Consider the following 224970-nt stretch of genomic DNA (forward strand, 5'->3'; position numbering starts at 1 on the left):
GAAGAGCATGGCGACAAAGCGGAAGTGTATCGCTTCCCGTTCCATGAAAATGACCGCGCCATTGCTGAGGGAAAAACCACTGGCCTTATCAAGGTTATGGTTGTGAAAGGGCGCCCTGTTGGAGCGTCTATCGTTGGCGCAAGTGCAGGCGACCTGATCGGGGTCTGGGCGTTGGCGATTGCGAATAACCTGAAGATGAGCCAAGTCGCTGGTATGATTGCGCCATATCCTACACTTGGAGAGGTCAATAAACGTGCAGCGGGTGCCTATTTCTCGCCAAGATTGTTTGAAAGCGATATGGTGAAGCGCGTGGTTGGTTTCGTGCAAAAATATTTGCCGTAAGCGCACTTCTGGAGGCAGTTGATTGATAAATTCGCTCTCAGGTAGATTTCTTCTATTAACCGTCATCTTCGTGATGCTGGCAGAGGTATTGATCTTCGTGCCTTCGGTCGCCCGTTTTCGGCAGGACTATCTGCTGGCGCGTCTGGAGAAGTCTCAGATCGCCTCGCTTTCTGTGCTTGCCGCGGATGAGCAAAGGATCTCCTCGGGCCTAGCGCAGGAACTGTTGGACCTTGCTGACGTCTATAACGTGGTATTGCGCCGAGACGTGGCCAGCCAATTGGTGCTGTCTTCCCCGGTCCCCGGTCCCGTCACCACGATGGTCGACCTCAGAGATCCATCCGCGTGGTACTTGATCATGGGGGCCATGAAGCAAATTTTCGACGAACCTGAAGGGGTCATTCGTGTATTGGGTGAGCCATCCGAGGCCACAGGCACGTTAATTGAAGTCGCGATGCCGCAAGCCCCCCTCAGGGCCGCGATGATCGACTATGGGCTTCGGATTTTGGCGTTGTCGGCCATTATTTCCGTGGTCTCAGCTGCTTTGCTTTTCTTCGCGGTTGGTCGCTTCATGGTGCGCCCGATCAAGGGGGTTGTGAGTACGATGGAGGCGTATGCGCTGACCCCAGAGGACGCGCGGTTGGTGATAAAACCGACCTCATCGATTACGGAACTGCGTGCGGCGGAAGAGACATTGGCGGAATTGCAAACCCGTTTGACTGGGTCGTTGAAGCAAAAGGAACGGTTGGCCCAATTGGGCGGCGCGGTCGCCAAAATCAGTCACGATCTTCGAAACATATTGACGACGGCCACCTTGCTGGCTGACCGAATGGAGCGGTCCGACGACCCAGCGGTGCAACGTTCTGCACCAAAATTGGTGAACTCGCTGAGCCGCGCCGTGAACCTATGTGAAGGAACTTTGGCCTTTGGTCGTGTCGACGAAGCCCCGCCGCAACTTGCGATGACGCAAATCCATGACATCGTTGATGACGTGTTGAAAAGCGAGCAGCTGTCCACGAAGACTGAGATTAGTTTTAAGGGGGACGTTTCACCTCAAATGATCGTACGGTGTGATGGTGAGCAGTTGTATCGCATCTTGGGCAATTTGGTGCGCAATGCTCGTCAGGCGCTTGATGCGAAGGGGCTGGGCGGAGAGATAACAATTTCCGGAAGTGAGGCGCTGGATGGGTGGCGTTTGACAGTGTCGGATAACGGCCCTGGGCTTCCTCTGAAGGCTCGTGAGAACCTGTTCACGGCCTTTGAAGGGGGCGTTCGGGTCGGCGGTTCAGGTTTGGGGCTCGCAATTGCTTCGGAGTTGAGCCGTGGGCATGGGGGGGAACTGACCCTGCTGAACTCTGATGAGGATGGGACCGAATTTCAACTGTTCCTTCCCAAGGACAGTGCGATCTTCGAAGAAGCTGCCGAGTAGAAGCAGCCAAGACCTGCTAGCATAATGCTGAGGGTTCTCTCGATTAAGACCTTGTTTATGAAAATCAATCTCAGTTGACCCATTCGCATGGTAAGTACTTTCCAGACCGTCATTCTTGGCGGGCCTGCTGACATTAATCATGATCATCATGGCCGAGTTCCGGTCAAAATAATGATGCTCACTTTGGGTTATGCTCCATGACGTAGCTGCTGAGTGGTGAGGTGCAAGGTAACGGATTTTCGCAGAGCGAGTAGGTGAATCCCAAAACCAGCTTGAAAAGCTTCATGATTGTCCAAGAGGTGAGAGGCTGAGTGCGTTGCAACTAATCTGTTAAACACAATGTGATCTGAACTGCAGGGCATCGCTGTTTAAGGAAAAATAATAGCTTCGATACTCTTCTTCAGGTTCGTTAAAAGACGTTTTCCGCAAATCGTGCGATGTTCTTTTCAGAACTGACTTAATTGGGGTTGCATTGCCGTTTGGGCGGGGGTACATCGCCCCCAGTGGACCGATAGCTCAGCTGGATAGAGTACCTGACTACGAATCAGGGGGTCGGGGGTTCGAATCCTCCTCGGTCCGCCACTACCCCTTGTTGAACGTCACACGAACTTGACCCAACCGTCACAGTTGGACCAATATCGAAATGTTCAAAATGAAATGTATGAATACCGAGTAGATCCGACGCTGTCGGTTCCAGTGATTTGATGCGATGTAGCTTTCGGCCCTTTCCGGGCTTTGACCGACCGTCGCATGCCACGCTGCAGCTTCCCGGAAGCAGACATTAACCGGTCTTCTATTTTTCCATCCACAAGCGGCTCTCTATGCGCAGTTGCACGACCCGCACACTGCATGTTAGCCGGGCCATAGTCATTCCTGGGTATGCTGCCCAGGTGTCGGTTCGGGTTGGCTCGGTGATTGCACACCTTGCCAGCCTGAACCGGAACGGCCCAATGCTGCCGTTCGAAAGGGTCAGCCTTCGCTGCGCAGCAGAAAATAAAAGCAGACGTTGCTGATATGCTTGTATAGTGCGTTTGTTTAGCCTTTGGGTGGGCACTACGGGAGGAATTGGCATGATTGACACACTGTTAGCACTTATTGGCCTAGGGCAATCGCAGAGTCACAGGTCTTCAGATCGTTTTGCGATTGCATCTTCACACTTGGCAAACGTCGAACGCATTTGTTTGGAAACGGGTGTCCAACTGAACTATGAAATCCAACGCCTCTCCCAACTTGCCGAAGAGATGAGGGTGCCGCCAGACCAAGCCATCAGCCCACTTTTCAGAATGGCTGAACAAAATGAGCAGTTAGGCGAAATGGCTACGACAAACCGTGAACTACTAAGCAAAAAGGGCGCAAACGCTCAGGTCGTGGCAGAGTTGGAGCGCTGGGAAAGCACCTGCAGCGTCATGCCAAAGCAAATTGATCTTACCGTTCGCCAGATCGAAGAAGCACTACAAAAAGCATAAGCCCAGCACTCCTTTGCTTCAATTCCTAGGGTTTTCTCTGGCCGGCACTAGGAATTAACGCGGTAGGAAATAGCTGGCATTCATGGAGTGAACTGAATTTTTGCTAGTTGGAATGTTAGTAGCCTAACAAAATCGGAAAATATGCCGTCGATTGTTCAGTTCACAGTTCTTTCCCAACAAACTTCGCATTCATTACATTGTAAATGCAAAGTTGCTGAACGGTCCAAGTGCAGTTGCTGTCGTTCGGCATCGCCATGTCGCCGTCCTCAGTGTAGCGGATTATCAAAAGGTCTAGCTCGCCCTCAACAGTTTCACGCAATGTCTTCGCCTTAACCCAAACGCGTGCATCGCAGCGGGCAATAGTGGAATACTGAATTTTCCGAAACTCGAACTGCTCAAGCTCCACAAATTCGGCCATGGTACGCATTTCGCCAGCCATCTTGTTGACTGGCTTCTTGGTGAGGTTCACGGCGTACTTACCCATTTTCCCGTAGTTTTTGGATTTCCAGCCTGACAGAAATTCATTCACTGCTTTCTCAGGTGTATCCGCTCCGAATTCTTCGTCAAACGGGCCGTCCAAAGAGTGCGGTTCAAACGCTCCGATAGCCCGTTTATCGGCTTGGGTTTTCTGGAGTTGCTTCAAACTGTCTGAAAGCGAATGGTTGGCCTTGCGTTCGGCTTCTGCCTTTCGCTCATCCTCAGACGATTTATCTATGGCCCAATCCACCAGTGCTATCATGAGAAGCCAAGCTTTTGCGCAGACCGTTTTATTGGCATAGCCAAGGGCGCGACCATGAATGATCTTGTGACGTTCTGGCATCGTCACTTCGTCGTCACGCGACTTGTAGGCTCCTTTAACCAGCAAACCAATCATAGAGGGCAGCCCGGTGGCGTGGCCAGTAATTGAGTCATATACTGTCAAGTCTGCCTTTTCGGCGAATGGGCTTACTCCTGAAATGTCAGAGGCAAACCCGTCGCATGCAATCAAAATCAATGGAACGGCTGCCATGTAACGTTCTTCGAGATAGAGATTCAGCGCCTCTCTCAACTGATCGTCGCGGAGTATGGCTTGGTGAAAACGGCGCGCTCGGGTGATTGCAAAAAGTTCGATGGTCTCTTTTGTGAACCAATCCACAATCGCTTGCTCTGCCTCTTCCTCCTTGCCTGTTTCAGCGAGGGCTATTGCTTCCTGCATCAAGGTGACCGACAAAGCAGAACCTACGCAAACCCACCCCTTCGGCCCAAACAACTCGTTGAAACGGTCGGGAAGCTCAATGATCTTAGATTGTTCCGCCAAGTCTGCCGCCATTGCCCCGAGTTCTCCGAATTTCTCTTTATTGATGCCAAGGCGACCCAAAATCCCAAATGCACCGCCCGCAGCCTTAACCAGCGGCAAAACGTCTTTCATTTCCTTTGCCGTCGGGTTGTCGGAAATCTTTGCTTTTTTATTTTCACTCATTCGTCCAGGTCCTGTTGTCTGCTAAACATTCCAGCATATGCGCTACAACGTGCACACAGCGTGGATCACCAACTGTGCATGCCGTGGGCGAAGAACTGATCGTCTGACCAGTCTTGCACGCAGTCGATTCTGCCAAGCTGTACATCGTTCCATCAACAATGCCGCTAGACTATGCACTAGGTTTAGGGTGGTTGATATTTACCACACCAATATCTAGAATTCGATGATAGATTTACACTTTTGAGGAGAGAAATTTGCCGACGACAGTACATTTTATCGATGTTGGTCAGGGAAACATGGTGCTAATTGAAGCAGCCAGTGGTTCTAAGTTCGTATTTGACTGCAATATAACCGACGAGAATGAAGATCGCGTTTTGGACTATGTTGCAGACCAAATCGGTGAAGGTAAATCATTACATGCCTTCATATGCTCGCATCGGGACGCAGACCATATGCGTGGCGTGAAAAAGCTGCATGCGCGCTTTCCTATCAAAACCATTTGGGACAGCGATTACCCAGGAACAACCACGGACTCATCCGAATATCGTGCATACATGGACCTGAGACGGCAGCTGGGCAGCAAAGTCATAAAAAAGGCCACGTATCAGGACTTTGGACGTACACGGTTCCGGTATCTTAGCGCCAAGGATGATCGGTTAGCCAGCAATGCGAACGCTCAAGGCATAGTAATAAAGGTTGAGCAAAGAAATGATGCTATGGATCGGATCGAGGGTAGTGCAATGTTGCCCGCTGACAGCGATGCGGAAACTTGGCGTCAGGGCATCTTTGCTGATTACAATAAATCCGAGGTTTCTTCGAATATCATGATGGCCGCGCACCACGGGTCGATCTCATTCTTCGACGATCCAAATCTAACCTATTATTACAAAGATCATATGGCTGCGATCAAACCAGCAATGACCGTTGTTTCGGTTGGGCCAAACAGCCACGGTCACCCCAATGAGACCGCGCTTGGATACTACCGCGAGTTTTCGACGGGTTCAGACAAGGGCAACAAGGTGTTTCGAACCGACACCAAAGGAACGATGAAACTCACCCTGAAATCCGGGGGAGGCTGGAACCTCTCACCAAATTCATGATTAGTGATTGGTTCGACAAATATAGCTTACAGGCTCGGTTGGCCCCAGCCCTATTGAGCCTGTTTCCTGCCATTCTGATAATGGCATTGGCATTTCCCCAACTGTACGAGACAGCAGTCGGATTTGTTGGTTTGGCGTTGGTTTGTGGCGTACTAACAATTGCCAGTCATTTCGCCAGAACCAGAGGAAAAAAGGTTGAACAACGACTGAACGCGAAGTGGGGTGGAAAACCAACAACACGGTTTCTTTTGGACGACAACAGCGAGCTGGACGACCAGACCCGCAATCGATATCTGGCACATTTCTCGAAGAATGTGCCAGACTGGAATTTAGGTGAAGATCCAAAACAGGGAGTCGAATCTGCTGTGCGTTGGCTTCTCGAAAACACCAGAGACACTTCCGCATATGGCTTGATTTTTAAAGAAAACATTTCCTATGGATTTCGGCGTAATTGCCTTGGTATGAAACCGATAGGATCACTTATCTCTATGATCTGCGCAATATATTGGGGCACCCAGTTATATATCCAACTTCCAGCTCTATCTGAAACCCGTCCTACTGATTTGATAGGCTTAAGTGTTTCCGCAGCACTAGTACTTTGGTGGCTATTTGTGGTTGGTGAAGAATGGGTAAAAGAGGCCGGAAATTCATACGCTAAAGCCCTTCTCGGATCAATTGATACCATGGGATGAGTATCATTTTCATCGCGAGCGTAGGCACATCAAAAAACATATCTTGCAACCAGAATGCGTCAACGACCGCTTTTTCCTTCCAAAGACGAGCCTTTTGCACCTGCAACGAATGGCTGCTCTCCGCCCTAGGAGCCTAAACCAATAATTCATCGGTACTCCGTCTAGACAACACCGTATTGGTTTCAAAAAACCACCCACACTTTGTATGCGTAGCTAACGAATACCGCATGAGAAGCATACGCGCGGTTGCCCAGCGGACACCGAGGTGGTTTGCAAAGCTTCGAACCGTTTTGTTGTTCATCGCGGCCTCAGCCAACTCACGTTGTGAAAATCGCCGTCTTGGGCGACCTCGGTTGACTGGAAGGCTCTTCTCCGCAAATAACTGCCTCAATTTCTTTGAAGAAATGCCGATTTCTCGTGCCAGATCCACGCAGTTTTCTCCCCTTTGGTGCCTCTTATGAAGGGGCGTCAAGAAATCTATTTGGACCAGGTCAAGCATTTGAATAACGTAGACACTGGCTAGGCCAAGCTGTTCTCCAATCTCAAGAATTGAATTCGTGCCCACGTATTCCATTTTTACGTCTGCGGGGCTGAAAATCTTAATGTCGGCAAGGCTTTTACAGACGACAATCGTGTCGCGATTCTCATGCGAAATCATGTAAATTTTCCGCCGTAATCTCATCCATTCAGCACCTTAATGGTCGTTCTCGCGAGGCGTTTAGAAACGCTCGCGGTTCTTTCATGCCTACCCAAACCAATTTGGTCCTGATTTTAAGATTTTGAATTTGTTGTAAAATTCCGCAATGTTTGTGCGGGAATCACAAATGGAGAAATTGCAATGTCTTAAGATCGAAAAAGCCCCACGAAAGGGCCAACTTCCGAAGGGGCTTGTGCAAAAGATTGCCGCCTAATGCGCACCCTTCATGATCCAAATTTGGAGACCCGTCAAGCCTGCAGAGCTTTCTGCGGACGGGTCTTTTTTGTCTCAACGATTATGGAGAACCGGACGGCGCTAGGTGAGGCCTAGCCGCTGCGGTAAAGATTATGACAAAATACTATGATGACGATTTCTATCGCCCACCTGAATCGACGACGGCCGGGTTGATGTTTCCTGCGCGTTCAAAACTAACTGTGCGTGGATTTACGTTGGCACAGACACCCGCTGAAAAGCGATGGCGTCAAATCATCTCTGCAAGCCAGGGTGAGCGAGAGACCTGTTTGCTGGTTTTGGCGGATTCCAATCTGTGGAATTTGCATGACCAGCCGGAAACAGTTGCGTTTGTCGACGTTGATGGGTGCCAACGGACACACCGTTTTGACTACCTTGCTGAGTACCGTGACGGATTGAAGGTCGCTCTCGCTGTCAAACCGGCATCGCGGGTAGATCGGATAAATTTCCGCACAACGTTGAAGGCCATTCGTCGTGACCTGCCAATGGGGTTTGCTGACAAGGTTTGTCTTGTAACTGAAAATAACCGTCACCCGAAAGAAGTGCAGAACGCACAGATGTTGAATTTTTTCCGGCGCAGCCCTGATGAACATGCAGATGCATTGACGTTGGAGCGCATTGCCACACTCACGGAAGAGGTTTCAATCAATGACCTGATATCCCCAATGGGACTTGGCGCTCGCGGCTATCGTGCTGCGTTCCGTGCGATCTATGGGGGGCTTCTGCAAGCGAACACTCGTGAATTCATCTCAATAAATTCCATCGTAAAACCAAGAAAGAGGAACGGATGAAACATATGCCTATTCGACTAAACCTAAGCCCGTCTGATGCGGTGTTGGGGAAAGGCGACATCCATTTCGTTCAAAAAGTAACGGCTAACGTTGTAACGCTGCTTGCTAAATATGCTGGGGCAGTCCCTCAATCGTTCACCCATGATGAGCTCGCCAAATTGCTTGATGAGGGGCATTTTGCCATCGAGTACGGGTACTTTTCCGATCGGCAGGCGGCGCGGAGGGCCCGTGCCGGTCGGTCGTTGTTGTCACGGTTGTCCTTAAAAGCACAGCTTGGAGCATTCCAATGTGAAACCTGGTGTGAGGTGATGATTGAGGCTGAAACAGAAGGCGAATTCAATCGATCATCTGCGCGTTGGAACGAATTTGTGCCAAAGCTGCATGAGAAAGTAAGGTCCAGACTTGAGCATGGATTGTTGAAAACGCACGCAGACTCTCCGATAGATCCAAAACTGCTCAGCCATGTTCCAAGTAGAACCAAAGCGATGGGACAATTACGAGCTTGGGAGAAGACAAAAGACCCCATGATTTTTGTCAAGAAGTCGATTTTCAATGGTCAGAATGCAAAACGTGTTCACCCAGAAGTCGAATCCGCCATTCAAGTTGAGTTGGCGCATTTTTTGCATCCGAATGAGATCTATCCATCACAGGTGTTAGATGCGGTTAACGCGGAGGTGCGGCGGAAAAATTTAGCACGAGCAGTTTCGGGCGAAGAGCTCTTAACTGAAACCTCTTTGAGCACGGTTGAACGCCGTATCGATGAATTGGACCAATTTGAGATTCTGGCAGCGCGAAAAGGCGTTGCCTATGCGAAGAACAAGTTGGGTGCACATGGCGGCGGTCTAACACTTCAGGCTCCTTTGTTTAATATGGAGATGGATGAGTGGGAAATGGATCTGATGGCCCAGTTGAAGGCTGCTGGTGCTGATGTTTCAGATCCCAGTTTGCGCGATCTCGAGTTTGGTCGCTATTGGGTGTGCGTTGCGATGGATGCAGGGAGCCGCACCATATTAGGTTTAAAGCTCTCAGTTAAACCGAACGCGATGGATGCGAAGTCAGTTCTGTGGATGGCCATGCGTGATAAAACCGAGCTCGCAGCCAGTTTAGGGTGTGAAACGCCCTGGGCGCAACATGGGCATGTCTATCATGTCGCCGTGGATAACGGTCCAGCTTTTGTGAATGCCGACTTTAAAGCCGCGCTGTCGGACTTAGCGATCGATTACTCAGTGTTACCAGCGGGGGTTCCAAAGTTACGTGCGCGCGTTGAGCGAGTGTTTCGTTCAATCATTATGCTCCTGATTCCGTTTCTTACGGGACGAACGTTTTCTAACCCTCAAGAACGGGGGGATTACCCGTCAACACAATACGCGGTGCACACGGCCGAGAGTATCGTAGAGCTGTTGGTTCGCTTTACCGTTGATGTTTACCACAATCGTAAGCATCGGGGCCTTGAGTACGCGACGCCGAACAACATGTGGGACAAGTTGATTGCTGAGTTCGGTTGGTCACCCCCTATGAGCCAGCACAAGTTGCGACATATTCTCGGCTTAAAATTCAATAGGAAAACCGGTCCGCACGGCGTTTTGATGAACGGTATAAATTACCATTCAGATCGCCTTGCACTGCATTTTCAAAAACATGGACGGCAAAACGTCGAAGTTAGCGTTGATCCTGAAAACATTGGGCACATTTCGGTGTGGCTGGATCGAGGCGTCGATGGCGGGTGGTCCACCCTTCGCGCGTGCCAAGAAGGTCTCGAAGGTATTTCCTTCGCGTCTTGGGAGCGTTCAATTTTTGAATTGCGCCAAAATAATCGCGCTGCTGCCAGTTTAACGCAAGATGTGATGGATCGGGCCATCGAATGGATTAAGAAAATTGATGCAGAGCAATGTGCAATGCGTCAGCTAGGGCCAATCAATCTCACTGTTGAGCAGATTCAACGTGCACAGCGCGAGACCTTCTGGGGGTTGTCTTTGGGCACTGAGGCGCAGGTTTCTCTAAAAGGGCGTTCAGCATCAGAAAACCAAGATGTGGGTTTGCTTTCTGATGAAATCGAAGTCGAACCAAGTATTTTGCCTGAGGAACTTTCTGTCCTGTCACCGCGTTCGGAGGAAATCGTCGAGGAGTGGCTCTTCAGTGATGAACTCGGAGCCGAAGGCGATGGTCGTGCGATGAGTGACGCGACAGGGGAGGAGAACAGCAATGAATAAGCTAAGTAAAGATTTGCGGGCGGATGGCGAAATTCGCAAGCGGGTACAAGCACTGCGTAAACTTTACATCCCGCGGCCTGAATTCAATAAGCTGGATGTTTGTTTTCAAAAACACATTGAGCAACGACGTGCAGATGAGGCTGACGGAGAGGCATTTAGGGCACGGGGACTTATGCTAGTTGGCCAATCAGGCAGCGGAAAAACGACAGCGATACGCGAGCTTATCAGAAAACATAGCACTTTGATTACGACAGATTCATCTTTGGAGTTTTGTGAATATATTGGTCTTCAGGTTCCAAGCCCTGCCACCATGAAGTTTGTGGGTGCAGCAACGCTGCGGGCACTTGGATACCCTTATTCTGGCAACAAGCAGGGACCAGCAATTTGGGATCAGGTCAAAGTGCAATTGAAGCTGCGAGGCACCAAGTTTTTGGGTTTCGATGAAGCCCAAGATCTGGCGCGCTATCAAACAGACAAGGAACGGCAATCTGTCGTTAATACTTTAAAGTCGCTTATGGAGAACTCAGTTTGGCCTGTTGGGTTGGTGTTGTCCGGAATGCCTGATCTCAAGCATATTGTGAATCAAGATGCCCAATTGGCAAGGCGGCTTGATCCTGTCGAAATTGGCCGACTGCACAGTATCAGAGACGTCGGGCCGGTGATCAAAATTGTTAAGAAATATGCTGCACGGGGACGGATGGATACTGACGAATCCGTTCAAAGTGAAGCCTTCGCCATGCGGCTTATGCATGCGGCTGATTATCAGTTTGGATTGCTTGCAGAGATCATAGTACTGGCTGTTTCACATGCCCTATTTTCAGAGGGTGGCGATGCGACACTTGAGATGAGCCATTTTTCTGACGTCTACGCTGAGCGTAACGGGGCAGATGACTGGATGAACATCTTCATTGCTGATGACTATGGCCGCATCGACCCGAAAAGGCTTTTAGATAACGATTCTGATGATGGAGTGAACGAATGAGAGGGCCGTTGATCTCCAGTCTTCCCTTGAATGAGGGGGAAGCTCTCTCGGGGTACATAAGTCGTCTCGCATATATCCATGAGACGACACCACGCGATTTTTGCTCCGATCTCGGTATGAGTTGGCCATTTCTATGTAGTGGCCGAAGAGATCAAATTGAACGTTTGGCTTGGCTGATCGGGGGGCGTACGAATGAGTTAATGTTAAACAGCCCACGAAAGATTGGTGCTGGGATCTATCAGTTGGGTAAAACAACTGCACGAAAAGGTGTGCTCAGTCGAACCTCAGTCAGGCTTTGCCCAAAGTGTATTGCGCCTACGTTCTCTTCGACTGGTGGGGCAGGTCTTTGTCAAAAGTTAGAATGGTCAGTCGACTGTCTCTTTTCATGTGGCATTCATAAGTGCCCTTTGATCACAGTACCTTCTGCAAAAAATACACACTCAACCTACGATTTCGTATCGCGCGTCTTAGAACATCAAGAATTCATATGTGCGCAAGCCCTTAAGCCCGCAATATTGCCTCGAACGGATTTTGAGGATTATGTTCGCCAGCGGATTAAGGACGGACCGCAAGATGATTGGCTAAAAACACTCGATCTGTTTCATCTTTATAGAGCAAGTTCTACTTTAGGCGCCGTTATTGAAAAGGTCGAAACCCTAGCGCTGGAAAGTTTACCGCCAGAGAAGTTACAGGGTCTTTGCCAAACTGGGTTATCCTGTTTGCTAGAGGGCCCAATTGCATACAAAGAAGCGTTGTCGGCGGTTTATCGGAAGAATGCAGGTGAGCGGCCGTACTACAGTGTCGATTTGGCTCAGCTTTATAAATGGTTAAGAGCTTCGCACGATGAGCCAGGATTAGAAACTTTCTCCAAAACCACCCGGGAGCATGTGTTCAGAACTTATCCCATCCCATTGCGTAAAGAGGTGTTTGGCCAAAAACCATCTCGGCAAGAGTGGTTTTCTCTTTATGAAGCGAGAAAAAAGTCTGGGTTTGGCAGAGTGTTTCTCAAGAAATTATTGGGACATATGACTGGCGAAAATGAAGTTGAGGCCCTTTCCCGTACAGACGTACACATCGATGAATTGGCTGCGGTCCAAGCATTCTGGGAAAGCCTAATGAGCTTAATGAATGCGGCATCTCGGCTTGGAGTGAACCCAACGCAAATTAAAGCCCTTCAAAGCAAAGGCGTCTTAAAAATGATCAAGATCAATTCTTCTCTCAGATACTTTGAGAAGGATGAGATCGCCCGGCTTCTAGAGAAGCTTGAGGAGTTGCCCAGCGAACTCCCCGACAAAAATCTAATTCCTATCAACGAGTATTGCCGCTCAAAGAGTGTACCCTTGGCACACGTAATCGATCTTTGGGTTAAGGGGCTGTTAGATGGAGGGTTAAGCCGGGGAACAGGCAATAGCCTTCAATCCATTGAGGTGGATTGTAACCTTTGTTGTCACAAGGCTGGGCAGGTGCTGGCGTGTGACTTAGAACTAATTGAAGCTGCAAAATATTTGAAAATAAACATCGCGGCTATCCGGAAACTTCGCAATGGAGGCCAGCTAATCCAAATATTCCGGCGAAACCCAGATACCAACCACCTAAAAAATTACATCACTAGAGAGAGTATTCAGGAATTTGAAAAATTATATATCACACTCGGCCAAATGGCGTCTCTACAGAAGGTTGAGCCGATCCACCTAGCGCGTCGCTTAGATAGGGATGAGATTTGGCCCATCACATGCGCGGGCGCGTTCGTGCGCGTATATGATCGGCACGTAATCAACTAACACTTGGCAGATGTGCGCCTTTCAGTTTCGGTATGGGATCGGAACGAAGGTAATTGCAGTTAGAAAGCAAATGATCATGAAGTATAGCGGTAATAAGACACACCCTGATCAGCATAAAATCGATGATTGGTTTCTATATGGCCCGAAGAACCAAGAGATTGAAATCCTAGTCAGGGAGTTAACGATTGGCCATGGGCTACGGCTTGCTGAGGTGGAAAATCTGATCGTTGAAGCGCTTAGGCAAAGTTTGCCAGGGCATTGAATTTTGTGATCGGTGGGCCATCGGGTAGTCGAACTCGGACGTGCCTGAAGTCAGGAGTTGTTTTTAATGGCCTTCCGGTGCGTATATTATGGTTTGTGCTCCATGCTGCTGCAGCCCGCTATTTCAACGTGTTGTACTGGTGCATAAATCAGGTGCAGAAAGGGGATCATTCCTTAAGGGTATCTGTCGCAAAGTAATCGTTTTGAACAGCCAAAGCTGGTCATTCACATACGTTATCCCGATTAGTTGGTTTCTAAGGTTTGGGTTGCTGTTGCCTGCACATTATCAGCGACATCCGACATCAAGACGTATACCAAAGAAGCGAAAATCAAAACGGCAAACGTGCTAAATGCAATGCCTATTGGGTCTTTGAAGCCCTGACGTCCGTTAAACCGCCGATCGCCCACCCACCCAGCTGCTGCGAATATGAAGAGCGGAACTGTGAGAACAGACATTCCTAGTCCGGCGACTAGCAAAAGTATCCAGATCAGAACTCCGATCCAGTGGCCAGTTTCCAGCCCCCTGAAGGCCAACTCACCGAGTTTTCCTGCTACACCTAAACCAGTCACTCCAAGTAGTAACCTAGTCATCAGATTCGTGTAGCCCGCCGCACCTTTCTCGACAGAAGGTCTTAAATCATAGCGGCTAGGCGGCGTATCATCATCTACATCGGATTGTGGGGAACTAGTCATGGGTATCTCTTCGTTAGGGGCCTAATAGAAGTCTCAAGGCTTTTAGGGCCTGGAATGGGTCATTCTTTGACAACGCGGCCAATCGTCGATCGATGGACGCCAAACAAGCGTGCCACGTCCGCTTCACTATGCTTTCCAGATCGAACTATGTCTTGGATTTCCTTGCGCTGATCGTCCGTCAGCTTTGGCTTGCGCCCTGGGTGGCGGCCTTTTTTTCGTGCGCGTTCTAAACCCGCACGCGTGCGCTCCCTAATCATCTCACGCTCGAACTCGGCAAAGACGCCCACTATCTGCATCATCATGCGTCCCGCTGGCGTCGTGGTGTCGATTGCCTCGGTCAGAGACCGGAAGCCAGCTCCAGCCGCGTCGATCTTCTCCATGATGGACAAAAGGTCTTTCAGCGACCGGGACAGCCGGTCGAGTTTCCAGACGATCACAACGTCGTCGTCACGGAGCTGGTCGAGCATTCGGTGCAGCTCAGGCCGATCCCATCGACCGCCAGAAGCGCGTTCCTCGAACACGCGACCACAATCAGCCGCGCGTAATGCTTCAAGCTGGACAGCGGTTGCTTGGTCGTCAGTGGATACACGGGCATAGCCTAAGTTCATAGAAGTATCGTTGCGCTTTCATGTCGCTCAATCAAGTTAATTCGCAACATATTTCTGCAACAACTTTTGGCAGTTATGAGGTGTGTTGCGCAAAGGACCGTTTGTGGCAGGAAGGTTCGGTCATGGGTTTTTTGTCCGCAAGCAGTCGTTCGGACAATGTGTATGCCCCGCTTACGTCGCAGTGTAGCAGCTGTTGCAAATGTAGATACATGCCGCAAGAGCAAACATTGAAAATTCAAGGTCGCTTCTGTTCACGGCTTGTCTGTCTGAAAGCGTGCCGCGAAAACTCAGTCTCCCCTCCCGCCAAAACAACGACTGTGAGTTACCGGATTGGCGACACACGCTGCTCTGCGGCAACAAGTGTGCCTCGACCGCAAGCAAATGCTGCGTCAGCGAAGTGAGCAAAACAAATGGCGGCAAAGTCCGCATTACCGCCGTCCACGACCACAGCCACGAAGGTCTGCAATCGGGCAAAACGGACGTTGCCGGGTGACGTGCTAGATGTCCGCTGCGCGGACGAAGCGGCCGTTCGCTTGGAATTTGCCAATGTCTGCCGCTAGCCAAATCGGACATCGAACAAGCACTTAAACCATGACATCCCAAGTGCTCTTGCGCCTCGCCCTGAAACACATTCTTTCAAGTGGTTTTGAAAACTTGTTGAGGTAGGTATGCTTCGAATAGAGAAGGACGGCTTTGCACAAAGACTTCGCAAAGCTTAGTTACGCGATACACCATGTTACACTGCAAATTTGTCAGAAGAGGTGGGCCCACTTTGGTTGAGCCGGCCCACCCTAAGACGCTACCTCAAAACGGGAGCAAGAACGTGCGGGCATAGCGCATGATACCAAACTGCGCAGAACCATTTTTGTTGGGCATCGAGTCGATCAAAACAGTGTCGCCCGCCGATTTGGCCACCAAGTAGTTACCGCGCATCACTTCGCCTAGATCAGAATGAACCGTAAACCCTGCTCGCACGTCGCGGGCAACAAAGCACCCCGGCCCATAGGACCGCGCGGCCCTGGTCGAGGTGTTGCCCCCTGTTCCGCGTGGCAGAATAGCCGACGCGTTGGTTTTTAGAATCAGCACACCTGGACCCTGAGCGAAATGCAGCATGGCACGCCCGAAAATCAGGCTGGCTAAGTTGAAACTCAGCAACCTTTTAATCTGCACCGTGCTGCTCATGCCGACGAAATGCGACCACTCAAACACCACCTGCTCGTCAGACCGCAGCGTCCATTCTACCAGACTGGCAGGCGGCGGCATGGTCAGACCTGTGACTGCCGAACGCTGAGACAGGTCGACCTTTTGCATACGCCACGCGCGGTGCGCGATGCGCGAAAGAACGGCCTTGAACGGCATTGGCAGACGACCGCTTGTGGGCGCGTTGGTTACTGCGATGTCACGTTTGAGATACAGCACCTCACGACGCGCCTTGCTAAAGGGCAGCGACCCGCGTTCGGACGCGCGCGTCATCCCGTGGCTGCGTGGCACCCGGCCAGTCACAAGTGACGCCACAATGCCTTCGTCAGGATGCAGGATCACGCGGCCCAGCACGATCAGATACGTCTTGAACAGTACCATCAGCGAATACAAAAACAGCACCGCGCTCACCGCATTTACCATAGTAAAGCTATGCCCAATCGACGCGGTGGTGGTGTCGCGGTAGATCACTAATGCAGCGTCAACCTCGGCCACCGCGCGCTTGCGAAAGGCTTCCGTGCCGCGACCAGCCTCAGCTTCGGCGCGATCCAGCCGCGCTTTCAGTCCATCGAGGATCCCTTGGCGAACACCCTGATAGATCGAGTTGGCGATGGACTTCACAAGGTTCATGAAGTGGCACTTGAGGTTCCAGCCGCAACTTTGGGTATGGGTGCCTGGTGCGCGCACCGGCAGCTTGGATTTCACAAAGTCATGCGTGTCCTGTGCGTTGCTGCGCACCAGCCCGTTGACCTGTTCCTGAGTGGCCAGCGACTGCGCGTTCAACTCGGCTTGCCACTGGCGGGTTTGCTCTTTCTGGATGTGGACCAGTGTGGCCTCAAGTCCGATCGGCTCTGCTGGCAGAGGCACGCCCGCATGTTCCAGTATCGTATCAGCGGCGACCTGGTCTAAGCTACGCCACATTGCCGAATACCCGACACCAAGGACCGCAAAAATTGCCAGTATCGGCAGCCACAGACGCAGCGCACGGACCAAGGACACGCCAAGACGGCCATCCATGCGCAGGTGCAGCAGGATTTCGGCGTTGTCCTGCATCGCCTTGAAGAACAGCCGCAGCGCCGCAAAGGTGAACAGCAGCACGATCAGAACTGCAGGTTTCGGTGCAAAGCCGGTGAAGAGGCGGCCCAACAGCGCGGGGGCCTGCCAGGCTCCTTCGGTCGACGCGGTCGCAGAGGCTAATGCACCGATTATCACGCATTCGTAAATCAGTAAGCCGAGAAACCCAAGAAAAGCAGGGCTAAGTATCCGAGCATAGATCGCTGTTAGCGTCACGGACAGGGCGAAAGCTAGACCGACACCAGCCGCTGTGGCCCAATAGCGCAAAGTATCGGCAGACCCAACTGGCAGGGTTTGGCCAGACAGGGCCGGCACCCATTCGACGGACAAGCCAAGGCACAGTGCATAGGCCAGCGCCCGTTGACCCAGAAGCCAGCCCACCACTGCGGAGCCGATAAGGAGCGCGGACAGCGGGTTTAGCCACTGAAAAACGTCGCCAAGACCCGCGAACAGGTCGGCATTTGGGACAGGCATAAGCAACACCGCCGTTCCATCGGTCACGGCCAGCGGATTAAGCTGTGGGGCCCCAATGACGGGCAACCACGACAGCATGACCAGAAACCACAACGTTTGAATGACGGTGGCGCGAATGGGTGCTGCGGCTGCAACGGCGGGAGCGGTTTGAACAAGAGACTGTGCCATTGATTTATCCTCCAGGACTATCAGTTGTGGGTGGTATGCCGCCCTTTCTCGCGGGCGGCATTTAGGTATCGTGCTTAGCTTGCGACGCGCAGGAACCGCCCTGCGGGCGGCAGAAGCCCTTCGGTACGCACGGCGTCGACCACGTCACGGAATGTGGATTCGTGCTTTTCCTTTGTCTTGCGGGCCAGACGTTTGGTGCGCGGGTCCGAGCGGAAGGCATCCACGATGCGCTCGATGCGGGCGGGGACCAGCTCGTTTAGTGATGCTTCCATCGCGCTGCTGAAATAGGTGTCCAGCGTCTTGAGCTTTGTCGCGGTGTATACACGCGGCTTGGAGCGGCGCTGTTTGCGTACGAACTCGGCCAGGGTGCCTTTGTCTTCAGGTAGTGGCATCAAGTCCTCGACTTGTTTGTAGGTGTTGATTAGACGCCATTGTGCGGGCGGCACCAAGATGGTCACCGGGCGACGAGTGCGGCCGTTATTCGGCGTGTGGCCTGCGGTGTTGCCCCAGGCGGCCAGCGAACCGATGCTGGCGGCAATCCCGCTGACATCCACCGCCATGCCGCTGCTTTTCAAGAACGCTGTGGTTTTCGCCAGTTGCGACTTGCTTGCGCTATCAGGCATTTGAACCACCAGACCGAACAGGCGGTCAAAACCCATCAATCCTTTGCCATGCGCATGCAGCGTTTCTGCCAGCTCCGACACACCGCAGTTAAAGTCGTTGCGCTTTAGGCGCGCATTCAACGCCTGCACGCTTGGGGTAAAGTGATGGACAAACTCCGCAACATCATCGCGGCGGCGTCGCTCGGCGCGAAGCATGATCAGGATCGCAAAGATCAGATCGGTTATTACGGCCAGCCCCACGGCAATCGCTTCCTGAGCGCTGATCGGCTGACCGGTGACGAGCTTCTTTACCAGCATCAGGGCATAGTGTTTGTCGCCGTGGGTGACGACGAATGCACTGTCCTGCAGTGTCGGCATCGCGACGGGGGCAAAGGCGTCCATCTCGGCATTCAAATCCGCCAGTTGCGGGGCGAACTGGCCCCAACGCTGCTGGTGGTCGCTCCCTAACAGCGACGCTGCAAACGAGGCTTCGCGCCCAAGGGCATTGCGCAGGGTGGTCAGCGCGGTGGTTGAACGGGTCTGACGCAACGGGCTTTCCAGTGCCGCGCGCACATCGTCGAGCGTTGTTGCGGCGCGTGCCGCTGTGATCCCCGCTGACAGCGTCTGCTCGATGCGGCTTAGTTCGGTCATCGCAAAATCAGTGTCGCGGGCAATGCGCTCCCAAACGTCGTGGCGATCACCCTCGCCTGAGCGTGCCTCGATCTGCTGGTTCTTGCGGGCCGCTTCGACCAGCGTGGCCAAACGGGTGTGATAGCGTGCAAGTTCAGCAAAGTTGGTCTGCCCAGCAGACACCGCGACCTCGCGCTGCGTGGCAAAGACATCGCGCACCTCAGCGTCGCGCAAACCCATCACGTTGACCCAGAATGCGACCGCCAGCACGATGCTAAGCGTGGCCATGATACTGTAGCCCAAGAAATATAGGGCACGGGTGCGCATATGGTCGACAAAGGCGCCAATCAAGACAGTGAGAAAAACCGCCATCAGGGCCTGAATGACGACCGAGCCGGTTGCGGCAATCGTTAAGGCAAGGATTGAGCCCCCATCGTCTTGACCGTCTTCAACGAATTGAGTGATACCTGTGGCCGACCCGTACCAAGACAATAGGAAAGCGGCGAAAACCAGTACCGACAGTGTTCGTGGATTGATGTTTAGCATTGTATAACTCCCCAGGGTTGTATTTTTAACTGCCGCAAGGAGCTGTCTACGTCTGATCCTTGGGCTCTGAGGGTAAGTCGCCGCCACTAGTTTTTATCTGCAAGCACTTTGTTTTCGTAAAATTTGCATTGTATTGAACGTATCTCTAGAATTTAGAAATAAATTTGCGTGGGGCGGAAAGTGAGTGTCGATCTACTAGATATTGTTGGGGGAATGAGAGCAAAGCGACGTGCCTTCCTGCAAGCCATAGTGCCCAACCCTGAGGATCAACAAACCCTCGGTCGGAATGAACTGTCGAGCGACGACATCAAGAAACTGCGCTCTGCCGCGGTGTTTTTCATCGCCGAGTTCCTTTTCGTAATTCAAAAGCTAGATTTGACCAAAGATTCCGAAGGGCTAGAAGCCTATTTGAAGGATCACAACGAAAGCGTTGGCCGGAAAATCGCCGCTCTGCGAGAGGGAAAACGCAGCGCGACTCACAGTGGCTTAACAAAATCCCGCCTTCAGGAAAGCCTAATTGACGACTGGAAGATCGAAGAAATGGTCGCCGCCGCCAAGGATGGCTTTTTTCGCTTTGATCAATCGACTATTGGGGCGCTTCTGAATGAGATAATGGTCAAACAATCTACTAATTCGCATCTTGATGTGCTGGGCAAGGCTGGTCTCCTAAAGATCAGTGGAAGACGACCTAAATATATAATATCAAACGGAATTATCGAGCAGTACTACGAAGATTTTTTGAAAGGTCTTAAGGATGTATTTACTTAAAGGAGTGCTGCCATGGTCCAACTAAGAGGCGCCCTATGCGCGGTTTCGATTTGCTTTGCAGTGCCTGTAAAAGCAGCGCCTGCTGATGAGCATATTCAAAGAATTCTGTCGCTATCAGAAGCCGCCTGCCGCTCTGAGGAAATGGAATACCGCGAGCTTCACAGCGGGGAGAACAGCAATGTTCAGAAAACCTTGTCTTTCGTAGCCGAGGGCACGCGTTTGCTCTGTGAAAGCATTCGGCTCGACGCGGAAGTTGCGAGGCTGAGCGGCGAACAAGAACGTTTGCGTGCAGAGGCCGTGCGGCTTGAAGACGCGTGGCAATCAGCCCATCGGATCAATCCGACCAAATTCCCGGATTTAGAAGGCCGCGACGCAAGCCAAAGACGCTTGCTGTCAGATGCCGAACAGATTGGGCGCACCGTTTTGGTACTTTCGAATGTGCAAAACGACCTCAAAGGCGAAGCCAGCCGGATCCTCAACTTAGCCTCTGATGAATTTGATCTTTTGTCTAATCAAGATGCTGAACTTCTTCTTGCAAGCCTTGATGATGAAGATAGCCATGATGTTATCATTCGACTCTTAAAGAGGCGCATCGCACGGGTGTAGTGACTTAGTTGTCAATTGCTGAGTTGCCGCTTTCGACTACTTGAGCACTTGGATAAATACTATTCTTAATAGTATTTAGGATTGCTTTGCAGGCGCCTCCTAGGTTCGACAGGCTAGACGTTATCGGACGCAGGTTCGCTCAAAACTTCCTATAAGCTTTGTTCAGCTTTAATGTGTTGTCGGTCGTGAGTTATCGTTTGCAGCGTCGCAAAGTCTGCTTCTGCGCTCTGATGCCATTGATCCATCTTGCAGCATTCGTCAAAGTGGGGCTCGTTCCCGACATTCGCCGCGCGATGCACCAACTTCCGCTGTGCGGACATACCACCATTTCGCTGCGGCTGCGCCAAGGTCTGCTCTCGGAGATTTCAGCAATTAAACCGCCCGTTGCAATCGATCTGCAACGGAGCGGTAGCTATCTTACGCGAAGCAGGCAATCTAAACGGCGCGTTGCAGACAATGCAAAAGTCAAATTTGAAGCAGAAAATGTGCGGCGCGCCGAGCTTGGATTGCCGCTACTCAAGGTGCCCTCAAAGCGCAAGACTGAGCGAGAGATCGCAAAACTCGATCCATATCCACGTATGCGGATCCAAATGGTGAGCCGTGCGCCACAGCAGTATTCAAGAGCCATATCAGGCATGGTGGTGGAACCCGTTCACCGGACTGGAAACTTAGTTCTGGGTGGTCTTTATCCGCGAGCCAGCTGACTTTCGGATCCATTTCAATTGTTAACGGGTCATATTCGGTCAGATAGTCCGGGTCTGAGACAACTTTCATAGGACCTTGGCCCAACGCACCAATGGCGTCTTAAGTTCTGGGTCAGAAATGCTTGACGTTTGGGTCAAAATTGAATGACGTAATATTCCTATTTCTTGAAGTTTTGGCTCCCAAAAGAGTCAAAGGTTCACGACGTTCCGCACCCCTTATATAACAGTGACTTAGGTGAAAATTTGCCACCTATGCGCCATCTTGTGTGCCAATACGAAAATGGTACTGTGAATCGCTTTAAGGGTGTTTGACGCCTCTACCTGTTCAAGCTTTTCTAGGTGTTCCAATGCTTCGGAGGCTAGGCGGTGGATGACTTCGTGTAGCGTGTCGTGCGCTTTATCCAAGTGGGGAATTTTCAAGTCACTCTCCATCGCAGCGGCTCCAACTTTATTTAGGTTGCTGATTTGGTGAAGGAGGCTTTCCACCTTTTGAAAGCGCGTAAGCGGCTTGCCATCCGTCCGGTAGTACATGTCGTGCCGATCCATTTGGCGCTCCCCCCTGCGTTGACGACGTCTAGGCGTGCTGTACGAGCGGAGAGATGCTCGGCTTAAGGCTTGCGGACGTTCGTGCGGATCGCAGCGAAAGAGGAAAAAAAGTCGAACTTGGCCGATGCTGCAAGATGCATGAATGTCTGCTAAATCGCCTTGATGCCCATGATCAGCCCATTTCTGCGCGTGGCTCGTAGCACCCCCCCAGTTCTTTCGCTTTCGTCGTTAATCAGTTTGGAGAGATGGTTCCGTTGTTCGTAGGACGCAGTGTTGCCCGGTGGCATAGACAAAAGAACAGCAACTGCATCAGCTGGGTCTGTACAGGCCATAACATCGGTCAAATCATATCGTTCTGTTTGTTCAAATACGTCCCCGACCATCTTTTCCGCGTCGTCTAGCGAGAACAAAGCGGCCCCCGGGTCGACGGGAGGACCCCCGAACGCTTGTGCGCCGAGCACATGCAGTTCGTTTAAATTATCGAGAGTATTCGTGCTAACGAACAATTGCCCGCCCGGGCGCAAGACACGACTGGCCTCTTGAATGGCCGCCCGCGGATCACTGACGTGATAGAGAACGTGCAAAAGTAAGACGACGTCAAAAGTTTCAGACGCGTTAGGCAGAGCGGCAGCATCCGCAATTCCTGCCTCAATAACTTTGACCTGCTTCACTATCGCAAGGTTTGTCGTGGCCTCCTCGATCATGCCTTGAGACGTATCGACAAGTGAAACGCGCAGATCGTTTGGCAACCGATCCCTTGACGCCCGCCAAAGCCATCCGGGGCCGCACCCGACATCTAAGATACATGCGCCTTCTTTTAACTCGATCTTATCAATCAGCCAGTCAAACCAACTGACAGATGCGTACTTCGCCTGAAACGACCCGCGCGTCGCGAGGTGGCGCGGTGTAGCATATTGACTTTGGACACCGCCATGCTTTGATTCTTTGCTCATACAGCGAAGTTAGGTCACATCGTCAACTACATCCACTACCCCCTTTATACCGGTCCATTGGTCTGTCTTGCCATTAAGTTAACGGCCAGAAGCAATGATGGGACTGGCTATGCTTAGGTAGTGGGCTTCCAGCAAAGTGGACTTTGGCGCAGCTACAGAAAACGACAGCTAAGTCCCGCATTGCAGACCTTGGCGTGTAAAACTGAACCAAACAATGTTCGCAAGCGCAGCGAATGGCCAGGAAAGAGCCCATCTTGCAGGAATGCTGCGTTGCCGCCAAAGTCTCCTTTTGAAAGCTGAAAGGGCCCTGAAATGAATATCGATTGGCAAAGGGCAGCAGCTTATGTCGTTGCTGTTGATTCCCAACAGCAGATTCTATTGGCGCAATTCAGCAAGACCGGACATCCCAAGTCGGGGGCCTGGACGTTGCTGGGCGGTGGAATGGGGCGAACAGGCACACGAGACAGCACTACGCGAGCTAGGAGAAGAGACTGGTCTATCCGCAGACATCGGCCCCTTACTGGGTGCACAGTCAGAGTGGTTTGACGAAAGGACGTCAGAATGCGGGCAGCGCGGATTGGCACTTCGTTTGATATTCCAAGCACGGAACTGCGTAGGTGAACTCAAGACTGATTTTACAGACGATGATATAACCGTGGGAGCAGCGTGGCTCTCAATTGCCGCCGTTCAACAATTGAATAGGGTCGAAGTCGTAGACTTTGGCCTTTCTCTAATTTCGACCGTCCAAGTTGTCTAGCGCGGCTAGGGTACGGACGTTCAATCGGCGTCAATAAATGTTCGTAAAATCTACATTGCGAACCATGAGGGAAGAGAGCGATCTCAGAACCGTTCGCGCATGCAGTGAAGGTCTCTTTAACGTCCATTTTGCCGGGTGCTGCGCGTTGCACGAATGTCCGCTCTTCAGAAAGACGATCAAAAACGTGACAAAATCAGAGGCAGTTTTGCCAAAGATTTGTGCCGCAAGGTTGTTCAACGTTTCAGATGACCATACCGAGAGTGACAAAAACGACCGTTTGTGGCAGAGAAGTTCTGTCATGGGGCTTTTGATCAGTTCGTAAGACGAAGCCGCCGTTGCAATTCCATCAAATCTCAAACAACAGCACGGCTTCAGCTTCTTGAAATCAGCGGCTGAGCTCAGGCGCTTCGAAAAACGACATGAGCAATTGATCCGACACTCGGAACAGCCGTCATCCGCATGCAAACTTCATCATGGCTGGCGGCGCATTTGAGGCACCAGATCCAGTTCTAGAAAATGTTGATACAAAACCGCACGTGAATCCAAAAGCGGCACCAATGCATGGGTCAGAAAGCTATCCATCTCAATCAATGGTCGGACGATACCGTCAAAGCTGCAGTGTTTTACAGTAAGGGGCAGACAAGTGCCGAAGAACTTCAGCAGTCCACGGGCTTCGTTTGCCGAATCCATCGTCTTCTTGAGCAGCGGCTTGTGTGTACTCAGCAAAGCATGGACAAGACTGAAAGACTTGGTACTCCCACTGTCTGTCTCGTCCGTTTTTCGATGCCGTCAACTGTGTTTCGCACTTGGCTTAGAATTTGACTCGCCGATTTTCGAGAAGTTATCCAAAAAACACCCCGTTCGCAAACTGCAGGCGGGGTGTTTTTAGGCGACGACTATTGATGTATCAGTATCCTACTGTAAAGGCCGCACGCGGAAACTTGGCTGACTGAGCTTCATCGACGATTGCCATTGCAAAGTCTTCCATCGAGATTTCCGACTTACCATCATCATCAACAATCAGATTGTCTGTGCCAGTTCTAAAGGCGCCCTTGCGCATGCCTGGCCGCAACATCGCGGACGGGCTTGCATAGGTCCAGTTTGCCGAGGCATCCGATGCACAAAGTTCCCACTGCGCCATGGACGCACGCGCAGTTGGAACGATGCTTTCAGGCAGAAAACTAGGATCGGACAAGACTGTGTGCGGGCTACCATCGGGGAGATACAAACGTGCGGCCCCGCCGACGATAATCACCCGAAGATCGCTCTGCGATGCGGCATCAAGGATGGACTGGGTGAGAGCAACAATTTCGCCCTCTCGCCCGGCAGGTGTCCGCACCGCGCTGATGGCAAGGTCCTGTCCGGCCATGACTGCGGTCAGAGCTGCGGTGTCCGCAACATCTGCAACAACGAGTTTCACGTCTTTGGGCAGTTTATCGAGTCTTGCTTCGTTTCGGACGGCTGCAGTGACATCATGGCCACGCGAGAGCGCTTCGGTCACAACGCGAGAGCCGACGTCGCCAGTGGCACCAAATACGATGAGTTTCATAGGAATTCTCCTTTTAGGTTGGGGTATGAATGGGAAGTTTCGTAAGGATCGGAGGGTTGACGCGCCCTGCGCGCTGTCCAAGCCAGATTGCAGTGAGCACTATTCCAGCTCCTACAATTTGGATGAGCGTCAGGGCCTGACCCAGAAGGATCCAGCCGATCAGGACCGCGGAAATCGGGCTGAGAAATCCAAGGGCAGAGACTGCGCCGGGCTCGATCCGGGAGATTCCCCGAAACCACAAAATATAAGTCAGCGCTGCCCCAATGAGAGTGAGATAAACGATGCCGGTGATGTTTTGCGCATTCAAAACAGGAAAAGCTGGTTCAAAAAACAGTGCGAGCGGAACCAGCAACAGACCACCCGCCGTGAGTTGCCAGGCGGTAAAGGTCAGCAGTGGAACCGGAGCTTGCCATTTCCGGGTCAGGACCGTGCCCGTCCCCATCGAGACCGCGCCGCCAATCCCGGCGAGCAATCCGATCGGATCCAGCGAAATCCCTGAGCCAAGCACAAGAATCCCGACCCCGAAGATCCCGATCAGGGCGGCGATCACTGCTGAGGCTTTGACGGTACTATCAAGGAGCAGCGCTGCCAGAAAAACGACGATCAGAGGCTGAATCGCCCCGACTGTTGCCGCTACTCCCCCTGGCAGCCGGTACGCAGCCACAAACAAAAGCGCCCAGAAAAGGGTGAAATTGAGAGCCCCAAGAATGAAGGCCCGCAACCACCAGATACCTTGTGGCAATTGCCGCGCCAGTAGGAGTAACAGAAGGCCCGCAGGCAACGCGCGCAGCGCGGCCACGGTTATTGGGTGCCCAGCGGGAAGGAATTCTGTCGTCACGTAATACGTGCTACCCCAGACCAGCGGCGCAACGGCCGTGAGAGCGATGTCGACTTGATGTTTCATGAAGAATCTCCAATTATCTTGACGTCAAGATACATTGCCATCTCTTGACGTCAAGATAAAATTTCGCAATATGGCCCTATGGACCACGTAGATCGCATCGTTACTCAATGGAACAAGGCCCGTCCCGACCTCGATGTGGGGCCAATGGAAACGATCGGACGCCTCTCGCGGCTGGCGGCCAAACTCCGGAGCGAAATGGAAAAAACATGGAAAATCTACGGGCTGAACCCCGCCAGTTTCGACGTTCTGGCGACGCTGCGTAGATCCGGAAAGCCCGAAGGCTTGTCGCCAGGAGAAATGCTTGACCTGACGATGGTGACATCAGGGACAATGACCAATCGAATTGACCAACTCGTCAAGGCCGACCTAGTAGAGCGCGTGTCAAATCCGGAAGACAAGCGCGGCTTCCTAATTCGACTGACCCAACAGGGGTTTGCCACCATTGAGAATGCGGTCAACGACCATGTTGAGACGCAGCACCGGCTTTTGAAAGGACTATCTGCCGCACAACGCGACAGTTTGAATCAATTACTTAAGGCCTTTGGCGAAACGATTGATACAGACGCATAATAACTTCCGATAAAATGGACGCTTCAGAAGGAATCTTTCCGAAGCTTTCAGCGAGAATATTTGCCGAGCCGTGGCTTTAATCCTTAACATTCGAAACGCAAGGATTGTTGCGGCAAGCTATTAAGTTTGATGGCATCCTGTCTCTGGTGGCGATCTCTGCCGCGAGCCCAAACAGATTTTGATCGAAGGCAATCTCGCCTCATACGCCAGGTAGTCGGTTGTTGATGTGGCAGTTGTAGATTGTTCTGATCGTCTCCATACCTAGCAAAGTTGCTTTCGCAGATCGCAGAGATCGAAAGCTTTGGCTATATCCAAACAACCACTTCAGTGCAGCATGATCGCTCTCAAGAGAAACCTTCCGTAGAAAACGTGCAGACCGGTTGTCTATGCATGTGACGTTTGCAGCAATTCCCGCAGGTTTTGCGCTTGAACTGGGCGATCACGTAAATCGAGAGCCGAGTTTAGATCCACGAGATGGCTTTGCATCAATTCTTCCGCGTTTTGATCGTCCCCATCAGCAATAGCTTGCACCAGAGCGTGATGGGCGTGGCTTTCGCACAAAGCACTTTCGCGCCGCCAATAGAGCGCGATGACCAGCGAGGAGCGAGCGATCAGCGTTTCGACGAACCGCCCAATTGTGTCCTGATCCGCAATCCGCGCGATTTCGATATGGAAGCGGCCTGACAGGTTCAACGCACGACCATTATCACCAGCATCGATAGCTGCATGCTCTTGAATAATGTGATCGTTCAAAATTTCAATGTCGTTTGGCGTGGCACGGCCTGCAGCGGAACGGGCCGTGCGCGGTTCCAACAAAGCACGCGCTTCAAATACTTCGCGAGCCTCGCGTGGGGTAGGACTTGCGACGAAGGCCCCTTTATTACGCTGGATTTCCACAAGCTGAATATGCGCAAGAGATTGGAGTGCTGCGCGTACAACCGTGCGAGACACGTTGTAGATTTCACCGATTTCATCCTCGCCCAGCTTTGTTCTCGGCGCTAGACGATGTTCATGGATCGCCAAGGCCAGCGCATCAACCACTTTTTGTGTGGCGTTTTGTGGTTTGGGCGTGGAAATGTGCATTGCCGACATAGGTGTTTCCTTCAGAATCACTGATGCCAGAGACATAGTGCGTGAACAAGGCGCATCACTATTGTATACAATAATGCACAATTATTGTGTTCAATAACTGCGCATTATGGAATTGATCCGCTCATTTTTTAGCCATTTCCCAGACTTTACTTTAGAAAACGAACGCACTGTTTGAAATCACGTCACCAGGGCGTTCCGGTGATTTCAACACAGGAGTGTACATGACCGCAAAACATGATCTTGAATTGGTGGACGTTACCAAACGCTATGGACCGACGATTGCGGTAGATGGGATTCAGCATAGGTTCCAGCCGTCCTCTTACACCTGTTTGCTTGGTCCTTCAGGGTGTGGAAAATCATCGACGCTACGGATGATTGCTGGCCATGAAAGTGTGACCGCGGGGGCAATTTTACTGTCAGGCCGTGACATTTCCACCCTTCCGCCCGCGCAGCGTGGCACAGCGATGATGTTTCAGAACTACGCTTTATTTCCTCATCTCAACGTACGCGACAACATCGCTTTTAGTTTGAAAATGAAGGGGATCGATACAAAAGAACGTCACACCAAAGCAGGCGAGATGCTGGAACTGGTAGACCTGAGCGTATTGGCCGATCGTCTGCCTGACCAGTTGTCAGGAGGGCAACAACAACGTGTTGCGCTGGCCAGAGCGCTGATCACGCGCCCTGAGGTCTTGTTGCTGGATGAACCGCTGTCTGCACTTGATCCCTTTTTACGCATTCGAATGCGTGGCGAACTTAAAAAACTACAAAAGGAACTCGGGATCAGTTTTATCCATGTCACCCACGGACAAGACGAAGCTCTAGCGCTGGCAGATGAAATCGTCGTGATGAATGACGCAGTGATCGAACAGGCAGGCCCTGCGCGTGATGTGTTCAACGCGCCTAAAACCCGTTTCGTGGCGCAGTTTATGGGCGGTCACAACGTTATCGCGCTGCCCAATGGGAGCTTCGCAATTCGCACTGATGCAGTCACCGTCACTGAGCAAAGAAAGGGCACATTGAACGCACAGGTGACTGACGTTGAATACCAAGGCACCCACGTCTCTTTGAGGTCGCGTATTTCAGACGACCAAGAAGTAACGGCCATCGTGCCCGAAGCAGATTATTTTACGACCCCGCATCAGCCTGGCGACCAGATTGGTCTGCATTGGGATGCCAAAAACCTTCACCCACTGACCGCATAAACACGGCATTTCACAACCGACAAGGAGACGACGAATGACAAAGTTTACTTCCCGTACAGGCTTAAGCCGCCGCACATTGTTGAAAGGTGCCGCGTCCACAGCAATCGCTGCCGGATCAACAACATTGGGCGCACCCATGCTTTGGGCGCAAAACATCAAGGATGTCACTATTCGCCAGTTCGGCACCGGTGTGTCCAACCTCAATGATGTCGCAAATAAAGTTAAAGAAGATCTTGGTTTTACGCTTGAAATGACCGCGTTGGATACCGACAGCGTGACACAACGTGCAGCCACACAACCCAACAGCTTTGATATTGCTGACATCGAATATTTTATCTGTAAAAAGGTTTGGGCTGCCGGCAACATGCAGGCAATGGACACGTCCAAAATCGCCAATTACGACAAGATCGCCGGCACGTTCCGCAGCGGCCTTTTGACACCTGAGAGCACAATCGCTCAAGGTACTGCGCCGCATACGGTTGGCTTTACGTCAGGCCCGAACGGTACGGACTTTGTGCAAGAAGAATCCGGTTGGATGACCTTGATCCCGACGATCTATAACGCCGATACGCTGGGCATCCGCCCCGATCTGATCGGACGTCCGATCAAAAATTGGTCCGAACTTTTGAACCCTGAGTTTAAGGGGAAAGCCTCGATCCTTGATATCTCATCCATCGGGATCATGGACATGGCGATGGTCGTGGAATCCATGGGCGAATACACTTACCCCGACAAAGGCAACATGACGAAAGAAGAGATTGATCTGACACTCGGCATCTTTACTGAAGCCAAGAAAAACGGCCAGTTCCGCGCGTTCTGGAAGTCCTTTGATGAAAGCGTCAACCTGATGGCGTCCGGCGAAGTTGTGATTCAGTCCATGTGGTCCCCTGCGATTACGGCAGTGAAATCTCAAGGCATTCCCTGCGTTTACCAGCCGCTGGAAGAAGGTTATCGCTCATGGGGTGGCGGCCTTGGTATCTCGGCAGCGCTGTCCGGTATCGAACTGGATGCAGCCTATGAATACATTAACTGGTATCTGTCCGGCTGGGTTGGCGGCTATCTTATGCGTCAGGGCTATTACTCTGCCGTGCCTGAAACGTCGAAAGAGTTCATGTCCGCAGACGAATGGGGCTTCTGGTACGAAGGCAAAGCCGCCGAAGGTGATATCTTGTCCCCAACCGGCGACAAACTGGCCGGTGCGGGCGAAGTTCGCGATGGTGGGGCCTTCCTTGATCGCATGGGATCAGTTGTGTGCTGGAACTCCGTCATGGACGAAAACCAATACATGGTCCGCAAGTGGAACGAATTTATCGCCGCTTAAGAACTACCAATGGGTGCGCTATGCGGCGCACCCACTCCAACCAATACAAAGAATGTTCATGAAAAAGCTGTTAGAAAATCACAATGTAACCGGCTGGCTGATGGTGTCCCCCCTTGCGGCTGTATTGCTGATTTTTCTCGTGATGCCGATTGTTCTAATCGTAATCGTCAGCTTTTGGCGTGCGACCGAATTTTCCATCATTCCCGCCTTTGAATGGGACAATTATGCTTTCCTGTTTGGGTCACCCGTCACCTACACCGTCTTTTTCAACACGTTCAAATATGCATTCATTACATGGGCCTTTACCTTGGTCATCGGGTTCACTGTTGCGTACTATTTGGCATTCCACATTCGCAGCCTGACATGGCAAATCGCACTTTTCCTGCTGTGCACAATCCCGTTCTGGACCTCTAATATCATCCGCATGATCAGCTGGATCCCATTTCTCGGTCGCAATGGTATCGCCAATTCCACGCTGATGTCTTGGGGCGTAATAGACGAACCGGTAGAATGGCTGTTGTTCTCAGATTTCGCCGTCATCGTCGCATTTGTTCACCTCTACACTTTGTTCATGGTCGTCCCGATCTTCAACACTATGATGCGCATCGACAAATCCCTGATCGAAGCTGCGCGGGATGCAGGTGCAAACGGCGCACAAATATTGTGGAACGTCATTATCCCGTTGACCAAGCCAGGCATTATGATCGGCACCATTTTCGTGGTCACACTCGTGATGGGCGATTTCATAACAGTTCGTTTCATGTCGGGCAGCCAATCCGCGAACGTCGGTCGTTTGATTTCAAACGACATCGCTTTGCTGCAATACCCAAGCGCGTCGGCCACGGCAATTGTATTGCTGACGACAGTACTAATCACCATCGGCATCCTTCTACGCTTTGTCGACATTCGGAAGGAACTGTAATGGAGCCGCGCTCAAAATCATTTTACGTCCTCTCAGCTTTCTTCGCGCTGTTTGTGCTGTTTCTTTACGGTCCGACCCTGACGATTGGTGTGCTTTCGTTCCAAGGCGAGGGTGGTGGGCTTACATTTCCGATGCGTGGCGTGTCCATGTATTGGTTCTATGACCTGTTCGAACAACAGGCCGTCGGTGACATTTGGGGCAGCTTTCGCCGTTCAATCGTATTGGGCTTCATGGTCATGGTCACAACTGTGGTCGTCTCAGTTATTGGCGGCTTAGCCTTTCGCAAGAAATTCGCAGGCTCTCGCATTCTGTTCTACCTGATCATTACGGCGCTGGTGATTCCGTCAATCCTTGTATCGCTGGGCGTTGGGCTGCTGTTTTCGCAAAGTGGGCTCGACGTGCATTGGTCGACCTCCGGCTTTGGCGCGCAGCTGACATGGACGCTGCCCTTCGGCCTGCTGATCATGTTCGCCGTTTTTAACCGTTTCGACAAAAGCTATGAGGAAGCCGCCCGCGATCTAGGGGCATCACCTTGGCAAACAATCCGCCATGTTGTGTTGCCGATAATTGCACCCTCGTTGATTGGCGTCGCCTTGTTTGGTTTCACGCTCAGCTATGACGAATTCGCGCGTACTTTGTTAACGGCGGGTAGCTACAACACTTTGCCACTTGAGATTTACGGGATGACGACCAATGTGACCTCGCCCGTGCTGTATGCCCTTGGCACGCTGACAACGCTATTCTCGCTTTTGATCATCGGTGTGTTCCTCGCCCTCGCACTCCTCAGCAATCGCCGTAAAGCGCGCGCAGGCAGCGACGCGGGAAAGGCCGTCTGATGATTGTCCTGATCAACCCCAACCGCACAGAGGCTATGACCCAAGCGATGGTGGAAACGGCATCGAAAGCGGGGGTCGCGCTGGAAGGCTGGACCTCTCACGAGGGACCAGCCGCCATCCAAGGCCCTGAGGACGGCGCAGCCTGCATCCCGCCTTTACTGACGCTGGTGCGTCAAGCATCTGATGCAGGCGCAAAGGCCATTATTATCGGCTGCTTTGATGATACAGGGCTGGACACCGCCCGCGACATTGCATCATGTCCAGTCATTGGTATCGGCCAAGCCGCATATCACATGGCTGTACTTTCAGGGCACCGGTTTTCAGTCGTAACCACCTTGTCTGTTTCTGTGCCTATTCTGGAAAGCAACATCGATGCCTACGGCTTCACGTCACAACTGGCCCGCGTCCGCGCCTGTGGTGTACCTGTTTTAGATCTAGAGACAGACCCAACCAGAACCGCACCTGCCGTTGTGCGTGAAATCTATCGTGCTGTCTCTGAAGACAAAGTTGAGACAGTCGTTCTTGGCTGCGCCGGTATGGGCCATATCCCAGAATTTCTTAATGAACCCGAAACTGTACGGTTAATTGACGGTGTCCAATCAGCTGCGCAGCTCGCGGTACTTTTGGCCAACTAACGCCTGTTCTAGGATAGAAATGCCCTTCATAATCAAGATTGCCGGCCAACAATAAAGGAAGACACACCTGCACATGGCACAATTCACTCGTACCGGAGTATCAGGCAAAGTGGGTTCCTTGCTGACCCGAGCTGTGTTTGCATATTCAAAAGACCGGATCGTCGCTAGGAATGTCCGCTTTTTTCGTGCTGGCCAATCTGGTTTGTACCCGCAGCGAAGGTCAGGTTTCCGCCCTTTCCAACAAAAAGAACTAGGGGACGTCGTCCCCACGCGCCTGCAACACAATTAGACAGGGCCGTGTCCTCGGCTGCGCCTGTGGATTGCACCAACCCTGTCGAATTGTATTGCACTTGCTACCCCGAATCCCTGCCGGGAGCAGGTTTTAGAGGCAGGCGCGCTAAAGCACTTTGCTCAAAACCAGTTTTGAAAGGGAAAACATGTCAAAAATCATCCTAATCGATCAAAGGCAAACCTATGGTTGAAAAAGGAAAGGCTTTGTCGCTAATAGCAGAACTATGTGTTGTTTCACAAAGAACTGTGGAACGTCGAATACCTTTGACTCGATAGATTGGATTTTCTGAGTCCTACCAATGCTCCGCGTCAGGTAGTATTGACCCAATCGTCAAGCATATCTGACCCAAACCAGACCCACATCGCTGTCTAGGCGAAAGTATGGATTGTGGACCAAGCCGACATTAAGCATTTTTTTACCAATGGCTTCATCGGCGCCTCGCGACAGCCGCCGATGAAGCCGACTTAAGGTGTCCTTGTGCATACATCGCGTCCAACTATCCAGATATTCCGAGGGTTGTAGCGACGATGATTGCGAGCACGATTGCGCCCAGCCAGATCCTACGCAAACTGGCTTCCTATCTACGTCAGAATGATCTTGCTGTTGCCCTCCGTGAAGTTGCCGGGTCGAGCGAACGTTATTCATGATCGATTGGGTGCTAAATACCGACATGCAGCGCCGTGTACAAATCGAGCTCAACAAAGAGTCCAAAAGTACCGATGCTGCGCCTTGGAGGAACGGCTGCTTTCTGAAAAATGAACAGGGCTGATTTCACAATTTTGACGGTGGTACGAAAATGAATCTCTTAACACAGAGACCTTTTTCCGCTAAACGCCGCTTCCGTTGTATAATCGATCTGAACAAGGAGGGTCTGCAAATGATAGATTTGAATCTGAATTTGCGTTCTTTTTGTAAGGCCATTGCGCCTGCTGGCTGACGTTTGTGTCGAGTAGCGCCGCCTTGCCGAAACAACAACGACCTAACCAGAATAAAATCAACTCCTCCCGTCCCATGGGCGGAGAGTCTTATTATAGGTCTCTTTCATGGAATATCTCGATGACCATGTTTTTGAATTACCCAACTTTTTGGCGCACGATGTGTGCGACAAGTGGATCGCTGACATCGAGGCTGAAGAGTTTGAACCTGCCGTACCCTCAGCGTTCCCAATTGGGGCAATTTTCAAGACAACCGCTTTAGCGGTTTGCTCTGAAACCTTGCCTTCGGTCGGATATCCAACGTTCGCTAACCCTTTTAAGACGGGACGAGATGGCAGACACCGTGGAGACTTTTGCAAAGTCCTGTAGAGACGATGCGTTGTGCGCGCACAAGTACGAATGTCTGAGTGTTGAATTATAAAAACCAGCCGACACCCCAGAGCAGACTAAGGAGTTGCATGTGTTGATTGAACTCATCGAGCAAGCCTCTGGCACTGAATAAACGTAAGCGTTGCATCGCGAGTCGGAATGTGGGCTCTTCTATACAAAGAGGTAAGGACAATATTGGCCGCGTGCTAGTACCTCATGCTTGAGCCAGTTCAACATCCCTTTTGTCGCCTCCAAAGTTCCGCATAGAGTCCTCTACGGCGCAGTAGGGCATCATGCGTTCCATCTTCGGCAATCTGTCCTTGGTCGAGTAACACGATGCGGTCCATTTGCGCCAATGTGGACAGGCGGTGTGCGATAGAGATCACTGTTTTGCCTTGCATCACTGCGTAAAGGGCATTTTGAATATCCGCTTCGACATTGCTGTCTAGCGCTGACGTGGCCTCGTCCAGGATCAAGATTGGCGCGTTCTTTAAGATCACCCGTGCGATTGCGATACGTTGGCGTTGCCCGCCCGAAAGAGTCACTCCGCGCTCGCCCACGTACGCATCGTACCCTCTGCGCCCTTGGCTGTCGCAAAGCGTTTCGATGAAATCATGCGCTTTGGCCTGTTTTGCTGCGCGTATCACCGCGGCCTCATCCGCCTGACGATTTCCATATAGCAGATTGTCCCGGACCGACCGATGCAGCAGGGCGGTATTCTGGCTGACCATACCGATTTGTTGTCGCAAGCCCTTTTGGGTCAACGCGTCAATCGGCGTGCCATCGATCAATATTTGTCCAGCTTCGGCGTCATGAAACCGCATCAGCAAATTCACCAAGCTGGATTTGCCTGCACCAGACCGCCCAACCAGCCCCAGCTTCTGTCCTGCGGGGATTGTCAGGCTGATGTTATCCAGCCCATGGTCTTGCTTGCCGTAGCTATGCGTCACCTGTTTAAGCCGGATTTCAGCGGCTTGCGCAGGTAGATCGACGGCACGTGGGGCATCAATAATCTGATGCGGTGCCGCAAGGGACCGCAATCCTTCCTGAATGATCCCTATGTTTTCAAACAGTCGAATAGTGACCCACATGATCCAATTGCTCATCCCATTGAGCCGGATCGTCAAGGCGGCGGCGGCGGCAACTTCACCAACAGAAACGGCCCCCTTGGTCCACAGCCAAACGGCGGGGCTCACGACAATTGTGATCAGAATGCCGTTGATCGCGTTCATGCCGAAGGCCAGCATCGTCATCAGCCGCAGGAATCGCTGAAACCGAAGTCGCAGAAGTCGGAGTGCAGACAGAGCATAATCTTGTTCCTGCGCCTCATGCGCAAACAGTTTAACCGTTTCGATGTTACTATAGGCATCCACCACACGACCCGTGGTAAGCGACCGCGCATCCGCCCACCGTTCTGACGCGACGCCCACATTCAGGGCAATGTAGCGTACGTAGAAAGTATAGCCGATCACCCAAAGCGCCAACGGCAGGCCAAGCCGTGGATCAATCTGGCTAAGGATCAAGATCGCGCCAATGACGTAGGTCAAGCTGAACCATAAAGCCTCAAACGCCATATGCACGCTGTCTTGCACTGCTGGCCCCATCTGCATCACCCGGTTTGAAAGCCGCCCAGCAAAATCATTTTGGAAGAACCCGACCGACTGCCCCAACAGATGTTTATGAGCCTGCCAGCGCACTTGTTCTTGCAGGTTCGAGGATAACGTTTGTTCCAACAGCAGGTGGTTCAATGTCACAATCGCGGGCCGGATCAGAAGCACTGCAAACAGCACCAGTAACACTTCGGTCTCATGCTGTGCCCAAAAAATTTCTGGCCCGCTGGTAGTCATCAGATCAATTAACCGACCTGAATAGAAGATCAGCCCGCTTTCCATCAGTGCAGTCAAAAGCCCCACCAGCGCAATCCACGGTAACCAACCTCTGTAGGGTGCTAGATGGGATGTCAGATAGCTCAACACAGTTGCTGGTGGCGGCCCCTCGACGGCGCTCGAAAATGGGTCAATACGGGTTTCAAAGTAACGAAATAACATGGTGTGTCCCTTAGGATGCGTGCTGTAGTTGGGTGTTTGCACCCTGTGACACCATCTGGCGCAATGCTGCGCAGTCACGTTTGAGCGTGTTGAACACATCGCCTCCAAACCATTCCAGCGAGATTGGCGCATCAGGCGCGTCTTTCAGCTCAGACAGGAGCCCATCATAGGACATTGCCCCCTCAAACAATGGCACAATCCCTTGGCGTGACCCGGCTGCATTGTAGATATTATCTGGGCCAAAGACGGGTAGTTCTGTTCGGTGTCCGATGTTTTTGAAGTGATAGTTCCGGATCTTGGGTTGCAAAACTTTATATGCTTCAACAGGGTCATCGCCGCCTTCCCAGACATGCAGCGCATCAAAGTTAATGGAGAGTGCGGGGTGGTTGACTTCTTCGATAAGCTGAACGGTCGAGGCCAACGTGTCGGCCAGTGTAGCCGGGTGCGTTTCGATCAGTAAGTTGCATCCTTGATCTGCGATTTGCGAGCAGGCCATGCGCAGCGCGTCCGTAATTTGCGCACGATCATCTACTGAGATCACCGCACTGCTGGTTTTTCCTGCAAACGTTCGGATGTTATCGCTGCCCCATCGGCGGGCTTGATGCAAAACGGCGGTTGTCTTGGGGGATAGTGCGGCAGGATTTTCCAACGGCAAATAGTCACTAATCATCGGCACCCGCAGCCCAAAAGCCGCCAACCAACGACCGTCATGGCCAGAGGCGAAGGGGATGTTTTGGGCATGAGCCCCCCAAATCTCAATCCCTTGAAACCCATTGCGGCTGGCCCAATCGGCGATCTGTTCGAGGCTCAACAAGTGATGTCGAAAGGTGATTGTACAAAGAGAAATGTTCATCGGTCTGTCCCTGTCATCGCAAAGAAAGATTTATCGGAGGCAAAGGCCTTTGCGTGCCATTTGATGTACCAAGCCTTCAGGCCTGTCTTGATGCGGAATTCGCGACGGTCAAGCGCATCAAGATCCGCAAATATTTGTGTAGTGAGCACGGCATCCCCAGACGCTGCCAACTTGATTATCTTGTATTGCAGCGCTCGGAACCCTTGATGCAGCGCTTCGATTTCGTCACACCAATCTTCAAAATCTTGGTCTGGCAGATTCAGCGCTCGCCAGAACACCGCAAATCCATGTTCATAGGCATATTTACGGATCGCGATAACGGGTAGTTCGCGCAAGGCAAGGTCCAACGCTGCGATATCTAGCAGGGTGCCCGGGTCCACATGTGCCTGGACGATCTGGCGAGTGACATCAATCAGCGGATTGCAGGTATCATCAAAGACCGCGTTGAAGTAATTGCGTAAATCAACATCCGTAGGATCGGTCGCTTTGGCTCGGTCAAAGATGTAACCCCCTTCGACCGTGGGTTGTCCGATTGCATTCAGTATCGCCGCGCGAGGCAATGTGCCTTCCCAGCGATAGTCGGGATCATGCATGAACCAAATGTCGGGATTATCGGTCTTTTCGATCATCACATAATGCGGAAATGGATTTTGATTGAACTTATTTTCACGTTCCGGCAGGTGATAGAGGTCCAGCATCACCATCAAGTGCTCGGTCTCGCGCTTTTCATCCAATAGCCTTTCGAACCGGGCCAGATTGGCCGCTTTGTTGTCGTCTTTGTTGTACCATCCGATCACATCAACACCGTAAAGTCGCCTAAACCAGTGGCGAAAATGATCGTGTTTTATGGTGGGGCCGTGGTAGGAAAGCCGGAAGGTTTCATCGAGATGAAAACCAGTATCCCAGACCCCGAAATAGAAGGGTCTATGGTCCATACCAGGCCGGGCCTTGATCGCTGCACATAAGCAGCTGACAAAACAGTGGACTTTGATATCGATCTCGTCTTCAGGTTCAATTGCCGTTTCTTCGCCTGCGAGAAAACACGCCAGATCGCGGACGGTTCTGAAACTATCCTTAGACAGTTCGCGTTCGGGGACATCGCAACCGTGATTGGTTTCGAGATGGAGCAACAGATTCAGGATCAAAACGGAATCCAGATGCAGATCTTCGTTCAAATACGCATCTGGACCGAAATCAGCGATATGGACGTTCTTCATTGGGCCGCGCAATGTAGCTTCAATCGCACGGACGATCTGATCGGGGGTCATGCGGGCATCTCGGACTGGAAGAACTGACGGGCGACATCGCGGCGGTTGATCTTGCCATTGGCCTGCCGCGGAAGCTGCGGCACTTGGTGGATGGCCATAGGTTGTTGGTAAGGTGCAAGCCGATCTGCCAACCACGCTTGCAACGCATCTGGCGCCACGCCTACACCTTCAAAAATCAGTCCCGCCCGGTCCCCTGCCAGGTCATCCTGCATCCGGAATGCCAAGGCATCGGTGATGCCATCCATCGCCAAAGCCGCTTGCTCGATGTCATGGGGGTAGACGTTCAATCCCGCTACATCGATCACGTCATCTTGCCGGGACACGAATACAAGCATCCCATCCGGCCTAAGGAACCCAAGGTCGCCGGTTTCATTCTGCTGGCCGCCAATAGTGACGTTGATTGGGGCGGGTTGCCCTGCACTCTGACCGCCGGTCAGTTGCAGGTGCGGCAGCGGATATCCCACATCTCTTGGATCCCGCAGTTCCGGGTTGATGGCGATACACCCCACCTCGGAACAGCCGTATTGCTGGAAAAGGTGTTTTGTTTTCAAGCGTATCTGTTCGAACCAATGGCGCGATAGGATCGTGCCGGATGTCATTGCTGCATTAAGCTGCTGCTCTGCTGGCAGGAAGGACGCCAACATGTGTAACATCGCAGGCGAGGTGTATAGCAACGGGTCGCGGACCTCGCGCATTCGACGCAGGATGTATTTGGGGTTCAGCGTATCGATCACCACAGGCACATGCCCGCGTTCCATCGCAACCATCAGACCGGCGATCAGCCCATAGGAGTGGGTAATCGGGCAGGCAATCACTGGGGTCATTGGGGCCGCCTGGGTGAAGAACCGGACGTAACTGGTAACCTCGGTCTGCACATTTGCCCAAGTGCGTGTGGTGACTTTTGGCACTCCCGTTGTCCCCGAGCTCATCTGCACCAGCACACCGTCAAGATTGGCGGAGGTTTGGGCAATTTCGGTGACCCCATCTTCATCCACAAACCGGTCACACCCTGCCTGCAGAGCCATCTTGCGTGCCTTTTCGGCGGGGATGTCCGGATGAATGGGGAAGACGCCCGCATCCGCATCTCGCAGCCCGACAATATGGCGCAACACATTGTCGGTCTTTTGCAGATGCAGCCCATAGCGATGGGGCTGCGGATCGGGAAACGCCATCTCGTCCAAAGGTGTCAAATCAACAAGCTGATCATTGAGAATAAACATCCGTTATCCTTTCGTAAGGTTTAGCGGGTTGGTGACAGCGTGCCGAAACACGCCCTTCCCGCCATTCAATTTGAGGGTCATCAGGGATTCTGTAAAAATCTGCGGGGCAAAAGGATCAAACAGTGCTTGCCGAGCCTGCAGATCATGATCGGTGACATGCTGGTCCAAGAAGCAGCGTACGCGCTGCCAAAACAGGTTTTCCGGCATCGCATAATGTTTGTGCAAAAGGTGGCTGAGTTCCGCCAGATTGTAGATAAACAGCGTATCCATCACCAATTCGCGCAGCGCCTCGGCTGATTGCATCTGATGAAACTGGTCTGGGTCCGCGTCTGCATAAGCGGGGTCAATTGCCACAAAATCAGGGACAAGATCAGGTTGTGACAACAGCGCTGGCATATATTCGACGCTTTCGTGAAAATCACGCGCAATTAACCCGGTGGGCCAGCCATCATCATGCTCTAGCATTAGGTTCTGGCCGTGCGCCTCTAGTGCGATACCATGCGCCACCATCAAGTGCCAAACTGGCAGAACAACGACTTGAAGCAGCTGATCAAGCCACGCATGCAACCCGTGTTTTTGCACCCATGGGTCGATCAAGGGCAGACGGCTCGCTTCGATCAGTGACAAGGCGTTCAGTGGCATCACCTGATCCGCCGCAAAGCCGCGCATTTGCGGGCTTTCACGATACAGAACCGCCAAATGCCCCGCCAAAGGTGTATCACGCCCCACGATCGCGCCCGCATATTCATGCAAGATCGTCAGCCGACATTCGGTTGAAAATAGCGGGTCAGTGTCTAAAACAGCAGCTAGCCAATCGCTGATGGCGGAGGCGACGCAAACCGAATGTGGCTCAATCGTGCGCAAGGACGATGTATTGCGCATGGCCATCGCGGTTTTGACGTGGGCGCGGTTTGGGTTATTGGCATTGCTCAATGTGCGGACCGATTGGGTCGCCCTGTATTTGTCGCCAAAGGCGCCCAAGGGCGTGATTTTTCCGATCTCAAACCAAGTTTGATACAGCGGTTCGCCTTTCAGCTTTTCAGCCTGCCATGGGTGGATAGGGAACAGCGCGTTCAGGGACAGATCAATCCCAGCGGTGATCGCCCGATCACAAAGCTTTAACCTAGTCGGGCTACAAAGTGCAGCCTTACAAAAACTATCGGGGGCGGCCTGATCAACAAGCTGACGGTCAACTGCGTACCAATGCAATTGAAATGCTGCCGCAGCCTCTGGCCCAAAGGCGAGGTGATCCGCATCAGAAAACCCGCTGCGGGCCTTAAAGCAAGGATGGTAGGGGTGCCCTTCGTCTATTGCGGTTTCCAACGCATCATAGGTCATCGTAATACGCGGACCGCGTTGTGCGACTGTGGCGCGGGTCAAGTCTGTCAGATAGGCGGTGCGGCGCAGATCGTCATTCAGTTCGGTTTTCAACGCATCTTTGGCCTGCAAAGCATCCACCACATCGTCAAGCGTGGCCGGACGCCACGTATCCGTCGCCTTGGTCATGATGGATCCGGGATAAATCCGTGGCCGATCAAAACTGCCGATTTCCATGCGCGCACGAAATTGCGCTGCACCACAGGTCCAATTCCGGTCAGTGGTTTCGCCAATTGGGGAACCTAGCCCCTCGAACAAAATCGCTTCGCACAATTGTCGCAGCACGCGGCCTTCGTTCGTCTCCGCTGTTAACGGTTCATGCCAGGGCATATTATACCCCCTGCACAAGTGGATTGGGCAGTCGTACATACACGGCCTTTTCATCCTCGGCCTGCAACTCATCCACATCATGCACGCGTGTCAGAAGATTGGCTTTCGCAGACAGCTTTGGCGTGTTCAGCAAAAAATCGATGAACGACACGGCAGGTCCGGTCGATATGGCAGCTGCATCCTGCAAACACTGCCGCAACTGTGCGACTAAAGCACTTTCATCGGCGAACCCGTCCCGGCCCAACCGGCTGATGACAGAGAAGATTTGATTTACGATCAGATAGTAGCAGAAACGCTCGTTGATTTCGGCCTCAGGAAAGCAAAGCGCGTCGATATCTCGCAATGACGGTTCCAACGCGGCTAACGCATCCAACCGACTTTCTGCGATGTAGTACCCTTGATTGTCCCGAAAGTAATGGCAACTGGGTAGGCCTGCGCTGACATCCAAAAGGCTGTTTTGCTGGTGCGCCTCTAGCGCGATCCCGTCCCTATCATAAAGTGCTAAAGCCGGTGTGAGCGCGCAATCCAGATAGGCCGTAAACCAGTGTTTCGCGGTTTTGCTGGGCAACGCGTTCTGGCGGCGAGACAGTCCCATCACAATGCGTGCCAACATCGACTGCTGACCAGGTAGTGGGTCCGCCGTCAATGCTGCCATGTTGACGACGCCTTCTCCATCATCATCCATAAACGGGTTGTTGCGCAGGATGACTTCGAACCCGGTTTCACGCTGATCGGGCAGCGACAGGGTTACATAGGCCGGATCGTTGATGATCTGGAAGTTTGGCGGCAACGGCCCCAGCTTATCCAGCAGCCGGGCCATGACAACGCCTGCCTCAAGCTCGTGACACAAATTGACCCGATGCGAATTGGTGATTTGTACAGGCAGCGAGAATTTTAGCATCCACGGGCAGTGCCTTGCATAGACAGTGCGTACAGATGATGTGGCCGTAAACAGATCACCGGCGGTGCCAAGATCACGTAACAATCCATCTTTGATGAGCCCCTTCACCAGTGGGCGCAGCCGCAGCGCATCTGCCTGCAAAGGATGCATTGGGATCAGCGTTTCGTCTGGGTGCAACACGTCTAGGTCCAGCTCGGGTATATCTTGCAAAATTTCGTGCAGGCCACGCTCATCCGCAGAGCCGGTTTTGACGATGCTGTCGTGGGCTGCGAAATAGTGAAGTTGAAAGCGCGCCCCGAACTCAGGTCCATAGGCTTGTTGGTGCAGGTCCGTCATGCCTTCGCGGCTTTTGGGGGTGGGATGCAACCAATGCCCAAAGTGCAGACCTTGCTCTGCGGACAGGAAATTGGCCTCGGGGTTTGCCGCATCATTGCTTGTTTTGCTGATCTGGTCGTAGCTGTTCAAAACTCGGCGCAATAGTTCCAACATTTTGTCGTCGGTGGCCACGGACATGCGTGCAAAACAATCAGTCACGAGCATCGGGATCAGTTCGCCAATCGTGGCCTTCCGCCACACCTGTCCCGCCAGATCGTAAAGCTGCAAAGCACCAAAATCATGTGGTCCGGTTAGGGACCAATAAATCAACTCGACCCGCAGCCGGGTGAAACTACTGGTCAATTCAAAATCGATTTGCATTGGTGCGCCATGGTCGCAGGGGACCACAACACCCGGCGACACCTCACGCATGTAGCAATTCAACAACGCCTTGAAAGTCGCCCGCGCCGCTGGATCGCGCGCGTCGGGCAACATAGTCAAAGGTGGTTGCCAAAGTGAGGTCGGCAGGGGATGTGCCAAAGTTCGCATATGAGATAGCCTTTCGGAATGGCCAAAAGGCCAAGCGATGATTGGAAAACTCGGCCAATCTTGGGAATAACCCAGAATTGATCCGACGGAATCGGTACAAAGGATTTTGGCTGGGCTTTTGGCCTTGCTCAGTTCGCGAGGGACATCAGCGCATAGTTGATCTGCGCAGTCGTGAAGTTTGAGACGGTGCTGTTTGCGTCAGGTGCCAGTTCAACGATGTCTCAGCCAACCAGACGGCGGCCTTTAAGCGCATTGCGATTGCTTGGTAGTAGCTGAGCCTGCTTGGGACTGGTGTACCGGTGGCGGGCAGGATGGATGGATCAAGCCCGTCGACACCTAAGCTGACATAGATGTCCTGTGGAAAGTCATCAGGCAGATCGACGGTGTGAATGTCTTGCGTCATTAGGTCTTCGGCATCGCGGTAGGAAACTCCACAAGAAGCGCGTCTCACGACTTCCTGAGCACAAAATGCCCGGACACGGAATTGCGCAATGCGGATACAGTCTTCTTCGGTCAGCAATTGCATGACGGACGCGTGCGAGTGACGTTCGCCTTGATAGGCCTTGCGTAGATCCGCATGCGCGTCGATTTGCACGACGCCGGTGCGGCGATCCAACGCACGGGCCGCACCACGCACGGCCTTATAGCTAAGCGCGATTTCTCCGCCCAAGGTGGCGGGGATTGCACCCCATTTTATTGCAGCTTCGGTGAGGGCGGAGATTACCTCCGGCAATGCGCCAGTGTGGTCAACCGGCATCACCCGGAATCTGGCTGTTTGCGGATCACGCTCTGCTGCGCTTAGCTCACCCTCAAGGACATGTGTCATGACAGCCGCTCCAAAAAGTCACCATAGGTGAATTCACGGATCATTTGCAGATCGTCGGTTTCGGAGTTCCACAAGGCGATGCCGGGCAGTGGCACACCGTTGAAGGTGTTTGTTTTGACCATGGAATAATGGGCCTGATCCAGAAAGGCGATGCGTTGGCCAGGCTGTAGGGGATGGGCCGTTGTGTAATCGCCGATGACATCGCCTGCCAAACATGACGGGCCGCCGATACGTGTTGTCGTATCTCCCTCAACCTCGTCCAGAAACTCGGGCCGGTAAGGCGCTTCGATGACGTCGGGTATGTGGCATGTTGCCGAGATATTGGTAATGGCCAGTGGCATAGAGTTCTGTGCGACATCCAGCACTGCGCCCACTAGAATGCCTGCATGCAATGCGCAGGCCTCGCCGGGTTCCAGATAGACATCGATGCTATATCTTTCTCTGATGTTTTGGATCAGTTCAGTCAGCCCGTCCCGATCATAATCCGGCATGATGATGTGATGGCCGCCACCAAGATTAAGCCATTTCATACCTGGCAACCACGTAGCTGACCGATTCTCGATGGCCTCCCATGTCCGCTGAAAGGGGGCAAGCCTCTGTTCGCACAGCGTGTGCATATGCAGCCCCTCGATCCCATCCAGATCGGCGTCGGTGATCTGGATAATTGGGGTGCCAAGCCGCGAACAAGCGCTGGCGGGGTCGTATTTTTCGGTCCAACTCTCTGAATGTTCGGGGTTGATGCGCAGTCCAAAACTGGTGCTTTCGTCCCGGTTTCGGGCGGTCTTTAATTGTTCGGCAAACCGTCGGGCCTGCGTCGGCGTATTGAAAATCAGATGATCGGACAGCGCGATGATCCCGTCTAGATCATCCGCCTTGAAGCCCGCGCAATAGGTGCTGACCATGCCGGCAAATTTATTACGGCCCAACCGCGCGTTGTACAGCCCCGATGCACTGGTTCTTGACAGGTATTTATCCACCAATGGGACCACCGCGAACATGGAAAATGCCTTGAGCGCCAGCAGGATATGCGCCCCTGATTGATCCGCAACATCAGCCAGAATAGACAGGTTTCGTTCAATCGCCACCTCATCCACGACAAAGCATGGCGATGGAACCCGAGACAGGTCAAATCGCGCGAAGCCATCACGGGAAAGGGCCGCGATATCCATTCTTAGAACTCCGGATGGCCGTCAAGTTCAACGACCTGCCAGGGCAGGCCATCGCTGTTGAGCATCTCCATGAAGGGGTCCGGGTCTAACTGTTCGGTGTTCCAGACGCCGGATTCAAGCCAAGTCCCTGTCATCATCATCGCCGCACCGATCATCGCAGGCACACCGGTGGTATAGGCCACTGCTTGACTGCCCACCTCGGCGTAGCATTCCTTATGATCGCAGATGTTGTAGATGTAATAGGTTTTCTCACCGTCGCCAGCAGGACCTGTGATAATATCACCGATGCAGGTCTTGCCCTTAGTCAGCGCGCCCAGATCACTAGGATCAGGTAGCACTTCTTTGAGGAACCGCAGCGGAATAATCTCTTTGCCTTCATAGATGACCGGATCAATCCCGGTCATGCCGATGTTCTGCAATACGGTGACATGGTTGATGTAAGCATCACCAAAGGTCATCCAGAACCGGGCGCGCTCGATCTCGGGAAAGTGAGTTTTGAGGCTCTCCAGTTCCTCATGATACATCAGATACATGTTCTTTTCGCCCACAGCGGGAAAGTCGAACGCGACCTTGCGAGCCATGGCATGGGTTTCGATCCAATCGCCACTTTCCCAATGACGGGCGACGGCTGTGACTTCGCGAATGTTGATTTCAGGGTTGAAGTTAGTGGCAAATGCTTTGCCATTGTCACCACCGTTGCAATCCAAGACGTCGATCAAGCGAATACCATCCAACTTATGTTTGCGAATCCACGTCGCAAAAATGGAGGTTACGCCCGGATCAAAGCCCGAACCAAGAACGGCTGTCAGACCCGCTTGCCTGAACCGGTTCTGATAGGCCCATTGCCAATGATATTCGAATTTCGCCTCATCTTCGGGTTCGTAATTGGCGGTGTCCAGATAATGCACGCCAGCCTCAAGACAGGCATCCATCAGGACCAAATCTTGAAAGGGCAAGGCAAGGTTCACCACCAGTTCTACGCCGGTTTCGCGGATCAACGCAGCGGTAGCCGTCACATCCATTGCGTCAATCTGCGCGGTCTTGATTACAACACCGGTCCGTTTTTCGACGTTCTGCGCAATCTCATCACATTTGGACAGGGTGCGACTGGCCAGAGTAATGTCTTTGAAGATTTCAGGGTGCATCGCCATTTTGACAACAGCCACGGCGCCCACGCCGCCCGCCCCAATAACTAGAACTTTTTCCATTATTTTGATCCTTTATCTCGATCTAGTTATCCGCGCCAAAGTAAGTCGAACCAGCCAAACTATCTTTGTAGGCTGCTATCATTGTACGCCGCTCGGTGGCATTGACCCGTCCCGCCTTCACCGCCCGCTCTACCGTTTTGCGGAACGTCGTCAGGCAGTCGTTGGGGTCATACTCGACGTAGGACAACACCTGCGCGATCGTGTCGCCTTCGATTTCATTTTCGATGTCAAACCCACCTTTGCCATTAAGTGATATGGTCACAACGTTGGGGTCACCAAATAGATTGTGCAAGTCGCCCAAGGTTTCCTGATAGGCACCCACAAAGAAGACCCCGATGTAATAATCCTCCTCCTTCTTCAGCGGGTGTACCGGCAAGGCACCGACCATCCCATCAGCAAGGACAAACTGATCAATTTTCCCGTCACTGTCGCACGTGATGTCGGACAACACGGCATTGCGGTTAGGGTTTTCATCTAGTCGTTGTAGCGGTATGATTGGGTGCAGTTGATCGATGGCCCAGACATCCGGCAATGATTGGAACAGTGAGAAATTCCCGTGATAATGATCCACAAAGCCAGTCAGTTCTTCATCGACCTGGCCAGCGTGTTCGGGCTTGCGGGCTTCAATCTTGAAGCGGGACAGAAGATACAAAAATGCCTGCTCTGCCCGGGCCAGCAACGGCAATTCAATCTGACCGCGCCGGAACAGGGCGCGGATTTCATCGCGGTAATAAATCGCGTCATTGAAGGCCTCTTGCAGGCGGTGACCCACGATATAGCCTTCGACAGCTAACAGATCCGACAAGAGATGGTGATCGCCGGCTTCCACGGCAGGTTTGTCGGATTTATCGTAAAGCGTGGCGTCCAGAATATTGAACACAAAAATCGCCGATTGCGCTACGACAAACCGTCCGCTTTCGGTCACGATTGTTGGATGGCCTACCCCAGCATCGTCCATCGCATAACGCACGGTTTCAACCATATTGGCGCAATATTCATAGACTGTATAGTTGACCGAATTGTCATCAGAACGGCGTTCGCCAGTGTAATCAATGCCAAGACCGCCGCCCAGATCAAGATAGCGCAACGGCGCACCCAGCCGACTAAGTTCCGTGTAGAACCGGCTGGCTTCGGTCGTCGCACGCCGTACATCCATGATGTTGGGCACCTGCGATCCCAGGTGGGTGTGTTGCAAAACAAGACAATCCATCATCTTGGTTTCTTGCAGGCGGCTCATCAGTTGCACGACATCCAGCGGGCCCAGGCCGAACACAGAACGATCCCCTGATGAGTCCTGCCATTTGCCCGTCACGGTTTCCGTCAACTTGATCCGCACGCCCAACATCGGACGCACATCTAGTTGCTGCGAAATACGATGTACGATTTCAAACTCATGCAAGCTTTCCAACACAATGATCGTATTGAATCCCAGTTTCTGGGACAGGATTGCCAGATGAACAAAGGCCTCGTCCTTGGCACCGTTGCAAATCAACAAGGCCTCGGGTGACATGGATTGGGACAGGGCAATCAACAGTTCCGGCTTTGATCCTACCTCTAACCCAAAATGATAGGCGTGGCCTGCTTCGGTCAACCGCGCAACAACCTCAGACTGCTGGTTGACTTTGACCGGAAAGACACCCCGATAAGCGCCCTGATACTGGATATCACGAAAAGCGGTTTCAAACGCGTCATGTAATCGCGCAAGGGCACGATCCAAAAACGGCTGCACACGCAACTGGATCGGCGCAGAAATTCCGCGCTGCGCCAAAGCATCCATGATTTGTGGCATGGACACAGGCGGCGTATCACCAATTGGATTGCACAAACATAAGTCGCCATTGTCCGCCACAGACAAAAGATCATCACTCCAGTTCAGTAGGCCATAGATGTCGCTAAATCGTATATCTACCCCACCCTCAGTGGTTGCCTTAGGGGCATCAACCTTTGAGCCAGCGCCCAAATCTTTAAAGGGAATATTCATACCGCTCTCCACCATGAGTTGTGGCTGGGACGGGCGATTTGGACGTAAGATCCGCATAGCCTACCGGGCGATTGGCTCCTGGATAGGGCGCAATTTTCACCGATGCAAGGGCTGATGTGCGCTGTGTGGCATGGTGGCGATCATCCTCCTATGGGGTTAGGCTAGAAACAAACGGGTTGCGGAAAGGCATTCACTATATAATTCTGATAAAAATAATCAGAATTATATGAAAACTACACTGATCCGCACTTTCAAAACACCAAACGCATCAAAGTAATTGCAACAGCTTTGCAAACATTTCGCCCACAAGGTGGAGACCAATTGTGATGAAGTATACGGATCCGCTGCGTTGGGATTCGATCCCATTTACTTTGAGGCGAACACTACAATCCTAGGCATCAAGATAACACTCAACGACGGTTCCGACGCTCTATCAACCCAACAGATGCTCGACACGCATCTGGCACGCTTTGCCTTCTGAGAAGATTTCAAGACGATGGTGTGGTCAGAGAGCTGATCTCTGACAAAAAGAACATCAGGGCGCATTCTTATATCTGAGTGTTTCAATTGGATATGATTTGCGCCACGCTATACAGCAACCGCTCCATCGCCAAGTTTAACTCATCTGCAGTTGATCTGCAGCCTCAATGTCTTTCCCCTGCCGAAGAGCATCACACAAAGCGTCTAAAAACCTAGGGGCACCTCAGTTTGTCCGTTAGAGATGCCTTCAGGTGTAAGTTGGTATTATGAACGTCAGGGTCTTGAGGGGGGGTACGCAAGGCAGGGCTGACAATGCCTCAAGGCCGAAATTAAGATTTGAGAATAGCTGGAATGACGAAGGAAGGACAGAACGTGGATGAGGATAAAAAGAAGAATGGAGGTTATCCAGATCAAACGACAATTAATGATTGGTGCCTTTATGGTTCGCGAAATACGGAGATAGAGCACATGGCCCGTACGCTGACACTGACGTAAGGTTTGCGATTGCCGGAGGGCGCAATGTTAGAAACACTTTGGGTGATGGAACGATCTTTACGCGCAGCTGGGCATAAGAGGTAGTTGATCAACCTGAAGGCGCTTTACATCACACCCGTTAGTAGATGTTCATGGTTCGTTGTATTTGGCGTTTTCCGTCTTGAGTTGTAAAAGTTTGACGAGAGCGGCCTTTGGTTTCTTGGTGCGCCGGACTTTGTTGCCGTTCAGAATCTTGTCGCTTGCGACCGGTCGGAGGATATCAGAAACTACCATTTTAGAGGATGATTGGGTTTAAAAATGGCAGTGATAATTCGACAGGTTGCAGAACAAGATCGCGATGAATGGGATATCCTATTCGAGGCATATTGCAAATTTGGCGGAGACGAACAGACACCCGAGATGAGGGATCGCGTTTGGGGCTGGATACATGATCAGTCAGCTCAAACTCTATGCTTCGTCGTAGAGAATGACCAAGGTAAAATAGTTGGTTTCGTTCATTTTAGATCATTCGAGCGTCCGATGCCAGCTACCAAAGGTGCTTACATCGACGATATGTTTGTAGCCGCTTCTTCTCGCGGGCAAGGTGTAGTTGATAAAATGATTGAGGCAGTCGGCGCTTATGCCAAAGAACAAGGTTGGGACATCGTTCGATGGATGACCTCCGAAACCAACTACCGGGCAAGGTCAGTTTATGATCGACATGGGACAAAGAGTAATTGGGTTACCTATCAACTGAACTCCTGACTTATGTAGGTCTGGGCTCGAAGGAGCCCTTCGCGGCATTTTGCACGAACGGCGGCTTTCGTAAAAAAGGTAAATCTATGAGTCGCAAATAATAAGACTGGTGCGTAGCGCGTTTCCCCGATGTTTCAAAGTCAATGACTTAGCAATCTGAAAAAGGAAGATCTATGTGTCGCTCCACACATGTATACACGTTTTGAATGGGTCGTCTTGGGCGGCCTTTTTCTCTGTTATATGGCGATAAATCGCTTTGACGGTTCTCTTGAGTTTATTTCGATGATGTCTGTATTTGTTCCTTGAGGGGTATTGAATGTGGTGTTTTTGAAATGGCCCTATCAGTAAGAACGCGTCGTAGTCGCCCGCTCTTTGGATATGAAGCCTCGGATTATGCTGTTCGATGAGCCGCCATCTGCGCTTGATTCAGAAATGATCAAAGAGGTTTTAGACACGTTGATCGTTCTTGCCGAGGAAGGTATCACGATGCTTTGTGTTACCCATGAAATGGGATTTGCCCGTCAAGTTGCTGATCGGGTCGTTTTCATAGATCAAGGCCAACTCGTCAGAGAAATAACACCTGAGTTGTTTTTCGAGAACCCAGAAAACGAGCGCACTAAACTATTCATAAGTCAGATCTTAGGACATTAGCCCCGAACTACGTCAGGTGTAAATCGAAGCTGTCAGGTCATAATTTGACCCACGAGGGGCGAGTGCCCTTAACAGCAGAACGATTGCTTGATGTGGCAACAGTTTGAAACCGCGGGGCTTCCTCTGACGTCACTTTCATGGACCGCAGGCGTGATGAGCTTACCGTACGAATTGCCGAGTGCACGTTGACAACAAAGCGAACTTAAACCGGCCCTATATGGCTGTTGCGTGTGCGTCTTTAGTGCTCACGAATGCGTCTATTTCTTTGGCAATAATTCGCGCCAGTGGATACGTACCAGGGCTCATCTCGAGACCTCTAGGAGCCAATTGGAAGACGCTTGAGTAACGAGTCATAAGCTTTGTCGCAGTTTGGTTGATGATAACTTCTTGATCAGGGAACGCTTGCTTAAGATCTTGCACGGGAAAGTTAAACTGACACATCAACGCTTCGATCATTGCGGCAACCAAATCATCGTTTGCGGTCATTTGATACCCTTTGTGACCTGCAAATCCGGTTGCCAGAATTCTCTCAAGATATGCCGATGTCGCGACTGCGTTTTGGACGTACCCGCCTTTAAACCGTGAGATTGCAGAGGCCCCTAGGCCAATCAAGGTTTGGCTTTGATCATCTGTATAGCCCTGAAAATTGCGACGTAGGTTGCCCTGTTGATGGGCAAGGTACAGACTATCGGTTGGTTTTGCGAAGTGATCGATTCCAATTGCATTGAAGCCAACGACGCATAATGTATCTGCTGCAGAACAAGCCAGCTCAAAGCGCATTTTTGTATCTGGCAAGGTCTCTGGTTTGATCAGGATTTGGCGTTTGGACATCCACGGCACATGCGCATAACCATAAATTGCCAACCTGTCCGGATCCATACCAACAACATGATCGAGCGTTTTTCGGAAGCTGTCCGAGGTTTGATGCGGAAGCCCGTAGAGCAAATCAAGGTTGATCGCTTTAACGCCGTTTTTGCGCAAAAACGCGATAACATCATTGGTTTCGCTTAACGTCTGGAGCCGTCCAATGGCCTTTTGCACGGTTGGTTCAAAATCTTGCACGCCGATGCTCGCGCGGTTCATTCCGAATTCGATTAGAGTTTGAAGAAGGCTGGGCTTTGCTTCGGTTGGGTCGATCTCTACCGAAAACTCAAATTCCGAGGCCTTCGGGATTGTGTCGAAAACCGTTGATAAAAGATCCGCCATGGTTTCAGCCGAAAGTATCGTGGGCGTCCCTCCGCCAAGATGTAGCCGGCGCATCTTGACGTCTCCCGGTAGGGCGGTTGCGAGGGCTCGCAGCTCTTTTTTTAAAACGGCGACATAGGCATCGACTGGTCGAAGAGTCTTGGTTCCTTGGGTTCGGCATGCACAAAACCAGCATAGGCGCTTGCAGAAAGGAATATGGATATAAATTGAAACTTCTTCGCCGGGATCTAGGCTTTCGATCCAAGGTTTTTGGCATCGGTGCCCAACATCAGGTTGAAAGTGGTTGGCTGGCGGGTAGCTCGTGTACCGCGGCACTTTGACATCAAACAAGCCATGGCGCGAAAGGGTCTCGTAGTTTTCCATGACCTTCGGTACACCGTATTTTGAATGTAGAATTTGATGCAGATCAACATGTCCAAATTTAACCTATCGTCTGAGAATTGTAGTGAATGCCCTATTCGTCATCGCGCGGTTTGCTCGCGCTGCGAGGTGGACGAGTTGTCGCTACTTGAAACGATGAAGTCTTATCGCAGCTATTCTGCGGGTGAAGTTATCTTGTGGCGTGGTGAGCCGCTTGATTTCGTGGCCTCTGTCGTGTCTGGCGTCGCCAATTTATCCAAAACTTTGGAAGATGGTCGTACGCAGATGGTAGGGCTTCTGCTGCCCTCAGATTTCATCGGTAGGCCTGGTAGGGAAAATGTCGAGTTTGATGTGACCGCTACAACCGATGTGACTTTGTGCCGCTTTGAGCGTCTACCCTTTGAAAAATTGCTTGTTGAGACACCCCATGTCGCCCAACGCCTGATGGAAATGGCATTGGATGAACTGGATGCTGCGCGAGATTGGATGATCTTGTTGGGACGCAAGACCGCTCGTGAAAAAATAGCGACGTTTCTTGACCTGCTTGCTCGACGTGGCACCTTGAACAATGGCGCGGCCCAGGTGTCGTTGGATATGCCGATGACACGCGACCAAATCGCCAATTTTCTGGGTCTTACGCTTGAAACCGTCAGTCGCCAGATGAATGCGTTGAAGAAGGACGGTGTGATTTCATTCTCAGGCCGTAAGCAACTTGATGTCATCGATTTGCTCGCATTGCGCTTGGCAACAGGCGATGACGCTGATGGCGGAATGATCGTCTAGAATTCAGCGTTTCTTGACACAGATCAAAGAACCTCCAGAAAACCCATCTAAAACACCCTTGCGAACAGGAGCGTCATTTGATGCTCGGCCAATTGCGAGGGCATTTTATGGACTATCTGAAACTAACGATATTGGGGCTGATTACACTAATCGCCGCGATTGCCACCAACTGGGCACATGACCTAGCCTATCAAGTCCATGCCTTTCTCATCATGATAATTGCATTTGGCATGTTCATTTGGGTGTTGCGTCGAACAGACGAAACCAAAGTCCCGCAACAAGATGGGATATTTTTCGACGGTGTCATCCGCGCTGGCGTGATCGCAACGGCATTCTGGGGAACTGCCGGCTTTCTTGTCGGTACGTTTATCGCATTTCAGTTGGCCTTTCCCGCATTGAATTTTGATTGGGGACAACCTTTCACAAACTTCGGTCGCCTTCGTCCGCTGCACACCAGCGCGGTTATTTTTGCGTTTGGGGGCAATGCCCTGATCGCGACGTCTTTCTATGTCGTCCAACGCACCAGCGCCGTACGGTTATGGGGCGGGAACCTGTCATGGTTTGTGTTCTGGGGATATCAGCTGTTCATTGTTTTGGCCGCAACCGGATATCTTTTGGGCGCAACCCAATCCAAGGAATACGCCGAGCCGGAATGGTATATCGATATCTGGCTCACCATCGTTTGGTTATCCTATCTTGCTGTATTTTTGGGCACGATCTTCAAGCGCAAAGAGCGCCATATCTACGTCGCCAACTGGTTCTACCTTGCATTCATTATCACCGTGGCCATGCTTCACGTTGTCAACAACCTGTCCATTCCGGTGAGCATTTGGGGCAGCAAATCCGTTCAAGTCTTCTCGGGCGTACAGGATGCAATGACCCAATGGTGGTATGGCCACAACGCGGTGGGTTTCTTTCTGACGGCGGGTTTCCTTGGGATGATGTACTACTTCGTCCCGAAGCAGGCGAACCGCCCTGTTTACAGTTACAAACTGTCCATCATTCACTTTTGGGCACTGATTTTCCTATATATTTGGGCCGGGCCACACCATTTGCACTACACTGCATTGCCTGATTGGGCCTCGACCTTGGGCATGGTGTTCTCGATTGTTCTATGGATGCCCAGCTGGGGTGGCATGATCAACGGTTTGATGACCCTGCAAGGTGCTTGGGACAAACTGCGCACCGACCCAATCTTGCGGATGTTTGTCCTCTCACTTGGCTTCTACGGTATGTCCACATTTGAGGGACCGATGATGTCGATCCGCGCTGTGAATGCGCTTAGCCACTACACCGATTGGACCATCGGGCACGTTCATTCCGGCGCACTTGGTTGGAACGGCATGATCACCTTCGCTTGCCTGTATTTCCTGACGCCGCGTCTGTGGGGCCGCGAAAAGATGCATTCAATGTCTGCGATCAGTTGGCATTTTTGGTTGGCCACAATCGGTATCGTTTTATACGCGGCATCCATGTGGGTCACAGGCATTATGGAGGGCTTGATGTGGCGTGAGGTCGATGATCAGGGCTTCTTGGTCAACAGCTTCGCCGACACCGTCAGCGCAAAGTTCCCAATGTATGTGGTGCGTGGGTTGGGCGGGGTCCTGTTCTTAAGCGGAGCCCTCGTGATGGTCTGGAATATGTGGATGACCATTCGTGGCGCAAAGCCAGCCGACAAGCCGCTGCCCAATGCAATTCCTGCTGAATAAGGACCTCCAAGATGGCCTTTCTTGATAAACACGCAATCCTCGAAAAAAGCCCGACGTTGTTGTTGGTGGCCAGTCTTGGGGTGGTGACAATCGGCGGTATCGTCGAAATCGCTCCTTTGTTCTGGCTTGAGAATACGATCGAAGACGTTGAAGGAATGCGACCTTATTCCCCGTTGGAACTGGCTGGTCGCGATATCTACGTCCGCGAAGGCTGCTATGCCTGTCACAGCCAGATGATCCGGCCGATGCGGGATGAAGTAGAACGCTATGGGCACTACTCGCTGGCAGCTGAATCGCAATATGACCACCCGTTTCAATGGGGCTCAAAGCGTACAGGGCCTGACGTGGCCCGCGTGGGAGGCCGGTATTCAGATGCGTGGCACGTTGATCATTTGATGAACCCGCAATCTGTTGTTCCCGAAAGCATCATGCCCAAATATGCGTTCCTTGCAGACACTGTCATAGACGGTAAACACATCGAAGATCTGCTTGCGACGCACCAGCTGGTAGGCGTGCCATATACAGATGAGCAGATATCTTCAGCCTACGCTGATTTTCGCGTTCAAGCAGATCCTGACGAGGATTGGGATGGTTTGGTTGAGCGGTACCCAGGTGCGGTTGTATCCAACTTTGACGGTCAATCAGCGCTGACAGAAATGGATGCATTGATTGCCTATTTGCAGATGCTTGGCACGCTCGTTGATTTCTCAACCTTCACACCTGACGCAAGCCGATAGGAGGCCATGATGGATACATACTCATTACTTCGAGAAGTCGCAGACAGCTGGGTTCTGCTTGTGATGTTCTGTTTCTTTGTAGGTGCGGGCATCTGGGCGTTTTTGCCCAGCCAAGGTGATGCACGGGAAGACGCAAGGATGATCCCTCTGCGTAACGATGTCGACAAGAAGGTATGCTCGGGTGCTTGCGAAACCTGCTCGTGCGTAGGTCTTTTGGAAAAGCTGAAAGGGTTTGACGATGTCTGATCAAAAGATCGATGAAGAAACCGGCGTCGAGACTACCGGTCATTCGTGGGACGGCATTCAAGAATTGAACAACCCGTTACCGCGTTGGTGGCTTTGGACTTTGTACCTGTCGATCATCTGGGCAATTGGATACACTGTTTACTATCCCGCTTGGCCTCTGGTCACAGGGGCGACAGCTGGCATTTCGGAGTGGTCCACACGAAACCAAGTCGCCGAGGATATCGCCGCCCACCAAGAGCAAAACGCGGAACTTGTGGCCGCATTGGTGGTTGCCGACATGGAAACGATCGCCGAAGACACAAGTTTGAACCGCTATGCAATTGCGCGTGGGCGTTCAGCATTTCTCGCGCAATGTTCGCAATGCCATGGGTCGGGTGCTGCGGGTGCGGTTGGGTATCCCAATCTGCTCGACAACGATTGGCTTTGGGGCGGTAGCATGAACGAAATCATGCATACAGTCCGCCACGGTGTGCGCAACGAAACCGATCCGGACGCACATTGGTCAGAGATGCCCGCATTTGGGGAAATACTGACAAGCGAGGAAATCTCAGCTGCGGTCGAATATGTCGTGTCACTCTCTAGCACTGAGTATGATACGTCTTTGGCTGATACTGGAGCGTTGCTGTTCAGCGACAATTGCGCGGTATGTCACGGGGATAACGCGCAGGGTGACCGAGACATTGGTGCCCCCAATCTTACAGACGCAATCTGGCTTTACGGCGGCGATCGTGCATCGCTGACCGAGACGGTTGAATATGCACGCTTTGGTGTCATGCCCGCGTGGGGCCAGCGACTGTCCGAAGAAGATGTGCGTTCTTTGTCAGCTTATGTTCACGCCTTAGGCGGCGGTGAATAAACGAGATTGGCCGGTGGATTTCTCTCCAGCCGGCTGATTGCTCCGAAATGGCCCTGTTCGCAAAACGTGCTGTTTCGGAGCATTTTTGATTCAGATCAAGGCAAGACCTTCGCAGTTGTTTTATGTCGACAGTGCGAACAGGAAGCCAAATAGATGTCAGACACACCTCCAAGTTTATATGCCGCTCAAGAACCCGTCTTTCCACGCAAGGTGAAGGGTTTTTTTCGTACGTTCAAATGGTGGATCATGACTGTGACCTTGGGGATCTACTACCTAACCCCATGGATACGTTGGGACCGTGGTCCGAACCTGCCTGATCAGGCGGTGTTAATCGACATGGTCCATCATCGGTTCTATTTTTTCTGGATCGAAATTTGGTCGCATGAGTTCTACTTTGTAGCTGGCTTGCTTATTATGGCAGGGCTGGGATTGTTCCTTTTTACCTCCGCTTTGGGGCGGGTTTGGTGTGGATATGCGTGCCCACAAACGGTCTGGACGGACCTGTTTATATTGGTCGAGCGCTGGATCGAGGGTGATCGTAATGCCCGTGTCCGGCTTTGGAACGCCAAATGGAATATACACAAATGGCGGCTCAGGCTCACCAAGTGGCTGGTCTGGCTTGGCATCTCTTTGGCCACGGGGGGAGCTTGGGTTTTCTACTTTGCAGATGCGCCATCTCTTTTGTCCAATCTGGTAACATTTGAGGCCCATTTCGTGGCCTACATCACAATTGCAATTCTGACTGCGACGACATTCCTTTTTGGCGGGTTCATGCGCGAGCAAGTGTGTATCTACATGTGTCCTTGGCCGCGAATTCAGGCAGCCATGATGGACCCGGAAACAATCACGGTCGCATATCGTGACTGGCGTGGTGAAGATCGTAAGAATTCACAAGCGGCCAAAGATGGTGCGCCGCAGGGCGACTGTATTGATTGCATGGCATGCGTAAATGTCTGCCCGATGGGGATCGATATTCGCGACGGCCAACAAATGGAATGCATCACTTGCGGATTGTGCATCGACGCCTGCGACGATGTAATGACAAAGATCGGCAAGCCGCGTGGCTTGATCGATTACCTCGCTTTAGCCGACGAAAACGTCGAGCGTGCAGGCACCGAGCCAAGGCCAATTTGGAAACACATTCTTCGGCCACGGACAATTTTGTACACGGTAATGTGGTCGGCGATTGGCGTGGGTCTTGTTTATGCACTGTTCATTCGCAGCGACATCGAATTGACAGTCAGCCCGATCCGAAACCCAACCTATGTGCTGCAATCAGATGGCGCGATCCGAAACATCTATGACGTGCGTCTGCGCAACAAGCTAGGTGAAGATCGGCAGTTCCACTTGAATTTGACGAGCGCTGAAATCCTTCGGATCGAACTGGAAGGCGAAGGTCGCCTGTTGTCTATTGATGTGCCCGCGGACAGCACGGTTTTGCAACGCGTTTATGTAACAGCACGCCCGCAAGACGATGCCGCAGGACAGGCGGCGACACCGCTGCGGCTTTGGGTTGAAGATGTTGAGAGCGGCGATAGCGCCAGCCAAGCGACGGTATTTAACGGAAAGGAAAGCAAATGACCGAGATTAAAGGATGGCATGTCTTTGCAGGGTTTGCTGCGGCCTTTGGTGTGATTATCGCGGTGAACCTGACGCTGGCCTATAAATCTATCACGACTTTCCCTGGGCTTGAGGTGCGCAATTCTTACGTCGCAAGCCAATCGTTTGATGCGAACCGCGCGGCGCAGTTGGCTTTGAATTGGGATGTATCGGCCTATCTGGACGGCCATACGTTAACCCTCACCATTCTAAAGGATGGCCAACCCATTGCGCCCGCAATTGAAGAGGCCATTTTTGGCCGAGCGACAAATGTCGCCTTCGACGAAACTCCCGACTTTGTCTTTGACGGCACAGCATTACGTGCCCCTGTGGTCGCTGGGGATGGCAATTGGAATCTTAGGCTAAAAGCCCGCGCTACAGATGGCACACTCTTTCAACAACGCATTGTCGTTCGAGTGACATCATGACGGCCGCATGCCCCGCCTGTGTTGCGATCCCCGATGTGGAGGATCTGGAGATAGGCCCCGGTCTGAAGTTTTCTATACCGGCGATCCATTGCGCGGCTTGCATTGGCAAAATTGAGCGTGGTTTGCGCGACGTTGTCGGTGTGAATTCCGCGCGCGTAAATCTATCCCTAAAGCGCCTGACCGTGGTGGGGGCTGCCAATCCGGAGCATATCCAAGACGCACTTACAGATCTAGGATTTGAAGCCTACCCGCTTGATATCGAGGCTTTGAACACCGCCCGTGATACTGTCGGGCGGTCGCTTTTGACGCGTATGGCTGTGGCCGGATTTGCGATGATGAACGTCATGATGTTGTCCGTGGCAGTTTGGTCGGGAGCGGCAGACGCCACGCGTGATCTGTTTCATCTTATCTCGGCAGCAATCGCGCTGCCTGTTGTCGCGTATTCTGGGCAGCCGTTTTTTCAGAACGCATGGGCGGCTCTGCGGGTGCGGCGCTTAAATATGGATGTCCCCATTTCGCTCGCCATCCTTTTGGCGTCGGGTATGTCGTTGTTTGAAACGTTAAACGGTGGCCACCAGGCCTACTTTGATGCGGCATTGTCGTTGACCTTCTTCCTGCTGATCGGTCGCTACATGGATCACCGCACGCGTAGCGCAGCGCGATCTGCCGCTAAAGAACTGACGGCGTTGGAAGTTCAGAAAGCCCAACGCGTGGTGGGTGCAAATATCGAAACAGTTCCCGTCGTTGATTTGGCTGTCGGCGATGTCATATCGGTTCCAACCGGAGCCCGCGTACCGGTGGATGGGGTGCTCTTATCGTTGACTGGTTTGATGGATCGGTCCTTTTTAACCGGCGAGTCAGCTGCAGTTAACGCAACGCAGAATGCCCCCCTGCAAGCTGGCGAGATTAATGTTGGAGCGACCATAACCCTTCAAGCGACAGCCGTAGGCGAGGATACGTCCCTTCGCCGTATGGCTCAGATGGTTGAAACCGCCGAGAACAGCCGGAACAGCTACACTGCGCTGGCCGATAGAGCTGCACAAATTTATGCCCCCGCAGTTCATTTGTTGGCCTTGATCGCCTTTGTCGGATGGGTACTTGCGACAGGCAATGCTCGGCACGCCTTGAATGTGGCAATTGCGGTGCTGATTATCACTTGTCCCTGCGCCCTTGGGCTTGCTGTTCCAGCGGTTTCAACAGCCGCCATCAGCCGTTTGTTTGCGATGGGGTATCTGGTTAAGCATGCGACAGCGTTAGAACGGCTAGCCGAAGTTACCCGTGTGGTTTTTGACAAGACAGGCACGTTAAGCATCCCAACCATTAACCTGCCAGAAGCGATGGGACAAACCGACCGTGCAGTGGCAAAGGCCTTGGCGCAGGCATCCAATCATCCAACATCGCGCAGATTGGTGACCGCGTTGGGAGGTGTTGACGCGGCAGACGTCTCCGACATTCATGAAGCCGCAGGGCAGGGTATCAGCGGGACAAGTCTGGGAGATACTGTGCGTTTGGGTCGCGGCGCATGGATTGGTGCCGATTTTGATGGCCTCGGGTTCAGGGCAGGGAATTCGGAGCCTGTTCCGATTGATGTCGTCGAGCGTCCGCGTGCGGGTGCCGAAGATGCAGTGAGGACACTCCGCTTGCCTGCTGAAATCATAACAGGAGATGCCCAAGAGCCCGCAATGGCCTTTGGTAAGCGTCTTGAGTTACCCGTTTCATTCAATATCCGGTCCGAGGAAAAACTGCGCCTTGTTAAAGCCATGTCCGATCAGTCGGACCGTGTTCTAATGGTCGGGGACGGGTTGAATGACACGGCAGCTCTTGCTGCGGCGCATGCATCAATGGCACCCGCATCCGCCCTAGATGCATCGCGCGCCGCGTCTGATGTGGTAATATTGACCGACAGTTTTGCGGAACTACCGCTGGCCTTGAAAGTTGCGGGGCTTTCCAGAAAACTTTCCAAACAGAATTTTGCAATTGCTGCGGTATACAATTGCATCGCAATCCCGGTAGCCCTTGCTGGCCTTGCAACACCTCTTGCGGCGGCACTTGCTATGTCTGCGTCTTCCATCACCGTTTTGTTGAATTCCCAACGTGTCAGGTACACAAAATGAACGTCCTTGTTGTTCTCATACCCATTTCTTTGCTTCTGGGGTTTATCGGATTGTTGGCTTTTGTCTGGACGGTGCGTAGCGACCAATATGACGACGACAAAGGGAATGCCGCGCGAATTTTGCTAGATGACTGACCTAGTATAGCGTTTAATTCCGATCGACGATGCCGAGCATGTTGCTTCTAGCTGACGCCTGTGCCCATAAAATAGATCCAATAAATTCAGCATCTTCATCAGCTTTTCCGGATCGGGCAAAGCTGATCGCGCATTTGATCAATGGCGTGCAGGTTGAATTGCGAAGTATCGTGTCTCGTCGACAGATGCTGGGGTAGCTGTTGAGGCAATTATCATGTTGGTCGCGCAAAATTTAACAAACCTAAGAGAAGGGGTGTTTGATTTGCGCAGGGATTAATGGCATCGAGGCGGGATGGAATTTCTAGAAGTTGGTCATAACCCCTATCTGATTGCGGCGTCGATTGTGATTGCAGTCCTCGCGGGCTTCACCGGATTGACGCTGACAAAGGATATCTCCAAGCATAGCGTCGCGCGTCGTAAGGGCGCGATCGCTATGGCTTCCATCGCATTGGGTGGCGGCATTTGGTCTATGCACTTCGTAGCCATGCTTGGCATTCAAATGCCCATCCTGTTTTTCTATGACGCGGCCATCACATTGGCGTCGGCGCTTCTTGCTATCTTGATGGTAGGGGCAGCCTTGCTGATCTTGCACTTTGTGGAACGGACACCTGTCACATTAAGTGCAGCTGGGGCCTTGGTCGGTGGGGGCATTCTTGCGATGCACTACATTGGGATGGCGGGCCTGCAGTTGTGCCGAGCGGTCTATACGCCGGGCGGTATATTTCTGGCGGTGGTCTCGGCCATTGGCTTATGTATCGCCGCGTTTTGGATCGCCTACGGGCAACGCACAAACCGCAACATTCTGCTGGGGACGCTGTGCTTTGGGTTTGCGGTCTGCTCGGTGCATTTTGTGGCGATTTCGGGGACGCGTTTTGTTGCGGTGCCATCGTTCAACGAGTTCGGCCCAGCGATGAGCAACGAGGTATTGGCGCTTGGCGTGATCCTAACCAGCTTTGTTATCTTTGGTGCGTTTTTGTCGATGAGTGTGACCTTCTTCGTGCCCTCCGTGATGACGGCCACAGTGCCCGAACCTGTAGATCCGGTACCAGCACCTAGTGCAGTACCGATTGCGGTCCGTATTCCGTGTGAGAAAGATGGTGCCACGCAGTTCATTGACCCCAAACAAGTGGCCTTTGTTCGTGCCGAGGGGCACTACACACATGTGTACATGCAGGACACAAAGCACTTTTGCGCGTGGCCGATTGCCGAGGCCAGCAAACGCTTGTTGAAGGCCGGCTTCTTGAAGACGCATCGCAGCTATTTGGTGAACCCCGCGCAGGTGCTTCACTTCGAGCGAACCAAAGACAATGGGGTGTGTCGGTTTGAGGGGGGGAATTTGCCGCCTGTTCCGGTAAGTCGTTCCCACTTGAAAGCCGTTCGCGACGCTCTTGGTTTTTAAGGTTTCGCATTTCGTGCGCTCCCAGGCGCATTTCGTGAGAAAACCAGCCCTTTTCGCTACAATTTAGCAGCCACTGCATACGACTGCGTACAGTCTGGTCTCCTGACATACATTTGTGGATCGGGAGGCGAAGCAATGATTCCAGCGGCGTTTGAATACTACAGGCCAGCGGACATGAAGGGCGTAATTGCTCTATTACAAGAACATGGTGATGATGCACGCGTGATGGCGGGAGGGCACAGCCTTATCCCGATGATGAAGTTGCGGATGGCTGACATCCCTCACTTGATCGACCTTCAAGACGTGTCCGAACTAGAAGGCATCAGCGTTGATGGCGACACAGTCCGCATCGGCGCAATGGTCACGCAACACGAGCTGATTAATTCAGCTGCATTGGCAGAGGCTGCGCCGATCTTGAAGGAAGCGTCCACGCAGATTGCTGATCCGCAAGTGCGATACATGGGAACAGTTGGTGGCAATGTGGCAAACGGGGACCCAGCCAACGACATGCCTGGCCTGATGCAATGCCTAGATGCGCAGTTTACATTGCTCGGCCCTGATGGCGAACGTACGGTTGCCGCGCGTGATTTTTACGAGGCGGCCTTTATGACCGACCGCGAAGATGATGAAGTCCTGATCTCCGTGAGCTTCAAGATCCCGAAAGGCGCCCACGCTTACGAGAAGCAAAAGCGTAAAATCGGCGATTATGCAACGGCTGCTGCAGCCGTACAGATAACCGCAGAAGGCGGCAAAGTTACATCTGCGTCGATTGCGATGACGAACCTCAGCGACACGCCGATCTTGTCGGAAGCCGCAGGGGAGGCATTGGTTGGCTCCGATTGCTCGGGCGCTGCCCTGAAGGCCGCCGTCGCTGCCATGCAAGAAGACATTGACCCAACAGAAGACAACCGCGGACCGGTGGAGTTCAAACGCCACGTCGCAGGAATTGTCTTGAGCCGCGCAATCGCGCGCGCTTGGTCACGAACATAGGGAGGAATTTAACATGTCGAACAAAATGCACGTCAAATTGAACGTGAATGGCGAGGACCACGAATTCCTTGCTGAGCCACGCGATCTGCTGATCTACACACTACGAGAAAAGCTCAACATCACTGGCCCGCACGTGGGCTGCGAGACGTCTCACTGTGGGGCCTGTACGGTCACCATGAATGGCAAGTCTGTCAAATCTTGCACTGTCTTTGTTGCTCAGGCGAACGGGGCCGAAGTAACAACGATTGAGGGTCTTGGAACCCCAGATGCCCTGCACGTTCTACAAGAGAATTTCAAAGAGCATCACGGCTTGCAATGCGGTTTCTGCACACCAGGGATGATTACCCGCGCGGCGAAACTTCTTGAGGAAAACCCGAACCCAACCGAGGCGGAGGTGCGCTACGGCATGGCCGGCAATATCTGCCGCTGCACTGGTTACCAGAATATCGTGAAATCCATCCTCTCGGCTGCCGCCGAAGTGAATGCAGCTAAGGAGGCGGCGCAATGAAGGACGAAATTACTCGCGAAGAACGGGTCGCCAATCTCAAAGGTATGGGTTGCTCACGCAAGCGCGTCGAGGATGCGCGTTTCACCCAAGGTAAGGGCAACTACGTTGATGATGTAAAGCTTCCGGGCATGTTGCACGGTGATTTCGTGCGGTCCCCTTATGCGCACGCTCGGATTAAGTCTATCAACATAGATGCCGCGATGGCATTGCCCGGCGTGACAGCCGTTTTGACGGCGAAAGACCTAGAACCATTGGCGCTGCACTGGATGCCGACACTGGCTGGCGACAAGCAGATGGTATTGGCCGACGGCAAGGTTTTGTTCCAAGGCCAAGAGGTGGCATTTGTTGTAGCCTCCGATCGCTATGTAGCTGCGGATGCGGTGGAGCTAGTGGAAGTCGACTACGAAGAGCTTGAAGTGATCGTGGATCCGTTCAAGTCGTTGCAGTCTGACGTTGTGCTGCGCGAGGATCTTGTGGCCGAAGACGGTTCAGTTCCCAATGGTGCCCACGGTCCCCGCAAGCACCCCAATCACATTTTTACGTGGGAAGCAGGTGAAGAAGAAGCCACCAACCAAGTGATCGACAACGCTGAAGTCGTCGCTGAAGAAGAAATGTATTACCACCGTACGCACCCGTGCCCGCTTGAAACCTGCGGTTCGGTGGCGTCCATGGACAAGGTCAACGGCAAGCTTACCCTGTGGGGGACGTTTCAAGCGCCGCACGTGGTGCGCACGGTTGCGTCGCTTCTGTCTGGCATCGAAGAGCACAATATCCGCGTTATCGCGCCTGATATCGGCGGTGGTTTCGGTAACAAGGTTGGGGTCTACCCTGGCTACGTCTGCTCTATCGTGGCCTCCATCGTGACTGGCGTTCCAGTGAAATGGGTTGAAGACCGGATGGAAAACCTGATGTCGACGGCCTTTGCCCGCGACTATTGGATGAAGGGTAAAATCAGCGCCACCAAAGACGGCAAAATCACGGGCTTGCACTGCCATGTGACGGCTGACCATGGTGCGTTTGACGCTTGTGCCGATCCTACGAAATTCCCTGCGGGTTTCATGAACATCTGTACGGGGTCTTACGACATTCCAGTGGCCTATCTTGGGGTCGACGGGGTCTATACCAACAAAGCTCCGGGTGGTGTGTCTTACCGTTGCTCGTTCCGCGTGACCGAGGCGGTCTACTTCATTGAGCGTATGATCGAAGTCTTAGCTATTGAGTTGAACATGGACGCGGCAGAGCTGCGCCGGATCAACTTCATCAAGAAAGAACAATTCCCTTACACAGCAGCGCTGGGTTGGGAATACGACTCAGGTGATTACCACACGGCTTGGGACAAAGCGCTTAAAGCCGTCGACTACGAAGGGCTGCGCAAAGAGCAAGCAGAGCGGGTCGAGGCCTTCAAGCGAGGCGAAACGCGTAAGCTGATGGGCATTGGGCTGTCGTTCTTCACCGAAATCGTGGGCGCTGGCCCAGTTAAGAACTGCGACATCCTTGGGATGGGTATGTTCGATAGCTGCGAAATTCGTATCCACCCAACAGGGTCCGCGGTGGCGCGTCTTGGGACCATTTCACAAGGGCAGGGGCACGCGACGACGTTTGCGCAAATCCTTGCAACCGAGATTGGTCTGTCAGCAGAAAGCATCACCATTGAAGAGGGCGACACCGATACTGCGCCATATGGTTTGGGCACTTATGGGTCACGCTCCACTCCGGTCGCTGGTGCGGCAGCGGCGATGGCTGGGCGCAAAATCCGAGCTAAGGCACAGATGATTGCGGCCTATCTGCTTGAGGTCCACGACAACGACGTAGAATTTGACGTGGACCGTTTTGTGGTGAAAGGCGCGCCTGAGAAATTCAAAACGATGAAGGAAATCGCTTACGCTGCCTATAATCAGGCTATCCCAGGTGTTGAGCCGGGGCTTGAGGCGGTCAGCTACTACGATCCGCCGAACATGACCTATCCGTTTGGCGCATATGTTTGCGTTATGGATGTTGACGTGGACACCGGTGTACCAGATGTGCGTCAGTTCTATGCGCTGGACGACTGTGGTACGCGGATCAACCCAATGGTTATTGAGGGTCAAATCCACGGGGGCCTGACAGAAGCCTTCGCCGTCGCCTTGGGACAAGAGATTGCCTACGATGACTTGGGCAACGTGAAAACCGGTACGCTGATGGACTTCTTCTTGCCTACGGCATTTGAAATCCCGAACTACGATACGGATTACACGGTGACACCATCGCCGCACCACCCCATTGGTGCGAAAGGTGTAGGTGAAAGCCCTCACGTAGGTGGCGTGCCTTGCTTCTCCAACGCGGTGCAAGATGCGTTCCGCCCGTTCGGTAATCGTCACACCAACATGCCCCATGACCATTGGCGCATTTGGCAGACTGCAAACCAGCTTGGTTTGCACGACTAAAGCCTTGAAGGGACGGGCCATCTGCGGCCCGTCCCCACATGGAGATCTGATATGACGTGGACGACATTACAAACAGCCTTGGCTGATCAGGGGTATATTGCTTCGGGCGATCTGGCTATGGCGCTTCATCTGTCTTTGACGCTTGGGCGGCCATTGCTGCTTGAGGGGGCCGCGGGTGTGGGTAAAACGGAAGTCGCCCGCGTGTTGGCTGCCGTTCAAGACACCCAAGTGATCCGTCTGCAATGCTACGAGGGGCTTGATGCGTCTCAGGCGATTTATGAATGGAACTACCAACGCCAGCTACTGGCGATCCGCGCGGCGTCAGAGGATGGCGAAACCGGAAAATCGGTTGAGGCACGCATCTTTTCGGATGAATTTTTACTAGAACGTCCCTTGCTCAAAGCGATCCGCCAGCCCATCGCACCTGTTTTGCTGATCGATGAGATTGACCGCGCTGACGAAGAGTTTGAAGCCTACCTGTTAGAAGTCCTTTCGGAGTTTCAAATCACTATCCCAGAGATGGGAACTGTGTCGGCGACCACCCGACCTATCGTCATCTTGACCGCAAACGGCACTCGCGACCTCAGCGATGCTCTGCGCCGCCGCTGCCTTTATGCGCATGTTCCGTATCCGGATCACGAAACCGAACTTAGTATTCTCGTGGCTCGCCGCCCAGAGATTGAGGATCGGCTGTGTGCTCAAATCGTCGGTTTTGTCCAGGCTCTGCGTAAACAGGATCTGGAGAAGAAGCCGGGTATCGCCGAGATGCTGGATTTTGCCGCTGCGTTGATGGGGCTTGGTGTTGCTGATTTGACCACTGACCCAGCCGTGTTGCAGGCGACATTGACCACACTTCTCAAAACCCAAACCGATCGCGATGCGATCTCCACAGAAATCGCACAACGTTTGGCAGGTAAAGCGGCATGAGCAATGTGACCAAATTTGCAGCTCGCGATCCCGGGCCAGCGGCACGAATGGCTGGCTTTGTTGCGCATTTGCGTGACAATGGATTGCGTCTTGGCGTGGGAGAGACGACGGCGGCCTTGGACGCGCTTGTTCAAATAGATGCCACAAATCCGACTGACACAAGACGTGCGTTGAAATCTGTCTTTACCGGTTGCAGCGAGGAAGCCCTGCGCTTCGACGGGTTGTTCGACAGCTTTTGGATGAACGGCGGACGCGTGGCGACACGGGTGACCCCCACTATGTCATCTACCGAAAACGAGAATGTGCATTCCTCACGACATGCCGAGGAAGAGGCAAATGTCGCTGGTGGCGCGGGCGACATAAACGCGCCGGATGGCGGCGACGGGGAAGCGGAGGGCGACGGCGAAGGCAAGTTGGTCGCGACTGACGTGTCCAATCTGTTTAAGAAGGACCTACGCGATATCGTGCAACCTGAGGATATCGAGGAAGCCGAAAAAGTGGCGTTGCGTCTTGGTGCAGCACTGCGTGATCGCCGTTCGCGTCGCCGCAAAGCTGCGCGGAAAGGTGATCAAATTCACTTTCGCAAAGTCATGCGCCAAAGCTTGGCCACCGGGGGCGAGCCATTCTCTCTGCCGAAACGCCGCCGCCCTGAGCGCTCGCTTCGGATAAGTGCTATTTGCGATGTGTCGGGATCCATGACTGTGTATTCACGTGTGTTCCTAGCATTCTTGGCTGGACTTATGCGGTCCGACCCACGTGCCGACGCCTATCTGTTTCACACAAGACTGGTGCGTATCACCGAGGCACTCCGCGACAAAGACGCGTTACGGGCCTTGGCGCGGTTATCACTGCTTGCGGATGGTTTTGCTGGCGGCTCCAAGATAGGGGCGAGCCTTGATCGGTTTGCCGCAACATATGGCCGTCGTTTTGTGGATAACCGCACGGTGGTTTTGATCCTGTCTGATGGCTACGACACCGAGCCGGCAGACAAGATTTCAAGCGCTTTGGCTCGTCTGAAAAAACGCGGGTGTAAGATCATTTGGCTTAACCCGCTGAAAGGGTGGGACGGCTACGAACCCGTCGCCGAAGCAATGGCTGACGCGCTTCCACATCTAGATCTGTTCCGTGCGGCCAACACGCTGAACGATCTTGCTGCACTTGAACCGGAGCTTGCAAGGTTATGACACCACGGGAGATCACCGATCACGGCCTACAAGAAGGCGAGGATTGCTTCGCGATCGCGACGATCGTTCGCACGGCAGGCACGACATCTGCGAAACCTGGTGCGAAGGCTTTGTTGCACGACGATGGGACTATTCTGGACGGCTGGCTTGGTGGCGGATGCGTGCGGGGTGCCGTGCGTGATGCGACATTGCGGGCCTATGCGACAGGTCAGCCGCAATTGATCTCAGTCGCACCGGAAGAAGAATTGGCGGAAAAAGGGGTCGCTGCGGGCGACGATATGGATGGGATCAGGTTCGCACGCAATGGTTGCCCGTCAAAGGGATCCATCGACATTTTCATCGAGCCTTATCTTCCTGCCCCGGAATTGGTGGTGTTCGGTACATCCAATGTGGGCGTCCGCCTAGTTGAATTGGCACCGCAATTCGGTTGGGCAGTGGTCAATGCCGCGCCGGATGACGTGCTTCAGCCCAAACAAAACGGACGTGCACGTTACTTGGTGATCGCGACGCAAGGTACTGGGGACATCGCGGCGTTAACGTCGGCTTTGGGGAGCGATCCTGATTATGTCTCCTTCGTTGGAAGTAAAAAGAAGTTCGCGTCGCTGTCCACGAAACTTGTTGCTACGGGACTTGATGCAGATGCGGTTGCGTCGATCAAAGCGCCCTCCGGTTTGGACATCGGCGCGGTGACACCTGCCGAGATTGCTTTGTCGATACTTGCCGAATTGGTTGAGGCCAAACGGCGGATTTTGGCGAAAGCGGCTCAAAATGGATAGCGCTGCGATGATCAACCCACAGGTCGCTTCTGCGACATTCAAATCGACCAGAACAAAAGGAGCCATATCATGAAAACGATACGTAGCTACATTGGTTCGATCCGTAAGAAATGGACGTTAACGTCAGATCAAGCTGACGTATTGGCAACCATAAAATTCCCATGTTGTTAAGAAGGTAAGACAATGGAACTTAAAGACGAAATCACAATCAATGCCCCCAAAGAGCGCGTTTATGAAGCTCTCAATGACCCTGAAATCCTGAAACAGTGCATCCCCGGGTGTGATGAGCTTGTCCAACACTCCGACACCGAACTGGAGGCGAAAATCGTTCTCAAGGTCGGACCGGTTAAGGCCAAGTTCAGCGGCAATGTTGAACTGGATAAAACCGGTGCGCCAGATCAATTCTCATTGAGTGGCCAAGGCAACGGCGGTGCTGCCGGTAACGCCAGAGGTGGCGCGGATGTCACTTTGGTCGCCGATGGAGATCAGACCATTTTGACCTATGACGCTAAGGCTGAAATCAGCGGTAAGCTTGCACAATTGGGGAGCCGTTTGATCCAAAGCACGTCGAAGAAACTGGCCGCGAAATTCTTCAAGAGTTTTGCCGCCGTGTTGGACGAAGAAAAAGTTGGCTGATCCCATCACCTATCTCGACCACGCTGTTGACGTTCTCGCGCAGGTTGCGGCCTACGCGAGAACGGGACGTCGATTTGTGCTAGCCACGTCTGTCGACATCAAAGGCGGCAGTGCCCGCGATATTGGATCACTAGCGGTAATTTCCGAAGATGGATTTATGACGGGTTATATGTCCAACGGATGTATTGACCGCGATATTTTGCTGCAAGGTTTGAGTTGCCTTGAGCAAGGGCAACCGAAGCTTTTGCGCTACGGGGCAGGGTCCCCATTTAGTGATCTGATATTGCCATGCGGTGGCGCACTGGCGGTTTGGATTGATCCTGATCCGGATGTGCCCGCATTGCTTACGGCTTATGAGAAGTTGCGCGATCGCCGGGCGACCACGTTGACGTTTGAGCCACATGGCAAGGATTACGCCGATCCGTTGACCATATGCTACCAGCCAAAGGTGTCTTTGACGCTCGCGGGCAGGGGGGCAATCTTTCGATCTACAGTCCGGATCGCACAGGCGTCGGGATTAGAAGTCTTTGCCTATTCGCCGGATGAAGCTGACCTGAAGGCAGTCTTCCCGTTTTGCATCCAAGCCCCGACCCATATGCGTTCGCAGAATGATATTGGGGCGTTGAAACTGGATGCACACAGCGCTGTCCTGACGTTGTTTCACGACCATGATTGGGAACCTGATTTTTTGAAAGCAGCACTTGCGACACCTGCGCGATTTATCGGGGCTTTAGGCAGTAGGAAGACCCACGCAGCCCGTATTGAAACTTTGCTCGAGCTTGGAGTTTCGCCCCAAGATGCGCAAAGGGTCAGAGGGCCGATTGGCCTGATCCCATCGTTGAGGGACGCGAATTTTATTGCGGTCTCGGCCTTGGCCGAAATTGCACAATCGTTTGCGTATGAGCAGCAAAAGCAAATCCGTCCAGATGTGAAGATCGTGCGTACTGCGTAACCTTTGAGAATTCTAAAAAGCGTGCTGAACAGGGCTGCCGTTTCGGTACTCATTGCCTTACAGACAGGTCATTAATAAATGTCCCGATGATATTCTCGTCTGATTGGCAGGAGCAGCACTATGAACCCTATCTTGGTACTACACTATTGTGGTGGTCAATATGACGGCATCTGACCGCGACGCGGAGTATTGGTCCGCTTGGTTTTGGAGCGAATTTTTCCCTGACTGGTTGGGGAAAGCCCAAGATGGGGATTGGGGCGTGTTCGATGCGTTGGATGCGGATGGCAATTCTGATCCAACGGCGACGAAGTCGATATTGGCTCAAGCGCGGACTTTGTTCATGGTTTCGCATGTCGCTTTGCTGTCGCGGGACGCGCAGTTGCTCGAGGTGGCGGACAAGCTTGCGTCATTCTTGAAGTGCTTTCGTAAGGCGCCGGGTCTATACCGCTGCGCGATTGATCGTGAAGGCAACCCGACAGGTTTGCCTGCGGATGAGATGGCGCGCAGTTACGATCAGACCTTCGTTATCTTGGGGTTGGTAACGTGGAACCAGCTGTCACCATCCCCAGAAAATGAGCAGCTTATCGAGGAGTGCTGGGAGGCGTTGCAAACGCAGCTGACTGACACAAAGACTGGCCTGTTATTGAACAACGATGTGGGGAACGACCTGAACCCTGCGCAAAACCCGCATATGCATTTGTTCGAGGCATGTTTGCAGGGCTACCGCATGACAAAAGATAGCAAGTGGTTAACCCGTGCTGCCGATTTGCGGGCGATCGGGTTAAAGCACTTCTTTGACCAAGACACAGGCAGCCTTGCCGAGTTCATTCAACCCGATTTGAGCCCGCTTGTGGGCCGCGATGGTTTGCGTCGTGAGGTCGGGCATCAATGCGAATGGGCGTGGTTGTTGCTGGAGGAAGCGCAACTTGCCGACGATCCCAGCCTCGAAGTCGAGGCGCGGCGATTGTTCGAATTTGCGGATCGGTTTGGATATTCGACGACGGCTCCACTCGTTGGCGCTGCATATGATGCGATATCGGCTCAGGGCGACGTGATGGAAAGCAACTCACTTCTTTGGCCGCAAACAGAGGCGATTAAAGCTCTGGCCTTGCTCCATGTTTCTGGTGAGGCAGACGCGGGGCAGCGTGCCTGCTCGTTGATGTGTTTGATGTTTGAGGCGTGGTTCAAAGGTCGCCCGATCTATGTGAACCAATTGGACACTTCAGGGGATGCTGTTTGGTCCGAGGCGCTGACGCGTTTGATGTATCACGTTGTGTTGGCCATGACCGAAGGCGCGCGTGCCGGCCTGTGGTCGGACGTGGCCGATAACCGCGGATAACCGCGGCCACCGGCCATCGTCGTTGTTTTATAGAACTGCCTTAGGCATCAGCATTTTGGGCAACCAAAGTGCGATTTCTGGGAAGATGATCAGAAGGATCAAGATCAACAGCATCGGCACCAAGATGATCGCCACATCGCGCACAACCTGCACCACGTTGAGCCCACCAATGGACGATGAGATCAGCAAGCAGAGCCCATAGGGCGGCGTCACTAGCCCAAAGGCCAACGAGACGATCCCAATGATCGCAAAGTTTACCGCGTGAATGTCTGCGGCGGTGGCCACGGGGAACAACACGGTACCCAGAATGATGATCGTCGGGATGGCGTCGATGAACAGGCCAAACAGCAAGAATAGCGCCGCGATCACCAAGGCTGTGCCGATCTGGCCCATCTCGTAGCTGGTCAAAACGCTAACGATCAAACGTGGCACATCGAAGAAGGCCAGCATCCACCCGAAGGCCGACGCCGTCCCGATTGCAAAGAGCGAGATCGAGGCAAAGCGGCCCGTGTCGTACAGGATGCTCACCAACTCGCGCGGCGTGATCGTGCGGTACACAAACATGCCTAAAATGAACGAGTAGAACGCCGCGATGATGGCGCTTTCAGTTGGGGTCACGATGCCGCCTACGATGCCACCAATCACGAAGACCGGAGTTAGCATCGCAAGGCTGGCGCCTTTCAGGGCGGCCCAGAACTCTTTGAGGCTGGGTTTGCCTGCGACAGGGTAGTTGTAAATCTTGGCATAGGCGTACACGGTCGCCATCAACGCGCCCGCGATCATCATGCCAGGAATAGCGCCCGCTAGGAACAAAGCCCCCACAGAGATCGACATTACGCCGCCCCAGACCACCATCAGGATGCTTGGCGGAATGATGACGCCCATCACCGAAGAACAAGCCGTAATGGCCACTGCGAAGCGCGTGTCGTAGCCTTGCTTTTGCATGGCAGGGATCAAGATTTTTCCGCATCCTGCCGCATCTGCCGTCGAGGATCCCGAGATACCCGCGAACAACATGGACACTGCCACATTCACCTGTCCCAAGCCGCCTGGAAGCCAGCCGGTCAGCACGCGGGCAAGTTCGATCAAGCGGTCCGTGATCTTACCGGAATTCATCAAATTGGCGGCTAAAAGGAAGAATGGCACCGCCAGCAGGATGAACGAATTATACGATTGGAACACCCGATCCATGATCAAGAATGGGGTAAGGCGAAGGTCCATCATCGTCACAGGGATCGTGGCGATCCCTAGCGCGAAGGACACCGGCACGCGAATTGCGACAAGCACAATAAAGCACCCAATAAGGATCATGCAGGCCAAGCCAGTTGATACGATCATGTTGTGAGGCCCTTAGATGTGGTGCGGTAGGTTTGGATGGCTTCCCAAAAGCGGTAGCTGGCAAATGAAGCCCAAGCGAAACCCGCGATCGGTACGGAGATGTAGGTGACCAACAGGTTGACTTGCATCATGGTGGATTGCTGGATTGAGCCGAATTTGGCGTACCCAATTCCGAACCAGCCAAACAGAGCGGCAAAGACGGTGATCATTAGTAATACAATGCCGTTTTGGATGAGCGCACCTAACGGGGACTTTGCATCGGGGATAACGCGTACGTCAAAATGTGTACCCTCCCAAACGGCGATCATTGATCCCAGCATCACAATCCAAATGAAGATGAACGTGGCGAGCTCCTCGGTCCACAAATAGACAGGGATGATCCCCGTGTAGCGGGCGACAACCTGCATGGTGACAGGCACCAGCAACGCGGCCATTAAGGTGCCTACAAGGACCCTCAACAGTTGGCAAATGCCTTCAAGTGCGGTCTTTATCATTCTAGTTCATTCCATGGGGCCAAATAGAAAACGACCCCACGCAAATTCCAGCGCGGGGTCGTCAAAAGGCGTCGCGATTACTTCGAGCGGATCGCGGACAGCAGGTCCTCAGCACCCAACTCGGCTGCGTAGGCGTCTTGTACTGGGCCAACCAGCTCAAGCAGCTTTTCGCGGTCTGCGAATGGGTGTGCTTCGATGTTGCCAGCGTCGATCATTTGCTGAAGCTTTTCGCCATCTTCGCGGGATTCCAGCTCACGACCGTAGGCACCAGCTTCACTACCAGCTTTCATAACAGCAGCTTGCATGTCAGCGTCCAATTTGCGGAAAGATTTGCCGCTCATGATGATTGGACGCACAGTGATGGAGTGACCAGTCAGTGTTACGTGTGGTGCAACTTCATAGAACTTGAACTGCAGCAGGGACGCGGCTTCGTTCTCCAAACCGTCAACAACACCCGTTTGGATCGCGTTGTATACTTCGGAGTAAGCAATTGCGGAAGGTGCCGCAGTGATCGCTTCAAATACGCGGGCTTGGATAGGAGCACCCATAACGCGCATTTTGTGGCCACCCAGCTCGTCTAGGTTGGAGATGGCTTTGTTGGAGATTAGGTTACGTGTACCACCACCTGCGTAGCCAACAACCACAAGGTCAGCCTTGTCGAGTAGCACTTTTTCCAGTGGTGCCAGAACATCGCTGGACAGAACTGCGTTCCAGTGGTCCAGATCGCGGAATACGAATGGCATGTCCATCAATGGAACGGATGGCGCGAAGCGAGCGAGGTTGGACGGCGCGATGATCGCGTAGTCGATCGCAGTGCCTTGCGTCAGGAAGTTCACGTAGTCAGGCTCGATGCCCAGCTCGCTGTTGCCGCGCAGGTCGAACTCAACGTCTTTGCCGGAATGCTTGTTCACCAATTCGCCAAAGCGGATCAGTGTTTTGCTGTAGGCGTGGTCGTTGTCGAACAAGCTTGCGCCGCGCAGAGTTAGGTCTGCAGCTGCTGCAACGGTTGCAGAAGTGGCGAGTGCACCGGCTACGGCTACACCTTTGATGAATAGAGATAGTTTAGTCATTGGCATCCTCCCAGATACAATTTGTAACGCCATCTTGGCGAAACCATAACTTCCAATTGAGAAGTCAATATGAGGAGAAGGGAACATGTGAATTGCCAAGAGTCAATCTATTGTAGACTAGAATACCAGTTGTGGTGAATTTTCATAAATATTTCATGTCTGTATGGGAAAAAGTTTCTGAGAACGTTTTGAGGAAAGGCCTGTGATAAGGGCCGTTTTGAGCCGTATTTTCGCAAAGCGAGGATATCTTAAGATTCTGAATTAATTGAGTTGTTACTTAAAATCCGGCGAAACGGACCGTGGTAAGCGCTTGTACATAAATGGGAGGTAGTAAGGTTCTATGGGAGGGCCGCATTGAAAGAAAGAACCGCCGCGCTCTCCAGCAACACGAAACTGGCACCAAGTCGCCCGTGAACTGCCATAGTCTTGAGGGATCATACGCCAGTCCCGTCATGGGAGTGCTTAGGTCCCGTTGGGGTTCTGTTTATTAGCTTAGGGGAGTTTGATGAAAATCATTGGCGCTATATTGAACCGCATTCAACTGTTCTTATTCGCATTCACAGTAGCAGCAGCCTCATTGGTCTGTTCTGGAATGACCGCAGGTCGGATTGAGAACAGCGAGACCTATGTTGGTTTAGCTCAAATGACGTCCGAACTTTTGAAAACCCACACGACCCTGCTCGACACGGCTCCCAACGGTGAACAGGCGGCCGTGCTAGGTTCAGATCAGGGCGACGCCTTGGTAACGATTTCAACGCTGAATCGTAAATGAAGCCCAGTTTTAGCGGTTAAAAATCTACAGTAACGCCGGGGAGGCGTAGAGCTTTCATCAATTCGCGAACTTCCTGACGGGCCGCGATGTTTGAGATGTTCAGGTTCTTGATCCCGATATCCCCAAGATCCATCAGAGTCAGCCCACTTGGGAACAACTCGCGGAAAATGACCCGCTCCGAGAAGCCGGGCGCTACGCGGAAGCCGATGCGTTTGGCCAAGGCTTCGACAGCATCTGTGATCTTCTTTTTGTTGTGCATGCGTTGCGTGCCCACACGGTTGCGCACCACGATCCAGTCAATCGGGGACAGGCCTGCTTGCGCGCGCAGTTGACGTGCTTGCCAAACCATTTCGGCATAAACAGACGGCCCGATGATCTTTTGGGTCTCCGGCTCGATGCGCGCCAGAAGGTCAAAGTCGATGAAGCTGTCATTGAGCGGTGTGACCAATGTATCCGCAAGGGAATGGGCCACTTGGCTCAAACGCGTATGAGAGCCGGGACAGTCGATGACGATAAAGTCGAAGCGACCTTCCATTCCGGCCACGGCTTCAGTCAGTCGGCGGTCATATATGTTCTCACCAGCCGCGAGTTGGGACTTATCAACCTCCGGCAGCTCAACGACCTCTGCCATCGCTAGGGTCAGGTCGTTTTTCTTGGCAAACCGTTGGCGGTTTTCGCAGTAGCGTGAGAAGCTGCGTTGACGCAGATCCAAGTCCAAGGCGCCCACGGAAAACCCTGCACGCACGAGTGCGGTTACCACATGCATGCAGTTGGTGGATTTGCCCGATCCGCCCTTTTCGTTGCCAAAGACGATAATATGCGCGGCCATGTTCTGTCCCGTATTCTATTGAGTGCCCCTTGGTGGGGGTTGGAGCGGTTATAAGCGGGCTGCCGCACAAGGGGAAGCGAAACCAACAGATATGTTGCACAACGAAAAACGCCGCCCCCAAGGGAGCGGCGCTAATCTCGCGAAAGGAAATGTGCTTAGAAGCCCAGACCTTCGTATTTGTTTTTGAACTTGGAAACGCGGCCGCCGGTGTCCAGCAGACGTTGGTTGCCACCAGTCCATGCAGGGTGCACGGAAGGGTCGATGTCCAAGGCGATTTGGTCGCCTTCGGCGCCATATGTCGACTTCATTTTAAGCACTGTGCCATCTGTCAATTTGACGTCGATGGAGTGGTATTCTGGGTGTGTATCTTTTTTCATGACAGTTCCCCTTACGCCTTAGGCGCTTTGTAGTTGGAATCCTCGGCGATACGTGCGGATTTACCACGACGCGAGCGCAGGTAGTACAGCTTGGCGCGACGAACGCGACCACGACGAACTACGGTGATGCTGTCGATGTTGGTGGAGTGCAGTGGGAACACACGTTCCACGCCTTCACCGAAGGAGATTTTGCGAACGCAGAACGAACCAGCAATACCTTTGCCGTTGTTACGTGCGATGCATACGCCTTCGTAATTCTGAACACGGCTACGTGTACCCTCGGTCACTTTGTAGCCTACGCGGATGGTGTCACCCGCTTTGAAGTCGGGGATATCGTGCCCCAAAGCGGCGATTTGTTCCGCTTCTAGTTGTGCGATCAGGTTCATCTGAAACGCTCCTTATATGATCCCGGTTTACCCGGTGAATGTGTCTCGCGTCCCAAGAGCTCTTGGTCTTCTTCCGGGTCCGCCTTTGTTGCCAAAGTGCGCCCGCCAGAGAACAGGTCGACGTTGCTTGTGCGCCGTTGTTCTCGCATCTGCCGTCGGCGCCGAAGAAAGCGCATCAGATGTCCAATGAAACAAAGGCTCCGGTCAGTATTCTGATTCCAGATTGGCGGGGTATAGGAGGGATCGCGAGGCAGATCAAGCGGGCATCCTGCACATGGGCCTTTTTTCTTTGACTCAGACGCTAAATCCTTGAAGCGGACGGCGAAGCTACCCATTCTTAGTGGATTATAGATCGGAGCCTCCCAATGACGCAATCAATCACCGCCAACCGCCGTATTGTTCTGGCAGAACGCCCCACTGGTTTACCAGATGAGAACACCCTTCGCTTAGAAAACACAGACATCCCTCAAGCAGGTGCAGGCGAGATGTTGTTGCGCACGGTTTACCTGTCGCTTGATCCTTACATGCGTGGACGGATGAATGACGCCAAATCTTATGCTGAACCCGTTGCCATTGACGAAGTGATGACAGGGCAGGTGGTTGCGCAAGTGGTGACCTCTAACCTCGATGGCTTCACGGTTGGTGACTACGTTTTGGCTGGTAACGGCTGGCAGGACTACGCGGTCTCGGATGGCACACAGGTTCTCAACTTGGGCGCGGACCCTGCCAACCCGTCTTGGGCGTTGGGGATCATGGGGATGCCGGGCTACACGGCCTATGCGGGGCTGCTGAACATTGGTGAGCCAAAGGCGGGGGAGACCGTTGTTGTGGCGGCCGCGTCCGGCCCTGTTGGCGCAACTGTGGGGCAGATTGCCAAGATCAAAGGATGCCGCGTCGTTGGTATCGCGGGCGGGGCCGAAAAATGTGCCCATGTCGTCGAGAACCTCGGCTTTGACGCCTGTATTGACCACAAGGCTGATGATTTCGCAGCACAACTGGCTGCAGCGTGCTCTGACGGGATCGACGTATATTTCGAGAACGTAGGCGGCAAGGTTTTATATGCGGTGCTGCCATTGCTGAACCCATTTGCACGGGTGCCAGTGTGTGGGGTTGTGTCTTGGTACAACTTGCCAAGTCTGCCGGAAGGCCCAGACATGGGGCCCGCAATCATGGGGGCGATCTTGCGGATGAAGGTGAAGGTGCAAGGCTTTATCATCTTCGACAGCTTTGGTCCGGAAACTTACAAAGAGTTTGCAAGCGACATGACCGGTTGGCTGGCCGAGGGTAAGGTCAAGTATAAAGAGCAGGTGATCGACGGGTTGGAAAACGCCCCCGCAGCATTGAACGACCTGTTGTTGGGCCGCAGCTTCGGGAAAATGGTGGTAAAGGTTTAGCCTTCACCGCTTTCGCGTTTGGCCCATAATTCGGGGCGGCGGGCTTTGGTTAAGGCTTCCGACTGCTCGCGGCGCCATGCATCTACCTTGCCATGATCACCGGAGGTTAAGATCTCCGGCACACCCATCCCGCGCCAGTCTGCGGGGCGGGTGTATTGAGGGTGCTCCAGTGTGATGCCGTCCGAGAAGCTTTCTTCTTCAGTCGACTCTGAATTTCCCAATACATCGGGCAGTAGGCGCACAGTCGCGTCGATCATCGCTTGGGCAGCAATTTCACCGCCTGTCAGGACGAAGTCGCCTAAAGACACTTCCTCGATCTCGTAGTGGTCCAACACGCGTTGATCCACGCCCTCAAAGCGGCCGCACAGCATGGTGATGCCGTCGGCTTGCGCCCATTCAGCGGCTTTGGCTTGGTTGAACGGCTTGCCGCGGGGTGAGAGGTAAACCACCGGCCATTTGGCGCGCTCGGAGGTGCCGCGGTTGGCGAAGTCCAGCGCCTTGCCGACGATATCGGCGCGCAACACCATGCCAGCGCCGCCGCCATATGGCGTGTCATCGACGTTGCGGTGCTTGCCTTCGCCAAAAATGCGCAAATCGATCGGGTCTAGGGTCCACTTGCCTTCTTGCAGGGCCTTGCCTGTAAGCGATGCGCCTAACACGCCGGGGAATGCCTCTGGGAACAGCGTGATGATCTTTGCGGCCCATGCGCCTTTTAGGCGGGTGGGTTCCTCCATTAGATCCCTCGGAGTAAGTGAGGCGGAGATGGTTTTGCGACCGTGTGATTTGGATGGTGTGACCATGACTTAATCCAGTAACCCTTCTGGTGGATCAATGATGATACGTTTGGCCGCCAGATCGACTGTGGGCACGGCGTCCAAGGTGAACGGCAGAAGAACGGAACCTTTCAGGTTCGGTCCGCGCAATTCCAATATGTCACCCGCGCCGTGGTTTAACACCGCGGCGACCTTGCCTAGAAGTTCGCCGCCGGTGTCCAGCACGTCCAAGCCCATAAGGTCGGTGTGGTAGTATTCGTCGTCGGGCAGGGAGGGCAGCAGGTCACGGTCGGCTGACAGCTTCACGCCACGCAACGCGTCGGCTTCATCCTTGAAGCGGATACCCGACAGGCGGGCCGCGAAGCCGTTCTTGACGGAGCGCGTGATCTTCACGTTGTATTCTTCGCCATTGTCGCCGACGAGCGGGGAATAGAGGGCGATGTCCTCAGGGTTGGCGCAGAAGCTTTTCAATCGTACTTCGCCCTTAACGCCGAAGGATCCGGCAATCGCGCCTACAACAATCTTGTCTTTAGTCATTTTGGTTGTGCTCCAATGCAAACCGCGTCGATCATGGTGCCACCCGCATTTGTGCAGCGGCCCTCAGTTAACCCGCGCTCTACCTTGAGGCCGCCATAGAAGGCCAGCCCCATAAAGACCAATGTGAATAGACGTCGGATCATAGGGACGCTCCAGTTTCATAAATCATGCACGGCGGATTTCTAGTTTGGCGGCGCGGTCTTCCCAGCCCTCGCGCAGCAATTCGGGGGTGTCGTGGTCCTTCTCGGGGTGGCCGATGCAAAAATAACCGATCAAGGTCCAGTCCGTCGGGACCTCTAGGTCGCGGCTTAATTGTTTGGGGTCTAGAACTGACACCCAACCCAGGCCCAGCCCTTCAACGCGGGCGGTGAGCCATAGCAATGTAATCGCCGCCACCACCGAGTAACGGCGCATCTCGGGCATGGAGCCTGCACCCAGCCCGTGGCCTTTTGTAGTGCTTTCATCGCAGAAAATGGCAAGCTGCACAGGGGCGCGATCCATACCGGCCAGTTTCAGCTTGGCGTAATTTTCTGCCTTGTCACTGTCATAGCGGGCAAGGGCTTCGGCGTTGGCGGTCTCAAAATTCGCACGGGCTGCAGCGCGAGCGGCTTTGCTTTCGACACGTACAATGCGCCAAGGTTCCGACAGGCCCACGGAAGGGGCGTGCGAAAATGCGTCGAGGCACCGCATAAGCAGTGCCTCGTCCACGGGTGTGGTACGGAAGTGGCGCACATCGCGCCGCCACCGCATCAACTCATATAGCTCGTCCCGGAAATCCGGTTCGAAGTCACGCATTGTGCAGATTACTCTGCAGCAGCTTCTTCAGCCGGTGCTTCTTCTGCAGGAGCCTCAGCTGGGGCAGCAGCAGCTTCCGCAGCAGCGGCAACTTTAGCAGCTTTTTCTTCAGCACGGTCCTGAGCTTTCTTGCCAGGTTCGGCTTTCTTCATGTTCGCACGTTCTTTCTTCTCAAGAACGCCAGCAGCTTCCAAGAAACGGGATACGCGGTCAGAAGGCTGCGCGCCTTGGTCCAACCAGTGCTGAATGCGTTCCATGTCGAGCTTTACGCGCTCTTCGCTGTCTTTTGGCAGCAGTGGGTTGTATGTGCCCAATTTTTCTACGTAACGGCCGTCACGTGGCATGCGGCTGTCGGCAGCGACAACGCGGTAAAATGGACGCTTTTTGGACCCACCACGGGCCAGACGGATTTTCATTGCCATTGTGTAGTTCTCCTTAAGATGGCTGTACCGGACCTTGGTCCGAAATTATTGAAACGTTTTATGGTTTTGGATGACTTCCCGAATGATGAAATTCAGGAAAGATTTGGCGAATTCGGGGTCCAGATCGGCGCGTTTTGCCAAGTCTTCCAGACGGTTGATTTGTTTTGCCTCACGGTCGGGGTCCGACGGGGGCAGGTCGTGTTCGGCCTTTAACTTGCCCACGGCTTGGGTGTGCTTGAAGCGCTCGCCCAATGTGTAGACAAGGATGGCGTCCAGACGGTCGATGCTGGCGCGGTGCTCTTTCAGCACTTCGGCGGCTTTGGTCACGGCATCGGACATTTACACGGCCTCCGAGTTGAGGTGGCGATAGATGTTCACATCGCCAAAGATGTGGTGGTTGAGCTTGCTTTCCCAAGTCGCACCCATGCGTTCGGCGACCTTGGCCGAGCCTGTGTTGCCATCGGCCACGAGGCTGATGGCTGTCTTCCAACCGAGCGTCTTGTAGGCGTATTCGCGCGTGGCCAAGCCGGCCTCTGTTGCGAAGCCGCGGCCTTCAAAGCCGTTCATCAGGTCCCAACCCAATTCAGGCTCGGGCCAAGCGTCGGGGAACCATGGGCCAACCATGCCTACGAACTTCCCTGTCGAGGTTTCGTCCACGCCAAAGCGGCCATAGCCGCGCAAAGTCCAGTGACCGATTTCGCACGCCAGCGTACGCCATGCTTGGTCTGCAGCTTTGGGGCCGCCAACGTATTGCGAGCGGTCACTGGCGTAGAACTCTGCCAATGGCTCAAAGTCACTCAGCGCCAAGGGGCGCAGCGTCAGGCGCTCTGTGTGTAGGGTGGGAGCGATCATTTCTTTTTACCGAAGCCCGATAGACCGGGTGGCAATGCGCCGCCACCAAGTCCGGGCATGCCGCCCATGCCACCAGGAAGTTTGGCGCCCATCTGTTTGGCGGCCGCTTCCATTGCGGCGGGGTCGCCCATATCAGGCATGCCGCCTTTGCCGAACATGCCCTTCATGGCCTGCTTCAGCATTCCGCCCTTGCCCATCTTCTTCATCATGTCGCCCATCTGGCGCTGCATCTTCAGAAGCTTGTTCAGGTCGGACACGTCCATGCCCGCACCCTTAGCAATCCGTTTCTTGCGCGAGGCCTGCAGAAGCTGCGGGTTGGCGCGCTCGCGTTTGGTCATCGACTGGATCAAGGCGATTTGCCGCTTGAGCATCTTGTCGTCCATGCCAGCCTCTTTGGCCTGACCTGCCATTTTCTTCATGCCGGGCATCATGCCCATAAGGCCGTCCATGCCGCCCATCTTGATCATCTGCTCAAGCTGGCCCTTCAGGTCGTTCATGTTGAACTGGCCCTTTTGGAACCGCTTCATCATGCGCTCGGCTTGCTCGGCCTCGATGGTTTCTTGCGCTTTCTCGACCAAGGCGACGATGTCGCCCATGCCAAGGATGCGGCCCGCGATGCGCTCTGGCTCGAAGGTCTCAAGAGCGTCCATCTTCTCGCCGAGGCCGACGAACTTAATCGGCTTGCCGGTGACCGCACGCATGGACAATGCCGCACCACCGCGGCCGTCGCCGTCCATACGGGTCAGCACGACACCGGAGATGCCGATTTTGCCGTCGAATTCTTCCGCGACCTCAACCGCAACCTGTCCGGTTAGGCCATCAACAACCAGCAGCGTCTCGCGCGGTTTGACAATGTCGCGGACGTCTTCGACTTCCTGCATCAACACTTGGTCGATTTGAAGGCGGCCAGCGGTGTCGAGCATGTAGACGTCGTAGCCGCCCAATGTCGCCTGTTGCTTGGCGCGCTTTGCGATTTGAACGGGGGTTTCGCCTTTGACAATCGGCAGGGTGTCCACGCCGATCTGTTTGCCGAGGATCGCCAGCTGCTCCATCGCGGCGGGGCGGTTCACGTCAAGCGAAGCCATCAAGACCTTCTTGTTGTTCTTCTCGGACAGACGCTTGGCCAGCTTACCGGTGGTCGTCGTTTTACCGGAGCCCTGCAAACCAACCATCAAGATCGGGGCGGGTGGGCTGTCGATTTTCAGCTCGCCGGGGGTTTCATTGTCGCCCGCCAGAACATGCTGCAATTCGTCATGGACGATTTTGACAACTTGCTGGCCCGGGGTGACCGATTTGGTGACATTCTGGCCGGTTGCCTTGTCTGAGACGGCTTTGACGAAATCGCGGGCAACAGACAGAGAGACGTCGGCCTCCAGCAGTGCCACGCGCACTTCGCGCAGGGCGGTTTTGACGTCGTCCTCGGACAGCGCGCCTTGCTTGGTGAGCTTATCAAAGACGCCTGAAAGGCGTTCGGACAGATTCTCAAACATAAGCGCTCGGTTCCTTTGTGTCTCTTGTTGCCCCTAGTATATAGGGACGGCGAATGCGGTTTTACCCCCATGGGCGCGACGCGCTGATGGGGGGCGATCCCTGCAGTAGGCGGGGACCGGAAGTCTGGTGCTTCCGGATGTTGTGCGCGAATTACGCCTTGGGGGGCTTAGAGTCAAGCCAAGCATTCACCTTCTTGACCAGCGGCATGGTGCGGTGTTTGCGCTGAGGGGGGCCAAAGTGGATTGGGCCGGTGTCCAGTTCTATCACCAGTCTGGCCATGCGGTCGGTGCCGCGCCCTGTCCACTGGACCTTGGCCTTCGTGACGGCGCCAAGCTCCTCTACGGTTTGGCGTTTTCGATAGAAGGTTCTATTGGTGATGATCAGGCGTTGCGTCGGGCGATCGAACATCAACGTGTCCCGACTTACCAAGCTTAGGAATGCAAGCGGAGCAATCAGGCCAGCTAGGAAGATGTATCCCATGTTGTCGCCGTCCAATATGATCTGAAGCCCTATATATACCCAAACCAAAATGAACACTGCCAAGAACCAGATAACGAAGCCGGGCTTGTTATCTAGGAACAACTGATCGCGTGATGTTTTCATTGTGATCACGGCTTTCGCGCCAACCAAAGGTTGATGGTGGAGGCCGTCTGATCATGGTTGCTGAAGTTATCGTAGCTCATGGTCAGCGGGTGTGTGCCTGCGCTTTGACCTTCTGAGAAAACCAAAGCGACGCGGTGGGTTGGACCACTGTCGCCGGTTCCATGGCTAGTTTGAACGATTGCCTCGCTGATTTCATTCAATTGGTGCTCGACCTTCGTGCTGCCCAGTAGACTGCGGCGTTGAAACACCAGCTTTCCCTCTGTCCGTAAGAACAGAACTTGGACGCGGCGGGCGAAAATAAAGAGCATTCCAAAGGGGAGTAGGCTTCCGCCCATGAAGGTCAATCCTAGCAATTCTCCGTTAAGGACGATCATCAAGCCAATGCCCAAAAATACCAAACCGCCAGCGACCAGCCCTAACGACACTACCCAAGGTCGGTTTTCAATGATGAGTTGTTCAGGATTGTTGCGCGTAATTTTCATGGGCGCAATCTAGCTGCGAGGTGACGTGGAAGTCGAGGTCTTTGATTTAATTGGCTATTTGTAGCGCTTTGGGGGTGTTCATTCAAAAGTCTCTTTCAATTTTGAACGTAACGTGGATTATGGGTCAATTGCTGCGCGCTAATGCACACAGAAAAGGCTTGAGATATGGATATCGACAATTGGGATGAGTACCGCACGGCCTATCAGGTTGCGCGATTGCGCACGGTGAGTGCTGCTGCAGAAGTCTTGGGCGTCCACCACGCAACGGTGATCCGGCACATAGATAGCCTAGAGGGCAAGCTCGGAGCCAAGCTGTTTCAACGCCATGCACGGGGGTATACTCCGACCGAGGCGGGCGAGGACCTGTTAACGGTTGCAGCGGCGACCGAGGATCAGTTGACACAACTTGCAGGGCGTATTCATGGTCGTGGCGCGTCGGTTTCGGGCGAGTTAATCATTACCTGTTTGCCACAGATGTCACCATTAATGGCCCGCATCATCACCAAGTACCAAGCTGATCACCCCGAGATATGTGCCGAGTTGATCGTGGATACGCGCCCGCTGAGACTGGAATACGGCGAGGCGCATGTGGCCCTTCGTGCAGGTGCACCGGGGGGGGATCTGGACAATATCGTGCAAGAGTTGGGCAAGCTGCCAATGGGGCTATTTGCCCATAAAGACTATATCTTTCGGCACGGTCCCTTGAATGGCATCGAAGACATCCCCAATCACCGTTTCTGTAGGGTGTCGAACCTTAACCCGCGCGCGCCGTTTATGCGGTGGATCGCAGAACATGTTCCTGACGAGAACGTGGTCTACAAGTGCTCTGACACAAACACGGTTCAGGACGCTGTTATCGCAGGAGCAGGCATCGGGTTTTTGCCGGGGTACATTGGGCACGAGCATCCGGACATGAAGGAAGTGCTGCCACCGGACCCAAGTTGGTCCAACACCTTTTGGTGCGTGACCCATGTCGATTTGCATAGAACGGCGAAGGTGCATTCTTTTGTGAACTTCTTGAAAGAAGAATCTAAGACATGGTCCACTCTTTGAGAGTTGGCCAAGTTCTAGGGCAGACCGAATGACGCCTACCGCCCGTGGCCATGCCGCTATGCTTCTCTTCTCGGTGTTGGTCGCGGGGTCATTCTCGCTAGGCTCTTTGGCGGCGAATGAAATCTCTCCTGCCGCTTTGAATGCGATGCGTTTCGTCATCGCGGCGATTGTCGTCGGGGCGGTTGCGCTGTTGACGACAGGTTTGCCACGCAGCGCGATGACCGCACCTTGGCGTTATCTAGTGCTCGGGGGCTTTCTGGCCACCTATTTTGTCCTGATGTTCGAGGGGTTAAAGACAGCCCAACCCGTAAGTGCCGCAGCCGTCTTTACGCTGACACCGTTCATATCGGCTGGCGTTGGCTATTTATTGCTGCGCCAAATCCTGACGCGCCGCATGGCGATTGCGCTGACATTTGGAGCAATCGGCGCGCTGTGGGTGATCTTTAAGGCTGATTTTGGCGCGTTCATCGCGTTTGAGGTGGGGCAGGGCGAGATCATCTTCTTCATTGGTTGCGTTTCCCACGCCGTTTATACGCCCCTTATCCGCAAGCTTAACCGTGGCGAGCCGCCGGTGGTATTCACGTTTTTCACCATGTTGGGTGGCATTGGGTTGCTGGTAGTGTGGGCGTGGTCGGATCTATGGTCGACGGGTTGGACGTCGCTGCCGGCGATCGTTTGGGTCACTATATTATACGTCGCCCTAGCTGCATCCGCGGTGACATTTGTGCTGGTTCAATACGCGTCCTTGCGGCTGCCGTCGTCAAAGGTGATGGCCTATACATATCTTGTGCCCAGCTGGGTGATCTTGTGGGAGCTGGCACTGGGTGGCGAAGCCCCGCCAGCATTGGTCATCGTTGGGGTGGTCTTAACGGTGGCGGCGCTGGTCATGTTGTTGAAGGATCAATCGTCCAGTTCCTGATTTAGAAATTGCTCAAAGGCTTCGAAGTTCATCGCTTCCAGCTGTCCGAAGCTTTCAATCCACACAATCGCTTCGCGCATGGCCTCAGGCTCTAGTTTGCACCATTTCACGCGGCCGCGCTTCTCTTGGGTGATTAGACCTGCGCGGGTCAATATCACGAGATGTTTGGATATCGCCGCAAGCGACATGTCAAAAGGCTCTGCCACGTCCGTCACGGCCATGTCGTCTTCCAACAACATGGTCAGGATCGCGCGGCGGGTTCCGTCGGCGAGGGCCGCGAAGGTGGTGTCGAGGGCAGTACTCATGACAGACCTTTTAACGCTGTCGTGCCAGAGAGAACAGACGTTAGAACTTCGGTATGTCTCCTGATTGAGAGGGGAAAGTGTGGTGCAGCAGGTCCACTTCGTCCTCGGAGAGACCGATGTCGCGATAGATATGATATGACAGTCCTTTGGGAATGCCTTGATGTTTGTTATTTTTAGGTATATTAATCCATTCGCGCAGGCGCGTTACAAGTGACATGTCGTTTCCATATATTTTTGATTTATATGAGTTTATGGGAAAATTCATCGCGCATATCAATTTCAATTGCTTGACATAACCTGTGCATAAAAGTCACGTATAGGCATGTCTCGTTCCTTGCCGCCACTCAACGCATTGCGTGCTTTCGAAGCCGCTGGTCGCCATCAGAGCTTCTCTGGTGCTGCGGCGGAGTTGGGTGTGAGCCATTCTGCGATCAGCCGACATGTCCGAGGGTTGGAGCACCGTTTGGGGGCGCAATTGTTTCGCGATTTGCCTCGTGGTGTTACGTTGACACCGGGGGGTGAACGCTATCTGGCTCAGGTAACACCTGCGTTGGACGCGATCTCGGATGCCACAGAAGTATTCCATGAACAGCCCACTGGCCGACTGATAGTGAATAGCGAGCCACTCTTTGCATCGAAGTTTGTGGTGCCGCGCCTTGCAGATTTCTACGAACGTTATCCGGATATCGAACTGCAATTGGAGGCGAGTTATCAACTGGCCGATTTAAATCGATATGAGGCTGATTTGGCCATTAGGTCTTACGCCTCGGGTATCCCTGAACAGGCGAGCGACTTGATAAGTAACGCAAAGATGTTTGTTTACGGGGCGCCGTCACTGATTGGCGATGGGTTGGAGAAGGCCGCAGACGTTTTGAGATATCGACGGTTTCAAGATCGACGAGGCAATCCTTGGGCAGAATGGGCTGAGTGTGCGGGGATTGATCCGAGTGATTTTCCCACGCCAGATTGGCGATTGCGCTCTCCATTGGCATTCGAGGCCGCTTTGGCAGGGCAAGGTTTATTCTTGTGCACCGAAGACGTTATGGAGAACGTCTGTGCCAACGGCGATATGGTGAAATGTAGGCCGGATGGGTTCAGCCTTGGCAGTTATCACTTGGTGACAGGCGAGGGGATGCGCCGCAGCGCCCCAGTGCGAGCGTTTAGAAATTGGTTGCTGGATCAATCTCAACATCTACGAAATTCTACGGCGGCACAGAACCCTCAACCAAATGGTTGAATAAAGGATTTGGATGCATTGGGGCTGTGATGTGATGGTGCTCCAATCTATGAGTTTATATAAATCATTTAAAAACAATAATTTAGCTGCTTTATTTTAGATGTATCGACCAATTGACTCTAAGTCCCGGGCAACCTATTTCTCCTCCAAACCTCCCGAGGGGTAATTTTGATGACCAACGAACCGGATAAGGCCCAGCTAGATGCGCTGAGCGAGCGGATCGAAGGGCTCAAGAAAACCACTCAGGCCGAAAAGCCACGGGGGGACGAGCACTATTCGGGGGCCCAGCAGGGCTGGCGCATGGTGACAGAGCTTGTTGCCGGTCTTGGGATCGGCTTTAGCATCGGATACGGCCTCGACTGGCTGTTCGGCACATTGCCGATCTTTCTGGTGCTTTTCACATTGCTGGGCTTCGCGGCCGGAGTGAACGTTATGCTTCGCACCGCCAAAGAGGTTCAAAACGAACACGAGGCCAAAGCGGCCAACGAGAAGGACTGAAACGATGGCGACAGAAGCTCACGGCGCAGAAGAAGGCGGTCTGGTTTTTCACCCGATGGACCAATTCATCGTTAAGCCATTGTTCGGCAACGGCGATGTAGGCGCGTTCACAATCACTAACGTGACCCTGTGGATGGCACTGACCATTGTTTGCATCATCGCGCTGTTAGTTTTCGGCACATCGCGCCGCGCAATCGTGCCTTCGCGTACTCAGTCGATCGCCGAGATGATCTACGGCTTCGTTTACAAAATGGTTGAAGACGTTACCGGCAAAGACGGTGTGAAGTACTTCCCATACATCATGACGCTGTTCATGTTCATTTTGGTGTCCAACTTCCTTGGCCTGCTGCCAATGGCGTTCACCACCACATCCCACATCGCGGTAACAGGCGTTTTGGCGATGTTCGTATTCCTCGCAGTTACCATTCTGGGTTTCGTCAAAAACGGCACTGGCTTTCTGGGTCTGTTCTGGGTGTCTTCGGCACCGCTGGCTTTGCGCCCAATCTTGGCGCTGATCGAGGTTATCAGCTACTTCGTGCGCCCTGTTAGCCACTCCATTCGTTTGGCGGGCAACATGATGGCCGGTCACGCTGTTATCAAAGTGTTCGCGGGCTTTGCAGCTATCGCGGCAATTTCACCTCTTTCCATCGTGGCTATTACAGCAATGTACGGCCTCGAAATTCTCGTAAGCGGCATCCAAGCTTACGTGTTCGCAATTCTGACCTGCGTGTATCTGAAAGATGCGCTGCATCCTTCGCACTAAGCACTAGGGTCACGAAGACTAATCACCTCAATTCCATCGTAAGGAGAAAAGACATGGAAGGCGATATCGCACAAATGGGTCAATTCATCGGCGCAGGCCTGGCATCTGTTGGCATGGGCGGCGCAGCCGTCGGTGTGGGCAACGTTGCTGGTAGCTACCTGTCCGGCGCACTGCGCAACCCATCCGCAGCTGCTTCGCAGACTGCAACACTGTTCATCGGCATCGCATTCGCGGAAGCTTTGGGGATCTTCTCGTTCCTCGTAGCACTTCTGCTGATGTTCGCTGTTTAAGAACTAAGCTGTACCATCCTTACGGCCGGACGGGGCATATGATGCCTCGTCCGGTGTAAGACCTCATTATTCAGACACATCTGGGGGCCATCATGGCAACTGACACCCACGGGGCAGAGACGGAAAGCGCTGGCGGCATGCCGCAGCTGGACTTCTCGACCTTTGACAACCAGATCGTCTGGTTGCTGATCACACTAGTGGTTATCTATTTTGTGCTGTCGCGCGTTGCGCTTCCGCGCATCGGATCGGTTCTGGCTGAACGTGCCGGCACCATCACCAATGACATTGCTGCCGCCGAAGACCTGAAGCAACAGGCCATCGACGCGGAAGCTGCCTATGAGAAGGCCCTTGTTGACGCCCGTGCCGAAGCTGGCCGGATCGTTGGCGAGACCAAAGCCACCATTCAGGCGGACTTGGACAAGGCCATTGCCAAAGCGGACGCAGAGATTGCGGCACGCGCGGCTGAAGGCGAAAAAGCAATCGCAGCTATTCGTGACAGCGCTACAGAAAGCGCCGGAACAGTGGCCAAAGACATTGCTAAAGACATCGTATCCGCTGTGGCACCGGGCAAGATTGACGCCAAGTCGATCACTGCTGCTGTTACTGCAAAGATGAAGGGATAAGAGATGAAGAAACTCCTCGCTCTTACTGCTCTGCTGCCCGCTCCGGCGTTGGCTGCTGACGGCCCGTTTTTCTCGCTGCGCAACACTGACTTTGTTGTCCTGCTGGCGTTCATCTTGTTCATTGCGGTTCTGTTCTACTTCAAGGTTCCTAGCATGTTGGGCGGTTTGCTCGACAAACGTGCCGAAGGCATTCAGTCCGAACTGAATGAGGCCAAGGCCCTGCGCGAAGAAGCCCAAACTTTGCTGGCCTCCTACGAGCGCAAGCAAAAGGAAGTGGCCGAGCAAGCGGACCGCATCGTAGCGGAAGCCAAGCGTGAAGCGGAAGCAGCTGCGGCACAGGCGAAGGAAGACCTTAAGGTTTCCATCGAGCGCCGTCTGCAATCTGCTGAAGACCAGATTGCGAGTGCTGAAGCATCCGCCGTTCGTGAAGTTCGCGACCGTGCTGTTTCTGTGGCGATTGCTGCGGCCTCTGACGTGGTTGCTGCGAAGACGACTGCTGCGGATCAAAACAGCTTGATCGATGATGCGATCGCGCAAGTGAAAGACAAGCTGCACTAAGCGTCTATCAATAGAATTGAAAAAGCCCCGGCGCCGTGAATGGCGTCGGGGTTTTTTGCTTTTATAGGGTTAGTTTTGCGACAGGCTTTGCGCCAAGCGCATCAACTGCACAGCTTCCGCGCGGTGTCCGAACTCGTCGTCGCCTTTGTTGGCATTGGCCAAGGCAATCGCATCCGTGTAGCTCCATTCCCCCAAGGCCGTATTCCCGCGCAGCAATTGCCCGAAGCCCGCGATGGCGGCCCCAAACGCGGCCTCAGAGCTGGCAACGGTCTCGCCGACTGCAATCACCTCTTCCAACAGCTTGCTTTGATCCGCACCGGGTTCTTTATAACGTAAGCGCAGGAAGGCCAGATCCGATGTGTTGCCATCCTCCGCCACTACGCCAAAGCGTAGAGGATCGGTGAGTACCGCCTCAGACCCCACAGGTGTCACTTCATAGAGTGCCGTAACCGTGTGGCCAGCGCCGATCTCACCGGCATCAACTTTGTCGTTGTTGAAGTTTTCGCGTTTCAGGGCGCGGGTCTCGTACCCGATCAGGCGGTATTCCGCGACGGTGGCGGGGTTGAACTCCACCTGAATTTTGACGTCTTGGGCGATGGTGAACATCGCACCGGACAATTGGTCCACCAGCATCTTTTGGGCCTCGGCCAATGTGTCGATATAGGCGGCTTGGCCGTTGCCGTTCTGCGCAAGGGTTTGCATTAATGCGTCGTTCACGTTGCCACGCCCGAAGCCAAAGACCGACAGATAGGTGCCCGATTTGCGCTTCTCCTCGACGAAGCTTTTCAACGCATTGTCGGATTGTATGCCCACGTTGAAGTCCCCATCCGTGGCAAGCAACACCCGTGATACTTCGCCATCGCGCGACATTTGGTCCGCCAAAGCATAAGCCGCGCGTAACCCTTCACCGCCCGCGGTGGACCCACCTGCGGATAAGCGGCGCAATGCGTCCTCGATCTTGTGACGTTCCGACGCTTTGGTCGGTTCCAACACGGTACCGGCGGAGCCCGCATAGGTCACGATTGCCACCTCATCCTCTGGGCGCAGCTGGCCCAACATCAGGCGGAAGCTTTGCACCAACAATGGCAGCTTGTTGGCGTCCTGCATAGAGCCGGAGGTGTCCAGCAGAAATACAAGGTTCAAGGGCGGGCGCTCCGTTACCTGCGCGCCTTGGATGGCGATATGCATCAGTTGCGTGTCTGGGTTCCAAGGGGTCTGGCTGACGGACACGACCTGTTGGAACGGCGCGTCGCCTTCAGGGGGCGCGTAGGCATAGGGGAAGTAGTTCACCATTTCCTCGATCCGCACAGATTTTGGATCAGGCATCCGCCCGCGTGTAAGGCTGGAGCGCACCCAAGAGTAGCTGGCGGTGTCCACGTCGATGGAGAAGGTCGAGACAGGGTCTTCGGAGGTGACCTTTAATGGGTTCGGGGACGCGTCTGGGAATTTGTCGTGCGATTGCGCCACTTGAGGTTGCGGTAGCTGGTCGCGAAATTGGGAGGATGGGTGTGGTGAACCACCATGAGAAACGGCCCCATCTGTTTCGGTGGGAGCAAACAGTTGGCCAGCCTTTACAATGCGACGTTTTTTCGCCGGTCCGGAGGCGGGCCTTTGACCTTCCGTTACTGCAATAGGACGGCGTTCCGGAGCAGCATCGACTTGTTCACTAAAGCTCTGCTCAAGTTCAGCGGTCTCTTCTTGATCAAGGTTCAAGGGCATCGGTTCGGGAGATAGATCATCCACAATTCCGTTTAGCGGTTCGGGGTCAGCCGGGACTTCTGTTTTTGCCTGACTAATTGGGGATGAGGCGGGGGACGTGGTCACCGCCGACTGATCGGCGCGCATGTAAGGGACGCTCAATACTACGCCCACACCAACAACCACGATTGACGTGGTCGCCATCATCATCGGTTTCAATTTCGTTTTCAAAAACATCTGTCCAAGTCCTTTCAGAAGGCCCACTTGTTGCGGGCTAATATCTGTAGGACGCACGGCATTGACCGATCCTTGGAGGTTTGCGAAATTTTCTTCAGCCACACGCAAGGCCGCCTCTTTAGAGGCCTCATCAGGCACAGGCGCATCATGCAAGACTGCACGGAGTTTATCTAGCTCGTCATCAAATTCGGGCATCTACTTGGCCTCCTTTTCGGCCATCTCGCGCAAGTGGCGCTTCACCTCGGACATGCGCCACGCGATTGTACCTTCTGACAGCCCCATTACCTCGGCGGCTTGGGCTTGGGTCAAATCTTCGCCCAATGTCAGGGCAACGGTTTCGCGTAGCTCGGGCGCCAAAGCACGCATGGCGTTGGTTAGCCAGTCTTGTGCCTCTGCGTTCTCAGCGGCCTCCGCGGCGCGGCGGGTGTAGTCTTGCCCCCAACCTTCCCGAGCGCGTTTGCGGCGTTGGGCCTTGCGGGCGCGATCCGTCGCGGCGTTCAGCGTCACACGGTACAGCCAAGTGGTAAACGTAGCATCCGCGCGAAAGGCCCGCAGCTTGCCGGGAAGGGCGGCTAGAATGTCGTGGGTCAGGTCTTCGGCATCGGCCTTATGCCCCGTTAACCGCCACGAGAGGCGGAACAGTCGGTCATAATGACGTCGGACCAAAAGGCTGAATGCCTCACTGTCCCCGTCACTGGCGGCTTGCGCCAAGGCCTCATCGCTGGTTTTCATACGCATAGTGATGGTAGGACGTATGGGCCGCGTCAATCCTTGGAAAAAGGTCTAAGAAAATGTCAAAAACCCAACAAGAGCTTGATCTAGAATATGAAAATGGCGAATTTATTCCCGGCGCGCAAGGCTATGCAGACGCTTGGGAGGCCGCATCAGAGGCCTTTCGTCGCGAAAAAGGCGGTGAATTTGACGTCACCTATGGTGATCATCCCAGGGCCAAATATGATTTGATGGCACCGGTTGGTAAGTCTAAGGGGCTTTTCGTGTTTGTTCACGGGGGCTATTGGCAGCAACGCCACAAGGATGATTGGACCTGTTACGGGCAAGGCGCATTTGACGCAGGTTGGACCATTGCTCACGTCGGTTACCCATTGGCGCCAGACGTGCGGATCACTGAGATCACATCTCACATTGCAAAAGCGATCACTGCATTGGCCGCACGGATTGAGGGCCCAATCGTTCTGGCAGGGCATTCCGCTGGTGGGCATTTGGTTGCACGTATGGCGATGGCTGGGGTGTTGCCGGATGATGTCGTGGCGCGAGTGTCGCATGTGTTATCCGTGTCACCGGTGTCTGATTTGCGCCCGCTTCTGCCGCTGACGGTGAATGACAATCTCAAGCTAGACGCCGTCGAAGCTATGGCGGAGAGCCCAGCGTTGGGGAAGGCGCTAAATATTCCGGTAACCGTGGTCGTTGGCTCGCAAGAAAGACCTGCGTTTTTGGATCAAGCCCGTTGGCTGGCGGAGGCATGGGCTGTGCGGCATGTGATATTGCCCGGACGTCACCATTTTGACGTGATCGATGATTTGCGCGACGCCAATAGCGCAATGATGCAGGTCGCGCTAAGTTAATTCCTTCTTAACGATTTTTCTTATGGCGCGGTGTGGGTTTGGCATGGCAAACTCTTTAAAACGCCTGCGGGCATACTTATGTAAATACTAATAACATTAAAACGAGAGGGATTAACACATGGCCGATTTCGACGCGCAAGTCCGCGAAAGCCAAGCTCAAGTCGCTGAAGCACAATCCAAAATTTCCGAGATGACAAGCAAGATTGAAAGCGCTCGTGCAAAGCTGGATGCTGGCACTGAGTTGGAGTTGGATATTGAGAACGCCTCGCTTGAGGATGTGCATGCACATACTGCTGCCATGGATGCCAATATCGCTGAGCTGATTATGGGGCTTGATGATGTAACTTCGGGCTTCTCCGAAGATTTTTCTGCGATGCGCGACAAAACGGGCTGGGAAAGCTTTGTTGGTATCTTCTCAAAGGGCAAATCCGAAAGCCTGCGCCAAGAACGTATGCGCACCGCGTCGATTGACGACAAGCTGCAAGATTTGATCGGCAAGTCCGACACTATCGTGGCCTTGTTGCAGGGGCAGCTGTCCATGCTCAATGAGCAAAAGGAAAAGGTCGAAAGCAACCTGACCGTCACGTTAGACGACCGCGAATTCACCGTGGGCGAGCTGGAAACTCTACGTGCCGAGATCGTGGCGATGGACCCGAAGATGATCGAGCTGGAGAACAAAATCTCCGTCGAGCAAGACGCCGCTGCGCGTACCAAATTGGAAACCGAGCTGGCGGGCCTGAACACCGAGTACAACGAGAAGGTGCAAGCCGAGCAAGTGAAGCTTGCCAAGTCGCAAACGCTGGAGCGCTACATCGAGCAGGGTAAAACTTGGATCGACAGCTTGCAGAACCAAGCGGCGACGCAAATGGTGCTGATCAACAAGCTGGAAACCGATACCAAGCAGCGCGTGGTCCTCTACGATGCGCTGACCAAATCCTTGAAGACGGCGCAACAGCAAGACGTGGCTCACCAAATCAACGAAATCGGCGTGAAGACAGACCAAGAAGCGCAAGCCGCCATGGCCGGCATCGGTGCCGCGACCAACGCACGCATGACCGAGATGATGGAAGCCCACGAGGACCAAATGGTCTTTGCCCGCAAGGTTCTGGAGCAGAAGGCAAAAGCCGATGAACGCTTCGCACGCCGCTTCGAGAAGATCGTCGAGAAGCACGACAAGAACCTGTACGGGGCTTGATGTTACGTTGGCTCAATGGAGTGATTTTGACCATCGTGAGTTGGATCACTGTTCTCGCTATTTACGTTATTGCAATGTTCGTAGTGGCAATCCCTTGGATCCTATCCGCAGTGATTGCTTTTTCAGTCACTGAAAACACACTGATTCAGTGGCTGATTATCGCGCCTGCGTCTATTTTCTGGGGTGTGTTCTTCTTTTGGTTTGTCGCGCGTTTTGTCTATCCCTGTGTCTTTGGTGTTTGGGGAATGGCTGGTTTGGTGTTCCAGAAGGCGGCAGAAGTTAGCTTCGATCGGGTTTTCGAGTTTATCACCGGTCGGGCATTCTTGATGCGTCAGGATGTTCGTTGGTACTTTTCTAAGGTCAAGTCATGACTGAAGACCTAAACCTCACTCAAGACCACTCCGGCTTGACCGACGACCTTGCGGCGCGACGGTATTTCTCCAAGTTTGAGCGGATCACCGGTCATCTGGCCCGCGTGGCCGCCGAAATGGAGGTGGAGCGGACGTTCTCCAAAACCGATGTCGGGATCATTTCCGAGTATGTTACCCGCATTGCACGAACCTTCCGCGCGCTCAGCCATAAGTATTTGCTGACCGGGCGCGACACGGGCGTGTTCTTTGGATCGCTCTCGATTGACCGCCACGAGTCCGGCTTTCCGGTGTTCGCCGAGTTGATGAAAATGGCCAATGACGCGCAGCAATCCGACAAGCACTTGGCGGGCATGCGCTCGGTTGAGGAGCTGAAGGACGAGATGGTGCGCCAGATCGTGGGCGATTTGACCGTGCCGACCAAGCTGCAATACGCCATGACCCAGCGGCTGTATTACCAACAGTTGCAATCCAGCGAATTGTTTTGGGCGACCAATGATCCGCAGGCTTTGTGGACGGGCAACAAGGAAGACCGCCGCACCTATATGCTGCATTGGGCAGTTTATGACAGCCAGCAAAATGTGCCGACGATCTACCTAATGGATGTCGAGGACACGGGCGATGTGGCGCTGCCCAAAGACGCACGCCGCTGGCCCGAGGCACAGGCGCATCTGACCGCGCAAGGATCGGCTGGGTTGAAGCTGTTGACCATCGCCCAAGGGTTCGACCGCGACTTCGACGACCTGCACCCAAAACGGCTGCGCCGTATCCATGTGGGGCCGATGTACTCATCCGCTTTCACGCTGCAAGCGGGCCCGATCCGCGAAGTGCTGGAGGAGGCGCAAGGCGCTGTGGGTGACGATTGGACTTTGGCGTGGACTGTGGAAGACCTGCATTCCGAGCGTGTCGAGATGGAGAAAAAAGGATGGTTCGGCTCGGTAGAGCGCGAAATTTTCAAGCTCGACCCTTTCGCGGGGCGTGGCGCTGAAACCGGTACGACAAGTATTGAACGCGCGGTCATTTTACCCCAACGCCCCTATCAGGTGTTGGCGGAAAAGAACCCCGCTGGGTTCAAGGACGTGCGCAAATTTGTAGTCAGCCCCGCTGGCCGCGTGGTGAGTTACCGATAAGTACTGACGTATTTTAAGAACAAAGATGAGGGTTTGACGTGAGCCAATCAGCCGATTTTATGGAAATGACCGAAGAAGACATCCGCAAGCATTATGACGCGGCTGTTGCCATGCTGGAAGGCGTGGATCACACCCCGCGTATAGCAACCGCGAAAGAAGCTCCCAAGGCCGAGAAATCCGCAGGGCTAGGCACGCGCCGCCGGTTCCGTTCCACCACACCGGGTTTGGTGACGCGATCCACTGCGCGCCCAGAAGGGGTGCACTTGATTGAGCGGGTCGAAGGTGTGGGTGATGATGCATTGCCATCTGCCGTGCAGGCCAGCGTACTTCACGGCATTCGTCGCGCTATTGCCATCGGTTTGGCGGCAGGCGAGGCATTCTCGGAGGCCACCGGACTGGCCGAGCTGAAAAAAGATAACCTTGCAGGACGTGTGGCCGAAGCGCGCCGCGCCGAGTTTGGTGAACTGCTGGCCGCCGAAGCCTTGGCGACACTGTTCACCTTTGCCAATGCGACGTCCTACCTTTTGGCGTCCCAAGCCTCCGAGGCGACGGTTGAAATCGGCGCGGTTGAGGAAATACTGACCGACAACGCGCAATTGGCCCTACACGGTGCGTTGTGGGAGTTGGACCAAGATCTGACCCTCTTCGCAGACGACGACGCCAAGCTGGTCGCCACCGTGCTGGCCTATGCCGAACAGGTGATGGAGAAAGCCAGCCTACGCGCGCAAAACACCTCGCGTTTGGAGGCATTCAACACGACTTCCTACCGCGTGGAGGCCGACGACCTGACGATCAACGGCTTCACGCCAGCCTCCGCCGCCAAGGGCAGCAAGCTGACGATGAGCTTCAAAAAGCCCAACGAAGTTGTCGGCAACCACATCGCCAAATACCAGTCGATGAAACTGTCCAAAATGCTGATGGCCTACGACTTTGACCGGAAGCTGAATCCGTTTGCAGAACTCGGCGGCTTCATCTTCACCTTCATGGGCGACGGCGCTCCGGGGACGGGTAAAACCACCTTGATCCAGATGATGGCGGGGCTGATGTCGGGCTATTGTGAGACGGCGGGCTACCCCTTCCGTTACCAAAACCTGAGCACCGATAACATCGACAGCTATCAGGGCAAATCCGGCCAAAACGCCAAGGCGTTTATCAACAACGTGATTGATCCCAATGTTATTGGCTTTGGCACAATCGACGATATCGACCAGCTTGCCGGTAAGCGTGGCGACCGGCAATCCAGTGCGGGTCAGTTGGAAATCACTGCCGTTCTGATGGAAAGCTTCGCAGGCGCCAACACTGTGGTGCGGGGCAATTGCACCTTCGGGATGTTCTCGAACTACCCTGAGAATGTGGATGACGCTTTGCGCCAACGTGCAGGGGCGCGTTTCCTTGTGGATGGGCCGCAAACGCGGGATGACTATGTGGATATCCTCAACCTGTTGATGGGCAAAAATCATGACATCCCGCTGGGCGACTTTGAGCCTTTTGCCGCGCAAGAGATCAAGAAAGCCGTCGCCGCCTCTTTCGATGGGCACGCGAAGCCGCATGAGGAAGGCCTGCTGCGCGTCTACGAGAAAGTGTCGAAAGACATCGGCGCGCTGGATACGATTGCCAAGATGGGCACCTACCTTAAGGCAATCCAAGAGGCGGACCACCGCTTCACAGGTCGCGCGATTAAAAACATCACCGACGCCGTGAAGGTGCGCGCGATGGACTTTGAGCTGCCTGATGAGTGGATGGAAGAACCCGACCTGTTCTTATTCAAATCCTACGACGAGAAGAAAGGCATGATCGAAGAGCTGCGCCAGCCGATCACGGTCGACATGGTGATCCAAGAGATCAACCGCTACGCGGACAGCGAATTCCGCTATGCCGATAAATCCGACGAGGTCGCCATCGCCAACATGGTCCGAGATTTTGGCCTAAGCGAAGAGGCGAAGCGGCGGTATTTGGAGAGTAAGGGATAAATGCGTAGCGATCTTTCTCTCTTTGAAGATATTGTTGCTGCTGAGCTTCGGTTACTTGTGCAACGTGAATTACTCGGCTCGGAGGGCCACATAATATGATGCGCTTGATTGAGAAGGGGTTGATGTATGGCAACCTGTTTCACGTCAGTGGGCAGGCCATGGCGGACCGCTATAATCGTGCGCTGAAGCATCTGACCGGCAAAGAAACGAGCCTGACGGATTTCCATATCGACATTTCCGGCTATGCGCCTGAGGTGGGGCAGGAGCTGGGCGACGAGCTTTATCTGAACCCGCAAGGCTGCAATCGCCAGTTTATATTGTTGTCGACGGAGCAGAAAACCGCCCCGATGCTGGAGGCCAAGTTCTCGACCTCACGCGGCATTTTGCGCCAATTCATTGACGCCAACGAGGCGCAGTTGTTTTCGCTCACCGCGCGTGATGCGGTGGCGGGGGAGTTGGTGAACTCGGTCTACAGCGTCACCAAGCCTGCGCATCTGTTCGACATCCGCAAGATACGGGTGGAAGCGGACACGACCTCGGGCATGGTGTCGGACGCGGCCAAGTTGGACGCGATGATCTCGGAATTCCGCACGCGCGAAGACGGGTGGTGGGATGACGTGCTAATCGCTGACATGATCACGCTGGCCCATAAAACCGGCGACGTGACGCGCCTACCGATCAAGCTGGGGCATGCGGATTACGAGCAGAACAACTTCTGGACCTCTCATTTCGGAGGGCTATACGCATTTCGAAATGTGGAAAAGCCGGCGGTCATTTCAGTCTCTGACGATGATATTGGCAAGCTTCCAATTGGGAGCGGTCGGGCGGCGATCAAGCTGACGGACCGCACAAAGATCGCCAAATTCCTTGACGCCAATGATCTGGTCGAACCGATTGTGAAGGCGCGAGGCGTTAACGCCACCGCGATTTTACGCCAGAAGATGGATTTCATTATCATCGATGTGGCGGCCACCATGGAGGCTGATTTAAGCGACTATCGGCGCCAAGATTTACGCGGTTTGGCGCGACGGTACTCGCAACTGCTGCCGCCAGAGTTCCACACTCTTGCTAAACTGTTGCGCTGGGCCGAGGGTGGTGGTGCATGGCCGCGCATATCGTCCAACGATCCGGCTTATTTCTATACGCTTCGGGCCAAGCCCCATGCGGACCGCGACTTGGTGAACATGCTCTTGGCGGAGCTGTCGGTGTTGGACGTGCGCCAACTCTTCATCTGCCACAAGCAATTGTTCTACGCGCGCTATGCGACGTGGCCCGACCAGAAGAAGGCATTCGTGGCCGATTTCCTCGCGAGGGAGTATCAGGTCGATAAGGCCGGTGCGCGTGAGGCCTTGTTCGGCAGCGGCGACGCGCCTATGGAGGAACCGCCCCAATCCGAGAAACGCGACGAAGTCGTCAGACGGGTCGGGCCTTGGGGCGCAATGAGGAGACAACGATGATATTCGCAGTTCTACGCCTGTCGATCATTGCATTCATTGTGATGCTGATCGTTTACTTCATTCTGTCCGCTTGGTCGCGGTCTGTTCGCCGAGGGAAGTTGAGCGAGGAATGGAATGACGGGGAGCACACCGGTGACCGCGACGCCTTTATCGAGCAGGGCTTGCAGGAATACGATGGCTCTTTGCGCCGTAAACTCATACTAGGCGTCTTTGTGGTGCCCTACCTCGTGATTGGTGTTCTGGTCTACGTGGTTAATTTTCAATAAGGAGCCTTTGCCATGCTGCGTTGGGTTAAATACGCCGTTATTTTGTTGTTCTGGCTGCTGGTCGTCGCGGTGTTCCATTACACCTTGCCACAACGCGACGTTGTGCGAGTGGTGGGAACCTTTGAGCAGCGGATCGACTATGGCGAGAACGCGTGGTTCTGGGCCTCTGGCGACTCTGGGAGTGATGTCACCGGGACCAACCGCGACGTTCTATTCGTGCAAACGATCCAAAAGAACGGCAAACCCATGGTGTACCGCAACGAGGACACAAGCTGGGGTTGGCCGCCTTACTTTAAGTTCGACACCAAGAACCTGCAAACCGAGGCGACTGACCTACAGTCGAGCAAGGAAGACCCACAATGGGTGGTTTTGACCCACTATGGCTGGCGCAACGAGTTTTACAGCATCTTCCCCAATGCAGTTGGCATCCGCCCAACCGATGACCCTGATGCCACTTTGATCCCTTGGTTGAATATCATCATCTTGGTGATCTTGGCAGGTTTGGTCCTCGGGCTTTTCCGGCTGTCACAATGGTTCAAACGTTCCAAGATCGATCCAATCACAGAAAGCGTCTCGGACACATGGGATGCTGTGGACGACTACGCCGGTGAGCAACGCTCAGGGCTCCGCGCTTGGCTGGATACTTGGAAGGGTAAACCTCGAAAGTAGGTCTCAGGGCTGGCAATGAGGGGAACTCTGGCTGATTTCTCCCACTGTGGCTCCTTGCCGCACTTCTCTATCCATATGCCAAAGCGTGATACGGTTCGCGCCTGAACATGAGAGGGATTTATGAATAAGTATATTGCAGAAGCCTTCGGTACATTTGTGCTGGTCTTCTTCGGTGTCGGCTCGGCCGTATTGGCGGGTGGCGATATCGGTTTTGTTGGCATTAGTTTTGCCTTTGGTATCTCGGTGGTCGCGATGGCTTATTCCATCGGACAAGTGTCAGGGGCGCATCTTAACCCTGCGGTCTCAATGGGGGCGTTGGTCGCTGGCCGGTTGAGCATGAAAGACTTCATCGGGTATGCGGTTTCGCAAACTCTTGGCGCCATCATCGCGTCGGCAGTGATCTATGTCATCGCGACAGGTAAGACCGCTGGCTATGACGTTGCAGCAAACGGTTTGGGTCAAAACGGTTGGGGCGCTGACTACATTGGCGGCTTTGGCATCATGTCGGCGTTTGTGTTCGAGGTCGTTGCGACAGCGGTTTTCTTGGTGGTGATCCTAGGTGTGACCTCCGAGACAGGAAGCGCCACGATGGCGGGCCTCGTGATTGGTCTGACTTTGGTCATGATCCACCTCATCGGCATTCCAGTGACGGGCACATCTGTGAACCCAGCACGCTCTATCGGGCCAGCATTGTTCGCGGGGCCTGCTGCTCTGTCACAACTTTGGTTGTTCATTGTGGCCCCACTGTTGGGCGGCGCGTTGGGCGGCTTTCTTCATAAGGCACGTATTACCTCACCATAAGGTATAGCGCGCTACTAAAAATATACGCCCCGGCAAGCAATTGTCGGGGCGTTTTTTATGGGTCACTCTCCGTAGGGCACCCAGATGTTTTTCACCTCAGTTGAGGCTTCCAACATGGCTTTGGTGTCTGATGGAGCAGGGCCCGCTAAGGTGCGCTTGAGGTTGCTGGCCGATGCGTCCTCTATAACCGATGTATGGCACGGGTCCGAGAAGTTCCAAACCGCATCGATATCCATATGTGCGCCCATGTGGGACGCGACCTCGCCGTGATCTCCTGTCAGGAGATTTACCACCCCCGCCGGAATGTCTGAGGTTTCCAGCACTTGAATGAAGTCCGTTGCCGCCAGTGGAAACGGTTCGGACGCCGAGGCAATCACACGGTTACCCATAGCAATCGCGGGGGCGATGACCTCAACAAGGCCGGCCAATGGCCGTGCGTCGCAAAGGGCCGCGATGACACCGACGGGTTCTTTCATTGCCAAAGCCACCCCACGGATTGGTACGCCGTGCGCCTGCCCGTCGTATTTGTCGGCCCAAGCGGCATAAGTGAACAGGGTGTTAATTGCGCCCTCGACCTCATCCTTCCCTTGCTTGCCGGTCATGGCTTTGATGCGGTCGGCAAACTCTGCGCTGCGTGCGGACAGGTTTTCCGCGAGGTAGTACAAAATTTGCGCGCGTAGATGACCGGTGGTGGTGCCCCAACCTTTGGCCTTATGGGCGGCCTCAACCGCGTTGCGCAGGTCTTTGCGGCTGGCCAAGGACACCTCGCCCAATGCATCCCCTTTGGGGCTGTAAACCAAGCGCGAATAACCGCTGTCGGGGCGCGCTTGCTTGCCGCCGATATAGAGCTTCGCCGTGCGGTCAATCGGGTCGGACAGACTACCTTTGCCATCAAACGCGGTCACCGGTTTGGCAGGTTTCCGCGCGTCTTTGGCTTTGGTGTAGCTCGACAGGCCTTCCCAGCCGCCTTCGCGCCCATAGCCGCTTTCGCGCACGCCGCCAAAGCCTGCCGCCGCATCCATCAGGTTGGTGGAATTCACCCAAACGATGCCCGCAACCAGTTTGGGGGCAATGTCCAAGGCGAGGTTCACGTTTTCCGTCCAGAGTGTTGCCGCCAAGCCGTAACGCGTGTCATTGGCCATCGCGACGGCCTCGGCTGGGGTGCGGAAGGTGGTTGAGACCAGAACAGGCCCGAAGATTTCTTCCTGCATCAGCTTGGAGGATGTGGTCAGACCCGTGATCAGGGTCGGGGGGTAGAAGCAGCCATCGGGCGCGTCCACTTGGTAGGTCTCGCCTTCGGTGTTGGCGGATACCATATCGGCAATGGTTGCGCGTTGGATCGGGTCCACAACCGCACCTACATCGATGCATTTGTCCATCGGGTCACCGATACGCAGCCCGTCCATGCGAGACTTGAGCTTGCGGTAGAAACTGTCTGCGATCCCCTCTTGCACAAGCAGCCGTGAGCCCGCGCAGCAGACCTGACCTTGGTTGAACCAAATGGCGTCGACCAAGCCCTCTACGGCGCTATCAATGTCAGCATCATCGAACACAATGTAGGGGGATTTGCCGCCCAACTCGAGGCTAAGCGCCTTGCCCGATCCAGCCGTTGCCTTACGGATGATGCGGCCCACGTCCGTTGATCCGGTAAAGGCCAGCTTGTCCACATCTGAGGCGGTAATCATCTGGCCCACCGCACCATCGCCCGTGACGATGTTGACCACGCCTTTGGGCAGGCCCACTTGTTCGCAAATTTCCGCAAACAGCAATGCGGTAAGGGAGGTGTATTCGGCAGGTTTTAATACCACGGTGTTGCCCATCGCCAAGGCGGGCGCGATTTTCCATGCCAGCATCAGCAACGGGAAGTTCCACGGGATGATCTGCCCGCAAACGCCTAGTGCCTCGCGGTCCGGCAATTCCGCGTCCATCAGTTGGGCAAAGCCCGCGTGGTGGTAGAAGTGGCGTTGGGCCAAGGGCACGTCGATGTCGCGGCTCTCGCGGATGGGTTTGCCATTGTCGAGGGTTTCCAGCACCGCAAACAATCGCGAGTGCTTTTGCAACGCACGGGCTAAGGCATAAAGGTATTTCGCGCGGATATGGCCGGACTTGGCCCACGCCTTTTGGGCTTTATTTGCGGCTTCTACAGCAGCGTCCACATCCGCTTGGCTCGCTTGCGATAGGCCTGCCAACACCTCACCCGTTGCGGGGTTCTTTGAGGTGAAATCTTGCGTAGGCGTGGTGAATTCGCCGTTGATGTAATGCCCAAATTGGCGACCTTTCGCATCGAGCCAAGCTTGTGCGTCTTTGGCGCTTTCGGGAGCGGGGCCATAGTCCATGGTCTCGAGGATAGTTTTTACAGTCATGTTCTTAACCCATTGGATGGCGGTAGGAGGCGGAGTAGGCGCCGGTGACGTGATGCTCTAATTGGCGCTCTATGTCGTTCAGAAGCGATGACGCGCCAAAGCGGAACAGGTCGGGTTGCAGCCAGCGGTGGCCCAACTCGTCCTTCATCAAGGCCAGATAGGTGATCGCATCCTTGGCCTTGGAAATGCCGCCAGCAGGCTTGTAACCCACGTGAAAACCCGTGGCGTCATAGTAGTCGCGAATGGCGCGGATCATCACGAGGCTGACGGGCAGGGTGGCGTTGACGCTTTCTTTGCCGGTGGAGGTCTTGATGAAATCCGCCCCCGCCATCATGCAGATCAGCGAGGCGCGGGCGACATTGCGTAAGGAGCCTAGCTCGCCCGTGGCCAAAATCGCCTTCACATGGGCGTCGCCGCAAGCTGCACGAAAGGCCTTCATCTCGTCATATAGGGCTTGCCAGTTTTGCGTCAGCACATGGCGCCGCGAAATAACGATGTCGATTTCACGCGCGCCCGCTTTGACGCTTTCTTCGATCTCCGCCACGCGCAGATGGAAGGGCGAGAGCCCCGCCGGAAACCCCGTAGAGACGGCGGCGACAGGGATGCCGGAGCCGTCCAATGCGCTGACGGCGGCCTCTATCATATCGTGGTAGACGCAGATCGCGCCGGTTTGGATGTCGCTGAGCCCAAGTGCGTCTTGGATGTCGGCGCGAATAGGTTGGCGGGCCTTGGCGCAAAGACGCTGCACGCGGCCGGTGGTGTCATCTCCCGACAGGGTCGTCAGATCAATGCAGGTCACGGCCTTCACCAGCCACGCGGCTTGGTAGTCTTTCTTCACGCTGCGCCGACCGGGCAGGGTGGCGGCGCGGCGCTCGATTGCGGAGGTATTCGCCTGAACCCGTGCGACCCAATCAAGGTCCAACGCCATTCCGGGATTTCGGGGCAAATGCACTTGCGGCAATTGCGTTTTGGTTTTGGTCAGGGTGCTCACGTCGCGCGTCCTTTGGGATCGAGAAGCGAGAAACCTGACACGGGCGGGCAATGGTTGCAAGGCATGCGATACCTTCCCAAGCGGCAGTGGGCGCGTTAGGGAAGGGTTGAAAATGTATCAGGGGATTCTGCCATGACAATTGACCACTCCGTAAAAATCGCACCCTCCATTTTAGCGGCTGATTTTGCCAATTTTGGCGCAGAGATCGACGCGGTCGAGGCCCAAGGTGCGGATTGGATCCACGTGGACGTCATGGACGGGCATTTTGTGCCTAACATCAGCTTTGGGCCGACCACTTGCGCGGCCATTCGACCGCACATCAAAACGGTGATGGATGTGCACTTGATGATCGCTCCTGTTGATCCCTACATTGAAGAATTCGCGAAAGCTGGCGCTGATTTCATCACAGCACATGTCGAGGCCGGCCCACATATTCACCGCACGTTGCAAGCCATTCGCGGTGCAGGAGCAAAGGCCGGCGTGGCCCTGAACCCCGGCACGCCCGCATCGGCGGTGGAACATCTGCTGGACGTCGCCGACTTGGTGTGCGTGATGACTGTGAACCCCGGTTTCGGTGGGCAAAGCTTCATTCCGTTGGAAGGTAAAGTCGCAGAATTGCGCGCTATGATCGGTGATCGTCCAATTCACTTAGAGATCGATGGCGGCGTCACACCCGCAACGGCCCCTGGCTTGGTAAAGGCTGGTGCGGACGTGTTGGTTGCAGGTTCTGCGGTGTTTAAAGGCGGCTCGGTCAGCGATCCGGCACCTTATGGCGACAATATCCGTGCCATCCGCGCGTCCTACGCCTAAAGATCTAGAAAAAAGCGATCGTTTTCATTCCAATAGGCCGATAAATCACGCCCGGATGGCGCGAAGTTGTCGCGTTGTTGCAATGCGAATAGATCACTTGCCAGCAATGCAGCCATGCGAAAGGTTTGTTGGACTTCGGTTTTTGGGTCAGGAGAGGCTTCAAAAACTTGCTCGATTGCGTTTGCGGCGCTCACCAAAACAAACACAATTTGGGCACCGGTCACATCAGGCCACTCTTTTGTAAGGTTTCGAACAACCGCACGGTAACCTTCCGGCGAGCCAGAGATTTGAGTGATCGCAAAGTCGATCATGGTGTCGATTTGCTGAAGACTCACGTGTTACTCGTCCCAATCATTAAACTGCAGCGCTAGACAGCCTGCTGCTAGCCTACCTACCAATTATACGTTGTAAATGTGATGTTCTGGTTATGTGGAGAAGCTGAAAATACCAAAATGTTTAAATAAATCAACGTGAAGACCTTTGTGCACATCTGTTTTCACTGTGTGCACAAAACTCTGGGTTTTCGAAAGTGATTTTGCCACCTACAACCCGCCTAAGCTGAATGCGGGGATTTATGACTGCGATAGTATCTGTCGAGAACCTTACCAAGACATATGACGGCGGCTTTCAAGCGCTGAAAGATGTGTCTTTGGAAATTGAGCAGGGCGAAATTCTTGCTCTGTTAGGACCAAATGGGGCGGGCAAGACGACCCTGATTTCGGTTATTTGCGGGATGATCAATAAGACCTCAGGCTCTGTTACCGTCGGTGGGCACGATATTGTCGATGATTTTCGCGGTGCGCGTCGACTGATTGGTCTGGTGCCACAAGAGCTTTCGCTAGAGCCGTTTGAAACGGTTAACAACTCGGTTGTCTTCTCAAGGGGACTGTTCGGGAAGCCACGCAACGATGCCTATATTGAACGCATTTTGCGGCAGCTGTCGCTCTGGGACAAGAAAGACACCCGCGTCAAAGAGCTGTCGGGCGGCATGAAGCGGCGTGTGTTGATCGCCAAAGCTCTGAGCCATGAGCCACGAGTCCTTTTCCTCGATGAACCGAGTGCGGGCGTGGATGTGGAGCTGCGCAAGGACATGTGGGATGTCGTGCGTGGATTGCAGGCGGATGGGGTGACGATCATTTTAACAACCCACTACATTGAAGAAGCCGAAGCCATTGCAGACCGCGTAGGCGTGATCAATGGCGGTGAAATCCTGTTGGTGAAAGACAAGACCGAGCTGATGGATCAAATGGGCCGCAAGCAGCTGACTATTGAGTTGCAGGAGCCAATTACGCAGGTTCCCGACGCATTGGCGAAGTATGACTTGGTCATCGGCGCAGATGGGCGTTGCTTGGAATTCTCTTACGACACACGTGGCGAGCGAACTGGCATCACGACCCTGCTTGGAGATGTGGCCGCGCAAGGGTTGGTTTTGAAGGACGTCGCGACCTCGCAGTCGTCACTAGAAGATATCTTCGTGGGTTTGGTGGAGGACGCGACATGAACCTGACAGCAATCAAAGCGATCTACGTATTCGAGATGACGCGCTTCTTTCGCACATTGATGCAAAGTATCATTTCACCGGTCCTGTCGACGTCATTGTACTTTGTGGTGTTTGGCACCGCCATCGGCTCGCGTATCGACTCGGTAGAGGGGGTCAGCTATGGCGCTTTCATCGTCCCGGGTTTGATTATGTTATCGGTGATGACACAAAGCACCTCGAACGCGAGCTTTGGCATCTTTTTTCCTAAGTTTACCGGCACAATCTACGAGTTGATGTCTGCACCTGTGTCCTTCGTCGAGATACTGATCGGTTATGTCGGCGCCGCTTCAACAAAGGCATTGCTAGTTGGCGTGATCATCTTGTGCACGGCATTTCTGTTCGTAGATCTTGAAATTGCGCACCCCGTTGCGATGGTAGCTTTTCTCGTTTTGACGTGCTTCAGTTTCTCGCTGCTAGGGTTCATTATCGGAATTTGGGCCAAGAACTTCGAGCAACTTCAATTGATCCCATTGCTGGTCATTACCCCTTTGGTGTTCTTGGGGGGGACATTTTATTCCGTGTCCATGTTGCCACCGGTTTGGCAAACGATAACCCTTTTTAATCCGGTCGTTTACCTGATCTCGGGCTTCCGCTGGTCCTTCTTTGGGACGGCAGAGGTCTCAATAGGGGTTAGTCTATTGGCGACCGCACTGTTCACTGCGGCCTGCATTGCTGTGATCGGTTGGATATTTAAAACGGGTTACCGACTGAAATCCTAGGATGGCGTATCTAGCAGGTCGTCCAGCTGCCGTGCGAACCAACCTTTCGGGATGAAGTGGCCACGCGAATGGACGTCCAAGACGACGTTGCCGGTTGCACAACCTTCCCAGATCACACGCTCGAAGTGATCTTTTTCCGTGGTGGAGTAGCTCTCGGTCCCAGTTGGGACTGAGCAGCCCAAACGCTCGCGCCATAGGGACACAGGATGGTTGGTGTCACCGCCTGGGCCGAACGGGAAATCCATTACGGTGTCGCGCGTCCCATGCACGTGTCGCACTTCATTTGGGGCCGTTTCGCAGGATTCGTTTTGGTTGATTGTTCCGGACACAGCCAAAAGTGCGCGAACCCCGTCCCCGTTTTCGCAAGCATACCGCCATGCCATCGCGGACCCGTAGGAATAGCCAGATACCATAATGTTATCGCGATCAATCGGGTAGTTCTTCGCGGCGTCTTCTATCACGGCGGCCGCAAAGTCGGTGTCTGGGCTGCCCTCATTCCAAAAGTCCCAAGTGCGGCCATCCCCGTTGGGAGCAAGGAGTAAAACCCCACGCGGGCGCGTGGCCCCTGCAATGCGGGAGTGCTTTACGATCAAGGTGCCTTGGCGGCCCCAACCATGAAAGTGCAACAAAACGGGAAGCGGGGTGGTGCCGTCCCAGTTATCAGGTGGAAGAACGTGGTAGGAGCGATCCCCGATCTGGCATGGAACTTCGGCTTCACAGGGAGCAGCGCTTTGCGCCTGCGTGCTAGTTGCGAGCATTGCTAAAGCAAAGGCTGTGTAAATCGCCGTTGTCGTTTGGGTAAGCCCCATAGTGCTGATTCCGAAGTTCTGTCAAAGTTGATGCGACCCTACAAAAATGCATGTAACGTGGCTTGTCACAAAGCTGTTAACGCCAAAAAACTTCTAGAATGCCTCGCCTAGCGAGATCGTGAACTCATTCTGTGCAATCGCTGTACGAGATTATATGTAGAGATGGGCTTCAGGGGTATGTGTTAAGTGGTTGAAATAAATTTATATTTTAATGAATTTACTTGGATTGAGAGACGCCGTCGCCGGCCCAATCATTAAAGCTCCGTAAATCTTTTGTTAACGAATTGGACGCACCTTTGGAGTCTCAAAAAACCGACTTTAGCCGAATTTCTAGTGTGTATCCTGTGTGCCTTCCCGATGATTGAGGAAAACAATGTCTACGGCAAATCTCCTTGGCCCAACGCCACGAGTAAATTTTAAGATAAAACTGACCTTGGAACGCGATGGGCGATTTCTAGTCCGTCTCGTTCAAGTGGGTTTGGATGAGATAAGCCACCGTTATGAATTCGCATTGGGACGCCCCATTGAGCAAACACTGCTGCCCGAGTTTGTGAGTAGCTTCTCAGATGAATTGGGCTATTTTTTGAAAGACCGAAAAGCGGTTTGCAATCCTCTGTATTCATTCTCAATGCTTGGCGTTGGAGTGTCAGGTCTAAACATAGACTCAGCGGATGATGGCGATGATTTCGACGGTATAACCTTGAATTTTCGAAGATTTGTGGGGGATTTAACCCGTGTCTTGCTCTTTGAGCAGACGCTTGACGTATCGACGGCATCTGTTCGTGAACGGATAGCGGTAGACGTCTTGAGCGATATCATATCCCCGATATTTGACATGCTTTCTCTGTCTCGGAATGGGGGGCGCTCTTGTGTGACCACTCACAGTGCGGCAATTCAAGCGCGACTGGACCAGTTGAATACTCAGCAAGAAGAGATGGAATTTTATGTGGGATTGTTAAAACGCTACGTCGCCGGATGCCAACATGACGCAGCAGCAAGCTCGAGCGCCGCTCCGGCACCCCCTAGTGGGCTCGAACGGCGAACGGGCTAATCCCTCGCCGATTGATTTTTCGACTTTCCTTTGGGGGCCGCGACGCTCGTGAAGGGATCGTTGTCATACTCAACGCTCGCTAAATATAGACCACTCGCAGGGCATACTGGACCACAAGCTGCGCGGTCACAGGCTTCCAATGCGTGTTTCATTTGGAGCGGCTCCCAAGAGCCACAACCAACACGCTCTAATGAGCCAACAAAGCTTCGGACTTGGTTGTGCAAAAAACTGCGGGCCCGAATTGAGAACCGGTACTCGCGCCCGTAAGGCACCTCAACCTGTTGGATATCAAGCGCATCCAGCGTTTTGACCGGAGACAGGGCCTGACAGGTTGATGACCGGAAGGTTGTGAAGTCATGTTTGCCTAGCAAATGCTGCGCGGCCTCGCGCATGGGCTCGATCTCCAGTGGGTAGTTCACCTGCCACACCAACCCTTTCTCGTGGGTCGCAGGGGCGCGGCGGTACAGCAGGCGGAACCAGTAGCGGCGCTCTTTGGCGTCAAAGCGGGCGTGCCACTCGCCATGCACTTTTGCGACCTCAAGGATCGAAATCGGATGCGGCTTTAGGTGAAAATTCAGCGCCTCATTCAGCCGGAAGGGGTCCCAATCACGGATCATATCCGCGTGGGCAACCTGCGCCAACCCGTGCACGCCCGTATCCGTGCGCCCTGCGGCGGCGATTTTGTCGAAGTCGGGCTGAAGCTTTCGCAAGGCATCCTCAATGGAGCCCTGAACAGTCGGTTGACCGTCTTGGCGTTGCCAGCCGTTGTAGGGCTGGCCGTTGTATTCGATTTTTAGCGCGTAACGAGGCATGTCAGACTGCTATCCTGACTAATGCGCGGTGCCAAGACCCTACACACGCCGCCCGATGCCCCTTATGTAGGTGGGAACAACCCGAGGGGCAAATTTGATACTTTACGATATTGTCGATGGCATTGGCCGAACGGTGGAAGGGGCGACGCAATCCGTGACCGGGGCGTTTGAGCCATCGATCCGCTTGGGTGTGACGGGGTTAAGCCGCGCGGGCAAGACCGTGTTCATCACCTCCTTGATTGCGAACTTAATGGATCGTAACCGTATGGGGCAGCTGCGTGCGGTGGCGGATGGTGGGATACAAACCGCCTATCTACACCCGCAACCCGACGACACGATCCCTAGGTTTGATTTCGAGACACATCTCGCGGCCTTAACTGGCGCCGAGCCGCATTGGCCGGTCTCAACGCGTTCCATTTCCGAATTACGCCTGTCGATGCGGGTGCAGCCCACAGGGTTGAGAGGCATGGTTTCGGGGCCGCGCACGGTGCATTTGGATATCGTGGATTATCCTGGCGAATGGCTGCTTGATCTTGGCTTGATGGAAAAATCCTACGCTGAGTGGTCCGAAGAGGCGCTTCGCCGCGCGGATACACGCGATGTTGGTGCGTCGTTCATCGCTTTGGCGAAGGCGACGGACAGCGGCGAGAAGTTGGACGAGCCACGGGCAAAACGCATCGCAGAAGCCTACACCGCCTATTTGCAGGCCATCCGAGACGCAGGGTTTTCGGACTACACACCGGGCCGCTTCTTGTTGCCGGGGGAGCTTGCAGGCTCCCCCGTGTTGACATTCGCGCCGCTGCCGATGCACGAGAAGACCCGCCGCGGCTCGCTTTACCGCGAGTTTGAGCGTCGCTTCGAGGCGTATAAAACCAAGGTGGTGAAGCCGTTCTTCCGCGATCACTTCTCGCGCATTGATCGGCAAATTGTGCTGGTCGACGCGTTGGGTGCGATCCATTCCGGCCCCCAAGCGGTTGATGATCTGCGCACGGCGATGGCTGATATCTTGGGAGCATTCCGCCCAGGTGCGAACGCATGGTTGTCGCAGATGCTGTTTGGCAAGCGGGTTGAGAAAATCCTCTTTGCGGCCACCAAGGCCGACCATTTGCACCAGTCGCAACACGGGCGCTTAACCGCGATCATGGAGGCGTTGCTGCGCGACGCCCGCGACCGTGCGGATTTCGCAGGGGCTAAGACCCAAGCGATGTCGATCGCCGCATTGCGCGCAACAACCGAGGACCATTTGCAAGGCCTTGATGTGGTGCGTGGGCGTTTGGAGGACACTGGCAAACAGGCCGCATTCTACCCCGGAGATTTGCCTTCCGATCCGGCAAAGATCATCGGGGCAGCTCGCGATGGGGCTGACCGCTGGTTGGATGCGGAGTACTCGGTGATGAATTTCGCCCCCGCTAAGTTGAATTTGGCACCGGGCGAGGGGCCGCCACATATCAGGCTGGGACGCGCAGCCGAGTTCCTAATCGGAGATCGTTTGAGATGAGCAAGCGCCCTGTATTGATCGAATTGGACGAGCCCGCCGAGATAACACCAGCAACCGCACCCATAATCGCGGATGATTTGCCCGAAGGTCGCGCGATGAAAACGGTCGCGGCATTGGCTGCACGCAGGCCGTCGCGGTTGGCCAAGTTCTTCTGGTCGGCGCTGCTCGCGCTTGTGAGTTTTGTCGCTAGCGTTGCTGCTTGGGATTTTGTGAACGGTTTGATTGCGCGCAGCCCCGTGTTGGGTGCAATTGCTTTGGGGCTGACAGGTTTGTTCGTGCTGGCGTTGCTGCTGATTGCGGGCAAGGAGTGGTTGGCAATCGGGCGGTTGAAGAAAATTGACGGGCTTCGCAAGGAGGCGGACGGTGCATTGGCAACGGGGGATTTAAAGGCCTCGAAGGTGGTGTCGTCCCGCCTGATGGCGCTCTATGCCAATCGCCCAGAGTTGGAAGCCGGCCGCGCCGCCCTTCGCGCCCGCGAGGGGGATGGGTTTGATGCGGATGCGGTGTTGGGGGAGGCGGAGACGCAGCTTCTTGCCCCGCTGGACGCGCTTGCCCGCGCCGAAGTCGAGGCCGCCGCGCGGCAAGTGGCGACGGTCACCGCGCTTGTGCCATTGGCATTGGCGGATTTGGTCGCGGCTTTGACGTCGAACCTGCGTATGATCCGTCGCATCGCCGAGATCTATGGCGGCCGTTCCGGCACCTTGGGAAGCTGGCGGCTGACGAAAGCGGTACTGACCCATTTGGTGGCCACAGGCGCTGTGGCGGTTGGGGATGACCTGATCGGCTCCATTGCTGGTGGCGGAGTGTTGTCGAAGCTGTCGCGCCGGTTTGGCGAGGGGGTCATCAACGGCGCCTTAACCGCACGCGTAGGCGTGGCCGCAATGGATGTGTGCCGCCCGCTGTCTTATGCGACGCAAGATAAACCGTCGGTCACGGGGCTAATGCGCCGCGCCCTGACGGGGATGTTGCCAAGCGGCTAATCGCGCGGTGTCAGGGACGCCATCGGGGGGATCATGTCACCTCGCACGAGGCGGGTCAGCAGGCGCGGTAGTGGCTGGATTTGGCTGAACGGAAACAGGATGTGGTCGCGGAATGCGGGCAGGATCTTGCTGTCGGATTGGTACTGCGGCGTGAACGCCCAAGACATCGCCTGATAGATGCGCACATGCCACCGCCGCGCCATTGCATAGACGGGCAAGGCTTCTTGCAGCGGATATTGCGCGACGGCCTTCGCAAGGGCGGAAGCATCCAACATCGCCATATTCGCCCCTTGCCCTAACTGAGGCGAGGCTTTGTGCGCCGCATCACCGATGATCGCCAAACCGTCGGCATAGGGCGTGCGCAGGGTGCCATGCGCATAGCGGGCCATGGTCATTTGGTCGTGGTCGGTGATCTGCTCAAAGATCGGGGCGGCTTGGGGCCAAAGTTGCGTTACTTGCCTGCGCCAGTCCTCAAGCGGGGCGGCACGCCAGTCGTCGTAGCTGTCGCGGGGCATGGACCAGAAAACTGCGGCTTGCTGCGCGTCTGATCCGGGTAAAGTGCCTGATGGCATGATGCCAATCATCCGGTCCGCGCGGCGATAGACCTGCGTGAGTTGGTCCATTGGAACCCCAATGTCACGCCAAGGCACCGTGCCCCAAATCGCGCCGTATGGCAGGGGTTTGGCTTTGATCGGGGACAGGGGCGATGACACGCCGGAGCTGTCGATGACCAGATCAAACGGTCCCTGTGGTGCGTGGTCTTTGAAATGCAGATGGCGGTTTTTTAGGGACGTGACCTCATGAGCGGGGGTGATTGTGACCCCAGCGGCCGTTGCCGCTTGGAGTATAGCGTCAAATAGCGCGGCGCGATGGATAGCTAAACCTACGTTCGTCCCGTTCGGGTCATGATCATAAGTGACGTCCAAAACGCGGCGGCCATGGCTGGCATCGTGCCCAAGCATTCGGCGCACGGCATTGCCCTTGGCGCGGGCGGCATCGAGGGCGCCGATCTCACCTAGAACCTTTTGCCCCACAGGTTGTATCACAAGGCCTGACCCCACGGGGCGGGGGCGGTCAAACTGGTCAAAAACCGTGATGTGGTGGCCTTGGTTGGCGAGCAATGTCGCGGCGGTAAGCCCGCCAATACCCGCGCCTGCGATAGCAATGTTATACGTCATAGGCCGCAACCTATGCGGTTAAGCGGTTGGCGTCATGGGGTAAATGTACGCTCTACAAAGTTGGGGGTGCGCCGGCTGGTGCGCGCATGTCTTCAACGCCCATACGCAACCCACGGGCAATGCGGTGCGCGAGGGCAGAGAACGCGCGTGCGGTGTCATGGGGCAGCTCTGCCACCAAGACGGTGTCGAAAATGGACAGCCAATGCGCGAAATGCTCCCCATGGACGTTGCCTGCTGCCATGTGTTTTTGCATGGGATTGCCGTCATAGCCGCGCTCATAAAGGATAGCGTTGCGCCAAAAGCTGGCGATCTTGGCTTCATGCGCTGGCCAGCCGTCGTTCGGAACATGGCTGGCAAATATTGGACCAAGAACGAGGTCAGCGCGAACCTTGGCGTAGAACTTCGTGACCACTTGGTCGATTTGGTCAGCGGTGATGTCGAAGCGTGGCGGCAGTGTGGTCACAGAACAATCCATAAAATCGGGAGTAATACGCACAGATAAACTAACATGTTGAACATGGAGCGGATAAGGCCCGCGTCATCCGTTGGTGGTACTCCCAAGAACTGACAAATCTTGGTTCCGGGCCACAAGAGGATATCTGCGATTTTCTCGGCGGTCATGGTTTATCCCTTTAATGGGTATTTAGTATGCGGAATATCTAGTGCTTTTAATTGCGTATTGCAAATGCTAATTATATCGACATGCAATTGGACAAATTCACTGACTACGGGCTTCGTGTCCTTATATACCTGCGCGTGAGCGGCCAGCGGCGGGCGTCGGTGTCTGAAATTGCGGGCAAATTTGACCTGTCAGAACACCACCTGTCCAAGGTCGCCACGGCCCTAGCCTCGGGGGGCTTTGTAACCTCAACGCGGGGGCGGGCAGGAGGCTTGAGTTTGGCGAAACCTGCCAAGGACATCCTCATTGGTGCGGTGGTGCGAAGCTTGACGCGCAACATATCGGTGGCGGAGTGCTTCGCGGGGAACGGGGCCTGCGCGATAACGCCAGCCTGTGGATTGCGCGGCCCCTTGGTGGAGGCACAAGAAGCGTTCTTCAAGGTCTTGGATGGCTACAATCTGGAAGACGTCAGCGGGCAGGGCGCGGCCTTGGCGGCACTGCTGGATATTGAGAGCGCAAGTGCACTGGACGAACCCGTCTAGCCAAGGCTATAAGCGCTTCATGACACAAAACATCGTCATTATTCGAATTATATCCCCGGCGCTCTGATCAAGATGAGACGCCGGGCAAAGGTGTTTGAGCTGCTCGCACCGACCCCACACCCGATTTTAAATCCGACGACAAAGGACGCCTGACATGTGCGCCGACACCCCTGAGACCGTTTCCTACAAAGACACGCTGAACCTGCCCAAAACCGACTTCCCAATGCGCGCAGGCCTGCCCAAGCGCGAACCCGGCTGGCTGGAGCGTTGGGCCAAGATCGGCGTCTACGACAAGCTACGCGAGAAGGCGAAAACCGAGACGCGCCAATCGTTCACTTTGCACGATGGCCCGCCCTACGCCAACGGCCACCTGCACATCGGCCACGCGCTGAACAAGACCATCAAGGACATGATCGTGCGCTCGCACCAGATGATGGGTTTTGACGCGCGCTACATCCCAGGTTGGGATTGCCACGGCCTGCCGATCGAGTGGAAGATCGAGGAGAAATATCGCTCCAAGGGCAAAGACAAAGACGCCGTTGACGTGGTGGAGTTCCGCCAAGAATGCCGCGAGTTCGCCGCAGGTTGGGTAGACATCCAGCGCGAGGAATTCAAACGCCTTGGCATCACCGGCAATTGGGCCGATCCCTACCTGACCATGAATTTCCACGCTGAGCGCGTGATCGCGGAAGAGTTCCAGAAGTTCTTGATGACAGGCACTCTGTACCAAGGCTCCAAGCCGGTGATGTGGTCGCCTGTTGAGAAAACCGCGTTGGCCGAGGCCGAGGTCGAATACCACGACCACAAATCCGATATGATTTGGGTGAAATTTCCCATCGTTGGCGTTGCTGGGACCGAGGCCTTAGTGGATGAGATCACGGGGGGAGACGACAGTAAAACCGCCGCCGCAGCCCAAGAAATCGGCGCTGAATTTGCCAACACCAATGTGGTGATCTGGACGACCACGCCTTGGACCATCCCGCAAAACCGTGCGGTATGTTTCGGGCCGAAGATTGGCTATGGCCTCTACCGCGTCACCGAAGCGGCGGACGACAACTGGGCGAAAGTTGGCGAAAAATACCTGCTGGCCGACGCACTTGCCGAAGGCATCTTCGAGCAATCCCGCGTTGAAGGCTATGAGCGCCTGCGCGACGCATCCCCTGCCGTTTTGGAAGCCTTAACCCTGAAGCATCCGCTGCGCGGCGTGCCAGGTGGCGAAGGTGAATGGGACTACGACGTGCCAATGCTGCCCGGTGATCACGTCACCGAAGATGCCGGTACAGGCTTCGTACACACGGCCCCAAGCCACGGTGACGATGATTACCAAATCGGCGTGAAGTTTGGCCTGCCGATGACTTACAACGTGTTGGAAGATGGCTCGTACCGTGCCGATCTACCGCTGTTTGGCGGCAAGCGCATTCTCAAGCCAAATGGCAAAGAAGGCGACGCGAATAAGGCTGTGATCGAGGTTTTGGTTTCCGGTAACCTGCTGATGGCGCGTGGGCGTCTGACGCACAGCTACCCGCACTCTTGGCGCTCCAAGGCACCGGTGATCTTCCGCAACACGCCACAATGGTTTGCTGCGATTGACCGTGAAGTTGGGGATGACCAAGATCAATTCGGCAAAACCATCCGCCAGCGGGCTTTGACCGAGATCGACAACGTGAAATGGACGCCGCAATCGGGCCGCAACCGCTTGCATTCGATGATGGAGGCACGCCCTGATTGGGTGCTGTCGCGTCAACGTGCTTGGGGTGTGCCGCTGACCTGCTTTACCAAAGTGGGGGCCTTGCCTGACGCGGAAGACTTCCTTTTGCGTAACGAAGAGGTCAACGCCCGCATCCTAGAGGCCTTCGAAGTTGAAGGCGCGGATGCGTGGTACAAAGACGGCGCAAAAGAACGCTTCTTGGGCGGCATCGTGAACCCTGATGACTACGTCCAAGTGATGGATATTTTGGATGTGTGGTTCGATTCTGGCTGTACCCACGCCTTCACTTTGCGCGACCGCGAAGATGGCTCCGAAGACGGCATCGCCGATGTCTACATGGAAGGCACCGATCAGCATCGTGGCTGGTTCCACTCGTCCTTGCTGCAATCTGTCGGCACCACAGGCCGCGCGCCTTACCGTAATGTTGTGACACACGGGTTTACGCTGGATGAGAAGGGCATGAAGATGTCCAAATCCGTGGGCAACACCATCGTGCCTGAAAAGATCATTCAGCAGTACGGCGCGGATATCTTGCGCCTTTGGGTGGCGCAAACCGACTTCACGCAGGACCAACGCATTGGGGATGAAATCCTCAAAGGCGTGGCGGACAGCTACCGCCGCTTGCGCAACACCATGCGCTTTATGCTCGGCTCTTTGAATGACTTCACCGAGGCGGATCGCATGGACCCCGCGGATATGCCGGAGTTGGAGCGTTGGGTGCTGCACCGCCTGTCCGAGTTGGACGAGACCGTGCGCGATGGCTACGCCAAGTTCGATTTCCAAGGTGTGTTCCAAGCGATCTTTACCTTTGCGACGGTTGATCTGTCGGCCTTCTACTTCGACATCCGCAAGGACGCGCTGTATTGCGACGGCGACACCGAACGCCGCCGCGCGGCGCGCACCGTATTGGACATTCTGTTCCACCGTTTGACCACATGGTTGGCACCAATCTTGGTGTTCACTTGCGAGGAAATCTGGCTGGAGCGCTTCCCCGGAGAAGACTCTTCAATCCACCTGACGGATATCCCCGAGACACCATCCGATTGGCGTGACGCGGATCTTGCCGCCAAATGGGCAACCGTGCGCCAAGTGCGCCGCGTGGTGACCGGCGCGTTGGAAGTTGAGCGGACAGCCAAGGTCATCGGTTCCTCGCTAGAGGCGGCGCCGACGGTCTATGTGGGCGCAGATGTAGAAGCGGTGCTGAACACAGTGGCCTTCGACGATATGTGCATCACTTCCGGCATCAAAGTGACCACGGATGCCGCACCGGAAGGGGCCTTCACGTTGGAGGATTCTGACGGCGTTGCGGTTGTGTTCGACAAGGCAGATGGCGAGAAGTGCCAACGCTGCTGGAAGATCCTGCCAGACGTGGGCTTGCATGCAAACGTAGGTGTCTGCCTGCGTTGCGATACGGCGTTGGCATAGCATTGGGCGACGGGGGACGAGCAAGGCTTGCTAGCCCCGTCGGACCGCTCACTTTGATTGAGCGGGACAGTGCGATTGTGGAGCTAGAGTGGAACGACTCTGGCGATGTCATAACCAGTGGCATGTTGGGCGACGCAGTTGCCCAGCTTCTCGAGTACTTCGAAGGAAGGCGGCAGACGTTTGACTTGCCGCTTCAGCCACGAGGCTCTGATTTTCAACAAAAGTTCTACGCAGCCCTTTGCGCTATCCCTTTTGGCGAGACGCGTACTTACGGCGATTTGGCTGCGGATTTGGGCGTATCTGCTCAAGCCATCGGGCAGGCGTGCGGTGCCAACCCGATTGCAATCTTGATCCCCTGCCACCGAGTTCTGGGGGCTACGGGATTAGGTGGCTTTTCGGGGGCTGGCGGCGTTGAGGCCAAGGTTGAACTGCTCAAGCTTGAAGGGGCAGCTTCGCTGCTGATCTAGCCGTCTTTGCCGAACAAAACTTGCTGCGCGATACCGGCAAATAGCAGGTAAATCGAGGTCACGATCAATCCCCAATGTGCCCAGCTTTGTGGGTCGAAGTTTACCCAAGCGGCCCAACCAGCAAAGAACGTCCATGCCAGCGCCATAGGCAAGGTGACGGTGCGCCAGCGCTCCGTTCGGACGGGATGTACGAATTTGAACGGGATGAACATCGCGATTGCTAAGCCCGCCACCAAAACTAAGATCACCCAAAAATTTGGATGCAGTGCAAAGACCACAATGGCGACCATGTTCCAGCAGCCAGGAAACCCAGAGAAGGAATTATCCTTTGTTTTCATTCGAGTATCTGCAAAGTAAAGGGCCGATGCAAAGGTGATGACGATAATCACAAACCACCCCGTCCATCCCTCAAATAGTCCGGATTTGAACAATGCGAAGGCGGGTATGAAAACGTAAGTCAGGTAGTCGATAATCAGGTCAAGCAGCACGCCGTCAAACTGCGGGGCGTACTGTTTGACGCCAAATTTACGCGCCAATGGGCCGTCGATGCCATCTACTCCAAAAGCCACGACGAGCCATAAAAACATCAGTGCCCATTCTTCCTCTACGGCGGCAAGCATCGCGAGCATGGCAAAGACGGCGCCGGTGGCGGTCAATAGATGTACAGAAAGGGCTTTTAGCTGAGGTGTCATGGCCTCACATGGCCCCAAAGGGGACAACTTGTAAAGTCCAAGGGCAGTCAGGCTGATGCGAAAAAGGCGCGCCCAGTTTGGACGCGCCTGTTAGTCGTGCTGTAACGTCGGCTTAGTTGCTGACGCGGACTTCCTCAAGCGGGTAACCCAGCATGTCTTGGTCTTCGAAGCCGGAGTGGCAGCCGTGGCAGAAGCTTTGCTTCACTTTCATGACTTTTCCGTTTGGCTGCAGACCTGCGTACAGCCAGTCAGCTGTTTCAGGGATGGAGCCTTCTTCCATCTTGGTCATCAAGAACAGTGGGCCGACGCGCGCTTGCTTTTTCTTTTTCGAGATGGCGATGGATTCTTTTGCAAGAACGGAGCCAACAGGCATTTTCACGCCTTCTTCTTCGAATTTGAGGTACTGCTCGGCAGCAATGTCATTCGCGAATGTGTTCAGCAAACGGTTGCCGTGTGGACCAGCAACAGCAGGGCGCGTGGCAGTGGCTGTCCAAGAGCGGAAGCTGGACCCGATTTCGTCGCCTTCTTTGGCATAGCCTTCGACCATAGCGTCGTTGAGGCACGCATAGATTTCTTCAATCTGAGCGCCTTCAAGGTCGAATGGGTCTTCGACGTCGACGGCGCAATCTGCGGCGTGGGCTGTGGTAGCCATGAGGGCAGTCGCTGTGGCGGCTGCAGCGATAAACGTGCGGATGGTCATTAGTTTTCTCTCCCGAAGTCATAGTCAGACAGATTGTCGCAGAACCGATGGCTAGACGCCAACTCTACTTTACGCGGTATTGGACACAAAATCGTGAAAATTCCCTCTGATCACCAAGAAAAAGCAGCTTAAGCCGACGGAATACCATTCCACGCGCGTGTAAATCGCGCAATTTGGGGACGCGCAAACAATGAAATCCATGTCTGTGAAGGTTGATAATGCTAGTCGTACGTAACCTGTTTGAGCGGTTTCGACCGGCTTGTAAGGGTATGCAGCTGCTATTCGTGCACACCCCCAAATGCGGCGGTAGCTATGTGCAGGCGGCTTTGGGGCCGGGTGGTAAAAAGTGCTTCTCTGTCACAAATCCGTTGTTTGCAGGTCACCTGAGCTGGCAGAAATACCGTGATCGCCTTGCCTTGGTGGATCAATCGATTGCCGACTTCACTACGTTTTCCGTCGTGCGAAACCCATTCGATTGGCATGTCTCGTGGTTTAACTACATTCGAAATCCATTGGGAGGGCGCCGATCTGGATATCATGTGGAACACCATTTGTTCCAAACTATGGACTTCGCGGACTATGTGCATTGGTTGGGGGACCCGAAAGGGGTGCGTTCCGTGCAGTTCGATATGGGGCGTCTGCTCTGTGATTGGGTCGTTGATGAAAGCGGCAAGATTGTGGTGAACGAAATCTTGCGGCAAGAGCAACTAGAGGATGGTCTGGCTGAGATGAAGCAACGACATAATCTCCGCATCAAACTGCCGGCCAAGAAAATCAACACTTCCAACGCAAGTGATTATCGCAGTTTTTACACGGCAAAAGAGGTCGACATCATATCAGAGCGGCATGCGCGCGACTTGGATATGTTCGGCTACACTTTCGAGTAAATCTACCCGTGCTTGCGTCCCTTGGGATGTGCATTGTCATAGACTTCCATCAGTCTTGCGGTGTCCACCGCCGTGTAGGCTTGGGTGGTTGAAAGGGATGCGTGACCCAGAAGTTCTTGGATGGCTCGCAAATCGCCCCCTGCCTCTAACAAGTGTGTTGCAAAGGAGTGCCGCATAGCGTGCGGGGTTGCCGTGGCGGGCAGGCCGAGTTGCATGCGCGCAGTTTCCATGGCCTTCGCGATCAGGCGTGGGCTGAGAGCACCTCCACGTACGCCGCGAAACAAAGGGTCTTCGGGTTGCATAGGAAAGGGTTGCGCGGCCAAGTAGCGATCCACCGCAATACGAGCTGGGGCGATGACCGGCACGATGCGTTCTTTGCCGCCTTTACCAATGATGCGCATCACGTCGGGCAAAGGGGCAGCAGCAAAGGTCAGGCCAAGGGCTTCTGATATGCGCAAGCCGCAGCCGTAGAGCAACGTCAGGACAGCGGCGTCGCGGGTGGCGACCCAGTCTTTATTGGCTTGCAACTCAACCGTATCGATCATGGCGCGGGCGGCGTCTTCGGCTAATGGGCGTGGTAATTTCTTCTGGAATTTGGGGGAGCGGGTCGCAAGCACCGCGGTAGGCTCGAATTTTTCCCGCTCAGCGAGCCACCGGTAGAAGCTTTTTACCGCTGAAAGCTCGCGCGCTAGCGAGCGCGCGCCAACTCCGCGTTTGCGCTCATGTGCCATCCATGCGCGCATATCGGTGGGTTTGATATTCGAGAGCGGGCCCAAGCCGGTGCTTTCGCCGAAATGCACAGTAATGAAGCTTAAGAAACCCAGTACATCGCTGCGGTAAGCCTCAAGCGTGTTGTCAGCCACGCCATCAAGCGACTTGCGGTGGATAAGCCAGCCCTCTAACGCATCGCGGCAGGCAGGCGAGATAAGCATTACGCCAGCCAGCGTTTGATGGCTCGCTCAAATGCCGCACCGAAGAAGGTCAACAAATCAGTGCCTTGGTTCGGGCGGAACTGATGCGGGTCTTCGGACCCCATGACCAACAATCCCGGAAGGCGGCCTTCGCCCAAATCCAAACGTAGCAGGGCTTCGGATTTGATATAGGCGGCGTTATCGCCATACACATCCTCGGAGGCGGGGGAGACTTGCCGTAAGCTGACGGGGCGCACGGGCACATCACGACCTGCGGTGATGTAGTGATCAACCACGCCGGGCTCCACGATGGAGAGGACGTCTTCAAAGCCGATGGAGGGGCTGTCGTGTTCTTTGGATTCTAAGATCAGGCGTAGTCGTGACACGCGCAAAGATTCCAGTAGGTCGCCGGAAAGCGTCGTCAGGAAGGCGGGGAAATCTGTGGGCTCCAGTACCTTCAAAATCGCGTTTTGAATAAGATTGGTGCCAGCTAAGTTCTCGTAAGCCGCCGCTATGACCGACCGGTGGGTGTCTTCCAAACGGTCAAGTCTGCTCTCGAGGCGCTCCATCGCGATTCCGCGCAGGTCGACAATGTTGCCACCCAATGTGCGTTCGTTGGCGTCAATTAATGCGCGCATAAGATCTTGATCTTCCAGAATTACTTCTGGGTCAGTCAGGATTTTGTTGCGCAGCGCATCTAGCACTTCTGCCTGCTCAATCATGCTCTATGCCTTCGGTTTTGGTCTTTGTTTTGTTGCACTATAGCCTATGAGATTGAGTTTTTCCACGACCAGATTGCCCTGATTCAGGGGTGTCACAAATCTGAATCACCTAACGTATTGGGGGAGTGTCCTATTTTTAGCACAGACCCGAAATCAATCGCCGAGACGACACTGTGCGCCATGGCATTTATCTGATTCGTGTGGTTTTTAATCACCAAACGGTAAACGCTTTGTGTGCGCCCGGCGGGTGTTAAACCTTGACTCGAGCATTTTTGTGAACACCGTCACGCTCCCCTCATCTGTTCGTTTTCATAAGTGAGATGGCGTGAGTACGTCTCAATCTACTCATGCAGTTGTTCTTATGTATTTCCTGACGGAACGATTCTGGATTTCCCGTAAGGCGCGCTTCCTTCAAAATCACATTTCCATTTCCATTTTCAAAGATTCACAAGGAAAGGGGATGTGAATTGCTTTGATCGATTCATTTGAAGTAAATTTTCATCTATATCGTTACTTTTCAATGAGTTGACTTATACGATTGTGTGGTTGCCCTGGCGCTACATCCAAAGGGATCGAAGGGGCCTAGTCCTGAGTGTGTTCCAGTCACGGACACATGAAATCGAGGACAGTCATGAGATCACTACTATTAGTTACGGCCAGCGCTTTGGCCGTGAGCAGCGTACCCAGCTTCGCTCAAGACAGCAGCTCAGTTGCCAGCGCAAACACCGGTATCCGCCTAACCTTCTCTGGGCAGGTTAACCGCGGCGTTTTGTTTGCAGACGATGGCGTCAGCAACGAGACCTTCTTTGTAGACAACGACAACTCTTCCACACGTTTCCGCTTCACAGGTGAAGGTGATTTTGGCGACGGCTGGACAGCTGGTGTTAACATTGAAATTCAGGCGGAAAGTAACTCTACCGCAAGCGTTAACCAAATTACGCAGAATACAGGTGGCGGTTCGTCCTTCCTGTCCGAGCGCAAACTTGAGCTGTTCTTCGAGAACGACAAGTTTGGTCGTTTGACAGTTGGCCAAGGCGACACGGCGTCCAACTCCACATCCGAGGTCGATCTGTCGGGCACGAGCATCGTTGCTTATTCCGGTGTTGCTGACTTCGCGGGTGGTATCTTGTTCCGCGATGGCGCGGGCGCTTTGACCACAGTGAGCGTCGGCAGCGTCGTTACCAACCTCGACGGCCTAAGCCGCCAAGACCGCGTACGCTATGACACCCCATCGTTCGGTGGTGTGACGTTGTCGGGCTCCGTTGGCTCGGACGGCATTTATGACGTCGCCGCACGCTACAACGGAAACTTGGGCGCGTTCAAAGTTGGCGCGGCGTTGGCTTACTCCGTAGACACTGCGGATGATGAAACCATCAACGGCTCCGTCTCCGTGCTGCACCAAGACACGGGCCTTAGCCTGACATTGGCTGGCGGTTCTCGTGACCGCGAGTTGGCAACCGACCTACGCGACACCACATTTGGCTACGTAAAAGTTGGCTACCAAACAGATGCGATTAGCAGCCTTGGTCAAACAGCGTTCTCCATCGATTACTCCGTGAGCGATGATGTGGCCGCCGTTGGCGATGAGGGCACAAGCTACGGTATCGCAGCAGTTCAGCACATCGATGCAATCGGCACCGATCTATACCTAGGTGTTCGTAACTACGAGTTGGATCGCCCAGGGTCGCAGTTTCAGGACGTAACGGCTGTTCTTGCCGGTGCGCGTCTTAAGTTCTGATGCGGGTTGTATTTGTAATTGCGCTGTCGTTGGTCGTATCGGCCTGCGGCAGCTCTAACGGCCTTGATCGTGAGGCTTTGCGCGCAATTGACGACATCCCCGAAGGTCGGGGCCTGTTGTCCGGAGATGAGGGAGAGTTCTCCAAGAACTACTAAAGAATTGTAAAGCTAGTCCCTCGAGAGGCTTTGCAGGCCCCCGCCCAGTTTTCATCGTCTGGGAGGGGGCCATTTTTATGTCGGCTTAGACGATTTTAATGTTCGCCTTGGCCACGTCCTTCATGAAGCCGTCCAAGCCTTTGTCGGTCAGCACGTGGTCCGCCATTTTCTTGATAACAGCCGGCGGCGCGGTGGCCACATCTGCCCCGATAGCCGCGCAATCGGACATGTGGTTGGCGGACCGGATGGAGGCCGCAAGGATCTGCGTCTCGTAGCCGTAGTTGTCGTACATGTTGCGGATGTCGGCGATCAGCTCCATGCCATCGAGGTTCAGATCATCCAAGCGGCCGATGAACGGCGAGATGAACGTCGCGCCCACTTTGGCTGCCAACAGCGCTTGGTTGGCCGAGAAGCAGAGCGTCACGTTGACCATATGGCCTTCGTTGGTCAGCACGTTGCAGGCTTTCAACCCGTCCCATGTCAAGGGCACCTTCACCGCGATGTTGTCTGCGATCTTCGCCAGCTTGCGGCCTTCGGCAATCATGTCATCGGCGTTCAAGGCCACAACTTCGGCGGACACAGGGCCATCCACGATTGAGCAGATTTCCTTGGTCACTTCCAGAATGTCACGGCCCGATTTGGCGATCAGCGACGGGTTGGTGGTGACCCCATCCACGATGCCCAAGGCGTTCAGTTCTTTGATGTCGTCGATTTCAGCGGTGTCTACGAAGAATTTCATGGGCTATGCCTTTCGGTGGGCGGTTGGTCTGGTTAGATGTGGCTTACCTCAGTTTTATAGGTGAGGGCAAACGGTGAAAGGGCAGTCGTGAGCGGGTTTTTCCATGAAGGCGAATTGGTCGGTGTTGTCACCTCCCAGCCGCTGGACCGCATGTTGGACTACAAAGCCCCCGAGGGTGGCTGCCACCATGGCGCATTTGTCGAGGTGCCATTGGGGCCGCGCAAGGTGCTCGGTGTCGTTTGGGGAAAAGGCAAAGGCGACTACGATTATTCCAAAACGCGCTCCGTCATTCGCGTGTTGGATGTGCCGCCGATGCGCGAGGAGATGCAGAAATTTCTAACACGCGCAGGGGCTTATACGTTGACCCCGCTTAGCGCGATGGTGCGACTGGCGACGCGCTCCCCGGGGTTGGGTGACCCGCCCGCCATGCGAAAAATTTTCCGTATGGGCACGGGGCAGGTCGACCGGATGACGCCAGCGCGCGAAAAAGTGCTGGCCGTTTTGGAGGAATTCGGAGGCTTGGCCTTCACGCTCAAGGAACTAGCGGAACAAGCGGGTGTTGGTACGTCGGTGGTAAAAGGCTTGGCTGCACAAGGTGCCGTGCGCGAGGAAGACAGCCCCCGCGATTTGCCCTTCGCACGGCTGGACCCGTCGCGTCCCGGCAAGGAATTAACGCAAGACCAAGCCGCCGCTGTAGCGGCATTGGACCGCGACGGCTATTCGACCACCTTGCTGAAGGGGGTCACGGGATCAGGTAAAACCGAAGTTTATCTGGAAGCCGTTGCCGCCTGTTTGCGTCGGGGGCGGCAAGCCTTGGTGTTGTTGCCAGAGATCGCGTTGACCTCTGAATTCCTGACCCGCGTAGAGGAACGCTTCGGTGCACGCCCCGCTGAATGGCACTCCGGTGTGACCATGACCGAGCGCCGCCGTGTCTGGCGCATGGTGGCGGATGGCGGGGCGGAGCTGGTTGTAGGCGCTCGGTCAGCGTTGTTTCTGCCTTACCGCGATTTGGGGTTGATCGTGGTCGATGAAGAACATGACAACTCCTACAAGCAAGAAGAGGGCGTTTTGTACAACGCCCGCGACATGACAGTTTTGCGAGCCTCGCTGTGTGGCGCGCAGGTGGTTTTGGCCTCGGCGACGCCGTCGCTGGAAACTTGGGCGAATGCGGAGGCGGGGAAATATTCACGCGTGGAGCTGACGTCGCGCTTTGGCGATGCGGTCCTGCCAGAGATGCGCGCGATTGACATGCGCAGTGAAGACCTGCCCGGCTCGCGGTGGGTGTCGCCAACTCTGCAATCCGAAATCGCCAAACGCATTGAGAAGGGGGAGCAGTCGCTGGTCTTCCTTAACCGGCGTGGCTATGCGCCGATGACGCTCTGCCGCGCGTGTGGGCATCAAATCGTGTGTAGTGAGTGCGATGCGCGGATGGTGGAGCACCGATTCCTTAAGCGCCTGATGTGCCATCAATGTGGTGCGACGGAGCCGATCCCAACCGTCTGCCCGTCCTGCCAAGCCGAAGACCGTTTGGCCCCTATTGGGCCGGGCGTCGAGCGCATGGGCGAAGAGCTGGCAGAGCTGTTCCCTGACGCGCGTGTGGTTGTGTTGTCGTCAGACCTTTATGGCACCTCGCGCGAGTTGAAAGCGCATATCGAGGCCATTGCCCAAGGCGGGGCGGACATCATCATCGGCACGCAATTGGTGGCCAAAGGCCATAACTTCCCGCATCTGACGCTGGTGGGTGTGATCGATGCAGATCTGGGCTTGCAAGGCTCCGACCTGCGTGCGGCGGAAAAGACGTTCCAATTGATGCGCCAAGTGGCAGGACGGGCAGGGCGCTCGGAAAAACGCGGCACGGCCCTGTTGCAGACCTTCCAGCCGGAGCATCCAGTGATCACCGCCATCCTGAATGGCGATGAAGAAGCCTTTTGGCGGGCCGAGGCGGCGGAGCGTGAACAAGCGGGCATGCCACCTTACGGGCGCATGGCGGGTGTGATCCTGTCAGGGCCGGAGCAAGCGCCAGTGTTTGACTTGGGCAATGCATTGGCCCGCAATGACGGTGCCTTGAAACGGGTGGGCGCGCAGGTCTACGGCCCTGCTCCGGCCCCTATCGCGCGTATCCGCGGGCGGCATCGCGTGCGCCTGCTTGTGAAGGCACCGAAAGGTGCCGCGTTGCAGGCGGCGTTGACGCAATGGATCAGGCCCGTGCGTCTGAAGGGCGATCTGCGGTTGCAGATTGATATCGACCCCCAAAGCTTCTTTTAAAGCGGTCCTTTCCAACCCTGTTCGGGCTGGTTAAAACGGGCGCAACTTTTGGGGACAACCGACATGACAATGACGCCGCAACCGGGGATCATGGATATCAAGCTGTACCAGTCGGGGGCCTCAAAGATTGAGGGCGTGTCCGAGGTGACCAAGCTGTCCTCCAATGAAAACCCACATGGCCCTTCCAAACGCGCGCTGGATGCGTTCCGTCAGGCGGCGGGGGAATTGCATCTCTATCCCACAACCGACCACGCGGAGCTGCGCGAGGCGATTGGTGAAGTGCAAGGCATGGACCCCGCGCAGATCACCTGCGGTGTTGGCTCTGACGAGATCATTTCTTTCCTGTGCTACGCCTATGCGGGGCCGGGTGACGAGGTGCTTTATACCGAGCACGGCTTCTCCATGTACCGCATTTCGGCTTTGGCGGCAGGCGCTACCCCCGTCATCGCACCCGAGACGGAACGGCAGACAGACGTTGATAAGCTGCTGGCGGCGGTGACTGAGAACACAAAGCTGGTGTTCATCGCGAACCCGAACAACCCAACCGGCACGATGATCGACGAGGCCGAAGTCGCGCGTTTGGCCGACGGCTTGCCTGAGGGCTGCTTGCTGGTGCTCGACGGCGCATATGCGGAATTCGTAGATGGGTTTGACGGCGGGAAGACCGTGATTGATGCGCGTGACAATGTGTTTATGACACGGACGTTCTCGAAGATTTACGGGCTTGGCGGTTTGCGGATCGGCTATGGCTACGGCCCGCAAGAGATCGTCGATACGCTGAACCGTTTGCGCGGGCCGTTTAACCTAAGCGTGCCGGCGTTGAAGGCGGCTGAGATGGCGATGCGTGACACTGGCTACCTTGATTGGTGCCGCACCGAGAACGCACGCATGCGCGATTGGATGACGGCCCAACTCAAAGTAGTCGGTGTCGAGGTGGACCCGTCTCACGCGAACTTCATTTTGGCGCGCTTCGATGATCAGGCAAAAGCTGAAGCAGTGGACGCGCATTTGAAATCCAAAGGCTTGATCGTGCGTTTGGTTGGGGGATACGGCTTGCCGAACTGCATACGAATTACCATCGGGACCGAGGACGCCTGCAAACGGGTTGTCGCGGCCCTCAAGGAGGTGCTCTGAATGGCACAACTCTATGACCGCGTCGCTGTGATTGGGCTGGGACTGATCGCGGGTTCAATGTTCTATGCGATGAAACGCGCAGGTTTGGCGGGGGAGGTCGTGGGCTACGCGCGCTCTGCCGAGACTCGCGATACCGCACGCGAAATTGGTCTGTGTGATCGCATCGTGGACACCGCTGTTGAGGCCGTAGAAGGCGCAGACCTCGTGGTTCTTTGTGTCCCCGTGGGCGCTATGGGCGCTGTTGCCGCAGAGATTGCACCTGCGCTGAAGGACGGCGCATTGGTCTCGGACGTTGGCTCCACCAAGGCCGCAGTGATCGAGGCCGTGGCCCCACATTTGCCTGACGGCGTGCACTTCATCCCCGCGCACCCATTGGCAGGAACCGAGCAATCTGGCCCGCGTTCTGGCTTTGCGGAGCTGTTTGACAACCGCTGGTGCTTGCTGACGCCCTTGGAAGACACGGATGCGGATGTGCTGGAGCGGTACAAATCCCTGTGGCTTCAAATGGGCTCAATGGTGGATGAAATGGATGCAGCCCACCACGATTTGGTGCTGGCGGTGACATCTCATACGCCGCACCTGATCGCCTACACAATGGTCGGGGTCGCGGATGATTTGGGCCGCGTGACGGACAGTGAAGTGGTGCAATATTCGGCGGCTGGTTTTCGCGACTTTACGCGGATTGCAGCGTCCGACCCAACCATGTGGCGCGACGTGTTCTTGGCGAACAAAGACGCGACGTTGGAAATTCTGGGCCGCTTTACCGAGGAGCTGTTCGCCTTGCAACGCGCGATCCGAAAGGGTGACGGCGACCATTTGCACGACTACTTCACGCGCACCCGCGCTATTCGCCGAGGCATCCTTGAGGCGGGTCAAGATAGCGACGTGCCTAACTTTGGGCGAAACGCGAAATGAAACGGTTGTTTGTGGCGTGCGTGTTAATCGCTGGGGCGGCTGGGGCGGCTGGGGCGGCTGGGGCAAACACATCCTCGTCGCTGCGGCCCATCCCACGTGAGCCTATCGCGACAACTCCTGTTGTGGTGCCGGAAACGGCTGGGACACAGGGGGCTGTGATCGTTGAGGTCTCCGCCTCAGGTCTGGCCCCGCGACAATCTTTGCGCCCTGCGGTACGCCAAGCTGGTATCGTTTCAACCGCGCAACCTGCGGGCAGTAAGAACACCTTCGGCAAGCAGCTTCAAAATGTGTTCAAGAAAAAGCCAAAGGCTAAGGCGGGCACTGTGGCAACGCCTACGCCCGCCGTTCAAAGTTTGAAGGGATCCGTTTGTGGGGACCCTAGCATTCGCGGTCAGAATATCAGCCGTATCCCCGCTAAGATTAAGGGCTGCGGCTTGAACAACGGGGTTCAGATCACCGAAGTGTCTGGCGTGGCGTTGACGCAGCATGCCAAGATTGATTGCACCACGGCCAAGGCGCTGAAAACATGGGTCGATAACGGGGTGAAGCCCGCGGTAGGGCGGCGCGGCGGCGGGGTGAAATCCCTGCAGGTCGTGGCGCATTACAACTGTCGGACACGGAACAACCAAAAGGGTGCAAGGATATCAGAGCACGGTCGCGGCAAGGCGTTGGATATTTCTGCGATAAACCTGAACGACGGCTCGTCTATGACCGTTTTGAAGGGGTGGCGCAGCAAGCAGAACGGCCCTGCATTGAAGAAAATGCACAAAGCTGCCTGTGGTCCGTTCGGGACGGTGCTAGGACCGAATGCTAACCGCTTCCATCAGGATCACTTCCACTTTGACACCGCACGTCACGGCAACGGAAACTACTGCCGTTAACGCAGGTTAAGCGTTGGAGCATTGCCGATCGGGATTGGCCCCAAAAAGATACGACCGTTGGAAAAGCTCAGCGGGGCATCAAGCGAATTTTCGGCACCCGACAGCTTTGCCACGAACCCCAGTGCCAGTTCAGCAGCAGGGGCGGTTTCAGCGGGTACAGCGCCTGCGCTAACCGCAAGGGCCAACATCTCGCGCCAGTTGCGTGCGTTCAATGCAACCTCGCCGTTGGGGTATCCTTGGGGGTCGACAGTCAGCTCGCCCTTGGCGCGCAGTTGCAACTCGCCCCAAGTGCCGCGTGCGTCCTTAATGTTCACCGTGGTGATGTCGGGGCGCTTCTCTTCTATGACGCGAATGTCTAGGGCGCGGGCAAAGCCAACTTCGCTGTCAAAGTTAATCGCTTCAATGACGTCGGGCAGGGTGCCGCCCGCGTCCAACAGGCCTCGCAATGCGTCACCGGGGATCAGGGTGTCGGCCTGTAGCGCGATGTCGTAGGTCATGTCCTTGCCAGCAGTTTGTCGGATGGCGGCGTTCACTTTGTCCGCGCCCGCTTTCCAACCGTCGGTTGAGGTCAATGTCGCGCCCTCCACAACCACGGTTGCCGTATCTAATTCCAAGGTCGCATTTGGCAAAACCTTAAGCGATGCGGTCATCTGGCTGGTTTCAATGGTGATTTTTTGGTGCGGCGTCGCCAGCGTTTGCGTGTTTGGCCATGCGGCGATCAAATGGTTAGGCTGATAGCTAAGTGAAAATATCTGAAAGAATGGAGCTTGCCAGCTTAGACCGGTTTCGGGGTCGGTTAGCTGTATGTCTGTGAGGGTGGTGTCGAAACGGTTTGGGAAGCCGCGTACACTTAGGTCAGAGTATTCCACCTGCCAACCTTCAGCGCGGCGGGCATCCAGCCAGCTTTCGGTCGCTTTTTGCGACGCGGTTGCACCAATCACCCAATAGGCCGCCCAAGCGGTGGCGGCGACCAGAACGACGATGATCAGCTTGCGCATGTGGAATGTCCTTTTCCCGAAACCCGTGATGTTGTTTACAGGGCGCAAGATGGAAGGACCAGACAATGACTGACACGCCCCTTTGGGTCTTTGGCTACGGCTCGTTGATGTGGAACCCGGGCTTTGAGCCCGCAGAGCAGGTGCTGGCGCGCCTTGGCGGTTTTCACCGCTCCTTTTGCATGTGGTCGATCCATCACCGTGGCTCGGAAGAAGAACCGGGTTTGGTGCTGGCGTTGGACGAAGCCGACACCACCTGCGACGGGGTGGCCATGCGCGTGAAGGATGCCGAACGCGACAAGGTGTTGGCCTACCTGCGGGATCGTGAATTGGTCTCTGCGGCTTATGTTGAGCAGGTGCACGACTTGGAGTTGCGCGACGGGCGCAAGGTGCCAGCCTTGTGCTATGTGATCGAGCAAGATCACATCCAATACTGCGGCGGGATGGAGCTGGAACGCCAAGCGCAAGTTATCGCCAAAGCTGTGGGTGGGCGCGGTCCGAATACTGAATATCTGTATAACACGGCCCAGCAGCTCGACGCCTTCGGGATTGACGATGCCGACATGGAGTGGCTCGTGGCAAGGGTCCGCCAGTTGGCTGGCTAGATTGTCCTTTGAAAAAGGCTTTTGGCCCCCTATTGTGCCCTTAATAAAAAGAAGTCCGAGCATGACAGAGGCCACAATCTAATGGACACGTTAGCCGAGCGCGAGCACGCGCCGCAATTCACCCAGCCCGTACGCCAAATCATGGTCATGTTGATCATTCTAGGCCTTGTGGTGTTCGGCGGTTACCTGATTTATCCCGCTGTTTCGTCTGTCTTTTTGTCTAGTCCCTATCTGAACGGCGTCATCTTAGCCGTTTTCTTCGTGGGGGTTCTGGCCTGCTACTGGCAGGTTCTTCAGCTCATTTCCTCTGTGTCTTGGATCGAGAGCTTCGCCCAAGACCGCGCCGATCACGATGAATTCCGTGCGCCACGTCTGCTGGCGTCCTTGGCGGGCTTACTGCGTTCACGGGGCGCGCGGATGCAGATTAGTTCTGGCTCGTCGCGCACGATTTTGGACTCGGTCGCCACGCGGATGGACGAAGCACGCGATATCACGCGTTACATCGTCAACCTTTTGATATTTTTGGGACTTTTGGGAACTTTCTACGGCTTGGCAACAACCATTCCGGGTGTGGTGGACACGATCAGATCTCTCAATGTGGAAGAGGGCGAAAGCGGCGCTAAGGTCTTTGGCGAATTGATGAACGGGCTGGAAAGTCAGCTTGCGGGTATGGGCACGGCCTTCGCATCCTCCCTTTTGGGGCTGGCTGGGTCATTGGTGGTCGGGCTGTTGGAACTGTTTGCAGGGCATGGCCAGAATCGCTTTTACCGCGAGATGGAAGAGTGGCTCTCCACAATCACGCGCGTAGGGTTTTCAGCGGGCGAGGGCGAAAGCAGCGGCGGGTTTGACCAAGGGGTTGTGGCAACTGTGCTGGATCACATGGTCGAGCAAATCGACAGCCTGCAAGGCTTGTTTGTGCAAGGGGAGGCGGGCCGCGTCGCTTCTGCTGAAAAGCTGGATGGATTAACCTCCTCGCTGCAAACTCTGACGAACCGGTTGGATATGAGCATTGATCCCACCGAGGCATTGAACCGCGTGGCAGATGGTCAAGAGCGCCTGCTCGCTAAATTGTCAGAGAAGGTCGACGACGACATCGATCCGGAAAGCCGGATGCGGTTGCGCTCCATTGACGTACAACTTCTTAAAGTTTTGGAAGAAATGTCGGCAGGCCGCCAAGAAAGCATGTCACAAATGCATGGTGATCTGGCACAGGTTACACAAGCCGTCCGCCAATTGACCCGCGAACGCCGCCCGTCAAATACCCGTAGGCTGCCGGACCGCGAGCAGGGGGAATAGCCCAATGGCGCTATCCAGACGCAACGGTAAACGGTTCGAGGCCAACATATGGCCCGGATTTGTGGACGCTATGACAGCGTTGCTTCTGGTGCTGGTGTTCGTGCTGTCGATCTTCATGATCGTGCAATTCATGCTTAGCGAAAAAATTAGCTCCCAAGACAGCGAGCTTAACCAATTGACCGGCGAGGTTGCCTCCCTCGCGCAGGCATTGGGGTTGGAGCAGCAACGTAGTTTTGGCCTCGAGCAAAATATTGAAGATTTGGATGCCATTGCCGCACAACAAACGGCATTGATTGCATCCCTTTCAGCGCAAACAGAAGCTCAAAGCGGGCGCATCGCCAGTTTTGAAGAACAGGTGGCGGGCCTTCTGAGTGCTCGCGATGGGCTGCAACAGCAAGTCGCGAGCCTTACCGGTGATCTTGATGCGTCGCAAACGCAAGTCGCCGGATTGAGCGCACGCATTGAGGATATCGAAGCTGGATTGGCCCGTGAAATCAGTGAAAAGGAGGCGACACAACTCGCCTTGGCATCCGCGCGAGCCGAAATTGACGAGGGTGTGGAAGCCGCACGTTTGGCCGCCGCTCGGCGCGAAGCGTTGGAGGCATTGGTCGCTGATCTGGAGGCGCAATCGAGCAACCAAGTCGCAACTATCGAGGCTGCCGAAGCCGCAAAACTTGTTGATGCCGCGGCGGCGCAGGCCTTGCGCGACCGCTTGCAAAACGCGGATGCAGAATTGACCGCCATGACACTGGCGTTGGAGGCTCAGCGCCAAGAGGCTGAGGACACTTTAACCTTGTTGGCAGCGGCCCGCGCCGCCGAGAAAGCGTTAAACGACGAACTGGCATCCAGCCGCGCATCTGAAACTAGCCTTGATGACAAGTTGGCGGCAGCGCTTGCGGCGCAAGTGTTGGCCAGCGCCAATCTGGACGCCTCCAATGCAACGGAGAACACGCTTCGGGCCGAACTTGAAGCAGCCCTTGCGGCAGCGTCTCAGACAAACGCCGATCTTGAGAAAGCGAATGTGGCTCAAGAAGATTTGCGTCAACAATTGATCTCAGCATTAGCCGCAAAGGTTGCCGCCGAAACAAGCAAGGGTGATGCGCTAAGCGAAGCAGAGCAACGCGCGGCTTTGCTGGCGAGCGCACGTAGCGAATTGGCGAACGAGAAGGAAATCAGCCTTGAGAGCCAACGCACGGTGGAAGCCCTGAACCAACAGGTCGCCGCCCTGCGCACTCAGCTTGGATCCCTACAGTCAATCTTAGACGACGCTGACGCGCGGCGCGAAGCGTCTGACGTGCAAGTGCAGAACCTCGGCTCCGAGCTGAATTCGGCGCTGGCATTGGTCGCGTCCGAGCAGCGCGAGCGGGCCAAGCTTGAGGAAGCGGAACGTCTACGGCTGGAGGCTGAAGCGAAGGAGTTGAAAAATTACCGATCAGAGTTCTTCGGCCAGCTTCGCATATTGTTGGGCAACCAAGATGGCATCCGCATCGAGGGGGACCGCTTCGTGTTCTCCTCAGAGGTATTATTTCAACCGGGCCAAGCAGTGTTGTCGCCAGCGGGGCAGGGTGAAATCGCGAAAGTCGCGACCATCCTCGCGCGAGTGGCCGGAGACATACCTGATGGTTTGGACTGGGTCATCCGCGTCGATGGGCACACTGACAATGTGCCACTGTCTGGCTTCGGGCGGTTCGCCGACAACTGGGAGTTGAGCCAAGCTCGCGCCCTATCCGTTGTGCGCTACATGAGCCGCGAGTTGGGCATCTCACCTGGGCGTTTGGCCGCGAACGGGTTTGGGGAATTCCAACCGATAAACTTGGCAGACACGCCAGAGGCGCGCGCCCAGAACCGCCGGATCGAGTTGAAGCTTACCGAGAAATAGTCAACGTTTCGGCACTGAGAATCTGATCACCACGCATGAAGGTCACCACGCCTTCATATGTACCTCTTGGCCAGCCATCCGTGGGGCGTTTGCGTCCTGTGGCGCGAAATACTTGGGCCTGAGGCTTGGTGAATTCGACAATTTGATCATGCCGCCACCCCTGAGGCCCCGTGATGCTAAACTCCATCTGGTCGCCTGCGCGGGTGCCGAATGCATAGCCCCATAAAACCAATCCACTTGCCTCGGGGGCAAAGGATGCTGGATCTGGCAGGCCGTCTTTTATATCTGCGAATTCCGGCACCGCGTCGGAAAACCCCACATCCATCAATGCGCCCGCTTGGTAGTCGATCTTGTCTTCCCAAAGGGTAGAATTAGACGGCCCGCAGGTTCCTTTGGCATCAGGGGCGAAAGGGTCCACGACCTCGCCGTTGTGGCGTAGAGATATGTGAATATGTGGGAATACCGTTCTCCCGCTGAGACCAACCAACCCAAGTGGTGTGCCTTTGGCGACGCGCTGCCCTTTCTGGGCGCTCAGGGAGCCTTCGCGCATGTGGCAATACTGGGTCTCCCAGCCGTCGCCATGACTGATAACCAACCCGTTACCGCAATCTCTGCCGTTCAGGTCGGGTGCGTTGGGGGCATTGGAAGGGATGTCTGGCATGCCATCGCGCGTGGCGCGAACCGTGCCGGGGGCGGCAGCCAGAACGTTGATACCTGCCACCATCTCCCGCAGGGTTGCTACGCGAATGTCGGTCCCATTATGCCCGTCATAGGTAAGTGGGCCGCAGCTATGATCGCTGGCTCCCGGCCCGGGGTCACTGTCTACATAGTTTTGGATGAAGCAGTTCTTGCCCAGATCACAATCAATGGGCAGGGAGAAGAGGGGATCTTTCGCGGCCACGGGGGCCGCGAAAGCAGTTGTCAAAAGGATCGCAAGAAGGGGGCGCATTAGTCCGCCGTTAGTAACGGGGGCTTCTTCTTGGATGAAATTCGCGCGGCTTCGGGTTCAAGAATAGTGAGGTCAATCTCCCCCTTCTTGACGCCAACCTTAACCACACCACCTTTGGCCAGCTTGCCAAATAGCAGCTCCTCGGCCAGCGGCTTCTTGATGTGTTCTTGGATCACGCGACCCAATGGGCGAGCGCCCATCTTGTCGTCGTAGCCTTTGTCGCCCAGCCACTCCGCAGCAGCGGAGGTCAGCTCGAACGTTACGTTGCGGTCCATAAGTTGTGCTTCGAGTTGGAGCACGAACTTCTCGACCACGCGGGTGATGATTTTCTTGCCCAGTGGCGCAAAGCTGATCACCGCATCCAGACGGTTGCGGAACTCCGGCGTGAAGGTCCGCTCGATTGCGGCTGTGTCTTCACCTTCGCGGCGGTCGCGGCCAAAGCCGATGGCGGATTTGGACATTTCCATAGCACCCGCGTTGGATGTCATGATCAAGATCACATTGCGGAAGTCCACTGTCCGGCCGTTGTGGTCGGTCAGCTTGCCGTTATCCATCACCTGCAACAGGATGTTGTAGACGTCAGGGTGGGCTTTCTCCATCTCGTCAAGCAGAAGCACGCAGTGCGGATGTTGGTCCACTTGGTCGGTCAGCATGCCACCTTGATCAAAGCCCACATAGCCGGGAGGTGCACCAATAAGGCGTGATACCGCGTGCTTCTCCATGTATTCCGACATGTCAAAACGCAGCAGCTCTACACCCAACGTGCTGGCCAATTGCTTGGCCACCTCGGTTTTACCCACACCAGTAGGTCCGGCGAACAGGTAGTTGCCGATGGGTTTTTCTGGTTCGCGCAGGCCGGCACGCGCCAGCTTAATGGCGGATGACAGCGCCTCGATGGCATCGTCTTGACCGAAGACCACGCGTTTGAGGGCCTTCTCCAGATCTTTCAACACCTCTGCATCATCCTTAGAGACGCTCTTGGGTGGAATGCGGGCGATCTTGGCAACAACGGCTTCGATCTCTTTCGCGCCGATGGTTTTGCGGCGTTTGCTTTCCACCACCAAATGCTGTGCGGCACCCGCTTCGTCAATCACGTCGATCGCTTTGTCGGGCAGTTTGCGATCATGGATGTAGCGCGCCGCCAATTCCACCGCGGATTTAATCGCGTCGGTGGTGTATTTGATGTCGTGATGCTCCTCAAAGTAGGGCTTCAACCCTTTGAGGATTTTGATGGCGTCATCGACAGACGGCTCGTTCACGTCGATCTTTTGGAAACGGCGCACCAAGGCGCGATCTTTCTCGAAGTGCTGGCGGAACTCTTTGTATGTAGTCGAGCCCATGCAGCGCAGCTTGCCGCCCTGAAGTGCAGGCTTCAGCAGGTTAGACGCGTCCATGGCACCACCAGAGGTGGCTCCCGCGCCAATGACCGTGTGGATCTCGTCGATGAACAGCACCGCATCAGGGTGTTCTTCCATCTCAGTCATCACGGCTTTCAGGCGCTCTTCAAAGTCGCCACGGTAGCGGGTGCCAGCCAGCAGCGCGCCCATGTCGAGGGAAAAGATGGTGGCATTTGCCAAGATTTCGGGCGTCTCGCCTGCGACGATCTTATGGGCCAAGCCTTCCGCAATCGCGGTTTTACCTACACCAGGGTCGCCCACCAACAGGGGGTTGTTCTTGCGGCGGCGGCATAGCACTTGAATGCAGCGCTCTACTTCTTCGGAGCGGCCAATGAGCGGGTCGACGTCACCCTTTTGGGATTTGGCGTTCAGGTCCACGCAGTATTTCGCAAGTGCGGACTCTTTGGAGTCGCCTTCTACGTCGGATGGCTCTGGTGTGATGTCGTCGTCGAATTCAGATGATCCCGACACCGGACGCGCTTCGCCAAAGGAGGGGTCCTTGGCCACGCCATGGGCAATGAAGTTCACCGCGTCGTAGCGGGTCATATCTTGTTCTTGCAAGAAGAAGGCGGCGTTGCTTTCGCGTTCTGCAAAGATCGCGACCAATACGTTGGCGCCAGTGACTTCCGTGCGGCCCGATGACTGCACGTGAATGGCGGCGCGTTGGATGACGCGTTGGAAGGCGGCGGTTGGGACCGCTTCGGAGCCTTCGACATCTGTGACAAGCGTGGATAGCTCTTCTTCAATGAACTCCATCAACGTCTTGCGAAGGACGTCCAGATCAACACCACAGGCGTTCATAACCTTGGCGGCATCAGGCTCATCAATAAGTGCCAGTAGCAAATGCTCCAGCGTGGCAAGCTCATGGCGGTGGGTATTGGCTTGGGCCAACGCCGAATGAATGGCTTTTTCGAGAGTGTCTGAGAATGACGGCACCCTATGCTCCTTTGTTATCGAGGGCAGCTTCCGGGGCGAGGTCCCGGACGTTACCATTGCCTCTTAGACCTTACAGTTCGGTTTATATCGCCGATCTTCAAGTCTTTTCTTTTCACAATGAGCGTGAACAGCCCGAAAAGAAAGCAAGTATTTTTCCGGAATGGCTTACCGGCGTTATCATTCAGGTAAGATGTTCGCGCACCTTTGCAAGGGACGAAAAGCGATGCAAAGTGATGTTCATGCGCAAGGGGCCGATTTATGCATCTCGATGTCCAAGATTTGAAGAAATTTTACTACCGCACGGGGCTGGGCCGCGTGGCGCAACGTGCGGTGCGTGACCAAGTGCGCGCACTTTGGCCGGATGCCAAGGGGCAGACCGTTGTTGGATACGGATTTGCGGCCCCTTTGCTGCGGCCATTTATTGGCGAGGCGCGTCGCGTGATGGCACTGATGCCGGGGCCGCAAGGGGTTATGCATTGGCCTGCGGGGCAGGACAATATGTCGGTCCTGTGCGAGGAAACTCTTTGGCCGCTGGAAACGGGGCAGGCGGATAAGCTGGTGGTGATGCACGGGCTCGACACAACCGAGAACCCGACTGCCTTGTTGGATGAGTGTTTTCGGGTTCTGGGCCCCGGAGGGCGGGCGCTGTTTGTGGTGCCAAATCGTGCGGGCTTATGGGCGCGGCGTGACGGGACGCCGTTTGGTCATGGGCGGCCGTACTCGTTAACGCAGATTGAGACGCAGTTGAAACGGCACTCGTTCACGCCGGAGGGTCATCGGGCGGCATTGTTCTCTCCTCCGAGCCAGCGAAAGGTCTGGCTCAAATGGGCGAATAGTTTTGAGACCGTCGGGCGCAAGGTCTCGACCTATTTTGCGGGCGGGGTGCTGATCGTTGAGGCCAGCAAGCAGGTCTATGCCCCAAAGAAGAAAGGGCTCGCGGTCAAAGTGCGCGCGCCATTGCGCATTCTGGAGGGGGCTGCGAATCCTGTGTCGGGGCGTGAGGCTAAATAAATTGAATTAAGCAGTCGTTAAGGTGACTCGCGAAGGGATTTTGGTCGAATTCGGACAGGTCCGGAAGAAATAATGTGGCTTCATTCCGTCGCACCTATTACTGCAATCGCCTGTTCCCCAATAAAAGAAGGGGATTAGGCGGCAAATAGAGCTACTATTATATTAGCCTTCCCTGTTGCGATGTTGACCCTGCTTTGCTAGATCACCACTGATTTTGAAGGCTGCGGGTTTAGCGGCCTTTATTGCAACGGCTACGCCAGACTTCTTAGATTAAGTTTGCGGGCCTCGTTACGGAAGGGTGGACGTGTCCGAACCAGTCTCGATCTCCACAGGCATCGCCGGTCGTTATGCGACTGCCGTGTTTGAATTGGCCAAAGAGGGCAAAAAGCTGAAAGCGTTGGAAACCGACGTGGACACGCTGGACGCCGCATTGGCCGGAAGCTCTGATTTCCGCGATCTGATCGCATCGCCGCTGTACTCACGTGAGCAGCAAGCCAGCGCGATTGGGGCAATCTCCAAAAAAATGAAGCTGTCACCAACCGTGGCCAATACGTTGAACCTGATGGCCGGCAAACGCCGTCTGTTCGTTCTACCGCATTTGGTCTCCGAGTTGCGTGGGCTGATCGCCGACGAAAAAGGCGAAGTTACTGCTGACGTTATTGCCGCGAAGGCGTTGACCAAGGCGCAACAGGACAAACTTGCCAAGACGCTGAAAGCGACTGTGGGCAAAGATGTGAAAATCAATATGGCCGTCGATGAAAGTCTCATTGGCGGTCTTGTCGTAAAAGTGGGTTCCAAGATGATCGATACGTCGATCCGCTCGAAACTTGCTTCCCTCCAGAATTCCATGAAAGAGGTCGGATAAAATGGCGATCCAAGCTGCAGAAATTTCTGCGATCCTGAAAGACCAAATCAAAAACTTCGGCAAAGAAGTCGAAGTTGCTGAAGTTGGTCGCGTATTGAGCGTTGGTGATGGTATCGCCCGCGTTTACGGTCTCGACAATTGCCAGGCTGGTGAGATGGTCGAATTCCCTGGCGGCATTCAAGGCATGGCCCTGAACCTCGAGAATGACAACGTTGGTGTTGTTATCTTCGGGTCCGACAGCCAAATCAAAGAGGGCGACGTTGTAAAGCGTACGAACTCTATCGTGGACGTCCCTTCGGGTGACGAGCTGCTGGGTCGCGTTGTTGACGGTCTGGGTAACCCGCTGGACGGCAAGGGCCCGATCAAAACAAAGAACCGTGCTGTTGCTGACCAAAAGGCACCAGGCATTATTCCACGTAAGTCGGTTCACGAGCCAATGGCGACTGGTCTGAAGTCTGTGGACGCGATGATCCCAGTTGGTCGTGGCCAGCGCGAGCTGATCATTGGTGACCGTCAAATCGGTAAAACAGCGATCGCGCTTGACGCCATCCTGAACCAAAAATCCTACAACGACGCTACTGGCGACGACGAAAGCAAGAAACTCTACTGCGTCTACGTTGCGATTGGCCAAAAGCGCTCCACTGTTGCGCAGTTGGTTAAGAAACTCGAAGAGTCCGGCGCGATCGAATACTCGGTTGTTGTTGCTGCGACTGCTTCTGACCCTGCTCCGATGCAGTTCTTGGCGCCATACGCCGCGACTGCGATGGCTGAGCACTTCCGTGACAACGGTCGCCACGCTTTGATCATCTACGATGATTTGACCAAGCAAGCTGTGTCCTACCGTCAAATGTCCTTGCTTCTGCGTCGCCCACCGGGCCGTGAAGCTTACCCTGGTGACGTTTTCTACCTTCACTCCCGTCTGCTCGAGCGTTCTTGCAAATTGAACGAAGACAACGGTTCCGGTTCCTTGACGGCGCTGCCGATCATTGAAACCCAAGGTGGTGACGTGTCCGCGTTTATTCCGACCAACGTGATTTCGATCACTGACGGTCAGATCTTCCTTGAGACTGAATTGTTCTACCAAGGCATCCGCCCTGCGGTGAACACAGGTCTGTCGGTGTCTCGTGTGGGCTCTTCCGCTCAAACGAACTCGATGAAGTCTGTTGCTGGTCCGGTTAAGCTGGAGCTTGCTCAATACCGTGAGATGGCTGCGTTTGCGCAGTTCGGCTCCGACCTTGATGCCGCTACTCAGCAGTTGCTGAACCGTGGTGCGCGTTTGACTGAGCTGATGAAACAGCCACAGTACTCGCCGCTGACCAATGCTGAGATCGTTTGCGTTATCTATGCAGGCACCAAAGGCTACCTTGATAAGATCGAAGTCTCTGACGTCGGTCGTTTCGAGGCCGGCTTGCTGGCGCACCTGCGTGGCAAAGGCAAAGCTGTTCTGGACATGATCACCAAGGATGACCCAAAGATTAAGGGTGATGCCGAGGCGGCCATCAAGGCAGAGCTAGACGCGTTCGCAGCTGACTTCGCATAAGGGGGGCTTAGGCAGATGCCAAACCTCAAGGTTCTAAAAAATCGGATCGCGTCGGTCAAATCGACCCGCAAGATCACGAAAGCGATGCAAATGGTCGCCGCTGCTAAACTGCGCCGTGCGCAGGAAGCAGCGGAGGCTGGCCGTCCCTACGCCCAACGGTTTAACGCCGTTATGGCGCAGTTGGCCGGTGGCGTGTCCGCTGACAGTGGCCCAGAGCTGCTGGTCGGGAACGGCGCTAACCAGACACATCTGTTGGTCGTTATGACCGCAGAGCGTGGCCTGTGTGGTGGCTTTAACGGCAACATCGCTAAGCTGGCCCGTGCGGCCGCTCATAAACTCATGGCCGAAGGCAAAACGGTGAAAATTCTCACCGTTGGCAAGAAGGGCCGCGAAGCGCTGAAACGCGAATTCGGGGAACTTTCCATCGGCCACGTGGACCTGTCGGAAGTGAAGAAGCTTGGTTACGACAATGCCTCTGGTATTGCGCAAGACCTGCTGACACGCTTTGACGCTGGTGAATTTGACGTCGCGAAGATCTTTTACTCGACCTTCCAGTCCGTCATCAGCCAAACGCCGACAGAACAGCAAATCATCCCAGCCGACTTCAGCAATGTTGAAGCCAGCGAGGAAGCCACGCTGTACGACTACGAGCCAAGCGAAGAAGGCATCCTTGCCGACTTGCTGCCGCGCGCAGTTGCCACGCAAATCTTCTCGGCCCTGTTGGAAAACGGCGCGTCTGAGCAGGGTGCACGGATGTCCGCTATGGACAACGCGACCCGCAACGCAGGCGATATGATTGATAAACTGACTGTCGAGTACAACCGCTCGCGTCAGGCTGTCATCACCAACGAGCTTATCGAAATCATTTCGGGCGCTGAAGCGCTCTAGACCCCGGAGAACCTCAACATGGCCAATGTTAAAGGCAAAATTACACAGGTTATTGGTGCGGTCGTCGACGTCCAATTCGCCGATGACCTGCCTGAGATCCTCAACGCGCTGGAAACAGACAACAACGGCAAAAAGCTGGTGTTGGAAGTTGCTCAGCACCTTGGCGAAAACACCGTTCGTGCGATTGCGATGGACTCGACCGAAGGCTTGGTCCGCGGTCAGGAAGTGATCAACACTGAAGGTCAGATCACTGTTCCAGTGGGCACTGGCACTTTGGGCCGTATCCTGAACGTAACTGGCGATCCAGTGGACGAGCAGGGCCCAGTTAAAGCATCCGGCCGCCGCCCAATTCACGGCGAGGCTCCTGCTTTTGAAGACCAGTCCACAGCAACTGAGATCCTGGTAACAGGCATCAAAGTTATCGACTTGCTGGCTCCATACACCAAAGGCGGCAAAATTGGCCTCTTCGGTGGTGCGGGTGTTGGTAAGACAGTTTTGATCATGGAACTGATCAACAACATTGCGAAGGTGCACTCCGGTGTGTCCGTGTTCGCGGGTGTTGGTGAGCGTACGCGTGAAGGTAATGACCTTTACCACGAGATGATCGAATCCGGTGTTATCGTTCCAGACAACTTGGAAGACTCCAAAATTGCGCTGGTTTACGGCCAAATGAACGAGCCTCCCGGTGCGCGTATGCGTATCGCTTTGACTGGCCTGTCCTTGGCTGAGCAGTTCCGTGATGACACAGGCTCTGACGTTCTGTTCTTCGTGGATAACATCTTCCGCTTTACACAAGCTGGTTCCGAAGTGTCCGCGCTTCTGGGTCGTATTCCTTCCGCTGTGGGCTACCAGCCAACACTGGCAACCGACATGGGTGCGATGCAAGAGCGTATCGCTTCCACAAAAGCGGGCTCGATTACGTCTGTTCAAGCCGTATACGTTCCTGCGGATGACCTTACTGACCCGGCACCTGCGACGTCCTTTGCTCACCTTGACGCGACTACGGTTCTTGACCGTGCGATCTCGGAAAAAGGCATCTATCCTGCGGTTGACCCGCTCGACTCCACATCGCGCCTGATGGACCCTGCGGTTGTTGGCGAGGAGCACTACGGTGTTGCCCGTGACGTCCAAGGTATCCTGCAGCGCTACAAGTCGCTTCAAGACATCATCGCCATCCTTGGTATGGACGAGCTGTCTGAGGACGACAAAATGACAGTGACACGTGCTCGTAAGATCGAGCGCTTCCTGAGCCAGCCGTTTGACGTGGCGAAGGTGTTCACTGGTGCAGACGGTAAGCAGGTTGCTCTGGAAGACACGATCGCGTCGTTCAAAGCAGTTGTGGCTGGTGAGTATGATCACCTTCCAGAAGGCGCTTTCTACATGGTTGGTGGCATCGACGAAGTTGTTGCTAAAGCCGAGAAAATGGCCGCGGAAGCAGCCTAAATTCAAGGAGGCCATGATATGGCTGATATGATGCAATTCGATCTGGTCTCGCCCGAGCGGCGTTTGGCCTCAGTGCAGGCTTCCGAGGTGCAAATCCCCGGGGCCGAGGGTGACTTCACCGCTATGGCGCAACACGCGCCGGTGATCACCACCTTGCGCCCAGGCGTGCTAAAGGTTGTGACGGCGTCCGGTACCGATGAATATTTGGTAACGGGCGGTTTCGCTGAAGTTGGGGCAACTGGGACATCTGTTCTGGCTGAACGCGCCTTCGCGAAAGCGGATGTGACACCTGAGCTGTTGGAGGACCTTGTCAAAGAGGCCAACATGCAGCGTGATGCAAGCAACACAGATGTGGCGGCGAAATATGCCGATGATCTGGTTGCAGCGAGCACTCAGATCACGGGCTAAGCCGGTTGAGAGACACGTATTTGTGCAACGAAATTAAAAAGCTCCGCGTTTGCGGGGCTTTTTTTTCGATTTGCTCATGTATGAAGGTTACCTTAATGAATGCCGCCATAGTGTCGCGTAAATTTGTGAGTACCATCGCCGTATAAGGGTAAGTCATGCAACGACTGACGAACAACAACATCGGAATCTCGCAAGGCTCTCGGGTTTTGTTCTCCGATTACATCGATGATGGCCCTATGTGGACCGGTACAGGTCCGCGCGAGCATCGCTTTGATGTAAAATTTGCCGAAAACTATGCGACGGTGCCCAATGTTATGGTCTCGATCGCCATGTGGGACAGCGATACCAAAACAAATCAACGCATGGATATCGCAGCGGAGAACATTTCTGAGAGCGGGTTTGAGTTGGTCTTCCGCACGTGGGGTGACAGCCGCGTGGCGCGGGTGCGGGCCAATTGGATGGTCATCGGCCCGCTTCCAAATGAAGACGATTGGGAGCTGTATTAAACCAGCCCAAATGTGCCTGCGGCACGCGATTGTTTGATGGGGGCTAGGCCCCCAAACCCCCAAGGTATTTTTGAAGCAATGATGAAGAGGGCGGCGCGCGCCCCCAGCTTGCCTATTAGGTGTTGGGGTAGAGGCTCTCGTAGATCGGTTCCAGCGTCGCATTGTCGAACAGCGACGAGACCGACATCCCACCTGAGATATTCAAGATGGCTTGCGCAAACATTGGCGCCGTTGGCACGATGCGGATGTTGTCGCAGGCTTTGACTGCGGCTGTCGGCTCGATGCTATCGGTGATGACGAGGCTTTTCATAACCGAGTTTGTGATGCGCTCAACGGCTGGGCCGGACAACACGCCGTGGGTGATGTAGCTGTGGACCTCGGTGGCGCCTGCGTCCATCAAGACTTCGGCGGCCTTGCATAGGGTGCCAGCGGTGTCGCAGATGTCGTCCACGATGATGCAGCGTTTGCCCTCAACGTTGCCGATTACGGTCATTTCAGCCACTTCGCCTGCTTTCTCACGGCGTTTGTCCACGATGGACAGCGGGGCTTTGATACGTTGAGCCAATTCGCGGGCGCGCGCCACGCCGCCTACATCAGGCGAGACGACCATAACGTCATCCATGTCTTGGAAGTGGTGCAAGATATCCAGAGCGAAAATTGGCGAGGCGTAGAGGTTGTCCACCGGCACGTCGAAGAAGCCTTGGATTTGGGCCGCGTGCAGGTCCATGGTTAAAACCCGTTCGATGCCGGCTTTCTCGATCAGGTTGGCAACCAGCTTGGCGGAGATCGGTGTGCGGGCCTTGGTGCGGCGGTCTTGGCGAGCGTATCCGAAGTAGGGGATCACTGCGGTGATGCGGGCGGCGGAGGAGCGCTTCAGCGCATCGCTCATGATCAGCAGCTCCATCAGGTTGTCATTGGCGGGGTTGGACGTGCTTTGGATGATGAACATATCCTCGCCGCGGACGTTCTCGAACACCTCGACAAATATTTCGCCGTCGTTGAAGCGTTCGACCCGTGTGTCGATGGGTTTTACGCTTTGGCCGCGGTGCATGGACATGCGTTTCGCAATGCTTTCGGCAAGCGGAATATTCGAGTTACCGGCGATGAGTTTTGGATCGGTATTGACTGGCATGTGGTGTCCCCGTTTGGCAGCGATCACGGCCCTGTGTTCCCCAACTGGGCCGCGTTGCGCTCCCCGTAACACCCGACTAGGATTCGCGCAAAGACTTAACCCGAAAAAAGGATGCGTAAATGACGCAGATTGATGTCTATTTCTCCACTCTATCCCCGTTTACCTATTTGGCGGGCCTACGGCTTGAAGGTGTTGCGGCGAAGCACGGGGCCACGGTCAACTATAAGCCTATGGATATTATGGGGTTGTTTGGGCGTACTGGCGGCACACCTCCAGGTCAGCGCCACCCGAACCGCCAAGAGTGGCGCCTGTTAGATATGGAACGCTCTGCAAAGAAGCTCGGGATGCCGATTAACCTGAAACCGGCGCATTGGCCAACAAATCCTGCACCGTCTTGCTACGCGATTATTGCCGCACAGGCGTCCGGTGCGGACGTGGGCGAATTGATTCACGGCTTTACCACGGCCTGTTGGGCTGAAGAGCGTGACATTTCTTCTGACGAGGTTGTACGCGATGTGCTCACTGCAGCGGGTCTTGATCCTGCATTGGCTGACAAAGATATGCTTGGCAGCGCTGAGCAATACACCAAGAACACGGATGATGCGGTTGCCGCAGGCGTCTTTGGAGCGCCGACATATATCACAGACACAGGCGCGCGGTTTTGGGGGCAGGATAAGATCGAGGATCTGGATCTGCACCTGTCGGGCAAGCTGTAAGTTTGAAGCGATAAAACCCCCTGTTGCGCGTTATCCGCGCAGCAGGGTGATCAATTGGTCAATCTCGGATGTGGGCTTGGACCAATCGCATACAAAGCGCGCTCGGATCAGCTCGTCATCAGGGCCGTCTAGCGAGGCGTCTGACGGGAAGAGGTAGTATTGCGCACCAGCCCCCATTGCGCGGCGGTGTGCGGCGCGGGGCAGGTTGGCGAAGACCATATTGGCTTGCGGTGTGTCGGGAATTTCCGCTCCCGCGATGGTTTCCAATCCTTTGACCAGACGCGCGCAGTTGGCGTTGGCTTGTGCGCCCAGTTCCAACCACAGATCGCCAGACAGGTAGCCCTCCATCTGCGCCGACAAGAAGCGGTGCTTGGAGAACAGATGCGCCCCACGTTTGCGGCGCAATTCAAATTCCCACGCTTTTTCAGGATCGAAGAAGATCACGGCTTCGACGCCCGCGCAGCCGTTTTTGGTGCCGCCGAAGGACACCATGTCGATGCCTGCCTTCCAGGTCATATCCGAGGCTGAGCATCCAAGCGCTGCGCAAGCATTTGCAAAGCGGGCCCCATCTAGGTGGGTTTTCAGCCCGTGGTCCTTGGCGATGGCGGTGATCTGGGCAATCTCGCCCAAGCTGTAGAGCGTGCCGACCTCGGTGGCTTGTGTGATGGTAACAGGGCCCGGTTGGGCGCTATGCACATCCTTTTGGCCTGTGGTCGCAATGGCGCGCCTTAGGGCGTCTGGGTCCATCTTGGCCCCAATGCCGTCAACAAGGGTCAGCTTGGCTCCGTTGGAGTAGAAGTTCGGCGCGCCGCATTCGTCTTCCTCCACATGAGAGACGCGGTGGGCGAAGATCGTGTCCCAGCTGTTGGTGTATGTGGACAGGGCCAGCGCGTTGGCGGCGGTGCCGGTAGCGACGAGATAGACGGCGGCCTGAGGGGCCTCAAAGGTGGCGCGGATCATGTCGCGGACGCGGGGCATGATGGTGTCGTTGCCGTAGGGCATCTCGTAGCCGGAATTGGCTGCTATGATTGCGTCCAGCACGCGCGGGTGCATTGGGCCTGCATTGTCGGATGCAAAGTTCATGGCGTCAGTCCTCGATAATGTAGTTTTCCCATTCGTCCTCGGAGACTTCGAACTCCGGAACGGTCCATCCTTGCACGGATGCACCCGCGTCGTGAACCGTCTGTGCCGTTCCCGAAATGAGCGGGTGCCAGTCAAACAGCGGCTTACCCTCGGCCAGCAGCCGGTAGGCGCAGGTGGGGGGCATCCAATAGGCGATCTCGTCGATGTTAGAGGGGGTCAGTTGCACGCAGTCGGGGACGAATTGCTTGCGGATGTCGTATTGGGCGCAGCGGCAGGTTTCGCCGTCAAGAAGGCGGCAGGCGACGCTGGTGAAGGCGATCTCGAAGGTGTCCTCGTCTTCCAGCTTGTTCAGGCAGCACCGCCCGCAACCGTCGCATAGGGCTTCCCATTCTTTCTCCGACATGTTCTTGAGCGGGACTTTTTCCCAGAACTTATGCCGCAGCCCGTCGCGTTGGATCGGGTCGGTCATAGAGCAGTTAAGATGGTGCGGGCGCGTTCGCAATCGGCGTCCATTTGGGTGATCAAGGCCTCAAGAGTGTCGAATTTTTCCTCGCCGCGCAGATATTCCACCAAAGCGACGGATAGGGTCTCGCCATATAGGTCGCCCTTAAAGTCGAACAGGAAGCTTTCGCAGTTGGGCCAGTTCATACCGAACATTGGGCGCACCCCAATGGAGGCCGCTCCAAGGTATTTGCCCTTATGGGGGCCTGTCAGCACATCGACCAAAATGGCGTAGACGCCAAATTTCGGCGGGTGCAGACCGTCGATGGACATATTGGCCGTGGGGTAGCCCAAAACGCGGCCCCGTTGGTCGCCTTGGATCACTTCGCCGTCAATGCGGTGCCAATGGCTGAGCATTTGGGCTGCATCACGAGGGCGCCCGTCTGCCAAAGCGGCGCGAATGTTGGTGGAGGACACTTGATTGGTGCCTTGGGTCACAAGCTCGGCCACGGTGACGCCAAAGCCATATTGCGTGCCGAATGCTTTTAGCATCTCAACGTTGCCCTCACGTCCTTTGCCGAAACGGAAGTCAGCGCCAACAACGACATGGGTCAGTCCCAAACCTTGGGCAATCACGTCGCGCGCGAACTCCTCGGCAGTTAGGCCGGCCAAGCTTGGGTTGAAATTCAGTTGATACAGACGCTCCACGCCAAGCTTCTCTAGGCGGTGGGCCTTGGCTTCGGCATTCATCAAGCGAAAGGGCGGGGCGTCTTTGGCGAAAAATTCGCGCGGGTGGGGCTCAAAGGTGACGACACCCAGCGGGGCGTCAGGGGCCGCTTCGCGTGCGATCTTGATGACCGCTTGATGACCGATGTGAACGCCGTCGAAGTTGCCAATGGCCGCGGTGGCACCGCGGTCCTGTGGTCTTACAAACTGATAGTCTCGGATGATCCTCATGGCGATTGCGTAAACGCCGTGGCGCAGGGGCGCAAGTCTTAGTCGAACTTGCGCGATGGGGCCAAAACAATCGCTTCGCCTTTCAACACGTTTTTGCCGTCAACTTCGCAGCGAGTATGCATGGTGACGCGGCGCTTGGCGTGGTCGATATCTGTGACCTCTACCTCGGCTAAAACCATGTCACCGGGGCGCACTGGGGCCATGAATTTCAGGGTTTGCCCAAGGTAGACCGTGCCATGTCCGGGCAGTTGCTCGCCTATGACGGCAGAGATCAGGCCAGCGGTCAGCATCCCATGGGCAATGCGTCCCTCGAAGATGGTGTCTTCGGCATAGGCGTCGTCAAGATGCACCGGATTATGGTCCGTGGAGACCTCGGCAAACAGCTCGATGTCGCGGTCGGTCACCTGCTTGCGCAGATGCCGCTTCATGCCGATCTCAATATCCTCAATGCAAATAGTGCCACGAGGTAGGTTGTCTGTGCGATGAGCGACAAGCATGGTGAGTAACTTTCAAGCGTGAATCATTTCGTGTTTGAAATATAATTACTTTGCAGTCGCAGCAAAGTCTAGACGTTTCTAGACTAACGCAGGAAGCCAATCGTATAGGTTGGCGACACCATTTCCTTCTCTAGATATGCGCTGAGAAGGGCAGGGTCTGGTTGATGCGTGGTTTTGGTCTCTTCGGCGGCAAGCCCGCCAGAGATGAATAGGGAATCGAGATCTTCCCCCATTGCGCCGCTGACATCCGTTAAAACGCCGTCACCGATGCACAAAATGCGGTCGTCCGCGATGGTGTCGCCCAAGGCGGCCAAGCGGCGGCGGGCCAGATCGTAGATGGGTGGGTGCGGCTTGCCGAAGTACAGGCTTTCGCCGCCCATTTCGGTGTAGAGCTTGGCCAAGGCGCCCGCGCACCATTCGCGTTTCTCGCCGCGGTCCACCACGATGTCGGGGTTGGCGCACAGCAACTTCAGACCCTTTTGCTTGGCGTAAAGGAACTCTGGGCGCATGCCTTCTGGATCCGCAAACGGGTCCACTGGGCCGCAGCACACGATGCCTTCGGCCTCTTCTAGGCTGACTTTTTCAACTGCCACTGGGTTTTCGACAATTTCCAACGGGTCGAAGAACGTGTCGTCATGCGGCTGACCAATGAAATACACCTTGGACCCAACAGCCCCGTTAAACATGGCAAAGCGCGCGCTATCGCCGGATGTGGCGATGGCGTCCCAGCTGTCCTCGGCCACGCCGATTTTTCCCAGTTGCGCTTGCACGGAGGCGTGGTGGCGCGGGGCGTTGGTCACGAAGATCACCTTGCCGCCCTTGGCGCGGTAGGCTTGCATGGCGGAAACCGCATCCTCAAAGGGCACCAACCCGTTGTGAATGCAGCCCCAGAGGTCAACAAACAGCGCGTCATAGCGATCGGAAATTTCGGACAGATGGGTGACGATCTGGGACATGTGTGGACCTCAAAATTGGATGTCGGATAACCGTCGGCTTTCCGTCTGCATTTTGTCGGGCACCGTCAATTTCAAATCACGGTGCCCGATGGTGGCTTATTGGGGTGCTAACTTAGACCTTCAGGTTCGGGATGATCTGTTTTTTGCGGCTCATCACGCCAGGAAGAACAACGCTGTCCCCAGAGACCGACGCGTCGAATGATTTCTCCGCCACGCGCTTGGATAGGTCGTTCGGGATCAGCATGGTGGCTTCTTCGTTGAGGATGTCGACGACGAACAACAGAACTTCGTTCACCTTGTCTTCGCCAGCAACGGCAGGCATCGCTTCCATGATCTCGGCCTTGCGGTCTAGAACCATTTTCGGGCTGGTTGTCTCCAGCACCGAGACGCGGAACTTTACGCCTTCAACTTCGTATTCTTTGCTGTCCATGCGCAGCAGTTCAGCCGCCGAAAAGGCCGAGACATCGGATTTCGCAGCAAACATGTCAGCCGCGTAGGCTGCGATGTCGATGCCCAGATCGGCGGCCAGCTTATTCGCCAGCTCGCGGTCTGTGTCGGTGGTGGTGGGGGAGCGGAATTCAAGCGTGTCGGACAAGATGCATGACAGCATCGCACCTTTGATGTTTTCTGGCATGTGGGCTGCGTGCTCGCCCATCAGGTCGTGCATGATGGTGGCGGTGCAGGCCAATGGGCGGATGGTGATGTCAATCGGGCCGGCTGTTTCCAAGCCGCCAACCAGCTTGTGGTGGTCGATGATGGCTTGCACGTCTGCGCCGTTAATGTTGGCGGGCAGCTCGGCGGGGTTGTTGGTGTCTACGATTACGCAGGCTTGGCCGTCGGCGACATTGTCGATGATTTCCGGTTTGGCAAGGTTCCAGCGCTCCAGAACGAAGGCGGCTTCTGTGTTCGGCTCGCCCAGCAATTTGGCGGCTGCGTCGCCGCCTGTGTGGTTGATGAACCATTCCCAGATCAGTGGGGAGCCGGTGCTGTCGGTGTCAGGGGATTTGTGGCCGAATACGAAAGTGGTCATGGGTGCGTCCTCGATAAATGCATGCGTCTTTGCGGGCCTTATAGGAGTGCGCGTGCGGCTTGTCACGCGGGCTTACATGCGGCGAATTACGCAGCAGAGGACCGCGCAATCTTGAGGTCGGGCGTGAAGGGGATATCCACCAGTTCGGGGGCCAGATGGGCCAACAGCGCGTCGTTGTAGGTGTTCGCGCGGCGCTCGGCCACGGGCAGGCGCATGCAGGCGGCGATAATGGCGCGGTCATTGAACGGGTTCACAAGGAAATTGCGTGTGTAGCCGTAGAATTTAGGCTGCCATCCGGGCAACAGGCTTTCGATAAAGGCAAAGTCATAGGCCAAATGCTGCGCGCCCTCGGGGAGGCTTGATTTCCACGCGAGGTAATCCGGTTTGAAGGCTTCGATGGTCTGCGCGCCGCCGTCATTCAAGATCGCCAAGCGTTCAACGGCGTAATCTGCGTCATGCCCGTCGGGGTGGGCGGCATCTTGGGACAGGCCACGTTTCCAATGGTTGGCTTTCAGGATTTCCATGACATTGCCGCGCAGCACCACGCCTTTGGGGATCTTGCGCGCCAGCCCGTCTAGGATGTCGTTATTCGCATCGCCGACAAACCCGCCCGCCAAGCGGAAGGCCGTTTTTTGGCGTCTGCGGGCAGGGCGGCTTAGGGTGTCGCGGTTCTGCGCTGTGTCGGTGAAAGACGCATAGGTCTGGTGGTTGAGGCTCAAGGTCTGAGCCAGTTGCTCCGCCACTTCGGCGTCAATCTGGCCCTGCCAGTTCGACACGAAGGTATAGCTATGATCGATATGCGCCAGATGCGGCTTGGCGGCGGCGGCAAGGTTGCGGCTGTCACGCCCGCCGGTCAAAGGCAGCAAGGTGGTGTTGGATTTGGCGATGGCGCTGATCACGCTGCTCAGGCGTTGTCCCATGTCTGCGATAGTGCGCTCTGGCGTATCCAGCGGGAAACCGGCGTCGGCTTTCGGCCAGAAGCGAGACAAAGCGAAGCTGTTCAAGCCCAACCGGTGGTTGGGCATGACCCCACATACAAAGGCGTCGCGGGTGTGGCCAAGGGCGTAGCTGCCACGCCCCGCTTGGACGGCGTCCACATCAAAGCGTGGGTTGTCGATCAGCGGGCGGTTGATGCACATCAGCGGGGTTGAGGCGACGGTGCGGGTGTTCGCGTCATAGACGACGCCCATGGATCCGGTGGGGTCTGCATAAACTGCGCCCTGCGCGTCAAACGCCACGAAGCGGCCAGCGGCATGGGTGGCGAAGCTCTCGAAGTCGCCGCTCAATGTGTAGCCGTCGCCGACCAACGTGCCGTCACCGTCTACTGCGATCCCTAAAAGTAGCCCTGCAAAGCCGCCCGATGAGGCGTTTAGACGAGCAAAGGGGATGCTGCGGCAGTGGTGCAGGAACCAGTCGTCGCCCAACTCGCTGATGCGGTATCCGTCTATTGCCAGTTCGGTGGATTGGCTCAGTGTGAACTGGCCACGAAAGATGCGGGCGAAGTCCAGTTTGGCCGCTTCGCAGGCCGTATGGGCCGCAAGGGGGGCGCTTAACATGTGGGCGGCTCCTGTTTGGGGCTCTGATTGTTCTGCTCTTGTTACGCGGATGATACACCATGGCTTGGGTGTTTGGCAAAACCTTGTTGCCGGTTGCGCGCGCCGTGTAGCCTTGCTGCCATGACCAAAGAAACAGAGCTATATGCGCCAGTGAAATCCTTCCTTGAGGGGCAGGGCTACGAGGTGAAGGGCGAAATCGGTGCCTGCGATGTCGTGGGGATGCGTGGCGACGATGATCCGGTGATTGTGGAGCTGAAAACCGCCTTCTCGCTAAGCCTGTTTCACCAAGGGATTGCGCGGCTGTCGATGTCGGATGACGTCTATATTGCGGTGCCGCGCAAAACAGGTAAGCCGTTTCAAAAGGCACTGAAGGAAAATACCGCGATGTGCCGCAGGTTGGGGCTGGGGCTGCTGACCGTGCGTCTGTCCGACAAATTGGTGGAGGTCCACGCGGACCCGACCCCCTACGCCCCGCGCAAGTCAAAGAAACGCAAGGGGCGGCTATTGAAGGAATTCGCGCGGCGGGTGGGTGACCCTAACGATGGCGGGGCCACACGGCACGGGTTGATCACGGCGTATCGGCAGGATGCCATTCGTTGCGCGCGCTTCTTGGCGGTGCACGGGGCATCCAAAGGTGCGAAGGTGGCGGAGTGGGCTGAGGTGCCTACGGCCACGCGCCTGATGCGTGACAATCACTACGGTTGGTTCGACAAGGTGGCGAAAGGTGTCTACGACCTGAACGCCCAAGGCCATAAGGGCCTGAACGACTACGGCGATCTGTCGGTTTAAGTTTCCTTCAAGAATCTTGGGTGTGGCGGTTGACTCATGCTCAACCGCTCCTTAGCTATCCGTCGTTGGCACTCGCATAAGGTGAGTGCTAACGGCTTCGGCAAGGCCGAGGCCATGGGAGTAATATTGGAGCTAAGGAGCACCAAACGATGGCATTGAAACCGCTTCACGACCGCGTTCTTGTAGAACGTGTTGAAGGCGACGAAAAAACCGCAGGTGGTTTGATCATCCCTGAGAGCGCAAAAGAAAAACCAGCTGAAGGCATGATTGTTGCCGCTGGCGAAGGCGCACGTAAAGACTCGGGCGAACTGATCCCTATGGCAGTCAAAGAAGGCGACAAAATTCTGTTCGGCAAATGGTCCGGCACAGAAGTCACCGTTGACGGCAAAGAACTGCTGATCATGAAAGAAAGCGACGTTCTGGGCATCATTTCCTAAGGGAAGTGATCGGGCCTCGGCCCACCTCAGATCCATCTCGCAAGACTAATGCATTTCAAAGGAGCACATGAAAATGGCTGCTAAAGACGTAAATTTCGGCACAGAAGCCCGGAACAAGATGCTGAAGGGTGTCAACGTTCTGGCTGACGCTGTAAAAGTTACCCTCGGTCCTAAAGGCCGTAACGTGGTACTGGACAAATCCTTCGGCGCACCGCGCATCACCAAAGATGGTGTATCCGTGGCCAAAGAGATCGAACTGGAAGACAAGTTCGAGAACATGGGCGCGCAAATGGTTAAGGAAGTTGCTTCCCGTACCAATGACGAAGCTGGCGACGGCACAACAACAGCTACAGTTTTGGCTCAAGCCATCGTTCGCGAAGGCCTGAAGTCGGTTGCGGCTGGCATGAACCCAATGGACCTGAAGCGCGGCATCGACATGGCGACTGCTAAGGTTGTGGCTGAGATCTCCGGCGCGGCGCGTCCGGTCAACGACAGCGACGAAGTTGCGCAAGTTGGTACAATCTCCGCAAACGGCGAAGCTGAAATCGGCCAGCAAATTGCTGACGCGATGCAGAAAGTCGGCAACGAGGGTGTTATCACCGTTGAAGAAAACAAAGGTCTGGAAACAGAAACCGATGTTGTTGAAGGCATGCAGTTCGACCGCGGTTACCTGTCCCCTTACTTCGTCACTAACCCTGACAAGATGACAACAGAGCTGGAAGACTGCCTGATCCTGTTGCACGAGAAGAAATTGTCTTCCTTGCAGCCAATGGTTCCACTGTTGGAAACTGTTATCCAATCCGGCAAGCCTTTGATGATCATTGCTGAGGATGTTGAGGGCGAAGCCCTTGCAACTTTGGTTGTGAACAAACTGCGCGGCGGCCTGAAAATTGCTGCTGTTAAGGCTCCTGGCTTCGGCGATCGTCGTAAAGCCATGTTGCAAGACATCGCTATCCTGACTGGTGGCCAAGTTATTGCCGAAGATCTGGGCATGAAGCTTGAGTCCGTGACCATCGACATGCTGGGCACTGCCAAGAAGGTTCAAATCACCAAAGACGAAACAACTATCGTTGACGGTGCAGGCGAGAAAGCTGAGATCGAGGCACGCGTGTCCCAGATCCGTCAGCAGATCGAAGAAACCACATCCGACTACGACCGTGAGAAGCTGCAAGAGCGCGTTGCCAAATTGGCTGGCGGTGTTGCTGTTATCCGCGTTGGCGGCATGACCGAAGTTGAAGTTAAAGAGCGCAAAGACCGCGTTGACGATGCATTGAACGCGACACGTGCCGCTGTTCAAGAAGGTATCGTTGTTGGTGGTGGTGTTGCTCTGGTTCAAGCATCCAAGACCCTTGAGGGTCTGGAAGGCGCGAACAACGACCAAAACGTTGGTATCTCGATCGTACGCAAAGCTATCGAAGCTCCTCTGCGTCAGATCGCTGAGAACGCTGGCGTCGACGGCGCTGTTGTGGCTGGCAAAATCCGCGAGTCCGGCGACGTGACTTTCGGCTTCAACGCTCAAACCGAAGAATATGGCGACATGTTCAAATTCGGTGTGATCGACCCTGCGAAAGTTGTTCGCACAGCTCTGCAGGACGCGGCTTCTGTTGCGGCTTTGTTGATCACAACCGAAGCAATGGTTGCTGACAAACCATCCAAAGACGGCGGCGCACCTGGTGGCGGCATGCCTGACATGGGCGGCATGGGCGGCATGATGTAATACGGCTCACGCCATATTACGCCGATTTAATTGGGGCCATCCTTTCGAGGGTGGCCCTTTTTCGTTGACCGCTTTGTGAAGGGGGAAATGTATGATGGCGCGTCTTTTCAATTTTCTTCGATGGAAATTGGCTCTATGGCGGAAGTATGCGTTTATTTCTTCTCACGACCGTCACCATGATCGCCTTCGCGGCGAACTCCGTCCTCAACAAGCTTGGGGTGTCCATAGGCGAGATGGAGCCATTGAGCTTCGCAATGCTACGCCTTTGGAGTGGCGCGTTGATGCTGCTGGCGCTGATCTGGCTTAGAAAGCCCACCACTTCGGAGAGCGGGAGTGTTATCGGCACGGTGTCTTTGCTTGTTTATATGTTGGGTTTTTCGCTGGCCTATGTCTCGCTGGAGGCAGGGGTCGGGGCGCTGATCCTCTTTGGGGTCGTTCAAATCACCATGTTCGCCGCCGCCGTCATCGCGGGGGAGCGCATCCCGATGTTGCGCTATTTGGGTTGCGGCGTGGCGTTTTCCGGCCTTGCGGTGTTGCTTTGGCCTGCGGGCGGTGCGGTTCCCGATTTTTGGGGCGGGGTTCTTATGGCCGCCGCGGGCGTTGGCTGGGGCATCTATACATTGGTCGGGCGTGGGGCGGCGGCACCGCTTTTGCGCACCGAGCGGAACTTTCGTTATGCGGCATTGTTCATGGTCGCGGTTGCCGTGATTGTCGGCTTGCCTGTTGGAAATGCGACCGGATACATGGCGGCTGTGGCCTCCGGCGCGATTACCTCGGCGCTGGGCTATGCGCTTTGGTACCGCGTGTTGCCGCAACTTCCGACGACAATCGCCGCGACGGCTCAGTTAACGGTTCCGGTGATCGCGCTGGCGGGCGGAATGGCGTTTTTGGGCGAGGCGCTGACACTTCGTTTCGCGCTGGCAAGCTTGCTGGTTCTGGGCGGGGTGACGTTGGCCTTGCGCAAGTCCCGCTAATTCAACCGCGTCAGTAGCCCGCCGGGTTGGCGCTCGATCTTGCCCTCCAACTCCAGCAGCGTCAGCTGGGGCGACAGGGCGCCTGCGTCGATATTCAAATCCCGCGATAGTTGATCCTCTGCAATCGGTGTCGGGCCAAGTAGTCCCAAGATTTGCGCATGCGCGTCGCCATGGGTGTGAACAGGAGAGGTTTTTACCGGTTCTGGTTTCATGGCAAGGGCCACGGGTTGCGGCGTGCTGATGTTGGCGAGCACATCTTGCGCGGATCGAACCAATGTCGCCCCGTCGCGGATCAGCAGGTTGCACCCCGCCGCCCGTGCATCAAGGGGGTGACCTGGCACGGCCATCACCTCGCGGCCCTGATCCAAGGCGTTGCGTGCCGTGATCAAGCTGCCGGATTTCGCGGCAGCCTCCACCACAACAACCCCGCGCGACAGCCCCGAGATGATGCGGTTGCGGCGTGGGAAGTCCCGCGCTTGCGGTTGCAGGCCCAATGGGCGCTCCGATAAGATCAGGCCTTGGTCTGCGATGTCGTCATGCAGTTTGGTGTTTTCGCGCGGGTAGACCACATCCAAGCCACCGGCGACAACGGCGATGGTGCCATGGGGCAGGGCGGCGATATGGGCCGCAGTGTCCACACCCCGTGCCATGCCGGAGCTGATCACGTAGCCGGCGTTGCCCAAGTCGGTCGACAGGCCTTGTGCCATGCGGGTTCCCAGTGATGAGGCGTTGCGTGCGCCAACCATCGCGACGGTTGGTTTATTCGCGAGCGCGATATCACCTAATGCCCATAAAACCGGCGGCGCGTCGGGCAAATCCATCAATGCTTGCGGGTAGGTGGCGGAGCCATGGAGCAACAATTGCGCCCCCAATTGTGCCCCGCGCTCCATCTCTTTTTGGGCGGCGCCCACCGTGCAAGGGGTATAGCGCGCAACACCAGCGGCGGAGGCGATGTGGGGCAAAGCATCGAGGGCCGCGCTTGCTGATCCGTGTTCATGCAACAGTCGGAAAAATGTACTGGTGCCAACGCGGTAGGATCTGATCAGACGGAGCCAAGAGACACAATCGCCCTGTAGTCTTGGGGGTGCGAGGGGGGGTGGGGTAGACAGCAGGTCGCCGGCCATTCTTCGCTCCGTCTAATCAGTGACCTTACTTTCAACGGTGTGAGTTAAAGGAAGGTGAATGTAGACAATGTGAAGAGATATTTCCGCTAACTTGCTGATCAGTATTGTAAAAATATTGCAGTTAACCTGAGTACAACCCTCCCGAGCAGGTCGGGAGGTGATTCCTTTTGCCCCGAGCAATGGGTCAGGTGGCAGAGCCGCCCACCGTCAGCCCACCAATTTTTAATGTTGGCTGTCCGACGCCCACAGGAACCCATTGCCCCGCCTTGCCGCAATTGCCCATGCCGGGGTCCAGCGCCATGTCGTTGCCAATGGCTTGGATGTGCTTGAGGGCCGTGGCCCCGTCGCCAATCAAGGTCGCGCCATTCACCGGCTCGCCCACGATGCCGTTTTTGACGCGGTAGGCCTCGGTGCAGCTGAACACAAACTTGCCGTTGGTGATATCAACCTGCCCGCCGCCAAAGCCCACGGCGTAGATGCCGTCTTTTAGATCGCGAACAATCGCTTCCGGCTCCGCGTCGCCGCCCAGCATATAGGTGTTGGTCATGCGGGGCATGGGGGCATGGGCGTAGCTTTCGCGGCGGCCGTTGCCCGTAGGTTCCACCCCCATCAGGCGCGCATTTTGGCGGTCTTGCATATAGCCGACCAACACGCCGTCCTCGATCAGGGTGTTCTTGCCCGAGGGCGTGCCCTCATCATCCACAGTGATAGAGCCACGGCGGTCAGGGATCGTGCCATCATCCAGAACGGTGACCCCTTTGGCGGCAATTTGTTGCCCCATCAGGCCGGCAAAGGCGGAGGTTTTCTTGCGGTTGAAGTCGCCTTCCAAGCCGTGGCCGATGGCCTCATGCAGCAAAATGCCCGGCCAGCCCGGCCCAAGCACCACATCCATCACGCCCGCAGGGGCGGGGGTGGCGTCTAGGTTGACCAAAGCGATGCGCAGGGCCTCTCGAATTAGTCCCTGCCAATGTTCAGGTTCCAGCAAGCCGTCCAACATGCTGCGCCCGCCGCCGCCAGCGGTGCCACTTTCGCGGCGACCGTCTTTTTCGGCAATGACCGAGACGTTGATGCGGGTCATGGGGCGGTCGTCTGTGACGAGGGTGCCATCGGGGCGCAGGATTGCGACCTCTTGATGGGATGCCGCCAGCGAGGCGGAGACTTGCACCACGCGTGGGTCCAGCGCGCGGGCGAAGGCGTCGATCTCGCGCAGGGTGTCGACCTTGGCGGTGAAGGCGATGCCTGCCATCGGGTCCATGTCGGAATACAGCTTGCGGTTGGTACGCGCAGGGGCTGCGGCCAAGGTGCCGCCGCCAGAGCCTACCGCAAGGCGGGCTGTCTCACTGGCGCGGATCAGCGCGTGCTCGGATATTTCGGTGGCATGGGCGTAGCCTGCGGTCTCACCTCGTACGGCGCGCAGGCCGAATCCCTCGGAGGCGTCGTAACTGGCGGTTTTGAGGCGTCCGTCGTCAAAAGCGAACATTTCGCCGCGTTTGCGCTCTAAATACAGCTCGCCGTCGTCGGCGCCAGCAGTTGCCGCGCGGAGAATCTCTAGGGCGCGATCTTGGTCCAACATGGTCTCGAAGGGCCGAAATGGTGTGGCATTAGGGGTGGTCATTGGTGATTCCCTTGAATTAGCGGTAAATAGTGTGCGGCATGGTGGCGCTTTAGTGGTCTGGGTGCTTGCCCCTTGCAAGGTAATATGGTTTCTCCGGCACCAGACGCAAGCGGGGGACCGCGTGCCCAAAGAGCACGGCCCTGACAAAGACGGGAACACTAGATGAGAATTGCAAAACTTTTTGCTGGCTTCGCAGGCATCTTTGCCGCCACTGGCGCATATGCGCAAGCAGCACTCGATAATTTGGAGATTATCGGCAAGCCGAACGCCGAGACATCCCTGAGCTTCCAGCCTCCGGTCACCGAATTGGCGCGTGACATTCAATGGTTGGACCAATTCGTATTCGTAATCATCGCTGTGATTACCGTTTTCGTAACGGGCTTGCTGTTGTGGTGTATCTACCGCTTCAACGCCAAGCGGAACCCAACGGCCGCAACCTTCACGCATCACTCCTTGCTGGAAGTGGCTTGGACTTTGGTTCCGGTGCTTATTCTGGTCATCATCGGGTCGGTTTCAGTTCCGGTGCTGTTCAAGCAGCAACGCATCCCTGAAGGCGATATCGTGATCAAGGCAACTGGCTACCAGTGGTACTGGGGCTACGAATATGTTGACCACGGGTTTGCCTTCGACAGCATCATGATTGGCGCCGGCGAAAACCGCATGAGCCCTGAGGTCGAGGCCGAGTTGGTTGAGGCCGGTTACAGCAAGGACGAGTTCCTGCTCGCCACTGACACTGCGGTTGTTGTGCCTGTGGGCAAAACCATCGTGATGCAGGTGACAGGTGCCGACGTGATCCACTCTTGGACCATCCCCGCCTTTGGCGTGAAGCAAGACGCCGTTCCTGGTCGTTTGGCAGCACTTTGGTTCAAAGCTGAAAAAGAAGGCGTCTACTTCGGTCAATGCTCCGAGCTGTGTGGCCAAGCCCACTCCTACATGCCAATCACTGTGAAAGTCGTAAGCCAAGAGGCCTATGACGCATGGTTGGAAGGCGCGATTGAGGAATTCGCAGGGACACCACTGTCCGTGCAGGTTGCCTCGGCAGACTAAGCGACTTGACGATGCGGCGGGGGGAACCCCGCCCTTCGTGTATCTACCTTTGAGGGTGTGACGCCACATGAGCGACGCGACACAAAATATCGAAACGACCTCTGGCGAAGGCCAGTTCGGCGACTATTGGGCGCTGCTCAAGCCGCGCGTGATGTCGTTGGTGGTGTTTACCGCCGCCGTTGGCGTGTTCGTGGCTCCCGTCAGTGTGCACCCCTTCATCGCGATGGTCTCCATTTTGTTCATTGCCTTAGGTGGCGGCGCATCCGGCGCGTTGAACATGTGGTATGACCACGACATCGACACCATTATGAAACGCACGGCCAACCGCCCTGTTCCCGCAGGCAAGGTCGCACCCGGTGAGGCGCTGACGCTGGGTCTGTGGCTGTCATTCATTTCGGTCACAATGCTGGGGCTGGCGTCAAACTGGGTCGCCGCTGGCATCTTGGCCTTTACAATCTTCTTCTACGCGGTGGTCTACACCATGTGGCTCAAGCGCTGGACGCCGCAAAACATCGTTATCGGTGGCGCGGCGGGGGCCTTCCCCCCGATGATCGGCTGGGCCGTGGCCACGGGCGGTGTGTCCGTTGAAAGCGTTTTGTTGTTCTGCCTCATCTTCATGTGGACGCCACCCCACTTCTGGGCTTTGGCGCTGTTCATGAACAATGACTACACCAACGCCGGCGTGCCGATGCTGACCGTGACCCACGGCAAGCGCGAGACCCGCAAGCAAATCGTCATCTACGCCGTGCTGCTGGCACCGCTGGCCATTGGGGCGGCGTTTACCTCTATCGGGGGCTGGATTTATCTGACGGCTGCCTTGTACCTGAACGCCAAGTTCGTTTGGGGCGCTTGTAAGCTGTGGCAGCGCGAAGAAGACGCAGCCGAGGCGGATGAGTATAAGGCCGAGCGCGCTTACTTCCGCTTCTCCTTGGTTTACCTGTTCGCAAGCTTCTGCGCGCTACTGGCACAAGCGATCTGGGTCAAATCCGGCATGGGGGCTTGGTAAGATCATGGCATTGAAAGTTGAACACGAACTGCACCAACGCCGCTTTGGCCGAAACATCGGTGTGGGCTTGCTGCTTGTTGGTTTTGTCGCGATTGTCTTCGGGCTGACCGTGGTTAAGGTGAAAAACACTGGCTTCGTGGAGGGCTACGATCACGTGGCCCGCCCTGCGCTGATCGATCAAGAGGGGGGCAACTGATGCTGCGTAACCTCGATCCCAAGAAGCGTACTGTGGCAACTTTGGTCGGTGTGGTTTTGACCATGGGCGGCTTGGGCTTTGCCTCCGTGCCGCTCTATGACCTGTTCTGCCGCGTCACCGGTTATGGCGGGACCACGCAGCAAGCGAGCGTCGCTTCTGATGAAATCTTGGACCGCACGATCAATGTGCGTTTTGATGGCTCCTTGTCGTCGAAAATGGCTTGGGAATTTAAGCCTGTCGAAAGCCAGATGAAAATTCGCATCGGGGAAACTGGGTTGGCCTTCTACGAGGCTCACAACCCGACCGACCGCCCGATTGCAGGCCAAGCCAGCTACAACGTGTTCCCGTTCACCGCTGGCGGCTACTTCAACAAGATCGAGTGTTTCTGCTTCACCGAGCAGGTGTTGCAACCGGGTGAAACTGTCCAAATGCCCGTAACGTTTTTCGTCGACCCAGAAATCGTCGACGACCCCGACGGAAAGTTTGTTGAGGAGATCACCCTCAGCTATACGTTCTATGAAATCGACCTGCCGGAAGAGACCGCTCAAGTGGATCTATCGCCCGCGCAGCCCGCTACAGAAACTGAATATAACTAAGCCGACACGAGGGAGCCCCACAAAATGGCCCACGCCAAGAACCACGATTACCACATCCTGCCGCCGTCCATTAACCCGTTCTTGGGGTCGTTCGCAGCATTCATCATGCTGGTCGGAGCAGTCGCTTGGATGGCTGGCCCGATCCCAGTGCTCTTTGAGACGATTGAGCTGAGCGGCCCTTGGCTGTTCCTGATCGGCTTTGCGGCGGTTCTATATGTCATGTTCAGCTGGTGGGCTGAGATGGTTGAAGAAGGCCAGCAAGGCGACCACACCCCAGTGGTTCAAATCGGCCTGCGCTACGGCTTCATCTTCTTCATCATGTCCGAAGTTATGTTCTTCGTGGCGTGGTTCTGGTCTTTCTTTAAGCACGCTATGTACCCAATGGGCCCACTTAGCCCTGCTATCGATGGCCAATGGCCACCTGCGGGCATCGAGACATTCGACCCTTGGCACCTGCCTTTGATCAACACATTGATCTTGCTGTGTTCCGGTGCGGCGGCGACTTGGGCGCACCACGCGTTGGCCCATGAAGACAACCGCAAAGACCTGAAGCAAGGGTTGATCATCGCGATCTTGTTGGGCGCTTTGTTCACCGTGTTCCAAGTCTATGAATACAGCCACGCGGCCTTCGGCTTCTCTGGAAACATCTATGGCGCGAACTTCTTCATGGCGACTGGCTTCCACGGCTTCCACGTTTTGGTGGGGACAATCTTTCTGCTGGTCTGCTTATTGCGGGCACAACGCGGTCACTTCACCAAAGACCACCACGTGGGCTTTGAGGCGGCGGCTTGGTACTGGCACTTCGTGGACGTTGTATGGCTGTTCCTCTTCGCGGCAGTCTACATCTGGGGCGGCTGAGGCACCCCGCGATACGTTGAGAAATACTATAGGCGCGAGGGGAAACCCTCGCGCTTCTTCATTGAGGTGACATGACCAAACGAATGATCCTGCCCTTGCTGTTCGGCCTCATCGGTTGCACCATTCTGATCAGCTTGGGGACTTGGCAAGTCAAACGCCTTGCATGGAAAGAGACCATGCTGGCCGAGATCGACGCCCGTATCGCGGCGGCCCCTGTGGCTTTGCCGGAGGTGCTGGACCGTGAAGGCGACTTGTATCTGCCGGTGAAGGCCGTTGGCACATTGAGTGAGACCCGCATTCGCGTCTTGGTCAGCCAGAAAAAAGTCGGGGCGGGCTACCGGATCATCAGCCCCTTCACGACCAACGGGCGCACGATCTTGGTAGACCGGGGCATCGTCCCCATCTCGGATGAGCTGCCCCTTCCGCCGAAAGGCGAGGTCACCGTGTCTGGCAACCTCCATTGGCCAAACGAAGTCGACAGCTACACCCCAGAGCCTGACACCACCCGCGACATCTGGTTCGCCCGTGATGTTGACCGTATGGCAGCCAATCTAGGGGCAGAGCCGGTTTTGCTCATCTTGCGCCAAGCCACACCCGCCACACCCGAAATTATCCCGCTTCCCGTCAGCCGCGCTGGCATCCCAAACGATCATCTGTCTTACGCGATCACATGGTTTTCGCTCGCATGTATATGGTTTGTGATGACAGGCTTTTTGCTTTGGCGTATCAGGCAGCGGACCGTTTGAAGGAAAACCCCATGCGCTACATCTCTACCCGCGGCAAAGCCCCTGTGCTGACATTCGAGCAGGCCATGCTCACAGGCCTTGCCCGTGACGGCGGTTTGTACCTGCCAGAGAGCATTCCCGCGTTGGACCAAGACGCCATTCGCGCCATGCGCGGCATGTCTTACGAGGAGGTCGCCTTCACCGTAATGCGCCCCTTCATCGGCGACACATTCACCGATGCGGAGTTCCGCGACATCATCGCCAAAGCCTACGCTGGTTTCGGACATGACGCGCGCGCGCCGATGGTGCAGCTGGGTACGAACCATTACCTGCTAGAGCTGTTCCACGGCCCGACCTTGGCGTTCAAAGATTTCGCCATGCAGTTAATCGGGCAGTTGTTCCAAGCGGCACTCAAACGCTCCGGCGAGCGGGTCACTATCGTGGGGGCCACATCCGGCGACACAGGCTCCGCCGCGATTGAGGCGTTCCGTGGGCTGGACGCGGTTGATGTGTTCATCTTGTTCCCGCAAGGCCGCGTCTCGGACGTGCAGCGCCGTCAAATGACCACCCCGTCCGAGGGCAACGTGCATGCGCTGGCCATCGAGGGCGACTTCGACACCTGCCAAGCCGCCGTTAAAGACATGTTCAACGATTTCGACTTCCGTGACGGCGTGCGCCTTGCGGGTGTGAACTCGATCAACTGGGCGCGGGTACTGGCGCAGGTGGTGTACTACTTCACCTCTGCCGTGTCGCTTGGCGCGCCGGACCGCGAGATCAACTTCACCGTGCCAACTGGCAATTTCGGGGACATCTTCGCGGGCTACATCGCCAAACAAATGGGCCTGCCCATTGGCGAGCTGGTGATTGCCACGAACCAAAACGACATCCTGCACCGCACGCTGGAAACTGGGGCCTACACAACGGACGGCGTGAAGCCGTCGATCAGCCCGTCTATGGACATCCAAGTGTCCTCCAACTTCGAGCGGGCCTTGTTCTACGCCTACGGCCAAGACGGCGCGGCGGTGTCTGATCAGATGGATGCGTTGAAAGCATCGGGCGAGTTCAAGGTCAGCCAAGGCGCCTATGAGGCGTTGAAGGAAACCTATGCATCTGGCCGTGTCAGCGAGGAAGAGACCTCTGCCATGATCAGCCGTGCCAATACGCAAATGGGCGAGCTGCTATGCCCACACTCCGCCGTTGGGGTGAAGGTGGCGATGGACCACCAAGGGGCCACGCCGATGGTCACATTGGCCACCGCGCATCCTGCGAAATTCCCCGCTGCCGTGAAGGCCGCTTCGGGCCACCACCCAGAGCTACCTGAGCGCATGTCGGACCTGTTCGAACGGACTGAGCGCATGACCGAATTGCCAAATGACATCGACGCGATCAAAGCCCTTATCCGCGAGCGTATCGCCACATGACGCAACAATTGCACACCCTATCCAATGGGTTTCGCGTCGTAACTGAACACATGCCGGGGCTGGAAAGCGCCAGCGTGGGGATTTGGGTCAATGCCGGTGGTCGCCACGAGCGGGTTGAGCAAAACGGCATCGCGCATTTCCTAGAGCACATGGCGTTCAAGGGCACCAAGCGGCGCAGCGCGTTGCAAATTGCCGAAGCCATTGAAGACGTGGGCGGCTACATCAACGCCTATACCTCGCGCGAAGTGACCGCCTATTACGCGCGCGTTTTGAAAGACGACGTGCCATTGGCGATGGATGTGATTGGCGACATCGTGCGCCATCCGGTGTTTGATCCGCGCGAGATCGAGGTGGAGCGCGGCGTGATCTTGCAAGAGATCGGCATGTCTCTGGACACCCCCGACGACGTGATCTTCGACTGGCTGCAAGAGGCGGCCTATCCGCGGCAGCCCATCGGGCGCACCATTCTTGGGCCAACCGAGCGGGTGAAGAACTTCTCACGTGATGACCTGTCTGGCTTTGTGGCGGAACACTACGGCCCGCAAAACCTGATCTTGTCGGCGGCAGGGGCGGTGGACCACGACGCAATCGTGCGCATGGCGGAGGACATGTTTGGCGATATGCCCGCCTCCGTGTCCAATGTGCCGGATGTCGCCACCTTCGCATCGGGCGAGCGCCGCGAAGAGAAAGCGCTGGAGCAGGCGCACTTCACATTGGCGCTGGAGGCCCCGGGCTACCGCGACGACGACTTTTATACCGCGCAGGTGTTCGCCTCGACCTTTGGCGGGGGCATGTCCTCGCGTTTGTTCCAAGAGGTGCGCGAGAAGCGTGGGCTTTGCTATTCGATCTACAGCTCCATCGGCAGCTATTCGGACACGGGCATGATGACGATCTATGCGGGCACATCCGCAGATGACATCGCGGGCCTGGCGGATATCACCGTGGACGAGTTGAGACGCGCCGCGGACGACATGTCGGAGGCCGAGGTCACCCGCGCACGCACACAAATGAAGGCAGGCATCTTGATGGGGCTGGAAAGCCCGTCGTCGCGGGCCGAGCGCTTGGCGCGGGTCGTGGGCATCTGGAACCGCGTGCCGCCCTTGTCTGAAACCATTGAGAACATCGACGCCGTGGACGTGACACAAGTGCGCGGCTTTGCCGAAGGTTTGGCCAAGGCTCAGGCCGCGATGGCGCTTTATGGCCCGGTCGGGCAAGCGCATGATTTGGCCCATGTCACCCGTCGATTGAGCGCCTAATGCTGTGGCGTAAGCGCAAAATCTGCATTGAGACGGAGCGCATGACGCTGCGTCTTCCTGTGCATTCTGATTACCGCGAATGGGCGGCTTTGCGCTCCAGCTCGCTGGAATTTTTGACCCCGTGGGAGCCCGCATGGGCCACGGATCACCTGACGCGCAAAAGCTTCACCAATCGGGTCTACTGGGCACAACGCTCGGTCAACAACGGGAATGCGGTGCCGGTTTTTCTGGAACGCCGCGAAGACAAGGCGCTTCTGGGAGCGATCACGCTGGACAACATCCGCCGTGGCCCTGCGCAATCTGGCACATTGGGCTATTGGATGGGGCAAAACTACACCCGCAATGGCTACATGCGCGAGGCGATCATGGGCTTGGTGCATTTCGCGTTCCTGACGCTGGATCTGAGCCGGATAGAGGCAGCCTGTCTGCCCGAAAACACCGCGTCGCGCGGGGTGTTGGAAAAATCTGGCTTCAAATATGAGGGCGTGGCGCAAAGCTATCTGCAAATCAACGGCCGCTGGCGCAACCACGTGCTGTTCTCCAACCTACGCAGTGATCGTCGGGGCAGAACGGACGCGGGATAGGGCGCACTCCCCGACACCTTTTGGGAGGTGGTTTCGTGTGCCGCGACGGGCCGTTCGCACATCGGGAACAGATGCGTGATTTGAACATTTGGTTAAGTTCCGCTAGGTTAACCTACAAATAATAAAAAAAGTCCGAGCGGTTTCATAATGCTACGTTTCATTCAATCCCTTTGGGGGGCTGTTTTGGCCCCTATGTTTCAGCGTCCCAAGAAGCTGCAGATGGCCGCATTGTGCCATCGCGGTGTGGGCCGAGAGAAGGAATTTCTACTGATCACCAGCCGCGATACTGGTCGTTGGATCATCCCCAAGGGCTGGCCAATACGTGGATTGGATTCTAGCGGGACGGCTTTGCGCGAAGCGTGGGAAGAGGCAGGCGTGACCAATAGTGAGGTCGAAGAGGACCCTATTGGCAGCTACGATTACAACAAATCCCGTAATAGCGGCTTGGAAATACCGGTCACGACTTTGGTCTATTCGGTTGAAGTGAATGACCTTTCCGAGGATTTCCCCGAAGCGCATGAGCGGACCCGCAAGTGGGTCACTGCGGACGCGGCCGCCGAGATGGTGAATGAAGCTGAGCTGAAGTCGATTTTTCGCGCCCAATAAGCACTGTTAACAATTCTAATTGCACTGTTGATTTATGACCCATTGGAGCGCTATGGCTCTTGCGAAATGGGGAGAATGATTCAATGACGCAAGAACAAGGTGACCCGCGCCATCTGGAAACTCTAGATCGCGATTTGGCCAGATTTTCTAACCTAGAGGCAGCGACCAGCATGGTTGCGCGTCCGATGGTGGGAATTGGTGTTTCACTTATATTTGTCGTATTGGCTGGCATCGCGGCGATGCTGTTCTTTGGACAAGAAAGCAACACGCTAATCGTTGTCGTAGCGGCCTGTCTTGGGGCCTACATGGCGCTGAACATCGGCGCCAACGACGTGGCCAACAACATGGGCCCAGCGGTGGGTGCGAATGCACTGTCCATGGGCGGCGCCATCGCCATCGCCGTGATCTTCGAGAGCGCAGGGGCCTTGATTGCGGGCGGGGACGTTGTGTCGACCATCGCAAAAGGCATCATCGCGCCCGAAAGCATGGGCACGGCTTCGGTCTTTATCTGGGCCATGATGTCGGCACTGCTGTCGGCGGCGGTCTGGGTGAACCTTGCAACATGGGTTGGCGCGCCAGTGTCGACCACGCATTCCGTTGTGGGTGGCGTTATGGGCGCAGGGATTGCCGCCGCCGGATTTGCTGCGGTGAACTGGGGCACAATGGGCGGAATTGCGGCCAGCTGGGTGATCTCGCCTGTGCTGGGCGGTGTGATTGCTGCCCTGTTCTTGTGGCTGATTAAATCGCGCATCATCTACCAAGACGACAAGATCGCAGCGGCCCGCAAATGGGTGCCTATCCTTGTGGGCATCATGGGCGGGACATTTGCAGCCTACCTTGCCCTCAAAGGGTTGAAGAAGATCATCAAGATCGACATGCCAACGGCGTTGTTGATCGGGGCCGCGATTGGCGTGGTGATCTGGTTGGTGATGATCCCAATGATCAAAAAGCAGTCCCAAGGGCTGGAGAACCGCAACAAATCCTTGAAGGTTTTGTTTGGCATTCCGTTGGTCGTGTCTGCTGCAATGCTCAGCTTTGCGCATGGGGCGAATGACGTGGCGAACGCGGTTGGCCCATTGGCTGCCATCGTTCAGGCGTCGCAGTCGGGTGATTTCCTGCAAGCCGTGTCGATCCCGTTCTGGGTGATGATCATTGGTGCCTTCGGCATCTCCTTTGGTTTGTTCCTGTTTGGGCCAAAACTGATCCGCATGGTTGGTGGCCAGATCACCAAGCTGAACCCGATGCGGGCCTACTGCGTCGCACTCTCTGCCGCGATCACAGTGATTGTGGCCAGCTGGTTGGGCCTGCCGGTGAGCTCCACGCATATTGCGGTTGGGGCGGTGTTTGGCGTGGGCTTCTTCCGCGAGTGGGACGCAGAGCGCCGCATTCGCAAAGCCCGTCTGGCCATGCCGGACCGCGCAAACCACGGCACAGAAGAGCGCGCGCGCCGCAAGCTGGTGCGTCGTTCCCACTTCATGACGATCATCGCGGCTTGGCTTATCACGGTGCCTGCTGCCGCGCTGTTGTCGGCGGCGATATTCTTCGTGATCAGCCTGTCGTTTGGCTAAACAAATTCGCGGAGGGCAGGGGCTTGCGCCCTTTGCCCCCCGTTTGACGTTCCCCTTGCGCCCCTGATGCGCAATAAAGGCCACATGTTAAATTCTGTGACCGATGGCTTTAGAGCCGAGCTAGCCTCCAAACTTCCCAAAGCAGCGTTTCGCGAGCTGACCGATGCCTATCTGCAAGAGCCGCGCGGGCGCTACCGTGCGCGCGATGGCTTCCTCATCGCGCCTGATTGCGTGGAGGATGTGGCCGTGGTCGTGCGCGCCTGTGCCGAGGCCCGCGTTGGCATCGTGCCCTACGGCGGCGGCACCAGCCTTGTGGGCGGGCAGGTCTTGGAGGGCGATGTGACGCCTGTGATCCTATCACTGGAGCGCATGACCAAAATTCGTGAGATACACCCGGCCGAGAACGTCATGGTGGCAGAGGCGGGGGCCATTTTGGCCAACGTCCAAGAGGCGGCTGACGATGTGGGGCGGGTGTTCCCGCTATCGCTGGCCTCCGAGGGGTCGGCGCGCATTGGCGGCAACCTGTCGACCAATGCAGGCGGAGTGAATGTCCTGCGCTACGGCAACACGCGTGACCTGTGTTTGGGGCTGGAGGCGGTTCTGCCCGATGGCTCTATCCTGCGCGGGTTGTCGCGGTTGAAGAAGGACAACACCGGCTATGACCTGCGCCATTTGCTGATCGGGGCGGAAGGCTCGTTAGGGATCATTACCGCCGCGTCCCTGAAGTTGTTCCCCAAACCTGTTGATGAGGGCGCCGCTTTGATGGTGGTGCGCGACCCTAGGTCCGCGTTGGAGCTGCTGTCCTTGGCGGGCGAGCAGTTAGGCCATCAAGTGTCGGCCTTTGAGTTGATCAACCATATGGGGCTGGACTTCTTGGCCGAGGTCGGCCCCGAGGTGCGGGTGCCATTTGACCAGACACCTGAATGGATGGTGCTGATTGACCTGGGCTGCGTTGCGGGGGTGAATCCCGCCGGCGCATTGGAGCGGTTGTTTGAGGCGGCGGTGGAGCGCGGCTTGGTCAGCGACGGTGTGATTGCGCAATCTGGCGCGCAGCGTGCCGCGTTTTGGGCCATTCGTGAGAGCATACCGGAGGGGAATAAGCGGATCGGCTCGATCTCCTCGCATGATATATCGGTGCCTGTGGGGCGCATCCCTGAGTTCATTGAGCAAGCGGGCGTGGCGTTGGCGGGGCTGGGGGAGTTTCGGATCAACTGCTTTGGCCACCTTGGCGACGGCAACCTGCATTACAATGTCTTCCCCGTCTTTGGGCGTTCGCGCGACGACTATGAGAGCTTGCGCGGCGACGTGAAGCGGATCGTGCATGATCTTGTGGCGGAGTTCGACGGATCATTCTCGGCCGAGCACGGGGTTGGACGGATGAAGGTTGGGGATTTGCAGCGGTATGGTGATCCGACGAAACTGGCGGCGATGCGAGCGATAAAAGAGGCATTGGATCCGGTAGGGATTATGAACCCAGGTGCAGTGGTTCCGGCTCAGAAATAAGGGATTGCGACTGCCTGAAGGCAGCCGCCTGAGTGGGGCTCTGCCCCACACCCCGAGGTATTTTGAAGCAATGATGAGGGAAGGGGGCTAGTCGCCTTCGAATTCGCATAGGACGTGGACGTCTTGGCCCATGGCTTCCAGCTTTTTGCGACCACCCAGATCGGGCAGATCAATGATGAAGCTACAGCCGATGACCTCCGCGCCTAGTTTTTCAATGAGCTTGATGCCGGCCTCGGCCGTGCCACCTGTGGCCAGCAGATCGTCGATAAGCAGGACCTTGTCGCCGGGTTGCAAGCTGTCGTCATGCAGCTCCATCGTCGCCTCGCCATATTCCAAGGTGTAGCTTTGCTCGATTGTTTTGCCGGGGAGTTTGCCTTTCTTGCGGATTGGCACGAAGCCCACCGACAATTGATGCGCGATGGCGCCGCCCATGATGAAGCCGCGCGCCTCCAGGCCCGCGACCTTGTCGAAGCGCTGGCCCGCGTAGGGGTGAAGCAGCTGGTCAACTGCCATGCGAAACCCGCGCGCATCTAGGAACAACGTGGTGACATCGCGAAACATGATCCCTTCGTGGGGGAAGTTCGGGATGGTACGAATGTAGTCTGCGACCTGCTTTTGCTGTGCCATTTGGGGCTCCGAAGTTTGCGTGCGTCTTCGGATACCCTAGGGGCGTTGCGGTTAAAAGCCTTTAACCCAAGCGCGCGGCCTGAACATGCATCCAGTCAAAGTTCTTAACACGTCCCAATGACGTCCAACCTTGGCGCTCCCATATCTCCCAGAAATCGGAGCAATCCGGATGCGCGAAACTGGCGCGCCCGCGCCCCCACTTAAGACGGTTTCGCTCTGGGTCAAAATCAATTGAGATACCCCAGCTGTGGGTCGACCAACTGGTTCCCCCACGCATCTTTCGCGGATTGTAGTCCCCACCAAACAGGTCAAATCCGAGGCGTTGTATTTCTGCTAGCCCGTAATGCTGGTGCACCTCTTCGACGATCTCGCCCAAACTGTCAGCGACTTTGCGGTGCACTCGGAAGCCAGACCGGCGTTGAGACTTGTTCCACGCGATCTTCAAAGGCCATGGGCAGGGGACCGAGACAAGATCGGGCGTTTGCCCACCTTGGACGCCGTGCGGGCCATAAAAACTGGTCATCTGCGATTGCTTCGGGAATTGGTGAGGGTTGGCTGCGATGGGTTCAATGTCGCGCCACGCGTGGACGAACCCGTTTTGGAGCTTCTCCTCCAGCGCGTCGGCGGCCCAAGAGGTTTGAGGCCCCCAATATCCGTCTATATCCCCCGCGTCGATATCATTGGCGTGGCAATAGAGCTGCAGGAATATGTGCGTTTGCCGTTTGTCGCTAAGTTGGGCCCAATTGGCGGGAGGTGTGCCGCCGATGGCGGGTATTCCCTGCCTGACTGCCGCATGCGTTTTTGGGCCGCGATCCCCGTCAATTCGCCCGGTGTAGAATCCCATGTCCTTGAGCTTGGTTTGCACCAGCTTGATGGCTGCTGTGTCCATTCCTAAATCCCTTTCACAATAAATACCGTTTTGAATGGGACAAGGGTATCACCGCATAGGGCGTGTGGTTGTGAAATGCGATTCTGACTTTATGTGTCTGATTTTAAGGGCGAATATGTAGGGTTGTGATAGGGTGCCGTGGTCTTTTCACGGTCTTTTCACGGTCTTTTGCGGGATTGGATGGTGTGGGTATATCCTGAGCAATGTGCCCCAGATCAACATGGTCTCACGTATGAAACGCCCAGTGCGGACGCGGACCTTGGTGGAGAGTGAATTGGGCGCGCGAGTGGGGCTATCGGCCATCACATATTGCGGATGCAAGGCGTAGCGGCGGCAATGCAGGGCGAGGCGCGGCAGGTGAAACCGTTGGCTGATGAGGAGCACCGAGCGGCCTGCGCCGATGCCCGCCTCAAAAGAGCAGGTGTCGGGGCTGCGCACTGCCTGCGTGTCTAGCTCGATTGCTTGGGCGGGAATGCCTTGAGTGTTCAGATACTTGCGCATGGCTTCGGCTGCGGCAGGGGTGTTGGAGACCACCAAGCGTGCCACCGTGCCGGTCCGGAACAGCGCAATCCCCGCATCTAGGCGTTCTTGGTGCAAGGGGCTGATTGTCCCATTGCGCACGACGGCCCCGAAGATCAGCGCGACATTCGCGGGGCCGGCCTTGGAAGGGGGCACAATGGGGGTGCTCAGATGCAGCCAAACGCTGGGGGCGAAGAACAGGGCCGCACTGGCAAGCACGACCCCCATGGCTTTACGCAAGGACACGCCCCGCCACAGCATCAAGCTTGGAGACAAGCGCAGGGTCGCGGGCATCGGGGCTTGTGAGAATCGCATATTCCAGCGCGCGGTCGCAGCCATGGGGGCAGGCGTCGCGCTCGGCTCCCAGCAGGGCGGGCAGCTTGGCGACCATGTCGCGGGCCTTGCTGGCGTTGCCCATCAGGGTGGCGATGATCTGGGTCACATCCACCTCGCCGTGGTCGGGGTGCCAGCTGTCGTAGTCGGTGATCATGGCGACAGATGCGTAGCAAAGCTCTGCTTCGCGGGCGAGCTTGGCCTCGGGCATATTGGTCATGCCGATCACATCCGCCCCCCAGCTGTCACGGTACATTTTGCTTTCTGCAAGGGTGGAGAACTGCGGGCCTTCCATCGCCAGATAAGTGCCGCCCTTGTGGACGTTGATGCCGGTGTCTTTGGCGGCCTCCAAGCAGGCGTCACCAAGGCGCGGGCAGGTGGGGTGGGCGACTGACACATGGGCCACGCAGCCTGTACCAAAGAAGGACTTTTCGCGAGCAAAGGTGCGGTCAATGAATTGATCCACAATGACAAAATCCCCCGGTGCCATTTCTTCGCGGAAAGAGCCGCAGGCGGACACGGAGATCACATCCGTCACGCCGATGCGTTTCAACGCGTCAATGTTGGCGCGGTAAGGCACTGTGGTCGGCGAATGCACGTGGCCGCGTCCGTGGCGTGGCAGGAAGGCCATCTTCACGCCGCCCAAACTGCCCGTCAGGATTGCGTCGGAGGGCGCACCCCAAGGGGTCTGCACGGTTTGCCATGTGGGGTTTTCGAGCCCGTCGATCTCATAGAGGCCGGAGCCACCGATCACACCGATCATTGTATCTGCCATGTTGTATCCTTCGCCGTGTATTTCATCTGTTGGGGGCATATTGGCGCAAGGTTAACCGGATGGAAATGCATCGTTCCGTCTATCACGCATACATACACGCAAGTATTCCGTGCAATCCGCTCTTGTGTGCGCTAACAGGCCGCAACTCATTTACATATGTGACCTGAACAAAAGGCAGCAGCGTGACCAACAAGCTGATGGCGTCCCTCGCCAAAAACCCGATTTTGAACGAATTGAGCCTTGCGCCAACTGGCCCCATGGGGGCTGCACGCTGGCGTATCGAAATTCTGTCCGGCCTGACCGTGGCGCTGGCCTTGGTGCCGGAAGCCGTGGCGTTTGCCTTTGTGGCGGGGGTTCACCCGCTGGTGGGTCTTTACGCGGCCTTCATCGTTGGGTTGATCACCGCATGTATCGGCGGGCGTCCGGGGATGATCTCAGGTGCTACGGGGGCCTTGGCGGTTGTCATGGTGGCTTTGGTTGCGACGCACGGCGTTGAATATTTGTTTGCGACGGTGATCCTGATGGGGCTGCTGCAAATCGCGGCGGGCATATTCAAGCTGGGCAAGTTCATCCGGCTGGTGCCGCATCCGGTGATGCTGGGTTTCGTGAATGGCTTGGCGATCGTTATTTTCTTGGCACAGATGAGCCAGTTCCAAGTGCCGGGCTCGACTGAGGCCAGCGGTCACGGCATGGCGGGTGGTGAATGGATGAGCGGCACGCCACTTGCAATGATGCTGGCTCTGACAGTGCTGACGATGGGCATCATTTGGGCCACGCCCAAGGTGACATCACTGGTGCCTGCACCGCTCGCGGGCATTGGCATCGTGGCTTTGATCGTGATCGGTTTTGGCATTGAAGTGCCGCGCGTTGGCGATTTGGCTTCCATCAAAGGTGGTTTGCCTCCATTCCACGTCCCGTTCAGTTTCGGTGGCGAGGGCGTCGGGCTTTATGGCGATGTTTTGGCCCCGTTTAACATGGAAACGCTTATTATCATCGCCCCCTACGCGCTGATCCTGTCCGCCATTGGCCTAATCGAGAGCCTGCTGACATTGAACCTAGTAGGTGAGATCGTGAACAAGCGCGGTGGTGCCAGCCAAGAATGTGTGGCCCAAGGCGTGGCCAACACTGTGACAGGTTTCTTTGGCGGCATGGGCGGTTGTGCGATGATCGGGCAATCGATGATCAACGTAAAATCCGGCGGCCGTACCCGTGTGGCGGGCATCGCGGCGGCGCTGTTCTTGCTGGCGTTTATTCTGGTGGCCTCGCCCCTGATCGAACAAATTCCGCTGGCCGCATTGGTGGGCGTGATGTTCATGGTGGTGATCGGCACATTCGCGTGGAACTCGTTCAACATCATGCGCAAGGCCCCTCGGGTTGATGCCTTTGTGATCGTTTTGGTGACCATCACCACCGTCATGTATGACCTTGCAATCGCGGTTGTGGTTGGGGTGATCGTATCTGCACTGGCCTACGCTTGGCAGAACGCACGCCGCATCCACGCTGATGTCGACGTGATGGATGACGGAACCAAGGTCTATAAAGTGCAAGGGCCGCTGTTCTTCGGATCTGCTGAAGGCTTCGCGGAGCTGTTCACACCGCGCGACGACCCTGACAGCGTGATCATCGACTTCGCGGGCAGCCGCGTGGCTGACCAATCCGCGTTGCAGGCGATTGAGACTATTGCAGGCAAATACGAGGATGAGGGCAAGGCCGTGCAGCTGCGCCACCTGAGCCGCGACTGCCACGAGCTGTTGACCAACGCGGGCCAGTTGATTGTGGATAGCGACGATGACCCTGACTACGAGGTTGCCGTGAACTACTCGGTCAAAACCGGTGTTATGGCGGGCGGCCACTAAGCGGCGCACGCTGGCTTTTTCATAAGTTAACGGGGGGCGGGTAGAACCTGCCCTTCGACGTCGAAACATAGCTCGTGGAATTCAGGGCCCAGACAAAGGGCTATCTGCATGACGCATGCGTTTGAAGATACGGGGGACTGACATCCCCGTTTGGCAATTCCGCGATGTGCGGCGCCGCCACCTATGTATCTGGCCCGTGACTTCATAGGGCCTTCCTTAGAATGAGACCATCTCTCCCCCGTACGGCGCTCACAGCTGCACGGGGCATTTGGCGTGGTTTGTGGATGGTTAGCGGGCGTCCTTGATCAATTCGGGCCCGAACGGCAATCCTTTTGAGCCCAAAGCGGGCATTTATGAAGTATGTACGCAATGCCGGCTCTGGGGGAGGACGCGTCATTCCACTGCGGTTGCTCCAATGGTTGCTTTTGGTCAAAGGAATCGGCGTGTTGCCGAGGGACAACTTGCGGCGCTACCTCTTCACGAACTAGACACGTGAGAGGGGAATGCGATCTTGAGGAATCGTTGACAAAGCGTGTTCACCGTCAAATCTATGCGATACGTGGGTAATTCTTACAAACTATCTAAATCTAGGGGCAAAAATGTTAACTTCAATCATTTCATTCGGGGTCATTCTTGCATTTGTGCTCGTGATCTTCTGTGTCATCAAGTGGTGGAACCTTCCACTCACCGGCGTCACGCCTGTGCCACTGTTCACTTTCATCGCCATCTTGTTCACATCGGGTCTGGATGTCGGTCTGATCATGTTTCCGCTGGCGTTCGACTTTCCGCTCTACGCAGATACGGCGACCGAACCGGCCTATGCATTCACCAACCCGCTCGCAATTGAGTTCGGGTTCTGGGGCTTTTTGATCTGGTCATTCTATTTCCTGACGACATTCTATTTCTGCGCGATTGAACCGCGCATAGGGTTCTTCAAGATCCCGGCGGTCAAGCTTCTCAATAACATCGTGATCATCACCACATGCGCCTTCACGGGTGCGTTGTTCTTGATTTACATGCCTTATTACATCGCAGAGGTCGGCGATGGCGAAACTATTTTACCGGTGTTCTACCTAATCTGTTTCTTAGTCATCTTAATCGCGGCATTCAGCTCGACCGACCTGAAATTTGTGAAAGTTCTTTCGGTCAGCTCAACTGTCCTGTTCTTCGGATTGATCCTCTACATGTTCCTGAACGCAGGCATGGGCGTGGGAGATCTAGCCTCTACGTCCGGCAATATCGGCGGCTATTTTGCGAACATTCATAAGTTCATCATTCCATTGACGGATTACCATGAATTCTACCTCTTCTGGTGGTTCGCATGGTCAATCATGATTGGTCAGTTTGTCAGCCGTTTTGTGGGTGGCCTTAAAACATGGCAACTTCTGGGGGCCCTTCTGGTATTCCCTTCCATTCCTTTGGCGCTGTGGTTTTCGGTTCTGTACTTCTACCACCTCAACGGGATTGGCACGGAAGGCTTGCCGAACTGGGCTATGACAGTCGTTGGGATCGTGTTTGTGATCAACTCGTTTGATTCACTTATCCGGCTCTACACCGACAACATGAACCTGACCACAGAGCGCTTCGGCACTGTGTCGTACGTCCTAGCCAACGCGATTGGCCTATTCGTGCTGACGCTGCTGTTCCAAAGCCAATGGCTGCAAATCCAATGGGTGGGCACAATTGTTATCGGCATCTATCTTGCGGCGTTGGCTTACATGTTCTTTGTCAAACGGGAAAAACTGTCCAACTTGGACGGGAATCCAGTGACCGCGGCAGAGTAGCGTCGTTAAACGAAATGGACCTGCCTAGAAAGCTGGGCAGGTCCAATGAATGAGCGCGAGCTGGCGCCCCCGTACGACATGGTTTGTTTGGCGCTATTCGCCGGGGCGCGTCAGGCTGAAGACCTCATCGACATGGGTGTAATCCTTGTAACCCAAGCGGGCCAATGGCTTGAACTTGGTGACATCGAACATGCCATCGACCAGACAGTCGTCGCGCATATGCACGCCTGTGACCTCACCAAAAACCGCGAAGTTGGCCTCGCCTGGAAGTTGCACGATCTGGGTGAGTTTGCATTCCAAGTTGGCGGGGGCAGTGGCCACGCGGGAGCAGGGGACGGTGTCGCAGTCCACGCGGGGCAGGCCCGCTTTGTCGAACTCGTCCACGTCTTTGCCCCACGGCCCTGAACTGACGTTCATCGCATCGCGCATGGCGAATTCCACCACGTTCACGCAAAACACGCCGGTCTCGCGAATGTTGGCAACGGTATCCTTGGTGTCGCCGCGATCAGGCTTGGTGGCGGTCGAGGAGAACATCACCTGCGGCGGCACATAGGCCACGGCATTGAAAAACGAATAGGGTGCTAGGTTTTCGGAGCCGTCCGCGCCACGGGTCGAAATCCAGCCGATTGGGCGCGGGGTGACGATTGCGTTGAATGGATTATGGGGCAGGTTGTGGCCGTCTTCTGGGCGATAGAACATCTGTGGGAATTTCCTTCTTGGTTGCCCGCAATTTAACGCTATGTAGACTGCGGTGATAGGCAAAATCGGGCAACAGGCTTGGAACTTAGGCAAGAAAATTCGCAAGATTGGTGGGACGTGGAAGCCCTATACGACCTGTCGTTTGCGCCGGGGCGCACGGCGCTGTCGTCTTACCGCTTGCGCGACGGCATTGATCCGGTGCCCGAGTTGTCCTTGGTGGCCAGCGACGAGACGGGAATTATCGGGGGCGCGATCCGGTATTGGCCCATTTGTGTCAGCGGGCATAAGGCGCTGCTGCTTGGCCCCATCGCCGTCCACCCGACCCGTCAAGGCGAGGGCGTCGGGGGCGCATTGATGCGCGATAGTCTGGCCCGTGCCGAGGGGCTTGGCTGGGCACGTGTGCTGCTGGTTGGTGACTTGCCCTACTACGGTAAATTCGGGTTCAAGCCGCTTCAGGGGGTTATCATGCCGCCACCCACGAACCCGTCCCGCGTGTTGGGATTTGGTGACTGGGACGGGGTACGGGGCGACGTGACCTCCTTGAAAAAGACGGGTTCAGACACCATCTGATAGGGATGAGCCAATCTATTTTGCCGCCTATCGCACCCGCAAATCCTCCATTGGGGGAGCAAATCGAAGATCTTGCGATCCGTTACAGAAATGCACGCGGGGTGGGGTTAAAGGTGCTCGGGGCTTTGGGCTCACAAGCTGACGGGTTGCTGGAAAAGCTGCCGGAGGGCGCGCGTGACGGGCTTGACAGCGCGACCATGAAAGCTCTGGAATTCAGCTTTGAGGCGGCAGCGATGTCGCGTGGGAAGGTGCCCGATACGGGGCAATGGATGACGCGCGCGCTGACCATGGGAACGGGTGCGGCCGGCGGATTTGGCGGCCTGCCATCCGCGCTGGCGGAGCTGCCGGTGACCACCACTGTCATCCTACGCGCCATACAAGGGATCGCAGTAGATCACGGGTTCGACCCAAGTGACGGTGACACAAGACTGGAATGCTTGCAGGTCTTCGCGTCTGCGGGGCCTTTGGCGGAGGACGACAGTACGGACGTGAGCTTTTTAACCCTTAGGGCCAGCGTCACAGGTGTCACCGTTCACGCGTTAATCAAGAGCATATCACCAAAGCTGGCGGTGGTTTTGGGGCAGAAGCTGGCGGCACAGATGGTGCCCGTCTTGGGCGCGGTTACTGGGGCGGCGATTAACTATAGTTTCACCAGTTATTACCAAGAAATGGCGCATGTGAATTTTGGATTGCGACGTTTGGCCGAGGAGACAGGAACCGATCGCGCAGCACTTGTTGAGGCATTTCGCCGCGAGGTCTCCAGAGATATCTCCATCCGTTAACCTTTAGGTAAGGTTCTTTCGCTTACTTAGCCGAGCAGCAGAAATTCTGAGGCAAGAGTAAGTAAACAGTTATTTAGCGGGTTTTTCCCTCCCGCTTGTATGACCCGCCGCGCGGATGTCTCCGTGCGGCGGGTTTTTTTGGGGGGGATGACCGCCTTTGAGACCGCAGCTCAACACCAAATCCATGATGCGTGGCGTTCTATGAGGGGGCTTAGCTGCGCCCTGTCAGCCAATCCATAACTGCCCCGCGCACCGATTGCGCGCCAGAGGCGCTGGCCTCGTCGATCACGGCCTTGGCCTCGGAGAGATCCGTGCGCCGCAGCAAGCTTTTCACCGGCCCGATAGAGGCAGGACGCATCGATAGGCTTCGCATGCCAATAGCAGAGAAGCACATCGCCTCGATAGGGCGGCCCGCATCTTCGCCACAAAAGCTGACGGGGGTGTTGGTGTCGTTGCAGCGTGCCACGATCTGCCCAAGGAAGCTTAGGAAGCTGACGTTCAATGTGTCGTAGCGTTTGCGCACGCGCTCGTTTTCGCGGTCGGCGGCGAAGAAGAACTGCTTGAGGTCATTGCCCCCAATAGAGATGAAATCCGCCATCTCGAAGAACTGCTGTGGTGCGAAGGCCAGCGACGGGGTTTCCAGCATGGCCCCGATCTTCACGTCGGAGGGCATGACATGCCCCATCTTTTTCTCGCGCTCCAACTCATCAAGCAAATGTTGCCGCGCGTCGCGGAACTCGTCGAATTGGGCCACAAAGGGAAACATGATCGCCAAGGGGCGCCCGTTGGCGGCTCGGATGAGCGCCTGCAACTGCATGCGCATGACGCCCTTTTTGTCCAAGCCCACACGAATAGCGCGCCAGCCCATGGCCGGGTTCGGCTCCTCGGTGGGCTTCATGTAGGGCAGCACCTTGTCCGACCCGATGTCGAGGGTGCGGAACACCACCGGCTTGCCCTTGGCCGCGTCCATGACCGAGCCATAGATGCTGGCCAATTCGGAGCGCCGAGGCACCCGTGCACGGGTCAGGAATTGCAGCTCCGTGCGAAACAGCCCCACGCCCTCCGCGCCAGACCCCACCAACGACGGCAGATCCGCCATCAGGCCCGCGTTCATGTTCAGCGTAATGGTTTGCCCGTCCAGCGATGTCGCTGGCTTTTCGCGGATCGATGCGTAGCGTTCTTGCGCCTGCGTTTGCATCGCGATCTTGTCGCGGAAGGCGGCGGCAACGCTGTCTTCGGGGCGCAGGTGCACGACGCCTTGGTCGCCGTCCACAAGGATATGGTCGCCGTTTAAGGCTTCGGTCAGGATGCGTTTGGCGTTGATGACCAAGGGAATAGCCCAAGCCCGCGCAACAATTGCCGCGTGCGAGCCTACGGAGCCCTCCTCTAGCACGATGCCTTTTAGCTTCTTGCCGTAATCCAGCAATTCACCGGGACCAATGTTCTTGGCGACCAGAATGGGGTTGTCGGGCATCTCTGCGCCGGTGTCCTTGCCTTGACCGGTCAGCAGGCGCAGCAGGCGGTTGGACAGGTCATCAAGATCGTGCAAGCGTTCGCGCAAATAGGCGTCCGGCACGCTTTCCATGCGGGCGCGGGTGGCGGATTGCTCTTTCTCCACGGCGGCCTCGGCGGAGAGGCCAAGGCCAATGTTCTCTTGCATACGCCGCACCCAAGAGCGCGAGTTGGCGAACATGCGGTAGGCCTCTAGGACCTTCACTTGTTCTTTGTCGGCCTTTTTGCCCATGGCACCGAGCATCTCGTCGACGGTGCCGCGCAGGGTGGACATGGCGTCCTCTAGCCGTTTGCGTTCGACGTGCGGGTCGTCAGCAATCGGGTTGGTGACCACGACGCGGGGCTCGTGCAGGTAGACGTGACCCTCTGCGGCACCTTCTTGTGCAACGCCGCCGCGAAACAGGGCTTGTTGGGTGTGGCGCGCGCCCATGGCTGCGCCTTCGTCTTGGAATGCGCCGAGTTCGGTCATCTCGGCCAACACCATCGCCACCACTTCAAGGGCGTAGACCTCGTCATCCGTATAGAGGCGCGATTCTTTGGATTGGACGACTAAAACCCCAAGGGTTTCGCCCAATCGTTGAATTGGCAGGCCGAGGAAGGACGAGAATATTTCCTCGCCGGTTTCGGGCATGAAGCGGAAGCCGCGTGCGGATGGGGCGTCAGGGGCGTTCACCGGGTTTCGGGAGCGGGCGACACGGCCAACCAAACCTTCACCCACCCGCATACGGGTTTGGTGTACGGCCTCTTTGTTCAACCCTTCGGTCGCGCAAAGCTCTAGTGTCTCTGCGTCGCGAAACAGATAAATCGAGCACACATCGGTGCCCATAGAGTCAGCAATAATTGTTGTGATGCGATCAAGCCGTTCTTGGCCTGCGCCTTCCTCAGCAAGAGTGTCACGCAAACGGCCAAGCAGCTTGCGGCTTTCGCTTTCTGATCCTTTGGGCAATTTCTTCGCCCCCCTTGGTATTCATTAGTTTAGCTATAGGGGAGATTCTTTGCGAAGTGGAGGGCAGAGAATTCGTACTTGTGCAAAATTGCTGGCGGCAGGCGCGTTTTTACGCACATGCCCAGTTTTTCCTACCGTGTTGCTGAGCAGATTAATCTGCGTTCGGAATATTGAATGCGACTGGGTTTGGGTGAGGGTAGAAATACCCGCCACTGATTGGAGCTGCCTTTTTTGCGATCCATCCCTTTTGCCCTATATCCCCACGGGTGAGATATTTCGCGTTAATTTTAATGAAAAAGAAGCCCCCACGCTTTGCCCATTTGTCGGCGATGTCCATACTTGGCGTGAATTCGGGTAGCTTTACTTGGGCCGCACCGGGTTGTGATCCACCTACTTGGCTTATGGCCTCTTGCTCGGTCGGGCGAGGTGTGCCGAAGTTGGAGATCTCGCCGCCTGCAGACTTGCGACTAAGTGCCGCTTGGGCTGATACGGCGCTGGTCCCTCGTACTAACACGACATCGGTTAGGAAGTTTCCATCCACCGCACGCTGGATATTCGCGTCTGGTGTAAGAGAACGAAACCATTTTTGAACATCGGGTAGTAATTCTGCGTGGACGGCGTCCTGCAAGGCTTTGTGGTCAGCGAAGCGCTTGTTTTGGAAATCAAAACGCGTCAGGACTTGGCTAATTTCCTTTGCCGTGCCGCCGCTCATTTCTTGAGCAAGTTTTTGAATTTGGTCAGCGGAGAGTGTTTCACGACCGGCGGTGATTGTAATAGGCATAATAGTCCTCGAAAAAATTTGAAAAATGAAAGCACGCTAGAAATAGCATGAGATTACTTTCAAACACAGGTTTTTCGAAGTTGGATATTGAGGATTGAGGTTAACCCACCTTTTCAAGTTCAAACGCGTCATGGAGGGCTTGAACGGCCAGTTCCATGTATTTGCGGTCAATTAGCACAGAGATTTTGATCTCGGAGGTCGTGATAACTTTAATGTTTACGCCCTCGGCTTGCAGGGCTTCAAACATCTTTGCCGCAACGCCCGCGTGGGAACGCATGCCGATGCCCACAACGGACACTTTGGCGACTTCGGTATCAGCGACCAGATCATGGTAGTTGATCTCGCCGGATGTTTTGGCGTCTTCCATCGCCTTTTCGGCGCGGGAAACTTGGTCGACTGGGCACGAGAAGGTCATGTCGGTGCGACCTTCCTCGGAGATGTTTTGAACAATCATGTCGACGTTCACACCTGCCTCGGACAAAGGCCCGAAGATTGCGGCGGCGATGCCGGGGCGGTCGGCGACCGAGATGAGGGTCATTTTGGCTTCGTCTCTTACAAAAGCCACACCTGAGACTACGTTGCTTTCCACGATATCCTCCTCGGCACACACCAGCGTACCTGCGTTGTCATCCATTTCTTCAAAGCTCGACAGAACCCGCAGCTTCACGCCAAAGCGCATTGCGAGTTCAACCGAACGGGTTTGGAGCACTTTTGCGCCAAGCGACGCCAGCTCCAGCATTTCTTCAAACGCGATGCGGTCCAGCTTGCGGGCCTTGTCCGAGACGCGTGGGTCGGTGGTGTAGACGCCGTCGACATCGGTGTAGATGTCGCAACGCTCCGCATCGAATGCGGCGGCAAACGCCACGGCTGTCGTGTCAGAGCCGCCGCGGCCAAGCGTGGTGATGCGGCCGTCAGGGCTGATGCCTTGGAAGCCTGCGACCACCGCGACCTTCATGCCCTCGCCGAATTTCGCGTCCAGATTATCGGTCGGAATTTCTTCGATACGGGCTGAGCCATGCGCATCAGTGGTCTTGAGCGGCACTTGCCAGCCCTGCCAACTGCGTGCGGGGACGTCCATTTCCTGCAAAGTCAGCGCCATCAAACCAGCGGTGATGTTTTCGCCCGAGGACACGATCGCGTCGTATTCACGCGCGTCGTACATCGGCGAGGTTTCATTCACCCAGCCCACCAGCTCGTTGGTTTTGCCGGACATTGCCGACACAATCACGATGACTTCGTAGCCTTTGGCCACCTCGACGCCCACGCGTTTTGCGGCGCGGCGAATGCGGTCCAGATTGGCGACAGATGTGCCGCCGAATTTCATTACCAGTCTTGGCATTGGTTTTGCCCTTTGTCGTATCGTGCAGCGTCTTATGACGATGGGCGGAGAAGGGCAAGGGCAGGTGGCTTAGTAAGGCATGGCCTCACCGTTCCACATCTCGAAACAACCGGCGGTTTTCGCGTCGAGCGTATCGAACCGTTGGATCAAACCTGCAGCAGAATCGTGAACGGAAATCGGCGCAGCACTGCCGCCCATTTCGATTTGCACCCAGCCGGGGTGGTAGATGCCCACGGCAATTTCAGGGGCCAGCTCTATCGCCAAATTGCGCCCGAGGTTTAGCGCAGCGGCCTTGGAGGCGCGGTAGATGAAGGCGTTGCCCCCCGCACGCTCGCTTGACCCCATTTGCGAAGACACGATCGCGACCTTGCCGCCTGCGGCTTTCAGGTTTGGCAACAGGGCCTCGATGGTCAGGAACACGCCTGTGACGTTGGTGGCAAACGAGGTTGCCCAAACCTCCGCGCCATAGCCTGCGCCGATGTCATGGCCCTTGTCGAGATAGACGCCCGCGTTGCAAACCAACAGGTCTAGCGGTTGTCCGGCGAGCTGATCAGCCATCGCAGAGACAGACGCCGCGTCGCTCACATCAAGCTTCACCAAGCCATCCGAGGTATCCCCACGGGTGGTTCCTGTGACATTATCACCGCGCGCCGCGTAGCCGTCATGTAACGCGGATCCGATGCCACGGTTTGCGCCAGTGATCAGAACTCTCATCGCGGGTGTCCTCTAGTTGGTTTTGCGGTTCGGCCCAAAGGGCAGGGGAACGACAGGCACGCCGTCCTCCACAAGCGCTTTGGCGTCCTCGATTTTGGCCTGACCGTAGATGGAGCGTTCTGGCGCTGAGCCGTCATGCATGGCGCGGGCCTCGGTGACGAAATTGTCACCGACGTTCTCGGAGTTGGCCTCGACTTGCTCGCGCAGCTCTTTGACCGCCTGCTCGGCAGGCGAGGCGGGCGCGGACAATGGTTTTTCAGTGTCGGATGTGCGCACACGCGGAGCCATGATGGATTTTTGCACCTCGGTAGTGCCACAAACCGCACATGACACCATACCCGCGGCATGCAGCTTGTCGAAGGCGTCGGCGGACTGGAACCAGCTGTCGAAGCTGTGGTCTTTGACGCAAGAGAGGGCGTAGCGGATCATGTTGGGGTCCAAGGTCGAGGGCTATCGGTCGTTTAAGGGTAAGCCACCACATGGCGAAGACAAGCGTAAAGCGCTGCGGATGTGGTTCAGGACTTAAGTAAGGAGGCGTCGAAGGTCTTGATGATTTTGCGCAGCTCTGGTTCGCGCACACGGGCGGCGGCTTTCTTGAGGCTGAACCACTTGCGTTTGCGTTCTTTGCTTTCGGGCCAAACCTTTGCGGCGTTTTGTACTTTCAAAGGGAAGACGGACACGGCGCAGGTCAGGTCGTCGGTTTTGTCCATCAGCTTGAGGTAGGAATAGAGGCCAAGGCAGATGTTATAGGCTTTGCCCTCAACGCCCGCTTCCTCATAGGCCTCGATGGCGGCGGCTTGGGCGGGCGACATGTCTTCCATGGGCCAGCCCTTTGGGATGATCCAGCGGCGAGAATTGCGCGAGGTGATCAGCATCACTTGCGTCTCATCTTTGTGCGTTCTGAAGCAAAGTGCGCCGAACTGGGTGCGCACCTCCCGCTTATGGGACCCTTCCATCCGCAATGGCGGGTGCTTCAATTTGATCAACGACATAGCCTGCTCCGAATGGCGCATTTTCGCACCTTTGAGCCTAATTTAGCCTTAACAGCCCGAATTTCAAAGGCTTCTCGCTAAAGTTTTGGTGTTTCACCCGCCAAGACTTTCAAGAACCACGCGGTGTCGATGTTGCCGCCACATAGGATCACACCGCAGTTTTTGCCTGCCATGCGATCCTTTTCTTGCAACAATCCGGCCAGAGGGGCCGCGCCCGCGCCTTCGGCCACATTGTGGGTGCAGTGGTAATAGGCGCGGATGGCTTCGGCCACCTCGTCGTCGCTGACGGTGATGATCCGCTCCGCCCCTTTGGCGTAAATCTCATAGGCCTCCGCGACGGGGATGCGCACGGCCATGCCATCCGCGAATGTGTTTGGCGCGCTGGTCTCGATCATGCGCCCAGCCTCTACCGACAATTTGGCGGTCTGCGCGCCTTCCGAGACCACGCCCACCACCTTGGTCTTCAGCCCCAAGGCGTCACGGGCCAAAATGGTGCCGCAGATGCCCGAGCCACATCCGATAGGCACATAGATCGTATCCAGATCAGGCTGCGCGGTGAGCAATTCATACGCATAGGTCGCCACGCCGCGTACCAGCTCCTTGTGGAACGGGGGGACGATGAACAACCCTTGCTCAGACGCCACGCGGATGGCTTCGGCCTTGGCCTCGTCAAAGTCGGTGCCATGCTCCACTAGCTCTGCCCCGAAGGCGCGCATGGCGGCGTTTTTCTCTACCGAGTTGCCGTGGGGCACATAGACCAACGCCCGCAACCCCGCAGCGGTGGCCATTTTGGCCTGCCCTTGGCCGTGGTTGCCTTTGGTCGCGGTGCAAATGCCCGGCACATCGGGGTGCGTGCGGGTGAGCCAGTCAATGAAGGTGACCGCGCCGCGCATTTTGAACGCGCCGGTGGGGCTGTGGTTTTCGTGCTTGACCCATGTGGGCGTGCCGGTTCGGGCGTTCAGCATGGGCCAGCTATATTGGGGCGTGGCGGCCATGTGGCGGTAGACGAGGGCGCAGGCGTCCTCTAGCTCGGATTTGGTGAATGTCATCATAAGGGGCAGACTAACCGCGCCACATCGGGCCGCAAGTGGCATTTGGCCTTGCACCTGTCCGCACATTGCCCACAATCAGCTGCGATGTTCAGGCGTGTTTTCATAGCTTTGGCCTTTTGCTTGGCCCCATTGACCGCTTCGGCGGCGGACGTGGTGATCTTCGCGGCCTCTAGCCTGAAGACGGCGTTGGATGAGGTGACGCAAGGCCTGCCGGTGCGCATATCCTACGGGGGCAGCGGGTTATTGGCGCGTCAGGTGATGCAGGGCGCCCCTGCGGATATATTCTTTTCGGCCAATGAGGTGTGGATGGATGCCGCCGAGGCGGGCGGCGCTATTGAGGGCGCGAGCCGCGTTGATTTGCTGTCCAACTCCTTGGTGGTTGTGGGGCATGAGGCGGCGAGCCTGCAAGATGTGCTATCCGGCGATGGTCGCGTGGCGACGGGGCTTCTGGCCTCCGTCCCAGTGGGCATTTACGCCAAGGCCAGCTTGCAAGCGACAGGGCAGTGGGACGCCGTAGCGTCGCGCATCATCGAGACAGACAGTGCGCGCGCGGCCCTTGCTTTGACGGCACGCGGCGAGGTGCCGTTTGCCGTGGTTTATGCCAGCGACGCGGTGGCCGAGCCGTCGGTGCAGGTGATCCATGCTGTGCCTGCCGTGCCCGTTCTGCCGATCCGCTACCCGTTGGCGCTGACCACCCGCGCCTCCGAAGGGGCCGAGGCGGTGTATCAAATTTTGCTATCGGACGCCGCGCGGCAGGTTTTCACCGCGCATGGGTTTGGTGCGCCATGACGCTGGGGTTGGGAGAAGCGGAATGGGCTGCCGTGTGGCTGTCGCTGCGTGTGTCGGTTGTGGCGACGCTGGCGATCCTGCCTTTGGCCATCTGGGTGGCGCATCTTTTGGCGCGGCGCGAGTTTGTGGGCAAAGGCGTGCTGAACGCCGCGGTCCTATTGCCGCTGGTCTTGCCGCCGGTTGTCACGGGGTATTTGTTGCTGCTGACCTTCGGGACCCAAGGGGCCATTGGCGGCTTTCTGAGCAACATCGGCATCGTGCTGGCCTTCCGTTGGACTGGCGCTGCCTTGGCGGCGGCGATCATGGCGTTTCCCCTAATGGTGCGTGCGATCCGGTTGGGGTTCGAGGCGAGCGATCCGAAACTAGAGCAGGCGGCGACGACCTTGGGGGCCTCGCCTTGGCGGGTGTTCCGCACGATCACCTTGCCTGCGGCCTTGCCGTCAGTGATTGCGGGGACGGTGCTGGGCTTTGCCAAAGCGATGGGTGAATTTGGCGCGACGATCACATTCGTGGCCGCGATACCCGGGCAGACCCAGACCATCCCTTCGGCCATATACGCGTTCTTGCAGGTGCCGGGTGCCGAGACCCAAGCAGGTCGGTTGGTCGTGGTGTCCTTGATTATCGCGCTGGGGGCCGTGGCCCTGTCCGAATGGGTGGCGCGGCGCGTGGCGGGACGTGTGGGAAGGCGCAGATCATGAGCGTCTCGGTTCACATTAAACAGCAGCTTGGCGACTTCGCACTGGATGTGGCCTTTGAGAGCCAAGGCGGGGTCACCGCGTTGTTCGGGCCGTCGGGTAGCGGCAAAACCTCGGTGATTAATGCAATTGCGGGGCTGAGCACGCCGGATGCGGGGCATATCCGTGTCGCGGGGCGGACGTTGTTTGACAGTGCCACGGGGGAGGCCGTCGCGCCGCACAAGCGGCGTGTCGGGTATGTGTTCCAAGAACCGCGCCTGTTTGGGCATATGAGCGTGGCGCAGAACATCGAATACGGGCGACCCAACCTGTCCTATTCGACCAAGATGGATCCAGGCCTATCGGCGCTGGGGATTGAGCATTTGATGGACCGCTCCCCCCGCGATTTGTCGGGGGGCGAGGCGCAGCGGGTGGCCATTGCGCGGGCCCTAACGAGCCAGCCAAAAGTGCTGTTGATGGATGAGCCGCTGGCGGCCTTGGATGACGCCCGCAAGGCCGAGTTCCTGCCGTATCTGCAGGCTTTCGTGGAGCGGACCAACATACCGGTATTCTACGTCAGCCACGCGATGAGCGAGGTGGCGCAGTTGGCCGACAACTTGGTGGTGTTGCGTGGTGGGCGCGTCGCACGATCCGGCTCTTTGGGGGAAATCCTATCGGACCCCGCCGCGATATCTGACATCGGAGTGCGCGAGGCTGGAGCCATTATGGATGTCACCCTAACCACCGCAGACGGCAGCGACGGATTGAGCGAGCTGGCGACCAGCGCGGGGCGGCTGTTCTTGCCACGCGTCACCGCGCCCGACGGCAGCGCCATGCGCGTTCGCATCCGTGCCAGTGACGTGATCTTGTCGAAGGACAAACCGGACGGATTGTCGGCGCTCAATATTTTGCCCTGTACGGTGACACGCGTACATGAGGGGCAGGGGCCGGGTGTTGCGGTTGCGTTGCGCTCTGGTGACGATGTGCTGATGGCGCGGATTACCCGTCGATCTGCACGGGCGATGGGGCTACAAACGGGAATAAGCTGTTACGCGGTTATCAAGTCGGTGTCGGTTGCACCAATGGATTTGAGCGGTCGCGCAAACGTATAGCAGCGCCATATAGCAATTAAGAACAACGATTTGAGGCCCCCTATGAATGTCTTGCGTAATGTCATGGCGAGCTTGTTCCTTCTGGGGGCGACGGGTGCCGCAATGGCCGAGGGACGTCAGTCCTTGGGCTGGGGCAGCCTGTTTAACAACGACGCATTGGGCGATGATCATGACCGTTGGCGCAGCGCGTCATTGGTGGTGTCGCATGTGCGCGGCGAGGAGTGGAACGGCACGCGCCCCGATCGCTTTGGCGCGCTGATTGAGTACCGCTTTCGGGTGGAGATGATCACGCCAGAGAATGTCGCCACGCCGAATGCATCGGACCGTTTGTATGTGGGGGCGTTGTCATTCGGGGCGCATACCCATTTCCAAAAAGGTGCGGTCGAGATGAGCCTTGGGCTGGATGTGGTTGTGGTCGGGCCGCAAACCAATGTGGATCAGCTGCAAGACAGCCTGCATGGGCTGCTCAGCTCCTCTGGTGTGAATGTAGACGGGTCTCAGGTCGACAATGCGATCTACCCGACGTTGACCTTTGAAGCGGGGCGCGAGTTTAACTTTGGTGGCAACGGGAAGATACGGCCCTTTGTGGAGCTGCAAGCCGGTGCGGAGACCTTGGCGCGGGTTGGTGCAGACGTGACGTTTGGCGGCTTCGGGCGGGGGGCGCTGTTGCTGCGCGATAGCCCCACGGGGCAGCTTTATACCGGCGTGGCAGGGGAGCGTGCGCTTGGGTTGTCGATGATTTTGGGTGGCGACATCGCCTATGTGGCTGATAGCCAGTATCTAGATACGCCAGGCATCGTGCCCGAAGACATGCGTGCGCGGCTGCGGGCTGGATTGCACCAGCAATTCCGCAAGGGGTCGTTGTTCTACGGGGTGACCTACTTGAGCGAGGAATTTGAAAGCCAGCCCGAGGGACAGCTCGTCGGCTCGATTAGCGCAAGCCTGAATTTCTAATCGCTACCGGAAGGATGAGGCCAAAGGCGAACGAGTCCTCAAAGCAACAGGTTAACTGCAGCCCTTAACAATTTGTTAACACGCTCTATCCAGGTTCCGCCTTTCATGTTACCGCTTAAAAAAAAGACGACCAAAAATAAAAAAACTTGAGCAGGTAACGGACATGAAAACGGGCTTTCAAGGCACGTATGTCCTCACGTCAGACCAAATTCAGCTGGATGGTGCCGCATGTGCCCCAGACCAGTTGCCACAGGCCGGTCAGGTCTGGTCTTGGCACGGGGACGAAGTGCGTCTGGATGGGGCGCATACTCCATTAATTCTAACTGACCCTATTGGGGGCGACGATCTGCGACGGCGTGTTGCACGGGTGGTTGAGCGCAAGTTTGACCTTCCCGAAGGCGTTGATCTGGACATCGGTACCAGCAATGAAGCAGGCCCCGAGGGCTACGTGCTGACAGATGGCGCAATGCGCTTCACCTTGGTACCCATTCGGTCCTCGCGATTGCCCATCATTTTGTGGTGGTGTGCGGATGGTGTTCCATTGGCTGGGCGCGATTACCATGTGTCGTCCGTTCCGGGCGCAGACACTGTTGAGCGCCGCTCCAGCGACTTTGGCGGCGACGTTATCTGCTTCACCAAAGGCACCCGCATTCGCACACCCGAAGGCGAGACCCACGTGGAGAACCTGAACGTCGGCGACGTGGTTCAAACCAAGGATGACGGCCCGCAGGAGGTTTTGTGGATCGGCCATCGCCGCATGTCCGGCGCGCGCCTATATGCCATGCCCGAGATGCGCCCTATTCGTTTGCGCACTGGAGCGTTGGACAGCGAAATTCCTGACGAAGACCTGTTGGTCTCGCCGCACCACCGGATTTTATTCTCTGGCCCCAACGCGCAAGCGTTGTTCAATCAGTCTGAAGTGCTGGTTGCGGCATCTGACCTGATCAACGATCATTCCGTCTTTGTGGATCACGCGGTCAAAGAGGTGACCTATGTGCATCTTCTGCTATCGCGCCATCAGGTGTTATGGGCGAACGGCGTCGCAACCGAGAGCTACCACCCCGCCAACACCACCTTGAAAACGGTGGACGCGGAGCAGCGAGTGGGCTTGTTGCAATTGTTCCCCGACCTTAAGCGCGACCTTCACAGCTACGGCCCGTTTGCGCGTCGCAACTTGGACCGCTCGGAAGCGGCGATCTTGATGCATGATATGATCTAAGTTGGCGGCTTAATGCTTGGGGTGGCGCAGGAGTTGCGTGATTGCCTCGGCTGATCTTGTGAGGATATCCAACTGATCAACCGAGCGCGACATGATGCGCAACCCGACGTATTGGGTGACCAGCAGATCCGCGAGGGTCGCATGCTGCGAAGTTGGGATGTCGGAGGCGGCTAGGGCCGTTGAAAACCCGCCGTGCATTTGTTGCAGGCCAGTTTTTACGGCGGCGGCGATGTCTTCGTCATAAGAGCTTGGCCCCGCCGCAGCTGAGCAAAGCAAACAGCCCCGTTTGTCGCCCGAGACGACAGTGTCCACAATTCCCCCAAACATGGCTTCAATCCTTGCGGTGCCATCTGGGATGTCCTCTGCACTCAGAAATTCAACGGCCTGTGCGACGGCACCCTGCTCATACCGTTTTAACACACGTAGGAATAACGAGTGCTTATCCTTGAAGGCCTTGTAAAGGCTGCCACGGGTTAGACCCATGCCAGCCAGCAAGTCGGCGAGGGAGGCGCCATCGTAGCCGTGCTGCCAAAACACATTCATTGCGCGTTCTATTGCATCGTCGGGGTCAAACTCTCTGGGGCGGGCCATGCTGTTATCCTCAAGGTGTATTCATAGTATATACGGGTTTGGAACTGAATAGTACCCAATCACGAAGACGTGTTTTGTACCGAACGGTTCCTAACTGTAGGTAGTACCCATCCCCTCCGCATTGGCGGTGCTTCGGGCAACTATCTAAAGGACATAGACATGAAATCTCTCGTATCCAAAATCGCATTGGCGGCCGTAGCCGCAACCCTAATTTCTGCACCTTTGACAGCGCAGGCAGACGTGGCCGCAACTGGCACCTTTGAAGGCGCGAGCGATCACATCACAACCGGTGGCGTGTCTGTCTTCAAAACAGCTGATGGCGGTGCCTTGGTCATTCTGGACAGCGACTTCTCGCTGGACGGCGCACCTGATCCCCGCGTGGCATTTGGCAAAGACGGCAAACACGTACCGCTGACCGACCTTGGCATTCTGCAAAACCTGAACGGCACACAAGTTTACAAAGTACCTGCATCGGTGAACGTGGATGACTTTAATGAGGTCTACATCTGGTGCCTGCAATTTGCCGTGCCTTTGGGTGTCGCTCAGCTGAACTAAATCTCGCTAGCAAACCCGTTCACATGAAATAAAGGAAAACCGAATGTCGCTTAAGTTTATCACACCAAACATGCACGGCGTATTGGACTATATCGTTGGCGTAACACTGATCGCGGCCCCGTCTATTCTGGGTCTCGGAGCGTCCTCGATGATGGCCGTCTGGCTGTCCGTCCTAACCGGCGTTGCGGTGATTGTGATGAGCTTGATCACTGACTATCGGTTCTCCATCGCGAGGATCATCCCGTTTTGGTTGCATCTAAGCGTGGACGGGGTGGCGGCTGTCGTGTTCATCCTCGCTCCTTTCGTCCTAGGGTTCTCAGGCCTTGATATGGCCTATTACCTAGTCAATGGGGTGGCGGTTCTTGCAGTGGTCGGGCTGGGCCTGACAGTGCAACCCGACGCTGGTTCGCCAAGCTAGACGCGATCACTGAAAATGACGTAGGGAAGGGCGGCCGCATCGGTCGCCTTTTTCTGTTTTGGGCGGGCGGTGAGCGGTATGATATGGTATGTTAGCCGTGCCATATTGTTGGCCCCACCAATCTGAGACGGAATGATTTGTGAAAGCACTACCTACATTCATGGCGGCAGAGTTGATGCATGATGTGGTCTAACACCGTGGCCTTCTTTCGGGGGCATTGGCAGCTATTCGTGCTGATGTCGCTCATTGTCGTGTTGTGGTCGACGCCGGTTATGGTGCCCCTCAAAATCACGGTGGTCTTGCTGCATGAGTTATCCCACGGGGTGGTGGGGGTGGCGACGGGCGGATCAATTGAAAGCCTGACCATTTCCCCCCAGCAGGGCGGCCAAGTGATGTTGCGCGGTGGGTCGCGGTTTTGGACGTTGACGGCCGGCTACCTTGGCTCGTTGCTGATCGGGATGGGGGTTTTCTTCGCGGCGTTGCGCAGCACGTTGGACCGCGCGGTGGTGGCGGGCATGGGGCTGCTCTTTCTGGCGGTCGCGGCTTTGTATGTGCGCGATGCCTTTGCCTTGTTCTTTTGCGTCGGAGTGGCGGTTTTGCTTTTGGCGATGGCGCGTTGGCTGGACCACCGCATCAACGATGTTGTGCTGCGCGTGATCGGGCTGACCTCGATGATCTATGTGCCGTTTGATATCTTCTCGGACACCATCGCGCGGTCACATTTGCAGTCGGACGCATGGATGCTTGCGGATGAATTCGGGGGCACCACAATGCTGTGGGGCGGGCTGTGGTTGGTGCTTAGCCTGTTGGCGATCGGGGCAAGCCTGCGCTATGGGTTGGGGGCGTCTAGCAACATTGCTTTCAGCCCCGCTTCGAAAGCTGATTGACTCCCCCCCAAACCCGTCTATAAGCGCGGCTTCATTGGTGTTGGTGGCCCTCGCAAGAGGAACCCTGTCACTCCGGCAAAATCCGGGGGAAGGACAACGCCCTTCTAAAACATATAAGAAGGAGATCAGCGTATGACTAAACGTACCGCTGCCAAATACAAAATTGACCGCCGGATGGGCGAAAACATCTGGGGCCGCGCTAAATCCCCAGTAAACCGTCGTGAATATGGCCCCGGCCAGCACGGTCAGCGCCGCAAAGGCAAACTGTCTGACTTCGGTCTGCAGCTTCGCGCCAAGCAGAAGCTGAAAGGTTACTACGGCGACCTGACAGAGAAACAGTTCAAGCGTACATACGTTGAAGCTGCTCGTGTTAAAGGCGACACAGGCGAAAACCTGATCGGCCTGCTGGAGCGCCGCTTGGACGCAGTTGTTTACCGCGCCAAATTCGTTCCAACCGTATTCGCTGCACGCCAGTTCGTGAACCACGGCCACGTCACAGTAAACGGCAAGAAGGTAAACATCCCTTCCTACCGTGTGAAAGAAGGCGACGTGATCCAAGTGCGTGAGAAGTCCCGTCAAATGGCGCTGGTGATCGAAGCATCCCAACTGCCAGAGCGTGACGTTCCAGAGTACATGGAAGTTGACCACTCCAAAATGGCCGCGACTTTCGTTCGCACACCAGGTCTTGGCGACGTGCCATACCCTGTTGTGATGGAACCAAACCTCGTGATCGAATACTACGCGCAGAACTAAGCTTCTGCAGCGTCGAGTTTCAAAGGCCGCCCTTCGGGGCGGCCTTTTTCGTTGAGTAACACCCGCGTGAGAATCGCCGCTCGCCACGCCAACTGATTGCCCGAGCGAGCGAAGATGTCGCAGTTTGAGGATTTGGTGCATTGGACTTAATTCGGTGGGCCCAGCTTACAGTTCGATGCTAGTATCCTTGGGTGAGGGTGGCCGCAGCATCGCAGTAAGTCGATGTCGTTGCTGTTTATTTACAAGGTTTACAAAATTATTTACCCGCTGACTGCTGTTTAGACAAATAAATTTACAAAATTTTCAATCAATCCCCGCTACTTGACGGCAATCGTGAACCTTGCGTGTTATAAGCGCAGACAAGGGAGTGGGTTCTATTCAGTTAGAACATGAGGCTTGAGGGGCCTTATGGGCTCGCTCCGTGCACAGAATTTGCGGAGGACACTATGACGACCCCATCCAATCCAGACACGACCTATGCGCCAGATCCGGCGTTCGCCAAAGCTGCCCATGTCGATGCGGCTGGCTATGAGAAGATGTACGCGGCTTCTATGGCCGATCCTGATGCCTTTTGGGCCGAGCAGGGAAAGCGCTTGGATTGGATCAAGCCGTTCACTCAGGTGTCGGACGTGGATTTCACCTTGGGCAACGTCAGTATTAACTGGTACGCGGATGGCACGTTGAATGTGGCCTCCAACTGCATTGACCGCCATTTGGTGACCCGCGGCGACCAAACCGCGATCATTTGGGAACCCGATGACCCAAGCAAGGATGACGCCAAACACATCACCTATAAGGAGCTTCACAGCTCGGTCTGCAAAATGGCCAATGTGTTGGAAAGTCTGGGTGTGCGCAAAGGCGACCGCGTGGTGATCTACCTGCCGATGATCCCTGAGGCGGCCTATGCGATGCTCGCCTGCGCAAGGATTGGGGCGATCCATTCGATCGTATTCGCCGGCTTCTCGCCAGATGCTTTGGGTGCGCGGATCAACGGGTGTGACGCCAAAGTAGTGATCACGGCTGATCATGCGCCACGCGGCGGGCGCTCTACGCCATTGAAATCCAACGCGGACAAGGCCTTGCTGCACTGCAAGGACAGCGTTCATTGCTTGGTGGTCAAGCGCACCGGTGAGCAAACCACATGGACCGACCGGGATCATGATTACAACGAATTGGCGATGGAGGCGTCTGACGTCTGTCATGCGGCGGAAATGAGCGCCGAAGACCCGCTGTTTATTCTATACACCTCCGGCTCGACTGGGCAGCCCAAAGGGGTTGTGCATTCAACCGGCGGTTATCTGGCCTATGCGGCGATGACGCATCAGTACACATTCGACTACCATGATGGCGACATCTTCTGGTGCACGGCGGATGTGGGCTGGGTCACGGGGCATAGCTATATTGTATACGGTCCACTGGCCAATGGCGCGACGACCATCATGTTTGAGGGCGTGCCAACCTACCCAGACGCGGGGCGCTTCTGGGACGTGTGCCAAAAGCACAAGGTCAACCAATTCTACACCGCGCCAACCGCTTTGCGCGCGTTGATGGGGCAGGGCGACAGCTATGTTGAAAAATACGATCTGAGCGACCTGAAGGTTTTGGGCACCGTGGGTGAGCCCATCAACCCAGAGGCGTGGACGTGGTATTACAACATTGTCGGCAAGGGCAAAGTTCCCATCGTGGATACGTGGTGGCAGACTGAAACCGGTGGCCACCTGATGACGCCGCTGCCGGGGGCAACCAACTTGAAGCCCGGCTCGGCGCAGCAGCCGTTCTTTGGCATCAAACCGCTGGTTCTGGACCCGCAATCTGCAGAAATCATCGAGGGTGACAACGTTGAAGGCGTGCTGGTTATCGCCAATTCTTGGCCGGGTCAGATGCGTACTGTTTGGGGGGACCACGAGCGGTTCGAGAAGACCTACTTTAGCGACTACCCCGGTTACTACTTCACCGGTGACGGCTGTAAGCGCGATGCGGATGGCGACTACTGGATCACGGGGCGTGTTGACGATGTGATCAACGTATCTGGCCACCGCATGGGCACGGCCGAAGTTGAAAGCGCCCTTGTGGCACATGGCAAAGTCGCCGAAGCCGCCGTTGTGGGTTACCCGCATGACATCAAAGGGCAGGGCATCTACGCCTATGTCACCTTGATGAACGGCGAAGAGCCGACAGAAGAGCTGCGTAAGGAGCTGGAGGTTTGGGTGCGCTCCGAGATTGGGCCGATTGCCAAGCCGGACCTGATCCAATGGGCGCCAGGCCTGCCGAAAACACGCTCGGGAAAAATCATGCGCCGCATTTTGCGCAAGATCGCCGAGAATGATTTCGGCGCGTTGGGCGATACCTCGACCTTGGCGGAACCTGCGGTTGTGGATGATCTGATTGCCAACCGCATGAACCGGAAAGACGCGTAATGGCGGGAGCTGAGGATCGTGCGCCCGTTTTGATCTTGCTGGGGCCTCCGGGTGCTGGCAAGGGCACTCAAGCGCGCAAGCTGGAAGAAGGCTTTGGCCTTGTGCAGCTGTCCACGGGTGATTTGCTGCGTGCGGCGGTTGCTGCGGGCACGGATGCGGGCAAAGAGGCAAAGGCGGTGATGGAATCCGGCGCGCTGGTCAGCGACGAGATCGTTTTGGCGATCCTCAAAGATCGGTTGGCTGAGGAGGATTGCGCCAAGGGCGTGATCCTTGACGGCTTCCCGCGCACCACGGTTCAGGCCGAGGCGCTGGACGGCTTGCTAGAGTCCTCTGGCCAACGCATCAACGCGGCCATCTCTCTGGATGTGGATGATGCGCGCATGGTGGACCGCATAGCTGGCCGCTATACCTGCAAGGGCTGCGGGGAGGGGTATCATGATACGTTCAAAACCCCCGAGGTAGCCGGTGTCTGCGACAATTGCGGAAGCACGGATATGGTGCGCCGTGCTGATGATAACGCGGAAACCGTGGCCTCGCGCCTTGAGGCGTATCACGCGCAAACCGCGCCGCTGATCGACTACTACGGCGGCAAGGATGCATTGGTGCGTGTTGACGCAATGGGCGAGATCGGCGCGATTGCCAGCAAACTGGGCGCGATTGTGGATCAGGTGTCCGCTTAGGGTTGGTTGCCGGATAGTGACGTATTGAAAGGGCGCATCTAGGTGTGTCCTTTCTTCGTTTATGGCGTTGCGTCACCGCTTAAGCACTTATCCAGCAGTGCATTCAGCTGATCTTGTTCCGCGTGGCTCAATGCGCTGGTCAATTGCTCTTGTGTGGCGACATGGGCGGTCACCACCTCGTCGATAATAGCATGACCGCTTGCGGTTAGCCGCAAGTGGAGGCCGCCTGTCTCAACTCTAACTTTCACGGCTTGGCATATCTGGGCTTCATAGGGGCCGCGTTGACCTATGTCATATGGCTGAACGGCATCGCGAAAATTCAACCAACTTCGATATCGCTTTTGGGGTTATTGAGCCCATTGTCGGTCACGTTCTTGGGGTGGGTTTTCCTGACAGAGCGTTTGAGTGTTATCCAAGCCTTTGGCGCGGTTTTGGTGCTGTCGAGCGTATTCTTCGGGCAATATGTCTCGCAATTGAGGAGATCATGAAGAGTGCGCGAAAGCACAAGGTCTGTTCAACGGGTCTTTCCACTCGCCAAGCCGGACACGGAGGCGTAAGGCTGATTTATGCTCGGTGATAACCTCAAACGTATGGACCTTGATCAGGCCAAGGCGCTGCCCTTCTTGCGCCAGCCTGTGTTTTTGCTGTTCCTCATGGCCATCGCCATGCCATTGGCCTTTTCGACGTGGTTGGCGCTGCTCAATAACTTTGTAATTGAGGTGGCGGGATTTACCGGTGTGGAAATTGGATGGCTGCATTCCGTTCGCGAAATTCCAGGGTTCTTTGCCATTGGGGTGATCTTCTTGATTATCTATGTGCGCGAGCAATTGCTCGGCTTGATCTCGCTGGTCTTGCTGGGTGTGGCCACTGCGCTGACGGCCTATTTTCCACAATTTAGCGGCATCTTGATGCTGACCTTGCTGTCGTCGATCGGGTTTCACTACTACGAGACGGTCAATCAGTCGCTGCAACTGCAATGGATCGACAAGGACAAAGCCCCGCAGATGTTGGGTTGGCTCACGGCGGCGGGGAGTATGGCCTCACTGGTGGCCTACGGATTGCTGGTGCTGACGTGGAAGGCGTTTAACTTAAGTTACGAGGTCGTCTACCTCGCAGCTGGCGGCATCACCGTTTTGATTGCGGTTTTCTGCCATTATTACTTCCCGCAGTTTGAGGCCCCGCATCCGCAGAACAAATCTATGGTGCTGCGTAAGCGTTACTGGCTCTATTACGCGCTGCAGTTCGTGTCGGGCGCGCGCCGCCAAATTTTCGTCGTCTTCGCGGCCTTCATGATGGTGGAGCGGTTCGGCTTCGAGGTTCATGAGATCACGGGGCTTTTCTTGATTAACTACGTGGCGAACATGATTTTCGCCCCAATGATCGGGCGCGCCATTGGTCTTTACGGCGAACGCAAGCTGCTGATCTTTGAGTATGTCGGCCTGACGTTGGTATTCTTGGCCTATGGCGGCATTTACTACTTCGGCTGGGGCGTGGTGTTGGCGGCGGGGCTGTATGTGGTAAACCACCTGTTCTTTTCCATGGCGTTTGCGTTGAAGACCTACTTCCAGAAAATCGCCGACCCTGCGGACATTGCGCCCACGGCAGCAGTGGCCTTCACCATCAACCATATTGCAGCCGTCTTCTTGCCTTTCGTGTTGGGATATATGTGGGTGAACTCGCCGGCATCGGTCTTTGTGGCGGCGGCGGGCATGGCGGTGACCTCGCTTGTCTTGTCGATGTTGATCCCGCGCCATCCGGAGCCTGGGCATGAAACCATCCTCAATCGCTTCAACGGCACGCCGGCGGAGTAACCCGCAGGGGTTGCGCTATTGCGGGGAGGGGCCTAAGCGATTGGCAACCTCAAGGAGCCTTGCCCAATGCCGATCACATACACCGCCCTGACGACCCTTATGGGGGAACCTGCTGCCCAAGCTTTGGGCGAGGCTTTGGAGGCGTTGGAGCCTGCGCCAACCGGCGTTGGCGTGTTCGAGGTCGAGGATGGATCTGGCCTGTGGGAAGTGGGCGGCTACTTCCTTGATCAGCCCAATGACGTGGAGTTGGCATTGCTGACCGCTGCGCATGGGGCGAAGACTTTCGTGGTGTCGGAAATCCCCGAGACCGATTGGGTGGCCCATGTGCGCCGCGAGTTGGCACCGGTTGAGGCAGGGCGCTTCTTTGTGTATGGCAGCCATGACGCGGATCAGGTGCCGTCGGATAAAGTGTCGCTGTTGATCGAGGCGGCGATGGCGTTTGGGACAGGGCACCACGGCACCACGCAGGGCTGCTTGTTGTCGCTGGAGGATTACGTCGCTGAAGGTGGCCACGCGAAGAACGTCATCGACGTGGGCTGTGGCACGGCCGTTTTGGCAATGGCGGCGGCAGCCGTTTGGGGCGACGTGGTGATTGCCTCCGATATCGACCCCGTAGCTGTTGAGGTCGCAGAGGTGAACGCCACCGCGAATGGTATGGCGGATAAGGTGAACTGCCTAGAGGCCATCGGATTTGGCCATGCGGACATCACAAAAACCGCGCCGTTTGACCTGATCTTTGCAAACATCCTCAAAGGTCCGTTGATCGATTTGGCCCCTGATATGGCGCAGAATTGCGCGGCCAAGGGCACGATCATTTTGTCTGGTTTGTTGATTGAGCAAGCTGAAGACGTGCAATCGGTTTACGAGGCGGCGGGCTTCGAACTGTCGCAAAGACGCGACATAGGCGAATGGACTGCGCTGAGAATGTGTAAAAAATAGGTTTTTTGTAGGAGTTCTTGGGCTTTCCTGCTAGCCAATGTTGTAAATGTGCAATTCATAAGCACTGGAAGCAGTTTTGGCAGATATAAATAAGGACCGTTTTTCAGAGCGGTTGAATGCGATTCAGAAAAAGAACGACCCCAAAAAAAAGGTCGTGCGCAAGGTCAATAGTGATGGCCTTGTGGTCGAAGTTACGAAAACTCGACGCAAAAACCTGATCCCGTTTAAGAGCCTCATCACCATCATATTGATTTTGGTGCTTCTCAAGGGGTTTGTGTATACGCAGCTAGGCGGTGAAGAATACAACCGCCGCATCGAAACCTTGAAGCAAGGGCAGAGCATTGAGGTGGTCGCCGCATTTCTTTTGAGGGCGGATGCCTCGACAGAGACCGTCGCGCGTGGATTGAGCGTCGTTCTTCCCCTAAATTAACCACTCATTGAAATGAAAAAGGCCACTCCCAAGGAGCGGCCTTTCGAATTGCTAGATAAGAATTCGACTTATTTGATGTTGAACAGATCGCCACGGTTCAGACCGATGTCGTCCAATTCACGTGTGGACAGTGAGGACAGCGCGTTGCGTGTGATGCGACGGTCATTCCATGCGGCAACTGCTCCTGTGATTGTGGAGAAGAAGCCCTGTGCATCGGCGCGGACGCCTTCGTTCAGCGAGCGGGTGGTTTCAATTACAGCCATGCGAGTCGTCCTTTTATGAGAGTGCCCAAATCTTGGGCGGTTTGTGTTTCTAAGCCGCATTTAGGCTTCGAATATGGGTCTCACAAGACTGATTATTGCATGCCTCCTATGCATTTTCTGCATATGTCGAGTTTGGCGTTAACTCCCTTTAAAATATGGCTAAAACTGGATCGAGATGGTGTCGTGAATAGCGCTTTTTGTGACGATTTTGACCCTCGAGACGTGGCCGTGATTTGATCGCGACATTGCGCTGTCGTTTTCGATCCAAACCTGCGGTATTGGCAAGTGTTCTCGTTTCGTGCTACTTGTGGCGCAAGAACAACAAAAAAGAGCAGGCCATGCGCGTCATAGGGATTGATCCGGGGTTAAGGAACCTTGGGTGGGGAGTGATCGACACAGACGGATCACGTATTTCGCATGTCGCGAACGGAGTTTGTAACTCCTCCACGGGGACACCATTGGGGGAACGCCTGATGAGCCTGCACGAGCAACTGACCGATGTATTCAACACCTATGCACCCGAGACTGCTGGCGTTGAGCAAACCTTCGTCAACAAAGATGGCGCGGGCACCCTGAAGCTGGGCCAAGCACGCGGGATTGCGATGCTAGTGCCAGCACAAGCGGGGATCAGCATTGGCGAATATGCCCCCAACAAGATTAAGAAAACGGTGGTCGGCGTCGGCCACGCGGACAAGACCCAAGTGGCGCATATGGTTAAGATGCAATTACCGGGCGTGGTCCTAACAGGGCCAGACGCCACCGACGCCTTGGCCATCGCCTTGTGCCACGCGTTTTATTCGCGCACTGGGAACACATTATCCGCAGCATTGGCGAGGGCAGGGGCATGATTGGCAAACTCACAGGACGGCTAGACTACCGCGCGGCGGATCATGTTTTGATAGACGTGGGCGGTGTGGGCTACATGGTCTACTGCTCGGAGCGCACAATGGCGGTGCTGCCAAACGCAGGCGAGGCGGTGTCGCTATTCACCGAGTTATTGGTGCGCGAAGACCTGTTGCAGCTCTTTGGCTTCACCACTTTGATTGAGAAAGAATGGCACCGCTTGCTGATGACTGTGCAAGGCGTCGGCGCCAAGGCCTCCATGGCGATTTTGTCGACGCTTGGGCCTGACGGCGTGTCACGTGCGGTAACTTTGGGCGACTGGAATGCGATCAAAGCAGCCAAGGGCGTTGGCCCCAAGACGGCGCAAAAAGTGGTGTTGGAGCTGAAAGACAAGGCCCCGAAAGTTATGGCGATGGGCGGCAGCTTGGCGGCGGCACAAGGCGAGGTTGTAGCCGCTCCACAAGGTAAGGACGCGGACGACGACGTGATCGAGGCGATAGCACCCTCCAATGCCTCCACGCAGGCCGAAGCCCTGTCGGCGCTGACCAACCTTGGCTACGCCCACGGCGACGCGGCAAGTGCGGTGGCGCAAGCGGCGGGCGATGGTGCGGATGACACCGCAACCTTGATCCGTACAGCGTTGAAGCTGTTGGCCCCGAAAGACTAACGTGTGAAGCTTCCTCTGGAAGAACGCCCGCCCCTGCGGCATAGAGATAGACATGAACGAGCCTGACCCAACATTGCGCCCCGAGGAACGCCCGGGGGATGCCGACCGCGCGCTGCGCCCTCAGGGGCTTGATGAATTCATCGGGCAGGCGGAGGCGCGGGCGAACCTTAAGGTGTTCATCGAGAGCGCCAAAACCCGTGGCGAGGCGATGGACCACACGCTGTTTCATGGTCCCCCTGGTTTGGGCAAGACCACGTTGGCGCAGATCATGGCCCGCGAATTGGGCGTAAACTTCCGCATGACCTCGGGGCCGGTTTTGGCGAAAGCGGGCGATTTGGCGGCGATCCTGACCAATTTGGAAGCCCGCGACGTCTTGTTTATCGACGAGATCCACCGCCTCAATCCGGTGGTCGAAGAAATCTTATATCCCGCGCTTGAAGACTTTGAACTGGATTTGGTGATTGGCGAAGGGCCGGCGGCGCGCACGGTGCGCATTGAGCTGCAACCCTTCACGCTTGTGGGCGCGACCACGCGGCTTGGGCTTTTGACCACGCCTTTGCGCGACCGCTTTGGCATCCCGACGCGGCTACAATTCTACACCGAGGCCGAATTGCACGAGATCGTGCGCCGTGGCGCGCGCCTGCTGGGCGTGCCTTGCGAGGACGACGGGGCGCTGGAGATTGCACGCCGCGCCCGTGGCACACCGCGTATTGCGGGGCGCTTGCTGCGCCGCGTGGTGGATTTTGCGATTGTTGAGGGCGGCGGCAAGATTACCCGCGCCTTGGCGGATGGTGCGTTGACGCGGTTGGGTGTGGATCATCTGGGGCTAGATGGTGCTGACCGCCGGTACCTGCGCTTAGTTGCCGAGAATTACGGCGGTGGCCCTGTGGGGATCGAGACCATGTCAGCGGCCCTATCTGAAAGCCGCGACGCGCTTGAGGAGGTGATCGAGCCTTACCTGCTGCAACAAGGTCTGATACAGCGCACCCCGCGTGGGCGTATGCTGACGCAAAAGGCGTGGACCCATTTGGGGCTGGACGCGCCTAAGATACGAAACGACTTGTTTGAAGGATAAGCTGCCCGTGGTTTTTGAAGTAACAGCGCAAAGCGTGGAAAAGATGTTCACCCGCGCGGATGGGGCTTATCAGTTTGCCCGCTGGGGCCGCCCGATTGCCCCTGTGGCCTTCGGGGTAGAGGACAGCACCATGTCGTTGTTGAAGGACGCCATTGATGCGGTGTGCCGTTTGGCCAAGCACGAGATGGCGGAGACGGATCCTGAGTTGGGGTCCAACTTTATGGTGTTCTTCATGCGCGACTGGCAAGAACTGGTCGACACGCCGAACCTCGACAAAATGATCCCCGAGCTAGGCCCGCTGGTGGAGCGCCTGCAAAAAGCGGATGCGAACCAATACCGATTGTTCCGCTTTGACGAGGACGGGGCGATCAAGGCCTGCTTCGTGTTCCTGCGCATGGATGATGCGATGGCCGAAGTGGCGGCGGATACCTTGTTATTGGGGCAGGTGGTGCAATCCATGCTGCTGTGGTCGGAGGACGCGTTCGCGCAGACCTCCCCGCTGGCGCTGACGGGGGACAATGTGGCGATCTTGAAGCCCGACGTCGCGAATGTGATCCGTGCAGCCTATGATCCGGTGATGCCGGTGGTGGCAAGTGATGCGTCGCATGCCTTGCGGATGGCGGCACGGGTTGGGGCCTTGGTCTCTTGAGGGAGGCGCTACGCCGCAAGGCCATAGCCGTTTGTGACGATAAAATTGCCAAGAAGGGTGACGGCGTGGGGCTGTCATTCTACGCGTTCTTTCACAACAAGAACGACACGCCTGATGCGTTGATGGAGGCGGCACGCTGGTGGATCGAGACGCATAAGCTTGACCACTTCGAGAAGGCCGTGAAAATCCGCGCTATGATTGAAGCGGGGGAATAAGATGCCACACAGCTTTTCATTGCGGGTCTACTACGAGGACACGGACCTCGCGGGGATTGTCTACTACGCCAACTACATGAAATTCATCGAGCGCGCCCGCAGCGAATGGGTGCGCGAAATCGGCGTGGATCAAGTGGCGTTGAAGGCCGAGGCGGGCATCGTTTTCGCTGTGCGCCGGCTGGAGGCAGATTACCTCGCCCCCGCCAAATTCGACGACATGTTGGACGTGGTGACCGAGGTGAAGGACATCTCGGCGGCGCGTATTACGCTCACGCAAGATGTCATGCGCGGCAATGATGTGCTGTTTAAATCCGTGGTGACCCTTGTTTGCTTAGGCGAAACGGGCCGCCCGTCGCGTCTTCCGGCGGATATTCGCCAGTTGATGCAACGGTAACGGGAATTTTTCTGCCCTTCGCGCGTCATATATAGCAATGCAGTGCTATTGCGGCTATTCTAATGCCAATCAAGCCGCACAAAGCGGTAATAACAAGGCGAGCAGGTTTTATGGAAGCTGAGGCAATCGGCCTAGCCAGCGACGTTGACTTTTCAGTCACGGCGCTTTTTTGGCGGGCAACAATCATCGTTAAACTAGTCATGTTGATGCTTATCGGAGCCTCCTTCTGGGGCTGGGCGATCATCGTGCAAAAGTTCATCAACTATCGCAAAGCGCGCGCAGAGGCCGAAGAGTTCGACCGCGCGTTCTGGTCGGGTGAACCCCTAGACGAGCTATTTGAGAAAGTGGGCGCGGACCCAAGCGGCGCGTCGCAAAAGATTTTCGCGGCGGGCATGTCTGAATGGCAGCGCTCCCATAAAGACGACGGTCAGCTGATTGCAGGGGCTACCGCGCGTATCGACCGCTCTATGGATGTGGCGATTGCCAAGGTTGAAGAGAACCTGAACAACGGGCTGACCTTCTTGGCGACCGTGGGGTCTACCGCGCCATTTATCGGGCTGTTCGGCACCGTTTGGGGCATCAAACACGCTTTTGAAGAAATCGCTATCGCGCAAAGCACCAACCTCGCGGTTGTGGCACCAGGCATTGCGGAAGCTTTGGTCGCGACGGCCTTGGGGCTGGTTGCGGCGATCCCTGCCGTGATCTTCTACAACAAGCTGTCGACTGACGCGGACCGTATCATGTCCAGCTACGAGGCCTTCGCGGACGAATTCACCACGATCCTATCGCGCCAGTTGGACGCTTAAGCCATGGCGGGCGGAACCATCCAAGGCGCGTCTTCGGGCGGGCGTCGGGGCAAGCGTCGCAAGGGCGGTGCGAAGCCTATGTCGGAAATCAACGTGACGCCCTTCGTGGACGTCATGCTGGTGTTGCTGATCATCTTTATGGTGGCGGCCCCATTGCTGACCGTCGGCGTGCCGGTGGAGTTGCCTAAAACCGCAGCCTCCGCCTTGCCGCAGGAGCAAGAAGAGCCACTGACCATCACCGTCGAGGCAGACGGGCAATTGTCGATCCAGAACACGCCAATTGAAGATGATGATTTGATTGGTCGTTTGCAGGCCATCGCGGCGGAGCGGGACGACGACAAGGTTTTCCTGCGGGCTGATGGCTCCATCCCTTACGAGCGAGTGGTCCAAGTTATGGGCGCGTTGAACAATGGCGGGTTTTCCAACATTGGTTTGGTGACGGACACCGGCGGCCCTTCGCTTAACGGGCAGGGCGGGTAACGCGTCATGCGCATGTCCGCAAATACCGGCACATATGTGTCCGGCATGGGCCACGCGGCCTTCATCCTCTACCTGATGGTGGGGGGCTTCTTCGTGTCGCGTGAAACGGATCTGGACGTGCAAGTGAGCAATGTCTCGATCATCTCGGGCGAAGAATTTGAGGCGATTGAGGCGCAATCCAAAGGATCGCCAGAATTGCCGCCCGCGCCAGATGCCCCTGCGGAAGTAGAGGAGCCTGCCCCCGCGACGGAGGCAGAGACACCGGTGGAGCCAGAGCCGGAGCCTGCCCCAGCTGTAGAGCCTGATCCAACTCCTGCGCCTGAACCCGATCCCGAGCCTACGCCGGAACCGGCCCCAGTTGAGCCTGCACCGGCGGAACCCGATCCGGTCGAGCCGGAACCCGTTGAGACGCCAGTAGAGCCAGAACAGCCAGACGCGCCAGAGGTGGACGGCACGCCGGGGGCTACGATCATTTCGCCAAATGCGCGCCCCGTGCCGCGCCCTGCTGTCCGCATCTCTGACACCGTTGTAGAAGAACCTGAGCCAGAGGTTGAGGTCGCAGGCGAAACCCAAGCCGAAACTGCCCCCGCCCCAGATCCAGCACCCGTGGAAGAGACGCAGGAAGAAACCGCGCCTGAGCCGCAAACGACCGAGATCGTGACCGAAGCGGATGAGCCATCAGACGCCGCGCCGACCAAATCCGCGCGACCGGGCCGGAAGCCGACACCCCCTGCGCGCCCCGCGACGCAAACGGCTGAGACGACAACGCCGAGCCTTGCTGATACCATCAAAAGGGCGGTGGAGGTCGCAAACGAAACCCAGACGGTAGACGATAACGTAAATCCCGGTGGAGGCACTGGCGCTCCTATCACGCGCCAAGAGAAGGGCACCTTCATCTTGGGCATCCAGAAGTGCTGGAATGTCGGGGCCTTGGGTACAGATGCTTTGGCCGTTTCTGTGGTCGTGGGCTTCCAGATGGAGCAAGATGCCACGCCGATTGTGGGCTCGATCAAGTTGATCTCGTCGAAGGGCGGCAGTGGGGACGCAGTCAACCGGGCCTATGAGGCTGCACGCCGCGCGATTATCCGCTGCGGGGCCAATGGGTATCCGCTTCCCCTCGACAAATATAACCAATGGCGCGAAGTTCAGGTGAGCTTCAACGCGACGAACAAAGAAATAAGATGACCGTAATGGCGCAAATACGTCCCACCATAAGGCGACGTGAAAGGAAGATGAGCATGATGAAACGACTTCTCGCCTGTTTGGGAATGATCGCGGCTTTGGGCTTTGGTGCGCTGATATCAGTCACGCCAGCGACGGCGCAGGCCTGCCAAGAAGGTGTGCTTTGCATTGAGCTGGATAGCCCGAATATCGAGCCTTTGCCCTTCGCGGCCCCTACCTTCATCGCGGAATCTGCGGGTGCGGATCAATATGCGCGTGATTTGGCGTCGGTCGTTGCGGCGGACTTGCAAGGCTCTGGCTTGTTCCGCTCTATTAGCCAAGACGCATTCATCAGCCAGATCACCAGCTTTGACAGCCCTGTTCAATATGCCGACTGGAAGGCGATCAACGCGCAAGCCTTGGTCACTGGCGCGGTATCGGTGACGGGTGACGGGCAGATTGTGGTGAAATTCCGCTTGTTTGATGTGTTCGCAGAGAACCAAATGGGCGAGGGGCTGCAATTCGTAGGCTCCACCAATGGATGGCGTCGCATGGCGCATAAAGTGGCGGATGCGGTCTATTCGCGGATCACGGGCGAAGGTGCCTATTTTGACAGCCGCACCGTATTTGTCTCGGAGACCGGCCCCAAGAACGCCCGCTTAAAGCGTTTGGCGGTTATGGATTATGACGGCGCGAACCAGCAGTTCCTGACAGATGCGCAGGCGATTGTGTTGGCACCGCGCTTCTCACCAAATGGCGACCGTGTTTTGTATACGTCTTACGAGAGCGGCTTCCCGAAGATTTACGTGCTCGACGTGGCCTCTGTTGGGCGCCGCGTTCTGCAAGACCAACCGGGCACCATGAGTTTCGCACCGCGTTTTGCCCCGAACGGTCAGGATGTGGTGTTCTCTCTAACCACGGGGTCAAACACGGATATCTACAAGCTGAACCTTGCTTCGGGCCAACGCTCACAGCTGACCTCTAGCCCAGCGATTGAGACCGCACCTAGCTATTCGCCTGACGGCACGCAAATCGTGTTTGAAAGCGACCGCTCCGGCACGCAGCAGCTATACGTTATGAGTGCGAACGGTGGGGAAGCCACGCGCATCTCATTTGGGCAGGGGCGTTATGGCACGCCGGTTTGGTCCCCGCGTGGGGATCTGGTGGCCTTTACCAAGCAAAATCGTGGTCGTTTCCACATTGGCGTGATGCGCACCGACGGCTCGGGCGAGCGCTTGCTGTCTGCGTCGTTCCTGGACGAAGGCCCCACTTGGTCGCCGAATGGTCGTGTGATCATGTTCACCCGTGAGACTGCGGGCTCCGGCGGGTCCTCGACATTGTATTCGGTGGACATTTCGGGCCGTAACCTGAAGGCCGTGCAAGCCAACGCATCCGACCCAAGCTGGTCGCCTCTGCTGAAATAAACCGTGAGATTCCCTTTCCGCCGTTCTCGTGCTAGGTTCGGCGCAATCGAGCTAATAAAATAATGACCCATAAGGATCAGACCCCATGAAGACGCTTTCGAAAGTCACCCTAGTGACCGCCACCTTGGCGCTGGCCGCCTGCGGTAATAGCCGTTTTGACAACAATGGCGCAGGTGCGAACGGTGCCGGAGCCAATGGGCTTGGCAACAACGGGGTATCGACCTCGGCCTTAGACCCAAGCAGCCCCGCATATTTCAACCAGACCATTGGCGATAAAGTGCTGTTCGCGGTGGACCAATCCACGATCAACGACACGGCCCGCGCCACATTGAGCCAGCAAGCGACATGGTTGAACAACAACCCAAGCTACACCGCGATCGTTGAAGGCCATGCCGACGAGCAAGGCACCCGTGAATACAACCTCGCTTTGGGCGCTCGCCGCGCGGCTGCTGCACGCGATTTCCTTGTGGCCAACGGTGTCGCCGACAGCCGCCTGCGTACGGTGACCTTTGGCAAGGAACGCCCGCTTGAGGTCTGTTCAACCGAAACCTGCTATGCGAAGAACCGTCGTGCGGCGACTGTGATCTCCGCTGGTATTGGCAGCTGATAGGCTAAAATTATGCGCAAGGTTCTAATGTGTTTGAGTTTCGCTCTGAGTGTGGGGCCACTGGCCGCGCAGGATCAGAACCTTGCGGATATACGCTCCGAATTGGGGCAACTGAATTCCTCGATTGTGCAACTGCGGTCCGAATTGACGAGCGGCAACACGGGCGGGCTGGTGATCACCGGCGACGTTTTGCAGCGCATCGACGTGATTGAGGCCGAACTGGCCAAGCTGACCTCCAAGACCGAAGGGCTAGAGAACCGCATCAACCGTGTGGTGACCGACGGCACCAACCGCGTAGGCGACTTGGAATTCCGCTTGTGTGAACTGGAAGCGGGCTGCGATCTTGGCTCTGTTGGGCAAGCGTCCACTTTGGGTGGCGACACCGGTGCGGCACCTGCAGCCGCAGTTCCCACCGCCAGCCCTGATACGGGCGGGGCGGAGTTGGCGATTTCCGAGAAGGCAGATTTTGAGCGGGCGCAGGAGGCGCTCGCATCAGGTGACTTTCAGCGCGCCGCGGAGCAGTTTACGGCCTTTAATGAATCCTACCCGGGCGGCCCGCTAGCCTCCGAGGCGTATTTCTTGGGCGGTCAAGCCTTGGCCCAGTCGGGTGACTGGAACAACGCGGCGCGTTCCTATTTGGAAAGCTTCTCAGGCTCACCTGAAGCACCGCGCGCACCGGAAGCTTTGATGCGTTTGGGGCTGGCATTGTACGAGTTGGGGCAAGCCGACGAGGCCTGCTTGATGCTCAAAGAAGTGGGCGTACGCTATCCGGGCTCGGACCAAGTGCTTCCGGCCAATTCGTCGATGCGCAACCTTGGCTGCCAGTGACCGCGCCCAAGCTTAACGACGACTTCAAGACGAATATCGCTGCCAATGGGCTGCTTGGCGTGGCCGTCTCTGGCGGAGGCGACAGCATGGCGTTGCTGCATATGTTGCTGCAAGCGGGCGCATCTGTGAGCGTTGCCAGCGTCAATCATAACCTTCGACCGGAAGCTGCGGATGAAACGCGGGCTGTTGCCGATTTTTGTGCAGCATGTGGCGTACCCCATGAGGTGCTGCAATGGCATTGGGACGGGCAAGGAAACTTGCAAGACCAAGCGCGGCGCGGGCGATATGCGGTGTTGGTGGGGTGGGCCAAACGGGTCGCGGTAAACGGGGTGGCTTTGGGGCATACCGCTGACGACAACATCGAGACATTTATGATGGAGCTGTCGCGTGGCGCGGGCCTAGATGGCCTGTCAGGCATGCGGCCTGAGTTCGTGCGTGATGGGGTCACCTTCTATCGCCCTTTGCTAAATGCACGACGCGACGCGCTGCGCGATATGCTCCGAGATGTGGGAATTAACTGGAGCGACGATCCCAGCAATGATGACCCCAGCTATCAACGCATTCAAGTGCGCCAAAACATGGATGCCTTGAGCGCGGTGGGGATCACGACCGAGCAGGTGTTGAAGTCGCTGGGCAACCTTCAATCCACGCGGCGGGACGTGAATGCAGATCTTGTCGCAGCACTGAAAGGGCATTTTGCATATGACCGCGGCGACCTGTGCTTTGATCTGACGTGGCTCGAAAACCTGTCATCTGAGTCGCAGCGTAGGATTGTCAGTTCAGCACTTCAGTTCGTCTCAGGGCAGGAATATGCGCCGCGTGGGTCCAAATTGATGCGGCTTCTGGCGGATTTGCGCCAAAAATCCACGTTGCACGGATGTGTGATCTCGGTGTGGGGCGATCAATTGCGGATTGGTCGGGAACTTTCGGCGGTGTCGCAGCTTTCTACCCCTTCAAATGAACTGTGGGACAACAGGTGGCAAGCAACTGGAAAACACGGGAAAACCACTGAAATTCGGGCCTTGGGCGAAGTCGGGCTTTCGCAATGCCCTAATGATTGGCGTGAAACAGAAATGCCGCGCACATCGGTGCTGGCATCACCATCGGTGTGGGAAGAGGCGGTCTTAATTGCGGCTCCCTTGGCCGGATACACGAATAATTGGTCGATTACGTTGCGAGAACGTGGGTTTGAGTACCCTGAGTTCATTTTATCGCATTGAACCTGCGCCACTTATCCCTATTTTAACTCCAACGGCTGTAAGCGACGTAACTATCTGCGTCGAGGCCGAGCTGATTTAGGAGAATTCCCTTGGGCAACGCGAGAAACATCGCTTTCTGGGTCATATTGTTTTTATTGATCCTCGCTCTCTTTAACCTGTTCAACGGCGGCCAAACCGCGGCTGACTCCCGCACGATTCCTTATTCGGAGTTTGTGTCGCGTGTTCAGTCTGGCGATGTGAGCCAAGTGACGTTGGATGGAGAGAACATTGTTCTGCAATCCGGAAGCGAACGCTTCACCACGATTAAGCCGGAAGGGGTCGATGTGACGCCTGTACTGCTTGAGAACAACGTGGCGATTGAGGCTAAGAGCCAAGAACAAAACGGTATTTTGGCTTATGTGGGCACGTTGTTCCCATTCCTTGTGATCATCGGTATCTGGATTTTCTTCATGAACCGGATGCAAGGTGGCGGCAAAGGCGGGGCGATGGGCTTCGGCAAATCCAAGGCCAAGCTGCTGACTGAAAAGCAGGGGCGCGTCACCTTCGACGACGTGGCCGGTATCGATGAGGCAAAGGACGATCTGGAAGAGATTGTTGAGTTCTTGCGCAACCCGCAAAAGTTCAGCCGTTTGGGCGGTAAAATCCCGAAAGGCGCACTTTTGGTGGGCCCTCCAGGGACTGGTAAAACACTTCTGGCGCGTGCTGTTGCAGGCGAAGCTGGTGTGCCGTTCTTCACCATTTCCGGCTCTGACTTCGTTGAAATGTTCGTGGGTGTGGGTGCTTCACGCGTTCGTGACATGTTCGAACAGGCGAAAAAGAACGCGCCTTGCATCGTATTCATCGATGAAATTGACGCTGTTGGCCGCTCCCGTGGGGCAGGTTACGGCGGTGGTAATGACGAACGTGAGCAGACGCTGAACCAACTTCTGGTTGAGATGGACGGCTTTGAGGCCAACGAAGGCATCATCATCGTAGCCGCGACCAACCGTCCTGACGTTTTGGACCCTGCGCTTCTGCGTCCGGGCCGCTTTGACCGCCAAGTTCAGGTGCCAAACCCGGACATCAAAGGCCGCGAGAAGATCCTGCGCGTGCACGCGCGCAAAGTTCCACTTGGCCCAGATGTTGATCTGCGCATCATAGCGCGCGGCTCCCCCGGGTTTTCGGGTGCTGATTTGGCGAACCTTGTGAACGAATCCGCGTTGATGGCGGCTCGTGTTGGTCGCCGTTTCGTGACGATGGAGGACTTCGAGAACGCCAAGGACAAAGTCATGATGGGGGCGGAACGTCGCTCCATGGTGATGACCGAGGACGAGAAGGCGCTGACTGCATACCACGAAGCGGGCCATGCAATCGTCGGGCTGAATGTGCCACAACATGATCCGATCCATAAAGCGACGATCATTCCGCGCGGCCGCGCCTTGGGTCTGGTGATGAGCCTGCCTGAGCGTGATCAGCTGTCTGTCACCAAGACCAAATACACGTCGAAGATCGCCATGGCGATGGGCGGCAAGGTTGCGGAAGAGCTGAAGTTTGGGCCTGAAAATGTGACCTCTGGCGCGACATCCGACATTCAGCAAGTATCTAGAATCGCACGCGCTATGGTGACGCAATTCGGCTTTGCCGAAGAGCTGGGCCATGTTGACTACGCCAACGAGCAACAATCGCACCTTGGGGCTTACAGTGGTGGCACAAACCACTCTCAAGAAACACAAAAGATTATCGACCAGAAGGTAAAAGAGCTGGTGGATGAAGGCTACGAGACTGCGAAACGCATCCTAACCGAGAAAAACGACGAGTGGGAACGTCTTGCGCAAGGTCTTCTGGAATATGAGACCCTGACGGGATCGGAGATCGCAAAGGTGGTTGCTGGCCAATCGCTGAACCGCGATGACGACGAAGAGGACGATACCCCTGACAGCGGCTCCACCTCTGTTGCGGCTATTCCGAAGACGCGTAAGTCTAAGACGCCGAAATCGGATGGTGGCATGGAGCCGGAACCCTCGGCGTAACCCATCGTTGATGTAAGTTTTTGAAACGCCCTGCCGGAAACGGTGGGGCGTTTTTGTGAAGGGGCATGTCACAGAGTTTGATTGGACAGCATTGGGCACGTGTCGCAAAGTTTGCCAGAATTTCTGACACTAAGGATCGCCCCATGCCCGCTTTGATGAAAACCGAATACACTGGCACCATTGTCTGGTTGGGGGTCGTCGTAGATCGCGACACGGCTTTGAGATCGGCACCGGTCCAGCGCGTCGCCGCGAACCTTTCGGGCCTTGATGGGGAGGATCACGGGGGACTGACCCGTCCGTCTTGCAGTCGCGTGGTGAGCCAATACCCTAAAGACACCAGCATCCGAAACACGCGGCAGGTTTGTATCGTGTCCGCCGAAGAAATGGCCGCGGTAGCCAAGGGAATCGGCGTGGATGCCTTTAACCCTGAATGGTGCGGGGCAAATATCGTGATCGATGGAATTCCCGATTTCACACATATTCCTCCGTCCTCTCGGTTGCAGATGTCTGACGGCACGACATTGACCGTTGATATGGAAAATCGACCCTGCCATTTGCCCGCGCCCGTGATCGAAGAGGATGCCCCAACGCACGGGCGTGCGTTCAAGGCGGCGGCGAAGGATCGGCGCGGTGTGACGGCATGGGTTGAACGTGAGGGTGTCATTCGTGTGGGCGATACGGTCACATTGCACATTCCTGCTCAGCGAGCATGGAGCGAAGCGGACGCGTGAACCAATGCTAAGGCGGGCGCGAATGACCATCTAAGTTTCCAATCTGAAACCGATAACGACCCATAAGGCGATTCCGACTCCATAAATGTCGGAAATGCGAGGCGAGGGTGGCCCTATGCCCGATATAGGCGAAGGTAGACAACAATACCGACGCCTAATTGCGCGGGCCAAAGGGAGACTACCATGAGCTTCAAGACCGACATCGAAATTGCCCGCGAGGCGTCCAAACGTCCTATCCAAGAGATCGGCGACAAGCTGGGCATCCCAAGCGCCGACCTGCTGCCGTTTGGCCATGACAAGGCAAAGGTATCTGCCGAGTTCATCGCCGCACAACGCGGCAAGAAGGACGGCAAGCTGATCCTTGTCACTGCGATCAACCCGACCCCAGCGGGCGAGGGCAAGACCACGACAACAGTTGGCCTTGGCGACGGGTTGAACGCGATTGGTAAGAAAGCCGCAATTTGTATTCGCGAAGCCTCGCTTGGCCCATGCTTCGGCATGAAGGGTGGGGCGGCTGGTGGCGGTTACGCGCAAGTGGTGCCGATGGAAGAGATGAACCTGCATTTCACGGGTGACTTTCATGCGATCACCTCGGCGCACAACTTGCTGTCGGCAATGATCGACAACCACATCTATTGGGGCAATGAGCTGGAAATCGACGAGCGCCGTGTCGTTTGGAAGCGGGTGCTCGACATGAATGACCGCGCCTTGCGCGACTGCGTGACCTCGCTTGGTGGCGTTGCCAACGGCTTCCCGCGCCAGACTGGTTTCGACATTACCGTGGCCTCTGAAGTTATGGCTATCTTGTGCTTGGCGTTGGACTTGGATGATCTGCAAAAGCGCCTTGGTGACATTATCGTGGCCTATCGTCGTGACCGCTCCCCGATCTATGCGCGCGATATTAAGGCCGACGGCGCGATGACGGTCCTTCTGCAACAAGCCATGCAGCCGAACCTTGTGCAAACGCTGGAAAATAACCCAGCCTTCGTGCACGGCGGACCATTCGCGAATATTGCACATGGGTGCAACTCAGTGGTGGCGACGACCACAGCCTTGAAGCTGGCCGACTATGTGGTAACAGAGGCGGGCTTCGGCGCGGACCTTGGGGCCGAGAAATTCATGAACATCAAGTGCCGCAAAGCCGGTATCGCGCCGGATTGCGTTGTACTGGTGGCGACTGTGCGAGCAATGAAAATGAACGGCGGCGTGGCCAAAGCTGATTTGGCCGAGGAAAATGTATCAGCCGTGGAAGCTGGTTGCGCGAACCTTGGACGCCACATTGAGAACGTCAAATCGTTCGGTGTGCCGGTTGTGGTCGGGATCAACCATTTCTCTGGCGACACGGATGCGGAAGTGGCGGCGGTGACCGCTTACGTAGAATCCCAAGGGTCGGAAGCGATCTTGTGCAAACACTGGGCGCATGGCTCCGACGGTGTGACAGAATTGGCAACTCGTGTGGCCGAAATTGCGGACAGCGAGGCGTCGCAATTCGCACCGCTCTACAATGACGAGCTAAGCCTGATGGAGAAAGTTGAGACCGTCGCTAAACGTATCTACCGCGCGGATGAAGTGTTGGCGGACAAGAAAATCCGTGATCAACTGCGCCAGTGGGAAGACGCGGGTTACGGCCATTTGCCGGTGTGCATGGCGAAGACGCAATATTCCTTCTCGACGGATCCGAACTTGCGCGGCGCGCCGGTTGGGCACTCCTTGCCTGTGCGTGAGGTGCGACTGTCGGCAGGTGCAGGCTTTGTGGTCGTCGTCTGCGGCGAGATCATGACGATGCCGGGTTTGCCAAGGGTCCCATCGGCAGAGGCGATCATGCTAAATGACGACGGAGAGATCGAAGGTCTGTTCTAAATACTCAAAAGCGTGGCCGTAACAGGCCACGCTTTATAAGTTTTTGGCCGTTTGTGATTGAAACGCCAGCGCGTGGCGTATTAGTCAGGCGGCAAATGTGAGCGTGTTGAGCGAAGGATTATGAGATGACGGCGACGAAAATTGACGGCAAGGCCTTTGCGGCAACGGTCCGCGAGAAGGTGGCTGCACATGTTGCACGGATCAAAGATGAGCACGGGATAACACCAGGTTTGGCCGTGGTGCTGGTTGGGGAAGATCCAGCCTCTGAGGTTTACGTTCGCAACAAGGGTAAGCAGACCTTGGAGGTCGGCATGAACTCGTTTGAGCATAAGCTAGACGCAGATGTGTCCAAGGAAGAACTATATGCGCTGATCGAGAAGCTGAACGCCGATCCGGCGGTGCATGGCATTCTGTGCCAATTCCCTGTCCCTGATCATTTGAACGAGCAAGAGATCGTGGCGAGGATTGATCCGGCTAAGGACGTTGACGGACTGCATGTTGTCAGCGCCGGCTTGTTGGCCTCTGGGCAACGCTCTTTGGTGTCTTGCACGCCACTCGGTTGCCTGATGCTGCTGCGTGACCAGCTGGGCAGCCTGTCGGGGCTGGACGCGGTGGTGCTGGGGCGCTCCAACCTTGTGGGCAAGCCTATGGCTCAGCTGCTGCTGGGCGATAGCTGCACGGTGACGATTGCACATTCTCGGACCAAAGACCTACCGGAAGTGGTTGGTCGTGCGGATATCGTGGTCGCAGCTGTTGGGCGCCCTGAGATGGTGCCGGGCGACTGGATCAAACCAGGTGCGACTGTGATTGACGTAGGCATCAACCGTCTGGACGCGCCGGAGCGAGGCGAGGGTAAGACCCGTCTCGTTGGTGATGTGGATTACAAATCTGCCGCTGAAGTGGCTGGGGCGATCACGCCTGTGCCCGGTGGCGTTGGGCCAATGACGATTGCCTGCCTGCTGGCCAACACATTGACTGCGTGTTGCCGTGCGAACGATCTGGCAGAGCCGGAAGGCCTGACAGCTTAAGAACGCGACGTAGTTTGGAATTGAGGCGGCGACATGGGAAATCACGTCGCCGTTTCTCGTTTTAGAGCGCTAGTGCTTAATCTCTTCATCTTTCACGTACATGTTGGCCCATGCACGGTCGATTAGCTCTGGCGTCATCTGGTTCGGGATGCCTTCATATTCGCAAACGGCGATCATTTGGTCGATCAGGAAGTTCGCGTGGTAGTTGGCGTAGACGTTGTCAATCGTCGGGTAGCGGACCTTCAATAGGTGAATGAGCGCTTCTTCATTCAGCGGAATTTTCTTCTTCTTGGCGACCATCGCTAGAACCTTGAGAAATTCTTCCTGCGTTGGGCCGTCAATTTTGATCTTGAAGAAAATACGACGCAGGGCCGCGCCATCGAACATCTCGTTGGGGTGGAAGTTGGTTGAGAAGATCACAAGCGTGTCGAATGGTACCTCAAATTTTTCGCCCGATTGCAGGGCCAAGATATCGTACTCGGCCTCCATGGGAACAATCCAACGGTTGATCAGGGCCTGTGGCGGCTCTTCTTGGCGGCCAAGGTCATCCACGATGAACACGCCGCCGGTCGACTTCAACTGAAGCGAGGCTTGGTAGGTGCGTGATGTGGCGTTGTAGTTCAGGTCGAGCATGTTGAGCATCAGCTCACCGCCGGTCATAACCGTCGGACGTTCGCACATGAGATAGCGTTTGTCGTAACGGTTGTCGGTGCGGCGCAGCGATGATGTTTCCGTCACTTCGTCTTCGACGATTGTGTGCACGATTGGATCGTATAGCGTCACAACTTGTCCTGCATATTCAATGCATTGCGGGATGTAAATCATGTCGCCCAATGCGTCACGAATACCGTTGGAAATCGCGGACTTACCGTTGCCGGGAGGGCCGTAAAGTAGGATCGAGCGGCCAGAGCTTACCGCAGGACCAAGATTGTCGAGCAGATCATCAGGCAGGATCAAGTGACCCATATTGCCAAGCAACTTGTCGCGGGTGATCTGGATGTTGCGCACGGATTGGCGCTTCACCTGCTCTTTGTACATTTCAAGTGGTACGGGCAGGGCGCCGTAATATTCGGACTGCGAAAGCGCATCCAAGGCACGCGATTTTCCTGCATCTGACAGCTGAAATGCCATCTCTGAGCCGGAGCCTGCGTGTAGTGTGCCTTGTGCCTCAATGAGCTTTTGCTCACGGGCGATTTCTACCAGTTGCTGGGTCAAGGCAAGGGAGAGGCAGATTGCCTCCGACATGTCCGAGACGTGCTCTAGGTTTTTGCGGAAGACCGTTTTCAACAAGATGTCGCGCATCATCACGATGCTAAGTCCTGTGTCTTTCAACGACTTCGGAGCGACTGGGGCCTGTACGCCGGTGTTTGTTTGCATGTTCATGTGCTCTGCCTTACGTGCCGATTGTTCGGCATCCTTTCGCTAAGTTTACCAATTTCGCCATGTTCAAACAACAAAAACGATCCCGCTTCTAAAAGCATGCCAGCTCAGTTAGCTTAAAGGCACAGTTAATGCCGCCAAAAGAGAGCGGGACACGAGGGGTATGGGCATGGACGACGGTATGGATAAGGCTGGAGCAAGGCTTTTTCTTGTCTACCTACTGGGGTTGGTCGCACTTATGGGCGGCCTGTCACTGGCAAAGGGCGGGTTATATGTGGACCGCCATGAGGGCGACACGCTTCATTTGGTCGAAATTGTCCTACGCATGTCGGAGGGACAATGGCCGCACCTTGATTTCGTGACACCTTTGGGTGTGCTTTGCTTTCTACCGATCGTGGCCTTTGTTTGGTTGGGTTTCGGGGTGGGGACAGCCATTTTACTGGCGCAAGTCAGCGTGGCCATTTTGCTGATCCCAATGGTGTTTTGGCTCGCGAAAAGCCGGTTGACGCGAGGCATGGCATACGGTGTTGGAGCGCTGGTTATGGTGCTGACACTGGCCATGATCCACGGCGAGGCGGCTGCGTCTTTGTCGCTATCGATGCATTACAACCGCTGGGCTTGGGCTTTCGCGTTTGTCGCGACATTGATCGCAGTTTTAGAGCCCAAACAGGCAAGCAACCAATGGCTGGACGGGCTTATCCTTGGGGTGGCGTTCAGCTTCTTTATGATGGGCAAAATCACCTACGGTGTAGCGTTCGCGCCTGGGATCGTGGTGGCACTGGCAATGCGCGGTCAATGGCGTGCAATTGTGGTGACCCTCGGCGTGGTTGCCGGTTTTGCGGTAGCGTTGACGTTGATCGGTGGGGCGGGCATGTGGGCTGCTTACCTCGGTGATTTATTGTTGGTCGCTGGAACCGACATTCGCCCCCGCGCGGGCGTTGATATGGCCACACTGTTAACGGCCCCCAAATATGCGTTGGGGATCGCGGTTTTAATCTTGTCGGTGGTCGTGCTGCGACGCGGTGTGAACCCAGAACTGGGGATCGTTTTGGTGCTTCTTGCCCCCGGGATGATCTATGTCACCTACCAGAATTACGGGAATGACCCTAAGTGGTTGGCGCTACTCGCTGTGATGCTTTTGGGGGTGTCCCGCACGCCGCAGATCATCGCGCTGGCGGTGGTTGCTTGTGCGCTAATTGCCCCGTCATATTTTAACATGGCCACGAGCCCAATGCGCCATTTCGCAACCAAAACGGCAGGGTATTCATCACTGTTTGAAGGAACTTCGAATGCCGAACAACATGATGACTTGTTTACAAAAACGGAGCGTGTGAACCGTATTTTGAAGCGCGAACCGATGATATTCGAGAGTGAGGAATTCGCTTACCTGAACGATCAGGCTGCCCATGTCGCGCCGGTTGAATTCCAAGGGGAAGTGATGCCCGCGTGCTCGCAAGAGTTGGGCTTAATTGGAGTGACCAAAGCCATTGCCAAAGATTTGGACGAGGCTGGTCTATCAAAGGGCAAGGCCGCTTTTGTGGCCGATACCTTTGGGAACCAATGGATGTTTGGCGGGTTAGAGCCGACCAAGGGCGGGGCCCCGTGGTACTATGGAAAGCTGACGGGGTACGAGGACGCCGACTATCTGCTGGTGCCAACGTGTTCGACGACCCCTCATGCGTTTCGATTGATTTTGAATGATGTGACCGCGCTAGGTGAGCAGCTTACGGAGGTCCGCCGCACCGAGTTATATATCTTGTTTGCGAAGCCTTAAGAAAAGGCTGTGCGCGCGAGATAAATGATCAGCGTTGCGGCCAGTGGCAACCCCATGGGGAAGTCTCTGGTGCGCTCCCAGCTTTCCCAATTGGGGGCTAGTTTGCGCAGCGCGGTTACCCGTGCCAAGCGGTGCAAGATGAATGCGACAATGGTGGCAACAGCGAAGATAGCCAAAGCGCCAGTGGCGTCAATCAAGGCCACAAAAGGGGCCATTGCAGCGGCGAATTTTGCGTCGCCAGCGCCGATTAATCCAGTAATCGACATTACAAATCCGATTGCCAGTACGACTGCGAAATGTGCATAGCGCCACAGGTATTCATCGAGCGGAAGGGCGATCACGCCGACGATTGCGAAGAGGGCGAGCAGGGCCAAAACGGCCTTGTTCGGGATTTTCATGCGAGCGAGATCGCTCCACGCGACCCACAGACAAATGAGGGTGGCAAGGGGCAGGGCCCATAGTGCGAAACTCGTCATGGCTTAGCTTTCGAGCGTTCGTAAGGAGCGTACGGCTGCCTCAAAGTGCTGCGGATGGGTCTCGATTGCTTCTTGCAGCAAAGACTTACCTGTTTCAGTGTCACCTTGTTTGATGGCCGATAGGGCCAAGGTGTGCAGCAATTGAGCACGCTCTACTTGGGTGACCTGAATGATTGGCAGCGTGTAGTTCTTACGCGCACCGCGGGCCAATACCATATTGTTTTTGGCCGTGAACAGGCTTGGATCATAGGTGATCGCTTCACCAAAGAGGCGTTCAGCATTGTCATAGTCGCCACGTGTCAATTTCGAGAAACCCCAGTTGTTCAAAACTGAACCGGGTGTTGTGGTCAGACCAACGGCCGTCTCGTAGAAACTATCGGCTTTCTTCCACTCTTTGTTGGTGTCCGCGATTATGGCCTCTAGGCGGTAACGCTCGAAGGTCTCATGGGTCGGAGGAACATCGTCGAGAACTTTCTCGGCTTTCTTCCACTCCCCTTGGCGCACCAGCGCGTTGGCGTAAAAAACTTTGTCGTCGCTGTTGGATTCTGGGTGCTTAACGATCTTAGCCCAAACAACGCCCGCTTCAGTTGCGCGTTTTGCGCGGAGCAGGGATTGGCCATGGCCGCGTTGCAGATCCAATCGATCAGGATCGTTAATGGAGGCTTTTTGGAAGTAGTTGACGGCCTCGTTAGGGTCCGCGACTGTCAGCATGATGCTATTGAGATTGGTCTCATCAATCACATTGACGTTTTTCAACGTCTTACTGTATTCGTCCTTGTTGCCTTTTTCGCAAGCTGCAAGGGCAATTGTGCTGATAAGACACAGCATTCCTGTCTTCATGTGGCGCATGGGGCGTCCTCTACTCTGCTCTCAATGGCCTTGTGATCAGGGCGCCTGAAGTATCAGGTAGCGGCCGTTCCCGCGTCTCACCAAGTCGAAGGCTCTTTCGTCTTTTTCTGAAGTATAGGCAGGGTTTTCGAGTTTAGCGAGCGCGCGGCTAAGGTTTTCCCTGATTTCGTCCGATTTGCCACTATCGAGGGCAAATGCGGTTTTGAATACGCGGCTGGCTTCCCCAACTTGGCCCATTTCCATGAGGACGACACCTAGATTATTCCAAGCAGGAACAAAGGTTTGGTCCACTTTTATCGCACGACGGAGCAGCTGTTCTGATTGGCCTAAACGGCCAAGATGCAAGTTGACCGAACCCAGTGCACTCAGCACGTCGACGGTGGTGCCTTGTTCTCCGGCTGCGCGAAGATAGGCTTTTAGCGCAAGTTCGAATTGACCTGCTGCCATGAGGCGGTGCCCCACGGCTAAGCCATCAACCGATTGTAGGCGGGTGACGTCACCGGTTGGTGGAAAAGGACTAGCCCCCTCGCTAAGCGTGGGGGCTTTTTCCTCGCATCCTGCGAGGGTTAGTCCAATTATTGCTGCGCCCACCAAAATCCGCATAGATCAATTAACCGCCACCACCGTTTAGGTTCTTATAGATGTCGTAGATCGATGGGCCGATCAAAATGATCAAAAGTGGAGGCAAACAGAACAACATAGTTCCCAGCGTGAGCTTGGTTGGCAACACGTTCGCCTTTTCCTCGGCGCGCATCACGCGCTTGTCGCGCATCTCGGAGGCATAGACGCGAAGGGCGTCCGCAATAGAGGTACCAAAGCTGGTCGATTGGATGAGCACGGTCACAAAGCTGGACACATCCGGCACGCCTGCGCGTTCAGCCATATCACGAAGTACGGTGATACGGTCTTTACCGGCCTTCATCTCGTTTGCGACCATTTGGAATTCATCGGCAAGGGCAGGGTAGCCCGCGCGAATTTCAGCCGCCACGCGGATGATGGATTGGTCCAAGGCTTGGCCCGCTTCAACACAAACAAGCATCAAGTCGAGGCTGTCTGGGAAGCCGGCTTCGATTTCGTCTTGGCGTTCTTGGCGGCGACGTTCGATCCA

The 224970-nt window shown here is 55.6% G+C and carries 226 protein-coding genes, 1 tRNA gene and 2 pseudogenes (2 of these 229 only partly in view); 141 read left to right on the forward strand and 88 right to left on the reverse strand.

Going from position 1 to position 224970, the window contains the following annotated elements; all coding sequences use genetic code 11:
- From ABJN86_RS06265 to ABJN86_RS06280, 4 genes are all read left to right on the forward strand, one after another.
- Nucleotides 1–342, forward strand: partial view of an FAD-dependent oxidoreductase gene (locus tag ABJN86_RS06265; protein ID WP_348365593.1) — the final stretch only. Its footprint begins 1077 nt before the window's first position; 342 of the gene's 1419 nt are visible here — the last part of the coding sequence; its start codon lies off the left edge, out of view; its stop codon occupies nt 340–342.
- Between the two features lie 22 nt (nt 343–364).
- Entirely contained in the window at nt 365–1768 is a 1404-nt protein-coding gene (locus tag ABJN86_RS06270; protein WP_348365594.1) for a HAMP domain-containing sensor histidine kinase, read from the forward strand.
- A 505-nt stretch (nt 1769–2273) separates the two neighbouring features.
- Nucleotides 2274–2350 (forward strand) — tRNA-Arg (locus ABJN86_RS06275).
- A gap of 575 nt (nt 2351–2925) precedes the next feature.
- On the forward strand, nt 2926–3234 hold the full coding sequence (locus ABJN86_RS06280; protein WP_348365596.1) for a hypothetical protein: 309 nt from the start codon (nt 2926–2928) through the stop codon (nt 3232–3234).
- Between the two features lie 160 nt (nt 3235–3394).
- On the opposite strand, the gene ABJN86_RS06285 is transcribed toward ABJN86_RS06280, so the two are convergent.
- On the reverse strand, nt 3395–4693 hold the full coding sequence (locus ABJN86_RS06285) for a hypothetical protein (RefSeq protein ID WP_348365597.1): 1299 nt from the start codon (nt 4691–4693) through the stop codon (nt 3395–3397).
- Nucleotides 4694–4947: 254 nt separating this feature from the next.
- Here ABJN86_RS06285 and ABJN86_RS06290 point away from each other — a divergent pair, with 254 nt between their 5' ends.
- Together ABJN86_RS06290 and ABJN86_RS06295 are read left to right on the forward strand one after the other, a co-directional pair.
- A complete protein-coding gene (locus ABJN86_RS06290; RefSeq protein ID WP_348365599.1) occupies nt 4948–5793 on the forward strand; it encodes an MBL fold metallo-hydrolase in 846 nt (281 codons plus the stop codon).
- Between the two features lie 53 nt (nt 5794–5846).
- Nucleotides 5847–6485, forward strand: a complete 639-nt coding sequence (locus tag ABJN86_RS06295) for a hypothetical protein (RefSeq protein WP_348365600.1) — start codon at nt 5847–5849, stop codon at nt 6483–6485.
- Between the two features lie 133 nt (nt 6486–6618).
- Here ABJN86_RS06295 and ABJN86_RS06300 read toward each other — a convergent pair whose 3' ends face one another.
- Nucleotides 6619–7143 (reverse strand): hypothetical protein, encoded by a 525-nt coding sequence (locus ABJN86_RS06300; protein WP_348365601.1) that lies wholly within the window; start codon nt 7141–7143, stop codon nt 6619–6621.
- A 386-nt stretch (nt 7144–7529) separates the two neighbouring features.
- Here ABJN86_RS06300 and ABJN86_RS06305 point away from each other — a divergent pair, with 386 nt between their 5' ends.
- The 4 genes from ABJN86_RS06305 (at nt 7530) to ABJN86_RS06320 (ending at nt 13198) form a co-directional block, all read left to right on the forward strand.
- A complete protein-coding gene (locus tag ABJN86_RS06305; RefSeq protein WP_348365603.1) occupies nt 7530–8225 on the forward strand; it encodes a hypothetical protein in 696 nt (231 codons plus the stop codon).
- Entirely contained in the window at nt 8222–10435 is a 2214-nt protein-coding gene (locus ABJN86_RS06310) for a Mu transposase C-terminal domain-containing protein (RefSeq protein ID WP_348365604.1), read from the forward strand. The genes ABJN86_RS06305 and ABJN86_RS06310 overlap by 4 nt, the downstream gene beginning before the upstream one ends.
- Nucleotides 10428–11417, forward strand: coding sequence for a TniB family NTP-binding protein (locus ABJN86_RS06315; protein WP_348365606.1), 990 nt, complete (start codon nt 10428–10430; stop codon nt 11415–11417). Before ABJN86_RS06310 ends, ABJN86_RS06315 begins: the two co-directional genes overlap by 8 nt.
- 407 nt (nt 11418–11824) lie before the next feature.
- Entirely contained in the window at nt 11825–13198 is a 1374-nt protein-coding gene (locus ABJN86_RS06320; protein ID WP_348365607.1) for a hypothetical protein, read from the forward strand.
- A 504-nt stretch (nt 13199–13702) separates the two neighbouring features.
- On the opposite strand, the gene ABJN86_RS06325 is transcribed toward ABJN86_RS06320, so the two are convergent.
- The 4 genes from ABJN86_RS06325 to ABJN86_RS06340 all read right to left on the reverse strand — a co-directional run bounded on the left by ABJN86_RS06325 (nt 13703) and on the right by ABJN86_RS06340 (nt 19454).
- A complete protein-coding gene (locus tag ABJN86_RS06325; RefSeq protein ID WP_348365609.1) occupies nt 13703–14152 on the reverse strand; it encodes a hypothetical protein in 450 nt (149 codons plus the stop codon).
- Nucleotides 14153–14211: 59 nt separating this feature from the next.
- Nucleotides 14212–14760, reverse strand: coding sequence for a recombinase family protein (locus tag ABJN86_RS06330; protein ID WP_348365611.1), 549 nt, complete (start codon nt 14758–14760; stop codon nt 14212–14214).
- Nucleotides 14761–15564: 804 nt separating this feature from the next.
- Nucleotides 15565–17676 (reverse strand): hypothetical protein, encoded by a 2112-nt coding sequence (locus ABJN86_RS06335; RefSeq protein WP_348365612.1) that lies wholly within the window; start codon nt 17674–17676, stop codon nt 15565–15567.
- A gap of 74 nt (nt 17677–17750) precedes the next feature.
- On the reverse strand, nt 17751–19454 hold the full coding sequence (locus ABJN86_RS06340; protein ID WP_348365613.1) for a hypothetical protein: 1704 nt from the start codon (nt 19452–19454) through the stop codon (nt 17751–17753).
- A 180-nt stretch (nt 19455–19634) separates the two neighbouring features.
- Here ABJN86_RS06340 and ABJN86_RS06345 point away from each other — a divergent pair, with 180 nt between their 5' ends.
- The 3 genes from ABJN86_RS06345 to ABJN86_RS06355 all read left to right on the forward strand — a co-directional run bounded on the left by ABJN86_RS06345 (nt 19635) and on the right by ABJN86_RS06355 (nt 21532).
- Nucleotides 19635–20222 (forward strand): hypothetical protein, encoded by a 588-nt coding sequence (locus tag ABJN86_RS06345; protein ID WP_348365615.1) that lies wholly within the window; start codon nt 19635–19637, stop codon nt 20220–20222.
- A 60-nt stretch (nt 20223–20282) separates the two neighbouring features.
- Nucleotides 20283–20828, forward strand: a complete 546-nt coding sequence (locus ABJN86_RS06350) for a hypothetical protein (protein ID WP_348365616.1) — start codon at nt 20283–20285, stop codon at nt 20826–20828.
- 185 nt (nt 20829–21013) lie between these two features.
- Complete coding sequence (locus ABJN86_RS06355; protein ID WP_348365617.1) at nt 21014–21532, forward strand: hypothetical protein; 519 nt, start codon at nt 21014–21016, stop codon at nt 21530–21532.
- Nucleotides 21533–21763: 231 nt separating this feature from the next.
- Here the strand turns inward: ABJN86_RS06355 and ABJN86_RS06360 are convergent, their stop codons facing one another.
- From ABJN86_RS06360 to ABJN86_RS06380, 5 genes are all read right to left on the reverse strand, one after another.
- Complete coding sequence (locus ABJN86_RS06360; protein WP_348365619.1) at nt 21764–22078, reverse strand: hypothetical protein; 315 nt, start codon at nt 22076–22078, stop codon at nt 21764–21766.
- A 149-nt stretch (nt 22079–22227) separates the two neighbouring features.
- A complete protein-coding gene (locus tag ABJN86_RS06365) occupies nt 22228–23031 on the reverse strand; it encodes a methyltransferase domain-containing protein (protein WP_348365620.1) in 804 nt (267 codons plus the stop codon).
- Between the two features lie 1228 nt (nt 23032–24259).
- On the reverse strand, nt 24260–24478 hold the full coding sequence (locus ABJN86_RS06370) for a hypothetical protein (protein ID WP_348365622.1): 219 nt from the start codon (nt 24476–24478) through the stop codon (nt 24260–24262).
- A 217-nt stretch (nt 24479–24695) separates the two neighbouring features.
- The gene (locus tag ABJN86_RS06375) at nt 24696–25337 is read right to left on the reverse strand and encodes an NAD(P)H-binding protein (RefSeq protein WP_348365624.1); all 642 of its coding nucleotides are present in this window, start codon (nt 25335–25337) and stop codon (nt 24696–24698) included.
- Between the two features lie 13 nt (nt 25338–25350).
- Entirely contained in the window at nt 25351–26241 is an 891-nt protein-coding gene (locus ABJN86_RS06380; RefSeq protein WP_348365625.1) for an EamA family transporter, read from the reverse strand.
- Between the two features lie 78 nt (nt 26242–26319).
- On the opposite strand from ABJN86_RS06380, the gene ABJN86_RS06385 reads away from it, so the two are divergent.
- The gene (locus ABJN86_RS06385; RefSeq protein WP_348365627.1) at nt 26320–26811 is read left to right on the forward strand and encodes a MarR family transcriptional regulator; all 492 of its coding nucleotides are present in this window, start codon (nt 26320–26322) and stop codon (nt 26809–26811) included.
- 384 nt (nt 26812–27195) lie between these two features.
- On the opposite strand, the gene ABJN86_RS06390 is transcribed toward ABJN86_RS06385, so the two are convergent.
- Nucleotides 27196–27894 carry a GntR family transcriptional regulator gene (locus ABJN86_RS06390; RefSeq protein WP_348365965.1) on the reverse strand — a complete coding sequence of 233 codons (699 nt, stop codon included), beginning with the start codon at nt 27892–27894 and terminating at the stop codon, nt 27196–27198.
- Nucleotides 27895–28124: 230 nt separating this feature from the next.
- Here ABJN86_RS06390 and ABJN86_RS06395 point away from each other — a divergent pair, with 230 nt between their 5' ends.
- The 7 genes and pseudogenes from ABJN86_RS06395 to ABJN86_RS06425 all read left to right on the forward strand — a co-directional run bounded on the left by ABJN86_RS06395 (nt 28125) and on the right by ABJN86_RS06425 (nt 34418).
- Complete coding sequence (locus ABJN86_RS06395; protein WP_348365628.1) at nt 28125–29108, forward strand: ABC transporter ATP-binding protein; 984 nt, start codon at nt 28125–28127, stop codon at nt 29106–29108.
- 34 nt (nt 29109–29142) lie between these two features.
- Complete coding sequence (locus ABJN86_RS06400) at nt 29143–30429, forward strand: extracellular solute-binding protein (RefSeq protein WP_348365630.1); 1287 nt, start codon at nt 29143–29145, stop codon at nt 30427–30429.
- A 58-nt stretch (nt 30430–30487) separates the two neighbouring features.
- A complete protein-coding gene (locus tag ABJN86_RS06405) occupies nt 30488–31351 on the forward strand; it encodes an ABC transporter permease (RefSeq protein ID WP_348365631.1) in 864 nt (287 codons plus the stop codon).
- Entirely contained in the window at nt 31351–32187 is an 837-nt protein-coding gene (locus tag ABJN86_RS06410; protein WP_348365633.1) for an ABC transporter permease, read from the forward strand. The genes ABJN86_RS06405 and ABJN86_RS06410 overlap by 1 nt, the downstream gene beginning before the upstream one ends.
- A complete protein-coding gene (locus ABJN86_RS06415; RefSeq protein WP_348365635.1) occupies nt 32187–32822 on the forward strand; it encodes an aspartate/glutamate racemase family protein in 636 nt (211 codons plus the stop codon). The genes ABJN86_RS06410 and ABJN86_RS06415 overlap by 1 nt, the downstream gene beginning before the upstream one ends.
- A gap of 777 nt (nt 32823–33599) precedes the next feature.
- A pseudogene (locus ABJN86_RS06420) lies at nt 33600–33817 on the forward strand (Tn3 family transposase); the annotation flags it as partial.
- Nucleotides 33818–34157: 340 nt separating this feature from the next.
- Complete coding sequence (locus tag ABJN86_RS06425) at nt 34158–34418, forward strand: hypothetical protein (RefSeq protein ID WP_348365637.1); 261 nt, start codon at nt 34158–34160, stop codon at nt 34416–34418.
- A 230-nt stretch (nt 34419–34648) separates the two neighbouring features.
- Here the strand turns inward: ABJN86_RS06425 and ABJN86_RS06430 are convergent, their stop codons facing one another.
- From ABJN86_RS06430 to speA, 10 genes are all read right to left on the reverse strand, one after another.
- Nucleotides 34649–36466, reverse strand: a complete 1818-nt coding sequence (locus ABJN86_RS06430; RefSeq protein ID WP_348365639.1) for an ABC transporter ATP-binding protein — start codon at nt 36464–36466, stop codon at nt 34649–34651.
- 10 nt (nt 36467–36476) lie between these two features.
- Nucleotides 36477–37319, reverse strand: coding sequence for a sugar phosphate isomerase/epimerase (locus ABJN86_RS06435; protein WP_348365640.1), 843 nt, complete (start codon nt 37317–37319; stop codon nt 36477–36479).
- Nucleotides 37316–38587 (reverse strand): DUF6005 family protein, encoded by a 1272-nt coding sequence (locus ABJN86_RS06440; RefSeq protein ID WP_348365641.1) that lies wholly within the window; start codon nt 38585–38587, stop codon nt 37316–37318. The genes ABJN86_RS06435 and ABJN86_RS06440 overlap by 4 nt, the downstream gene beginning before the upstream one ends.
- Complete coding sequence (locus tag ABJN86_RS06445) at nt 38584–39807, reverse strand: AMP-binding protein (protein ID WP_348365643.1); 1224 nt, start codon at nt 39805–39807, stop codon at nt 38584–38586. The genes ABJN86_RS06440 and ABJN86_RS06445 overlap by 4 nt, the downstream gene beginning before the upstream one ends.
- A 3-nt stretch (nt 39808–39810) precedes the next feature.
- Nucleotides 39811–41514, reverse strand: a complete 1704-nt coding sequence (locus tag ABJN86_RS06450; protein ID WP_348365645.1) for an IucA/IucC family protein — start codon at nt 41512–41514, stop codon at nt 39811–39813.
- A gap of 1 nt (nt 41515) precedes the next feature.
- Nucleotides 41516–43279: an IucA/IucC family protein gene (locus ABJN86_RS06455; protein ID WP_348365647.1), complete on the reverse strand. Its 1764-nt coding sequence runs from the start codon at nt 43277–43279 to the stop codon at nt 41516–41518.
- A gap of 145 nt (nt 43280–43424) precedes the next feature.
- Nucleotides 43425–44105: an arginase family protein gene (locus ABJN86_RS06460; RefSeq protein WP_348365649.1), complete on the reverse strand. Its 681-nt coding sequence runs from the start codon at nt 44103–44105 to the stop codon at nt 43425–43427.
- Nucleotides 44102–45274 (reverse strand): carboxynorspermidine decarboxylase, encoded by a 1173-nt coding sequence (locus ABJN86_RS06465; protein WP_348365650.1) that lies wholly within the window; start codon nt 45272–45274, stop codon nt 44102–44104. Before ABJN86_RS06465 ends, ABJN86_RS06460 begins: the two co-directional genes overlap by 4 nt.
- Before the next feature lie 2 nt (nt 45275–45276).
- Nucleotides 45277–46482 (reverse strand): saccharopine dehydrogenase family protein, encoded by a 1206-nt coding sequence (locus tag ABJN86_RS06470; RefSeq protein WP_348365652.1) that lies wholly within the window; start codon nt 46480–46482, stop codon nt 45277–45279.
- Nucleotides 46483–46504: 22 nt separating this feature from the next.
- Entirely contained in the window at nt 46505–48463 is a 1959-nt protein-coding gene (speA, locus tag ABJN86_RS06475; RefSeq protein WP_348365654.1) for a biosynthetic arginine decarboxylase, read from the reverse strand.
- 1272 nt (nt 48464–49735) lie between these two features.
- Here speA and ABJN86_RS06480 point away from each other — a divergent pair.
- Both ABJN86_RS06480 and ABJN86_RS06485 read left to right on the forward strand, forming a co-directional pair.
- On the forward strand, nt 49736–50182 hold the full coding sequence (locus ABJN86_RS06480; RefSeq protein WP_348365656.1) for a GNAT family N-acetyltransferase: 447 nt from the start codon (nt 49736–49738) through the stop codon (nt 50180–50182).
- 339 nt (nt 50183–50521) lie between these two features.
- Nucleotides 50522–50824, forward strand: a pseudogene (locus ABJN86_RS06485) (amino acid ABC transporter ATP-binding protein); the annotation flags it as partial.
- Nucleotides 50825–51037: 213 nt separating this feature from the next.
- Here ABJN86_RS06485 and hemN read toward each other — a convergent pair.
- On the reverse strand, nt 51038–52393 hold the full coding sequence (hemN, locus tag ABJN86_RS06490) for an oxygen-independent coproporphyrinogen III oxidase (protein ID WP_348365657.1): 1356 nt from the start codon (nt 52391–52393) through the stop codon (nt 51038–51040).
- Between the two features lie 48 nt (nt 52394–52441).
- Here hemN and ABJN86_RS06495 point away from each other — a divergent pair, with 48 nt between their 5' ends.
- The 19 genes from ABJN86_RS06495 (at nt 52442) to ABJN86_RS06585 (ending at nt 72130) form a co-directional block, all read left to right on the forward strand.
- The gene (locus ABJN86_RS06495; RefSeq protein ID WP_348365659.1) at nt 52442–53173 is read left to right on the forward strand and encodes a Crp/Fnr family transcriptional regulator; all 732 of its coding nucleotides are present in this window, start codon (nt 52442–52444) and stop codon (nt 53171–53173) included.
- 107 nt (nt 53174–53280) lie between these two features.
- Nucleotides 53281–54882: a cytochrome-c oxidase, cbb3-type subunit I gene (ccoN, locus tag ABJN86_RS06500; RefSeq protein WP_348365661.1), complete on the forward strand. Its 1602-nt coding sequence runs from the start codon at nt 53281–53283 to the stop codon at nt 54880–54882.
- Between the two features lie 11 nt (nt 54883–54893).
- Nucleotides 54894–55619, forward strand: coding sequence for a cytochrome-c oxidase, cbb3-type subunit II (gene ccoO / locus ABJN86_RS06505; protein ID WP_348365663.1), 726 nt, complete (start codon nt 54894–54896; stop codon nt 55617–55619).
- 9 nt (nt 55620–55628) lie between these two features.
- Nucleotides 55629–55865, forward strand: a complete 237-nt coding sequence (locus ABJN86_RS06510; RefSeq protein WP_348365664.1) for a cbb3-type cytochrome c oxidase subunit 3 — start codon at nt 55629–55631, stop codon at nt 55863–55865.
- Nucleotides 55858–56721, forward strand: coding sequence for a cytochrome-c oxidase, cbb3-type subunit III (gene ccoP / locus ABJN86_RS06515; protein WP_348365665.1), 864 nt, complete (start codon nt 55858–55860; stop codon nt 56719–56721). The genes ABJN86_RS06510 and ccoP overlap by 8 nt, the downstream gene beginning before the upstream one ends.
- A gap of 153 nt (nt 56722–56874) precedes the next feature.
- On the forward strand, nt 56875–58302 hold the full coding sequence (gene ccoG, locus ABJN86_RS06520; protein ID WP_348365666.1) for a cytochrome c oxidase accessory protein CcoG: 1428 nt from the start codon (nt 56875–56877) through the stop codon (nt 58300–58302).
- On the forward strand, nt 58299–58748 hold the full coding sequence (locus ABJN86_RS06525; RefSeq protein WP_348365667.1) for a FixH family protein: 450 nt from the start codon (nt 58299–58301) through the stop codon (nt 58746–58748). Before ccoG ends, ABJN86_RS06525 begins: the two co-directional genes overlap by 4 nt.
- Nucleotides 58745–60862, forward strand: coding sequence for a heavy metal translocating P-type ATPase (locus tag ABJN86_RS06530; protein WP_348365668.1), 2118 nt, complete (start codon nt 58745–58747; stop codon nt 60860–60862). The genes ABJN86_RS06525 and ABJN86_RS06530 overlap by 4 nt, the downstream gene beginning before the upstream one ends.
- A complete protein-coding gene (gene ccoS, locus ABJN86_RS06535; protein ID WP_348365670.1) occupies nt 60859–60996 on the forward strand; it encodes a cbb3-type cytochrome oxidase assembly protein CcoS in 138 nt (45 codons plus the stop codon). The genes ABJN86_RS06530 and ccoS overlap by 4 nt, the downstream gene beginning before the upstream one ends.
- A gap of 292 nt (nt 60997–61288) precedes the next feature.
- Nucleotides 61289–62395, forward strand: a complete 1107-nt coding sequence (locus tag ABJN86_RS06540; RefSeq protein ID WP_348365672.1) for an MHYT domain-containing protein — start codon at nt 61289–61291, stop codon at nt 62393–62395.
- Between the two features lie 135 nt (nt 62396–62530).
- Nucleotides 62531–63385 (forward strand): xanthine dehydrogenase family protein subunit M, encoded by an 855-nt coding sequence (locus ABJN86_RS06545; protein ID WP_348365673.1) that lies wholly within the window; start codon nt 62531–62533, stop codon nt 63383–63385.
- A 13-nt stretch (nt 63386–63398) separates the two neighbouring features.
- Complete coding sequence (locus tag ABJN86_RS06550) at nt 63399–63893, forward strand: (2Fe-2S)-binding protein (RefSeq protein ID WP_348365674.1); 495 nt, start codon at nt 63399–63401, stop codon at nt 63891–63893.
- Entirely contained in the window at nt 63890–66316 is a 2427-nt protein-coding gene (locus ABJN86_RS06555; RefSeq protein WP_348365676.1) for an aerobic carbon-monoxide dehydrogenase large subunit, read from the forward strand. The genes ABJN86_RS06550 and ABJN86_RS06555 overlap by 4 nt, the downstream gene beginning before the upstream one ends.
- 51 nt (nt 66317–66367) lie before the next feature.
- A complete protein-coding gene (locus tag ABJN86_RS06560; RefSeq protein ID WP_348365677.1) occupies nt 66368–67243 on the forward strand; it encodes a MoxR family ATPase in 876 nt (291 codons plus the stop codon).
- Nucleotides 67240–68427, forward strand: coding sequence for a VWA domain-containing protein (locus tag ABJN86_RS06565; RefSeq protein ID WP_348365679.1), 1188 nt, complete (start codon nt 67240–67242; stop codon nt 68425–68427). The genes ABJN86_RS06560 and ABJN86_RS06565 overlap by 4 nt, the downstream gene beginning before the upstream one ends.
- Nucleotides 68424–69203 (forward strand): XdhC family protein, encoded by a 780-nt coding sequence (locus tag ABJN86_RS06570; protein ID WP_348365681.1) that lies wholly within the window; start codon nt 68424–68426, stop codon nt 69201–69203. The genes ABJN86_RS06565 and ABJN86_RS06570 overlap by 4 nt, the downstream gene beginning before the upstream one ends.
- A gap of 183 nt (nt 69204–69386) precedes the next feature.
- Complete coding sequence (locus ABJN86_RS06575; RefSeq protein WP_348365682.1) at nt 69387–69839, forward strand: carbon monoxide dehydrogenase subunit G; 453 nt, start codon at nt 69387–69389, stop codon at nt 69837–69839.
- The gene (locus ABJN86_RS06580; RefSeq protein WP_348365683.1) at nt 69832–70791 is read left to right on the forward strand and encodes an XdhC family protein; all 960 of its coding nucleotides are present in this window, start codon (nt 69832–69834) and stop codon (nt 70789–70791) included. Before ABJN86_RS06575 ends, ABJN86_RS06580 begins: the two co-directional genes overlap by 8 nt.
- Nucleotides 70792–70951: 160 nt before the next feature.
- Entirely contained in the window at nt 70952–72130 is a 1179-nt protein-coding gene (locus tag ABJN86_RS06585) for an AGE family epimerase/isomerase (protein ID WP_348365684.1), read from the forward strand.
- Nucleotides 72131–72157: 27 nt separating this feature from the next.
- Here the strand turns inward: ABJN86_RS06585 and ABJN86_RS06590 are convergent, their stop codons facing one another.
- From ABJN86_RS06590 to ABJN86_RS06600, 3 genes are all read right to left on the reverse strand, one after another.
- Nucleotides 72158–73468 (reverse strand): TRAP transporter large permease, encoded by a 1311-nt coding sequence (locus tag ABJN86_RS06590; RefSeq protein WP_348365685.1) that lies wholly within the window; start codon nt 73466–73468, stop codon nt 72158–72160.
- On the reverse strand, nt 73465–73962 hold the full coding sequence (locus ABJN86_RS06595; RefSeq protein ID WP_348365687.1) for a TRAP transporter small permease subunit: 498 nt from the start codon (nt 73960–73962) through the stop codon (nt 73465–73467). Before ABJN86_RS06595 ends, ABJN86_RS06590 begins: the two co-directional genes overlap by 4 nt.
- A 77-nt stretch (nt 73963–74039) precedes the next feature.
- Complete coding sequence (locus ABJN86_RS06600) at nt 74040–75032, reverse strand: TRAP transporter substrate-binding protein (protein WP_348365689.1); 993 nt, start codon at nt 75030–75032, stop codon at nt 74040–74042.
- A gap of 505 nt (nt 75033–75537) precedes the next feature.
- Here ABJN86_RS06600 and ABJN86_RS06605 point away from each other — a divergent pair.
- Nucleotides 75538–75804 carry a hypothetical protein gene (locus ABJN86_RS06605; RefSeq protein ID WP_348365691.1) on the forward strand — a complete coding sequence of 89 codons (267 nt, stop codon included), beginning with the start codon at nt 75538–75540 and terminating at the stop codon, nt 75802–75804.
- A gap of 16 nt (nt 75805–75820) precedes the next feature.
- Here the strand turns inward: ABJN86_RS06605 and ABJN86_RS06610 are convergent, their stop codons facing one another.
- From ABJN86_RS06610 to rplS, 3 genes are all read right to left on the reverse strand, one after another.
- Nucleotides 75821–76633: a division plane positioning ATPase MipZ gene (locus tag ABJN86_RS06610; RefSeq protein ID WP_348365692.1), complete on the reverse strand. Its 813-nt coding sequence runs from the start codon at nt 76631–76633 to the stop codon at nt 75821–75823.
- A 155-nt stretch (nt 76634–76788) separates the two neighbouring features.
- The gene (rpmE, locus tag ABJN86_RS06615) at nt 76789–77010 is read right to left on the reverse strand and encodes a 50S ribosomal protein L31 (RefSeq protein WP_348365693.1); all 222 of its coding nucleotides are present in this window, start codon (nt 77008–77010) and stop codon (nt 76789–76791) included.
- Nucleotides 77011–77021: 11 nt separating this feature from the next.
- A complete protein-coding gene (gene rplS / locus ABJN86_RS06620; RefSeq protein WP_073142406.1) occupies nt 77022–77396 on the reverse strand; it encodes a 50S ribosomal protein L19 in 375 nt (124 codons plus the stop codon).
- Nucleotides 77397–77761: 365 nt separating this feature from the next.
- Here rplS and ABJN86_RS06625 point away from each other — a divergent pair, with 365 nt between their 5' ends.
- A complete protein-coding gene (locus ABJN86_RS06625; protein ID WP_348365695.1) occupies nt 77762–78790 on the forward strand; it encodes an NADP-dependent oxidoreductase in 1029 nt (342 codons plus the stop codon).
- Here ABJN86_RS06625 and trmD read toward each other — a convergent pair.
- The 10 genes from trmD to ABJN86_RS06675 form a co-directional block, all read right to left on the reverse strand.
- Nucleotides 78787–79590: a tRNA (guanosine(37)-N1)-methyltransferase TrmD gene (trmD, locus tag ABJN86_RS06630; protein WP_348365696.1), complete on the reverse strand. Its 804-nt coding sequence runs from the start codon at nt 79588–79590 to the stop codon at nt 78787–78789. The two genes, ABJN86_RS06625 and trmD, sit on opposite strands and share 4 nt — an antisense overlap.
- 3 nt (nt 79591–79593) lie before the next feature.
- Nucleotides 79594–80100 (reverse strand): ribosome maturation factor RimM, encoded by a 507-nt coding sequence (rimM, locus tag ABJN86_RS06635; RefSeq protein WP_348365697.1) that lies wholly within the window; start codon nt 80098–80100, stop codon nt 79594–79596.
- A complete protein-coding gene (locus ABJN86_RS06640) occupies nt 80097–80243 on the reverse strand; it encodes a hypothetical protein (protein ID WP_348365698.1) in 147 nt (48 codons plus the stop codon). The genes rimM and ABJN86_RS06640 overlap by 4 nt, the downstream gene beginning before the upstream one ends.
- A 22-nt stretch (nt 80244–80265) precedes the next feature.
- The gene (gene bluB, locus ABJN86_RS06645) at nt 80266–80895 is read right to left on the reverse strand and encodes a 5,6-dimethylbenzimidazole synthase (RefSeq protein WP_348365700.1); all 630 of its coding nucleotides are present in this window, start codon (nt 80893–80895) and stop codon (nt 80266–80268) included.
- An 8-nt stretch (nt 80896–80903) separates the two neighbouring features.
- Nucleotides 80904–81317 carry a 30S ribosomal protein S16 gene (gene rpsP / locus ABJN86_RS06650; protein ID WP_348365701.1) on the reverse strand — a complete coding sequence of 138 codons (414 nt, stop codon included), beginning with the start codon at nt 81315–81317 and terminating at the stop codon, nt 80904–80906.
- A 45-nt stretch (nt 81318–81362) separates the two neighbouring features.
- Nucleotides 81363–81656, reverse strand: coding sequence for a chorismate mutase (locus tag ABJN86_RS06655; protein ID WP_348365703.1), 294 nt, complete (start codon nt 81654–81656; stop codon nt 81363–81365).
- Nucleotides 81657–82169 (reverse strand): GNAT family N-acetyltransferase, encoded by a 513-nt coding sequence (locus ABJN86_RS06660; RefSeq protein ID WP_348365705.1) that lies wholly within the window; start codon nt 82167–82169, stop codon nt 81657–81659.
- The gene (gene ffh / locus ABJN86_RS06665) at nt 82166–83659 is read right to left on the reverse strand and encodes a signal recognition particle protein (RefSeq protein WP_348365706.1); all 1494 of its coding nucleotides are present in this window, start codon (nt 83657–83659) and stop codon (nt 82166–82168) included. Before ffh ends, ABJN86_RS06660 begins: the two co-directional genes overlap by 4 nt.
- Nucleotides 83660–83810: 151 nt before the next feature.
- A complete protein-coding gene (locus tag ABJN86_RS06670) occupies nt 83811–84263 on the reverse strand; it encodes a hypothetical protein (RefSeq protein WP_348365707.1) in 453 nt (150 codons plus the stop codon).
- Between the two features lie 5 nt (nt 84264–84268).
- Entirely contained in the window at nt 84269–84745 is a 477-nt protein-coding gene (locus tag ABJN86_RS06675; RefSeq protein ID WP_348365709.1) for a hypothetical protein, read from the reverse strand.
- 165 nt (nt 84746–84910) lie between these two features.
- Here ABJN86_RS06675 and ABJN86_RS06680 point away from each other — a divergent pair, with 165 nt between their 5' ends.
- Nucleotides 84911–85798, forward strand: coding sequence for a LysR family transcriptional regulator (locus ABJN86_RS06680; RefSeq protein ID WP_348365711.1), 888 nt, complete (start codon nt 84911–84913; stop codon nt 85796–85798).
- Nucleotides 85799–85826: 28 nt separating this feature from the next.
- Nucleotides 85827–86717, forward strand: a complete 891-nt coding sequence (locus ABJN86_RS06685; RefSeq protein ID WP_348365712.1) for a DMT family transporter — start codon at nt 85827–85829, stop codon at nt 86715–86717.
- Here the strand turns inward: ABJN86_RS06685 and ABJN86_RS06690 are convergent.
- Nucleotides 86699–87022: a metalloregulator ArsR/SmtB family transcription factor gene (locus tag ABJN86_RS06690; protein ID WP_348365714.1), complete on the reverse strand. Its 324-nt coding sequence runs from the start codon at nt 87020–87022 to the stop codon at nt 86699–86701. The genes ABJN86_RS06685 and ABJN86_RS06690 overlap by 19 nt on opposite strands.
- Before the next feature lie 40 nt (nt 87023–87062).
- Entirely contained in the window at nt 87063–87239 is a 177-nt protein-coding gene (locus ABJN86_RS06695; protein ID WP_348365716.1) for a hypothetical protein, read from the reverse strand.
- A 105-nt stretch (nt 87240–87344) separates the two neighbouring features.
- Between ABJN86_RS06695 and ABJN86_RS06700 the strand changes: the two genes are divergently transcribed.
- From ABJN86_RS06700 to ABJN86_RS06725, 6 genes are all read left to right on the forward strand, one after another.
- Entirely contained in the window at nt 87345–88259 is a 915-nt protein-coding gene (locus tag ABJN86_RS06700) for a LysR substrate-binding domain-containing protein (RefSeq protein WP_348365717.1), read from the forward strand.
- 171 nt (nt 88260–88430) lie between these two features.
- Complete coding sequence (locus tag ABJN86_RS06705) at nt 88431–88757, forward strand: AtpZ/AtpI family protein (protein ID WP_348365719.1); 327 nt, start codon at nt 88431–88433, stop codon at nt 88755–88757.
- 4 nt (nt 88758–88761) lie between these two features.
- Nucleotides 88762–89520, forward strand: a complete 759-nt coding sequence (locus tag ABJN86_RS06710) for a F0F1 ATP synthase subunit A (RefSeq protein ID WP_348365721.1) — start codon at nt 88762–88764, stop codon at nt 89518–89520.
- A 53-nt stretch (nt 89521–89573) separates the two neighbouring features.
- Complete coding sequence (locus ABJN86_RS06715) at nt 89574–89810, forward strand: F0F1 ATP synthase subunit C (RefSeq protein ID WP_073142444.1); 237 nt, start codon at nt 89574–89576, stop codon at nt 89808–89810.
- A gap of 92 nt (nt 89811–89902) precedes the next feature.
- The gene (locus ABJN86_RS06720) at nt 89903–90433 is read left to right on the forward strand and encodes a F0F1 ATP synthase subunit B' (protein WP_348365722.1); all 531 of its coding nucleotides are present in this window, start codon (nt 89903–89905) and stop codon (nt 90431–90433) included.
- Nucleotides 90434–90436: 3 nt separating this feature from the next.
- The gene (locus ABJN86_RS06725; protein ID WP_348365723.1) at nt 90437–90991 is read left to right on the forward strand and encodes a F0F1 ATP synthase subunit B; all 555 of its coding nucleotides are present in this window, start codon (nt 90437–90439) and stop codon (nt 90989–90991) included.
- A 69-nt stretch (nt 90992–91060) separates the two neighbouring features.
- On the opposite strand, the gene ABJN86_RS06730 is transcribed toward ABJN86_RS06725, so the two are convergent.
- The gene (locus tag ABJN86_RS06730) at nt 91061–93121 is read right to left on the reverse strand and encodes a VWA domain-containing protein (protein WP_348365725.1); all 2061 of its coding nucleotides are present in this window, start codon (nt 93119–93121) and stop codon (nt 91061–91063) included.
- Entirely contained in the window at nt 93122–93658 is a 537-nt protein-coding gene (locus ABJN86_RS06735) for an RNA polymerase sigma factor (RefSeq protein ID WP_348365727.1), read from the reverse strand.
- A gap of 59 nt (nt 93659–93717) precedes the next feature.
- Here ABJN86_RS06735 and ABJN86_RS06740 point away from each other — a divergent pair, with 59 nt between their 5' ends.
- From ABJN86_RS06740 to aqpZ, 9 genes are all read left to right on the forward strand, one after another.
- Nucleotides 93718–94509 carry an alpha/beta hydrolase gene (locus tag ABJN86_RS06740; RefSeq protein ID WP_348365728.1) on the forward strand — a complete coding sequence of 264 codons (792 nt, stop codon included), beginning with the start codon at nt 93718–93720 and terminating at the stop codon, nt 94507–94509.
- Nucleotides 94510–94627: 118 nt separating this feature from the next.
- Nucleotides 94628–95704 carry a hypothetical protein gene (locus ABJN86_RS06745; protein WP_348365730.1) on the forward strand — a complete coding sequence of 359 codons (1077 nt, stop codon included), beginning with the start codon at nt 94628–94630 and terminating at the stop codon, nt 95702–95704.
- Complete coding sequence (locus tag ABJN86_RS06750) at nt 95704–96075, forward strand: hypothetical protein (protein ID WP_348365732.1); 372 nt, start codon at nt 95704–95706, stop codon at nt 96073–96075. The genes ABJN86_RS06745 and ABJN86_RS06750 overlap by 1 nt, the downstream gene beginning before the upstream one ends.
- Nucleotides 96072–97202, forward strand: a complete 1131-nt coding sequence (locus ABJN86_RS06755) for a hypothetical protein (protein WP_348365733.1) — start codon at nt 96072–96074, stop codon at nt 97200–97202. Before ABJN86_RS06750 ends, ABJN86_RS06755 begins: the two co-directional genes overlap by 4 nt.
- Before the next feature lie 38 nt (nt 97203–97240).
- Nucleotides 97241–99172, forward strand: a complete 1932-nt coding sequence (locus ABJN86_RS06760; RefSeq protein WP_348365734.1) for an ATP-binding protein — start codon at nt 97241–97243, stop codon at nt 99170–99172.
- A gap of 95 nt (nt 99173–99267) precedes the next feature.
- Complete coding sequence (locus tag ABJN86_RS06765) at nt 99268–100629, forward strand: DUF6638 family protein (RefSeq protein WP_348365736.1); 1362 nt, start codon at nt 99268–99270, stop codon at nt 100627–100629.
- Nucleotides 100626–100895, forward strand: coding sequence for a hypothetical protein (locus ABJN86_RS06770; protein ID WP_348365738.1), 270 nt, complete (start codon nt 100626–100628; stop codon nt 100893–100895). The genes ABJN86_RS06765 and ABJN86_RS06770 overlap by 4 nt, the downstream gene beginning before the upstream one ends.
- A gap of 12 nt (nt 100896–100907) precedes the next feature.
- Nucleotides 100908–101564, forward strand: a complete 657-nt coding sequence (locus ABJN86_RS06775; RefSeq protein ID WP_348365739.1) for a DUF1523 family protein — start codon at nt 100908–100910, stop codon at nt 101562–101564.
- Nucleotides 101565–101684: 120 nt separating this feature from the next.
- Nucleotides 101685–102365 carry an aquaporin Z gene (gene aqpZ, locus ABJN86_RS06780; RefSeq protein ID WP_348365740.1) on the forward strand — a complete coding sequence of 227 codons (681 nt, stop codon included), beginning with the start codon at nt 101685–101687 and terminating at the stop codon, nt 102363–102365.
- 62 nt (nt 102366–102427) lie between these two features.
- Here aqpZ and ABJN86_RS06785 read toward each other — a convergent pair whose 3' ends face one another.
- Together ABJN86_RS06785 and deoC are read right to left on the reverse strand one after the other, a co-directional pair.
- Complete coding sequence (locus ABJN86_RS06785) at nt 102428–104728, reverse strand: aldehyde dehydrogenase family protein (protein ID WP_348365741.1); 2301 nt, start codon at nt 104726–104728, stop codon at nt 102428–102430.
- Nucleotides 104729–104732: 4 nt separating this feature from the next.
- The gene (gene deoC, locus ABJN86_RS06790; protein ID WP_348365742.1) at nt 104733–105719 is read right to left on the reverse strand and encodes a deoxyribose-phosphate aldolase; all 987 of its coding nucleotides are present in this window, start codon (nt 105717–105719) and stop codon (nt 104733–104735) included.
- Nucleotides 105720–105851: 132 nt separating this feature from the next.
- On the opposite strand from deoC, the gene rpe reads away from it, so the two are divergent.
- Entirely contained in the window at nt 105852–106529 is a 678-nt protein-coding gene (gene rpe, locus ABJN86_RS06795) for a ribulose-phosphate 3-epimerase (protein WP_348365743.1), read from the forward strand.
- Here rpe and ABJN86_RS06800 read toward each other — a convergent pair.
- Nucleotides 106526–106864: a hypothetical protein gene (locus tag ABJN86_RS06800; protein WP_348365744.1), complete on the reverse strand. Its 339-nt coding sequence runs from the start codon at nt 106862–106864 to the stop codon at nt 106526–106528. The genes rpe and ABJN86_RS06800 overlap by 4 nt on opposite strands.
- 239 nt (nt 106865–107103) lie before the next feature.
- Here ABJN86_RS06800 and ABJN86_RS06805 point away from each other — a divergent pair, with 239 nt between their 5' ends.
- Both ABJN86_RS06805 and ABJN86_RS06810 read left to right on the forward strand, forming a co-directional pair.
- Nucleotides 107104–108030: an ABC transporter ATP-binding protein gene (locus tag ABJN86_RS06805; protein ID WP_348365745.1), complete on the forward strand. Its 927-nt coding sequence runs from the start codon at nt 107104–107106 to the stop codon at nt 108028–108030.
- Nucleotides 108027–108788 carry an ABC transporter permease gene (locus tag ABJN86_RS06810; protein ID WP_348365746.1) on the forward strand — a complete coding sequence of 254 codons (762 nt, stop codon included), beginning with the start codon at nt 108027–108029 and terminating at the stop codon, nt 108786–108788. The genes ABJN86_RS06805 and ABJN86_RS06810 overlap by 4 nt, the downstream gene beginning before the upstream one ends.
- Here ABJN86_RS06810 and ABJN86_RS06815 read toward each other — a convergent pair.
- Nucleotides 108785–109597, reverse strand: coding sequence for a polyhydroxybutyrate depolymerase (locus ABJN86_RS06815; protein WP_348365747.1), 813 nt, complete (start codon nt 109595–109597; stop codon nt 108785–108787). The genes ABJN86_RS06810 and ABJN86_RS06815 overlap by 4 nt on opposite strands.
- A gap of 373 nt (nt 109598–109970) precedes the next feature.
- Between ABJN86_RS06815 and ABJN86_RS06820 the strand changes: the two genes are divergently transcribed.
- Entirely contained in the window at nt 109971–110648 is a 678-nt protein-coding gene (locus ABJN86_RS06820; RefSeq protein ID WP_348365749.1) for a hypothetical protein, read from the forward strand.
- Here the strand turns inward: ABJN86_RS06820 and truA are convergent.
- The gene (gene truA / locus ABJN86_RS06825) at nt 110645–111460 is read right to left on the reverse strand and encodes a tRNA pseudouridine(38-40) synthase TruA (protein WP_348365751.1); all 816 of its coding nucleotides are present in this window, start codon (nt 111458–111460) and stop codon (nt 110645–110647) included. The genes ABJN86_RS06820 and truA overlap by 4 nt on opposite strands.
- A 94-nt stretch (nt 111461–111554) precedes the next feature.
- On the opposite strand from truA, the gene ABJN86_RS06830 reads away from it, so the two are divergent.
- Nucleotides 111555–112958 (forward strand): YcjX family protein, encoded by a 1404-nt coding sequence (locus ABJN86_RS06830; RefSeq protein ID WP_348365753.1) that lies wholly within the window; start codon nt 111555–111557, stop codon nt 112956–112958.
- A complete protein-coding gene (locus tag ABJN86_RS06835) occupies nt 112955–113938 on the forward strand; it encodes a TIGR01620 family protein (RefSeq protein ID WP_348365755.1) in 984 nt (327 codons plus the stop codon). Before ABJN86_RS06830 ends, ABJN86_RS06835 begins: the two co-directional genes overlap by 4 nt.
- On the opposite strand, the gene ABJN86_RS06840 is transcribed toward ABJN86_RS06835, so the two are convergent.
- Together ABJN86_RS06840 and ABJN86_RS06845 are read right to left on the reverse strand one after the other, a co-directional pair.
- A complete protein-coding gene (locus ABJN86_RS06840; RefSeq protein WP_348365757.1) occupies nt 113935–115116 on the reverse strand; it encodes an NAD(P)/FAD-dependent oxidoreductase in 1182 nt (393 codons plus the stop codon). The genes ABJN86_RS06835 and ABJN86_RS06840 overlap by 4 nt on opposite strands.
- 52 nt (nt 115117–115168) lie before the next feature.
- Nucleotides 115169–115579 (reverse strand): group III truncated hemoglobin, encoded by a 411-nt coding sequence (locus tag ABJN86_RS06845; RefSeq protein ID WP_348365759.1) that lies wholly within the window; start codon nt 115577–115579, stop codon nt 115169–115171.
- A gap of 239 nt (nt 115580–115818) precedes the next feature.
- On the opposite strand from ABJN86_RS06845, the gene ABJN86_RS06850 reads away from it, so the two are divergent.
- The 3 genes from ABJN86_RS06850 (at nt 115819) to ABJN86_RS06860 (ending at nt 119877) form a co-directional block, all read left to right on the forward strand.
- Nucleotides 115819–116277, forward strand: a complete 459-nt coding sequence (locus ABJN86_RS06850; protein ID WP_348365761.1) for an Rrf2 family transcriptional regulator — start codon at nt 115819–115821, stop codon at nt 116275–116277.
- A 154-nt stretch (nt 116278–116431) separates the two neighbouring features.
- Nucleotides 116432–119410: an isoleucine--tRNA ligase gene (gene ileS, locus ABJN86_RS06855; protein WP_348365763.1), complete on the forward strand. Its 2979-nt coding sequence runs from the start codon at nt 116432–116434 to the stop codon at nt 119408–119410.
- 53 nt (nt 119411–119463) lie between these two features.
- Complete coding sequence (locus tag ABJN86_RS06860; RefSeq protein WP_348365764.1) at nt 119464–119877, forward strand: methylated-DNA--[protein]-cysteine S-methyltransferase; 414 nt, start codon at nt 119464–119466, stop codon at nt 119875–119877.
- On the opposite strand, the gene ABJN86_RS06865 is transcribed toward ABJN86_RS06860, so the two are convergent.
- Together ABJN86_RS06865 and ABJN86_RS06870 are read right to left on the reverse strand one after the other, a co-directional pair.
- Complete coding sequence (locus ABJN86_RS06865; protein ID WP_348365766.1) at nt 119874–120569, reverse strand: CDP-alcohol phosphatidyltransferase family protein; 696 nt, start codon at nt 120567–120569, stop codon at nt 119874–119876. The two genes, ABJN86_RS06860 and ABJN86_RS06865, sit on opposite strands and share 4 nt — an antisense overlap.
- 112 nt (nt 120570–120681) lie before the next feature.
- The gene (locus ABJN86_RS06870; protein ID WP_348365768.1) at nt 120682–121269 is read right to left on the reverse strand and encodes a cytochrome P460 family protein; all 588 of its coding nucleotides are present in this window, start codon (nt 121267–121269) and stop codon (nt 120682–120684) included.
- A gap of 218 nt (nt 121270–121487) precedes the next feature.
- Here ABJN86_RS06870 and ABJN86_RS06875 point away from each other — a divergent pair, with 218 nt between their 5' ends.
- On the forward strand, nt 121488–122156 hold the full coding sequence (locus ABJN86_RS06875) for a sulfotransferase family 2 domain-containing protein (protein ID WP_348365769.1): 669 nt from the start codon (nt 121488–121490) through the stop codon (nt 122154–122156).
- 2 nt (nt 122157–122158) lie between these two features.
- Here the strand turns inward: ABJN86_RS06875 and ABJN86_RS06880 are convergent, their stop codons facing one another.
- A complete protein-coding gene (locus tag ABJN86_RS06880) occupies nt 122159–123088 on the reverse strand; it encodes a tyrosine recombinase XerC (RefSeq protein ID WP_348365771.1) in 930 nt (309 codons plus the stop codon).
- Nucleotides 123088–123789 carry a DUF484 family protein gene (locus ABJN86_RS06885; protein WP_348365772.1) on the reverse strand — a complete coding sequence of 234 codons (702 nt, stop codon included), beginning with the start codon at nt 123787–123789 and terminating at the stop codon, nt 123088–123090. The genes ABJN86_RS06880 and ABJN86_RS06885 overlap by 1 nt, the downstream gene beginning before the upstream one ends.
- Nucleotides 123790–124420: 631 nt before the next feature.
- Between ABJN86_RS06885 and ABJN86_RS06890 the strand changes: the two genes are divergently transcribed.
- Both ABJN86_RS06890 and ABJN86_RS06895 read left to right on the forward strand, forming a co-directional pair.
- On the forward strand, nt 124421–125527 hold the full coding sequence (locus ABJN86_RS06890; RefSeq protein WP_348365774.1) for a porin: 1107 nt from the start codon (nt 124421–124423) through the stop codon (nt 125525–125527).
- Nucleotides 125527–125682, forward strand: a complete 156-nt coding sequence (locus tag ABJN86_RS06895) for a hypothetical protein (RefSeq protein WP_348365776.1) — start codon at nt 125527–125529, stop codon at nt 125680–125682. The genes ABJN86_RS06890 and ABJN86_RS06895 overlap by 1 nt, the downstream gene beginning before the upstream one ends.
- A gap of 85 nt (nt 125683–125767) precedes the next feature.
- On the opposite strand, the gene fsa is transcribed toward ABJN86_RS06895, so the two are convergent.
- The gene (fsa, locus tag ABJN86_RS06900; protein ID WP_348365777.1) at nt 125768–126421 is read right to left on the reverse strand and encodes a fructose-6-phosphate aldolase; all 654 of its coding nucleotides are present in this window, start codon (nt 126419–126421) and stop codon (nt 125768–125770) included.
- 87 nt (nt 126422–126508) lie between these two features.
- Here fsa and ABJN86_RS06905 point away from each other — a divergent pair, with 87 nt between their 5' ends.
- From ABJN86_RS06905 to ABJN86_RS06920, 4 genes are all read left to right on the forward strand, one after another.
- Entirely contained in the window at nt 126509–128686 is a 2178-nt protein-coding gene (locus ABJN86_RS06905; RefSeq protein ID WP_348365779.1) for a primosomal protein N', read from the forward strand.
- A 63-nt stretch (nt 128687–128749) separates the two neighbouring features.
- The gene (hisC, locus tag ABJN86_RS06910) at nt 128750–129820 is read left to right on the forward strand and encodes a histidinol-phosphate transaminase (RefSeq protein WP_348365781.1); all 1071 of its coding nucleotides are present in this window, start codon (nt 128750–128752) and stop codon (nt 129818–129820) included.
- Nucleotides 129821–130735: a prephenate/arogenate dehydrogenase family protein gene (locus tag ABJN86_RS06915; RefSeq protein WP_348365783.1), complete on the forward strand. Its 915-nt coding sequence runs from the start codon at nt 129821–129823 to the stop codon at nt 130733–130735.
- Nucleotides 130732–131616 carry an extensin family protein gene (locus ABJN86_RS06920; RefSeq protein WP_348365784.1) on the forward strand — a complete coding sequence of 295 codons (885 nt, stop codon included), beginning with the start codon at nt 130732–130734 and terminating at the stop codon, nt 131614–131616. Before ABJN86_RS06915 ends, ABJN86_RS06920 begins: the two co-directional genes overlap by 4 nt.
- On the opposite strand, the gene ABJN86_RS06925 is transcribed toward ABJN86_RS06920, so the two are convergent.
- Nucleotides 131613–132614 (reverse strand): DUF2125 domain-containing protein, encoded by a 1002-nt coding sequence (locus tag ABJN86_RS06925; protein WP_348365786.1) that lies wholly within the window; start codon nt 132612–132614, stop codon nt 131613–131615. The genes ABJN86_RS06920 and ABJN86_RS06925 overlap by 4 nt on opposite strands.
- A gap of 65 nt (nt 132615–132679) precedes the next feature.
- On the opposite strand from ABJN86_RS06925, the gene ABJN86_RS06930 reads away from it, so the two are divergent.
- The 3 genes from ABJN86_RS06930 to ABJN86_RS06940 all read left to right on the forward strand — a co-directional run bounded on the left by ABJN86_RS06930 (nt 132680) and on the right by ABJN86_RS06940 (nt 136391).
- Complete coding sequence (locus ABJN86_RS06930; protein ID WP_348365788.1) at nt 132680–133216, forward strand: gamma-glutamylcyclotransferase; 537 nt, start codon at nt 132680–132682, stop codon at nt 133214–133216.
- Nucleotides 133217–133297: 81 nt separating this feature from the next.
- The gene (locus tag ABJN86_RS06935) at nt 133298–134512 is read left to right on the forward strand and encodes a biopolymer transporter ExbB (protein ID WP_348365789.1); all 1215 of its coding nucleotides are present in this window, start codon (nt 133298–133300) and stop codon (nt 134510–134512) included.
- Between the two features lie 4 nt (nt 134513–134516).
- On the forward strand, nt 134517–136391 hold the full coding sequence (locus ABJN86_RS06940) for a peptidoglycan -binding protein (protein WP_348365791.1): 1875 nt from the start codon (nt 134517–134519) through the stop codon (nt 136389–136391).
- Here ABJN86_RS06940 and ABJN86_RS06945 read toward each other — a convergent pair.
- On the reverse strand, nt 136378–137340 hold the full coding sequence (locus tag ABJN86_RS06945) for a M23 family metallopeptidase (RefSeq protein ID WP_348365792.1): 963 nt from the start codon (nt 137338–137340) through the stop codon (nt 136378–136380). The two genes, ABJN86_RS06940 and ABJN86_RS06945, sit on opposite strands and share 14 nt — an antisense overlap.
- Nucleotides 137340–139673, reverse strand: a complete 2334-nt coding sequence (gene clpA / locus ABJN86_RS06950; RefSeq protein WP_348365794.1) for an ATP-dependent Clp protease ATP-binding subunit ClpA — start codon at nt 139671–139673, stop codon at nt 137340–137342. Before clpA ends, ABJN86_RS06945 begins: the two co-directional genes overlap by 1 nt.
- Nucleotides 139674–139931: 258 nt before the next feature.
- Here clpA and ABJN86_RS06955 point away from each other — a divergent pair, with 258 nt between their 5' ends.
- From ABJN86_RS06955 to ABJN86_RS06985, 7 genes are all read left to right on the forward strand, one after another.
- Entirely contained in the window at nt 139932–140684 is a 753-nt protein-coding gene (locus ABJN86_RS06955) for a methyltransferase domain-containing protein (protein ID WP_348365795.1), read from the forward strand.
- Between the two features lie 304 nt (nt 140685–140988).
- Entirely contained in the window at nt 140989–141549 is a 561-nt protein-coding gene (locus ABJN86_RS06960) for a F0F1 ATP synthase subunit delta (RefSeq protein ID WP_348365797.1), read from the forward strand.
- Nucleotide 141550: 1 nt separating this feature from the next.
- Nucleotides 141551–143089: a F0F1 ATP synthase subunit alpha gene (gene atpA, locus ABJN86_RS06965; protein WP_348365799.1), complete on the forward strand. Its 1539-nt coding sequence runs from the start codon at nt 141551–141553 to the stop codon at nt 143087–143089.
- Nucleotides 143090–143104: 15 nt separating this feature from the next.
- On the forward strand, nt 143105–143977 hold the full coding sequence (locus tag ABJN86_RS06970) for a F0F1 ATP synthase subunit gamma (RefSeq protein WP_348365801.1): 873 nt from the start codon (nt 143105–143107) through the stop codon (nt 143975–143977).
- 18 nt (nt 143978–143995) lie between these two features.
- Nucleotides 143996–145420, forward strand: coding sequence for a F0F1 ATP synthase subunit beta (atpD, locus tag ABJN86_RS06975; RefSeq protein ID WP_348365802.1), 1425 nt, complete (start codon nt 143996–143998; stop codon nt 145418–145420).
- A gap of 18 nt (nt 145421–145438) precedes the next feature.
- Nucleotides 145439–145828 carry a F0F1 ATP synthase subunit epsilon gene (locus ABJN86_RS06980; protein ID WP_348365804.1) on the forward strand — a complete coding sequence of 130 codons (390 nt, stop codon included), beginning with the start codon at nt 145439–145441 and terminating at the stop codon, nt 145826–145828.
- 155 nt (nt 145829–145983) lie between these two features.
- The gene (locus ABJN86_RS06985) at nt 145984–146334 is read left to right on the forward strand and encodes an H-type lectin domain-containing protein (RefSeq protein WP_348365806.1); all 351 of its coding nucleotides are present in this window, start codon (nt 145984–145986) and stop codon (nt 146332–146334) included.
- Between the two features lie 115 nt (nt 146335–146449).
- Here the strand turns inward: ABJN86_RS06985 and ABJN86_RS06990 are convergent, their stop codons facing one another.
- A complete protein-coding gene (locus ABJN86_RS06990; RefSeq protein ID WP_348365807.1) occupies nt 146450–147466 on the reverse strand; it encodes a ribose-phosphate pyrophosphokinase in 1017 nt (338 codons plus the stop codon).
- 119 nt (nt 147467–147585) lie between these two features.
- On the opposite strand from ABJN86_RS06990, the gene ABJN86_RS06995 reads away from it, so the two are divergent.
- Nucleotides 147586–148182, forward strand: a complete 597-nt coding sequence (locus ABJN86_RS06995; RefSeq protein ID WP_348365809.1) for a 2-hydroxychromene-2-carboxylate isomerase — start codon at nt 147586–147588, stop codon at nt 148180–148182.
- 30 nt (nt 148183–148212) lie between these two features.
- On the opposite strand, the gene ABJN86_RS07000 is transcribed toward ABJN86_RS06995, so the two are convergent.
- From ABJN86_RS07000 to ABJN86_RS07030, 7 genes are all read right to left on the reverse strand, one after another.
- Complete coding sequence (locus ABJN86_RS07000; protein WP_348365811.1) at nt 148213–149265, reverse strand: low specificity L-threonine aldolase; 1053 nt, start codon at nt 149263–149265, stop codon at nt 148213–148215.
- A gap of 4 nt (nt 149266–149269) precedes the next feature.
- The gene (locus ABJN86_RS07005; RefSeq protein ID WP_348365812.1) at nt 149270–149734 is read right to left on the reverse strand and encodes a YcgN family cysteine cluster protein; all 465 of its coding nucleotides are present in this window, start codon (nt 149732–149734) and stop codon (nt 149270–149272) included.
- On the reverse strand, nt 149731–150663 hold the full coding sequence (locus ABJN86_RS07010) for a bifunctional riboflavin kinase/FAD synthetase (protein WP_348365814.1): 933 nt from the start codon (nt 150661–150663) through the stop codon (nt 149731–149733). The genes ABJN86_RS07005 and ABJN86_RS07010 overlap by 4 nt, the downstream gene beginning before the upstream one ends.
- A 38-nt stretch (nt 150664–150701) precedes the next feature.
- Entirely contained in the window at nt 150702–151160 is a 459-nt protein-coding gene (locus tag ABJN86_RS07015; RefSeq protein WP_348365815.1) for a MaoC family dehydratase, read from the reverse strand.
- An 83-nt stretch (nt 151161–151243) separates the two neighbouring features.
- Nucleotides 151244–152116: a TIGR01459 family HAD-type hydrolase gene (locus ABJN86_RS07020; protein ID WP_348365817.1), complete on the reverse strand. Its 873-nt coding sequence runs from the start codon at nt 152114–152116 to the stop codon at nt 151244–151246.
- Nucleotides 152117–152228: 112 nt separating this feature from the next.
- Nucleotides 152229–153146 carry a manganese-dependent inorganic pyrophosphatase gene (locus tag ABJN86_RS07025; protein ID WP_348365818.1) on the reverse strand — a complete coding sequence of 306 codons (918 nt, stop codon included), beginning with the start codon at nt 153144–153146 and terminating at the stop codon, nt 152229–152231.
- 86 nt (nt 153147–153232) lie between these two features.
- Nucleotides 153233–154702 carry a hypothetical protein gene (locus ABJN86_RS07030; protein WP_348365820.1) on the reverse strand — a complete coding sequence of 490 codons (1470 nt, stop codon included), beginning with the start codon at nt 154700–154702 and terminating at the stop codon, nt 153233–153235.
- A 120-nt stretch (nt 154703–154822) separates the two neighbouring features.
- Between ABJN86_RS07030 and ABJN86_RS07035 the strand changes: the two genes are divergently transcribed.
- The 4 genes from ABJN86_RS07035 (at nt 154823) to ABJN86_RS07050 (ending at nt 158619) form a co-directional block, all read left to right on the forward strand.
- Entirely contained in the window at nt 154823–155491 is a 669-nt protein-coding gene (locus ABJN86_RS07035) for a DUF2161 family putative PD-(D/E)XK-type phosphodiesterase (RefSeq protein ID WP_348365821.1), read from the forward strand.
- A 149-nt stretch (nt 155492–155640) separates the two neighbouring features.
- A complete protein-coding gene (locus ABJN86_RS07040) occupies nt 155641–155928 on the forward strand; it encodes a co-chaperone GroES (RefSeq protein WP_348365823.1) in 288 nt (95 codons plus the stop codon).
- Nucleotides 155929–156001: 73 nt separating this feature from the next.
- Nucleotides 156002–157645, forward strand: coding sequence for a chaperonin GroEL (gene groL / locus ABJN86_RS07045; RefSeq protein WP_348365825.1), 1644 nt, complete (start codon nt 156002–156004; stop codon nt 157643–157645).
- A gap of 146 nt (nt 157646–157791) precedes the next feature.
- A complete protein-coding gene (locus tag ABJN86_RS07050) occupies nt 157792–158619 on the forward strand; it encodes a DMT family transporter (RefSeq protein WP_348365826.1) in 828 nt (275 codons plus the stop codon).
- Here the strand turns inward: ABJN86_RS07050 and dprA are convergent.
- Complete coding sequence (gene dprA, locus ABJN86_RS07055) at nt 158616–159743, reverse strand: DNA-processing protein DprA (RefSeq protein ID WP_348365828.1); 1128 nt, start codon at nt 159741–159743, stop codon at nt 158616–158618. The genes ABJN86_RS07050 and dprA overlap by 4 nt on opposite strands.
- 184 nt (nt 159744–159927) lie before the next feature.
- Nucleotides 159928–161358, reverse strand: a complete 1431-nt coding sequence (gene tldD, locus ABJN86_RS07060) for a metalloprotease TldD (RefSeq protein WP_348365830.1) — start codon at nt 161356–161358, stop codon at nt 159928–159930.
- A 162-nt stretch (nt 161359–161520) separates the two neighbouring features.
- Between tldD and coxB the strand changes: the two genes are divergently transcribed.
- The 12 genes from coxB to ABJN86_RS07120 all read left to right on the forward strand — a co-directional run bounded on the left by coxB (nt 161521) and on the right by ABJN86_RS07120 (nt 172724).
- On the forward strand, nt 161521–162405 hold the full coding sequence (gene coxB / locus ABJN86_RS07065; protein ID WP_348365832.1) for a cytochrome c oxidase subunit II: 885 nt from the start codon (nt 161521–161523) through the stop codon (nt 162403–162405).
- Nucleotides 162406–162472: 67 nt separating this feature from the next.
- Nucleotides 162473–163411 (forward strand): heme o synthase, encoded by a 939-nt coding sequence (gene cyoE, locus ABJN86_RS07070; protein ID WP_348365834.1) that lies wholly within the window; start codon nt 162473–162475, stop codon nt 163409–163411.
- Between the two features lie 4 nt (nt 163412–163415).
- Nucleotides 163416–163607: a hypothetical protein gene (locus tag ABJN86_RS07075; RefSeq protein WP_348365836.1), complete on the forward strand. Its 192-nt coding sequence runs from the start codon at nt 163416–163418 to the stop codon at nt 163605–163607.
- The gene (locus ABJN86_RS07080; RefSeq protein WP_348365838.1) at nt 163607–164203 is read left to right on the forward strand and encodes a cytochrome c oxidase assembly protein; all 597 of its coding nucleotides are present in this window, start codon (nt 163607–163609) and stop codon (nt 164201–164203) included. Before ABJN86_RS07075 ends, ABJN86_RS07080 begins: the two co-directional genes overlap by 1 nt.
- A 24-nt stretch (nt 164204–164227) precedes the next feature.
- Nucleotides 164228–165061 (forward strand): cytochrome c oxidase subunit 3, encoded by an 834-nt coding sequence (locus ABJN86_RS07085; RefSeq protein WP_348365840.1) that lies wholly within the window; start codon nt 164228–164230, stop codon nt 165059–165061.
- Nucleotides 165062–165132: 71 nt separating this feature from the next.
- Nucleotides 165133–165807, forward strand: a complete 675-nt coding sequence (locus ABJN86_RS07090) for an SURF1 family protein (RefSeq protein WP_348365842.1) — start codon at nt 165133–165135, stop codon at nt 165805–165807.
- 11 nt (nt 165808–165818) lie between these two features.
- Nucleotides 165819–167207 carry a threonine synthase gene (thrC, locus tag ABJN86_RS07095; RefSeq protein WP_348365843.1) on the forward strand — a complete coding sequence of 463 codons (1389 nt, stop codon included), beginning with the start codon at nt 165819–165821 and terminating at the stop codon, nt 167205–167207.
- A complete protein-coding gene (locus ABJN86_RS07100) occupies nt 167204–168463 on the forward strand; it encodes a pitrilysin family protein (RefSeq protein WP_348365845.1) in 1260 nt (419 codons plus the stop codon). The genes thrC and ABJN86_RS07100 overlap by 4 nt, the downstream gene beginning before the upstream one ends.
- Nucleotides 168463–169047: a GNAT family protein gene (locus ABJN86_RS07105; RefSeq protein ID WP_348365847.1), complete on the forward strand. Its 585-nt coding sequence runs from the start codon at nt 168463–168465 to the stop codon at nt 169045–169047. The genes ABJN86_RS07100 and ABJN86_RS07105 overlap by 1 nt, the downstream gene beginning before the upstream one ends.
- Before the next feature lie 147 nt (nt 169048–169194).
- On the forward strand, nt 169195–169653 hold the full coding sequence (locus ABJN86_RS07110) for an NUDIX hydrolase (protein ID WP_348365849.1): 459 nt from the start codon (nt 169195–169197) through the stop codon (nt 169651–169653).
- Nucleotides 169654–169736: 83 nt separating this feature from the next.
- Nucleotides 169737–171221 (forward strand): inorganic phosphate transporter, encoded by a 1485-nt coding sequence (locus ABJN86_RS07115; protein WP_348365851.1) that lies wholly within the window; start codon nt 169737–169739, stop codon nt 171219–171221.
- Nucleotides 171222–171305: 84 nt separating this feature from the next.
- The gene (locus ABJN86_RS07120; RefSeq protein ID WP_348365852.1) at nt 171306–172724 is read left to right on the forward strand and encodes an FAD-binding oxidoreductase; all 1419 of its coding nucleotides are present in this window, start codon (nt 171306–171308) and stop codon (nt 172722–172724) included.
- Between the two features lie 87 nt (nt 172725–172811).
- Here ABJN86_RS07120 and ABJN86_RS07125 read toward each other — a convergent pair whose 3' ends face one another.
- The 4 genes from ABJN86_RS07125 to ABJN86_RS07140 all read right to left on the reverse strand — a co-directional run bounded on the left by ABJN86_RS07125 (nt 172812) and on the right by ABJN86_RS07140 (nt 175867).
- Nucleotides 172812–173351: an adenine phosphoribosyltransferase gene (locus tag ABJN86_RS07125; protein ID WP_348365854.1), complete on the reverse strand. Its 540-nt coding sequence runs from the start codon at nt 173349–173351 to the stop codon at nt 172812–172814.
- 61 nt (nt 173352–173412) lie between these two features.
- Nucleotides 173413–174240: a M15 family metallopeptidase gene (locus ABJN86_RS07130; RefSeq protein WP_348365856.1), complete on the reverse strand. Its 828-nt coding sequence runs from the start codon at nt 174238–174240 to the stop codon at nt 173413–173415.
- Between the two features lie 147 nt (nt 174241–174387).
- Complete coding sequence (locus ABJN86_RS07135) at nt 174388–174999, reverse strand: YdcF family protein (protein WP_348365857.1); 612 nt, start codon at nt 174997–174999, stop codon at nt 174388–174390.
- Nucleotides 174992–175867: an S-methyl-5'-thioadenosine phosphorylase gene (locus ABJN86_RS07140; RefSeq protein ID WP_348365859.1), complete on the reverse strand. Its 876-nt coding sequence runs from the start codon at nt 175865–175867 to the stop codon at nt 174992–174994. Before ABJN86_RS07140 ends, ABJN86_RS07135 begins: the two co-directional genes overlap by 8 nt.
- 182 nt (nt 175868–176049) lie before the next feature.
- Here ABJN86_RS07140 and ABJN86_RS07145 point away from each other — a divergent pair, with 182 nt between their 5' ends.
- Nucleotides 176050–177723, forward strand: coding sequence for a SulP family inorganic anion transporter (locus tag ABJN86_RS07145; protein ID WP_348365861.1), 1674 nt, complete (start codon nt 176050–176052; stop codon nt 177721–177723).
- A 599-nt stretch (nt 177724–178322) separates the two neighbouring features.
- Nucleotides 178323–179507, forward strand: a complete 1185-nt coding sequence (locus ABJN86_RS07150) for a BCCT family transporter (protein WP_348365863.1) — start codon at nt 178323–178325, stop codon at nt 179505–179507.
- A 93-nt stretch (nt 179508–179600) separates the two neighbouring features.
- Here ABJN86_RS07150 and ABJN86_RS07155 read toward each other — a convergent pair whose 3' ends face one another.
- Complete coding sequence (locus ABJN86_RS07155) at nt 179601–180206, reverse strand: flavin reductase family protein (RefSeq protein WP_348365865.1); 606 nt, start codon at nt 180204–180206, stop codon at nt 179601–179603.
- A 78-nt stretch (nt 180207–180284) separates the two neighbouring features.
- Here ABJN86_RS07155 and ABJN86_RS07160 point away from each other — a divergent pair, with 78 nt between their 5' ends.
- Together ABJN86_RS07160 and ABJN86_RS07165 are read left to right on the forward strand one after the other, a co-directional pair.
- On the forward strand, nt 180285–180776 hold the full coding sequence (locus ABJN86_RS07160) for an N-acetyltransferase (RefSeq protein ID WP_348365867.1): 492 nt from the start codon (nt 180285–180287) through the stop codon (nt 180774–180776).
- 5 nt (nt 180777–180781) lie between these two features.
- Nucleotides 180782–181558 carry an EcsC family protein gene (locus tag ABJN86_RS07165; RefSeq protein ID WP_348365869.1) on the forward strand — a complete coding sequence of 259 codons (777 nt, stop codon included), beginning with the start codon at nt 180782–180784 and terminating at the stop codon, nt 181556–181558.
- A 211-nt stretch (nt 181559–181769) separates the two neighbouring features.
- On the opposite strand, the gene ptsP is transcribed toward ABJN86_RS07165, so the two are convergent.
- The 7 genes from ptsP to ABJN86_RS07200 all read right to left on the reverse strand — a co-directional run bounded on the left by ptsP (nt 181770) and on the right by ABJN86_RS07200 (nt 188936).
- Nucleotides 181770–184016 (reverse strand): phosphoenolpyruvate--protein phosphotransferase, encoded by a 2247-nt coding sequence (gene ptsP / locus ABJN86_RS07170; RefSeq protein WP_348365870.1) that lies wholly within the window; start codon nt 184014–184016, stop codon nt 181770–181772.
- Nucleotides 184017–184167: 151 nt separating this feature from the next.
- Nucleotides 184168–184797 carry a DUF4765 family protein gene (locus ABJN86_RS07175; protein ID WP_348365872.1) on the reverse strand — a complete coding sequence of 210 codons (630 nt, stop codon included), beginning with the start codon at nt 184795–184797 and terminating at the stop codon, nt 184168–184170.
- A 100-nt stretch (nt 184798–184897) separates the two neighbouring features.
- Nucleotides 184898–186136 (reverse strand): aspartate kinase, encoded by a 1239-nt coding sequence (locus tag ABJN86_RS07180; protein ID WP_348365874.1) that lies wholly within the window; start codon nt 186134–186136, stop codon nt 184898–184900.
- A 69-nt stretch (nt 186137–186205) separates the two neighbouring features.
- A complete protein-coding gene (locus ABJN86_RS07185; protein ID WP_348365876.1) occupies nt 186206–186850 on the reverse strand; it encodes an SDR family NAD(P)-dependent oxidoreductase in 645 nt (214 codons plus the stop codon).
- 12 nt (nt 186851–186862) lie between these two features.
- Nucleotides 186863–187279 (reverse strand): DUF1178 family protein, encoded by a 417-nt coding sequence (locus tag ABJN86_RS07190; RefSeq protein ID WP_348365877.1) that lies wholly within the window; start codon nt 187277–187279, stop codon nt 186863–186865.
- Nucleotides 187280–187365: 86 nt separating this feature from the next.
- Complete coding sequence (locus ABJN86_RS07195; protein ID WP_348365879.1) at nt 187366–187842, reverse strand: NUDIX hydrolase; 477 nt, start codon at nt 187840–187842, stop codon at nt 187366–187368.
- Between the two features lie 77 nt (nt 187843–187919).
- Nucleotides 187920–188936, reverse strand: a complete 1017-nt coding sequence (locus ABJN86_RS07200; RefSeq protein ID WP_348365880.1) for a threonine dehydratase — start codon at nt 188934–188936, stop codon at nt 187920–187922.
- 78 nt (nt 188937–189014) lie between these two features.
- Between ABJN86_RS07200 and modA the strand changes: the two genes are divergently transcribed.
- From modA to ABJN86_RS07225, 5 genes are all read left to right on the forward strand, one after another.
- On the forward strand, nt 189015–189683 hold the full coding sequence (gene modA / locus ABJN86_RS07205) for a molybdate ABC transporter substrate-binding protein (protein WP_348365882.1): 669 nt from the start codon (nt 189015–189017) through the stop codon (nt 189681–189683).
- Nucleotides 189680–190381: a molybdate ABC transporter permease subunit gene (gene modB / locus ABJN86_RS07210; RefSeq protein ID WP_348365883.1), complete on the forward strand. Its 702-nt coding sequence runs from the start codon at nt 189680–189682 to the stop codon at nt 190379–190381. The genes modA and modB overlap by 4 nt, the downstream gene beginning before the upstream one ends.
- Entirely contained in the window at nt 190378–191469 is a 1092-nt protein-coding gene (gene modC, locus ABJN86_RS07215; RefSeq protein WP_348365885.1) for a molybdenum ABC transporter ATP-binding protein, read from the forward strand. The genes modB and modC overlap by 4 nt, the downstream gene beginning before the upstream one ends.
- A 42-nt stretch (nt 191470–191511) precedes the next feature.
- The gene (locus ABJN86_RS07220; protein ID WP_348365886.1) at nt 191512–192423 is read left to right on the forward strand and encodes a lipid A-modifier LpxR family protein; all 912 of its coding nucleotides are present in this window, start codon (nt 191512–191514) and stop codon (nt 192421–192423) included.
- Between the two features lie 163 nt (nt 192424–192586).
- Entirely contained in the window at nt 192587–193642 is a 1056-nt protein-coding gene (locus ABJN86_RS07225) for a Hint domain-containing protein (protein ID WP_348365888.1), read from the forward strand.
- A 9-nt stretch (nt 193643–193651) separates the two neighbouring features.
- On the opposite strand, the gene ABJN86_RS07230 is transcribed toward ABJN86_RS07225, so the two are convergent.
- Nucleotides 193652–194233, reverse strand: coding sequence for a TetR/AcrR family transcriptional regulator (locus ABJN86_RS07230; RefSeq protein WP_348365890.1), 582 nt, complete (start codon nt 194231–194233; stop codon nt 193652–193654).
- Between the two features lie 159 nt (nt 194234–194392).
- Here ABJN86_RS07230 and ABJN86_RS07235 point away from each other — a divergent pair, with 159 nt between their 5' ends.
- From ABJN86_RS07235 to ABJN86_RS07260, 6 genes are all read left to right on the forward strand, one after another.
- Complete coding sequence (locus ABJN86_RS07235; RefSeq protein ID WP_348365891.1) at nt 194393–194788, forward strand: DM13 domain-containing protein; 396 nt, start codon at nt 194393–194395, stop codon at nt 194786–194788.
- A gap of 43 nt (nt 194789–194831) precedes the next feature.
- Nucleotides 194832–195206 carry a hypothetical protein gene (locus ABJN86_RS07240; RefSeq protein WP_348365893.1) on the forward strand — a complete coding sequence of 125 codons (375 nt, stop codon included), beginning with the start codon at nt 194832–194834 and terminating at the stop codon, nt 195204–195206.
- Between the two features lie 179 nt (nt 195207–195385).
- Complete coding sequence (locus ABJN86_RS07245) at nt 195386–196093, forward strand: M50 family metallopeptidase (RefSeq protein WP_348365895.1); 708 nt, start codon at nt 195386–195388, stop codon at nt 196091–196093.
- A 132-nt stretch (nt 196094–196225) separates the two neighbouring features.
- A complete protein-coding gene (gene rpsD, locus ABJN86_RS07250; RefSeq protein ID WP_348365897.1) occupies nt 196226–196846 on the forward strand; it encodes a 30S ribosomal protein S4 in 621 nt (206 codons plus the stop codon).
- 446 nt (nt 196847–197292) lie between these two features.
- Complete coding sequence (gene acs / locus ABJN86_RS07255; protein WP_348365899.1) at nt 197293–199263, forward strand: acetate--CoA ligase; 1971 nt, start codon at nt 197293–197295, stop codon at nt 199261–199263.
- A complete protein-coding gene (locus tag ABJN86_RS07260; protein ID WP_348365901.1) occupies nt 199263–199943 on the forward strand; it encodes an adenylate kinase in 681 nt (226 codons plus the stop codon). Before acs ends, ABJN86_RS07260 begins: the two co-directional genes overlap by 1 nt.
- Before the next feature lie 59 nt (nt 199944–200002).
- On the opposite strand, the gene ABJN86_RS07265 is transcribed toward ABJN86_RS07260, so the two are convergent.
- A complete protein-coding gene (locus tag ABJN86_RS07265) occupies nt 200003–200158 on the reverse strand; it encodes a hypothetical protein (protein WP_348365903.1) in 156 nt (51 codons plus the stop codon).
- Here ABJN86_RS07265 and ABJN86_RS07270 point away from each other — a divergent pair, their 5' ends adjacent.
- The 4 genes from ABJN86_RS07270 (at nt 200159) to ABJN86_RS07285 (ending at nt 203123) form a co-directional block, all read left to right on the forward strand.
- Entirely contained in the window at nt 200159–200431 is a 273-nt protein-coding gene (locus ABJN86_RS07270; RefSeq protein ID WP_348365905.1) for an EamA family transporter, read from the forward strand. It abuts the gene before it with no gap.
- A 78-nt stretch (nt 200432–200509) separates the two neighbouring features.
- Nucleotides 200510–201754, forward strand: a complete 1245-nt coding sequence (locus ABJN86_RS07275) for an MFS transporter (RefSeq protein ID WP_348365906.1) — start codon at nt 200510–200512, stop codon at nt 201752–201754.
- A gap of 66 nt (nt 201755–201820) precedes the next feature.
- Complete coding sequence (locus ABJN86_RS07280) at nt 201821–202693, forward strand: 50S ribosomal protein L11 methyltransferase (protein ID WP_348365908.1); 873 nt, start codon at nt 201821–201823, stop codon at nt 202691–202693.
- Between the two features lie 76 nt (nt 202694–202769).
- Complete coding sequence (locus tag ABJN86_RS07285) at nt 202770–203123, forward strand: hypothetical protein (protein WP_348365910.1); 354 nt, start codon at nt 202770–202772, stop codon at nt 203121–203123.
- A gap of 68 nt (nt 203124–203191) precedes the next feature.
- Here ABJN86_RS07285 and ABJN86_RS07290 read toward each other — a convergent pair whose 3' ends face one another.
- A complete protein-coding gene (locus tag ABJN86_RS07290; protein ID WP_348365912.1) occupies nt 203192–203386 on the reverse strand; it encodes a DUF1127 domain-containing protein in 195 nt (64 codons plus the stop codon).
- Nucleotides 203387–203724: 338 nt separating this feature from the next.
- On the opposite strand from ABJN86_RS07290, the gene ruvC reads away from it, so the two are divergent.
- From ruvC to folD, 17 genes are all read left to right on the forward strand, one after another.
- Nucleotides 203725–204234 (forward strand): crossover junction endodeoxyribonuclease RuvC, encoded by a 510-nt coding sequence (gene ruvC / locus ABJN86_RS07295; protein ID WP_348365913.1) that lies wholly within the window; start codon nt 203725–203727, stop codon nt 204232–204234.
- Nucleotides 204231–204896, forward strand: coding sequence for a Holliday junction branch migration protein RuvA (ruvA, locus tag ABJN86_RS07300; protein ID WP_348365915.1), 666 nt, complete (start codon nt 204231–204233; stop codon nt 204894–204896). The genes ruvC and ruvA overlap by 4 nt, the downstream gene beginning before the upstream one ends.
- A gap of 52 nt (nt 204897–204948) precedes the next feature.
- Nucleotides 204949–205971 (forward strand): Holliday junction branch migration DNA helicase RuvB, encoded by a 1023-nt coding sequence (ruvB, locus tag ABJN86_RS07305; protein ID WP_348365916.1) that lies wholly within the window; start codon nt 204949–204951, stop codon nt 205969–205971.
- A 43-nt stretch (nt 205972–206014) separates the two neighbouring features.
- Nucleotides 206015–206620 carry a hypothetical protein gene (locus ABJN86_RS07310; RefSeq protein ID WP_348365966.1) on the forward strand — a complete coding sequence of 202 codons (606 nt, stop codon included), beginning with the start codon at nt 206015–206017 and terminating at the stop codon, nt 206618–206620.
- The gene (locus ABJN86_RS07315; protein WP_348365918.1) at nt 206617–206835 is read left to right on the forward strand and encodes a DUF6500 family protein; all 219 of its coding nucleotides are present in this window, start codon (nt 206617–206619) and stop codon (nt 206833–206835) included. The genes ABJN86_RS07310 and ABJN86_RS07315 overlap by 4 nt, the downstream gene beginning before the upstream one ends.
- Before the next feature lies 1 nt (nt 206836).
- Nucleotides 206837–207229 carry a tol-pal system-associated acyl-CoA thioesterase gene (ybgC, locus tag ABJN86_RS07320; RefSeq protein WP_348365919.1) on the forward strand — a complete coding sequence of 131 codons (393 nt, stop codon included), beginning with the start codon at nt 206837–206839 and terminating at the stop codon, nt 207227–207229.
- Nucleotides 207230–207339: 110 nt separating this feature from the next.
- The gene (gene tolQ, locus ABJN86_RS07325; protein ID WP_348365921.1) at nt 207340–208035 is read left to right on the forward strand and encodes a protein TolQ; all 696 of its coding nucleotides are present in this window, start codon (nt 207340–207342) and stop codon (nt 208033–208035) included.
- A gap of 3 nt (nt 208036–208038) precedes the next feature.
- Nucleotides 208039–208515 (forward strand): protein TolR, encoded by a 477-nt coding sequence (tolR, locus tag ABJN86_RS07330; RefSeq protein WP_348365923.1) that lies wholly within the window; start codon nt 208039–208041, stop codon nt 208513–208515.
- A 12-nt stretch (nt 208516–208527) separates the two neighbouring features.
- Nucleotides 208528–209700 carry a hypothetical protein gene (locus ABJN86_RS07335; protein WP_348365925.1) on the forward strand — a complete coding sequence of 391 codons (1173 nt, stop codon included), beginning with the start codon at nt 208528–208530 and terminating at the stop codon, nt 209698–209700.
- A gap of 83 nt (nt 209701–209783) precedes the next feature.
- Complete coding sequence (tolB, locus tag ABJN86_RS07340; protein WP_348365968.1) at nt 209784–211100, forward strand: Tol-Pal system beta propeller repeat protein TolB; 1317 nt, start codon at nt 209784–209786, stop codon at nt 211098–211100.
- 85 nt (nt 211101–211185) lie between these two features.
- Entirely contained in the window at nt 211186–211707 is a 522-nt protein-coding gene (gene pal / locus ABJN86_RS07345) for a peptidoglycan-associated lipoprotein Pal (RefSeq protein WP_348365927.1), read from the forward strand.
- Nucleotides 211708–211719: 12 nt separating this feature from the next.
- Nucleotides 211720–212535, forward strand: coding sequence for a tol-pal system protein YbgF (gene ybgF / locus ABJN86_RS07350; RefSeq protein ID WP_348365929.1), 816 nt, complete (start codon nt 211720–211722; stop codon nt 212533–212535).
- On the forward strand, nt 212532–213755 hold the full coding sequence (gene tilS / locus ABJN86_RS07355) for a tRNA lysidine(34) synthetase TilS (protein WP_348365930.1): 1224 nt from the start codon (nt 212532–212534) through the stop codon (nt 213753–213755). Before ybgF ends, tilS begins: the two co-directional genes overlap by 4 nt.
- Before the next feature lie 89 nt (nt 213756–213844).
- Nucleotides 213845–215764, forward strand: coding sequence for an ATP-dependent zinc metalloprotease FtsH (ftsH, locus tag ABJN86_RS07360; RefSeq protein ID WP_348365932.1), 1920 nt, complete (start codon nt 213845–213847; stop codon nt 215762–215764).
- A 143-nt stretch (nt 215765–215907) separates the two neighbouring features.
- A complete protein-coding gene (locus ABJN86_RS07365; protein WP_348365934.1) occupies nt 215908–216495 on the forward strand; it encodes an MOSC domain-containing protein in 588 nt (195 codons plus the stop codon).
- A 183-nt stretch (nt 216496–216678) separates the two neighbouring features.
- Nucleotides 216679–218355 carry a formate--tetrahydrofolate ligase gene (locus tag ABJN86_RS07370; protein WP_348365936.1) on the forward strand — a complete coding sequence of 559 codons (1677 nt, stop codon included), beginning with the start codon at nt 216679–216681 and terminating at the stop codon, nt 218353–218355.
- Nucleotides 218356–218480: 125 nt separating this feature from the next.
- Complete coding sequence (folD, locus tag ABJN86_RS07375) at nt 218481–219383, forward strand: bifunctional methylenetetrahydrofolate dehydrogenase/methenyltetrahydrofolate cyclohydrolase FolD (RefSeq protein WP_348365938.1); 903 nt, start codon at nt 218481–218483, stop codon at nt 219381–219383.
- Nucleotides 219384–219452: 69 nt separating this feature from the next.
- On the opposite strand, the gene ABJN86_RS07380 is transcribed toward folD, so the two are convergent.
- Nucleotides 219453–220766: an ATPase gene (locus ABJN86_RS07380; RefSeq protein ID WP_348365940.1), complete on the reverse strand. Its 1314-nt coding sequence runs from the start codon at nt 220764–220766 to the stop codon at nt 219453–219455.
- A 166-nt stretch (nt 220767–220932) separates the two neighbouring features.
- Between ABJN86_RS07380 and ABJN86_RS07385 the strand changes: the two genes are divergently transcribed.
- The gene (locus ABJN86_RS07385; RefSeq protein ID WP_348365942.1) at nt 220933–222537 is read left to right on the forward strand and encodes a hypothetical protein; all 1605 of its coding nucleotides are present in this window, start codon (nt 220933–220935) and stop codon (nt 222535–222537) included.
- Here ABJN86_RS07385 and ABJN86_RS07390 read toward each other — a convergent pair.
- The 4 genes in view from ABJN86_RS07390 to ABJN86_RS07405 are tightly spaced (at most 36 nt apart) and all read right to left on the reverse strand, a layout consistent with a single transcriptional unit that may run on beyond the window.
- The gene (locus tag ABJN86_RS07390; protein ID WP_348365944.1) at nt 222534–223013 is read right to left on the reverse strand and encodes a prepilin peptidase; all 480 of its coding nucleotides are present in this window, start codon (nt 223011–223013) and stop codon (nt 222534–222536) included. The two genes, ABJN86_RS07385 and ABJN86_RS07390, sit on opposite strands and share 4 nt — an antisense overlap.
- 3 nt (nt 223014–223016) lie before the next feature.
- Nucleotides 223017–223862, reverse strand: a complete 846-nt coding sequence (locus ABJN86_RS07395; protein ID WP_348365945.1) for a tetratricopeptide repeat protein — start codon at nt 223860–223862, stop codon at nt 223017–223019.
- A gap of 36 nt (nt 223863–223898) precedes the next feature.
- The gene (locus tag ABJN86_RS07400) at nt 223899–224465 is read right to left on the reverse strand and encodes a tetratricopeptide repeat protein (protein ID WP_348365947.1); all 567 of its coding nucleotides are present in this window, start codon (nt 224463–224465) and stop codon (nt 223899–223901) included.
- Nucleotides 224466–224472: 7 nt separating this feature from the next.
- A protein-coding gene (locus ABJN86_RS07405) for a type II secretion system F family protein (protein ID WP_348365948.1) crosses the window boundary here: on the reverse strand, nt 224473–224970 show its 3' portion. The gene runs 486 nt beyond the window's last position; 498 of the gene's 984 nt are visible here — the last part of the coding sequence; its start codon lies beyond the right edge, outside the window — the gene reads right to left on this strand; its stop codon occupies nt 224473–224475.

It is taken from the genome of Litoreibacter sp. (genome assembly GCF_039974535.1).
Classification (GTDB): domain Bacteria; phylum Pseudomonadota; class Alphaproteobacteria; order Rhodobacterales; family Rhodobacteraceae; genus Litoreibacter.

What these genes read in the sequence shown, in the direction of transcription:
- ABJN86_RS06740 (WP_348365728.1), top strand. Translation starts at nt 93,718, where the DNA reads ATGTCAAAAACCCAACAAGAGCTTGATCTAGAATATGAAAATGGCGAA.
- truA (WP_348365751.1), bottom strand. Translation starts at nt 111,460, where the DNA reads ATGCCTCGTTACGCGCTAAAAATCGAATACAACGGCCAGCCCTACAAC.
- ABJN86_RS07175 (WP_348365872.1), bottom strand. Translation starts at nt 184,797, where the DNA reads ATGCCTATTACAATCACCGCCGGTCGTGAAACACTCTCCGCTGACCAA.
- ABJN86_RS07035 (WP_348365821.1), top strand. Translation starts at nt 154,823, where the DNA reads ATGACCAAAGAAACAGAGCTATATGCGCCAGTGAAATCCTTCCTTGAG.
- ABJN86_RS06945 (WP_348365792.1), bottom strand. Translation starts at nt 137,340, where the DNA reads ATGCGCCCCCTTCTTGCGATCCTTTTGACAACTGCTTTCGCGGCCCCC.
- ABJN86_RS07090 (WP_348365842.1), top strand. Translation starts at nt 165,133, where the DNA reads ATGACCAAACGAATGATCCTGCCCTTGCTGTTCGGCCTCATCGGTTGC.
- groL (WP_348365825.1), top strand. Translation starts at nt 156,002, where the DNA reads ATGGCTGCTAAAGACGTAAATTTCGGCACAGAAGCCCGGAACAAGATG.
- ABJN86_RS06930 (WP_348365788.1), top strand. Translation starts at nt 132,680, where the DNA reads ATGACTGACACGCCCCTTTGGGTCTTTGGCTACGGCTCGTTGATGTGG.
- ABJN86_RS07165 (WP_348365869.1), top strand. Translation starts at nt 180,782, where the DNA reads ATGAGCCAATCTATTTTGCCGCCTATCGCACCCGCAAATCCTCCATTG.
- ABJN86_RS06710 (WP_348365721.1), top strand. Translation starts at nt 88,762, where the DNA reads ATGGCGACAGAAGCTCACGGCGCAGAAGAAGGCGGTCTGGTTTTTCAC.
- ABJN86_RS07195 (WP_348365879.1), bottom strand. Translation starts at nt 187,842, where the DNA reads ATGTCGTTGATCAAATTGAAGCACCCGCCATTGCGGATGGAAGGGTCC.
- hemN (WP_348365657.1), bottom strand. Translation starts at nt 52,393, where the DNA reads ATGGAAAACTACGAGACCCTTTCGCGCCATGGCTTGTTTGATGTCAAA.
- ABJN86_RS06640 (WP_348365698.1), bottom strand. Translation starts at nt 80,243, where the DNA reads ATGATCCGACGTCTATTCACATTGGTCTTTATGGGGCTGGCCTTCTAT.
- ABJN86_RS06430 (WP_348365639.1), bottom strand. Translation starts at nt 36,466, where the DNA reads ATGTTATTTCGTTACTTTGAAACCCGTATTGACCCATTTTCGAGCGCC.
- ABJN86_RS07180 (WP_348365874.1), bottom strand. Translation starts at nt 186,136, where the DNA reads ATGCCAAGACTGGTAATGAAATTCGGCGGCACATCTGTCGCCAATCTG.
- ABJN86_RS06565 (WP_348365679.1), top strand. Translation starts at nt 67,240, where the DNA reads ATGAGCAATGTGACCAAATTTGCAGCTCGCGATCCCGGGCCAGCGGCA.
- ABJN86_RS06385 (WP_348365627.1), top strand. Translation starts at nt 26,320, where the DNA reads ATGGACCACGTAGATCGCATCGTTACTCAATGGAACAAGGCCCGTCCC.
- ABJN86_RS06770 (WP_348365738.1), top strand. Translation starts at nt 100,626, where the DNA reads ATGATATTCGCAGTTCTACGCCTGTCGATCATTGCATTCATTGTGATG.
- acs (WP_348365899.1), top strand. Translation starts at nt 197,293, where the DNA reads ATGACGACCCCATCCAATCCAGACACGACCTATGCGCCAGATCCGGCG.
- ABJN86_RS06840 (WP_348365757.1), bottom strand. Translation starts at nt 115,116, where the DNA reads ATGACGTATAACATTGCTATCGCAGGCGCGGGTATTGGCGGGCTTACC.
- ABJN86_RS06865 (WP_348365766.1), bottom strand. Translation starts at nt 120,569, where the DNA reads ATGACACCTCAGCTAAAAGCCCTTTCTGTACATCTATTGACCGCCACC.
- ABJN86_RS06990 (WP_348365807.1), bottom strand. Translation starts at nt 147,466, where the DNA reads ATGCCAGTCAATACCGATCCAAAACTCATCGCCGGTAACTCGAATATT.
- ABJN86_RS07075 (WP_348365836.1), top strand. Translation starts at nt 163,416, where the DNA reads ATGGCATTGAAAGTTGAACACGAACTGCACCAACGCCGCTTTGGCCGA.
- ABJN86_RS06625 (WP_348365695.1), top strand. Translation starts at nt 77,762, where the DNA reads ATGACGCAATCAATCACCGCCAACCGCCGTATTGTTCTGGCAGAACGC.
- ABJN86_RS07050 (WP_348365826.1), top strand. Translation starts at nt 157,792, where the DNA reads ATGCGTTTATTTCTTCTCACGACCGTCACCATGATCGCCTTCGCGGCG.
- ffh (WP_348365706.1), bottom strand. Translation starts at nt 83,659, where the DNA reads ATGTTTGAGAATCTGTCCGAACGCCTTTCAGGCGTCTTTGATAAGCTC.
- ABJN86_RS07190 (WP_348365877.1), bottom strand. Translation starts at nt 187,279, where the DNA reads ATGATCCGCTACGCCCTCTCTTGCGTCAAAGACCACAGCTTCGACAGC.
- ABJN86_RS07100 (WP_348365845.1), top strand. Translation starts at nt 167,204, where the DNA reads ATGACGCAACAATTGCACACCCTATCCAATGGGTTTCGCGTCGTAACT.
- ABJN86_RS07150 (WP_348365863.1), top strand. Translation starts at nt 178,323, where the DNA reads ATGTTAACTTCAATCATTTCATTCGGGGTCATTCTTGCATTTGTGCTC.
- ABJN86_RS07290 (WP_348365912.1), bottom strand. Translation starts at nt 203,386, where the DNA reads ATGGCTGTAATTGAAACCACCCGCTCGCTGAACGAAGGCGTCCGCGCC.
- ABJN86_RS06335 (WP_348365612.1), bottom strand. Translation starts at nt 17,676, where the DNA reads ATGGCACAGTCTCTTGTTCAAACCGCTCCCGCCGTTGCAGCCGCAGCA.
- ABJN86_RS06360 (WP_348365619.1), bottom strand. Translation starts at nt 22,078, where the DNA reads ATGGATCGGCACGACATGTACTACCGGACGGATGGCAAGCCGCTTACG.
- ABJN86_RS07040 (WP_348365823.1), top strand. Translation starts at nt 155,641, where the DNA reads ATGGCATTGAAACCGCTTCACGACCGCGTTCTTGTAGAACGTGTTGAA.
- ABJN86_RS06875 (WP_348365769.1), top strand. Translation starts at nt 121,488, where the DNA reads ATGCTAGTCGTACGTAACCTGTTTGAGCGGTTTCGACCGGCTTGTAAG.
- ruvA (WP_348365915.1), top strand. Translation starts at nt 204,231, where the DNA reads ATGATTGGCAAACTCACAGGACGGCTAGACTACCGCGCGGCGGATCAT.
- ABJN86_RS06325 (WP_348365609.1), bottom strand. Translation starts at nt 14,152, where the DNA reads ATGACTAGTTCCCCACAATCCGATGTAGATGATGATACGCCGCCTAGC.
- ABJN86_RS06815 (WP_348365747.1), bottom strand. Translation starts at nt 109,597, where the DNA reads ATGGGGCTTACCCAAACGACAACGGCGATTTACACAGCCTTTGCTTTA.
- ccoP (WP_348365665.1), top strand. Translation starts at nt 55,858, where the DNA reads ATGTCTGATCAAAAGATCGATGAAGAAACCGGCGTCGAGACTACCGGT.
- ABJN86_RS06305 (WP_348365603.1), top strand. Translation starts at nt 7,530, where the DNA reads ATGACAAAATACTATGATGACGATTTCTATCGCCCACCTGAATCGACG.
- ruvC (WP_348365913.1), top strand. Translation starts at nt 203,725, where the DNA reads ATGCGCGTCATAGGGATTGATCCGGGGTTAAGGAACCTTGGGTGGGGA.
- ABJN86_RS06750 (WP_348365732.1), top strand. Translation starts at nt 95,704, where the DNA reads ATGTTACGTTGGCTCAATGGAGTGATTTTGACCATCGTGAGTTGGATC.
- ABJN86_RS06365 (WP_348365620.1), bottom strand. Translation starts at nt 23,031, where the DNA reads ATGAGCAAAGAATCAAAGCATGGCGGTGTCCAAAGTCAATATGCTACA.
- ABJN86_RS07125 (WP_348365854.1), bottom strand. Translation starts at nt 173,351, where the DNA reads ATGGCACAGCAAAAGCAGGTCGCAGACTACATTCGTACCATCCCGAAC.
- ABJN86_RS06435 (WP_348365640.1), bottom strand. Translation starts at nt 37,319, where the DNA reads ATGAACATTTCTCTTTGTACAATCACCTTTCGACATCACTTGTTGAGC.
- rpe (WP_348365743.1), top strand. Translation starts at nt 105,852, where the DNA reads ATGACAATTGACCACTCCGTAAAAATCGCACCCTCCATTTTAGCGGCT.
- ABJN86_RS06395 (WP_348365628.1), top strand. Translation starts at nt 28,125, where the DNA reads ATGACCGCAAAACATGATCTTGAATTGGTGGACGTTACCAAACGCTAT.
- ABJN86_RS06720 (WP_348365722.1), top strand. Translation starts at nt 89,903, where the DNA reads ATGGCAACTGACACCCACGGGGCAGAGACGGAAAGCGCTGGCGGCATG.
- ABJN86_RS07275 (WP_348365906.1), top strand. Translation starts at nt 200,510, where the DNA reads ATGCTCGGTGATAACCTCAAACGTATGGACCTTGATCAGGCCAAGGCG.
- ABJN86_RS07235 (WP_348365891.1), top strand. Translation starts at nt 194,393, where the DNA reads ATGAAATCTCTCGTATCCAAAATCGCATTGGCGGCCGTAGCCGCAACC.
- ABJN86_RS06745 (WP_348365730.1), top strand. Translation starts at nt 94,628, where the DNA reads ATGGCCGATTTCGACGCGCAAGTCCGCGAAAGCCAAGCTCAAGTCGCT.
- ABJN86_RS06890 (WP_348365774.1), top strand. Translation starts at nt 124,421, where the DNA reads ATGAGATCACTACTATTAGTTACGGCCAGCGCTTTGGCCGTGAGCAGC.
- ABJN86_RS07395 (WP_348365945.1), bottom strand. Translation starts at nt 223,862, where the DNA reads ATGCGCCACATGAAGACAGGAATGCTGTGTCTTATCAGCACAATTGCC.
- rpsP (WP_348365701.1), bottom strand. Translation starts at nt 81,317, where the DNA reads ATGGCAATGAAAATCCGTCTGGCCCGTGGTGGGTCCAAAAAGCGTCCA.
- ABJN86_RS07000 (WP_348365811.1), bottom strand. Translation starts at nt 149,265, where the DNA reads ATGAACTTTGCATCCGACAATGCAGGCCCAATGCACCCGCGCGTGCTG.
- ileS (WP_348365763.1), top strand. Translation starts at nt 116,432, where the DNA reads ATGTGCGCCGACACCCCTGAGACCGTTTCCTACAAAGACACGCTGAAC.
- ABJN86_RS07335 (WP_348365925.1), top strand. Translation starts at nt 208,528, where the DNA reads ATGTCCGCAAATACCGGCACATATGTGTCCGGCATGGGCCACGCGGCC.
- ABJN86_RS06525 (WP_348365667.1), top strand. Translation starts at nt 58,299, where the DNA reads ATGACCGAGATTAAAGGATGGCATGTCTTTGCAGGGTTTGCTGCGGCC.
- ABJN86_RS06495 (WP_348365659.1), top strand. Translation starts at nt 52,442, where the DNA reads ATGTCCAAATTTAACCTATCGTCTGAGAATTGTAGTGAATGCCCTATT.
- ABJN86_RS06300 (WP_348365601.1), bottom strand. Translation starts at nt 7,143, where the DNA reads ATGATTTCGCATGAGAATCGCGACACGATTGTCGTCTGTAAAAGCCTT.
- ABJN86_RS07080 (WP_348365838.1), top strand. Translation starts at nt 163,607, where the DNA reads ATGCTGCGTAACCTCGATCCCAAGAAGCGTACTGTGGCAACTTTGGTC.
- ABJN86_RS06730 (WP_348365725.1), bottom strand. Translation starts at nt 93,121, where the DNA reads ATGCCCGAATTTGATGACGAGCTAGATAAACTCCGTGCAGTCTTGCAT.
- ABJN86_RS06970 (WP_348365801.1), top strand. Translation starts at nt 143,105, where the DNA reads ATGCCAAACCTCAAGGTTCTAAAAAATCGGATCGCGTCGGTCAAATCG.
- ABJN86_RS07200 (WP_348365880.1), bottom strand. Translation starts at nt 188,936, where the DNA reads ATGCCACTTGCGGCCCGATGTGGCGCGGTTAGTCTGCCCCTTATGATG.
- ABJN86_RS06610 (WP_348365692.1), bottom strand. Translation starts at nt 76,633, where the DNA reads ATGGCCGCGCATATTATCGTCTTTGGCAACGAAAAGGGCGGATCGGGC.
- ABJN86_RS07020 (WP_348365817.1), bottom strand. Translation starts at nt 152,116, where the DNA reads ATGTCCCAGATCGTCACCCATCTGTCCGAAATTTCCGATCGCTATGAC.
- ABJN86_RS06715 (WP_073142444.1), top strand. Translation starts at nt 89,574, where the DNA reads ATGGAAGGCGATATCGCACAAATGGGTCAATTCATCGGCGCAGGCCTG.
- ABJN86_RS06670 (WP_348365707.1), bottom strand. Translation starts at nt 84,263, where the DNA reads ATGAAAACATCACGCGATCAGTTGTTCCTAGATAACAAGCCCGGCTTC.
- ABJN86_RS06585 (WP_348365684.1), top strand. Translation starts at nt 70,952, where the DNA reads ATGACGGCATCTGACCGCGACGCGGAGTATTGGTCCGCTTGGTTTTGG.
- ABJN86_RS06530 (WP_348365668.1), top strand. Translation starts at nt 58,745, where the DNA reads ATGACGGCCGCATGCCCCGCCTGTGTTGCGATCCCCGATGTGGAGGAT.
- ccoN (WP_348365661.1), top strand. Translation starts at nt 53,281, where the DNA reads ATGGACTATCTGAAACTAACGATATTGGGGCTGATTACACTAATCGCC.
- dprA (WP_348365828.1), bottom strand. Translation starts at nt 159,743, where the DNA reads ATGGCCGGCGACCTGCTGTCTACCCCACCCCCCCTCGCACCCCCAAGA.
- ABJN86_RS06850 (WP_348365761.1), top strand. Translation starts at nt 115,819, where the DNA reads ATGCAATTGGACAAATTCACTGACTACGGGCTTCGTGTCCTTATATAC.
- thrC (WP_348365843.1), top strand. Translation starts at nt 165,819, where the DNA reads ATGCGCTACATCTCTACCCGCGGCAAAGCCCCTGTGCTGACATTCGAG.
- ABJN86_RS07220 (WP_348365886.1), top strand. Translation starts at nt 191,512, where the DNA reads ATGAATGTCTTGCGTAATGTCATGGCGAGCTTGTTCCTTCTGGGGGCG.
- ABJN86_RS06725 (WP_348365723.1), top strand. Translation starts at nt 90,437, where the DNA reads ATGAAGAAACTCCTCGCTCTTACTGCTCTGCTGCCCGCTCCGGCGTTG.
- ABJN86_RS06600 (WP_348365689.1), bottom strand. Translation starts at nt 75,032, where the DNA reads ATGACTAAACTATCTCTATTCATCAAAGGTGTAGCCGTAGCCGGTGCA.
- ABJN86_RS07310 (WP_348365966.1), top strand. Translation starts at nt 206,015, where the DNA reads ATGTTCACCCGCGCGGATGGGGCTTATCAGTTTGCCCGCTGGGGCCGC.
- ABJN86_RS07185 (WP_348365876.1), bottom strand. Translation starts at nt 186,850, where the DNA reads ATGAGAGTTCTGATCACTGGCGCAAACCGTGGCATCGGATCCGCGTTA.
- ruvB (WP_348365916.1), top strand. Translation starts at nt 204,949, where the DNA reads ATGAACGAGCCTGACCCAACATTGCGCCCCGAGGAACGCCCGGGGGAT.
- ABJN86_RS06985 (WP_348365806.1), top strand. Translation starts at nt 145,984, where the DNA reads ATGCAACGACTGACGAACAACAACATCGGAATCTCGCAAGGCTCTCGG.
- ABJN86_RS06380 (WP_348365625.1), bottom strand. Translation starts at nt 26,241, where the DNA reads ATGAAACATCAAGTCGACATCGCTCTCACGGCCGTTGCGCCGCTGGTC.
- ABJN86_RS06660 (WP_348365705.1), bottom strand. Translation starts at nt 82,169, where the DNA reads ATGATCGCTCCCACCCTACACACAGAGCGCCTGACGCTGCGCCCCTTG.
- ABJN86_RS06575 (WP_348365682.1), top strand. Translation starts at nt 69,387, where the DNA reads ATGGAACTTAAAGACGAAATCACAATCAATGCCCCCAAAGAGCGCGTT.
- trmD (WP_348365696.1), bottom strand. Translation starts at nt 79,590, where the DNA reads ATGGTCACACCATCCAAATCACACGGTCGCAAAACCATCTCCGCCTCA.
- ABJN86_RS06705 (WP_348365719.1), top strand. Translation starts at nt 88,431, where the DNA reads ATGACCAACGAACCGGATAAGGCCCAGCTAGATGCGCTGAGCGAGCGG.
- ABJN86_RS07240 (WP_348365893.1), top strand. Translation starts at nt 194,832, where the DNA reads ATGTCGCTTAAGTTTATCACACCAAACATGCACGGCGTATTGGACTAT.
- ABJN86_RS06445 (WP_348365643.1), bottom strand. Translation starts at nt 39,807, where the DNA reads ATGTTTATTCTCAATGATCAGCTTGTTGATTTGACACCTTTGGACGAG.
- ABJN86_RS06595 (WP_348365687.1), bottom strand. Translation starts at nt 73,962, where the DNA reads ATGATAAAGACCGCACTTGAAGGCATTTGCCAACTGTTGAGGGTCCTT.
- ABJN86_RS06555 (WP_348365676.1), top strand. Translation starts at nt 63,890, where the DNA reads ATGAAGGACGAAATTACTCGCGAAGAACGGGTCGCCAATCTCAAAGGT.
- ccoS (WP_348365670.1), top strand. Translation starts at nt 60,859, where the DNA reads ATGAACGTCCTTGTTGTTCTCATACCCATTTCTTTGCTTCTGGGGTTT.
- modC (WP_348365885.1), top strand. Translation starts at nt 190,378, where the DNA reads ATGAGCGTCTCGGTTCACATTAAACAGCAGCTTGGCGACTTCGCACTG.
- ABJN86_RS06590 (WP_348365685.1), bottom strand. Translation starts at nt 73,468, where the DNA reads ATGATCGTATCAACTGGCTTGGCCTGCATGATCCTTATTGGGTGCTTT.
- ABJN86_RS06390 (WP_348365965.1), bottom strand. Translation starts at nt 27,894, where the DNA reads ATGCACATTTCCACGCCCAAACCACAAAACGCCACACAAAAAGTGGTT.
- ABJN86_RS06940 (WP_348365791.1), top strand. Translation starts at nt 134,517, where the DNA reads ATGGCGCTATCCAGACGCAACGGTAAACGGTTCGAGGCCAACATATGG.
- ABJN86_RS06980 (WP_348365804.1), top strand. Translation starts at nt 145,439, where the DNA reads ATGGCTGATATGATGCAATTCGATCTGGTCTCGCCCGAGCGGCGTTTG.
- ABJN86_RS07030 (WP_348365820.1), bottom strand. Translation starts at nt 154,702, where the DNA reads ATGTTAAGCGCCCCCCTTGCGGCCCATACGGCCTGCGAAGCGGCCAAA.
- ABJN86_RS06915 (WP_348365783.1), top strand. Translation starts at nt 129,821, where the DNA reads ATGGCACAACTCTATGACCGCGTCGCTGTGATTGGGCTGGGACTGATC.
- ABJN86_RS06885 (WP_348365772.1), bottom strand. Translation starts at nt 123,789, where the DNA reads ATGATTGAGCAGGCAGAAGTGCTAGATGCGCTGCGCAACAAAATCCTG.
- ybgF (WP_348365929.1), top strand. Translation starts at nt 211,720, where the DNA reads ATGCGCAAGGTTCTAATGTGTTTGAGTTTCGCTCTGAGTGTGGGGCCA.
- ABJN86_RS06465 (WP_348365650.1), bottom strand. Translation starts at nt 45,274, where the DNA reads ATGGATATCGCGGCCCTTTCCCGTGATGGCTTCGCGCGATTTGACCTG.
- ABJN86_RS06450 (WP_348365645.1), bottom strand. Translation starts at nt 41,514, where the DNA reads ATGCCCTGGCATGAACCGTTAACAGCGGAGACGAACGAAGGCCGCGTG.
- ABJN86_RS06685 (WP_348365712.1), top strand. Translation starts at nt 85,827, where the DNA reads ATGACGCCTACCGCCCGTGGCCATGCCGCTATGCTTCTCTTCTCGGTG.
- ABJN86_RS07105 (WP_348365847.1), top strand. Translation starts at nt 168,463, where the DNA reads ATGCTGTGGCGTAAGCGCAAAATCTGCATTGAGACGGAGCGCATGACG.
- ABJN86_RS07230 (WP_348365890.1), bottom strand. Translation starts at nt 194,233, where the DNA reads ATGGCCCGCCCCAGAGAGTTTGACCCCGACGATGCAATAGAACGCGCA.
- ABJN86_RS07085 (WP_348365840.1), top strand. Translation starts at nt 164,228, where the DNA reads ATGGCCCACGCCAAGAACCACGATTACCACATCCTGCCGCCGTCCATT.
- ABJN86_RS06375 (WP_348365624.1), bottom strand. Translation starts at nt 25,337, where the DNA reads ATGAAACTCATCGTATTTGGTGCCACTGGCGACGTCGGCTCTCGCGTT.
- ABJN86_RS06285 (WP_348365597.1), bottom strand. Translation starts at nt 4,693, where the DNA reads ATGAGTGAAAATAAAAAAGCAAAGATTTCCGACAACCCGACGGCAAAG.
- ABJN86_RS07140 (WP_348365859.1), bottom strand. Translation starts at nt 175,867, where the DNA reads ATGGCAGATACAATGATCGGTGTGATCGGTGGCTCCGGCCTCTATGAG.
- ybgC (WP_348365919.1), top strand. Translation starts at nt 206,837, where the DNA reads ATGCCACACAGCTTTTCATTGCGGGTCTACTACGAGGACACGGACCTC.
- ccoO (WP_348365663.1), top strand. Translation starts at nt 54,894, where the DNA reads ATGGCCTTTCTTGATAAACACGCAATCCTCGAAAAAAGCCCGACGTTG.
- ABJN86_RS07155 (WP_348365865.1), bottom strand. Translation starts at nt 180,206, where the DNA reads ATGTTCTATCGCCCAGAAGACGGCCACAACCTGCCCCATAATCCATTC.
- folD (WP_348365938.1), top strand. Translation starts at nt 218,481, where the DNA reads ATGACGGCGACGAAAATTGACGGCAAGGCCTTTGCGGCAACGGTCCGC.
- ABJN86_RS06755 (WP_348365733.1), top strand. Translation starts at nt 96,072, where the DNA reads ATGACTGAAGACCTAAACCTCACTCAAGACCACTCCGGCTTGACCGAC.
- ABJN86_RS06560 (WP_348365677.1), top strand. Translation starts at nt 66,368, where the DNA reads ATGACGTGGACGACATTACAAACAGCCTTGGCTGATCAGGGGTATATT.
- ABJN86_RS06955 (WP_348365795.1), top strand. Translation starts at nt 139,932, where the DNA reads ATGCATCTCGATGTCCAAGATTTGAAGAAATTTTACTACCGCACGGGG.
- ABJN86_RS06920 (WP_348365784.1), top strand. Translation starts at nt 130,732, where the DNA reads ATGAAACGGTTGTTTGTGGCGTGCGTGTTAATCGCTGGGGCGGCTGGG.
- ABJN86_RS06540 (WP_348365672.1), top strand. Translation starts at nt 61,289, where the DNA reads ATGGAATTTCTAGAAGTTGGTCATAACCCCTATCTGATTGCGGCGTCG.
- cyoE (WP_348365834.1), top strand. Translation starts at nt 162,473, where the DNA reads ATGAGCGACGCGACACAAAATATCGAAACGACCTCTGGCGAAGGCCAG.
- ABJN86_RS06775 (WP_348365739.1), top strand. Translation starts at nt 100,908, where the DNA reads ATGCTGCGTTGGGTTAAATACGCCGTTATTTTGTTGTTCTGGCTGCTG.
- ABJN86_RS06370 (WP_348365622.1), bottom strand. Translation starts at nt 24,478, where the DNA reads ATGGATTCGGCAAACGAAGCCCGTGGACTGCTGAAGTTCTTCGGCACT.
- ABJN86_RS06820 (WP_348365749.1), top strand. Translation starts at nt 109,971, where the DNA reads ATGTCTACGGCAAATCTCCTTGGCCCAACGCCACGAGTAAATTTTAAG.
- tolR (WP_348365923.1), top strand. Translation starts at nt 208,039, where the DNA reads ATGGCGGGCGGAACCATCCAAGGCGCGTCTTCGGGCGGGCGTCGGGGC.
- ABJN86_RS06870 (WP_348365768.1), bottom strand. Translation starts at nt 121,269, where the DNA reads ATGACCATCCGCACGTTTATCGCTGCAGCCGCCACAGCGACTGCCCTC.
- ABJN86_RS06690 (WP_348365714.1), bottom strand. Translation starts at nt 87,022, where the DNA reads ATGAGTACTGCCCTCGACACCACCTTCGCGGCCCTCGCCGACGGAACC.
- ABJN86_RS06880 (WP_348365771.1), bottom strand. Translation starts at nt 123,088, where the DNA reads ATGCTTATCTCGCCTGCCTGCCGCGATGCGTTAGAGGGCTGGCTTATC.
- ABJN86_RS06425 (WP_348365637.1), top strand. Translation starts at nt 34,158, where the DNA reads ATGGAATATCTCGATGACCATGTTTTTGAATTACCCAACTTTTTGGCG.
- pal (WP_348365927.1), top strand. Translation starts at nt 211,186, where the DNA reads ATGAAGACGCTTTCGAAAGTCACCCTAGTGACCGCCACCTTGGCGCTG.
- rpsD (WP_348365897.1), top strand. Translation starts at nt 196,226, where the DNA reads ATGACTAAACGTACCGCTGCCAAATACAAAATTGACCGCCGGATGGGC.
- ABJN86_RS06470 (WP_348365652.1), bottom strand. Translation starts at nt 46,482, where the DNA reads ATGGAAAAAGTTCTAGTTATTGGGGCGGGCGGCGTGGGCGCCGTGGCT.
- ABJN86_RS07245 (WP_348365895.1), top strand. Translation starts at nt 195,386, where the DNA reads ATGATGTGGTCTAACACCGTGGCCTTCTTTCGGGGGCATTGGCAGCTA.
- ABJN86_RS06455 (WP_348365647.1), bottom strand. Translation starts at nt 43,279, where the DNA reads ATGCGAACTTTGGCACATCCCCTGCCGACCTCACTTTGGCAACCACCT.
- ABJN86_RS06410 (WP_348365633.1), top strand. Translation starts at nt 31,351, where the DNA reads ATGGAGCCGCGCTCAAAATCATTTTACGTCCTCTCAGCTTTCTTCGCG.
- ABJN86_RS06935 (WP_348365789.1), top strand. Translation starts at nt 133,298, where the DNA reads ATGGACACGTTAGCCGAGCGCGAGCACGCGCCGCAATTCACCCAGCCC.
- ABJN86_RS06925 (WP_348365786.1), bottom strand. Translation starts at nt 132,614, where the DNA reads ATGCGCAAGCTGATCATCGTCGTTCTGGTCGCCGCCACCGCTTGGGCG.
- ABJN86_RS06805 (WP_348365745.1), top strand. Translation starts at nt 107,104, where the DNA reads ATGACTGCGATAGTATCTGTCGAGAACCTTACCAAGACATATGACGGC.
- ABJN86_RS06695 (WP_348365716.1), bottom strand. Translation starts at nt 87,239, where the DNA reads ATGTCACTTGTAACGCGCCTGCGCGAATGGATTAATATACCTAAAAAT.
- ABJN86_RS06700 (WP_348365717.1), top strand. Translation starts at nt 87,345, where the DNA reads ATGTCTCGTTCCTTGCCGCCACTCAACGCATTGCGTGCTTTCGAAGCC.
- ABJN86_RS06895 (WP_348365776.1), top strand. Translation starts at nt 125,527, where the DNA reads ATGCGGGTTGTATTTGTAATTGCGCTGTCGTTGGTCGTATCGGCCTGC.
- atpD (WP_348365802.1), top strand. Translation starts at nt 143,996, where the DNA reads ATGGCCAATGTTAAAGGCAAAATTACACAGGTTATTGGTGCGGTCGTC.
- rplS (WP_073142406.1), bottom strand. Translation starts at nt 77,396, where the DNA reads ATGAACCTGATCGCACAACTAGAAGCGGAACAAATCGCCGCTTTGGGG.
- ABJN86_RS06810 (WP_348365746.1), top strand. Translation starts at nt 108,027, where the DNA reads ATGAACCTGACAGCAATCAAAGCGATCTACGTATTCGAGATGACGCGC.
- ABJN86_RS07280 (WP_348365908.1), top strand. Translation starts at nt 201,821, where the DNA reads ATGCCGATCACATACACCGCCCTGACGACCCTTATGGGGGAACCTGCT.
- bluB (WP_348365700.1), bottom strand. Translation starts at nt 80,895, where the DNA reads ATGCGTGACTTCGAACCGGATTTCCGGGACGAGCTATATGAGTTGATG.
- ABJN86_RS07005 (WP_348365812.1), bottom strand. Translation starts at nt 149,734, where the DNA reads ATGACCGACCCGATCCAACGCGACGGGCTGCGGCATAAGTTCTGGGAA.
- ABJN86_RS06310 (WP_348365604.1), top strand. Translation starts at nt 8,222, where the DNA reads ATGAAACATATGCCTATTCGACTAAACCTAAGCCCGTCTGATGCGGTG.
- ABJN86_RS07390 (WP_348365944.1), bottom strand. Translation starts at nt 223,013, where the DNA reads ATGACGAGTTTCGCACTATGGGCCCTGCCCCTTGCCACCCTCATTTGT.
- atpA (WP_348365799.1), top strand. Translation starts at nt 141,551, where the DNA reads ATGGCGATCCAAGCTGCAGAAATTTCTGCGATCCTGAAAGACCAAATC.
- ABJN86_RS06680 (WP_348365711.1), top strand. Translation starts at nt 84,911, where the DNA reads ATGGATATCGACAATTGGGATGAGTACCGCACGGCCTATCAGGTTGCG.
- ABJN86_RS06480 (WP_348365656.1), top strand. Translation starts at nt 49,736, where the DNA reads ATGGCAGTGATAATTCGACAGGTTGCAGAACAAGATCGCGATGAATGG.
- tldD (WP_348365830.1), bottom strand. Translation starts at nt 161,358, where the DNA reads ATGACCACCCCTAATGCCACACCATTTCGGCCCTTCGAGACCATGTTG.
- ABJN86_RS06675 (WP_348365709.1), bottom strand. Translation starts at nt 84,745, where the DNA reads ATGAAAATTACGCGCAACAATCCTGAACAACTCATCATTGAAAACCGA.
- ABJN86_RS06545 (WP_348365673.1), top strand. Translation starts at nt 62,531, where the DNA reads ATGATTCCAGCGGCGTTTGAATACTACAGGCCAGCGGACATGAAGGGC.
- hisC (WP_348365781.1), top strand. Translation starts at nt 128,750, where the DNA reads ATGACAATGACGCCGCAACCGGGGATCATGGATATCAAGCTGTACCAG.
- ccoG (WP_348365666.1), top strand. Translation starts at nt 56,875, where the DNA reads ATGTCAGACACACCTCCAAGTTTATATGCCGCTCAAGAACCCGTCTTT.
- ABJN86_RS07365 (WP_348365934.1), top strand. Translation starts at nt 215,908, where the DNA reads ATGCCCGCTTTGATGAAAACCGAATACACTGGCACCATTGTCTGGTTG.
- ABJN86_RS06340 (WP_348365613.1), bottom strand. Translation starts at nt 19,454, where the DNA reads ATGCTAAACATCAATCCACGAACACTGTCGGTACTGGTTTTCGCCGCT.
- ABJN86_RS06835 (WP_348365755.1), top strand. Translation starts at nt 112,955, where the DNA reads ATGAGCAAGCGCCCTGTATTGATCGAATTGGACGAGCCCGCCGAGATA.
- ABJN86_RS07010 (WP_348365814.1), bottom strand. Translation starts at nt 150,663, where the DNA reads ATGAGGATCATCCGAGACTATCAGTTTGTAAGACCACAGGACCGCGGT.
- ABJN86_RS06405 (WP_348365631.1), top strand. Translation starts at nt 30,488, where the DNA reads ATGAAAAAGCTGTTAGAAAATCACAATGTAACCGGCTGGCTGATGGTG.
- coxB (WP_348365832.1), top strand. Translation starts at nt 161,521, where the DNA reads ATGAGAATTGCAAAACTTTTTGCTGGCTTCGCAGGCATCTTTGCCGCC.
- ABJN86_RS07400 (WP_348365947.1), bottom strand. Translation starts at nt 224,465, where the DNA reads ATGCGGATTTTGGTGGGCGCAGCAATAATTGGACTAACCCTCGCAGGA.
- ABJN86_RS06570 (WP_348365681.1), top strand. Translation starts at nt 68,424, where the DNA reads ATGACACCACGGGAGATCACCGATCACGGCCTACAAGAAGGCGAGGAT.
- ABJN86_RS06400 (WP_348365630.1), top strand. Translation starts at nt 29,143, where the DNA reads ATGACAAAGTTTACTTCCCGTACAGGCTTAAGCCGCCGCACATTGTTG.
- tolQ (WP_348365921.1), top strand. Translation starts at nt 207,340, where the DNA reads ATGGAAGCTGAGGCAATCGGCCTAGCCAGCGACGTTGACTTTTCAGTC.
- fsa (WP_348365777.1), bottom strand. Translation starts at nt 126,421, where the DNA reads ATGAAATTCTTCGTAGACACCGCTGAAATCGACGACATCAAAGAACTG.
- ABJN86_RS06735 (WP_348365727.1), bottom strand. Translation starts at nt 93,658, where the DNA reads ATGAAAACCAGCGATGAGGCCTTGGCGCAAGCCGCCAGTGACGGGGAC.
- ABJN86_RS06765 (WP_348365736.1), top strand. Translation starts at nt 99,268, where the DNA reads ATGATGCGCTTGATTGAGAAGGGGTTGATGTATGGCAACCTGTTTCAC.
- ABJN86_RS06605 (WP_348365691.1), top strand. Translation starts at nt 75,538, where the DNA reads ATGAAAATCATTGGCGCTATATTGAACCGCATTCAACTGTTCTTATTC.
- ABJN86_RS07115 (WP_348365851.1), top strand. Translation starts at nt 169,737, where the DNA reads ATGACGCAAGAACAAGGTGACCCGCGCCATCTGGAAACTCTAGATCGC.
- ABJN86_RS06415 (WP_348365635.1), top strand. Translation starts at nt 32,187, where the DNA reads ATGATTGTCCTGATCAACCCCAACCGCACAGAGGCTATGACCCAAGCG.
- ABJN86_RS07370 (WP_348365936.1), top strand. Translation starts at nt 216,679, where the DNA reads ATGAGCTTCAAGACCGACATCGAAATTGCCCGCGAGGCGTCCAAACGT.
- ABJN86_RS07015 (WP_348365815.1), bottom strand. Translation starts at nt 151,160, where the DNA reads ATGCTTGTCGCTCATCGCACAGACAACCTACCTCGTGGCACTATTTGC.
- rimM (WP_348365697.1), bottom strand. Translation starts at nt 80,100, where the DNA reads ATGACTAAAGACAAGATTGTTGTAGGCGCGATTGCCGGATCCTTCGGC.
- ABJN86_RS06315 (WP_348365606.1), top strand. Translation starts at nt 10,428, where the DNA reads ATGAATAAGCTAAGTAAAGATTTGCGGGCGGATGGCGAAATTCGCAAG.
- rpmE (WP_348365693.1), bottom strand. Translation starts at nt 77,010, where the DNA reads ATGAAAAAAGATACACACCCAGAATACCACTCCATCGACGTCAAATTG.
- ABJN86_RS07130 (WP_348365856.1), bottom strand. Translation starts at nt 174,240, where the DNA reads ATGGACACAGCAGCCATCAAGCTGGTGCAAACCAAGCTCAAGGACATG.
- ABJN86_RS07260 (WP_348365901.1), top strand. Translation starts at nt 199,263, where the DNA reads ATGGCGGGAGCTGAGGATCGTGCGCCCGTTTTGATCTTGCTGGGGCCT.
- ABJN86_RS07110 (WP_348365849.1), top strand. Translation starts at nt 169,195, where the DNA reads ATGCTACGTTTCATTCAATCCCTTTGGGGGGCTGTTTTGGCCCCTATG.
- ABJN86_RS06995 (WP_348365809.1), top strand. Translation starts at nt 147,586, where the DNA reads ATGACGCAGATTGATGTCTATTTCTCCACTCTATCCCCGTTTACCTAT.
- ABJN86_RS07120 (WP_348365852.1), top strand. Translation starts at nt 171,306, where the DNA reads ATGTTAAATTCTGTGACCGATGGCTTTAGAGCCGAGCTAGCCTCCAAA.
- modB (WP_348365883.1), top strand. Translation starts at nt 189,680, where the DNA reads ATGACGCTGGGGTTGGGAGAAGCGGAATGGGCTGCCGTGTGGCTGTCG.
- ABJN86_RS07225 (WP_348365888.1), top strand. Translation starts at nt 192,587, where the DNA reads ATGAAAACGGGCTTTCAAGGCACGTATGTCCTCACGTCAGACCAAATT.
- ABJN86_RS06785 (WP_348365741.1), bottom strand. Translation starts at nt 104,728, where the DNA reads ATGACTGTAAAAACTATCCTCGAGACCATGGACTATGGCCCCGCTCCC.
- ABJN86_RS06460 (WP_348365649.1), bottom strand. Translation starts at nt 44,105, where the DNA reads ATGACACATGTCCTTGAGGGTGAGCTAAGCGCAGCAGAGCGTGATCCG.
- tolB (WP_348365968.1), top strand. Translation starts at nt 209,784, where the DNA reads ATGATCGCGGCTTTGGGCTTTGGTGCGCTGATATCAGTCACGCCAGCG.
- ABJN86_RS07025 (WP_348365818.1), bottom strand. Translation starts at nt 153,146, where the DNA reads ATGACCACTTTCGTATTCGGCCACAAATCCCCTGACACCGACAGCACC.
- ABJN86_RS07385 (WP_348365942.1), top strand. Translation starts at nt 220,933, where the DNA reads ATGGACGACGGTATGGATAAGGCTGGAGCAAGGCTTTTTCTTGTCTAC.
- ABJN86_RS07380 (WP_348365940.1), bottom strand. Translation starts at nt 220,766, where the DNA reads ATGAACATGCAAACAAACACCGGCGTACAGGCCCCAGTCGCTCCGAAG.
- ABJN86_RS06330 (WP_348365611.1), bottom strand. Translation starts at nt 14,760, where the DNA reads ATGAACTTAGGCTATGCCCGTGTATCCACTGACGACCAAGCAACCGCT.
- speA (WP_348365654.1), bottom strand. Translation starts at nt 48,463, where the DNA reads ATGAATATTCCCTTTAAAGATTTGGGCGCTGGCTCAAAGGTTGATGCC.
- ABJN86_RS06510 (WP_348365664.1), top strand. Translation starts at nt 55,629, where the DNA reads ATGGATACATACTCATTACTTCGAGAAGTCGCAGACAGCTGGGTTCTG.
- ABJN86_RS06440 (WP_348365641.1), bottom strand. Translation starts at nt 38,587, where the DNA reads ATGACCCCCGATCAGATCGTCCGTGCGATTGAAGCTACATTGCGCGGC.
- aqpZ (WP_348365740.1), top strand. Translation starts at nt 101,685, where the DNA reads ATGAATAAGTATATTGCAGAAGCCTTCGGTACATTTGTGCTGGTCTTC.
- ABJN86_RS06550 (WP_348365674.1), top strand. Translation starts at nt 63,399, where the DNA reads ATGTCGAACAAAATGCACGTCAAATTGAACGTGAATGGCGAGGACCAC.
- ABJN86_RS06655 (WP_348365703.1), bottom strand. Translation starts at nt 81,656, where the DNA reads ATGTCCGATGCCGTGACCAAAGCCGCCGAAGTGCTGAAAGAGCACCGC.